The organism is Thalassotalea insulae (assembly GCF_030161395.1).
GTDB classification, from domain to species: Bacteria; Pseudomonadota; Gammaproteobacteria; order Enterobacterales; family Alteromonadaceae; genus Thalassotalea_E; species Thalassotalea_E insulae.
Genome location: NZ_BSST01000001.1, coordinates 2,709,123 through 2,939,808, shown reverse-complemented (window position 1 = coordinate 2,939,808; position 230,686 = coordinate 2,709,123). Strand labels below are relative to the sequence as shown.

Sequence of the window (230,686 nt, the reverse complement as noted above, 5' to 3'; positions counted from 1 at the left end):
CGTCTGGTGCGTAATTTCAGACTCAATTTAAGAAACCAGGTGTTCGCCCTGTTTAACAAAAACCTCAGCCAGTTTGGCGATAATTACGACTTTCATACCATTCGGCACCAAATCGAAACGCCTTTATGGCAATTAGTTAATCAGCAACCAGATAACTTCCTTTGGTTAACTGACAGCTGGCAGGCAACATTTGAACAAGCCTTGAACACGACGCTAGTCGATATGACCCAAGATCAATCATTAACAGAAGCGACTTGGGGACAAATCAACAGCAGCGAAATTCAACACCCTATTGCTAAGGCTGTGCCATTATTAGGGAAGTGGCTGAATATGCCAAAAACTCAGCTTCCTGGTGACAGCTATATGCCAAGAGTGCAAGGTAAAGCATTTGGTGCTTCAGAGCGTATGGTAGTATCTCCCGGCCACGAAGAAACAGGAATTTTGCATATGCCTACTAGTCAGGCCGGACACCCCTGGAGTCCTTATTATCGCAGTGGGCATCAAGATTGGGAACAAGGTAAGCCATCGCCATTTTTGCCGGGAAAAACACGATACAGCCTGACTTTATTAAGCTACTAAATGACACTTAACAAGGAAACACTATGACCTTATTGATCACCTGCTTATTTATTGCTTTACTGCTCCCCTATTTAGCTAAAATACCCGTTGCGATCGCCATGCATCAACTAGGGGGCTATGACAACGCTCATCCGAGAGCGCAACAAGCCCAGCTTACCGGTTTCGGTGCCAGAGCATTAGCTGCACACCAAAATTCGTTTGAATCACTGATTATTTTCACTCCCGCGATATTGCTCGCTATCGCGACGCAGCATACCGGCAGCAGTATTCAATATCTCGCTATTACTCATGTTGTTTCCCGCATTATTTATCAGCTGCTATATATGATCAATATCAGTATCTTGCGCTCCATTGCCTGGGGAATAGCCACTATGGCTTCATTTGCTATTGTTTGGCAATGCTTCTAGCGTTGAAGTTATTACCATCTCAGTGATTAACCAAGCAAATTGATATAAACAAAGGCTTGAAAAGTGAAAGGAGGCTAGCTAAAGTGCCATTATGACATTGAAAAATTTTGCTCACTTTATTCTCTTTTTCTTTATGCTGCAGCTGCGGTAGGAGCGTTTGTGTCGTCAAGTTTCAACGATAAAACCTCCTAGCGGAGGTTTTTTTTATTTGGGCCCTTTACAGAAAATCCTCAGCAGATTTCAGTAAGGTTAATACCAAGTTGATTGCTCAAATTGGTATAAGTAAATATAAATAAGTAGGTACCACGTGAACGATGAATTAGATCTCAATAAAATTAGAGAAAAAATAACGAAACTTGATCAACAGTTGCTTGCTTTGTTTGCCGAGCGCCGGGCACTAACGCTTAACGTTGCCAAAAGTAAAGCTAAGCAAGTACGCCCGGTTAGAGATCAACAAAGAGAACAGGAGCTATTGATCCGTTTGATCAAACAAGGCAAAGAATATGGCCTGGACGCTCATTATGTTACCAGTGTTTTTCAAACTATTATTGAAGACTCGGTACTGAATCAGCAAGCATATTTGCAGACCTTAGCGAACCCAAATCTTGAGATGCCAAGCGTCAGTGTCGCTTTTTTAGGAGATAAAGGCTCTTATAGTTATTTAGCCAGCCACAGATACTTTTCTCGCCGTGCAGAAAAACTTATCGAATACGGCTGTCAAAGCTTTAATGAAATAATGCAACAGGTAGAATCGGGGCATGTCGACTATGGCATGTTACCAATTGAAAACACCAGCTCAGGCAGCATTAACGAAGTATACGATGCCCTGCAGCACACAAATTTATCGATCGTCGGCGAAATCACTCAACCAATAGAGCATTGTCTGCTTACTGCAGTTAATACCTCATTAGATAAAATCAAAACCATCTATGCTCACGGACAGCCATTTACACAATGCAGTAACTTTCTCGATAAGCAAGGGGATATGCGCATTGAATATTGTGAAAGTACTGCCGATGCGATGGCTAAAGTCTATCAGCTACAAGATCCATCAGTCGCTGTTATCGGTAGCGAAGAAGGTGGACAATTGTATCAGTTACATGCATTAGAGAAGTCGATCGCCAATCAAAGTGAAAACCATAGCCGCTTTATTCTGGTTGCCCGTAAACCGGTCGATGTCGCTGAACAAATTCCGGCAAAAACGGCGATTATTCTCGCTACAGGCCAGACCCCAGGAGCTTTAGTTGAATGCTTGCTAGTACTAAAAGAAAAAGGTATCAACATGTGTAAACTGGAGTCACGTCCAATTCAGGGACGCCCATGGGAAGAAATGTTTTATCTTGATGTTGAAGCAAATATTAAACAGCTAGCCTTACAGGAAGCCATTAGCGAAATAACGCCTTTGACTAATTTTATTAAGGTTCTAGGCTGTTACCCGATCGAGCATATCAGCCCGACTAATGTACCTAGCAATGCTATTACCTAAAGGATATGGTTAAATATAAAAATGCGCGTTAATCAGCGCATTTTTTGTTAAATATTAACTTTTGTTGTGATAGCCGGCTAAACACGGCAACAGCACAGAGCACCAGTATTGAGGGCATAGCAGCTGACATTACATGAAAAAGGCTGTTAAATGCTGACAGCGCAGTTAAAACAACTAAAGTAACAGATGGGATAAGTAACCAAAAAGTATGCTCACTGATACAAATATCAAAGGCGTAATTCATCAGCCAAATCACCAAAAGCGTTAGGCTTAATGCAGATAACGCGGTGATCACTCCAGGATAATAATCAAGAATAAAGTCAGTATAAGGATGCAATGCTTCTGGGACAGGGACTAAATCAGCAACTCCTGTAAGCCACAAAAAAGAACATGCCAGTAAACAACCAAAATTAAACGACCACAATTTTTTATTCACCTGATATCGGCTCAACTTAAGCATAGCGACATTCTCTTCATTTATTTTTATTATTGATATTTTTTATACCTTAAGTTTATTTTTTAAGCAAGAAGTATATAAAACAACCACAAAAGAGAGAAAGTTAATACTAGAGGCTAATATCAAACAGCGTTACATAGATATTTAAAGATAATCAGTAATTCTAACCAATTGAAATATAATACTTTTAAAACGTACAATTATATAAATACCAAGCAAACGTAAAGCGACATTAAAACCATATAAAAATAGTGGTTATTAATTTTTAATAATAAATTCTCTGTTATTCAGATATACTGATTCTTACGATTGCCCTGATTACTGACTTTAAAGGATATAAAAGTGAAAGTTTTAACTACCATCGTTGTCATCATCCTATTAGCTTGTGGTGGAGCCTTATGGTTTCTCGCAGGAGGTTCGTTAAACGAATTTGTAAAAACGCAAATAGAAACCGTTGGCCATCAAGTTACAGAACAAAAAGTCACTGTCGATAAAGTAGACATTCAGTTAGCAAAAGGCGCAGGTAGCATTTATGGCGTAAACTTGGCAAACCCTGCTCAATATAAAGCAGCCAATGCCTTCTCTTTAGGTGAAATAACCTTAGATATTAATCTAGAAAGTTTAACTAAAGAGCCTATTATTATTGATGCTATTGTAATTAAAGAACCAAAAGCAGTTGCAGAAATAGCCGCCAATGGTGATTCCAATATAAAAGACCTGCTCGACAGTATTAAGCGCCACTTACCTCAAACTTCAGCAAGCTCTGAACCACAGCCATCAGATTCATCAGCAAGTGAGCCAAGAATTAGTGTCAGTCAGATTGTTTTGGCTGGGACCGCATTATCATTAGACCTCACCGCATTAGGTAATAAAAATCATCAGCTTACACTTCCCGATATAACATTAACCAATATTGGTGGAAAAGACGGCTTACCAGCCAGCCAACTTGGTACCGTGATAACAAAAGAAGCCCTATCGGCGATATGGCAACAAGCAAAAGCAGCACAAAAACAAAAATTAAAGCAAATAGCTAAAGACAAATTAAAAGAAAAAGCGAAGAAAAAACTTTCAGATTTGTTTAATAAATCCTAAGCTTAGCTGTGTAATTACTGTTTTACTTAATAGAAAAAGACAATTTAATAAGGGTAAAGTCTATGAACTTGCTAAAATTTCTCTCAAAAGCACTAATAATCTCTGTGCTTTCATGCTCTTATTCAAGCACAGCGGCAGAATTTGAAGTCCAGCCGTTTTTCGGGCAAATGTACAGCGCTGATTTGCAAAGTGTGGTCGATGGTACCGAGCTTTCCGTCGATAATGCTATGAGCTATGGTATTGCATTTTCATGGCAGGATTCTCCAAACGGCCAGGGACAATTGATATTAAACGCTGTCAGTCACGATTTTAATAGTGATTTGGATGGCCAAGAGTATTCACTCGATATCCTTTACGCCCACTTTAATGGTGTTGCCTTATTTCGCCAGCAAAACTATGTTACCACCGTTTCTTTAGGACTAGGGGGAGCTTATTTTGACAGTGATATGAACCAAGAACTTTACCCTTCTGCTACGCTTGCTATCGGTACTCGCTATGAGTTTTCTGATAATCTTGCTTTTATCACAGAGTTACGCGGCTACGCCAGCATCATAGATAACAAAGATAATAACTTCTGCCAAGATGATATTTGCTATGCAACTTTCAATGAAGGCTTATGGTTAGAAACTAATTTAATGATCGGAGTGGCGGTCAAATTTTAACGCTAACTGATGTTTTTACGATCAAAATCAATAATCCAAGCCAGAAAATAAAATAAAGTAGCAGTTTTGTATAAGAATAAATGACGACGCTTATGGCAAATGAACAGCAAAGATTAATTTATATCACCAATCAGCAAGGCAAATATATATACGTTAACGACGCATTTTGCCAGTTACTCGGATACAGTGAACAAGAATTGTTGGCGCTTGATAGCCATAAACAAACCGACCAGCACATGCCTCAACAGGTTATCAACGAACTTTCTGATACGCTCAATCAGGGCTTTTCTTGGCAAGGAGTCTTAAGTATTAATGACAGTGAAGGCAAAAATATTTGGCTAGATGCCTTTATCACCCCACAATACCAACAAGGTGAAATAATTGGTTATCAATCAATTAGTAAAATAGCGGATAAACAACTAACCCATCGGGCACAAAAACTCTATAGTCGCTTAAATAATCAAAGCCGTTTAGCGACGTTTGAGCTCACCAAAAATCACAAATTTATCTTTTTAGTGCTGTTAACCCTGATCACCCAATTCTTTATTTTTACCGAGCTTGGCCTAACGATCTCATTATTAGTGGCTTTTGGTGCTATAGCTCCTATTGCTATTTTTTGGCAAGATATTATTCCTACTGCGATGCGTGCACAAAAACTTCAAAGCATTTATGACTCTATTTCGAGAAAAGTGTACTTCGGTAAAGGCACTGCCAGTGTATTTGACTTTAATTTTTCGATGATCAAAGTCAAACTAAAAGCAATATTAGAGCGTACCTTAGATGCAGCAAACCCAATCAGGTCAGTGATGAGTAAAGTCACCACTGGGATTGAAGAAACCCGAGCAAATCTCGAGCACCAAAAGCAGGAAGTAGAACAACTATCCGTAGCCATGGAGCAAATGCAGGCATCAACAACAAATATTGCCCAAAATACTGTCACTGCCGCTGCAGATTTAGACAGTACCTTCGAACAATGCGAAGAAGCGCAACAAGGTATTTACAACACCACAGATAAAATTAAGGCGCTAGCACAGGAAGTTGAAACAGCTTCAGCATCCGCCGACTCCTTAACTGAGTCAGCCAATAATGTTGGAGCATTAATGGAAGATATTCAATCGATTGCCGATCAAACCAACTTATTGGCCCTTAATGCCGCTATTGAAGCTGCCCGTGCCGGTGAACATGGCAGAGGGTTCGCGGTCGTCGCTGATGAAGTGAGAAATTTATCTTCCCGCACCCAAGATTCAGCAAAAGAAATTCATAACCGATTATCCGCTATGCTTGCCACCATTGATGAATGGGTAAAGCTAATGGCAAAAAACAAACAGGATGCGGAATTTTGTGTGGCAACAGCAGAAGCATCTAATGAAAAGATTGAACGCGTGGTGCAGAGCGTACAAAGTGTCACCGATTCAGCAAATCAGATTGCCACCGCTGCGGAGCAACAAAATGCTGTATCAAGTGATATAAATAATCATATTACTGAAGTTCATCAGGCATTAAAGCATACCTGGTCACAAACCGATGTGGTCGCAGAGCAAATGGCGGCACTAGAACAAAGTGTTGAAGACATTGCCAATGTCGCCAATACCTTTATTCCTAAGAAAAAATAGAAATTTCTATTCTAAATTTCTATTTGGCTTTATTATGATATTTTTTAGTAAATCCAATTAGATAAATTGAATATGCCAAACTTAAGTGACCTCTATCAAATTCAATGGGGCCAGGAGAAAAGCGCTCAAACTACAACCGCTCTCCAACAATATAACTTTATCACGGCTCACGGATGTCACTTTTGCATTAATATCGGAAGTACAATTAAAGTTTGGCAAGATAACCAATATTTCGCTTTATTTAATGGTTACCACCTTAATGATCTAAAGCTAAAAAATGACGCTTTTTTAAAGCAGCTTAGTTATGGCTCTCAAGAGCAACGTATCCAATGGTTAAAAGACACCACCGGCTATTTTAATCTATTAATCATTAACAAAAACTCTGGAGAAATGTTTCTAGCGCGGGATAAGTATGGCTGTAAGCCTTTATACTATTCGATAAATGCTGGAAGTGGCACTATCAGTAACTATCTCGCACAATTTAATCGTACTCAATTTTCATTTGATCCTATTGGCTTATATGAGTCTATTCATTATCGCTGGCTTTCAGGTAAGCAAACACTCGAAACATCAATAGAACAAATCCCAGCCGGTTACTATGGAACAATAACTGATAGCAAGGTGCAAACCACTCAATATTGGTACTGGCATCAACTTAGTAATAATAAAAACAGCCAGCAACTATCGTTAAATACCGCCACCGAAAAAGTAAGCAAATATTTAGATGAATATTTTCAATTGCTTGAACCACAAGTGAATAAGGTTCTGATCCCACTGAGTGGTGGAGTAGATTCATCTATTCTTGCTGCAAAAGCAAAACAGCATTTAGGTAACAAATGCGTTGCAGGCATTATTGAATTCGAAGATGAAAACCCTGAGCTAGAAACGGCAATATATTTCGCTAACACATTAAACATGCCGTACCGGTTAATTAAGTATCATAACGAAAGCATTTTAGAAGATTGCAAGCAACTCGTAACACATCTTGAACAATTGCCACGACATTATAGTTCAATGCCCTTTTATCGCTTGTTAAATATTAGTGATGAATTTGACGCAATTATCTACGGTGAACCCGGCGATACTTTTTTTGGTTCTCACACAATAAAAAGACTACTCAAACAGTTAAAGCGAATGCAATTGCTAAAATCGCTACCAGTATCGCTTTCGACAAGTAATATCCTAGCGAGCACTTTCCCACAAATACATACAAAAGTTAAAAACTTTCAACAAACCCATTTACATCAACTGATACATTCTGCAGACAAAATTGCCTTTTCTAATATTGACACTACTATTTTAGCAAGGTTAAAAGACTATTACACAGAGCAGTTGGATATAGACCAACAGCTACCTTTAGAAAATGAAAAGCAATTTAATCGACTGGAACAACATCATCAGTTATCTTGGATAAAAACCTACATGATGATCACAGATATTGCCGATCACTTAGTCACTGCAGAGCGTCTGATCAAGAATAAATCAGTGAAATTATTAACCCCTCTCACCTACGATAAAATAGCCCAAGCGTCATGGCAACTGTCATCTAAAGCTTACTTAGGCAAAGATCAAGTCAAGGAAGTGCTAAGAAAAATAGGCTGCCAATATTATTCTAAAGAAAGCATGTACGCCCCTAAATATGGCTTTAATACTCCGAAAGATAAGTGGTTAAAAATACTCAACACTCAATTTGTCACTAGCCTTAAGAGCGGTTATTTAATAAATAAAAACATTATTACTCAACAGCAACTTGACACATTCGAGCAACTATCTGCAGAAATGAGATGGACGCTTTATCATTTAGAGCGCTATATTCAAAATGCTAGTGAACATATAAACTAACTTAATAGGCCAACAGCTGAAGACTAAAATAAAGCCTGTAACTTTCGTTTAATTTTCTGTAATAAATTTGGCTTAGGTTTTATTTTTACCATATAACCTAAGCTGAAACGATTGGTGTTGGAATAGACGCAATGCCATAAAGGTTGCTGCTCCGTGATCTTAAAGATCCTCAAATTCCATTGTTTATCATTTAAGGTAATGACATTGTTATCATCGTCTTGGTAGCGAAAAAACGACTGATTTTCCTGTTCAGCATAATTGATGTAGACCCGCCATCCAGGTACCTGACTATTGGTATGCCAAGACATAAAAGCACCTTGGGGATACCAAAAATGTCCGCTAGATACGATAGTTAACTCTTGATTTTCAATATTACCTGAATCATCAGTGAATATATCTAACAGCTTTTCTTTAATAATTTTATCAACTTCAATACGTTGTTGCTCAACATAGTGATCGTTAATTGATTTATCTATGTGTTTGGCACCAAACATAATCACATTAGAAATAGTACTATCTGTTGCTACGCCATGAATATCAATATTATCAGCTATTATTGCGTTTAATGCTGATTCAGAAACCCTATCGAGTGCATCTTCACATGGGCTAAATGAAGAATAACTTTGAATTGCAGCCTTTTTTTGGGCTTGAATACATGCCACTGCTTTTTCTTTTAAACTCTCTCCCAAAAACTCACAATCTAGATCATATAAGCCACTCGAGTTTATATTTATTTTATCCATGCTATTTCCGTTTTTTACTATTTAATTGATGCTGATAAGAAATCAACCATTTTAGTATTTTTTGGCGATAGTGCTCGTTAGCCCATAAAGAAAATGTTTTATCCATGAACTTAAAGTTTTGAATTGCATTTACAAGTTGATAACCTAACCTTAAATGAATGTTTAACGAATTTATATTACCGGGCTCTACTGAACTATAAATAGTATTGATACCTTTCGCCGCTAAGTCAGCGATCATATAGCGTTTGATCATAGCACCATAACCTTTACGCCTATATTGTTGATAAGTATAAAAGTCATAGGTAAATGCTTGACCTTTACCTAACCAATAAAACGGGATTTCCTTTGCACTGCCCCGATAAGTACTACACGTGGTTAAACTGATCCAGTTGTAATTAACAAGCTCTTGTTTATAGGTTTGATAATAACAAATATCTCCCTCAGCCAGCCTTTGCCGATAGTATTTTTCAGGTAGTGCCTCTGAATGACGTATCATTTGCTCAAGTATATCTTCATTTAATAAGCCTATTTCAACGTCACTAGGCAGTAAATTTTGTACTTCAGGTAAAGACTCTGCTGGAAAAATATTCTTTTTTAATAATAAAGTGTGTTGATAAAGTTTACAGTGTGACTGAAACACAAAAGCAATTAAGCGACGAGGAAAATAATGGAAAAGAGTAACAGCAATGCGATTTATTAAACTCGGTTGAGGAAATTGAGTGACAGCTTTTTCTAGGTACTCGTTCATCGTAAGCTACTTTTTCAGTAGTGACTTTATAAAGCTTTTTATCTTTTCGAGTAGTGTTTTAGGCCATTTCACCTGGCTTATCTCATAGCCTTGTCGAGCTGTAACGCGAAGAAACTCTGCGGGAAAAAATTCTTTTTGCTGATCGAGTATTGACTTAATCTGCTCTCCAATATCAATAAATCCAATATGCTTTGCTAATTCAACACATTCATAGCCATAGGCAAAGCTTCGTCTTTGAATTCGCTCATCGCTACTGTAGCTCATAGCTAAATCTAGATGATCTTCTAACTCGTTTGCTAACCGGATCAATATCAAATCTTTTGTTTGTTGCGGCAATCGTTCAGCTTGTGCCAAGTATGCCTTTATCTCTTCCTGTTTATACCAGTGCAGCTCTTCATAGGCGATAATCAGTTGATTGATATCATGGCCAAATAAAGCAACGAGTTCCTCACTTCGCGAAGTTATTTCAGCAGTTCGAACACTGTGATCAAACTTATGAATAACATAGACAGCATGCAATAACGATACAATAACTAACGATATCGCTTGTTTATTATGCATAACAATACTTGCGGTGCGTACTAGATGATTAATTAATGGAATACCTTGAGCTCGGTACACGCCATGTGAGAACTGTTGTGCAAAATCAAACGCTTTCTTAAGTAGCCTTAACTCTTCATCACTATATTTTAATGCTATTGCCTGATTAAACAACTGTGGGTAATTTTGCGCATAACTCTGATTATTCAATGATAGTTACTTCGTTTATTTATCTGCTTTAGCCAAGTATATGTGACTCTTTTAGAATTTTCTATTTTTGCCTCTCTTCGTTATAAAAGCATTCACTATTTGTACCCAAACAAGTAAAGTAGCTGAAAAATAAATACAAAATTATATAACCCCCCGTGAATAAGCTAATTTTCAAATTTAAACACATTTATAAATCGCTATTTGGTTTTTGGCAATCCCATGTATGGATAATTTCAGGGAGTAACACCAAATTAGATCAGTCATTTACTATTATCCATATTGGCTCAAAGGTTCAAAAAAATTATATATCTTCGTTATTTTTTGATGATGTTAGTCAAGAAGATAATTTAGGCAAAAAAAATATTTTACAAATTAAAACGCTGTTAAATAAAAACCAACATAATGCATGCTACTTAGTTGCTGATGGTTTGCCTGCCGATATCAAAATGTTACGTTGTGATAAAAGTTTTTTCATTCCACAGTGGATAGATTCTTCGCTAGCTCTCCCCCTATCTTCTAAAAGTCAGGGCGCAAAATCAGATCTCAAAAAAATTAGACGTAATAACCTAACGTATGAAATCTCAAATGATATTAGTGATGTTGAACTGTTTTATTATCACATGTATCTCCCCTACTTAAATAATCGCTACCAAGGGCAGGATATTCCCATGAAGTTTGACAAGTTTAAACAGGGTTATCAGCAAGGTACGGTAAAACTACTGTTTGTTGTGCATGAAAATAATAGAGTTGCAGGACAAGTTATCGATTATAGTAAGAATGAGCCGAGATTATGGTCGGTAGGAGTTTTAAATAGTGATAAAAAGTACTTATCAATGGCTGCTATTAGTGCTTGTTATGTGTTTGGGGCACAATACTTAACTGAGCAAAACTTCGGGTCAATGCATATCGGAAAATCTCGCCCATTCATTACCGATGGCGCTCTTCAATTCAAAATAAAATGGGGGACCTCTATTACAGGTTGGTTGGATAAAGGTTTTTTAATAAAACCGCTGGCAAATTGTTCGAATAAAGCCCCATTCTTTGAACAGAACCCTTTTCTATATGTCGATACCAAACAATTACATAGCGCGGTTATTTCACCAATGTATCACCAATTGGAGCAAAAACAACAAAACGAACTAATTAAAAGAAATTTAACAATGTTACCAGGTGTTAGACAATTAAATGTTTTTGAACAGTTTGATCATACATCTACCGTTCAAAAAACATACAACCAATAGAACCAAGGTAGAATTGTTGTACAAAAGCAATGATTTTTACTTACAATAGCCCGACTAAATTAATAATCAAACTATCCCATTAAAAAGAGAGCCTCTTATGTATAAAACACTTATCGCTATATTTTCATTAGTATTATTCACCGCTTGCGCTCCTGAAGTCGGTAGCAAAGATTGGTGCGAACAATTAAAAGAAAAACCGAAAGGTGACTGGAGCGCGAATGAAGCGACAGATTATACCAAGCATTGCTTATTTAAAAGTGATGATGAAGAGTAAATAAAACACCGCTCAGGAGAGTAAATATTTTCTGTCCTGAGCATTCCTCTCTACTTATCACCGCAACTTTCCAATACTCGTTAAAAAGCCAATGACAGTAGCCGTATAAGGCATTAGTTTAAAGCATTAGCATTTGATTGATATCTTTGACTATCGAACTATTTGCCCGCTCTATAATTCGACCCATTTCTCTGCCATGACGATACACAATAAAGGTCGGTGTAAACTGAATATTATTAGCTTCTGCCAAACCAAGCGGTTCGCTTTTGTGATAATCCAATGCGACTAAAGAGATACTAATGTTGGGGTTATAACTTAGCAGTTTTAATAACTGAGGCACCTCTCGCTGACTGTCATGACACCAAGTACCAAAAAAAACATCAATTGTAATATCGTCAGGCCAATTTTGAATCTGCTGTTGCTGCACCTCATTCACCAAAAAGTGCTGATAATCCTGAGCAAAACCGTTAAATTGATTAAATAATTCAGTTTGAGTCGTCTTTCCAATTAACATGTCAGCACGACTTTGTTGGCTCGTGCAGCCAGCAAGTTGCACGCAGCTCAAAGTTATTAGCAGCACAAGCATTAAAGGTTTCATTGATTTCACTTAATGTTTTTTCAGTTCATTTGCCTTTAATAACATTGATTTACTTTCTTGTAAAAAGATATCGGCATAATCACCAAACCAATGGGATACCTGATCAAACATGGTAACAAATGCCTCTTTATCGCCAGCTTCAACATCTTCTAACAGTTCCAGAAAACGATAGGCAAAGCGCTTCATCATGCCAATATTATCCTGATTAGAAAAAATAATATCGGTGTAAAGAATGGGATCTTGTGCAAATAATCGTCCGACCATAATAAGCTCTAAGCGATAAATCGGTGAACTCATTTCTACTAACTGGGCAATATCTGCCCCTTCCGTCATTAGGTGATAACCGTAGGCTATGGTTGAAAAATGACGCATGACTTGCACCATCGACATCGCTCGATCATGAGTTGAGGCTTCTATCGGGTAAATTTTAGCCCCCCAAACCTGAAACTGCTCGAGTAACCACTGATATTGCTCTGCTTGTCGGCCTTGACAGACGATGATGGTTTGTTTTATTAAACTAGATACATCAGGCCCAAACATTGGGTGTAATCCAACAACCGGGCCAGTATGTACTTTCATCATCTCATAAACGGGAGATTCTTTAATACTGGTAATATCCGCCAAAATACAGTCTTGCGGTAAATGCTTTAACTGCTGAATAATATTTGCAGTAATACGAATTGGCACAGCAACTATCACTACGCTGGCATCTGCTAATATTTTATCACTTTGCGGCCAGTCAGCCTGCTCTAACGTTGCTACCTGATAGCTAGAGCGTTGGAACAAGTCAACGAAGATTTGTCCTAACTGCCCTGCACCGCCAACAATCACCACTTTACGACATTCGCTATTGACGCAACGATAACCACTGGCATCTTGGCTAACATAAGAATCACGCATTAAACGTCGTAATATATCTTCAATGAGATCAGGGCAAACACCAAGAGTTTTTGCCTGTTCTCTCCGGCTAGCCAGCAGCTGAGCTTCACGCTCTGGTGCATATATTGGCATACCGACTTTACTCTTTAATGCCCCAACTTTAGTCGTTACTGCCAGCCGCTTAACCAGCAATTTCACTAACTGACTATCAATATCGTCAATTTGATCACGCAATAATGTTAATTCTGGCGCTATATCTTTGTTATCCATGAATACGTATTAACATCCGCTTCGTTGTTGTAAAACATCTTTCAGTAAGATCACACTATCACTCAACAATTTTTCCGTAGTCGAAAAATCAATACAGGCATCAGTAACAGATACTCCATATTTTAGTTCAGATTTCGGTAACTCAGCACTTTGATTCCCGGCATTAAGGTGACTTTCCAGCATTATGCCAATAATAGAACGATTCCCCTGAATTATTTGCTGAAAAACATTATCCGCCACTTCCGGTTGACGGCAATAGTCTTTATTGGAATTACCATGAGAACAATCAACCACAATACCAGGCTCTAACTGATGATCCGCCAGCTCTCGTTCACAAATCGCTATACTGGCTGCGTCATAGTTCGGCTGTTTACCTCCACGTAAAATCACATGCCCGTCAGGGTTGCCTTTTGTCTTAATTAATGCCACCTGCCCTTGGCGATTAATCCCCATAAAACGGTGCGAAGACGCTGCCGACTGCATCGCATTAATCGCGACCCCTAGACTACCGTTAGTCCCGTTTTTAAAACCTATAGGCATAGATAAACCACTTGCCATTTCTCTATGTGTTTGTGATTCAGTGGTACGGGCACCAATAGCTGACCAACTGAATAATTCGGCTAAATACTGAGGACTGATGGGGTCTAATGCCTCAGTTGCCAAAGGCAATCCCATTTCAGTTAATGCTAGCAGTAACTTTCGAGCCTTGCGCAGTCCGGACTCAACATCAAAAGAACCATTCATATCAGGATCATTTATCAATCCTTTCCAGCCAACCGTCGTTCTTGGTTTTTCAAAGTAAACCCGCATCACGATATAAAGGGTATCTTGATACTCATCATGTAGCACTTTTAACTTTCGCGCATATTCCAACGCCGCATCAATGTCATGCACCGAACAAGGGCCACTGATCACTAGCAATCGGTGGTCTTTCTTATGAATAATATCTGCAATTTCGCGGCGAGCCTGAATAACAAACTCTCGCCCAGAATCAGGCAATGGTAATTCATCCCTTAACTTCTGAGGGGTAATTAAAACTTCTTCAGCATTAACATGAATGTCGTTTAATGAGCCTTTAGGGCTTACATTTGAATTTATATTAGGATTAGTTAAGTCAGACATAATAGTTTCCAAAAATTACAGCGAGTTAAAAAAGAATAAATGAGCAGCTTGCTAAATAGAATTAGCAATAAAAGGGAAGGTAATAATAAAAGTATTGTTGGCTATTTTTCATAAAAAATAAAATCGTAAAGTTTTATTTACTCATTTTGTAATCATTATCTTACACAGAAATAAATAGAAGTAAAAGCTTTTTATTAAATTGTGAGCTGAATTCTAGCCAATAAAAAAGCGCCTGACGGCGCTTTACTCTAATCACTACTAACTAGCCTGCCTAATACGGTGTTCAATCAAGTTATCGACAACCGCAGAATCTTAGCTGGTTTTAAGCCAAGCTATCGCTTAAATTTTACTGATTACTTCTGAACAAATTGACAATGCTCTTTGATAAAATTCTCGTGCGTGGGTACTTGTTTCACGATCTGTTCCATGCTGCTTAGTATCGAGCTCAATGTTCCGGGTAAGTCGACTGCCTGCTTATAATGTAATATTGGTGCTACCTCTTTTGGCAGAATATTTTGTCCTGTCAATACTGCTAACCAATTTTCATGCTTAAATAAATTTTTATTCGAAAGATCCAGGTGTCCATGTGTCGAAAATAAATCAATCTGATTTTGTAATGAATCAGGAATTTTCATATGCTGACAATATCGCCAAAACTCACTATCATCTCTTTTTGTCGCTTTATAATGCAAGATAATAAAGTCTCGAATATGTTCGTACTCTTCTGTCGTCTGCTTATTAAAAAGATCCGTATTAATTTCATCACAATTTTTATTTGGAAATAAGTTTACTAACCTCATAATAGCACTTTGAATAAGATGCAAACTTGTTGACTCTAAAGGCTCTAAAAATCCGGCAGAAAGTCCGATTGCCACACAGTTTTTAGACCAAAACTTCTCGCGTCGTCCAACTTTAAACTTTATAGGTTTAGGTTCCGTTAATACCTTACCGTCTACGCTGGTTATCAATTCCTCCATAGCTGTCTGTTCACTCATAAACTCACTCGAGTAAACTAAGCCATTTCCCATTCGAGTTTGGAGAGGAATGCGCCACTGCCAACCAAAATCTCCGGCAATTGATCGTGTATATGGGCTAATAGGTTTAATATGAGATGTCTGTACAGCAACAGCACGATCACATAATAAATGCTCTGACCAATCGATAAATTTGACCCCTAGTGCATCACTTAGAAGTAGTGCTCTACCGCCACTACAATCAATAAAGAAATCTCCCTCTATTTGTTGACCACTAGCTAACGTTACCGATTTAATAAAGCCATTATTGAGGTCCGTATCAACTTTGACAATCGTCCCCTCTTGTCTTTTTACTCCTCTTTCTTTAGCGTAATCATGCAAGAAATTAGCGTATAAACCAGCATCAAAGTGGTAGGCATATTCAAAACCTGAAAACAATGATTGCTTATCCGTAGAAGGTATTGAAAACCTATCATGCTGGGCTAACTGCCACGCGCTGGAATAATCCTGTAACGGCCTTTTATTTCCTACTGCTCGTTGTTTATTCCAAAAATAAGGAAATGGGATGTAATCAAAATCAACCGCATAACGGCCAAAAGGGTGAAAATATTGCTCTTCTTTTCTAGCCCAATTTTCAAATTTGATACCTAATTTAAATGAACCATTACAAGAACTTACAAACTCACTCTCATTAATTCCCAGCATACCATTAAAAGCTCTAATAGGCGGAATAGTGGCCTCACCAACTCCTATGGTACTTATTTCATCAGACTCAACTAAAGTAATACTAATATTCGATTCAAGCTGTCTGGAGAGCATAGCGGCAGTCATCCAACCTGCGGAACCTCCGCCAACGATGACAATATTTTTAATTTGATTTGCTTCTGACATAGTGCACCTTGATAATAACAGTCTGTTTTATATTTTTTTTATAGACATCAAAATATTAAGTACGATCGACTTATAAATTGAACAATGAAAGATAGATTAAATTAATAAGGATTAGCAGATTAATTCCTTAAAAACATAATATATGCAATTTTTACCGATGAATATACCATAACAAGATAAGTTTCAGAACTGAGAAAATAATAGTAAAACGTGATAAGAGATAAATAGGTGCTTTCAGACAAAAGTTAATATCATACCGTCTCACCATATAACTGTTAAGAAATAAGAAAAATGTACTATTGTTGATATCTCATTTATCAATAATTTGAATTTGTGATTCAAACGCCTCCACAATAGAGAACACAACGGCTGACTTCCATTTCAATGCTCAAAAAAAGCCGGTAGGTAAAATATCACAATCGCAACCTGCGAATACTTATAAAAAAAGCGCCTGACGGCGCTTTTGACATTCATCACTGTTTTTAACCATGCACGATTCGATTTTCAATTAAGTTATCAACTACCGCAGGATCAGCTAAGGTTGAGGTATCACCTAAAGTACCAAGATCATTTTCCGCTATCTTACGTAAAATTCTACGCATGATTTTACCGGAACGGGTTTTAGGTAATCCTGGCGCCCATTGAATATAATCAGGTTTTGCAAAACGTCCCAGTTCCTTTGCAACAAATTCGATCAGCTCCTGATTAAGTGCACCAGATTCAGTCGCATTATTCATCAAAGTCACATAGGCATAAACCCCTTGCCCTTTGACTTCATGGGGATAACCGACAACCGCTGCTTCAGCAACCGCAGGATGCAGTACTAAGGCGCTTTCGATTTCTGCAGTGCCAAGACGATGGCCTGAAACATTAAGCACGTCATCAACACGACCAGTGATCCAATAAAAACCATCGGCATCGCGTTTAGCACCATCACCGGTAAAATAATTCCCCGGATACTGGCTTAAATAAGTTTCATAAAAACGCTCGTGATTACCATAAACACTACGCAACTGACCCGGCCAGCTGCCAGTCATTACTAGCAAGCCTTGATTTTCACCTTCTAAGGTATTGCCATCTTTATCGAATAACGCCGGTTTAACCCCAAAAAACGGTTTACCAGCAGCGCCTGGCTTCATATCAACTGCACCAGGTAAAGAAGTGATCAAGATACCGCCAGTTTCCGTTTGCCACCAGGTATCAACAATAGGACAGTTTGACTTACCAACAATTTCATAATACCAGTGCCAGGCTTCCGGATTAATTGGTTCACCAACTGTGCCCAATAATCGTAATGAGGATAAATCAGACTGGTTTACAAGCTCATCACCAAGACTCATTAATGCGCGAATTGCCGTTGGTGCAGTATAAAAAATATTAACTTTATGCTTTTCACAAACCTGCCAAAAGCGCCCCGCATCCGGGTAAGTTGGTACACCTTCAAACACTAACGTAGTTGCACCATTAGCAAGCGGTCCGTAGAAAATATAGGAATGCCCGGTGATCCAGCCAGCATCAGCAGTACACCAGTAAATTTCCCCCTCTTTATAATCAAAGACGTATTTATGGGTCATCGCTGCGTACAAGGAATAGCCACCGCAGGTATGTAACACCCCTTTTGGGGTACCTGTTGAACCAGAAGTATAAAGAATAAATAGCGGATCTTCAGCATCCATCACTTCCGGTTCACATACCGCAGGGAGCTCAGCGACTGCTTGCTGATAATTAACATCTACTTGTTCATTCCAGTCAACATCACCACCTGTGCGCTGAACCACAATCACAGAATGCACATTCGGGCACTCAGCAATAGCGGCATCGACATTGGCTTTGAGTGGTATCACCCGACCACCACGCAGACTTTCATCTGCAGTGATCACTACCTGACAATCAGCATCGACGATACGAGCACGAATAGACTCTGTTGAAAAGCCACCGAAAACAACGGAATGTACAGCGCCAATACGAGCACAAGCTAACATTGCGTAACCAACTTCCGGGATCATAGGCATATAGATGCAAACACGATCGCCTTTTTTAACCCCACGTTGTTTTAATAAATTGGCAAAACGACAAACATGATCATGCAATTGTTGATAAGTGATTTTTTGATCTTCACTTGGATCATCACCTTCCCAAATAATGGCGATATCATTGGCTTTAGTCGCTAAATGGCGATCAATACAATTATAACTAACGTTTAACTTACCACCGGAAAACCATTTAATTTCGGCAGATTTTAAATCAACATTTGAAACACTGTCCCATGGCTGGTACCAATCGAGAAATTTTTCAGCCTGCTCTGCCCAGAAAACATCCGGCTGCTCAATCGATTGTTGGTACATAGCATCATAAGTTTCGGTATCAATATGGGTATGCGCTTTAGCTTGCGCCAGAATCGGATATCGGCTTTTTAATTCTTGCATGGTAAGTCCTTCGTTAATTTCTTGAAATTATCACTTCGTAATAGCCACCAGACTGAAAAACAACAATAATTCAATCTAGTTAATAATTATCATATTTATTGTGTCACTTTATCATATAGCATCTTTTACTTTTCGCCTACTCAACTAAAGTCGAATAGCCGGCACATTTTGCTATCAAAGCATACTTTTCTTCGCAATTACATTAACAGCTAACACTAGAAATGACAACGCTGTCATCTAAGTAAGATAATAATAATTGTATCTAGTACGGATAATTACTTATAAGAAAATAAGATAGAAAGGAGCTCGCTACTCTATCTGTTGCTGTTGCTGGCTTGTCATTAATTAACAAGAAATCTAAGAGCATTACACACGCTCCTGCTCATCCCTTAACCCGCAATATACTATACGTCATATACAAAAAAGCCTGCATGAAATTCATGCAGGCTTTTATGTAGCTAGTCAAACTAGTAGAAGTATTTTCGTATGCGAAATTACTTCTTAGCCAACTTCTCTTTGATACGAGCAGAACGACCTGAACGCTCACGAAGATAGTAAAGCTTAGCTTGACGTACATCACCGCGACGTTTGACTTCAATTGAGTCAACGATTGGGCTGTGTGTCTGGAATACACGTTCAACACCTACACCGCTCGAAATTTTACGAACAGTGAATGCTGAATTGATGCCGCGGTTTTTAACAGCGATAACAACACCTTCATATGCTTGAAGACGTGATTTGTCACCTTCTGTTACTTTAACTTGAACGACTACAGTGTCGCCTGGTGCGAACGCTGGTACGTCAGTTTTTAATTGCTCTTGCTCGAGCATATCAATAATTTTACTCATAATTACCTTCTTCCTAGGGTTCACAGTCATAAACAGTTTTTTAGCTGGCTGATTTTTTAATCACCTCAAGCATTTTTTGCTGTTCTGCTGTCAGAGCTAGGTCAGTTAAAAGTTCTGGTCGCCTAGTCCATGTTCTTTCCAGTGACTGAAATTGTCGCCATTGCCGTATTTGTTCATGATTACCACTAAGTAGCACTTTAGGTACGGTTTTACCGTCTAACATCTCAGGCCGGGTATAATGGGGACAATCTAATAATCCGTCTGAAAAGGAATCCTGTTCAGCGGACTGATTATGTCCTAATACGCCTGGCACAAAGCGTGCTACTGCATCTATTACGTTCATCGCAGGTAATTCCCCGCCACTTAACACGTAATCACCAACCGACCACTCTTCATCTATATCAGATTCGATTAATCGTTCGTCGATGCCTTCATAACGTCCTGCTATAAATATCAGTCGGTCATGTTGTGATAATTCCTGAACTCCAGCCTGATCTAATTTCCGTCCCTGAGGTGATAAATAAATAACCTTCGCTTTATTGCCACCGTTAAGTGACGCATCCACCTCTGCTGCATTACGCGCAGCACCAATGGCATCTCGCAATGGTTGTACCATCATCAGCATCCCCGGACCACCGCCATAAGGTCGGTCATCAACGGTACGATGTCGATCATGAGTAAAATCTCTTGGATTCCATTTATGAAATTCAATCAACCCATTACGAATCGCTCGGCCAGTCACCCCATACTCAGTGATTGCATCGAACATTTCAGGAAAAAGGCTTATCACCCCAATCCATTTTTTCTTATTGCTAAGAATGTTCGTTGTTTTGCCGTCACTCACTAGTTAGAAACCTGGGTCCCAGTCAACACAAATTTGTTTATCTTCTGCACTTACCGATTTCACCACTTGCTCAACAAGATAAGGAATTAACCTTTCTTTTTTACTAAATGCATCATTTCGGTTCGCTTTTACAACCAGTACATCATTAGCGCCAGTTTCCAACATGTCGGAAACTACCCCAAGGTCGTAACCTTCGGCTGTCACAACTTGCATACCCATTAAGTCTCGCCAATAAAACTCACCCTCAGGTAATTCTGGCAAGGCATCTTCAGTAGTAACAATTTCAGATCCAACTAATGCTTGCGCTTCATCACGATCATCAATATGCCCTACTTTAACAATGAGGCCTTTGTTGTGTTTACGCCAATCAGTAACTTCGACTGATTGCACATTATTTCCTAATTTTAATGACCAAGGAAAATAGTCAAGGATCGCTTCTTGTTCGTCAGTAAATGAATGTATTTTCAACCACCCTTTAATACCGTAGACACCGCCTACTTTACCTAGGACTATTTCTTTACTCTCTTTCACTACGACTCCAAAACTAACCTGATTAATTAAGCTGCTGCTTGAGCGTCTTTAACTAATTTGGCCACACGATCAGATACACCAGCACCTTGCTCAACCCAGTGGTTGATGCGTTCTAGGTCTAAACGTAATTTTTCCGCTTGACCTTGTGCTGTAGGGTTGAAGAAACCAACTTTCTCGATGAAACGACCATCGCGAGAGTTACGGCTATCAGCAACTACAACCTGATAGAATGGACGCTTCTTAGCGCCGCCTCGAGCTAAACGAATGGTAACCATATCGTCCTCTATTTGTTTAAGTGTTAATACGAATTTTCCAGACACTTTCTATCACCTGGGTGACAGAAAAGCTCGCGTATTCTACGCTTTTCTGCTCGAAAAGCAAGTAATAAACAAGAGTATTGCCAATAGCAAATTAGGTAGGATTAGTGAATAAGCTTGAAGAAAGCATAAAAAAGCAACCGAATTTGCTTTTTTATGCTTAGTAATTAGCTGAGTGCGGACCTATTAGCGCCCAAAACCGCCAAATCCTCCCATACCACCACCGGGAGGCATCATGCCTTTCATTGAACGCATCATTTTTTTCATGCCTCCTTTGCCCGACATTTTTTTCATCATTTTCTGCATTTGGGTAAATTGTTTCAGCAATTTATTCACGTCCTGAATCTGAGTACCAGAGCCAGCAGCAATACGGCGTTTACGTGAGCCTTTAATAATATCTGGGCGCTCTCGCTCCCCCGGGGTCATTGAATTAATGATAGCTTCCATTTGAACGGTAACTTTATCATCCATCTGGCCTTTGATTTGCTCCGACATATTCCCCATGCCTGGTAACTTATCGACTAGCCCCATCATGCCGCCCATGTTTTTCATCTGCACCAGCTGTTCACGAAAATCTTCTAAATCAAAGCCTTTACCTGATTTGACTTTTTTCGCTAATTTTTCTGCTTTTTTACGATCGACTTTTTGTTCCACTTCTTCGATCAGCGACAGGACATCTCCCATACCGAGAATTCGTGACGCAACACGGTCAGGATGAAACGGCTCAAGTGCTTCTATTTTTTCACCGACACCGAGGAATTTAATTGGTTTACCAGTAATATGACGAATAGATAATGCGGCACCACCACGGGCATCACCATCGGTCTTGGTCAAGATAACCCCAGTTAATGGTAAGGCATCATTAAATGCTTTCGCGGTATTTGCCGCATCTTGCCCGGTCATGGCATCAACGGTAAATAAAGTCTCGACTGGCGTTATTGCACTGTGTAAGGCTTTAATCTCGCCCATCATGTCTTCATCGATATGAAGGCGACCGGCGGTATCAACAATTAGCACATCAAAGAAGTGTTTTTTCGCATGATCAATAGCGCCATTGGCAATATCAATCGGCTTTTGTTTAATATCACTAGGGAAAAATTCGACGCCAACTTCACCAGCTAGAGTTTCTAGTTGCTTGATCGCCGCAGGACGATAAACATCAGCACTGACCACTAATACTTTTTTCTTCTCACGTTCTTTTAAAAACTTTGAAAGCTTAGCAACTGAAGTAGTTTTACCCGCCCCCTGTAAACCCGCCATTAAAATCACGGCCGGAGGTGTTGCTTTTAAATCTAATACTTCATTTACCTGCCCCATGGCAGATTCAAGTTCTTTTTGAACAATTTTAACGAACACTTGCCCTGGCGTCAGACTTTTTGAGACATCCTGCCCGACTGCGCTTTCTTTCACTTTCGCAATAAATTCGCGAATAACAGGTAAGGCAACATCCGCTTCTAACAGCGCCATGCGTACTTCACGCAAGGTATCTTTAATATTGTCTTCCGTTAATCGACCACGGCCACTGATATTTTTAAGCGTTTTAGTTAAACGATCGGATAGGTTTTCAAACATGCAAATACTCTAGTAATAGCGAATTAGAGAAAATTATTGCCATTATACGCGCAGGATAAATAAGCGAAAGCAATAAATATAATCTCTTAATATGGCAACGGTGCGGAAATTTTCAATAGCTTAGTTAAATTGTTGATATTTATTGTGCCAAATCATTACCCTAATCTAAATATATGGTAAACTGGCAAGCTCTATTCTTATAGTGATTTTAGTGTGGATATATTAACTCAACTCTTTGTTAATTTTATTGATTTATCAACTGAAGCCAGCCCCTGGCTATTACTCGGTTTAATCATAGCAGGTTTAATGAAAGCCTGGGTACCAACTCAAATATTGACTCATCATTTAGGGGAAGGAAAACTCGCGATTATTAAAGCTTCTTTAATTGGCGCACCATTACCTTTATGTTCTTGCGGCGTAATTCCTGTTGCAACAGAATTAAGACGTAGTGGCGCATCAGTACCGGCAACATCCTCTTTTTTGGTTGCGACACCTGAAACGGGCGTCGATTCCGTATCAGTTTCCTATGCCCTATTAGGCCCGGTATTAGCCATCTATCGTCCTATCACCGCAATAATATCTGCTATTATTACCGGATTAATTGTCGCAACCAGCAAAGTAGAGCATGTTGCCAAGAAAACAGTCAACAGTTGTTGTTCCAGTCAGGCCACCGAAACGCCATCAGTAAATAAAAGCTCATGTTGTGCCAACAAGCCAGTCGAAAAAACACCAAGCATTATTAATAAAACATTAAACGGACTACGCTATGCCGCAACCCAGTTAATCGATGATTTAATTATCTGGTTATTGATTGGTTTACTTTTTGCGACCTTAGTCAGAACATTTATTCCGGAAAGCTTTTTATTAAGCTATGGTAGTGGCTTACCGGCAATGTTATTAATGATAGCCATTTCAATTCCTATGTATATTTGCGCCACTGCTTCAACGCCAATCGCCGCAGGATTGATACTGGCAGGTTTGTCACCAGGAACCGCATTAGTATTTATGATGGCAGGCCCGGCAACCAATATTTCCACCCTTGGGGTCATAAAAAATGAACTGGGCGCCTCAGTATTATGGCGTTACTTAATAGGTATTGGGGCATGTGCGATTGCGTTTGGTTTATTGCTCGATTGGGGATTAAAATTTTATGCAATAGATTTTACCGAGCAGATGCAACATAGCCATGAACTTTTACCCTTTTGGTTCAGCCTAAGCTGCGCTGCTATTATTGGCTTATTGGCAATCAAGCGGGTAAGAGCATTGCTCATTAACAACAGTTAGCTTTCGTACTGGCGTCAGCGAGCTATTTTGATATATTGAACTAATTAGAAAATTAACTAACAAATTTGGAGTACTTTTTGGATTTTTCAAACATTGGAGCAGTGATCGCTTTTGTCAGTTATTTAATTGCGACGTTAGCAATTGTTTTTCGTCTTTTTCATCCTAAAGGCCCCAACATTGTCCTGGTATTAACCTTTGGTTGTATCGCTATTATTTTTCACACCTTAACTACCGGACAATATCTGTTAACAAATAATAGTATTGATTTTGCGTTACCCAATGTCATTTCTTTAGTGAGTTTAGTGATCACCCTAACGGTTACCGCTATAGCGCTGCGCTTCAAAGTCAATTTACTACTTCCTGTCGCTTACGGCTTTGCTGGCATTTGGCAGCTGCTTTCACTTTTTATTCCGCATGAACAACATACCCCTTTGGTTATCGAACAGCTCGCCGTTTTTAGTCATGTCGTAATCGCGTTGATTGCATATTGCATTTTGACCATCGCCACGCTTTATGCATTTCAAGTTGCTTATATTAATATGAAATTAAAGGATAAAAACTTAACCGCCGTCAGCCATTTACCCCCGTTAATGCAAGTTGAAAGTCAATTGTTCAATATTTTAGCCATCGGCACCTTTTGCTTATTTTTAAGCCAATTAATTGGGGTACTATTTTTAGATAATTTTCTTACGAAAGAGAACGCCCATAAAACTGTATTATCCCTGCTCGCCCTGCTTACTTACTTCACTATCTTATGGGGACATTATAAAAAAGGCTGGCGTGGTCATAGAACTTTAGTACTGACAATTAGTGCATCGATATTACTGACTCTGGCCTATTTTGGCAGCCGCTTTGTGAAAGAGTTTCTCTTATCGTAAATTTTAAGGTATAACTAGCATGACTTAGTGTTATTGAACACTAAGTTAATAATGATTAGTAACATAGGACCCCTTTTTTGGATAACATATCAACCAATATGTTGTTTACCATACTTGGTATACTCATATTAATTTCTGCCTACTTTTCAGGTTCTGAAACAGGCATGATGTCACTTAACCGTTATCGGTTACGTCATTTAGAAAAACAAAAGCATAAAGGCGCGAAACGTGTTGGTCGTTTACTCGAAAGACCTGACCGTCTAATAGGTTTGATACTAATAGGCAATAACTTGGTCAACATTGCTGCTTCAGCTATCGCTACTATTATAGGTATGCGTTTATTAGGTGACGTAGGTGTAGTATATGCAACTTTTATTCTTACCTTGGTAGTATTAATCTTTGCCGAAGTAACTCCGAAAACCTTGGCGGCGTTATATCCAGAAAAAGTGGCCTTTCCCAGCTCGATCATTTTAACCTTGCTATTAAAGCTGCTCTATCCATTCGTCGTCGCCGTCAACTGGATCACCAATGGTATTTTGCTGTTACTTGGAGTTAGTTCAAAGCAACGAGAACAGCACAGCTTAAGTTCAGAAGAATTACGCACCGTTGTTAATGAATCCGGTGCCTTACTGGCGGAAAAAGATCAAGATATGTTAGTCAGTATTCTAGATCTTGAAAAAGTCACCGTTGAAGACATTATGATCCCGCGCAGTGAACTGGTAGGGATTGATATCAATGATGACTGGAAGAAAATACAAAAACAGCTAACTCAGTCTACCCATACGCGAGTGCTGTTATACCGCGACAGTATCGATGATGTTGTCGGTTATTTTCATATGCGTGACGCCCTAAAATTACTCTCTAAAAACCAATTTACCAAGGCAACGCTGATCCGTGCGGTACGAGAATTGTACTTTATTCCTGAAGGCACGACTCTTAATGTCCAGCTATTAAAGTTCCAGCACGCCAAAGAAAGGTTAGGACTGGTAGTCGATGAATACGGCGATATTCAGGGCCTGGTGACCTTAGAAGACATCCTAGAAGAAATCGTCGGAGACTTCACCACCACGATGACGCCAGCAGCCTGTGACGAGGTCAATATCCAACCCGATGGTAGCTATCTGGTCGATGGCACGGCTACGATTCGAGATATCAATAAAGAAATGAACTGGAAGTTCCCCACCGACGGACCAAAAACCTTAAATGGCTTGATTCTGGAATATTTAGAAGATATTCCACAAGCCAATCTTAGCGTCAGAATTGCCGGGTATCCGCTGGAAATTGTCGACGTCAATGACAATATGATCAAAACCGTGCGTATTTTGCCCGAGTTTTACCAAAGCTTGGTTAAACACGACGAAAAAGAGTAATAACATGAGCTAAAATGCCGCGAGTATTTTAGCTTTTTCCTACAGCAGAAATATTCTTTATTAACTTTATTTACATTAAAACTCACAAAGTTATCCACAACTTTGCAATTGGTATTTATGTTTCCACAATTTCTGTGGATAACAATATCAAGACCAGTAAAACAACGCCTTTAGATTTTGCAAACTATTTTTGATAAAAAAATGAAGTTTTTTAGACATTTTTTTTAACCGTATGGCAGCCGTGCCTTTGCCGACTTTCTGCTTAAAATCCGTTGTTTTGGCAAGAAAAATGCTATTTGGCAATGTGGTTAAATTAAAACAAACTGTAATTGTGCAAAATTATTATCTAATAATTTCTTCGTACAAAAATAGCAAAAATTAACCTACATTTTATCATGAATTTGAACGGCTATTTTATTGATACTTACCGTTAAAATAATCAATATTTTTCGCCTATTTTTAACGATAATATTAGCTACGCTTAAAAGTTATCCAAAGACAGCTGAAAGTATAATGCTGCCTTGTTAGCCAAATAGTAAACGCCATAACCAGCTTTTATTTAAATCAGCCTCACAGCTTTTCAATTGGCTACTATATTTTCGTGCCCGACGATCAACTTTCCGGGAAACTTTCGTTAACCAAGCCTTTTTCTTATAGGTTTTTCGTTTAAATCCCCCCCAGCCTTCATGATAGTTTAAGTACTGGTTATAGGCGTCCCATTTTGAGACTTTATTAATACGATGAGTTTTATAAATAAACCAAGCCATAAAATCGATAGCATCATCGAAATCATCCCTATCCGCCCCTGAGTTATCGGTTTCTCGAATATAGTCTTCCCAAGTCATGGTTTTCGCTTGTGAATAACCATAAGCAGAACTAACCCTGCCCCAAGGAATAAAGCCCAGTAAATAATCACGTGGCGGCAGCGCATCCTCTTTAAATGAGCTTTCTTGATACATCATGCTTATAGGTACATGAATAGGCACCCCCCAGCGCGATCTCGCGTCTTTGGCAGCGAAATACCAATCTCTATGTTCACGAAAAATTTCACAAATATTTTCGGGGTTTTTAGGGGGAGGCGTTGCACAGCTAGCTAAAAACAATACGCTAACATAACAAATTACAAGACATTTTATCTTATACATAACATAAAGACAGGTTGAAAATCGATTAGCAATATAATGCCAGAAAGTTTTACTTTTTGGCACTTTTAACAAAAAAATAAAAAAGTTTAAAACTATTTGAACTTTTCTTAATTTAGCCGTTCTTACTTACAAGACTTTCATATGATGTTTCCCTTGGACATGTTTAGCGCGTTACTTAATTAAGTTAACGCGCTTTTTTTTGCATAATTTTTAGAGAACGATGGAACTTCTTCATAAACCTATACTCATAATATACGAGAGGTTTTTTATTTCCCTTAGTGTTTCATGTTTTACGCGCTCCCTTATTTAAGTGAGCGCGTTTTTTTATCAATTAGTTGGAACTAATTGTTTAACTACCACTCATACCATATGAGAGGTATTTTATTTCCCTTAGTGTTTCATGTTTTACGCGTTCCCTTATATAAGAGAACGCGTTTTTTTATTTGTTGAAAAAATTAAGAAACGAATGAAAATAAGTATTGAATATTTATCAATACCTTATGAATAAAAACTAAAATTTGTACAAAAAAATGAATTTATTTTGAATAAAAATTGAACTATCAAAAAAACCTGTGGTCATAACTTTTGAGAGCAAATACCTCCCTGGACTGCTTTCTTATTTGTTACAGCGCGTTGCCCTAACGCGCTTTTTTTTGCCTGAAATTTTTCTGCTACTGCAATAGCTAAACCGTGAAATAATCCGCTAAAAACTGTTCAAAACTTAACTGATCATTCATCTCAATTTCTCGCTGTTTCTGATGAGAAAGCTCCGCCTGATCAATAAAATATTGCTCGTTATAAAAACGGTAACCACTTGTGATTAATTGCTCACGATAGTGATTAGCCTGTGTTAATGCATAACCGGTTAAGCTTTCATTTTGCTCAACCACCATAGCAATTATTTGTGCTGATGGTGTTAAGTCAGGATCAGTTAACTTTTGCTGTTCAATAGCCAACGCCTTGACATAAGTGTCAGTTTGATACGCTTTATCCAATAACTCGGCAACTTGAGCCATTTGAGTAAATAATTCATTGCCCCATTGCGGCACCGACTTTAACTGGCCGTTATCCATTAATCTCAATTCTGGATCTCTACCGCGCACCACTACCTCTTCCATATTTTTCTGATAGCTGTTTTGTTTATCACAACATAATAACGGACTATCAGCTAAGACACAGAAGGTTAGAAAAATATCGAGAAAATGAATTTGCTGTAAGCTGATACCGGTATCAACAAACGGATTAACATCTAACGCCCGCACTTCAATATATTCCACACCTCTACTGGCAAGCGCCTCTGAAGGTTTCTCTCCAGACTGCGCCACCTGTTTCGGACGAATTGGTGCATATAATTCATTTTCTATTTGCAATACATTGCTATTAAGTTGTTGATATTTACCATTAACCTTGATACCTATCTTTTCAAACTTAGCAGATGACAAATTAATTGCTTCTCTGACCCCATCCAAATAACCGGGTAAATCGTTATAACAAATGTGCAATGAAGACTGTTCACTATTGGTATAACCTAAATCACTCATCCGTAAAGAAGTTGCGTATTCTAGGTACAAATAGCCGCTATCCGATTTTTTAAACGGTAGGTTAGTTGCTTTCCCCTGTAAAAATGATGAGCAAATAGCAGGAGAACTGCCATAAAGATAGGGGATCAACCAGGAGTAACGCTTATAGTTACGCAATAAAGCAAAATACTTAGCGGAAATAAATTGTTGTCGCTCATCCGTATTTTGATCTAGCTGTTGCAGTGTCCGCCAAAATTGCTGAGAAAAAGAGAAGTTAAAGTGAATACCGGCGATCACCTGCATCATACTGCCGTAACGGTTTTTTAACCCCTGACGATAGACAGTTTTCATAGTGCCAATATTTGACGAACCGTACTGCGCCAATTCGATTTTATCGTCGTCATCAACAAAGCATGGCATACTCATCGGCCAGATAAGCTCATTATCTATTTGTGACAAGGTAAACTTTTGAATGTCCCGTAATTGATCGATAGCTTGCTGAGCTGAATAACTGACCGGGGTGATAAATTCCAGTAAACACTCGGCATAATCTGTGGTGATATTTGCATGGGTTAATGCTGAACCTAAATTATGATAATGGCGATGAGTAGATAACTTACCTTCATTTAAGACTCTTAAGCCTTCCCTTTCGATACCTCGACCTATTCCTGTTAAAGACGTGAGGTGCTTATCTTCGCTAAATGCGTTGATATAGTGTTGAAAAGAATTTGTCAAAATGGTCCCTATAACATTGAGCCTTGGCTGATTTACTATCTGAGGGTAAATATCCACATTTCAATGTATCTTGTTATATTTAGTAAAATAATTAGTGAGAAAATTATTATAAAAATCTCCACATTACTTTTACTCGTTTTGCCAATAGACCGAGATCGCTTAAAATAACTTTCCACCAATATACTTTAAACGTTTACTCAAACTATTTGAATTAACACTAATTAACAATATCGGTTTGTAATCATAGCTACATCAGGTAAAGTTTAGCCAAACAATAATAAGAAGTAGAACCCATGCAAGATACTCCTCTTTCATTACTGCCCCCGATAGTTGCTATCGCTATTGCCATTTGGCGTAAAAATGCAATGCTGGCGCTATTATGCGGTATGGTACTGTGTTTTTTTATGGCAGCAAATTTTCAGCCAGTGGAAAGTGTAACAAACAGTGTGCTTGGTCTGCTCAATGTCTTCTCATCTCTCAGTAACCTCTATATTGTCTCTTTTAGCCTACTGATTGGTGCTCTGGTTACCTTAATGAATCAGTCAGGCGCAGTTAACGGTTTTATTGCCCTGCTCGCCCGACTCAATTTAGTAAAAAACTCCCGTCAAGCAGCCTTACTACCAACTATCGTTGGCACCAGTATTTTTACCGATACTAACCTCAGTATGTTTACGTCCGGTATGGCGAGTCAAAAACTCTTCGATCAACATAAACTTGGCCGGGCACGGTTGGCCTACTTGATAGACTCTACCTGTGCACCTATTAGTATTCTTTTTCTAATAAATGGCTGGGGTGCCTATGTGTTAGGCTTGCTCGATGGTTATGATTTCACCGACCCAGTCGGTATTTTAATCGGCACTATAGGCTATAACTTTTATGCCATTATTGCAGTAATGATGGCTTATTATACCGCATACAGTGGTAAAGTTTATGGCCCGATGAAAACAGATAACTCGATAATCAGCAGTGATAATAACCATCATGTTAACCATAGTGCTCCAGCAATAATCATGTGGCTGCCATTACTTGCCTTATTAGTGATGACGTTAAGCTTACTTTGGTTTACCGGCAATGGTGATTTACGCCGCGGTTCAGGATCGTTTTCCGTCTTTTGGGCAATAGTATCTGCATTGATACTATTAATTTGCTTAATCAAAGCCCAGCGACTGATGTCATTCAGAGAGATTTGCAAGCATAGCTTTAAAGGAATAAAGCATATGGCGCCAGCAGTAGCGATATTAGTGCTGTCCTTTGCTTTTGGTGATGCGATAAAAGAATTGGGCACCGGGATCTATGTCAGTCAACTGCTCAATGTTGAAGTGCCGCAGTATTTTATTGCACCGATCTTATTTTTAGCTGCCGCTTTTATGGCATTTGCCACAGGAACATCATGGGGCACTTTCGCAATTTTAGTACCTATCGCTGTGCCTATTGCTCAGCAAACTGGTTTACCGGTTGAGTTTTTAGTTGCTGCTGTTTTAGGTGGTGGTATATTCGGTGACCACGCATCCCCAATATCAGATACTACCGTAGTGGCTTCTATTGCCAGCGGTTGCGATCATTTTGAGCATGTAAAAACCCAATTACCTTATGCCTTGGTCGGCGCTGCATTAACAATGCTTATCTATCTACTTATTGGTTTATCACTGTAATGCTAGATATTGACATTATCGATCAACAACCAGACTTTTTAATAGCATATAAACCGGCTGGCTTAAGTTTTCACAGTGAGTCAGGTCAGCCTGGCTTATTCCAGCAAGTTAAAGCTTTGGCGTTAACACCAGAGCTTTATCCTGTGCATAGATTAGATAAAATGACATCAGGGCTGATCATTTTTGCTACCAATAAAAATAGCGCTACTGAGTTTCAGCAGCTATTCGAACAGCGGAATATTGAAAAATATTACCTTGCCATTAGCGATAAAAAGCCAAAAAAGAAACAAGGGCTGATCAAAGGAGATATGGAAAAGAGTCGACGCGGCATGTGGAAGTTATTGCGCAGTCAAACCAATCCAGCGATCAGCCAATTTTTTAGCTACTCACTCACTGAAGGCAAACGACTATTTATTATTAAACCTTATACCGGCAGAACTCACCAAATTAGAGTTGCACTTGCCAGTATCGGCTCGGCAATTCTTGGCGATAGTTACTACAGTAAAAGCTCATCAGACAGAGGTTATTTACACGCCTACGCCTTGCGGTTCACTATTGCAGACAAACAATATCAATATTTGAATTATCCGCATCAAGGACAGGAGTTTACCAGTAAAGCATGCCAAGAATTGCTCTCGACTACATTAGCAGCCCCTTGGCAACTTATCTGGCCTGAACTAAAGTTTTAGCAAGTTGGTTGGTAATAAAGCTTTGCAGAATGTTATATTTTCTTAACCCCTCTCTATTGGTAAATATCAAACGCCTCTTGTGACTTAATAAAATTGGCGCTCGCCAATTGCCGAGCACAGCCTTAATACAAGCCAAAAAACGCAACGTTTTTTAAAATAAAGGCCCCTACTAATCAACCAGAAGGTTCGATAAACAATAGTGCTTATCTGTCATCTAGGATAAGCGGCCTATTTTGCTTTGAAAATAGTCTAAAAAGATACGAGTTTTCGCTGGAATATTGCGATTTTGATACATTAAAGTTAATTGTTGCGCGACCAAATGATGTTTCAAATTCACAGGTCGTAATAAGGTATTATTTTTACCAATATAATCCGGCAGCTTAATCATACCGATCCCACGTTGACAGGCCTCAACCCGCATTTCAGGACTAGAAAGTACCATCACCTGCTTTGGCGTAACGACCTTAAATTCATCCGCTACTCGAAACAGCCACTGTTCTTGTTCACTGGAAAAAATTGCACTTTGCAGACTAATATCCGCTATTTCATTGAACAGCGGAAGTTTGCTCGCTTGTGCAATATAAATAGACTGTGGAAAACTAAGCAAAGTTCTACCGATCCAGTTAGAACTTGGTAATGCTTGTTCATGCAAGACAAACACTAAATCATACTGGTAATCGACTGGCGGCTGACTTTGAGAATAATGATGACAATGAATTTCGATCTCTGGGTAGCTTATCGCAAAATCAGTGATCAATGAGCTGATCACTTTATTAAAAAATTCAAGCGGTAATAATAAATTTAGCTTGCCTTTGACCACAGAAATCGCATTAGTCACTAATGTCTGTGCATCAGTTAACGCATCGATATGAGGTTTACAGTTATTATAAAGTAAGCGCCCACTTTCGGTTAATACTTGGTTTCTAGTAGTACGATTCAACAATTGAGTGCCTAATTGCTGCTCCAATAATGCCAACCGTCGGCTCAGTTTTGATTTTGGTAATCCCAGATGTTGTGCCGCTTTGGTAATCGATCCTTGCTCCACTATGGCGGTAAAAAACAAATAATGCTCTATTGCACCAATCATTTTCATTGTCCTATTTATAAAACAATCAATTGCATTTAACCCTACTAATCAAATCAATGCAACTACTCTACACTGACCCAAATTGAGAACATTAGTATTAATAGTAGGAGAACATATGACACAAGTTAGTGAAGTAACATCTGATAACTTTTCTGAACAAGTATTGGCCCATCAAGGGAAGGTACTAGTAGATTTTTATGCTCCTTGGTGTGGCCCTTGCAAAATGATCGCACCTGTAGTCGAACAAATCGCAGAGCAGCACCAAGAAATTAAAGTAGTGAAAATAGATTCTGATCAAGCCCAAGAATTAATGGCTCAGTATGGTATTCGCGGCATCCCAACCTTATTACTCCTCAATAATGGGGAGTTAGTTGACCGAAAAGTTGGTGCCGCATCTGTTAAACAAGTCAGCGAATTTGTTACTCAATGATTAATAGAAGGCTTGTAGGCGATTACTGGAATAATCGCCTACAAGCTAATGATACTTCGCATACCGCCACTTTCTATTACCAAACCACCTGAAGCTTTTAACGGCTCAAATAAACGTTCATTAGAATTAAATCTTTGCATAGCGGCCCTATCAATTTTGACATCGTTAAAATTAATCTCTGCCAAATACTCCCGCTTTAGAAAAAAATATTTATTTCTCGCCAATTCACATGATGGCAAAGGTTGTTGTTTAGTTATCGCTTGTTTCAACGCTTTAGCTTCATTAATTACATTATCAACATGCAAATTTTCATGTTGATACATAAACTCTGAAAACTCTTGCCACCATTCTTTGGTTTTAGTTGATAGGCTATCTACATCTCGCCACTGGGGCAATGAAACATCGGCAACAACTTTCATGCTGCTCACCGAAATCAAACAGCCACTTTCAAGCGTTTTAAAATGATATTCTGTCACTATCTCCCATGCAGCTTTTGCCCATAGCTTTTTACCGGTTGCCATACTTGGACCATTTTCTTTGACACTCTGACGAAGTTCCTCGATGTTTTTTCCTGATACTTGGTAATAGGTAATATCGAGCTCCTTCCCGATTTCTATCTCCGCATAGGCAAGCTGACAGTTAGCAAACAAGCAGATGAATATTAATAAAGACTTCATTTACTAACACACGCTATAACGAATGAATAAACACGACAGCAATGGCGGTAGGACAAACAAATTTGGTATACCAAGGCCAAATCTTCCAAAACAAGCCGTTTTCAATATTATCGTTACCTTGCTGTAATTCCTTCAATATTTCACTGCGATGCCAGATCCAGCCAACAAAAACACAACATAACATGGCAATAATCGGTTGGCCGTATTCAGTTGCCAGCGTTGCAACTAACCCTAACATCATATCTAAATTAGTAATAATTAATGCACTCATTAGAAAAATCACTACACCAATTATCGTTGTCGCTTTAGTACGTTCTACCTGATGACGTTCAACCACATAAGACACCGGCCCTTCTAACATTGAAATAGAAGAAGTTAATGCCGCAACCGACATCAAAATAAAGAAAATAAAGGCGACAAATAAACCAATACTGCCCATAGTATCGAACAAACTCGGCAATACAGTAAACACCAAACCAGAACCAGAAATTAAACTGCCATCTTCTGCAAATATAGCCACTCCTTGTGCCTGTGCCACATACATCGCAGGAATAATTAATAATCCAGCTAAAAAAGCAATGGAAACATCAATTAATGTCACTTGTGCGCCTAATGACACTAAGTTTTCTTCTTTTGAAATATAAGAACCGTAAATCACCATAACACTGGTACCTAGTGACAAGGAAAAGAACGCCTGCCCCATGGCACTAATCAATAAATCAGGCTCTAATACTCGAGAAATATCAGGATTCAAATAGGCATTTAACCCGTCGCTTGCACCGTCAAGGGTAAAAACATAAGCAATCAAAATAACTAACAAAACGATCAATAACGGCATTAAGCGCTTGGACCATTTTTCGATGCCATCTTCAACACCACGGCGAATGACAAATACCGTTAAAAACATAAAAATCGCTGCAAAACATATATTACGGGCAAATGACTGTGCTACTACCCAATTTGCCGCATCATTAACCGCAGCAAGTTGTAAAACCGGTTCCACGGCATATGACACCATCCAGCCAGCGAGAATTCCATAAAAACTCAAAATTAACGCCGCACATATCACCCCACCAAAACCAACAAAAAACGCGAAACGCTTATGAAATGTGGTTCGGGACATTTTTTGTAGTGAGGTCACTGCATTAGCTTGACCATAACGACCAATTAACAGCTCAGCCATAAACGCTGGATAAGCCAAACAGAATGCTAGCACGAGGTAAACCAAGACAAATGCAGCACCACCATTACTTGCTGTTTGTGTTGGAAAACCCCAAATATTTCCTAAACCAACAGCGGAACCTGCTGCCGCCATAATAAACCCAATACGTGAGCTGAACTCACCTCTAGAAGCTGCCATTAAAAATCATCTTTGTTATTATAAATATCCCCCTAATTTACTTAATCTAACGCAAGAAAAACAGCATTTTTCTGTCACAGGATTTGTTTATTGGTTTCATTAAGTCAAATATTTGTAAACATCCGATTACCTATTTGCTCACTTTATCAGCAATATCCTTATTCAATTTCATTGCCAGTAGTAACCCTTGCCACGAATAAGTACAATTAGCAGTAACTTAAATAGTTAACCTGAAGATATGCAAAAATCATTAATCACAGTGGTATTATTTACTTATTTTGTTTTAACTCCCAGAGTATTTGCCAATAGCATCATATTTTATGGCAGCCATTCAGGTAGTTATCAAACTGAAATACTGCAGCATGCACTGTCATATTTACCGGAAAAACATTATCAAATTGTTAATTTTAGTGGTCAAATACCAAAACAACGGGCATTTGATTTTATGAATGCTCACCAAGAGCTCGATGTCATATTCGGTGGTGCCACCATAAATAGAGAACAACAAGGTTTAGCTATTCGCATTCCATTACTAAAAGGACTCAATGGCTGGCGGCTCCCTTTAGTACATAAAAAAACTCCTGAAATATTCAAAAACATTAATACTTTAGCTCAATTTAAACAACTAGTTCCTGGGCAGTTTCATAGCTGGAGTGATACAAAAGTATTGGAAAGCAACGGTATTAGGGTTGAAAAAGGCAGTGATTTTGAAGGCTTATTTTTAATGTTAGCGAAACAACGCTTCGATTATTTTCCACGCTCAATTTTAGAAGTGTTTCGAGAACTGAATGCCAGAGAAAATCTAGATATCACAATCGATAATTCAGTACTGATATACTACCCGACCGCGTATTATTTTTATGTCGCACACGACAACGAACAGTTGGCGCAAGATATTACTACAGGGTTGGAACAAGCAATTGCCGATGGCAGTTTTGACGCTATATTCACCAAGCATTTTAGCCAACCAATAGAGCAGATATCTGCCATCAAGCGCAAGGTATTCTTTCTGAACAACCCTTACTTACCTGAAAAAACACCGTTATCTCGTAAGGAGTTATGGCTGCATTTTCCAGCGAAAAGCGAAATAATCCAATAAAAAGCCAACCTCCCCAATAAGCGATGAAAGCTCATTGAGGATAATAAAGCGGATTAACTAAGATTTAATCTCTAAAGTTAGTAAACTGAAATGACTGCTCGAGCTCTGCTTCTTTCACTAATCGCATTACCGCCTGTAGATCATCACGCTTTTTACCGGTTACACGCACTTGCTCTCCCTGAATTGCCGCCTGTACTTTAAGCTTGCTATCTTTGATCAATTTCACAATTTTTTTCGCGACCGGCTGTTCAATGCCTTCCTTAAAATTGATCGTTGCCGAGCAGTTACGTCCAGAAAACTCAGGATCACCAACCGACATGGCCTTGGCATCAATTTTTCGTTTAGTCAGTTGAGAGCGTAACATATCCACTAACTGTTTAACCTGGAAATCCCCTTCCGCTTTAACAATTACATTAGGCTTTTTCCATTCAAAGCTCGCTGCTACTCCTCGAAAATCAAAGCGGGTATCAAGTTCCCGGCTCGCGTTATCCGCTGCATTGCGCACTTCTTCCAAATTTATTTCTGAAACAATATCCATTGAAGGCATAACTGTATCTCTCTGTTAATATTTTGCTGCATCATAGCAAAAAGTGCCGCAATTAAAAATCTTTGTCCGATGAACTCGCTAACACAGGACAAGGCGTATTATCATTGATATTATTCATCTATAAATACTATTAAAAGCGTACGAGCAAAAGGCTAACTTTTTGAATATTGTTATTGTTGGACAAGGAGCTATTGGTTTATTGTGGTATCATAAACTTAGTCTCAATCCCGAACATCAAATATCATTGCAGTGTTCTGCTCGCAGTCAGCCTATCCCAGAAAATCTAAGTTTTACCGATACTCACGGCAAAGTGCAGACAAAAATAGTATCAGCAAATAACAAAGATCTGAGCAATGCCGACATCATATTATTTTGTTTAAAAGCCTACAGCTATCAACAAGCATTTAATCAATACTTACCTTTTATTCAACAAGAGACGCCTGTGATCTTATGTCATAACGGCATATTGGCTGAAAATGAGATACCAAAAGATCATCTCTTACTAAGCTTATTAACCACTCATGGCAGCAAACGAATCAAAGCATTTAGCGTTGAGCATACAGGTATTGGGGTTAATGATTTAGGTATCATTCAAGGGAAAATATCAAACAGCCAAATTGAGTTGCTCACAGACGTTCTAAATCAAGCGTTACCTGAAACGGTTTGGCACGAAGATATTAATGCTAAGCAATGGCGTAAACTGGCAGTTAACTGCGTCATTAATCCACTAACCGCAATAAATAACTGCGATAACGGCGTACTTACCTCGGCAGCATTTCAACCGAAAATAAAAGCAATTTTACTGGAAGTAATAGCCGTTGCTAAACACTTTAAGCTGAACTTTGATATAAATGAACTCACTTCATTAGTACTCTCTGTCGCCCAGCAAACAGCCACTAATTGTTCTTCAATGCGCAGCGATATCTTAAATGGCAGAAAAACTGAAATCGCACAGATAAACGGCTTTATTGTACAACAAGGCGCCAACTTAAATATAGCCACCCCGATAAACAGCGAATTAACTCACGCAGTTAACGCATTAGCGAAAGATAATAAACGCGACTCGAGTATCTAACATTACTTTCAAGATAATCTAAGGACGATAGACTTTGGCATTTTTAAAGCCATTATCAATTAAATACAGCGCCTGTAACTTACTCATCACCCCTTGATCGCAGTAAAGTAAATATTCTTTCGACTGATCGAGATCACCAAACTGAGTTGCCAGCTTATAAAAAGGTAAATGTTTCACTTCCACCCCATCAAGCTCTAAAGGGTTTTCATCTTCTTCTTCCGGGCTACGAATATCCAATACCACAGCATTGTCTGGAATATCAGCGACTTCATCTACCGCATGAATTTCTTGTTCTGCAGCATCACCAATATCACGAATATCAAAGATGCGCGTATTTTCAACCACCTGCTCTAAAATGCTAAAATCAAAGTTCGCTTCTTCTGCTTCAATTTTTGATAATACCGCTTTCACCGTTGGCTTTTTAGAAATAACGCCACAGTATTCAGGAATGGTTTTAGAAAAATCTTCGGTGCCAATTTTTCGAGCTATATCGATAATATCTTGCTTATCATAGGCAGCTAACGGACGAAGAATTAATGTTTCGGTTACGCGGTCAATCACATTTAAATTAGTTAACGTTTGGCTTGAAACCTGCCCTAACGCTTCACCTGTAACTAATGCTTGAATACCTCGTTTTTCAGCAATTTGGGCAGCGGCACGCATCATCATACGTTTTAATACTACCCCCATTTGACCATTATCAATTTTGTCTAAAATTTCTGCCACTACTGGCTCAAAATCAACAGCAAAAAACTTGATCCGATGCGAAGCACCAAACTTATTCCATAAATAATAGCTGACTTCTTTTACCCCAACTTCATGGGCTGAACCACCAAGATTAAAGAAGCAAAAATGGGTACGGGCACCTTTTTTGATCATTTGAAAGCTAGAAACTGCTGAATCAAAACCACCCGACATTAACGACAAGACATCTTCTTGAGTCGCAATAGGGAAGCCACCTAAGCCTTGATATTTATCCGTAACAATAAACAAGTCATTACGTTTTACTTCCAAATTAACCGTCACCTGTGGCTTACGCAGCTGAACCTTGGCACTTTCCACTGCCTGGTTTAAGCCACCACCAACATATTGTTCAATTTGTAATGAAGTAAATTCATGTTCACCCGTGCGCTTAACGCGAACACAAAAAGTTTTGTTTTCAATGGTTTTAGCGTGAACTGCTAAGGTTTTTTCATAAATATCGTGCAGATCAGTAAAGTCTGTGCGCTGCACTTCAATAAACATCGCCACACCAGGAATACACTGCAATGTTTCGATCAATTGCTGACGATTTTTTTCATCGGTATTTTTGCTGTTAACTTCAATGCTATCCCAGTTAATTTTCGTCGTTACCTGCTCATCGACCCGACGTAAGACATTTTTGATATTAGATTCTAAAATCTTAGTAAAACGTTTACGTACAGGGCGACTTTTTATTGCAATTTCAGCTTGTAACTTAACAATGAACTTCATAAAAATACCGAATAATAAGTGAGCATAAAATAATTGGCGCGCATTATACCCTATGGCCTGATAGCTGTATAACAAAAAAGGATCTCTTGTGAGATCCTTTTTTGTTATACCAAGTTGACGCATATTTTAGTCAACGCAGGGGGATGCTAGCGGTGAGATAATCATTAATTGCTATGTGTTAACGACTAATTACTTTTGCTAATTGTCACTTTTAATAATCGAATACGGCTCAGTTTCTTTTGCCTTGCCCTGATTAATCGCAATTTCAACTCGTCGATTACGGCGACGATTTAGCGCATTAGTATTCGGTACTAGTGGCCGTGCATCTGCGTGTCCAGCAACAATCATGCGACTTTGATCAAAGTCTGGCACTTTAACTAACTCATGTGCAATAGCCACTGCACGCTTGCTTGACAAATCCCAGTTTGAAGTAAATAACTCAGAGGCTATCCCTTGATTATCAGTATGACCGGAAACCATGATCTCACCCGGAACAGTTTTCAGCAGCTCGCCGATTTCCTGAATGATAGGACGAAATTTCGGTTGCAAAAACGCAGAACCTGATGGAAATGAACCATTTTCCCGAATACGAATGATCACCTGCTGACCTAAGGCTTCTAATTCAATCGCTCCATCCTGAATTTGCTGTTCCAGCTGCTCGGCAATTTTCTTCACCAGCTCATTCACTTGCTCCTGCGACGCTTGCTCTAACTCATCTTTTGCTTTTTGCGCAGCCTGAGCCGACATTTGATCCGCAGTACTTTGCGACTGACCACCACGTTCAGTACCCCGCTGTTCCTGCCGGCCACCCGCTGAAGTTTCGTCCCCCGCCTGAAATTCCAACATTTGCTGAGTCATTTCTACCGTTTGTTGCTGGATCACCTCAATCGGTGTTGGTTCTGGCTTACCCGGCCTAAATTCCTGTGCAATAATGCTAGTGCCTTTAGGAATATCTTTCACTTCAATTTTATTCTGTACACCAAAAGCAAACTTCATTGAACCGGCAATCTGTTTAAACTTTAAGACATCCATCTCGGAAAACGACAGCAATAATACGAAAAAGCACATCAACAGTGACATTAAATCGGCAAACGTCCCCATCCAAGGTGGTAACCCGGGAGGAGGACATTTACACTCTGGAGGATTTGCCATAATAGCCTCTTTTACTCTTCATTCGTATCTATGGTGCGCTTACCTTCTGCCAGATAATTTTTCAGCAATCCTTCAATGACTCTAGGATTCTGTCCATCCTGAATACCAAGTACCGCATCTAAGATCAATTCCTGATTAAGCTTTTCTTCCGCCATGCGAATTTTTAGTTTATTAGCAATCGGAATGGCGATAACATTGGCTAAAAATGCACCATAAAGTGTCGTTAAAAGGGCTACCGCCATAGCTGGACCAATCGCTTTAGGATCATCCATATTAGAAAGCATAGCCACTAATCCAATCAAAGTACCTATCATTCCCATTGCTGGTGCAACATCTGCTAACGCAGATAACATGCCAATTCCAGTTTCATGGCGTTCAGTAGTTAATTGAATGTCTTTTTGCAAGGTACCACGCACCACATCAGCATCATGACCATCCACTAACATATCAACACCTTTTTGCATAAAGGCATTGGATATTTCTGCTTCTTCTAATGCTAAAAAGCCCCCTTTACGAGCGGCATCCGCCATTTCAACTGATTTTTCAATTAACTCTTCCGGCTGTTCAATTTTAAACATAAAGGCTTTAGCGATAATTTTACCTATGCCGAAAAACTGCCCCATATTATAATTTGCCAAGACAATAAAAGTTGAACCACAAAATACGATAAGAATAGACTGGGTATCAACAAACATGTTGATATCGCCACCTAAGACCATGGCCATTACGATAAAACCAATAGCTCCTAAAATTCCCAGTAGCGTAGCTAAATCCACATATGCCTCCAAATAAACTTGCTAAATCAACAGCCCATTTGATAATACCCTAAGGTTCATTGATAGGCGAACACAAATACTGATGTTTTTAATCACAGTTACTGGTAAATGATAAAAAGAAACATAGGTATTTGCTAATTGTTATATCTTTATTATCGCCCATATTGTCAATAACTTAAGCCAATAAAAAGAATATTTTTATTTAGCTATCAATATAACCATCATTGACCAATGATGCCAGCTAAGGTAACTTGCGCATAAATTTCAAAATACTGGCTGTGTCACTTAAATAAAGTAACACGCGCTAATGTGCAGAGTATCTGATAATGCCGCGTAAAAAGATTGAAAACTTAAGCTTTGAAGAGTCGCTTGGTGAGCTCGAAACCATAGTGCAAAAGCTCGAACAGGGAGAATTAAGCCTGGAAGACTCAATGGCATTATTCGAGCGAGGGCTTAATTTAAGCAAAGTCAGCCAGGAAAAATTAAAAGATGCTGAGCAACGTATTCAAATTTTAATGAATAATAATGGCGAGCAAAGTTTAGTAGACTTCACTGAGGAAGAGAAATAACCAAGGTGGAGCTATTAACAGATCTTAACGGTATTCAAACCAGAACCGATCAATACTTAATTACTAAACTTGACAGTTTAGCGGTAAATGATGAAAAGCTATTAGCTGCAATGCGTTATGGTTTATTAATTGGCGGCAAGCGAATGCGTCCTTACCTGGCTCATATCACAGGTCAAAGTTTAGGGGTAAGCGCAACAGATATTGACGGGATAGCTGCAGCAATCGAATGTATCCATGCCTACTCGCTACTTCATGATGACCTCCCTGCGATGGATGATGATGATTTACGTCGAGGTCAGCCGACCTGCCATAAAGCTTATGATGAAGCAACGGCGATTTTAGCTGGTGACAGTTTACAAACTTTAGCTTTTGATATTTTAGCAAATCATCCATTCTCACCTGCGGTAGCTGAAAAACGGATAACACTGATCCAGCAACTAGTAAAAGCCAGTGGTTATCAGGGAATGTGTGGCGGACAAGCGTTAGATTTAGCCGCTACCGGCGAGCAAATCTCGCTCAGCCAACTGGAACAGCTACATGCATTAAAAACCGGAGCCTTACTAGAAGCGTCCGTTTTAATGGCTGCCGAATGTGCTCACAACATTAGCACCGAAGAAAAACAAGCACTGGCAACGTTTGCCCAACGAGTTGGCTTAGCCTATCAGGTACGCGATGATATTATCGACATCACTTCCAGCGAAGAAGAACTTGGCAAACCAGCAGGTTCAGATGTTAATGCCAATAAAAGTACCTACCCTGCACTACTAGGATTAACAGGCGCGCAACAAAAAGCAGACGACTTATATCAACAAGCACTTCAAGCTTTAGCCTCTTTGCCTTACAATACACAGAATTTGTCGGAATTTGCGACCTTTATCATCGAACGTACCAGCTAGGTACTGAATAATAATTATGACTACAAACCTTGATCATTATCCTCTGTTGGCTGGCATCAATAGTCCTGCGGATTTACGCCAGCTTGAACAAAGCCAGTTAGCACAAGCCAGTGAAGAGCTGCGCCGCTATCTATTGAATTCCGTCAGTAAAAGTAGCGGCCATTTCGCTTCAGGGTTAGGTACCATTGAATTAACCGTTGCATTGCATTATGTCTACAACACTCCTTTTGATCACTTGATCTGGGATGTCGGTCACCAGGCTTATCCACATAAAATTCTCACCGGCCGTCGCGATCAGTTACACACTATTCGACAAAAAGATGGCTTGCATCCGTTTCCTTGGCGTGAAGAAAGTGAATATGATGTCTTAAGTGTTGGCCACTCCAGTACATCAATTTCTGCCGCGCTAGGTTTAGCGGTTGCTGCGGAAAAAGAAGGTAAGAGCCGAAAAACGGTTGCCGTTATCGGTGATGGCGCCATGACGGCAGGCATGGCATTTGAAGCATTAAATCACGCTGGTGATATTCATAAAGACATGCTGGTGATATTAAACGATAACGAAATGTCGATCTCCGAAAATGTTGGCGCGCTAAATAACCACCTGGCAAAAATGTTATCCGGCTCACTATACACAGGAATACGCGAAGGCAGTAAGCGCATTTTAAAAAACCTGCCGCCAATTAAAGAGTTGGCAAGTCGCGCTGAAGAGCACCTAAAAGGCATGGTCGTGCCCAGTACGTTCTTTGAAGAACTCGGCTTTAATTATATCGGTCCTATCGATGGCCATGATGTCAACGGCCTAGTAGATACCATCAGTAATATGCGTAATCTAAAAGGGCCACAATTGCTGCACATCGCAACAAAAAAAGGTAAAGGCTACCAGGCGGCTGAGCAAGATCCAATCAAGTATCATGCAGTACCAAAATTTGATCCAACGGAAACAAATTTACCAAAAAGCAAACCTAGCGTACCAACTTATTCACAAATCTTTGGTGACTGGTTATGCAAAACTGCGGAAGTTGATGACAAGCTAGTTGCCATTACTCCGGCAATGCGAGAAGGATCGGGCATGGTAGAATTTAGTCAGCGCTTTCCGGAAAAATACCATGATGTTGCCATTGCCGAACAACATGCAGTGACCTTTGCCGCCGGCCTGGCTATTGGTGAACAAAAGCCGGTAGTTGCTATCTATTCCAGCTTTTTACAACGCGGTTATGATCAGTTTATTCACGATGTCGCGATTCAGAATTTACCAGTGTTATTTGCGATTGACCGAGCTGGTATTGTTGGTGCTGATGGACCAACGCATCAAGGTTCATTTGATTTAAGCTTTATGCGCTGTATTCCAAATATTACAATTATGGCGCCAGCAGATGAACGTGAGTGTCAGTTAATGCTTACTACTGGCCATCAGATGAATTCGCCAGCGGCAGTGCGTTACCCAAGAGGCAACGGCATCGGTGTTGAACTGCCAGAGATCAATGAGACTATCGAAATAGGCAAAGGCCGCGTTATTGAACAAGGCGCAAATATCGCCATTTTAAATTTTGGTACTACCTTGGCCCAGGCAACAACAGTCGCTAAAGAACTTGAAGCGACATTAGTTGATATGCGTTTTGTTAAACCATTAGATCACGCCCTAATTGATCAGCTAGTTAAAAGCCACCAGTATTTAATCACTGTAGAAGACAATGCCATCGCCGGTGGCGCAGGTTCTGCAGTAAACGAATACGTGCTCAGCCAGGGACTTGCGGTTAAAATTCTCAATATCGGCTTGCCAGACTGCTTTATCAAACACGGTACCCAAGCTGAAATTCATAGTGAATTAGGACTTGACGCTCAAGGCATCAAAGAGAAAATCAACAACTTTATCAAGTAAAATTTACCTCACTGGTTGGTCACTACAGTTAGAATCTTCTTTCACCGCTTTTGATTTTGTCGAAGCAAAAGCAGTTAAAGACGATGACTTAGGACAATTGAGTATTCCTAAATGGCAAGCTAACTTCACCACTACCTATACTGAAGGAAACTTCAGTGCAAGTTGGACTTATAAATTTAAGCAAGGAGGCAAATTGAATTTGGACGTCTCGGATGAATATTATGATTCGCAAAACCCGGGTAACTCAAATATTCACAACCTACGTGCTAGCTACAACTTATCAGAACAAGCCAATTTATATGTTGGTATAAATAACATCACTAACCACACAGGTTTAGACCATTGGACAACTAACTATGGCACCAGAAATGGTTGGGGTATTTTAGGTCGCAATTATTATGCTGGCTTTATATATAACTTTTAAGTTGTATACCGCTTATTAATGACACTAAAGGGTAAACTATTCGTTTACCCTTTTTTATTATCCGCGCTTTATTATCGTCATCTAACTCCCGCAATTACAATTAAATTAGCCAACAATCCCATTTACTATCGTTGAAATTTCTACCACTTACCTAAGCATAAACCTGTAACTTGTTCTTAACAGAGCGACTATTTTTTAAACCCCAATAATTTATAATAAGCTAGATTTCGCTGGTGTTTTATTGCTATAACAAGCTTTCAATAACAATAAAAGACATGACTATGCGGATTAAATACTTTGCGTTTTTACTGCTAATTATTCCTACCTTTTTCAGCTTGGGGCAGGTGAATGAGCAAGCAACCATTACAGAACTACATCAGAAAATGAAAGCGGGCGAACTGACCAGTGAAGCCTTAGTCAAATATTACCTTACCCGGATTGAAAAATATGATCGTAATGGCAAGAAGCTGAATTCAGTATCACAAATAAATAAACAAGCGCTAGCACAAGCCAAAGCACTAGATCAAAAGCTTAAAGCATCAGGACTAGTTGGCCCACTACACGGCATTCCAGTGGTACTCAAAGATAATATCGATACCACTGACGGCATGAGCAATACTGCTGGTTCTTATGCCTTAGCTAAGAACTTTCCACAAGATGATGCTTTTGTTGTTCAACAACTGAAAAAAGCCGGTGCGATTATTTTAGGTAAAACCAACTTAAGTGAATGGGCAAACTTTCGCTCAACTGCATCATCCAGTGGTTGGAGTGCTTTATATGGTCAAACCAAAAACCCTTATGACACTAGCACTAGCCCCTGTGGTTCAAGCTCAGGCTCAGGCGTGGCGATTGCCGCAAATCTTGCAACTATCGCCTTAGGCACTGAAACCGACGGTTCAGTCACTTGCCCATCTGCACTTAATGGTATTGTCGGCATTAAACCGACTTTAGGCACTGTCAGCCGTGACGGCATTATCCCGATTGCCCATAGCCAAGATACCGCCGGTCCTATGGCGCGCAATGTTACCGATGCAGTTATTCTGCTCAGCGCCATGGTAGCGGAAGATGAAACGGATCCCAATGTCACTCACTCAAACATCGATTACCTATCCCATTTAAAAATAGATGGTTTAAAAGGTAAACGCATCGGTATTGCCCGAGATTTAATGGGCTATCATCAAGGGTTAGATAAAGTCTTTGAGCAAAACCTAGAGATTTTAAAGGCACAGGGTGCAGTGATAATCGACAACCTGACATTTGAGAGTATGTCTCAATGGGATGAGGCAGAATTTACCGTTTTACTCTATGAGTTTAAGCATGATTTGGCTCAATACCTGTCTCAAACCGCGCCTGGATTGCCAAAAACACTAGCGGATGTCATGAGTTTTAACGAAAAACATGCTGAGCAAGAGATGCCTTATTTTCAGCAGGAAATCATGGAGATGGCACAGGCGAAAGGCGAATTAACAGATAAGGAATATACTGAGGCGTTAGCTCAAGCAAAAACTCTGACTCAGGCCCAAGGGATAGATAAATTACTGAAAGAACATCAACTGGATATGATTATTGCACCAACCACAGGGCCAGCATGGAAAATAGATCTGGTTAACGGTGATCATTACCTCGGCGCAGCATCCAGTGCCGCCGCAATTTCAGGTTACCCTCATATTACCGTGCCTATGGGGTATGTCCACGGCTTACCGGTTGGTTTGTCGTTCTTTTCCGGTAAACTCAAAGAAGATGTGCTAATTGAAGCGGCTTACAGCTTTGAACAGGCAACATTATATCGAAAACCGCCAAAGTTGGATTAAACTCTATCAGCATTGGCTGATAAGTCTCAGCTCGAACTGTCAGATATAATTTCTAAATTTTAATTAAATCTGACAGTGCTTTCGTGCCTGCTATAAACACCAAACGCAACAAATTGGCAAATTATACGCCCAATCATATCTCTACTTTCCCAAAATAAATCGACCGACCCATTGACTTTTTTAACATAAAATTAACATCAGGCACTTCAATTATTTAAAAGGGAAATAAAATGATTAAAAACCTCTTTAGCAAAAGAGTTACTCTCGCAATTTTGGCATCCATTACTTTAATCTACAGTCGCTGCTTTAAAAAAGAGTGGTGACGAGCCTTGTGAAAGTTAATAGCCTAATGAGTGAAAGGCATCTAGGGCTTTGTTAACAATCTAACGCGATCATCTGATCGCGTTCTTTCTTAACTTTTTAGTAGAAAAGCAGCTATTCGCTAATGTATTCCACCACTTCCAGGCCAAAACCAGAAAGTGAATGGTATTTTACTTGAGAGCTTAACAGACGCATTTTGCCGACGCCCAAATTAGATAATATTTGTGAGCCAACGCCAACATTACGTGAACCGATATGACGTTTAACTTCTTTAATGGTTTCACCGGCATCAAGCTTGGCGTATTTCTCTACCTGCTCAATCAGCTCTTGTGGTGATTCATGCTTACCTAGCAGCACTAACACCCCACCTTCCTGACCAATTTTTTCTAATGCACTGCCGATCGGCCATTTCGCAACACTTTCTCTCTGGCTAAACAATAGATCTCTAAAGGTATTTTCCAGATGAACCCGTACTAAAGTCGGTTTATCTTTATTTATTGGCCCTTTAGTTAAGGCAAAATGTGCCTGACCATCAATGGTATCTTTAAACACGGTAAGTTCAAATTCACCAAAAGCAGTCGGTAACTTACATTGAGAAATACGTTCAATCGTGGTTTCGTTAGCATTGCGGTATTCAATTAAATCGGCAACTGTCCCCATTTTTATGCCATGCTTTTCGGCAATCACTTCCAGATCTGGACGACGCGCCATAGTGCCGTCTTCATTGAGAATTTCAACGATTACTGCAGCAGGTTCTAATCCGGCCAAACGTGCTAAATCAACACCCGCTTCTGTATGGCCGGCACGGTTTAATACCCCGCCATCTTTTGCCATTAACGGAAAAATATGCCCTGGTTGCACAATAGAATGCTGATTAGCGTCTTTAGCTACTGCAGCTAAAACCGTCGTTGCCCGATCAGCGGCTGAAATCCCTGTCGTAACCCCTGAAGCAGCTTCAATCGACACCGTAAAGTTAGTCGAAAATTGCGCATCATTCTTATCAACCATTAGCGGCAAGTTTAAGCGTTGACAACGCTCTCTGGTCATCGGCATACAAATTAACCCTCGCCCATGAGTGGCCATAAAGTTAATCGCTTCTGGCGTTACTAACTCGGCAGCCATGATAAAGTCACCTTCATTTTCGCGATCTTCATCATCCATCAAGATAACCATTTTACCTTGTCTTATATCTTCGATGATCTCTTTTGGAGAGTGTAAATTCATAGCTGCCTCTTAATTTTTAATAAATCCGCTTTGTGCCAATAACGCTTCGGTTACTCCAAATGACGTATTTGCCGCTTGTTTGCTTTGTAATAATCGCTCGATGTAACGTGCCATTACATCCACTTCTATATTGACCTTGGTACCGAGCTGATAACTTGGGATAATAGTTTGCCCTGTAGTATGCGGCACGATAGTTAAGCGAAACTGATCTTGCGCTAAACTATTGACCGTCAAGCTAACACCATCAACGGTAATCGAGCCTTTTTCTGCAATATAAGGCGCAATACTGGCATCCATACTGAGCCAGTATTCAACACTGTTACCATTTTTAGTAATTGCTTTAATTTCCGCCACCGCATCTACATGACCGGAAACCATATGACCGCCAAACCGTGTTGTCGGCAACATCGCCTTTTCCAGATTAACTTGTTGGTTTTGCTGATAACCACCAAATGCAGTACGCTCTAGCGTTTCATTGGAAATATCTGCACTGTAACTCGTGCTGTCAAACGCTACTACCGTTAAACAAATACCGTTTGTTGCTATCGAGTCACCAAGTTTGACGTCACTCATATCAAGCGACGGGCAATGCACGGTTAAACGTGCGCCCTGATGATTAATACTGATTGATTTAATTGAGCCTATCGCTTCAATAATGCCAGTGAACATATTCACTCTCTTAATGCTAATCTTGATTAACGTTATTATCAAAAAATGTTAAGACAATAGCGCCGTAATTTTTAAATCTCTGCCAACCATAGTGACATCGCTAAATGTCAGATTTTTCGCCTGTGATAAACGTTGCACTTCAGGCATCAGCATTAATCCCTGACCACTATCACCTATTAATTTCGGTGCCTGATATAAAATCAGTTCGTCGACCAAACCCTGTTCAATAAAAGCACCAGCTAACTGACGCCCCGACTCCACTAAAACATCGTTGAGTCCTTTTGATGCTAATAATACCAGCACTTCAGTGAGGTCGACATATTGACCACAGGCAGACTTTGCTACCACAGCTTGTTCAACAAAATGGGGCCAAGTGTGTAAACTTTCAACTTCAGTGCTAATAATAAGAATCGGTGATGTTTCACTAAACAGTTTCAGATCCGGCGTTAAACGATTTTTACTGTCGATAAGCACTCGTAATGGCTGACGCAGTTCACTTTCCTGATAGCTATTTTTTAATACCCCGAGCTCTGACCAACGAACTGTCATCCGCGCCTGATCATAAATCACAGCATCAGCGCCTGAGATCACTGCACAGCTTTGCGCCCTTAACCTTTGCACATCTTGACGAGCATCTTTTGAAGTGATCCACTGACTTTCACCACTGGCCATCGCAGTTTTACCATCTAAACTAGCAGCGAGCTTACAACGAACGTAAGGCATTTTTTCCGTCATTAATTTAATAAAGCCAGGGTTTAGCGTTCGAGCATCACTTTCTAATAATCCAGAAGCACATTGAATCCCAGCCTGCTCTAACAATGCCAGTCCGCGACCTGAAACCTGAGGATTTGGGTCAACCATAGCAGCGATGACCCGACTAACACCTGCATCTATCAACCCTTGCGCACAAGGTGGCGTGCGGCCAAAGTGTGAACAGGGTTCTAAAGTTACGTAGGCTGTTGCTCCCTGAGCATTAACTCCTGCCTGAGCAATGGCATTAACTTCGGCATGACCATCACCGGCCTTGATATGATAACCCTCACCAACAATGTCACCATCTTTAACTAGCACGCAACCTACCCTTGGGTTTGGCGAAGTAGTGTAATGTGCTTTACGTGCTAACTGCAGCGCACGCACCATGAACTGATGGTCGGCTAAAGAAAACGTTGATGCCATCTAATTTTCGTCACCCAAACGAGCGATCTCCTCTCCGAATTCTTTGATATCTTCAAACGAGCGATAAACAGAAGCAAAACGGACATACGCGACTTTATCTAAGCTTTTAAGTTGCTCCATAATAATATTACCCAGCATCTCACTCGATACTTCCCGCTCTCCAGTTGCCCTAAGCTGAGATTTAAGTCGATTGATCGCTTTTTCTGTTTGTTCAACACTGACCGGACGCTTCTCTAATGATCTGACTAAACCACTGCGCAACTTATCTTCATTAAACGGCTCACGAGAACCATCACGCTTAATAATACGCGGCATGACTAATTCAGCGGTTTCAAAAGTGGTGAATCTTTCATTGCAGGCAACACAAGCACGGCGGCGGCGAATTTGATGACCATCAGCCACTAGGCGAGAATCAATGACTTTAGTGTCTGTTGCAGTACAAAACGGGCAATACATTAAGCTGTTACTCTGTTTAATTTAATGCCCGTATTTTAAAGTATTTCCAAAGGGATGTAACGGATTAAACAAAAAAAGCTCAAACCATTGGTTTGAGCTTTTTAATCATTCATTTGTCAACTTGCCTCTCGCACAATGATATGCGTTCTGGCATTCTAGAAATTAACCGTAAACAGGTAAACGCTTACAGATTTCTCTCACTTTAGCTTGTACCGCAGTGATAGTTTCTTCATTGTTGATGTCATCTAAAATGTCACAAATCCAGCCAGTTAAGACTTTAGTGTCTTCAACATTAAAACCACGACGGGTGATCGCTGGAGTACCTAAACGTAAACCTGAAGTAACAAACGGTGAACGCGGATCATTAGGTACCGAATTCTTATTAACCGTGATATGAGCACGACCTAACGCCGCATCAGCATCTTTACCGGTAATATCCTTATCGATGAGATCCAACAGCAATAAGTGGTTTTCAGTGCCGTTAGACACTACTTTGTAACCACGTTCCTGTAATACTGCCACCATAGCTTTAGCATTATCTAATACTCGTTGTTGGTATTCTTTAAATTCTGGTTGTAATGCTTCTTTAAACGCCACCGCTTTCGCTGCAATCACGTGCATTAACGGACCACCTTGACCACCTGGGAATACCGCAGAGTTTAATTTTTTATAAACATCTTCATCACCACAACCAGCAACGATTAAACCGCCACGAGGACCAGCTAACGTTTTATGAGTTGTGGTAGTAACTACATGAGCATGAGGAACAGGGTTTGGATATAATCCTGCTGCAACAAGACCGGCAACATGTGCCATATCCACCATAAAATAAGCACCTACGCTGTCAGCAATTTTACGCATCCGCGCCCAATCAACAACACCAGAAAACGCAGAGAAACCACCGATGATCATCTCTGGCTTATGCTCATTTGCTAACTGCTCTAACTCTTCATAGTTAATATCACCAGTTTCAGGATGTAAACCGTATTGAAACGCTTGGTATGACTTACCTGAAAAGTTAACATGAGAACCGTGAGTTAAGTGACCACCATGAGCAAGGCTCATACCTAACACTTTACCACCTGGAGTAACTAATGCTTGGAATACTGCCGCATTTGCCTGAGAACCAGCATGAGGTTGCACGTTGGCATAATCAGCACCAAACAATTCTTTGGCTCGCTCAATCGCTAACGCTTCTGCTTTATCGACATATTCACAACCGCCGTAATAGCGTTTGCCAGGATAACCTTCAGCATATTTATTGGTTAACTGCGAACCTTGCGCTTCTAAAACGCGCGGGCTACAGTAGTTTTCAGATGCAATTAATTCAATGTGCTCTTCCTGACGGACGGTTTCGTCTGTCATTGCCTGCCATAGTTCTGCATCAAAATCAGCAATATTCATATCACGAGTAAGCATGTTTTTTCCTCAAGTTCACAGTCAATTAAACCAAAGTTAAGACTGGAGAGTTAGACTAAATTTAATTGTCGCATATTTTGCCTGATTCAAGGCTTGATGTACATGTAAAAACCATCAAGATATAGCTCATTTTGCACTGAGCTATATCCGCAAGCTTTGGTTTAATATGCGGTAAAAGTTTTCGATAACCAGATCAAATTCACTTTTTATTGAATATACCGAATAAAAAACCAAAGAACAACAAATAATATTTGATATAAACACTAAAAACCCGAATATTATCTAACTTAACAGCATTGCTACCGTTATAAGTTTTCTGTTTTAGCGCGTAATTGCTGATATTCCTTTTTTCGTTTGCGGTACAACACTTCCGCAACAACGAAAGTACTAACAAGCACCAGGTTAATAAAAACTAACTCGGTTAATTTTAAGCGACCGCTTTGCTGAGCAACCGAATAAACAAGCCAATTCGCTAGCACAGCAAAAGGTACACAAGACCATTTAGTTAGCAGCATATATTTTAACGAAGATTGATATCCTGCAAGCGCATTATCAATTGCTTGCTCAGGACTATTATTAATTTTAGACCAGCTTTCACGACGAATTTTAAATTCATAGCAAACAAAAAACACTGACATCAAACCACCAAGCCCTAAAAAGCTATTAATCGGCTGGCCGAGCTGGCCATTAACAACACCATAAATAAATCCAACTAGCGATAAAAAAGTTGCCAGTATATTTAAGATAAAACACCCTTTTGCCCACCAGGTACGTCGCTTAGTTTGGCTTAATAAAGCACTAATATCTGTTTTTTCAAAAGGTTGTGCCTGCCAGTCCTGTGTCAAGGTGAGCCATTGTTGATCTATCGCTGAGGTATCTACAGCCCCTTGGTCATTTTTTTCAGGTAAACTACTGATATCGAGTACAGCTGCAGCCTGCTGTTCAGATTGTAGAATGGCTTTATATTTCTCATTTAGTGGTAAATTGTCGTCTTTCATACCACCTCCAGTAATTGAATTAATGCGGATTTCGCTCGCGTTAAACGAACCCCGACTAAGCTCGTTGATATCGACAACACTTCAGAAATTTCCTGATAGTTCATGCCCTCTAAGGCCAGGGTGATCACTTGTTGTTGAATTAACGGTAACAGCCTTATTGCCTGTGCTAACCTTTGCTGGCGTTGCGTTTGATCTAACGCCTGAAATGGCGTTGGCTGTTCACTAGAAGACTGGCTGTCGACAGTATTCTCAGCTGATTCCGACTCTGTTTTTACCATTTTCATCGCCTTTGCAACATGAGTCGCGAGCACATTATGGGCAATACGGGCAACAAAAGTTTTCACGGCACAATGTTGGCGAAACGTCGGCAAGGCGCGCCAAATATTTAAGGCGATTTCCTGAAATAACTCTTCCTGAATTGCTGGCTTTGCTTCAAAACCACTAATAAGGTGACGTAGTAATTTTTCATGCGCTGCGATCCAGCAAGTAAATTTCTCTTGATAGCTTAACGACTCATTAGGACAATGTTTTGAGCGAGTATTAAAACTTGCCGAAGACTCTTCAGCAAGCTCAGATGGTTGACTCATATCTTAATTAATAAACCTCAAAGTTAGCCTAACGACATCACTACTTTTTCAGACTTAAGACGTTTCGCCAATGTCAGTACAAGGCCAGCAGTTAATGCAATAGTCGCTGCAGTTGTTACTGTAAACGCCTGCCAGTCAACCGGCAGACCTTTAAACAAGTCTTCCATTAACAATGTCTGGCCGAAGATAGGCGCCCACTCTGTCCAAACGGGTTTATCATCCATTATCATCATGGCGACCGGGATCATAGTAGGTACCATGATCAGCATTGCCACCGTCGACTGAGCTTCCTTAAAGGTTTTTGCCTGAAACGCAAAAAACAGCTGCATTGATGCCGCTAAAAAGCATAATGGGATCAACAGCAGTAATAACGCAATAAAGGTCGTGCCATCCAGACTAAACGTAGCGCCAATCTTAGTTAAATCAACAAAACTTACCGAAACTGTGGTTAACACTAACATTAAAGTCACGGAAATTGTCGCAATCAAACTGGAACAGATTAATTTCGCTAAAACAATTTTTAGCGTACTAACTGGCTGACATAGCAACATTTCCAAAACATTACGCTCGCGCTCACCAGCACTGGAATCAATGGAAATTGACTGCCCGGAAATAAACGCCCCCATCAATAAATACAAACCTAGCATTAAGGTTATGATCACCGCGTTACTACTGGGCAATGAGGTATCTTGCTCTTGTAACCTAAGCGGCTGTAATAACTTGATATCGATGCCCCGAACCAATAAACGTTTATACCCAATTGCTAACGAGAAATTACGAATTTCTTCCTTAATTCGACGTAATGGCGCATTCAGTGATTTTTCACTAAAGTCTGCCCGTAGAATGATATCGATCGCTTTACCATCTAGCATGTCTTCGCCATAGCTGTCAGGGATAATAAGCTCAACATTTCTTTCCTGCCAATTACGTTTTTCCTCTTCCGGCACATCAGCAAAATCAAGAATATTATTATCTTTTAACGTCTTAATCAGTTTTGGTGCATACTCTGCCCCAGAAAACTTGACATAGATTGGCGGATTATCAACAAAGTCCTTAATCATGGTTTTTGACATCACCATAATCATCACAGGTGCTAACAGCCCCATACTCATCGCCACTAACAGCGCACGCTTATCACGAAACGCTTCTTTTAATTCTTTAATTAATAGGGCTTTAAACTGGATCATGCGGCGACTCCTTCATCCGAACCAATAAGTTTGACAAACGCCTCTTCCAGCTGTTGCTCTCCTGCCAGCTCGCATAGCTCCTGTGGCGTGCCTTGCGCCGCCAGCTTGCCATTTGCCACGATGATCACCCGATCACAAAGCGCCGCCACTTCCTGCATCACATGAGAAGAAAATAAAATACAATGGCCTTTAGCCTTAAACTTATTGAGGTAATTTCTTAAAATTCGGGTACTCATCACATCCAGCCCACGGGTTGGCTCATCAAGGACAAAATTTTGTGGTTGATGAACCAGTGCCTGCGCTAATGTCACTTTCATCCGTTGTCCTTGAGAAAAACCAGCAGTTTTACGATACGCGAGTTCTTCCATTTCCAGATCGGCGATGATATTTTCTATCGCCTGTCGTTTAGCCTGCCCCTGTAAACCATGTAAGCTAGCAAAATAATCGATTTGTTCGTAAGCGGTTAAGCGCTCATACAAGCCAAATTTATCCGGAAAAATACCTAGCTTGGCACGTGCTGCTAATGGATCTTTCGTTACTTCAATCCCATCAATCGTGGCAAAGCCCTGATCTGCTGACAATAAGCCATATAAGGTGCGTAAGCAGGTCGTTTTTCCGGCACCATTAGGACCTAAAATACCAGTGATCTCGCCATTTTTAGCGCTAAAAGATAGGCCGTTGAGCGCTTTGACGGTATTTTTTTTCGCATAAAAACTTTTATGTAAGTTATTAACTTCAATCATCACATTATCCTTTAAATGCCGCCGTTTAAGTTGGTCATAAATGACTCTCCTGGAATTTCCTCTAAGCAGGATTCATCCAGACCACCGGGTGTTTGCTTGTCTAAAAATTCATTAATAATAGTGATTGCACACGGCATTACACCTGGGGTATGTGAACCATTTTTAATAATAATGTGTTTACTATTTGGCAAGCTTTTATCGGCGTAGTCGCCATTACTTGGCGGTGTTACCGGATCAAGATCTCCAGAAATAATCAGGGTAGGAATATTTGCAGTAACCGATTGATAAAAAGCATCATCCGGACGATACTGCGGCCATATTGGACACGCCGTTTTCCAGGCTAAATGACTGAGACCACCATTAAAACTATTATCAGCATCAGCGGCAAGCATCGCAGCACTGACTTTAGGCATATCTTCATTACAAACAATATTAAATGTTAAACCGACAAACATTTCCATATTAGTTTCACCCGCAGCGGTTAAGCCAGCAAACGGCGCATAGTTGCCTAAGGATGCCTGATGGATCACTAATGGCACTAATGAACGCCCTTCTAACGAATAAAGCTGGGAAAATATTGTTGAAAGAAACTTATTCTTATCAATATTAAATTCAGTGTTAGTGCCTAATCTAGGATGCGCTATGGTTAACTTAAGTGGATCACGCTCCAGCTGTGCTACTACCTGAGTAAATTCCTCGGCTAAATTGGGATAGGCCTGCTGACAACTTGGTTCTTGCTGACAATGAGTTAATAACATTTGAAACGAACGCGCAGCGCTTTTGCCAAACAAGCCAATGGGCACTTCTATTGGGCCGACACTGTCAAGCACGACACTGGCTAATGATTGTGGAAACATCCTCATATAAACCAAGCCTGCGCGCGTGCCGTAAGAGCCACCATAAATGGCGATTTGCTGATGGCCTAATGCCTGACGCACGGCATCGAAATCACGAATCGCATTTTCTGAGTTATATTGAGTTAAATCACCACTGAGCTCAGCTAAGCATTGCTTAACTTCTTGCTCAGAAAAGTCCTCAGGTAAAGTTTGATAGGCATCCATTGTGATCGCATTTTCACATTGCAGTGGGTGAGACTTACCGGTCCCGCGTTGGTCGACTAAGATCAAGTCCCGTGTTTTACGCACTTCGTTAAATGCCCGATACAAACCACCAGCTAACGACACCGCCGCTTGTCCTGGTCCACCAGCTAAAAACATCAATGGCTCTTTATCCTGACTATTATCAATCGCAGGTAGCACAGCGAAGTTGATGGTGATTTTTACGCCATCAGGTTGCTGGTAGTTTTCCGGCACTTGTAGCGTACCACACTGTACCTGCTGCTTAATGCCTTCTAGATGGCAATGTTCAAGCGTTAACATATCTTCAGCTGCTTGAGCCACTTCACTGATAGGCAGCAAAGTTAACACAATCCACAACTTACAAAATATTCTCATATTATTCTTCCTTAGCACATTCATCCCTACTTAGTCTGATGATTAACAAATTTATTACAAACCTTACTAAAATTTTAATTAATTTTTTAATGCCATGATATAATTAAATTTTTATTCAAATAAACGCTAGAAATTCATTCACTGTTTGGCAATAGGGGTTGCGAATGACACTAAAGGCATACCAAGTTGATGCATTTACCAATCAGGGACAAGGTGGTAATCCCGCAGGGGTCGTGCTAAATGCAGATAAATTATCCCCTCAGCAAATGCAGACTATTGCAAAAACACTTGGCTTTTCCGAAACCGCCTTTATCAGTAAAGATGATGAATGTGATTTTCATATTCGCTTTTTTACCCCTAACAGTGAAGTTGACTTTTGTGGTCACGCAACACTAGCTAGCTTTTATCTGTTGTTTCAGCAAAATATCATTTCAGCCGCAAGTTATCGCCAACGTACCAAAGCGGGCAAATTAGCGGTTACAGTTTATCCTGATGGCTTAGTTGAAATGCAGCAGACATTACCACAATTTATCACCAAAGTACCTGCAGAAGCAGTTGCAGCATCACTCAACATTAGTCCGGACGTTATCAATGCCTTAGCATACCCGCTAGAAATCGTCTCTACTGGCCTCAGTGATATCATCATCCCTTTACCACCTGGCTATTTAGCCAAAATAACTCCTAACTTTGCCGCCATAACAAAGCTCTCAGAGCAATATCAGGTAATAGGCTACCACGCTTTTGAACTGGCCCCCGTAGATAGCTCCTTTACTGCCAGTTGCCGTAATTTTGCGCCAGCTGTCGGCATCAATGAAGAGTCTGCCACCGGTAGCGCCTGTGGCGCGTTAGCCAGTTATTTATTTAAGCACCAGTTAATCGACGGCTCACATTATCTCTTTGAACAGGGGCGAGCAATGAACTGCCCGTCAACCATTAAAGCAAGTATTACGGCTGAGCACCAACAAATCACTGAAGTAAAAGTTGCCGGTTATGCACAACTAATCACATCCCATATAATCTGCACTTAAAAAAAAAGCCACTGTGGGAGAACAGTGGCTTAAAAGCTAAATACGACAAAGTATTCAAGCTACTTCGTTATAAGACAAAACAATAGGGGTATCCTGCCTTATTAAACGAACCAAGGTGAATGCTGGCATTATACCAATTTGGTTAATCTCTTAACTTGGTATTAGTACTCACATTCAAAACATGTTAATCAATGATAAATATCAAAAGTTCATATCACCAACCCAGAAAAATATATTGTATATCATATACACTGTCAAGCGATTAATAAATGAATCCAGCAAAAAGCAAAATAATAATGCTCAGCCAATAAGAAAATTTCTGAAAAACGTAAATTAAACATTCACAACTCATTCATTTAGGGATAAAGTCTTATTAAGATGTAATTTTAAAAGGGATGACTGATGGAATTGAATCAGTGGGTAGATGAATTGTTTGAAGTATTCGATGAAGACAAAGACGGCGTGATCAATCGCAGTGAATTTGTCGAACTAATTGATTGCTTACTTCAAGATAAAGGTATTCGAATGTGCGAATCAATTTTCAAACGCTTTGATACTAACCATGATAACTCTATCTCAAAAGAAGAGTTAAAAGAGATGGTGATAGAACTCGCGCTATAAACCGCCCTAATAATCGATAAGATAAAAAAGAGTCCTCGTGGCTCTTTTTTTCTGGTCCAACCTCTATCTAATCCAGCACAGTTCTGCTAACATTTCAGCATACACTTGTAAGCCGGAATTTTTCTACTGTGATCTCCCAATACAGCTTAGCTGAAGAAATTGCCAATGCCGTGAGCCATGGCATTGCCACACTGTTAAGTGTTGCAGGGTTAACTTTATTGGTATTTTATGCGGTCCAACAACAAGATGTACTGCGAGTCACCAGTTTTGCCATTTATGGTGCCAGCTTGGTATTATTATTTCTCTCTTCTACCCTTTATCACGCATTAGTTACCCCGAAAGCAAAACAACTATTTAAATTGTTCGACCATTGCGCCATCTACTTATTAATCGCAGGTACTTATACCCCGTTAATGCTACTGGCATTAGATAATCAATTGGGCTACATCATGCTAGTGCTGATATGGTTCTTCGCTATCGCTGGCATCGTTTACAAAATTACGGTAAAAAATCACAATAAGCTGATCTCCGTAAGTAGCTATCTCGGCCTAGGCTTTATTGCTTTATTTTGCCTTCAGCAACTATATTTGGCTTTGCCCGGCTACGGATTATTCCTACTGTGCTTAGGCGGTGGATTTTATGCGTTTGGCGTTATCTTCTATCTCAACCATAAAATTCCATTCAATCATGCCATCTGGCACTTGTTTGTATTTGCCGGTGCCTGCTGTCATTTCTTCTTAATGTGGTTTTATGTCTAGCGCTTTATAAGGTTTCACTTAGGTTAATCGGTTAAGTAATTCGCAAAACGTGCTAATAACGGCGCAAATTCCTTTTGCCCTAAACCGAGGCGAAAATATGGCCCGATTAAGCCAAACAGTGTCCCCGGTAACGCGAGTATGCCTGTCGTCTGAGCAAGTGCTTGTGCCCAGCTTTCAATATTATCAATACCTTTGACTTCTACTAACGCTAAGATGCCTGCCTGTGGTGGGCACCAGGCCAGCTTTTCTGGCAACTGGCTCACCAACTGTTCAAACAATACAATATTGTTTTTCACTATCTGGTTATTGCTAGCAATAATTTTATCAGCCTTACTTAGCACCATTGTCGCAACAGTTTCATCAAGTAGCGAGCAGCAAATTGAACTATAACTTTTAAGTGCCAATAAGCGATTCAGTAACTCTTTATTACGAGAGAGCACCCAACCGAGACGGATACCCGCAAGACCAAAGCTTTTCGACATCACAGACACCACCACGGCTTTCTGATAATCGAGAAAACGATGTGATAAATTTAGCTGGTAATAATTCGTTGCCTGACTGACATCATCGGCAATTAAATAACAGTTATATTGTTGTGCTATAAGCAAAATGTCATCCGCTAGCTTGCTATCAATCACCTGACCACTGGGGTTATGAGGAGAATTTATTAAGATAAGTTTCGTTTTATGATTAACCACTTGTTGAAAATCGGCCAAAGTCAGTTGCCAAGCTCTATCTGGGGACAAGGCTATCGCTTTAACCACACAGCCTGCTTGCTCCGCCATTTGGCTTAAGCTCGGATAATTAGGGGTGACAACGACGACTTCATCTCCCGGTTGCAACAATAACTGATACAGTGCAGCAAGCGCTTCCTGTGCTCCACAAAAGGTTAACACGTGCTCGGCTGTTAACTGAAATTGATGATGATTCAGTGCTTGATGAAAGTAAGCAATTTGCTCGCGTAATCGCTCACTGCCACGTAGTGATGCGTAGCTAAGTTTAATCTCATTTAGCGCTGAAAAATCCTGCTCGGTTAGCTCAGCCAACTCATCAAGCGACAATGCTTGACCACAAGAATTACTTAAACTGTCGCTAACCGGCGTCGATAAGCGCTGTACAAAAGCTAAGTGTTTTGGCAACGCTGGCTGATTAATCGTCATCTTTTAGCTGCCACACAGTGACATCCAATAGTTTAGCCAAAGTTTGCCGATGGTTTAGCTTGAACGCTAAAGGGATATCCTGTTGTTCACGCAGAATAAAACTATCAGCTAACGCCTGAATTAAGCCATCAAAACCCGTGACATTTTCACCATTAACCTTAATACCACCAAGCCACTTTGCCTTATCTGCAATATTAGGATCAAACACATAATCGGAGGCAATTATTAATAAACCTTGCTTATTGAGCCGTTGTTTAATGGTCGCCAGCACTTTTTTCGGGTCATAACTTTGCTCTAACACCTGCTGCAAAATAATAACGTCATAATCGTTAAAAATTGGTTTTAAGTTAACCGCATCCCCTTGGCTAAATAATATATTACTCCGATAATCAGCCATTACTTGCTCAGCGTTGACTTCATTAAAATGAACAATATCTCCTTGTTCGACACTTTGGTAACGTAATGATTCCCCTTGCTGCAACTTGACGCCATATTGGATAAAGCGGGCAGAAAAATCGACGCCATCGATATATGCAAAATCAGGGGATAATTCAAATGCGGTTGCGCCAACTGAACAGCCTAAGTTGAGTAATTTATTATTTGCAGGTGCATACTGTTTTGTCACTTGCCGAACAAAATGGGCCAATTTTTGAGGAAAATTTTCTGGCTTCGCATCTGTAGCTTTTGACAAATACGGCTGATAATGTAAGGCCAATTGCTGACAGAGATCAGCATCAGTTTCATAACAATTCACTGCAGTGACCGGAACTTGCTGCTGTTCACTTTCAATATAGCGAAAGCCAGCATGCTGATAAAAATGACGACGAAACGCGTAACGAGATGATTTTATCGCTTCATTGCCAGTAGAAATCCACGATCCTCCCTTAATCAAATTGTGCTTACCATCAAAGGTCGGTGTCGAAAAATCATCGTATAACGGATGGACACTAAAGCCATTAAAACCATCGATTGCCGACTCAGTCCACTGCCAAACATTACCACAAATATCGTATATCCCCTGATGAGAAAAACGATTAACTGGACACGAGGACGCGTAAAACTCTAGGTTAATATTTCCTGGTGCTTCATGCCAATCCACTAGATCTTCGCTGATCTGCTGACGTAAACAGTACCACTCGGCTTCAGTCGGCAATCGGATATTCTTTCGCTCTTGCTTTGCTTTCCAGTTGCAAAACGCTTTCGCTTCTAAATAATTAACTTCCACCGGCCAGTTTAACGGCAATGGTATTTCGTTAAGCAAATTACGTTGAAAATATTCTCCATTTATTTTCAACCAAAACCTTGGCATCGTCGACTTTTTATATGCTAACCATTGCTGACCTTCTTCCGTCCAATATTGCTGCTGTTGGTAACCACCGGCATCAACAAAGGCTAAAAATTCCTGATTAGACACCAGATACTGGCTAACATTAAAGTCTTTAACTTCTACGCTTAACTGACCGTACTCATTATCCCAACCGTAAGTAGGGTCTGACTCTGCCTTGCCAAGTTCGATTTTTTGCCCGGCAATCGGCAGTAATTTATTTTCCGGCGCTTGAGCAACCTCATCACAGGCTAGCCACTGCTCACTGGCAGTTAAGTAGTCTAGTGGTAACATCCGCATGATCACTGACGAGGTTTCCAGGTGAATACGTTCGTGCTCACAGCCCATTAAAAACACCCAAGCTAGAGAGTCTTGTCTGATCGGTAAGCTCAGCTCCATGGTATCAATCATGCCGACAATTAACTGAAAAACTTGTTGGCGATAATCTCGCACCGTCTGGACGCTAGGCCAGTCATAATGACGGCTATCCAGATCATCCCAGCTCATTTCGTCAACCCCGACCGCGCAAATAGCTTCTAATGCCGGATCTAGACGCTTACTGATGTATTTGCCCAACATTAACTTATTGATATAAAACGTCGCAGTATGACCATAATAAAAAATCAATGGATGACGCAGCGGCTCAGGCCGTAAATAGAACGCTTCATCGGCATTAATTAAGGCAAACAATGATTCATAGCTTTGCCAGCTATTAATAAAATACTGTTTCAGCTGCTGACGTTTTTCGTCTACCGAACTGCCTGTCAATAATGGCGTTTTCTGTTGCTTTATTAAATTTTTCATCACGCTTACTTTTTACTACTAGATTATTATTTTTGGCCGCTGATACCGATCTAAAATCGCTGACTTTAATCGCGTTCCTACCATACTACCTGGTTGCTGAGAATTGTCACTGCTCTGCATTTCACTTTGCTCGACCTTATCAATTGCATCCGCAAACCAGTTATCCTGTGCAAACAGCGTTATTGCACCAGGAGCATCTTGCTGACAATACAAAGAAAGAGGCAAAGCAATTGGCTCAAATACTTCTGGAGTCAGCGCTTGGCAACTCGTTTCCTTATAGGCCTGCAGCGCATCAATGATATTAACTAAGGCGTAGATGACATTAATATAAGGATTATAAAAGACACTGGAGGCTCCCAACCGATGCTCTATACGCGCTGTTTGCTGCCATAAGTGCTCACTAACAATCACCTGGTGAAGATGATCATAGACCAAAGGTGTTTCCCCCATGCTCTGGTTATGTTTGCCGTATTTTTTATAGAGTGCAACACTGCCCTGATGACCGCCAGAAATATCAGAAGGAGAACATAACTCATCTGCCAAGCCATATTTACTCTTAAGCGCAAAGCGCTCAAATGCTTCTTCTTCCGGTAAATAAAGTAAGCTACAGGCCAAACTTGAGCGTAAAAAACAATATTGCAAATACTCACCAAACCCGCCATCAGTAACAATATTTTTCCCGAGAGCATTATTGACACTAATATTCATTTGAATAGCATTTGGAATATGAACAGCCCGCCCATCATCACTAAATATATTTTCACAACCTTGTGCTAGCTTACCTTTATCCCCCGCCCACACCACCGGCTTGATCAAAGTTTGTTCGATTCCCTGTTCGGCAAATAATTTCGGTAAACATGTCATCGCTTGCGTTAAATACTCAGCTTCCATTAACGGAGACTGACCGTTAAACAAGGAAACATATTCCCATTGATGAGCCCAGTATTCAGGGATCAGCTTACCGCCAATGTCCATTTGTTGTAATCGTTGATTAATTTGGGAAAAATTAACCGCCTTACTACCATTATGACTGCGATAACAACCTTCCCACTCAAAATGAATGACAGGGGTATAACCTAAACGGGAAATATGGTTTTGTAATAGCAAGATCACAGATTTAGCAAGCGAGTTCAGCATCTTGGGCATTAAACGACTATGGTTAATTAATATTATTGCGCGCTGACATCACACAATTTTTTCCTTGCGCTTTGGCAAGATAGAGGGCTTCGTCAACAACAGCATAGAAACTCTTAGAGTCATTTAGCTCTAGCGTTAATTGCGCGACACCAAAGCTGGCACTAATTGACATCCTATGTCCATCTTCGGTCATAAACTGATGATTATTTATATTCTCACGAAGTCGCTCAGCAATAATCTCCCCTTGCTCAAGATCTGTTCTTGGTAAGATAGCTAAAAATTCTTCACCACCAATTCGGCCACTGACATCTTCTGTCCGCAAAGTTTCTATGGTAATTTTTGCAATTTGCTCGATCACTAAATCACCACTTGGATGACCGTAACAATCATTGATCCGCTTAAAATCATCAATATCGAATAAGATAATCGAAAGTGTGCCTTTATCGGCACTAGTTCGACTGATTTGCTTATCTAAATGCTCAAAAATATAGCGACGGTTATATAAACCAGATAAGGAGTCAACGATCGACAGTTCAAATATTTTACGATTGGTGCGATGTTGATAAACCACTATAGCAAATACTATCAACAATAATATGAGTAGAAAGATGATAAAATATCTATGCTGTAACGTTTCTTGCTCCTGCGTTTTAAATGCAAGCTTTTCCGCCCTAATACGCTGTTTAGAAAGTGCCTGCTCTACTTCCTGACGTTCAATTTCCATTGACGCGCGGATTGATGCCACCCGAGCGGAAGAGTTTTCAATTAAAATATCGGTATATTTTTGATAATAAGTGGCTAATAACTGATAGGCCACTTGGTAATCTTGCTTAGCGTAAGCTAATTTACCAGCAATTTTATCAACTTCTAAGTGCCAGGCAGTCCCAAGCAATTCAGGTATTTTCTGAAATAAAGCACGGGCATTATTTAACGCCTGCTCAGCTTCATCTAACCGTTGCAACTGAATTAAACAGCTCGCTTTACGCTTATAAAGTTCCGCATCAAAATCATCTAAACCATCGTGAATAAACGCCCGCTCAATTTCAACTAATGCCGCGTGACAGTTACCCTGCTCAGCTAAGGTCATCCCCAAACCATAAGAGGCAAAATAGATAATATTAGTGTTCGGTGTATAAGTTATTTTTTTTTGATAAAGCTTAAAGTTTTCTACCGCTAAATCATATTTTTTCCAATAACGGTATGTAGTCGCAATACCGTAAATCGCTTCGGCAATATGGGCTTTGTAACCGAGCTTTTCATAACTATCTAACGCTTTTTGATAATACTCTAATGACTTCTCATTTTGTCTCATATAACCATATATTGCGCCATAGGTTTCATTGATAGTGGCAATTAAAAAGTTATCATTTAAGGCAAAGGCTTCAATATAAGCTTCCTGCATATCCGCTAATGAAGTATCGAATAATTCGGACAAACTGTGAGTATAAGCAAGCTCTAATTTAGCGGTCACATAAAGATGGCGATCCACTTGCTTGGTCAACGCCATAGTTTGCTTAAAGTACACCCGAGAGCCTTGATAATCACCGTCGCGCTGCTTTATCACCCCTTGGTAATACGCTAAATAAGCCTGAACGATAATATTTGTATTGTCATTAACTAACGCTTTTAGCTCTTGCGTGGTATCGGCAAATTTATCGTAAAAATACAATAAATTTTCACACTGTGCACGACGCACTAATAGCCAAAGTTTTTCTTCATTAGCGAGTTCGGGAAACTGCTTTTGAGAAGCGAGTAATTTCTGATAGAAAGACCAAGGCTCAGAAAACAGCTGTTTTTCTGTCGACACCTGATGCAACGTCATCACTTGTTGCTTTTGCAGCGACACCTGTTCAGCGCCAGCCTTATGGCTAACGCTTAATAACAAAGTAATAAAAATTATGATTACTTTCGTCAATTGCAACTAGGGACATCCTTGCATATTTCACCTTGAACAATATTTATTATCCGCAATAGCTTAGTATTAAGCAATTAACATTTAAGATGTTTTCAACGCCTAGATAATTCCCCTTTGCTCAAACCCTATAACATTTTACTCTCCAAAGTGAATCAAGGTACTTCTACGCCATGACTCAACTTAGGCATTGACCCAAACAGTACAGCGCTACCAGTTGCAACCTATTTATTACCATATCAGAGTCATTAGCGTCTGAATTTATCAATTTGCTGACAAAGCACAATTAACTCATCTAACGAACGCGCAGTCATCCGTAATAACTTATCCGCATTGGGACGAATAAAGGCATTGTTTTTCACCGCAGGGATCGCTTGCCATTGTTGCCAGTCAATACTGTCCGGAGATTTCATACTGCTCGAATCTGGTTGAATGATTATTTGCGGCGCATTCAATACCACTTGTTCAACATTAATTTGTGGATAATCACTGGGGCTGTCAATAAAGGGATTAGATGCCTGACAAACCGCTAGTTGCTGCTGTGGCCAGGCATTATTTGCCACGGTAGTTAACGGTCTTGGCCATAACTCATAAAACACACTAATGGCTGATTTATCCTGATATTGTTGTTTTAACTGCTGTAAGCGCTGTAAAAACTTCTGTGCCTGTTGCTGCGCCTGATCTTGGTGTCCGGTGAGTTGACCAAAATATTGCAATTCTTTAGCAACATCTTCTATACTTTCAGGCTCAGAGTAAACAATGTTAAGCCCAAGCTTTTCCAAACGATCTAGATCATCCGTTGGATTACCGCCACGCCAGGCAATGATCAAATCAGGATCACTTGCCAACACTTGTTCAATATTAAGACGAGCATAGTTGCCGATACGTGGGATAGCTTTTGCAGCTTCCGGGTAATCTGAATGTTCGGTGGTACCAACAATTTGCTCACCCGCACCAATGTCAAATAACACTTCGACAATATGAGGAGCCAGTGCAATAATGCGCTGAGCTGACAACGTTTGCTCATTCGCTAACGATTGAGATGATGGCATCATCATCCCTAGGCAAATGAAAAGACATGTTTTCCAATTCATCATGATTACCAATCAATGCCTTTTTGTACTTTAATACCCGCCTCAAATGCGTGCTTAATTGATTGCACTTCGGACACCGTATCTGCCATTTCAATCAAACGTCTGTGCGCTGCCCTGCCAGTCACCACGACATGCTGACCTTCGGGGCGATTGGCGATTGTTGATAGTACTTCATCAATATCTAAATACCGATAGCTAAGCATATAAGTTAATTCATCCAGTAACACGGTATTAATACTCGGGTCCTGAAGCAATTTTTTCGCCTCTTGCCACACTAATTCCGCAGCCGCAATATCTTGCTCTTTATTTTGCGTTTCCCAAGTAAAGCCCGTTTTCATCACGTAAAATGGTACGCCCATTTTTTCCAATAAATTACGCTCACCACAATCCCAGGTACCTTTAATAAATTGGCACACTGCCGCTTTTAACCCATGACCAACCGAGCGGGTCACGACACCAAACCCCGAGGTCGACTTACCCTTACCGTTACCTGTGATCACTAACAATAAGCCTTTATCATCGGTTGCCGCTGCGATGCGTTGATCGACTTTTTCTTTGATTTTTTGCTGACGCTGCTGATGCTTTTGTTGTTTTTCTTGTTCGTTCATCTGTTACTCCAATTATTCATTATTTGTTCTAATTTAGTTAAATCTAAATGCTGTTGGCAAACATCAGCTAAAGTATCAATTGCGCGTTCCTGTACTTGGCTAAACTCTACATGCTCGCTTAACTCGCTATGACACCAATTTGCTAATAACTCCACCGCCTGAGCACTGTCAAACAGGCCATGCAAATAGCAACCTGCCACTTGCTGATCGTCACTAACCGCTCCCTGTAATTGACCGTTAATATTGACAATAGCCGCTAAGCTTTCGTCTTTTTGCGTTTGCCCAACATGAATTTCATAACCGCTCACGGCAACGCTTTTGCCATTTAAGCTCAGCATCCCTTGCTGATTCGTTAAAGTTTTATCCCGCGCTAATTCTGTAGAGATTGGCAAAAGCGCCAAACCTTGGCTAACACCAGATTCACCTTCGATCCCCAATGGATCATTGATAAGCGTGCCTAACATTTGATAGCCACCACAAATGCCAAAGACTTTACCGCCATAACGTAAATGTCTGTTAATCTGACTATCCCAGCCCTGTGCCTTGATAAACGCCAGATCATCGCGAGTATTTTTACTACCCGCTAAAATGATCAAGTCAGCAGCCGGCAACTCAGTTTGCTGCAACTGAGAGGCATAAATAAATTGTAAATCGATTTGTGGATGAACCCGCAGCGCATCAAAATCATTATGATTACTCATACGCGGTGTCACCGGCACTATCACTTTTAACTTTGCATCTGTCACTTGCTGCTGCACCGCAACCGCATCTTCCGCCGCAATATGTAAACCATGAATGTAAGGTAATACTCCAAAAACCGGTTTGCCAGTATGTTGTTCCAGCCACTCAAGCCCTGGCTCCAGTAATTTAATATCACCGCGAAAACGGTTAATAACAAAGCCAACAACTCGTGCCTGTTCTGATTCACTGAGCAGTGCCAACGTGCCAACTAAATGAGCAAAAACACCGCCTTTATCGATATCAGCAATAATAATCACCGGGCAATCAACTTGTTCAGCAAAGCCCATATTCGCAATATCACCGGCGCGTAAATTAATTTCTGCTGGGCTGCCTGCCCCTTCAACGACGATTCGTTGATAATTTTCCTGCAAACGCTGATGCGAGCTTATTACTGCATCCAAGGCGATTTTTTTATAATCATGATAATTCTGTGCATCCATACTGGAAAATACTTTGCCATGGATGATCACCTGAGCATTTTTATCTGACTGAGGTTTTAGTAACACTGGATTAAAATCAACCGATAACGGCACGTTAGCTGCCTGCGCTTGCACCGCCTGTGCGCGGCCGATCTCACCGCCATCGGGAGTAACAGCACTGTTTAATGCCATATTTTGTGGTTTAAACGGCGCGACTTTTACTCCTTGTCGTGCATAAATCCGACATAAGGCTGCAACTAATGTGCTTTTGCCAGCATCACTGGTCGTGCCCTGCACCATTAACGTGTTATTACTCATTTCATTTCCAAGTTTTTACCGACCAGGGCTGTAGCACTAAAGATAAAGTCATCATTCGACTCTTCATTGTTATTGTCGTGATTAATTAATAATGACTTAGCAATACTACTCACCCGACATTTACTTTGCTGATAATCAATAGTTGTTAAACTACCATTTGCAATTGATAGCTGGGTATACCAATCAGGATTACGGTAATCAACATTGAGTAAATGTGCCAAGATCATACGAATAACGCCACCATGACACACCACCAGATACTCGCTATCTACACACTCTCTCGCAAGGGATTGTACTATCTGCTGCCATGCCTGAATGACCCGAAAAGAAAAGCCGGTTAATAACTCAGCCTGAGGTAGAGGATGCTGCACCGGATTTTGCCAAAACAACTCTAATGCCTGCCATGCTTTGTGTTCTTGATAAAGTTCATCAAAAGCAACGCCATCATAACAACCAAAATTCATTTCCTTTAGCCGGCTGTCTTCGCTTAATGCACAATGATAATGCGCAGTTAATAATTGAGCTAAACGCAGACAACGCTGCAGTGGAGAGCAAAATATCCGGCTAATATTGAATGTATGACCTGCTAATAATCGGCAGATAGCGGCATTAACCTCAGCGCTTACCGCGACATCTGTGTGTCCATATAAAGCTGCTGGCCCCGACACTTCGCCATGGCGCAATAAATAAATCTTAGCCATTGGTAACAGCTCCGTCACCTTTTAAAGCTAAAGGAATACCAGCGGTTACTAGTGTTACTTTATCAGCCACTTGTGCCAAGGCTTGATTCATCCAGCCTTGATGATCAACAAAAACACGGGTTTCCTGCCCCATAGGCACAACCCCAAGCCCTATTTCATTAGAGACTAAAGTAATATTGGCAGGATGTTGACTTAATAGCTGTACTAAACTTGCCACCTGTTGATGTAAATAGTCACCTAAATACTGAGCATTTTCAGCTTGTGTTCGCTTTTGCCTCAATAACGCCGTGCTTAGTTGATTACTGAGCCATAAGGTTAAACAGTCAATTAAGATCACATCCCCCACCACTAGTTCTGCTAATGGTTGCTCCAATGCCTTTGGGCATTCAATCAACTGCCATGCCTGATGCTGGCGTAACTTTTGATGGTGTGCAATACGCTGTTTCATGCCACGGTCTAATGGTTCAGCTGTCGCAATATAGATGGGCACTTGTCCAGCGGATAATTGCGCCAGCACTGATTTTTCGGCAAACGACGACTTACCTGAGCGAGCGCCGCCCAAGACTAAATGCAACATTAGCTCGATCCTTGGGTAAATAGATGACTGACAACAACCAGATAAATCAATAACTCACTTAACTGTTGCGCTGCCCCCAAACAATCACCGGTAAAACCGCCGAGGCGCGCAATTAACCAGCGACGAAAAATCCCTCGAAAGAGCATTAAAATTAGTACCAGTTTTACCAGTAACCAATAAAACCCGACGATATTATTAAATAAAATAACGGCAGAGATTAGCGCGACAGAAAATAAAATAACTAACTCTTGCTGACTTTGCTTAGTAGCCAACGGCTTGCTTTTACTTAGCTTAGTATCACTGACGTAAGGGGTGTTATAAATAAAGCTGGCGGCCAGTGCACGTGATAACGAATAAGCGACAATGACACTAGGAAGTAAAAGCGTCTGCTGAGCTAGATTAAGCCACAATACGAATTTCAGCGCCAATGCCAGTAATAAGCTAATAGCGCCAAAGGTCCCTATGCGGCTGTCTTTCATAATAGTAAGTCTTGCCTGTGGACTATAACCGCCACCAATACCGTCTGCCATATCCGCTAACCCGTCTTCATGAAATGCCCCGGTAAGTAAAACACTAATGATCAAGGTTAATACCAGCGCTAACGCTATCGGAAACAACATAGCCAATAGTTGATAGCTAAATGCCACCAGCAAACCTAACAATAAGCCAACAAGCGAAAAATAACGATTAGCCTGATTCATTCGCTGTTCAGAATAAATCAGCCCACCACCGACTGGTAAGCGGGTAAAAAACATTATCGCCAAGCACAATAACTGCCATTGCCGTCTGATTTCTACTTGCCGTCGACGACTTAACAGCACCGCCATTAAACAGTCACTCCGGCACTTTCAAAACTTGCCATTTCATTGTAAAAACTAGCGGCCGCTTGTACTAATGGCAGTGCCAATGCAGCGCCAGTACCTTCACCTAAGCGCAAATCTAATGATAATAAAGGCGTCACGTTAAAGTAAGCCAACATCTTTTTATGCGCCAGCTCATTCGACTGGTGCGCAAAAATAAAATAATCACTGACCTCAGGATACAGTTTTGCAGCGACTAATGCCGCACTGGTAACAATAAAGCCATCAACTAAAATCACCATCTTAGCCTGTGCCGCTGCTAACATAGCGCCAACAATCTGCACAATTTCAAAGCCGCCAAGCTCAGCTAAAACATCCATAGGCTCAAACGTCTCTACTGCTTGTTGTGCCCGTTCGACTGCCTGAGCAACCAATGCTTTTTTTCGGGTTAACTGTTCTGAGCTAATACCGGTGCCCTGGCCAACACTATCTTGTACATTTTCCCCGGTTAATGCGATATAGATTGCTGAAGCCGCGCTGGTATTGGCTATGCCCATTTCACCAAAAATCAGCAGATTACAACCAGTTGTTCGAATCGACGATACTATCTGCTGACCATAAGCAATCCCTTGCTCCACTTGCGCCATCGTCATCGCCGCCCGTTGACTGATATCCTCAGTGCCTGCGCCTAAACGCTGCTCAATAAAATCTGCCGATAACGATTTTTCTTTGACGGTTAAAGGAGTTTGAATACCTGCATCTACCACTTTCAACGCGATATTATTATCGCGGCAAAAGCAGTTAATCGCCGCGCCCCCTTGGAGAAAGTTTAAGACCATCTGCCGAGTAACATCACTGGGTGCTATGCTGACATTTTGCTGAGCAATGCCATGATCCCCAGCAAAAACTATCGCAGTTGGCTGGTTAATTTCAATACGCTGGCAAAACTCTCCACTAGCGACACTTTGAATTAACGCCAATTGTTGTGCCACTTGCTCTAATAAACCCAGTGAGCCTGGTGGTTTAGTTTTATTAATAATTTTATCTTGTATCGCGTGCAAAAAAGCACTCGATTTAGGTGACACTAACGAATCAATAGTAAACACTTACTCACATCCTACGCATTATAATTAGAAAGAAAACACTACCAATAACTGATGTGATCACACCAATAGGTATTTCTTGTCCTGCCACCACAGTACGTGCAATGACATCAACCCAGATCAAAAAGCAACCACCGACTAAGCCAGAGCAAATTAATAATTTTGCTGTAGTTTTACCGATAAAGGGACGAACAATATGAGGGATCATTAAGCCAACAAAACCAATACCGCCACAATAAGAAACAATCACCGCTGTCATTGCTGCACAGATCACTAGCGCCATTAACCTTAATTTGGCGACATTAATTCCAAGCGTGCGGGCACTTTCATCACTTAACAGCAAGGCGTCAAGCTGACGAGCAAATAACAACGCAATCAAAGTACAAGATAAAACCACCGGAACAATCCAGGCAAGCGCCTGATAATCCGCTCGAGCTAACGATCCCATCATCCAGAAAATCACCCGATTGCTAGCAAATGCTTCACCAAAATAGAGAATAAAGCTAGTAATAGAACTTAGCAAAAACGACACCGCCACCCCGGCCAATAGCAAATGTTCCACTCGGCGCCAGTTATTATTCATTATAATCACTACGACAATTGCTACCGCAAATAACGCCCCTAAAAATGCCGCTAATGGCAATGAAAATGCCTGTAAATATTGAGGTAGTAAACCTGAAATAGTCGCCCCTAACCCTGCACCAGCAACAATACCAAACAAGTAAGGATCGGCTAATGGATTGCGAGTAACATTTTGCATCAAGGCCCCAGCAGCCGCTAAAGCAAATCCAGCAAGAAAGCCCATGATTATTCGTGGAAAACGAATTTCGAGCAAAATAGTGTGATAAATGGGTCGTTGGCACTGGTCAGATAAACACTGCCAGACATTAGCAAAATCAAGCTCTGCGGTGCCAAAGCCCATAGAAGCAACGAATGAGCCAAGCACTAATACGGCGATAATAGCAAAGCGCGAGTAATACTTAGTACTATTCATGGTTCGCTTCCTCGTCAATCATTGCATAGGTCACACGCACTTTTTCGGTCAACGGATTACGATCCACTAAACAATCAAGATGAAAAACTTCTTTTAACCGTGACGCTTGCAGCACGATATCTGGCGTATCACATGCTAGCACCTGACCGCCTGATAGCAGCAGTAACCTATCGCAATATTGCGCCGCCAAATTCAAATCATGAATGGTCATGATCAATGTTAGCCCTAGTTTTTTTACCATGGATAAAATTTGATGCTGATAAAAAACATCGAGGTGATTCGTGGGTTCGTCCATGATCAACACCTGAGGACGCTGCACAATAGCACGGGCGATTAAACAGCGTTGCTGTTCCCCACCAGATAAAGTATTAAATACCTGATGCTGTTTATCTAATAAGTCGACGGTCGTTAGCGCCTGTGCAATTAACTGACGATCTTGATCCGTATTTCTGGCAAATAAAGTTTTATAAGGGATCAGCCCCATATTAACGATATCCAGTACCGTCAAGTTAAAGACAGCTTCGTGCAACTGACTGACCACTGCAATTTTTTGCGCCACTTCTCTACGATCGAACAAATCTAATGGCATACCATCGAGTAACACCTGACCGGAAGATAACGGGTACTCCTGATACAAACACTTTAACAGCGAAGTTTTTCCGGCACCATTAGGCCCGACAATACCAAAAGTTTCATTTTTCGCGACTGTAAAACTGACATCTTCCACTATGGTTTTACCATCGATTTGCCAGTTAATATTTTGTGCTTGTATTTGAACAGCTGTCATAAGAACCACATCAACAACAATATGAGTGCGGCAGGAAAGGAAATATTAAACAGTAATAGCGTTAACTATCACTTAAGAATATAGCCACCATGTTACCCGCACGGTTTATTTGTCTTTCATTCTGGCAGGTCTCCTGACTTATAGAGATATCCCAAATTTGACCTTCCCAGCCTAACAATCAGGCCAGTGGATAATAAATTCAGCTCTACTTACAGTTGCGGGAACAGTTGTGGACTAATATCTTAAGCTCATCAGCCAATGGATACGCACCACATTCCCTTTTAAGTTGTTTAGTCACACTAAACAAACACCAGAAATTCGCGCTACTTTAGCACAGTAATTTATAGACTGCTATAGTTTAGCTATATAGACGTCTAAAATGTATTTCGGCGATAAAAAACCTCGTCTAAATGGCGAGGTTTTACTATTCAAGCCGTTTGATAAACATCATTACTTATGCAACATTTGTCGGCTCTATGTTAATGCAAACTTCACTGAGTAAAGTAATGGGAAACTCTCCTATGATAGGCATGTTGTTTGCTCCCCCCTTTATCTGGAGTAATATAAGCACAATAACTGATAGAACCTACCGCAATTAAGAACCCAAAAGTTCGAATAAGTTGCTCTCTCTAATAAAGTACTAATTTGTTAATTTATGGATTTTGATGTTTACTTAATCTAAAGACAACTTAACAGTACTGTTTTGCCCAATAATATTGTGATAAAAAATTACTCAATTGTATTATCGCTGATATGCTTTCTTAGTATTTGCTCATACAGCTATGCTACGTCTCCTCAAGTCACCTTTATCATTCCCGATCAGAAAGGCCCAATATTTTGGCAACGTGTAGCGCAAATCAGCCAAGCAGCAGCCGACAGCCTCAATATAAAACTCAAGCTTATTAATACTGATCCGAATCGCTTTGCCTTAAAAGAAACCATTCACCAGGTAATCAATAGTAGGAACCATCCTGATTATCTTATTTTCAGACCTTTCTTAGGTAATACTGAAGCAATATTTAAACTATTAGAACACGCCAAAATTCCTTTCATTACATTAGAACAAGCTTTTCACGGTGATATTCGACAACGACTCGGAGACCCTCAGGAGAAATACCAATATTGGATTGGGCAAATCAATTATGACAACAAGACGGGTGGAAAATTACTACTTAACGCATTAATTAGCGCGTACAAACAACAACAATCAAACCAAGAAATTCATATTGTTGGCATCGGTGGTGATTTTGATGAAGTGGGCTCCGCTCGTCAGTACGCACTCGAACAACTAAAAAACTCCCCACCAGAACAAGGCATATTCGTTGAACAAATATTTCCAATGTATTGGAATCCATTGTTAATTACTGAACGCTTACCTATGATTAAAAAGCGCTACCCAAAAGCAAACATCTATTGGTGTGTTGGGGATCAACTGGCATTGGAACTATTACGTTTACATCAGAAAAGTTCATCCTCACCTATTATAATTGGTGGCTTCGACTGGTTACCACAAGCACTAGAGAAAATTGAACAAGGAGATATTACGGCCTCAGTGGGTGGCCACCTGTTTATGGTCGCCAATGCATTAGTGAAGATTATTGATTTGCAGCAAGGCATTAACCGCTTTTTACCATCCGTTGTTCATCAGTATGAGATCATCGATAGTAGTAATGTTGCTCAGTTCAAGCAATTTTTTGTTGAACAACAATGGAGCAAAATAAATTTTAGCCAATTTCTTCTATCAAAAAATCCACATGCCCCGGCATTGACGGTTAACAATATGCTAGCCCAATTCCCCCGAAAAGTAGCTCACACAGCAAAAGAGTGACCGACAAAGCATCACAAAGAATTACTTTACCAACTGTAAAATCGTTTGAGGTTCAGGTTGTTCAATCATCACTTTCTGCGAGATTAGTTTACCGTGTTTAAAACGGTCAAAATGTGCTTGCTTAGCACCTAACTGACGACAAAACTCTTTAAATACCTGAAAATCTTGTCCAGTAAACTGTTCTTGTTCTCGAGTCATTAACCCATCGACATAAACGTTATCTCCATTAACGTTAAAGTTAGCTATTGCACTATATTGATCACCATAGCGTTTTGTTCTTATTGCTCTTACCGATTTGATTTCAAAAATCCAGTCACCTAATTCAATATAACGGGGCATGGTTGTCATTGCTAATACCTTAAAAAAAGGTCGGTTACAGGCTGGGAGTGTAACCGACAAAGATAGGGAGAAATATACAGAGATTATTTACTTGCTAGCTAATGCTAAATATTGATTAAATTCTTCTTCACTAACACCAAGGTCAGCATTTTTATCAATTTTAGTGAACGCACTAACTAACGCCGATTTTTTAGACGATTTTAATTCTTCTTCACTTAATAAGCCGTTACTGTCTTTATCAAACTGTTTAATTAACGCCGAAAACTCGCCTACTTGAGAAGTTAACGTTTCCGCTTTAACCGGCACAACTTTCGCTTCATTTGCACTAGCATCAACCGCCAGCGCACCGATAATAGAAATAGCTACTACTGCCGTCACTTTTTTTATACTAATTGCTTCCATTATGGATTCCTTATTGAAATTTAATAGATTAAAACCTAGCCAAATATTTTAGCTTCACCACAACAAAGCACAGGGTGTACCATGTTTTTAACCTATTGTTTTGATTGGAATTTATCAAAATTTTCATTTAATCCATTTAAAATACTGTCGCCAATTAGCAACAACAAAATAAGTAAAAAGAAAATAATCCGCTAACATTTAAACGCACGGATAAAAACCTACTTATTTATCAAAAACTTAAAAGAGAAACACCATAAAAAAAACACTGTCTCCAGATAGAGACAGTGTTGTTATTAACAAGAAAATACCGTAAAAAAGAAGCTGCTAACTTTTCATTTTCATTCAGGAAACAACTTGCTTGTGAGCGGTTCATTCAAAAACATTATTACTCACTATATTAACGTGCTGTTTTTAAGAGGTTTATCAATAAAAACCTTAACATTATTGGGCTTTAGTCTAGTATTGCTACCGTTGATCATCGCACTACTGTACAGTTCCAGCCAGGTAAACCATCTCGCACAACAAGGCAGCCAGGCCATTTTCAATGTTGCTGAATTAGTAGAAACTAATCGTCAACTCAGTGCGTCAGCCAACAAAATGCAACGCTTTGCCGGCCAGTACATCGTACTCCAAGAATCAGGGTTGTTGACCTTCTACCAGGAAAATAAATCGGACTTTACCGAATTGCTGACAAATAAAGCAGCTCAATACCAACAAGCAGAACTTAATCGCTTAAGTACTCAAATTATTAGTCACATCAAGGCCATAGATAAGCTGCTGAGCGAAAAAGCCAATCAACAACAAACACTGTCGGACATTGAACAAAAATTTAAAAGCATCAGCCAGGATATGCAGCAAATCGAACTACTCAGCGACCAGCTAATCAACCAGCAGGTGGAATACATGCAAAGTTCAGCAGATAAGGTGACCACCACTATTTGGCAAAGCTTAGCAATCATTCCTTTTTCTGTGCTGTTAGCCGTTATTTTTGCACTACTAATATTAAGACCATTACGACAGCTTTCCAGCAAAATAAAACGTTTAGAACAGGGACATTTTGAAGATAAGATTAGCTTTAAAGGCACGAAAGAAATTAAAGAAATTGCTGACGCTCTCGAGCTCATGCGCAGCCGACTACATTCACTCGAATTACAAAAATCGAGTTTTATTCGCCATATTTCCCACGAGCTTAAAACACCACTGGCAGCGATTCGAGAAGGAACAGAATTACTTTATGATAACAGTGTTGGTAGCTTAAATGCTGAGCAGCAGGAAGTGACTAATATCATCAAACTCAGTGTTTCACGACTACAACAATTAATCGAAGACTTACTGGATTTCAATATTGTGCTCGACTCCACCAGCTTACAAGATGCACAACAAGTAAACTTTACTAACCTGCTAACACAATGTCTTAAACTCAGGCAATTAGACATTCAAAGTAAACAACTAAAAATTTCTACTGAATGCCAAGCACTGACATTAAAAACCAACAGTAAGCAATTGTCTGTGATCTTAGATAACTTACTGTCAAATGCCATCAAGTACTCACCAATAAATGGTGAAATCACCATTACAGCTCAAGCACAACAGCAGCAAGTAGTTATTAGCATCACAGATCAAGGGCCAGGCATTGAACCGGAATTACAGCAAAAAGTATTTGAGGCCTTTTATCATGGTCCTACACCTGAGCAATCCCCTATTAAAAGTAGTGGACTAGGGTTAACCATAGTTAAAGAATTATTAATGCGATTAGATGGTGATATCAATATCGCCAATTTGTCACCACCTGAGCACGGCTTAACGATACAATTAGCCTTGCCAGTTAATCCCTAAATAAGTGAATAGCATGACTTTTTCAAGATTTAGTAAAACAAAAAACGCGAAGCAAATATTCGTCTCTCTGAGCTTCAGTATGCTGTTAACCGCCTGCCAATTAACCACGCCAGCACAGAATAATAATGTCGCCAGTGATTATTATTTGTGGATCAAAACGCTGACAACAGAAGAGCTACGTCAGGAAATCAGCCAACAGCAACAAAATTATCAAGCAGGATTTGAACAAGCAAAAATCAATCTTATTTTATTGCACGCCTTAACAACGTCACCGGTATATAACCCTTATACAGCCAAAACCATGTTAAATAATTTTACCAGTGAACGAGCCGCACAGCAGCTAACCGCTCATGATTTTGCCCTGTTAAGCTTATTAAGAGATCAACTTAATCAATATATTTTAGCGTCTAACAAGCTGTTATTGAGTAAACAAAAACAGCAGGAACATTCAATACAGCAGCAGCAAGTGATTGAAGAAAAACAAACAACTATCGATAAATTACAACAACAAATAAATCAACTAAAGCGCATCGAATTAACCATAGAAAACGAACAGTAAAGCGGCAATAAATATGACAACGACAACTTTATCCGACCAAGAACAAATTTTAATTGTTGATGACGACCCAAGTTTGCTGAGGTTATTAGGCATTCGTCTTGCTGCTGCCGGCTATCAAGTGAGCTCCGCTGAAAACGCCAAACAGGCATTAGGCATGTTAAAAAGTTTACAGCCACAATTAGTGATCAGCGATCTTAGAATGGACGGTATGGACGGCATGGCATTATTTGAAAAGATTCGCCTGTCATATCCTAATTTGCCAGTGATCATTATGACTGCACATGGCACCATCCCAGATGCTATTAATGCGACTAAACAAGGCGTATTCAGCTTTTTGACAAAGCCGTTTGAAAGTCAGGAACTTCTCGACACTGTCGAACAAGCAATTCGATTGCAACCTCATACTCATTTATCTCAACACCAGACAGGTAACGAGCAATGGCGAGAAAGTATCATTAGCCGCAGTGCAATCATGTCTGCACTGCTACAACAAGCCAAACAAGTAGCAAAAAGTGATTTTAGCTTACTGATCCAAAGCCAAAGCGGTACTGGTAAAGAATTATTAGCCAAAGCGATCCATCAGGCAAGTGATAGATGTGACAAGCCTTTTACCGCCATTAACTGTGCTGCGATTCCAGAGCAACTGTTAGAGTCTGAGTTATTTGGCCATAAAAAAGGTGCATTTACCGGCGCGGAAAAAAACCATATAGGTTTGTTTGAAGCAACCAACGGCGGCACCTTATTTTTAGACGAGGTTGGTGATATGCCAATGAGTTTTCAGGTCAAACTGCTACGGGCATTACAGGAAAAGGAAATTCGGCCATTAGGCAGTACAGATTCGGTAAAAGTTGATGTCAGGATCATTTCAGCTACTCATCAAAATTTACAAAAGGCCATCGTTAATCAAACATTTAGAGAAGATCTTTACTACCGATTAAATGTCGTTGAACTGGAACTTCCACCGTTAGCGGATCGTCGAGAAGACATCCCATTATTAGCACAACATTTTTTAGCCCAATCGAAAAAACAATCAAATCATCAGGTCAAAGGCTTTTCCAAAGAAGCGATGGAACTGCTGATCAGTGCCCCTTGGCCTGGTAATATTCGACAATTACAAAATATTGTCGAACAAAGCATCGCCCTATCGAGTGAATCAATGATCAGTGAAGCACAAATTCGCAATGCATTAAGAGATAAAACCGCGCAATTGCCATCATTTCAAGAAGCACGCGATCACTTTGAACGTGATTACCTGGCCAAATTACTTAATATTACCGCAGGTAATGTTTCACAAGCGGCTAAAATCGCCCAACGTAACCGAACTGAATTTTATAAGCTACTAAACAAACACCATTTAAATGCCGAAGCGTTTCGCGAAGAAAAAGCGGATTAACCCATATGAGAATAAAGCATGTACGAGAATAAACATAAACCGTTAATCACCAGAAAAGCCTTTGGCAAACGCATGTTACTGCATGCTCTGGCTGCACTTTTATTAGTGGTGCTGACTTTAGCGCTCGGCGTTATCGGCCATATCTACTTTGATAATATGGAACTTATCACCGCACTGATAGCCTCTGTGACTTTAAGCAGTGGTTTGGGACTGTCGATATTACCTGAGTCTACTGCGGGACAATTATTTGCTAGTCTCTATGGCATTTTTTGTGGGTATATTTACGTTGCCACCAGCACCATTATTATCGCGCCAATTCTTCATCGGCTTTTGCATAAGTTTCATCTTACCAAGCCCAACTAACAGTATACAAACACCCCATAAATCACAGATCTTGTTACTCGCATTCACTTAATTTTTAACGGCAAACATCTTCAAACAATTGTTTTGCCAAGCTAGCTAATAACTCGGGATCTGATTGAGTTTGCGCATAAGTGCGCAGACCAAAAATTCCCATCACTAAGCTCTGTACCCGCTGTTCTGGCGGGCGATTATCATTGAGCTCACCATTGGCTTGGGCTTGCTGAAAAATATTGAGAAAACCATTCTGCCAATTTTTCATGCTTTGCTTTAACGCTTCTTCAATTTCAGGTTCATTATCACACAATTCACTTAATGCTTTTTGTGAAAGACAAGCTTTATGGCATCCTGATTCAGTCGAGGTTACTTCAGCTACTGTTCGCTGCAAATACGCTAAAATTCCATCTAATAACCGTTCTTTGCCTGCAAACAGCTGTTTAAACTCAACCGTTTTATCTTTATCGTATTGCTCTATCGCCGCTAACATCAAACCTTGCTTATTTTCAAATGCGCAATATATCGATCCAGGGTGCAAACCGGTTGCAGATTTTAAGTCCTGCATACTGGTTTTAGTGTAGCCTTTAGTGATAAAGGCTTTGATAGCTCCTCGCAACACTTTTTCTCGGTCAAATTCTGCGTTACGCATACGAGTCTCTTCAATAATGAGTATTGCCTAATTCTAAACAATTTTGAACAGGTATTCAAAAATAACTTGAATGAACATTCAAGAAAATATATTCTTGAACGATTATTCAAATAAGCAACATGAGAACAATGATGACAGAGATACTATTTGACACTATTAAATTAAACCCTCAATTAACCCTAAGCAATCGCATTGTTATGGCGCCATTAACCCGCTGCATGGCCGATGATGATCTTGTACCAACCCAATTAATGGCAGATTATTATGCCCGACGTGCAGATAGCGGTTTAATCATCTCAGAAGCAACCATTATTCGCCCTGACGGTCAAGGCTATCCAAATACTCCCGGTATTTATACTAAGGACCAAATAACAGGCTGGCGTCGTGTCACTGATGCTGTGCATGCAAAAGGCGGTAAGATATTTTTACAACTTTGGCACACTGGACGTGTCGCACATCCTCATTTTTTCAAAGACGGTGAAGTACTGGCGCCATCAGCAGAAAGACTTGATGGTTCAATCCCCCGTATGCGTGACCTTAGCTATGTAACACCTAAACCAGCATCAAAAAGTGAGATTGAAAAGTTAGTAGAAGATTTTGCCAATGCTGCTGAAAATGCTATAGAAGCAGGTTTTGATGGTGTTGAAATTCATGGCGCTAACGGCTATTTAATCGATCAATTTCTTCATTACGATACCAACAAACGTAACGACGAATATGGTGAAACGCCAGAAAATATGGCCCGTTTTCCCTTGGCTATTGTTGATGCGATTAGTCAACGTATCGGCAGTGAACGTACCGCTTTGCGTATATCTCCAGGCGCCTATTTCAATATAACACCCGATGCCCGTGATCGTCAGGTATTTGAATATTTCTTAGCGGCGCTTGAGCAACGAGAGCTTGCTTATCTACATTTAGGCTTATTTGATGACAACATGACCTTTGATTTTCTCGATGGCTCTGCCACCGACTTTGTTCGTCGCCATTACAGCAAATTATTAATGGGGGTTGGCGGTTATAACGCAGAAACTGGCAGCCAAGCTATCAAAAACAACCGCTTTGATTTACTTGCCATTGGTCGGCCATTTATTGCCAATCCAGACTATGTAGAAAAAGTTAAAACTGGCGGCCTGGTTAGAGAATACGACGAAAGTATGCTAGAACAGCTGATTTAACTTAATAAAACACAACAAAATAGCGATAAAGCTCAACCTAGCTTTATCGCTATTACTCATCCTAATAGCACCGTTTAATTTTCAGGATAGAGCCCAGTTGCACTTCAGGATACTTCCCCTTGTTTGCACCTACCACAAAACAGGTGTTCATAAGTGAAAGCACTGAAAATCCCCTCGTACTTACTAATGCCTAGATAACACCGAGTTCAATCGCTTTGAGTACAGCACGTGTCCTGTCTCTGACCTGTAGTTTTGCCAGTATAAAAGACACCAGATTGCGAATCGTCCCTACTGAACGATGCAGTGCATCGGCAATCTCAGCGTTGGAATAACCAGCAGCGACAAGTCTTAACACCTGAAGTTCTCCACTAGTTAATGGTTCTGCTAATTCACTAGCTGAATGCTTATCAAACTGTTTGTCAGTAATTTTTGTGGTAATCGCCGGCTGGATCCAGCTATCACCGCGATATACCGCCTTAATTGCCGAAATCAACGACTCAAAGCTGACATCTTTTCGTAAATAGCCTTTGGCCCCTAATTTTAAACACTGTAGGACTAAATCATGTTCATCAAACGTCGTTAAAATGACAGTTGCTACTGGTGATTGCTGAGCTTTCATTTGAGCTAACACTTCAACACCAGACATTTTTGGCATGCGAATATCTAATAGCAATATATCTGGTTGACATCTAGCAAGTGTGTCCAGAACACCTACGCCATCATCTAATTGTGCAACCACATCTATCTGCTCAGATAACTGTAATAGACTATATAAACCTTGACGAACCAGGTTTTGATCGTCTGCCAACACCAACTTTATTTTCGACATATTAATGACTTAATTCCTTAATAACAGGGAATTCAATAACAAATGACAATCCTGATTGAGTGAGCGAATAACTTAAGTGACCAGCAATTTTTTCCACCCGTTCAATCATGCCATTAATACCATTACCGGGAGTTATTGGATTTAATTTACCGCCATTATCACTGATGGCTAACGAAATAATATCCCCTATTACCGTTATCTTGACAGAGAAATGCGTCGCCTGGGTATGTTTTAAGCTATTAGTCAATGCTTCCTGCACACAACGAAAAATCACTTCAACCTGCCGATCATTAATTAATGATTCGTTTAACTCAATGGCTAATTCCACATTAACCCCCGGAATATCCTTGGTGAGTTCCTTAAGCGCTACCGATAAACCTAGCGGCTTAGACTTTCTGATCGCTGATACCGCACTACGAACATCAGCCATTAACACACTCGCGATATCTTTTGCCTGCGCTATATGATGAGTTTTGGCGTTTTGACTATTAACATGACTGGCGACTTCAAGCTGTAAACTAAGCGCTGTTAGTTGATGACCGACTATGTCATGTAAATCTCTCGAAATACGTAACCTTTCATCACGTTTAGTTGCTGCACTTAATAAATATTGTGTCGCTTTTAACTCTCGAAGCAGTTTTTTAGATGCTTCTTTCGCTTGACGTTCACTGATAAAACGATGACTAGCCAGTAAAGCAAATAAATTAAACATCACCAATAACATGGCACTTATCCAGGACTCGGCGATGCCTTTAATCCCATTATCAATTAAGGCACCAAATAGTGGCATGATCAGCGCATATACTAAGGCATAGCGTATTTTCACCAATCCAGGTAATAACGAGACGAGAATTATCACTAAAATAGCCACATAACTATAATGAAATAATAATGCCAGCCCCATCACAACTAGAGTCGCCACAGCAATTGCCATCAATCGCAGCTTACGTGAAATCACCCTAGGTAACTCGCCATTTACCGTGATAAAGCACACAATAAACAGAGTGAATAGCATCAACGCTAGCGACAAATTTTCAAGGCTAGGTACCGGCATTGGCACGACAGGGTGATACCACCCATAAAAAGTCAGCACTATCACCCCTAACCAGGTCACTATACCTAAATAAACATCTGCCCCCTGACGGATAAAATACCTCACTATACTGGTGTTATTTTTTCTCATTATTGCTGAGTAACCATGGTCAGATTAAGTGACAAATGTCACGTTAATGATTTTCAGGCAAGCTTAATCAATTTCGTGACATTTGACACCTGTCACGGGGTAGATCCCTTTTTATCATTTGTTAAAAATTATTTGCAAATAGGTAAAGCCAATGAATTTAATAAGAAATATCACACTAACCTTTAAATTGTTAACCCTATCAGTCATATTTCAAAGCACTGTTACTTTTTTAGCATTACTCATTAGTTTTGCGACTAACGGAAAGGAAACACCTGTAAAAGATACGACACTTCAATGGCAAATAAGCGCAGGAATCGCATCTTTTGCCGCAACACAACCCTGGCATAAGGTTGATACTCAGTTAGCTGCGGTTCCTTATATCAAAGCAAGCTATGGTCCTTGGTCATTTGGTATTGATAATTTAGTGTCTTACCAGTTTAATCAAAGTGCTAACTTTTCCAGTTCAATCGGTTTAACACTAAGAGCTAACGGCTACGATAGTGATGCCTCTGTTTTTGCACAAACATCAACTCATCCGGTATATAACGGTTATGATGCCCCAGACATTGAACTTGCGGCAAAATACCAGCTTACTTGGCGCTGGCTTAGCCTTAGTGTCGAGCAAGATATGAGTAACCAATCAAACAGTCAGCTTGCTTCTTTAGCACTCAAGATGCCACTTTATGATGATCAGCGAGGATTTAGTCTAACCGCTATAGCCGCTATCGACTGGTTAAGTAAAAATTATGTCAACTATTACTATGGCATAGATAACAATCAGACCGATAACACTGTCGGGCGCTACTATTATCAAACTGAGAGTGCCGAAAATACACTATTAGCGCTGCAATTAACCTACCCATTAACACATAAATGGCTTTTGATCGGTCACATGAGCTACAGTAAATTCGATGATATCATTTACTCAAGCCCACTTATCGCTCAAGACTACATTAGCAGTGCAATGTTAGCTGTACTCTATCGTTTTTAATCACATTGCTCCTGAGTTAGCCGGTAGCAATCACTACCGGCTATGTTGAATTCATGTGAAAACGTCAGCAACGCCCTACTGGTAAAATTCATCCTTTCACCACACAAAAAATAAATACGCACTATTTTCATAAAAATATGGCGATTCCCAGTGAAAATGTTTAAATTAGTCGCGTTATCGCTAGCACAAAAACATTAAGTAAATCACAAGTCTAGCATTAATCAGAGAGTAGGAAAGAATAATAAAAGGAGCATCTTATGAAGAAACGATTAAAAACGGCTGGCTTATCTTTAGCAATAGCACTAACAACTAGCGCTTGTATGAGCACGTCTCCTACAATGGGTGGATCATCAGGTAATACGATTGCTGGTGGCGCTGCTGGCGGCAATGCATCCGATCAAAATGCCGCGTTGGAAAAATGTGATCAAACACTAGGTACCCTATCCATTTTTGAAGATAGAAATGACAGTTGGTGGTACCACTACCAATCTAACTTTCCAAAACTTGGCAGCACAGTGCCTGTATTACGTACTATGATCCAACAATCTAATTGTTTTGTCTTAGTAGAAAGAGGTCAAGCATTAGCCGCAGTCAATCGTGAACGAGAGCTTATGAATTCCGGTGAATTGCGTGACAACAGTAATTTTCATAAGGGACAAATGGTTGCTGCCGATTACACCATGCAACCGTCTATTCAATTTAGTGAAAAAGGTACGGGTGGGATCGGTGGTCTCGTTGGTGGTTGGACAGGTTTACTCATTGGAGGCGCTAAAAGCAATGAAGCAGCAACGACCTTATTACTAGTCGACAACCGCTCTGGTGTACAAGTTTCCTCATCGGTAGGTAACGCAAAAAACTGGGACTTTGACGCTTTTGGCCTGGGCTTTTTTGGCGCACTAGTAGGCATTGGTGGTTACAGTGAAACCCCAGAAGGAAAAGTATTAACGGCGGCATTTGCCGATTCCTATAACCATATGGTTAAAGCACTACGTAATTATAAAGCGCAGCAAGTAGAAGGTGGTCTAGGTAAAGGGGGTAAATTAACCGTTGGCAGTTAACCTAAAGACCCTAAGTGAAAAAAAATCCATCTAGATCAGATGGATTTTTTTTATCACAAGTAATCAATTGATAACGAAAATACTAATCTACCTGATCTAAACTCAAAAATTCGGGGGCATTTAATACACTACATGAGTTGACCGACTGTTGGGTCACACTGTTATTAGTAGTTAGCCAGCATTCGTCATAAAACGAGCAATAACACAACGAAATCTCAGCACTGGCATCTGATAACCGTAACTGCTGAGCAACTTCTGCGTTAGTGCCGAGTTTGATCAACAATAACCCCTTACCTGCCGGTACAATAACGCCATTAAGCATTCTATTTTCTGTAATATCTGGCACATTACGCTGCTCGCCACGCAAAAAAACTTGCCCCGATGTTGCTTGTTTAAAAAAATCAAACCAGTTATTGAGCATTTTGCCTTTAAGTTTCACTGAGAACCCTTGTAATACCGCCGGACCTAGTCCTTGATTTTCAATGCCAAATGAGAAGCTGCCACCTTTATCGCCGACATGACTATTAGAATAAAGCAATAAAGAAGGTTTAACCGATAAACGACTGTGTTGGCGTTCCAGTTCCGCTTCTTCATGCATTACCTGAGTTTGAATAATCGCCACCACTACCGCAGCAACCGCAGTGATCATCGCGGTAAGAGAGACCCAGAGTTCAAGTTTGAATTTCATCAATACGTCCTTTTCAACTATAACTAAGCTATTGAAATTAATGGCATGATAACGAAACAACACGATGAATAACAGCAACAACTATCATGACTACCACTCTGACATCTAGATCACAAACTAACAAATACTGTACCGCAATTGCCGTTACCAAGATTCCTGCTACAGTTAAACTAACTAAAGATATAAAAAGTGATGTATTTACTATAGGTTCACATCTGGAGCGTGGTATTAATGATAATAATAAACGCCAAGAACTGGCTTAAATCCGGTGTTTTACTCCTAGCGCTGCTACCAAGTTCAGCATTTGCTGACCAAGAAAAAAAATCAATTAAAGATCTGGATATTGATGAATTGCTCAACCAGCGGGTTGCTCTACACCGAGAATCAGACACCGCATCAGGTGTTAATGAAACGCTTATGGATGCGCCCGCCGCCATGGTCATTCTGACAAAAGAAGACATAAGCAGAAGAGGTTACTTAACGTTAGAAGAAATCATGTCTGATCTGCCAGGGTTTGATACCATTACCACGAATGGTACTTTTCCCATAGCATCTTATCAACGCGGCTTTCGTAACGACAGAACCCAACGTACCTTATTGTTAATTAATGGTAAAGTCGATAATCATCTATGGAATCAATCCGCCATTATCTCCAAACAATATTCTGTGCAAGCCATAGAGCGTATCGAAGTATTATATGGCCCCGCTGGTGCTGTATATGGACCTAATGCCTTTTTAGGCGTGATTAATATAATTACTCGCGATCCCCGTACATTGAGCAAAAATGAAGACTACTTTAGCGCTCAAATGGTAGTAGGAGACTATAATACTCACAGTATCGACTTTACCGGTGGCGGCCATTTAGCCGATGCAAACTTTATTATCTCGGGTAGATTATATGACAGTGATGGTCCAGACATTGACGATTATGCTGACTGGGGCTTTAATCGTCCAGAGCTGCTCAATGACCCCGACGTTTGGGGTAAAGCGATAGCAAGCAGCGATTTTAATAATGACGGGGTCATCGATAAGTTTGCCGGCAATAAATTAGGCATATATGGCGACACTACCATAGGAGAAAGTGTTATTGCCGAACTCAGCCTAGGTAAATGGAAGTTAGGCACAACTTATTGGAAGTTAGAAGAAGGCTACGGCCCTTATTACCCCTTTGATAAAGCACAGTCTAATGTCAGCTGGTTTCACGATTCCAACCAATATTACCTTGATCACCTTTCGAAAGTTAACAAGGTTGAGATCAGTAGCGAGCTGCTTTATCGGGAAAACAATGTCTATGGTTACTGGGCAGAAAATTCCGGCGGTTCGGTCAGTTTGTCGAACTGGAATGCGTACAACTACGCCACTCGCTTTCGCCAGCACTATAACTATCACTGGAATAATGATTTACAACTTAGCGGAGGAATAAAGTACGAACGTAAAAAGCTGACTAAAGCGTATCGTATATGCGGCTATTGGGCCGGTAGCTTATGTCCAACCGCTCCTGGCGGCGTCAATGATGGCTCAGATATTCACTCAGGAGATGATAGGGACACAATAGCGTTGCCCGACAGCTATCCCCGTCATGAATTTGATCCACAGTCAAAAGTTGTCACTAGAGATCAAGGGCTATTTTTTCAGGCGATATACGACGTCAATGACTGGCGCTTTAATGGCGGTTTACGTTGGGATAAAAACAGCATCTACGGCTCAATGACCAGCCCTCGAGGGGCGGTAATTTATCATTACTCTCCCACAACCACCTTTAAATTAGCCTATGGCGAAGCGTTTCAGGAGCCTTCCGCTCGGTTACTCTATGGGGGCTGGACCGGGCGCGCCGCCAACCCAGAGCTGAAATCAGAAGAAAGTAAAAATCTTGAGTTTATCGCTATTCATCAAACAGAAAATTTTTTACATGATATTTCTATTTTCACGGCAAAATACGATAATGTGATTGTTAATGGTGGTTCAGGCAACCTAAATGGCCGAGACATCTGGGGCATAGAATATCGTGGTAAAGTAAACATCAACAATATCTTCAGCCCAAGTGAAGATATTACCGCACAGCTTTACTATAGCTATACCGATGCTCAATCAGATGACCAGTACTTTCAAGGCTATAATAGTGATGGCAGCGATGCTTGGGTCAAGAAGAAAGACGAAGCAGGCGACATTGCGCCTCATAAAGTTATCGCAATTGTCGATATTCCATTTTCAGAAAATTGGACCCTGAACATTCAAGCGCATTGGCTCAGTAAACGTACATTATTTTCGCAAAACCCGTTACGCGCCAAGTACAATAATAATCGACCGAGCAGTGAAAATAGAGCGGCGAAATCATACTTTACCGTAGATACCAATTTAAGTTATCGCACTGTCGATTTTGAAGCAGGGTTACGTATTGATAACTTGTTTGGCGAAGACTACCTATTACCTGGTGTGGAAAGCGCCAATAGTGGCGACGACTTTTCCAAACCTAGTGCCGGATTTGTTAACTCGTTAATTCCTCAAGCTAATAAGCCTACACTGATGGCTTATTTCAGCCTGCATTATTGAGTGGGAGGAGATAAGTTAATGATCACATCTAGCAAACACTTTTTAGCAACGCTCTTTCTTTTTAGTGCGCTGGCCGTTAACAACTGCACAGCAGAAGAGCTACCTATCCGATTACAAGTAGCGCTAATGTCAAAAATTGTCGCTATGGAGCACAACTTGGCAACAAAACAAAAAATTTCTATATTTGTCTTAGGTGCCCCTAAAGTATTTGAACTATTACAACAAGATATTGGTTTTCAAATGGGTAATAGTAAATTGGTTGCGGTCGATCAAGGAGATAGGCCGCCTGAAAAACAATATGATGTTATTTATATTGGCGCTTTTGCTGAAAACAAACAGGCAATGGCGTACGCTAAGCGCTATAACGTAATGTCACTTTACCCGAAAATTGCAGGTAAAACGCAAATAGGTTCATTAGGTTTAGGAATAAAATCAGGTAAACCCACTTTTTATTTGGATCTGGAACAATCTGAAGCAGAAAATCTCCACTGGAATGCTAAAATAATAAAACTGGCACAATTAAAATAGTGGATGTTAAGCCGTAATATGACACCTAATTTTGCTAATATTATTAGCTTTTCACCCTATAAATAGAGGACCATTTGTGAAGTACCTCTTATTATTTATTGGCTTGCTCTACTATCACGTTAATGTATTAGCGCAAGAAACGATTAACTGGTACCACCCCAATTTTCCTCCGGCAAATTTTGTTGAAGGATTAATGGAAGGGCTAGGTCATAATGATCAAGCAGAAAAATTTATCGCCAGTCATATGCCTAACTACAACCACAACTACATAACCGCCAGTTATCAAAGGATCATTCACAATTTAAAATTCAATCAAGGCTGCTCGGTTGGTATCTCAAAAAACCCTGAACGAGAAAAAAAACTGTTCTTTTCTATTCCATATTTATTAACCTTTCCAAATGGCGTGATCATTAAAGAAGAACAATTTAAGCAATTTTCTCGATACCTGGAAAAGAATGGCACTATTTCTGTCAAGCGCCTGTTAAATGATGAACGTCTTATCGCTGGTATAGCTGATGGCAGAAAATATCAAAGCTTTATTGATATGGAATTAGAGCGTCACAGATCTAAAGATAATATTATGGTACGCAGTAGTACTGATGTTTTCTCCGGGCTATTACAAATGCTGGACAGAGAAAGAATTGATTATATCTTTGGTTTTCCTGAAGAATTAGCGTACCACACCTCATTAGGAGTGTTAGAAAACAAAATGCAATTTATCCCGATCAGTGAAATGCCGCGTTTTTTAACCAGTTATGTGGTGTGCAGTAAAACTCGTTCAGGTCAAAAAGCGATTGATGAAATCAACCTGGTCTTAACCAAATATCGTACTACTCCAGAGTTTTTGCGTTTCTACGAATTCTGGTTAGATTTTGACTCGAAAAAACGCCATAAGAGAATCAGCTTAACAGAGTTATCTTCCAGTGTTAAAAAAGCGCCTCTACGCTAGCAAAAAAAACGATTGCCTTTGTCACAATAATCGCTTTTTAATAATTAAATTATAAAATCAAAGAGTTAAAATGTTTATGTATTGCAGCATGCTTGTTTATAAAACCTTTTGCCAGAACAGTGCTTTACCCATTTTAGGATCTAATTCATAACCATCAAAGCCAGCAAGCACAGTGAATTTACCCGTGTGATCTGACTCATAGTCAAAATAAACACCGTAAACCCGTTCACCTTGTGGGTAATTGACGGGGACTTTATTATTAAATTCTTGCCACAACGCTGGAATTTTCCCATTATCTGGCGACATTTACACAGCATTATCGGTGCGAGTTGAAAAGCCATAAACAGTTGTTTCATTGACGTTTTTTAATTCCATAATCACTTCCTTTTAAATAGCATAGATTTAATAATAAATTTAGCATCGTCGTATCTATCACTAAACTGAATAACACTATAAATATCTATTGCTGCTATGCAGACTTTTCGATATTACGTCTATAATTAAGTGATTAACTAAGTCATCCTATGCCTGAGGTAAAGCATGCAACAAAATTATTTTACCGCTAATGTAAAATACTGGCTATGTTTTCTCTTAATGTTGCTTACCTTCCCCTGCTATAGCGAGCCAAAGCAGTTAAAAATAGCTGTTCCCGAGGATGGATACGCGCCTTTTATTATTATTAATAACGAGCAAATTACCGGGATATTAATCGAGCCCTTACAACTAGCGGCAGCCAATATAGGTATAGAATTAACTTATGTTTATGCCCCTGAAAAACGCTCTCAGCTAATGCTTGATATTCATGACGTCGACGCACGAATGGAATCTAAGGTCTGGGTGAGTGAACCTGAAAACTACTGGTGGAGTGAACCAATCACTGTGTTAGACGATATATTTGTTTATCACAAACAATCTAAAACCGATTTTGAAACCGAACAGGCATTAGCCGGAGCAGAACTGGTGGTACATTTAGGATATGTTTACCCAACACTTCAGCCATTAATTGACGCAAACGTTATTCACAGAGCTGATTTTTCCTCAGAATTTGCCATGTTACAAAGTTTATCTCGGGCAACGCCAGACATAAAACGAGTTGCGGTGATGAATAAAGATGTTGCACTTTGGCTGATTAATTCCACGCCAAAGTTTCAAAATACCTTTCTTTTTTCCAAATACGTTGTCGCCTCTGCGCCATTACAATTTCAATTTGCTAAGCGACCTGAGCTTAAGAATTTAATTGATAATCTTAATAAAGAATTAGTCCAGCTTAAACAAACTGGCACTATAGAAAAAATATCGGCAAAAACACTGTCATTTATATCAAAAGAATAAATAACCTAGCAAAAATTGAACACTAAACTGCGTGCTAAATCACTTATGCAGGCTCTGCCAAATCTAGTAAAAAATAAAGATTATTCTGCCGTTGACCGCTGACTAAATCATGTAAGCTATATTTTTCAAGAGACACAAAGAATTGCTCCATTGCCTCAGCAAACATTTGTTTTAATTGGCATGCTGGCGTGATAACACATTGATTATCACTACCAAAGCATTCTACCAAAGTAGACCCTTGTTCAAGACTTCTGACCAACTCACCAATATTAATCTCAGCTGGCGAGCGGTTTAAGCGAATCCCGCCGTTTTTCCCTCGAGTTGCAGTTAAATAGCCGTTAGCATTTAACTCTTGTACTACCTTCATTAAATGATTTTTTGAGATTTTATAGCGTTCGGCAACATCTTTTATTGTGACTATCTCCCGCGTGTCTATCGCCAGATAAATTAACACTCGCAACGAATAATCGGTAAAACGCGTAATATTCATATAACGTTGATCACCATCAAGTTAAACATGCATTTATTTTGCATCTTAAAAAACCCAATGTAAAATCGCTAAAAAGATGCGTATGAAATACATCTTTATTTTTTTAGCGATTTCAGGAGTCATAGATGTCTTACCTCAACTGGCCAGTGAGTAAAATTGCAGCCGAAGTACCGGGAGCCTCGAATATATTTTTTCAATATAAGGTGAATTTTTGCCGTGATAATGAGCAAACATTAGCACAAGCTTTAAGCCAACATAACCTAGAGCCAACAGAATTTATCTCAGAATTAATGGCACTTGAGCCAGACATTTCGACGACTGATTGGCAGGCACTAAATAACGACAAGCTCATCGAGCAAATTTTATTGCGCTTTCATCAAGTACATCGTCAGCAATTGAGTGAGTTACAAGCACTCGCACAACAAGTGGAAAACGTACACAGCGACCATCCTTTGTGCCCTAAAGGACTTGCTAAGCATTTACATGATATCGCCATTGAACTTGAACAGCATATGCAAAAAGAAGAAATGATCCTTTTTCCCATGCTGGCACAAAATGCCAATGCGGCTGTATTTGGTCCTATCAGTGTGATGAAAGCAGAACATCACGATCACTTTAGTGAAATAGAAAAAATCTACCAACTTTGTCATACATTGCTCCCTCATCAAGGGGCCTGTAATACCTGGCAAAGTTTGTATCAAGGATTACAGCAATTTATCAGCGATCTCAATTTACATATCCATATCGAAAACAATATTTTGTTTAAACGTGCACAGTGTTAACACGGGAGAACACGATGAGAGAATATAAAAACTCTGGTGGGGGCTATTTATCATACTCGCCATCACCTTTTTCCATTCTCGGTTATTTTAGCACCGAAATTTACCGAGTCGCTTCCCCAATACCACAAGCATTTATCTCAGATAAAAATGTTGTACTCACCACCGAAGAAGTCAAATAGTCAGCTGGCTTTTATCCTATAACCTCAAGGGCGGGTTTCACACTCGCCCTTTTAACAGCATATTTTGGAAATCTGCTAGAAATATTTTGAAATAGTTTACCCCTCGCTTAGCCTTGTAGCACTAGAGTTCACCAGTTATCCTATGATTTACTTTAATTTTTTACTGCTACTCAAACAGATATGCAATTAATAATAAAAACAATGCTCGCATTGATCTTCTGCGGTTTAAGTTTCACTGGCTATTGGGTGTTTCAAAATTATCAGGCGGACTACAGCTCAGTGTTTATCGACAAAACGCTATATTCTTCTGTATTAGATGAAGAGCGAAAAATATTTATCCGTTTGCCTGAACATTACGATAAGAATAAAAGTTACCCTCTGGTTATTAAATCAGACGGTAATTTTAACTTAACTAGGTGGCATCAAACCATGAGTGAGTTTGCTTTAACCGGTAAAGCGCAAGACTCAATTATCGTCGCAATCCCCAACCTGTTTTGGGTGGATTCGCGCAACCGGGATCTAGTCCCCCCCTATGCCCGTAAAGACGTTAATATTGAGGCTCGTCCAGAAACAGAGAATGATTCCGAAATTTTCGGTAAGGCAGATTTATTTTTAGCCTTTATTGAAACAGAGCTTATCCCCTATCTTGAGCAAAATTATTCCATCAACGATAACCGATTATTAAGCGGATTTTCTGCCGGAGGAAGCTTTGTTTTATATACCATAGTGACTAAACCTGAGTTATTTAGCGGTTATTTTGCCTTTAGCCCAGCAGCCTGGTATGACAAATCTGTAGTCGTACAAGAGTTTGATAAAGCTATCGGGCAAACTTCAGGAAAACCAACCTTTATTTACCTCAGTTTAGGCGCAGAGGAAAATGAAATTATTACCGGCTCATTTAAAGGTTTACTCAATGTGCTTGAGCATAAAGCACCTGATAACCTCTCATGGGCATACAGCTATAGTGAAGGTGCGGGCCATGTTGATAATCCGTATATATCACTGCCGAAAGCATTAAACGAATACTATCGCTTTCGGGCAAAAAATCATCTTACCGGTCACAATCGTCAAGTTAGCCCGCAATATAATAAGCTCAAAATTTAAGGAAACATTATGCCAATCAAAGAAATAGCAAGTTGGCAATGGAATGGATATGCGAAATTCCATCAATCACGTATTAATTTGCTAATCCATATCGTTGCCGTACCAATATTTATTTTTGCTGTCATAATATTCTTGCTCGCGCTCGTTAAGTGGGATCTTTTATCACTAGTGATTGCCGCAATGCTAATAGGCTTATCCATTGGTGTACAAGGTATAGGCCACAATAAAGAACAATTACCAGTAGAACCGTTTACCGGTGCGAAGAATGCTGTCACACGGATAATTTTAGAGCAACTTTATACATTCCCGAAATTTGTCTTAACCGGTGGTTGGTATGCTGCCTATCGCAATAACTAACAAGCTCGCAATTTGAACAAGTTGGCGCACCTGTTAACTTGTTCAAATTTAATAATATCCACTAGCCTAGCTTTATTCTCTCCTAAATTGATAGCACCGGAACAACACTTTTTCACTTTAGCTGATCGCTCACATCCCATTGATAAAATCTAGCTAAGCACATTTATCAATGCTCAACCACACACTGACAATTTAATTAGAGATAAAAGCAATTTAAATAATTCAACAAAACATAATATATCAACAACAATATACAACCACCTTTCCATCAAGCTATAAACAGTAGAATAAAAGCTTATCTTTAGCGCCATCTTATTAGTACAAAAAAAGCGCTATTTGATAATTAGAGTTAAAACAGTTAGACTTGTAACTAAATAACCTTAAGGGAGGAAGTTATGTCAGCACATGACAGTGCATCTGATTTTATTTGTTTTTATTTGATTTTAGCTGTGGGGTACCTTTTCGCACTATGTGATAAGCTTTTTAACATCAAAACCAACTCTTCATCTAACTAAATTAATAACTAACGCTTAGCTTGCGTCGTTGGTTAAGCGTTAGTTATTAACTCCTATTTTACTCAATACTATAAAGATTACTCATATGCTCAACTATGAAACTTTTTCTATTCTGTTGTATTTTACACTACTGATTTTTATTGGTGTTTATGCAATGAAAAAATCAACCGCCAATAACAATGAATACTTACTTGGCGGCCGAAATGTCAGTGCTAAAGTAACGGCACTTTCTGCCGGTGCATCTGATATGAGTGGCTGGATGCTCATGGGGTTACCAGGTGCAGCCTATCTTGGAGGCTTAAACAGTATTTGGTTAGCGCTAGGCTTAGTGATAGGTGCTTATATTAATTATCAGTTTGTCGCACCTAAACTTCGAGTGTTTACGGAGGTTGCCAACGACGCCTTAACCATTCCAGAATTCTTTTCTAAACGCTTTGCCTTAGAAGCAGGTTCAATTCGCCTGATTTCATCAATCATAATTATCTGCTTTTTCACTGTTTATACAGCTTCGGGGTTAGTAGCTGGTGGGAAATTATTTCAATCAGCATTTGGTTTTGACTATAACCTAGGGGTTATTTTAACGGTTAGTGTAGTGGTTATTTATACTGTACTCGGCGGTTTTTTAGCCGTAAGTTTAAGTGACTTTATTCAAGGAGTGATCATGTTGATCGCTCTAGTTGCGGTGCCCTATGTTGCCTTTGGCGAACTCAACTTCACTGAGCAGTCATTAGAGCTTAGCAGTTACTTCAATTTTGACATAGAGCTAGTCGCTGCTTTAGGCCTGATGACCTGGGGGTTAGGTTATTTTGGCCAGCCTCATATTATTGTCCGTTTTATGGCAATTAATTGTCATACTAATCTAGGTAAAGCAAAACATATCGGTATCGGCTGGATGACGATATCTATTATTGGCGCACTTGCTACAGGCATAATAGGTGCTGCTTATATTGCACAGAGCACTACAGTGTTAAACGATCCTGAAACGATATTTGTCCACTTATCACAAACCCTATTTCACCCTATGATTGCCGGCTGGTTGCTCGCAGCAATCTTAGCAGCAATTATGAGTACGATTTCATCGCAGTTACTGGTGTCTTCAAGTTCATTGGTTGAAGATATTTATAAGGTATTTGGTTCCAAGCAAGATTCAAAGAATTCCCTCCTTATCAGCCGATTATGTGTTGCACTAGTAGCGATTATCGCCTCTGCAATCGCCATGAGTAATACTGGCAGTGTGTTAAAATTAGTTGCTCATGCCTGGGCAGGTTTTGGCGCAGCGTTCGGACCGCTTGTACTATTTAGTTTATGGTGGAAAAAACTGACCCACCAAGGTGCGGTTGCAGGCGTTACTGTTGGTGCACTCACCGTGATGATTTGGACGTATGTGCCGATATTAGCTGACGGTGCAACGTTAAGCTCACTATTTTATGAACTATTACCGGGTTTTCTCGCAAGTTCTCTGGCTATTATTGCGGTCAGTTTGACAACCAGCGCTCCTCAATCACAAGCACTAGATTGGTTCGAATTAACGCATGATAAAGTCAACGCCAGCTAACCATATGCCCAAACTAGATAAAGTAGCTAGCTTGGGCTCAATATTTTGAATATGTCGGTGGTAATACATGACGAATGTTATAGGGCTAGCGACATTTAAGCGTAACGGTATTACTCTAGGAAATTAGTGTCGATTCAGTCATAGAAGTTAGAAAGCTAATGATGATATAAACGACTAACCTAACCCAGTGTAGCCTCACAACGTTATTAATAGTATTAGTTAGCTCGGTTACCATTAAGCTTTCCTACTACTAGCTCATAAATACTCTTATTCAATATAGGTTAAGGCCAGCACAAGTATTACCTTTTACGCTCAAATGTTTTCAATTTGCTAACGCTTTGATATATAAATCAGGTTTATTAAGCTGCATCATGATCTCGGGGTTTTCAACGCCTGTGAAGCCAAACTTTTTATACAACCCGTGAGCATCACGCGTGCACAGCATAAAGCGTCGCAATCCCTGTAAGTCTGGATGCTGAAGTAAAAAATCTATTAATGTAGTACCTAACCCTCGTTGTTCATACTCGGATAATACAAAAACATCAGCAAGGTAAGCAAATGTCGCTTTATCTGTGGTCACCCGGGCAAAACCAATCTGCTGCTGATTAAGATAAAGTCCAAAACATAATGAATTTGCTATCGCCTTAGCAACCAGTATTTCAGAAATTCCGGCTGACCAGTAGCACTGAGTCAAATAGCCGTGAATAACACTAAGCTCCAGTTTGCTTTTATCATCAGAAAGTAAAAAATTGACCCCTTGGCGATTAACCATTTTTTCCATATCAACACCTGCTACTTAACAATCAGAAAAATGCTGGCAACAATTGCTAATGCCAGTGTAAAATTAAACATTTTCCAGTGCCCTGGGCTTTTCAACACTCGTCGCATGGCCACGCCACAGCATACCCAAAACACACTACCGACTAAGCCTGTCAGGCTCCAGGCGACCATCACCATCAACACTGAGTAGAAATAGTCATCACCGACAAGGGTAAAAGCAGACAAACAGCTCAACCCGGTCATCCAGGTTTTAGGGTTAATAAATTGAAAGCCTGCACCATGCCAAAAACCCAGCGGACGCGTCTGGCTCTGGCTATCTAGTTCCGGGGTAGCCAACGCTATTTTCGCTGCCAGATACAAAAGATAACCGATACACAATACTTTAAGTCCTTGCTGTGCATTTGGGTAATGAGTAAATAAAGCCCCAAGCCCTAGACTTAGCAGCAATACCAATAACAAGTTTCCGAAACGAATACCCAACAAAAAGGGCATACTGGCACGAAAGCCAAAACGGGCGCCATTAGCCGAAAGCAGCATATTATTGGGACCCGGAGTAGAAGTTGCTGTGATTGTGAAAACCGTTAAAGGTAACAATAATGCCATCAGTTGTTCATTCATAATAAATCCTTGCAATTAAAAATTGTATGCATACAATTAAAAACAAAACAGTATCAATAGACCTGATTGATATGATATTTAATTAAATTTGTTACACAAGGATTTTATTGTCACCATGACAATTTGGACACCAAGATTAAAAAGTGATCAACCCAAGTATTTAGCATTGGCGCAGGCAATAGCCGACGCCATAGAAAACGGTGAATTAGCACTAGATGAAAAGTTGCCACCTCAGCGACGGTTGGCCGACGCACTATCGGTCACCATAGGCACCATTACTAGAGCATATAGTGAGGCCGAACGCAGAGGCTTAGTGGTTGCTCGTGTCGGTAGTGGCACCTATGTCAAATCAGCACAGGAAATTTACCCTGCTATTAAACAATGGAACCAAGATATTCCAGGGAAAATAGATTTAAGGGCCGCATTTGCGCCTCCTGGCCCACAAATTCAAATGCTCAGTGATGCCATGACCGCAATGACAGCGAACCCGCAACTGCTAGCAAATTTGCTCTGTTATGCTCCCGAACTTGGTCACAGTAATCATAGAGAAAGTTTCAAACGCTGGTTAACTGGTGAGCCGGTAACACTCACTAACTGTGACTTTTTACTCACTCATGGCGGTCAACATGCCATCAGTGTATCTGTGAATGCTCTTTGCCGGGAAGGTGACGTTATTTTAACCGAAGAACTGGTATTTCCAGGCATACTGGCCGCCGCGCAAGATCGACGAGTCAAGGTTGTCCCTATTACCATGGATGAGCAAGGCATTATACCTCAAAGCGTTCTTCAAGCATGCCAACGCCATAAGCCAAAACTGCTCTATCTAACGCCAAATAGCCAAAACCCTTGCGGCAGTCAATTATCGATTGAGCGACGCCAAGCCTTAGTGGATATTTGTCGTCAGTATAATGTCATCATTCTCGAAGATGATGTGCAATTTCTTGCCCGACATGCCAAACCATTAAGCATACAGCAATTAGCGCCAGAGCTTTGTATTTACTTCACCAGTTTTTCTAAGCGTTTTGACGGTGCCATGCGCTTAGGCACGCTAGTCACACCAAAGGCATTGTACGATAAAATCCGATTGTCATTACGTGCTTCCTCATGGACCAACTCCCCTCTTTTGATCCACTGCCTATGCCAATGGATGGACAATGGTGAGCTGGCCGAACTAGAACACTGGTTAACACAAGAGATGCACGCCAGACAGGCAATAGCAAAAGAGCACTTAGCTCCCTGGTTAACCGTTAGCCAAGCAAGCAGCTTTAATTTATGGCTCAAGTTACCAACGGGGTGGTTAAGTCATGAATTCGTTGCTCAGGCAATGGATAACGGGGTATTAGTGCGCAGCGCTGATGATTACCGCGTTGGCCATCAAGTGCCGTCCCCTGCTGTTCGCCTCTGCTTAAGTCGCCCATCGAACCGGGAACAATTGTCCCAAGCATTAACGGTACTAAAAAATATTTTAGAGCAAGGGCCATCTTTGAAAGACGCATTGATTTAACCCTTTATTGACAAGCAAAGTCAGGAAAACATCAACTAACAAGCAGCAATATGCTTACGAGTTTCATGCTGAATTGGCGTAATAAGCGATAACCATATAGGTTTAAAGTAATTAGCTAAAAGTAAAATTTTTTAACCAAACCGCTCTATGACCTTAACTGCCATTAACAAACCTGACTGCTGCTCAATGCTTTAGGTAACCAATTATTAAGCTCAGCCAACAGCGCACTTGAGCTCAGTTGTGCTTTCTTAGCTACTTGATACCAAAATTCATTGTTGAGTGATTGTTGATTTTGCTGCGCAGATTGTAACGCCGTCAGTACTGCAGCTTGCCAAGGCTTAAGCAAAGCAATACTAACGCGATAACGATGACGATAAACCAACAAAGTTTGTTGGCAAATTTCAGGCACTTTTGGTTTTTCATACGCTGTACCATGCGTTTTATCTTCGGCTAAATAATTATCCGCACTCATTATATAATTGAACAGATCATAACCGACGCTGACTATCAAGCTCGTTGCCGGCAATTGAATACTTGGCCAACTCAGTGGCACTATCTCAGTTATTGATGAATATTGTTTAAGTTCTTCACAACCGGCATTACGTAGCGCACAGGAACGTGCTCTTTCCACCTCCGCCAACTGTTGCGGCAAGGTTAAATAGCGCGCAACATTGTCCGGCACTTGTTGCGAACTAGGGCAAGTTGTGGCAAGAAAGTCGGCAAAGTCGGCGCCAAGCTCGTACAAACTGTAATGGCTCGAAGGTCGACGTTGCAAATAGCCAAAAACAAACATAGAAAATAATGTTTCCCCTAGATATAAATGCAATGCAGGAAACTCGGCTTGCATGCATTCTAGCAACCTCAAACGATAGCCTTGCTGATAAACGAATAAGCGGGAAGTCGCCGGAAAATGCTCACTGTCTTGAACATATGGGTTAGCGTGAGATTCAAGCGCATTACCGCTTAACATCATTTGCAAAAACCAGTGTTGCTGACGGGCTAAGTTTGTTTCACTCATTATTGTTCAACCGGTAATTCAGGTACTGTGACAGTCAACTGCTGCGCTAGCGGTGTCGATATTGGCAGTGCGTCTGTGGCGGTAACGATGGGATCACGGTGTGGAATACTCCCTTTAAGCACCTGTTTGGCTAAATTCAACTCTGCCACTAATTCCGGGAAGGCAGGAATGTCAGCATCCCATTCCAATAGCGTTGAAATAGGTCTATTACATGCATTAATTAACGCCGCATAAAGCTGCCAAACGTTGCTATGCACGGGTTTATCATGCGTATCAATCAAATATTCCCCCATATCTGTTGCGCCGGCCAAATGGCACTGCACCACTGCCGATAACGGTAGTCCATTTAAATACTCAAAGGCATCAAAGCCATGATTAATACTGCTAACATAAATATTGTTAACATCGACCAATAATTGGCAACCTGTGCTGGCAACCAGTTGCGATAAAAATTCCCATTCCTGGTATTCATTTTGTTTAAAACTCATATAGGTACTGGGGTTTTCAAGTACCAACGGCCGTTGTAGAAGTTCTTGCACTTGGTGAATACGCGCCGTAACATGCACTAAGCTTTCATTCGTAAGCGGCATAGGCAAAAGATCATGACTATTTACACTCTGCAGCCCAGTCCAGCACAAGTGATCAGAAACCAGTGCTGGCGCCAGTTCTTGCTCCAGCTTTTTGAGTTTTGTTAGGTAACTGATATTGATTGGATCAGTCGAACCAATCGACATTGACACACCGTGCAAAACAATCGGATAGTGTTCTCGCAGGCGGAAAAGTAAGCGCCGAGCATAACCTTGATGGTCGAGTATGTTTTCAGTAATGGCTTCAAACCAGTCAACGCCGGTTTGTTCCGGTAATATATTTTGAGCTAACCAAGTGAAATGGCAAGCGCGCAGGCCAACACCATAGCCGAGTGACGTTTTCGTCAGATCAATTTGTGACATAGTTATCCTTTTTATTATTGCCTTCCATCCTAACAACACCCGCCTATTGAACTATAGCTCAATAGGCGGTAATACTGATTGTTATGATAATTAGGTTGATGGTGGAAAGGCTAATCGCAGATCAGAAGGTTTAGGTTTTTCACCCGGTTCCAACCCTTGGTACTCCATCACTTTGCTATAGGCTTGCCAAGCAATATCATAAACTGCGTCACCGGTTTTAAAGGTGACTCCTTCACCGGAAAGCTGCTCAGGCTCTTTATTTGGCCTTAATTGATAAAGTGGCATCAAACCGCCATCAGGATATAACTGAGAAGCAGAAATTGGCACGGCACAGCCACCCAAGCCACCACAGGCATTATCGGCTGGCGGTGAATAAAGCGTCGGTTGACCACAACCCGCCTGAGCATTCGAATTCTGACTAGTGGTAGCAGCAAGCGCCCGACACCCCGAACCTCCGCCTTGTGTTTTCTGAACAAAGCCACAGCCCCCTTCAGCCTTGCAATTGTTAGAGCCGCGACAGGTATGAAATACTTCTTTTGACGCACAGCTATTGCCAGTATCTTTCGGCCCAGGGTCCAGCGCCATTGCTTGGCAAGCGTGGTAGAGGTAATCCCGTTCTTTTTCAGGTTGACGCTCATACTCACCTAAAGATAAGTCAGGGGCCTTACCAAATACTGCCCAACAGATTGAAACCCGATCGCCAGAACCAGACATGGATGGGAAAGGAAAATCAATTTTTTCATTTTGCCAATAGTCGTTAAGTACAGTGGTGATCCCTGCGATGGCACCAGCAGCGACGCGACTCATTTCCGGCCAATTTTCTTTGCTGTTTTGCTTTAAGTTATTAAGCGCTGTTGCAACATCATCAGCGCTCGGTAACACAGCTTTGTTAGGGTTGTCGACATATTGCGGTGTTTCTAGTTTATTGGCAGTCCACTTATTTACCGGATCACTGTGCCAATCGGCCCACGTGGTGATCTCTCCAGACTCAAGTAAGCCTTTAACTTGTTGAAAGCGATCATAATGATCAACTACACCACCGAAGAAACGCGCATGGGCACTGGCTGACATCGGCAAGGGCTCACCATCTTCATTATATTGCTGATAATCGGTTTGTAGCGCCTGAAAGCTTGGTTGATAATGCGGATTAACCGGCGCTCCAACTAACCCTGGCGGTGCCACAGACTCAGGTTCAACTTTCATGGTTGCGCCTTCACCTTGGTCAGTGATGGCATTCATTAACTGAAAAATTTGCTGTTTTGCCTCATTCGGATCTGTTTCTGTGATCGTGGTTTTCATGCGAGGAAACTCAGCCATAGGATGACCAGCTTCTTCAGTATTAAATAAATCTCGCTGTAAGGCATTAGGACTAAAAACATGGTCAAACAGTCTAGTACCGTCGGCATAGCTAATATTGAGGTAGGCTGCTAAGCATTCATACATAGTGGCTATGGTACCAAACTGAGGTAAATCGACTTCGGTCGAATCAAGGTTCCAATGTTCAAACGGTACCGCCCCATCAACACCATTTTCCTGAGTCGCTATATACTTGTGTTGAGCGTCCTTCTTAATGCGGCTTGCCAGTACATCAGATGGCTCCTCAATCAGCAAAAATAAATTGATACTATTGCTATCTATACCGCCTAATGCAACTTTTACCCCGCTGTATACCGGGTCGGCCAGATCAGTTAAATCCAGAATATGAGGAATTGTCGTTTTGTCCGGGCCATAACAAGTCCAACCATTATGCTGATTAACTAGCATCGGCGAGGTAAACGTAGGCGGTGCTGCCTGTGTTTTTTCCAGCGTAGGTGATCCAGGCCCCAAAATCATACCTTTTTTGTAATAAGCCTTGCTGAGCGAGTTGTAGATATTCGCCGCCATTTGTAGGTGTAACATTTCTTGAATAAACACGCTGAACACCAGATTACACGCTTGTTCATTCGCCGTTTGAGGGTTCGGGTTAGGCGAGATTCCCGGCCAGCGCCGACCATAATATAATCCTTTGTAACTCTCATTATTCTGTTCGTCTGCTGGACGTGCTTCGGTAATGCTATGCATCCCTTGAATCGAATACATGCTAGTCATATATAAAGGGATAGTAAAAAGCTCGACATTGATGGCAGCCTGTGCCAAACACACAACTGCGTTTACATCGGCGGGTAAATGCGTAATATCGCGGTTTGATAGTTTACTGTTGTGTTCAAGATGCAATCCGGCTAATCGTTGAAAATCCATAATCTTTCCTTTGCCTTGTTGTTAAAATTCCTGCTTCCTGCTCAAAATCGCTTAGTGAATAAGCTGAACATTCAATTTTAAAGCGTATTAGAAATTTCAATAACCGCAAGGAAAGTAAGGTATTTTTTATCAAACCTTAATTAACCATTTGATTTTTAATCAAAAACCAAATGATTTAGATGGGTACTTATTAACTTTATCTAATTTAGGTGTGGTGATAATCGTTATAATATTCAGCGACATAAAGAAAGTAAGCAACAGCAGAGTAATAGATAATATTACTACTCTGCTAATTGCTTTATCACTGAGACTCATCAGAAACGATTACTGCCAATTCACCTGAACTTCTGTGACACCGCTCACCGGCGAAGTAAAGCTATGGTTACTGCCATTTTCCCAAGTCACATTCGTGCCATCAGACTTAATAAACTTATATTCGATTGCCTTATTAGCTGGCACACTGACATCAAAATACCAGCTAGGATAAGAATACATCACCTGATTGTACAATGGTCCAATAGCCTTGGCAGTATCCCAGTTGCCTAATGCATCCTGATTTCCCACCAAGTAAACATTTTGCCCCCAGTCGGTGCCGGCATCATGAATAACAAAACGAACGGTAACCTGAGGAGCATCAAGCACTTCAAAACTATCGTAGCTATTGCTGGCATTATTACTACTATCAACAACTTTAATATCGTATTGCCCAGCAGCAACTTGTGGTACATTGACTACAATTTGACTGTCTTCCCAGGAAACTACCGTTGCCTGTTGGCTGCCAAACATCACCTGACCCATTTGACCACCAAAACCTCTGCCATCTAGTGTCACTTGCTGACCAGTACGCGCCATCATGGGTCCAACGTGACCTAAATTAACGCTGTTGGTTGGTGCTGTATATTGCCAAACCCCAACTTCCCCTGCCGATAAGGTAATAGCAGACACACTCTTGTCAGCGGCAACCGTTATAGACTCACCATTTAATAAACCGGATAACACATCTGTATAAGTGCCGGCCGGCATATCTGTGTATAATCCATTAAGTGAAAAACTGGTAGTTTCACTGCGGTTAATCGCCACTAGTACTACATTGTCACCGAACTGACGTTCATAAACATAAACATCATCATTTAGCCAGCGCTGCTCGGTATCACCGTAAGCAAGTGCTGGGTTAGTTTTACGCAATGGCGCCAAAGCCTTAATCAATTGATAAGCCGTGGTAGTGCGATCAAACGACGTCATTTTTCCTCGGTTATTTGGATCGCCATAACCAGTCATATACTGTTCGCTGCCATAATAAATCGCCGGCACACCTCGGGCAGTTAGTGCAAATGCCAACGCTTGCTCTAACTCACGTTGATTGGCGGTAGGCTCATGGAATCTGTCCATATCATGGTTATCGATAAAAGTGACCTGATCGATGACTTCGTTATAGGCACTATCGGTGTCGGCAATCATGGCATGTAAATCAGACATGGTCTCAGTACGATTTCTAAATACCTGACGCGCCTTTTGGGCAAAACGAAAATCCAACAAGCTCATACCACTTTCGTTGGCAAATTCATGGTTTGCTGGATCAACCTCACCTTCACTTAAAAACCATTCGCCAAAAGAAAATACTGACTGATGAGCATAAATGCTATCCATCCATTTTTTTTGCCAGTGCTGCGGCATATGTTTCACAGCATCAACCCGAATACCGTCAATACCTTTATCCAACCACAGCTGAATTGCATCAGTTAAATATGCATCTAACGTCGTGTTTTGATGATTAAAATCGGCTAAATCAAACAAGTTACGGTAGATACCATCTTCAATGGTAGAAAAGTCAGTACCGCCATTATGATGAAAAACCTTATCGGTATCATTAGTATAGGCAGCCACTAATACCCCATTATCATATAATTTACCGTTTTCGGCATAACTGGTATCTGATTCAGACGCTGGTGAAGTGTGGTTAGGCGCAAAATCAATAATCACCTTAATGCCCTTGCTATGCGCGGTTTGAATCAGGTTATCAAAATCAGCAAAACTACCAAAAAATGGATTAGTGCGTTTAAAATCCCGCGCCCAATAGCCATGATAAGCGGTACTGCCAGCAGTATCATTTAATACCGAATAAATATTCTCTACCGGTTGAGATATCCATAATGCCGATATCCCCATTTCGCTAAAATAGCCATCGTTGAGCTTATCAATAATGCCTTGCCAATCACCACCACAGTATTTTTTCAAATTTGCACAACTGCTATCGTACAAAGCACCTGATGGGTTATTGCTGGTATCACCGTCAACAAAACGATCGGTAACTATCTGGTAAACGACATCAGTTCCATAATTGATTTTATTATTAACTGAGGTATCCGCTTCGGCTGATGCCTGAAAGCTAAGCACGGTTGACATCATAGCGGCTAAATAGCCGAGGGTATTTTTTTTCATTTTGCTGCCTTTGGTTATTGTAATAATTGCAGGGTTCTTTGTTAGTTAGCCAGTTATGCACAAAAATCAAACTAACGGTTTAAATATGTAACAGAGAACCCTGAAACTAAGCAATGAACTGCATACGTATTCAGCAATAAAAACACATGTTTCATGGCCTATGATGCTGATAAGGAAGGGTAGAAATAATGATTAGCTATATAGAGCCCCCTCGGAGTACATCCTAAAATCCTTGGTCATTTTCGTGATCGAGTGTAGCACCAGGTCGGGATTTGCCGTCATCACAGATGCCGACTTAAACCTTTGTAGCCCATGCAGGTTGTTTTGTATTTTTTGCGCATTAATCGAACTTCGCAATTTTGCTAACTGCTGATAAGAGGAAGCACTGGCCATAGTCGAGACATGGTCTGGATTGTTTGCTTTTTCAGTCTTATGTGTTGTTACTTGTTCATCAGGCGCTATATTTTCCAGCTCCTTATTTTTCTCTAGCAACTGGCTAATATCTTCATTAAGCTGTATGTCTGCACTAATGGTAATCACATTAGCATTGTCGACATCATCATTGACTGCCTGTAAATCAATTTTACGTTCGCTGATTTTCTCAATTGACCTTGTATAAAGATAACTACAGACAATTTGATCTTTTTTATTTCTTTTTCAGGTAGGTAAAAACTATGAGCAAGTGAAATAAGCAAAACAAAAGGCATGCGGTAATATGTTCTTTTTTAATCAAAGCTGATATCGGTCTATTATTTTCTAAGATATAAAGCCATCAAAATCAGCTTTTATTTATTCGATAACTACCAAGGATAATTAGTGCTTATCACTTCCCATTAATAACCAGGAAAATAATAACTATTGAGAATTTTAGTTATGCAACCAATCCATGATAGAGAGTTTACTTCCACCTTAATAAGGCAGAAACCTATCTGGCAATAAAAATAGAATAAAGTTCAGTTTTTTAGGTTTTTATTCCGATAAGTAAACTAGATGAATTGACAAATAATTGAAAGGCTTAGGTACAAAAACCTGCATCAATACAGGTTTATGTAATAGCAACGCCATAGATTTAAATTTTAAAAGTATTCAATTTATTAATGTCGATATATCAGGCGATAAAACCTTATTGTCATAAGCGCTAATTTACTAATCAAAACTGATATCTGACTTTCACCAAGAAATTATCCCCCTGTCTTTCATCCCAACCTTGGCGAAAGAGCGAATTAAATGAATCCGTTTCTGCTAACAGCGCACTACCCCCCCGGCTATAAACCAGATAAATATTGGAAAGCGGCGCAATTTCATAGCGGTACCTGAGCTGGATAGCGGTATCCGAAAGGCTAAAATCATCGAGTACGTTTTGTGAAGAAATTAGCCGGCCATCACCGTCAACCTCATAGCTAGCCTGAGCTGTTGCGTTTAATGCAAGCCATTCAAATTTAAACGAGAGTTCCTGCTTATCATCTATGGCGGCATTAAAATTAAGACGTGTTAAAAACTGCTTTCTTGAATAGCCAATAATTTCATTCGCTTGCTGCCAGATCAGCCAATTATCGGCGTCAGTGTACCATCCGCCAAAATCAACAGAATAATTATCATTAAAGAAATAGGTCGAGTGTAGATGTGCCGTGTAACCTTTACCCCGAACCGACTGGTTATAAATACTAGCATTGAGATGATAGCTGAATTGACTTTGGTTCGCGCCATAATAGAGTAATTCCAATTGATGACCGTCATCTTTTGCCAACACATTGTTCCCTCGTGTCAGCAAGTCATCGTGACCGCCGTTATCAAGAGTTAACTTTGCCATAATACTGCTACTGTCTTTGTACGACCAGGTATTGGCAATATTCATCGTTGTGGCGATATTTAGACCCTCTGTATTTTCCTGGTGCTCTACCTCAAAATTAATCATGTATTCTTTGAGCTGACTCTCTGCCGTTACAATTGGCTTTTTCCAGCTATTGACATAATTTGCTGAGACCAAGTCATTTCGCGGTAGGTAGCCCAAATCATTCACTTCTAATTGGTCGCCGTAATAACTGAACTGCATGGTTTGCGTCCAGTTATTATTAAGCTGATGTTCCAGTTTAAGCCAACTGGCCGAATCGTTTTTATCTTCAGTGTTGATGTTTATTTGTGATTGAATCACCTGACCACTGAGCTTAATGTCCTTATTAAAATCATAACTATAGTCAACCGAATTTACCGTCGCCGTTCTATTAATGTCAGGCCTGTCTGTATAGTTAAGCAAATAGCCCAGGCTGTAATCACTTTGTTTAGTAATCGCTCGAGCCGTGTAAAAGCGACGTCCTTTTGCCTGCCCATCACTGTCTTCTATTGCCGAGAAAAAACCATAGTGAACCTTATCTCCTACGCTGGTAAATTTTACAGCACCGTTTAAATCCGCATCAATACTGTTGCCAACATCAGGTTTCGCACCAATTCTGCGGGTGTGCACCAGGCGTAACGACTCTGTTCCTCGAACGTCGAATAGGCCCTGATTTTCGGTAAAAAATGGCCGATTTTCAGAAAAAAACGTTTCTGTAGGTGAAAAATTAACAACCAGCTCGTCACTTTCCACATGGCCGAAATCAGGGTTAAATGCCAGGCTTAATTGCTTATTGCTTGTCGGCTTCCAAAAAAGATCCAGCCCTATATCCATCGATGATTCATTATTGACCATATCTCGCCGAATCGAAGCGTAGCCAAAGGTTTGCAATGAGGAGGTGGAATGATCATCGATAACCACCTGAGTAAAATCAGACATAAATCGCTGGCGATTGTATTTGATTGGCGCATTAGCATAAGTTTTAGCAAGGTGGGCAACATGTCTTGAAACATACAAGCCAACTTTTCTTTTTGACTCACTCACACTGGCCATAGGGGCAACATCCCAAGGAATATGAATTTCACTATACCAATGCTCATCGTCAGACGAGGTTTGCGAATACCAAACACCATTCCATTCGTAGCTATAATCATTTTCGTTGCGATAAATACCATCTTCAATAGACCCACCGTTCGCTACGGTAAAGCTATAAGCATTCAGTGCGCTATGATCAAAATCCAATACGATATTATTGTAGTCGGCGTCCATATGCGCATCTCGGGCGGTTCGTTTGCTTCGCTGCACCGACTTAGGTTGATGATTAACTATGGCGATATATATGCCACTGTCATCGCTATAGAGCTTAACTTCAGTTTTATAATCCGGCGTAGTAAGAGAAAACGGTGTGACCGTGGTAAAGTTTTCAGCTGCTTTTATCTGTTGCCACTCGATGTCGTCAAGCTTTCCATCGACGACGATTGCATTGACCTGAAAACAAATCTGCAATGCGAAAATAAAAATAATGTTCGGGATGAATTTCAACTTTAATTACCTGTTTTATGGGAGTCGATAATTAAAGATGAGCGCCGCAGTAAATTCGTCGCAGCGCTGGTAATTAAACTTCAATAAACCTGAAAATTATTCTGCCGGTTCGCCAAACAAGAGAATTTGTTTGGCAATATTATCTCCATAACTATTTTTATGGTGTTGAAGGGCTAAAGTGCTGAAAAATAGCAGCCGCAGTTAATCAGTATTTTTTTTCGGGTTGCCGCTCACTTTAAATTCATACCCGGGAGAGTAGATACTTTTAATCGTGTCTTTCCCCTGCTTTAGCACGCCTTTTTGTTCAAACGTTATCTTAACCGCATCACCACTTTTCAGCTTTTTGATTTCGGCAGAAAACAACTGATAAGCTTGCTCAGCTTCCATTTTATCTAGCTTAACACCATTAATTTCTGTTAACAGGTCGCCGGATTTTAATCCAATATTATACGCCGCGGTATGTGGTGAAACGCAGTTAATACGAATACCGTCTGAAGTTCCTTCGCCACACGCACCAAAATGGATTAATTCATGCCCGGGATGACTCAGGGTATACTCATTTTCACCCGTTAACTTAAGCAGTTTACTGGCAAGAAATTCAAGTTCATCACGTAGTAGCTTAATTTGCTCTTGTTGCTCTTTGCTCAGTTGCTCTTGTTCGGCAAGCACTCGTGGGCTACTCGCAATAATGACAACAACCAAACTAGCAATGGCAATATTTACTAATTTCATAATACATCTCTTCGTTCGTGATTTTGCCTGAATACAGGCTCAGAGGAATAAACCGCGTGCATATCGTAAAGGTGCTCGACTCGCGACTGCCATAAACTTTTCTGCTGAACTAAATTTTGTTGTAATTGTGTTTCCACTAACCGACGGTCCAACATCATCAACTGCCATTGCATTTGTTCCAGTTTAAATTGCTGCGCAGCAGTTAAGTGCTGCTCACTCGGTTGATAATGAGCCAAAGTGTATTCAAGGGCACGAGATTCAGCCTGCAACCCCGATATTAAATCATCTTTTGACGATTCATTTAACGGAGTAAAACTTAATATCGCACTAAAACCTACGATCATTATTGATGCCGCCAACGCGTATATCGACCTAATTAATGGGGCAGATTCTCTATTTTTATATTCACTGGTGTATTGCTTGTGTGCTTTAACAATATCATCCCAACCGGTTTGAGACTGAACATCATTCGGTAGCTGACGTAACTGCTCGGCAATACCTTCAAGCTTTGCCAGCTCTGCTTTGCAAACAGCACAATGAGCTATATGGGCGCTGGCGAGTCCTAACTCCCCCTCTCTTGCAGCTAATAGCTCAGACATATTGGCATGCATCAACTCTTCTCCTTTTCCGCTTCATCGGTTACACCAAAACAACGGCTAAGACTCTTAAACGCTCTGGATAATATCGATTTAGAATAACTTTCACTTTTTCCCAGTAACTCGGCAATTTCTTGATGACTATAGCCCTCTACTTCTTTCAGCCAAATAACAATCCGACTCGCATCCGGCAATTCTGCCAACGTTTTTTCCAGCGTTGATTGAACCTGATACTGATGAATACCACAGCTTTGTGTCGCTCCCTGCGTACCTAACTCAATGACATTATCAAAGTCCTCCATGCTATCAAATGCGATAAAGTCGGGTAACTTTTTGTTTTTTCTAAGCATCATTAATGACTCATTAACCGCTATTTTCCTCAGCCACATACCAAACGGCGCCTGACACTGAAAACCATCAATTCCTTTTATAACGTTAACAAAGGTGTTTTGCAGTACATCTTCAGCCAGTTCTTTCTGATTACAAAGTCTAAGCGCCAGATTAAATACCGGCGTTGAAAATTGGATAAATAACTTTTCATGAGCACTCAGATCTCCCCTCTGAGCTCTAGTGATCACAGAGGGTTCTATTGACTGCTGAAAAGGCGAATTATTATGCTGCATACAGTTAAAGATGCCAGCTTCGCTTAAAACGTCGCATAGTATTAAATATTTTTTTAACTCACGCTAAAAAACAGCTGGGTAGAAGTTACTACACCTGTGAGTGTGCAACAATAACCACTAGCAAGACTTTTTTGAGGGCTTGACTTAATTAAAAGGGGTAGAAACAAAAAAAACTGCATCGGCAGGTTTCTGTTTCTCTTCAGTAAGAGAATGGTACCGGAGGACGGACTTGAACCGTCACGCTCGAAAGCAACGGATTTTGAATTGAAGGGTTGTAGTATCTAACTCAATATTAACAAATTGTTCTGCGCAACTAAATCAGGACACTTTTCTTAAGGAACTTTGTTCATACTCCACTGGCGATAGAGCACCATTAGCTGTATGAAGCCGTTCTAAGTTGTAATAGCGCATATACGCAGTTACATCATTTCTCATATGATTACGAGTCGGTTGTGGCACTTTTAGTAACCAGTCATGTTTTAGGCTGCCGAAGAATCGTTCAACAACCGCATTATCCCAACACGCACCAACATCGCCCATACTGGATCTGATACCATAATTTGTCAGTAAATGACGATATCGCTTACTGGTATATTGTGAACCTCTATCTGAGTGAAACACTAGCCCCTTTGGTGGTTGGCGTAAGTTATAGGCTTAATCATCGCCTTACTTACCAAATCAGTCGTCATGCGCTTATCAATATGCCAACCAACGATACGACGAGAATATAAGTCCATAACAATGGCTAGGTACATCCAACCTTCGCCAGTTCTAAGATAGGTCACATCACCAGCCCACACTTGATTTGGAGCGACAGGGTTAAAGTTCTGGTTCAACAAATTATCAGCAACAGCATCACTGTGCTTACGCTTAGTTGTTACCTTGTAGGCCACTCGTTGAGTAACCACTAAGCCAAGTGTTGCCATTAACTTTTGAACGCCATAATCACTGACATTAAAGCCCTCTCTGCGTAATTTCTTTCTAAGCTCACGATAACCCAAGCTATTTCTACTTTTCTCGAAGAAGTACTTTGCCTTTCGATATAAGTTCAGTTACTCTGCTGTGATGATTTTAGCTGGCCGCTTGAGCCAAGCGTAATACGCAGAGCGGCTGATATTCATAATCTGGCAGAGTTTAACTACTGGAAATGCAGAAGATAGCTGCTTTATCGTTTTGTACGTTACTTGGTTTCCTTTAGCAGGAGGGCGCTGGCCTTTTTTAATATCTCTTTTTCCATCCTTAGCTCTTTATTTTCCTTGCGTAACCTCAGCAGTTCAGCCCGCTCATAGGCATTTAAACTAGCACCTGATTGCTCTGCTTCAAGCTTGGCTTTCCAGTTATAAAGTAATTTATCCGTGATACCCAAAGATGCTGCGGCCTTCGGTACGCTGTAGCCTTGTTCGGTTACTAATGCGACGGCTTCTTGTTTAAATTCAGCCGTGTAACTTCTGTTTGTTCATTTTGTCATTTAACACCTCAATAATTGGATTATATTCCATTATTAAAGTGTCCTGTTTGATTAAAGCAGATCACAATTTTAAGTACGCTCAAAATATACATTTTCAAAACATTAGCTTATTTCAATAATGAAAAATTGAGAAAAGATATTGACATCTACATTGGTTGGCTGTTTTATAAACAAGTTGTTAATGGTTTTTAAATCAAGTGAATGAGGAATAACTTATGGAAATTAAAGTGACTAAGTACAAGAACCAAAGTGTCGATGGCGGAAGTGTAGGTAAATCTTCAGGCGGTGGAGGTTGCGGTGGAGGAAGCACAGGTGGTAACTCTTCAAATGGTAATTCATCGGCAAGTAATATTAATAAAGAAGAAAACTTTAGAACTGAAGAGTTTTTAGATAAATCTAGAGAACTTTATAAGTAAAGTTAGAATTATTTGTATGGCATTCCTTATAAGTAGCAGGGCTTGCCATTAACTAGGTTTTATTAATGGATTTATACGAAGATTATACACCAATACTGGCCTGTGGTTATTGGTTTGAAAATGGAGTATGGACTTTTAACACCCCCCATGGAATAGTGGAATTAAATTGCTCTAAAGCAACTCGTGCATTGAAGCAAATCCTTCCAAAATGCAATGGTCAAAATACTCTGAATAATGTACTGAATGTTGAAGTTCAATCAGAGTTAAAAGTACTAGAATTTCTTCAAAAATATAAAGTTATTGTAGATAAAACTGACCTTGGAAGCATATTTTCTGAATGGTCTAGAAATCCTCAAAAGCTATTTAGACCCCGCTCGTATCAAGATATAGATTCTCATGTTGCTAATATAGAAGTCCTTGATTACCAGTTGGAGGAGGCAATAAATATAGATTCTCTTGATTCTCCAAGTTATTTAGAAAGTTTGTTTTTATCACGCACTAGCCGAAGAGAACAGAGTTTGTGGCCCAAAGTTGATACACATATTCTGAAAATGTTGGTGAGTTGCTACGGTGTTTTAACTAAAGATAATAAAGTAAACTTATTAACATCGGGCGTTCCTTCTCCTGGCGGGTTATATCCATTAAAAATATTTATTTATATTCCATCAGACTTAAGTGTCTTGAAAACAGGATTTTATGAGTGGAGGCGCGTTACACAACAGTTAATCAAAATTAAATGTAATGACAAACTATGTCAGTCAAAAATGTTTAATGATGAGTCTATAAATGACGATAGTATTTCGGTTTTCGTTTTTGGGGACTACGAAAGGGTCAGATATAAATATGGAAACAAAGCTTTTGAGATGTTGTTCCTTGAAGCAGGTCATTTGATGCAATCATTTTATTTATATTGTGAAGATGTCAATCTTAAATTTTGTGAGTACTGTGGGTTTAATCCTGACTATTTTCTATCCAGTGTCATAAATCATAAAAATCTTATCCCCTTAATATCTGCACGAGTAGGCTCTTAATATGTATTTTAGGCAGGACCTCGACGTATTTATTTTTCATCAGAGAATTATTTTTTATGAACCCAAGACAGATGCATATTTCGATTATACAAAAGTGGATGATGGCTTAATTTCATATTTTACCAAGAATACTGAATTCTGTATTAACCGTATTCATAAATCAGGAATAAATAAGACTCTATTCTCCAAATGCAAAAGTAAAAATTCAAATGCAATCGCTCCTTTTTATTGTCATAGCATTGATGATACAACGTCGGCTTTCAGAGTTGGCAGATTTGTTTCATTGTTTAGTAAGGCTAATGAGCAACTTGAAGTAGAGAATTTCACAAAGTTTATTAGCAGAAAATATGAAGCGACAATAATCAAACTAGTCACCAAAGGAGAAGGACTTAAGTTTGTGAGCTCAGATATATTCTCTTCTTCTGAGTTACGTACCAAAATTCATGGAATTTATGAGTATGAATTTCTCAAAAATGAATTCGTCAAACCTTTTAACTCGATTGTAGACAATGAAGAGAATTACTGGAGTGTAATCTTTGACGATATTATTGATACTGGTGTCATAAAGCCTTACATTGATCATTGGATAATTCGCAATAAAGAAGGTGATATCCTAAGTCATTTCGCTGCCGCATCACATAAATTAATTACGTTTTCCGATGACGCTGATGAAACTCAGTTTGGTACAGGGATAAGCGGTTCAGAAGCTGTGAGTAAAGCTACAATAGAAGGGTATGAACGTTATTGCTCAAGGTTGCTTCCAGATGACATCATAAAGGGAAGTGAGAAGTTCCTTAAAAAAAAGAACAATGTTATTAATATAGACAATTTAGTCTCTTATACTGAAGCTCAGAATATTAAGTGGAATGTAGCAATAAAAGAAGCACATGAGGAGAGGTCTTGGGTAAAGGTAAAGAGCTTTGAAGGTGAAACTTATCTTTGCCCTCTTGAAATGGTTTATTATGGTGATTTTGATGGCAATAGTATTTGCACTAGAAGCATAAGTTCTTCTAGTGGTATCGCAGCTCACACATCTATAGAAGAGGCCACTAAAAGCGCTCTTTTAGAGCTTATTGAGAGAGATGCCCTTTTGAGGCATTGGTATTCAAATACTCCCCCTCCAAAACTTAAAATTGATGATGAGACACCATTCACTTCTGCAGTTAGAAATATATTATCAAGTGTAAATATTAGCCTAAATGTATTTGTGCTACATATGGGGTTGTTTCCAACTTATTTGGCTATAGGTATATCTGAAGATGAGTCTTACAAATTTTCATCTGGTGCTAGTTGTAACCCTTGTTCAATTGAAGCAATAGATAAAGCGGTTTCCGAAGTGTTTATTTGTATGTCTCATAAAATACTTAATAGTAAAATAAACATTGAATTAATTGACGATAAAGCACACATAAAAACCCCTCAAGACCATGGGAAATTTTATTTTTCTGGCTATAACTTTAATAAAATATCCCACTTTTTTGAAAACTCCGATACTTATCCAAAATCAGATTTCTCAAACTCATTGGAAAATATCTTAAGCAAAACACGAGAAAATGGAATTAAACTTTACTATCGAGAGTTACATCCTAAAGATATAAATGAATATTCGAATAGAATAAAAGTTATTCGGGTAATATCCGAAGGTTTGATACCTATTACTTTTGGCTATCAGGCTGAACCTCTCGGAATGTCATGTATCCGCAATATTATTAATGAAGCAGTGGAAAAGGAAATCTTGGCAGGCGATATTGTTCATTTTTTTGCCTAACGACTCCCAGTGTTCTGCGCAACTAATTCAGGACACTTTTCTTAAGGAACTTTCTTCATACTCCACTGGCGATAGATCACCATTTGATCTTCCCCCGATTTTGTAGACTTCTAGCTTCCAGTTAAATACTGATTTTCATACTCTTCGGGAGACACATGGCCAAGGTGGCTATGTAATCGCTTACGATTGTAGAACATTTCAATGTAATCAAACAAATCTGCTCTAGCATCATTACGAGTCTCGTACACTTTTCGTTTAACACGCTCAGTTTTAAGTGAGTGAAAAAAGCTTTCTGCTACCGCATTATCTAAGCAATGTCCTCGGCGACTCATACTCGGTACTAGGTTGTTTGCCGTTAAGAATTCACGGTAATCACAGCTCGCGTATTGGCTGCCTTGGTCGCTGTGAACTATTACTTCATGTTTTGGGTTCCTGCGCCAAACAGCCATTAATAGTGCTTTGATCACTATATCTTTACTCATGTTCGGTTGCATCGACCAACCAATGATTTTTCGCGAGAATAAATCAAGTACTACAGCAAGGTACAGCCAGCCTTCATAGGTTTTGATATAGGTAATATCGGCTACCCAAGCCGTATCTGGCTCACTAACAACAAACTGTTGTTGAAGGTGATTGTCTGCTATTAATGCGGGCACAGTTGACTTGAAGTATCGCCTTTTATATCCAATATTAGCTTTTAGCTTGGCTTGCTTCATTAGACGAGCTACACGGTTTTCACCGCACGTTTCTCCCTTACGGCGTAATTCATGCGTAATACGTGGACTGCCATAAACACCACCACTCTCAACATAGCTTGCCTTGATGCGCTCAAGCAGCCTCTGGTTCTCTTGCTCACGTTTAGATAGTGGTTGTTTGAGCCAAGCATAGAAGCCACTACGGTGAACATTTAATGCCTGACACATTGCTTTGACGCGGTAGACTTCGAGTCGTGATTTTATGAACGCGTATCTTTCCTTGACTCGCTTGCAAAGAACGCGGCGGCTTCCTTTAATATATTCCGCTCTTCAGTCACGCGTTTTAACTCAGCTTTTAGCTTGCGGATTTCTTCCTGCTCTGCTGACTTCTTGGCTGGTACTTTAGTTTTCTTGACCCAGTAATACAGGGACTTATCGGAAATGCCTAATCGCTTGGCAACATCGGGCACAGAATAGCCTTTATCAACCACTTGGCGAACAGCTTCGTCTTTAAATTCTTGGGGATATTTATTATTACTCATAACATCTCTCATCATACTTCATTTTCTAAATAAAAGATGTCTACATTGTTAGGGGAAGATCAGACGTTTTTCAAGACATTAGAAGTAAGCTTGCTAAGTGGGCAATAGATAACACTTCAAACTTTATAAATCACAACTATGAAGACGTAACAGGCTTAAATGATAGAGCACAAGACAACTGGGAGCCTCTATTTGCTATAGCCAACTTAGTAAGTGACGATTGGTATGAATTGGCGAAGTCATCTGCAATAGAACTTTCAGGCTGTAATCAAGAAACACCTTCAATCGGTGAAGAGCTATTAAGTGATGTTGTTACTATTCTAAATGCTCATGAAGATGACCGAATCACTACAGAAGAGTTAATAGCTCAACTGTGTAACGATGATGAGAAACCATGGTTAACATTTAATAAAGGTAAACGGATATCACCTAGCCAACTTAGCAACAAATTGAAGCCTTTCAATATTAAGCCTTCTACTATCAGATTCGACGATAAAACCAAGAAAGGCTATTACCATATGGACTTTATGGATGTTATTGAAAGGTATGTGCCCTTGTCTTCTACAGAGGCGTAACATACGTAACATACGTAACAAAAGCCACTAACAAGTGGCTTTTGTATTACTTATAATTCAATACATTACCCCCAAAAAATATAAAAGAGTTTGATACTTTAGGCTAAAAAACCTAGAATACTGTTTTTTTATGCAGTGGTTTAAGGACAGAATTTGATAAACGCGAATGAAAAGGACTTAATCATTAGTCAAGATGACGCTGTAAGTTTCTTGAAGAATATAGAAACAGAAAGCATTGATTTAGTCGTAACAGATCCTGCATATGAATCATTGGAAAAACATAGAAAAGTTGGCACAACAACTAGGTTAAAAAAAAGTAAATCATCAAGTAATGAATGGTTTTCTATATTCCCAAACTCAAGGTTTGAAGAGCTATTTGAACAAATCTATCGAGTATTAAAGAAAAATACCCATTTCTATTTATTGTGTGATCAAGAAACAGCTTTTATTGTTAAGCCAATAGCTGAAAAATGTGGCTTTAAGTTTTGGAAACCGATTGTTTGGGACAAAATGAAAATCGGCATGGGATACCATTATAGAGCTAGATATGAATTTGTTTTATTCTTTGAAAAAGGTAAGAAAAAGCTAAACGACTTATCAATTCCAGACGTTTTAGCTGTCCCTAGAGTTTATAGAGGATACCCAACAGAAAAGCCCGTAGAATTAATGGACATACTAATTAAGCAAAGTACTATTGAAGGTGAAATTGTATGTGATCCTTTCATGGGCTCTGGAGCTACAGGTGTCTCTGCTTTAGCTTTAAGTAGATCTTTTTATGGTAATGATCTATCCGATAGCTCTATTAAGCACGCATCAGAGAGATTCGCTAACATTGAATCCCTCGATAAGAAATGATATAAATAGGCTCATAATTATTAAGGGATTAATAGCATTATTATGAATCAAGCAGTGACCGAGTGGCCAGCTAATTACCCTCAAAATGTTCCTCCACAAGAATCAAGTCCAGCTAATGGGCAATCTTATCGACTTGTTTGTCATAATCCGCCATTAAGAGCTGATTTTGCAACATCTAGAGAAGATGGATTGTGTTTAAGAGAGCCTTATACGGAACTTGAGTTTGTTTGCTCTTATGGAACGTCTCAATTTTGGAAACTTGAAGATATAAAGAAAACAAGAAGACTATTTCCTAAATTAAGAAAAAAGCTAATTGCTATAGGAGAGCTTACACCGTCATGTGGAAATATGCTTAATACATTTAGACCTAGCCATCACACCGTGTGGTACAAAATAACTGCACAACCTCAAAATAACTTTAGCGTTCTGGATGGGGTTTAGCATGTCAGTTCTCCCCAACACACCTTATTTTGGTAAATTAGAAATATCCCACGTATACGAATATTACGAAGGACCAAGACTTTTTAACGCAACCAACGGGGCAGGAAATAATTATATCGCTTTCTGGATAGACACAGATAATGAAAGTGATCACTGGTTGTACTCTTCAATAAGTGAAGAAAAGTTAGAGTTGTTGAATTCTGCAAAAATAAAACTAAGGGATATATATACTTACCCTGAAGATATACTCTTTAGGGTCAGAACCTTTTTTAACCCCAACATGCATTCTGAAATAGTTGCATTGTCTCCTAATCAAGTTACAGAAGAGATATTACCACCTAGCGATTTCTATCTGGAGAAAAGCGATACAGGTCAAGAGACTTTTGAAGTTAAGTCACTAGAGAATATTTCAGAACTTTATGTTAGAGGCTCTACTAATAAAACTAAGCCAACTCTTGGAGCTGTTGCAAAGGTATCAGACGCTTTTTCTAACTTGTATAAGTCAATTCTCAAAAAGCTCGACTATACTCCTTCTCCTTTAATTCCTGTTGATGCAAGAACAGGTTCATTCATTATTAGACTTAAGTCTCCAAAGATTAAAGAATGTATACCTATCATTTCTCAAGTTTTTAAGATTTTAAATGAAAATGACGACCCCTTTCCTGCTTTAAACGAGATAGGCGCTGATATAGGAGCTATTGAGAACCTCCTTGAAGAAGTCATAGACGGTAAAGTTAGAATTCAATTTAGCCAAGAAGACTTGTTTGAAGCTGAACTCAATATTTCAGAAGAGAAAGCAAGAAGTGCTCTAAGTACTTTAAAAGATCAATCTTCATCATTGATATCTAGCGCTCTCGTTCCTCAAGCCAATGATTTATACAAAGTTTTCAAAGTGGTAGAACTAAAAAGCAAAGGGGATTTCATAACGCCTCAAAGCATTGATTTAACAACAGATAGGCAAGTAGCGTACTACCTCCATGCAGCAAGAATGTTAGGTTTATTGGCTAAAAACAACTCCATTCAATCTGTTGGTTATCAATTTGAAAAATTAAGCAAAGATCAAAAAATGAATATTGCTTCTATAAGGTTCGAAAGTAGTGAATGTGGTTGGGCTTGGCTTAAATGGGCTAATAAAAAGACACTTGAGGAGTTAGATCCTGATACTGCCACTCAGTTTCTTATAGAGCAATGTCCGTCGCTTAGTAAAGATACCGCAGAGAGAAGAGCTAAAACACTTAAGAAGTGGCAAATTGAATTAGCTAAATTTAGGTTTCAATCTAAAGAGAAGCAATAATTATTGCTTCTCTTATTATTTTGACGATGTAAGCGTCAACATTCCAAATATGGATTTTTAAGGCATTAAATACTTAATTTACCTTTTAAACTTATGTCGTCAAGTTCAGTTAATTCTGCTTCATTAATGATGCGAACTATATCTTTGCCATTTCTACCTACTTCAATTAACTTTAGCCGCTCTAATAATTGAGAATATTTGGCTTCGTTTTGAGCTTCAGGAGCTAGAACTATTAGAAGTAAAGTATTTGCTTTTTTATTAGTCGCTCTAGCGTATTCATTTTGCATATATAAGTTTTTCAAAAAAGCCTCTTTTAACCAGCCAAAATTGAAACCTTTTCTTATATATTTAACTTCAATAACATAGTCCTTTACTAGTAAGCTATTGCCTTGCAACAAGATATCAACTTCGAAGTTTCCTAACCTCATATCAGCTTTAACTAAATACCTATCACGATATATTGCTGACAATCTATTAGCGATAATATTTTCTATACTGTTGAACGAGTTTGTAAATTTATTTATTGATCTATTACTGGTGCTGAACCCTACTACATTCTTACTTTCAGAGTCATCCTGACTTGAATGGAATGAGCCAAATTCATTTTTATTTTCACTGTTCTCCATTTTAAGAGCTTCTTCAGCTTCACCAGCTATTTTCTCTTGAATTTCATCCTTAGTAGCTTCTCTAAGAGCACCTTCTTGAATTTCAACTTCTATCTTTGTCTTTCTATCAATATAGTTTTGATTGGTTTGCCACTTTTTCAAACCTAAATAAATAAAGATGATCCCAGCTGTTGAACCTATAAATGATAGCCATGGCAAAAAGGTAAATATGTAGGAAACAAAAGTTTGTCGTTTGTGTAGAACATTCTGTGCTACTTCTGTTAAAGCTTTAATCTCAACTTCTGTTTTTAATAAATCAAAAGGTTCTCTTAAAAAGAGCCAAGGCACTGTTATCGATATAGTTATTAAGACTACGCCTAATGAAACGATGAACTTATACAGGTCTCCAAATTCAAACTTCATTATCATTCCCTTATTAGAACTAGAGCTTTTGCAACCAAAATAATTAAATTAAAACTAATGTTAACAACAATATAAGAGTAACTCACTAATTTTTATAGCTAAAACTGCATAAAACATGGTTTTGAATTTACGAGAAATTTAGAGTACTTAATATATTCGTCTGTAGACTAGGTCAAATAAGTATAAATACCATAACAAATTGGCAGCTTTAATATAGATATTACTGTTTTTAAATTCTATTAGCTGTAGCCCTAGTGCGGTAATTAGCGATATATAATATAGGGGGTGCCCTCTGAACTTGCCCCCGGGTATAAATATATTCATTTACCTTATTACTCCGTAATATTGGACTAAAGCAACTATCGCTTCGCTCTTTTTGTATTTAAGGACATAAACGACATTATCACTTCCCTATTGTCATAGAACACAGGCACTAGCAATCCAATAAAACCAAACTGCCACTTCAAAAGACACATGGCTTTGTACCATAAGCTATTCAGCTAACAATATACCTTTTGGTAGTCACAACTATTACTACTCTATATCACTTGCCATATGTCGTTTTCAGCGGCTCCATTTTAACCCCTAATTATCAACACCATACTATAAGGAAATCACTATGATTAACTCTACCTCAAGCACGTTAAAAGCAGCTTACGCTAAGGTTGTATATGCTATTGAAGTGACTGTTATCGTATTAATGCTAATAGCACTAGTATGTTACTTCATCCCCTATACACTGTTAGGACTTATCGTTACCTACTTGATATATCGGTTAATAAAGAGAATATACGGATCAGTCATCAATGACGTGATGAATACCCCGAGCAATATTGAACAACTTATTAAGGAGGAGAATAGCTACCTTTCCAGAAACTCAAATAAGTAATAAAATTTAACTGTGAATGGTATATCACGTAGGGTCTACATTAGGTCTACATGGATTTATAGATACTTTAAGATTATAAAGATTAGTACATTTCGGACATAAAAAAACCTTGCAAAAGCAAGGTCTTAATAATGGTACCGGAGGACGGACTTGAACCGTCACGCTCGCAAAAGCAACGGATTTTGAATCCGTCGTGTCTACCAATTCCACCACTCCGGCGACACAGTGACTAGCAATTACCGAAAGTAATTGAAGTGGCAGGCATTATACGAAATATCCTTACAGACGCAATAGTTTTTCACTATCAGGCGTTTATTTGTTGATAATTTATTCAATTACTTTATCAACTAGCGACTATAGGCTTTGAGAAACACGTTAACAGCCTTATCCACATGCTGCTCAATTTCTTGCTGAGATATCCTATGATTAGGTAACAAAATTGCCTGAATATGCAGCCGGCCTTTACACATTTCAATCAACATTTGTGCCGCAAAATGTGGTTCATCAATCGCTAATTGTCCCTGTTCAGACAAGTGTTGTAAGTAATCAGCCAATGGAGTTACTCCTCTTAACGGACCCTCCTGATAAATGAGCTCGCCAATTTCCGGGATTTTTACCACTAACTGTGCAACCAGACGAAACAGTGACAACATAGTTGGTGAAACAAAACCTTGAACAAAGCGAGAACAAATATCTTTTAACGCTTTATCCATCGGCTTTTGGTAATCAATTGACGCTAATACGTCGAGCTGGGAATTGATTTTTAGTTTCATCACTGCCATTAGCAGCCCTTGTTTATTACCGAACTCATCATAAATAGAACGCCTTGAGCCTCCTGATTCACTGATGATCATTTCCAGAGAAGTATGATCAAAGCCGTGCTCAAGAAACAAATTTTGGGCAACAGCAAGGATCTTTTTTCCTCTTTCCGATAACGTTAATTGGCATATTTTTCTATCGCTTACCATAATCAAACCAGCTATTACTATTTAATCAATTGACTTTGGTACTACATAGTACCATAATATTCGGTACTCATCAGTACCAATTAACTTAACTCTGCTTTTATCTTTATTTAAGGATAAACACTATTACTGGAAACACTATGCGTACTTTATTATTCCTACTGATTTCATTAACGATTTTAGGTTGTACACAAGAGCAAGCACCATCGGAAACGCACATTCGTCCAATCGCCTGGACCAAAGTGAGTGAAACCGATCTAACTCAGCTTCGCACGTTATCGGGTATTGTCGCACCAGTAGAATCAACCAGTTTAAGTTTTGAAGTACCTGGAAAAATAGACTCTGTTGCAGTAAAACTCGGCCAAGTAGTGAAAAAAGGCCAGGTGCTGGCGCAATTAAATCAACGTAATTTTCAGCTAGGCTTACAATCGGCCAACGCTCAGTTAAATAAATCGCAAGCAGCATTAAGTGAAGCAAAAAGCGCCTTTGAACGATTTAGTACCTTAATTAAGCAAGGCTTAGTCTCACAGTCGGAATATGACAATGCCAAAGCTAACTATGACGCCGCTAATAGTGCGGTGAATGTTGCACAGGCACAATTAGATATCACCCGCAAGAACTTACAAGACAGCACCTTGTTGGCACCATATGATGGCAAAATTACCAAACGACTAATTGAACCTTCACAACAGATTAATACTGGGCAATTAGCGTTTGAAATTGAAGGCAACCATGGCTTGGAAGTAGAAGTATTAATCCCGGAAACTCTGATCCAACAAATCACCTTAAATGATAATTTAACTATACGTTTTCCAGTATTAGCCGGAGTCACCATGCAAGGCCGTATAAATGAAATAGGAACTCGCGCAGAATCCGCCAACGCTTTTCCTATCACTGTGGTATTAGCTGAAGAAAATGACAATCTTCGCGCGGGTATGACCGCTGAAGTCGATTTTACCTTTGCCGGACAAGGTATTACTGGTTATACAGGTAAAACCTTTGCCATTCCTATCAGCGCCCTACGCGCCGGACTCGAGCAAAAATCTTATGTTTTTGTCTTTGATAAACAATCCAGTGTTGTTCATCAACAGCTAGTTCAAAAAGAAAACATCTTGGGTAATCAGGTTTTTATATCTAAAGGGTTAAAACAGGGAGATATTATCGCCACTGCTGGGGTTGCCTTTCTACGAGATGGCCAAAGCGTCACATTATTAGATAAATCAGTCGCACGATTCAATTAAGGAACTGACATGAACTTAACTGAAATTGCGTTTAATTATCGTAAAACCGTATTACTGGTGGTTGGGCTATTACTGATTAACGGTGTTTTTGCTTACTTTACCCTGCCCGCTCAGGAAGACCCAACTATTACCATACGAGAGGCGATTGTCAGTACCGCCTTTCCAGGGATGGCACCGGAAAGAATTGAACAGCTTGTGACCAAAAAGCTCGAAGAAGAGATCCGTAAAATCCCAGAAGTTAAAGAGATAAAATCGTTATCATCAACCGGCTTATCAGTCGTTCATGTCAAAATTTATGATAAGTATTTTAACCTCGATGATATTTGGCAGGACTTACGTAATAAGACCCGTACCGCCCATCAAAAAATGCCACAAGGAACATCTGCCCCATTTGTTAATGATGAATTTGGCGATGTCTCCGTCATCACCTTAGCACTTACTGCTGATGGCTTTGATATGGGAGCAATGTACGACATCGCTCAACATGTCAGAGACACACTATATGCGGTTGAGGGTACAAAAAAAATTGAAATCATGGGGCAAAAAGCTGAGCGTATATTTGTTGAAGTTTCCAATACCAAACTGGCACAGCTCGGCATTCCGCCAAGATTAATAATCAATGAATTGCAAAGCCAGAATATCATTCGTTCAGGCGGAGAAATAGATACCGGCACAAAAAGCTTTATCGTTGAGCCATCAGGCAATTACCTCGATATTGCTGATATAGAAAATACCCAGTTAAATATCCCCAATACCGAAAGTTTTATTGCATTAAAAGATATCGCTACCATTAAACGTGACTTTGTCGATCCCCCAACTAAGCTTGCTTATTTCAACGGTCAACCCGCGATATTCTTTGCCATTTCAATGCTACCTGGCTATAACATTTTGGATTATGCGCCGAAAATGATGAAGCAGGTTAACGCGACGACGAATACCTTGCCTATTGGTTATCAGCTAAATGTTGCTACTTATCAAGCAGAGCAAGTAGAAAAAACTATAAAAGGTGTCTCAATTAGCGTCTTACAAACGCTGGCTATTGTTTTAGTGGTTGTTGTACTATTTTTAGGAATTAGAACCGGCTTAATCGTCGGAGCAATTGTGCCATGCGTTATGCTGGCGACCTTATCGATAATGCAGTTTAGCGGCATTAAGCTCGAGCGTATGAGTCTAGCGACCTTGATTATTTCGCTTGGTTTATTAGTTGACAACGGTATAGTGATTGCTGAAGATTTTAAGCGCCGGATCGAACAAGGTACAGCACGCTTTCAGGCAATGTTACAAGGCAGTAAAGAACTGGCCATTCCTTTATTAAGCTCTTCGGTTACTACCGTGTTATTCTTTTTACCGCTAATGCTCGCCGAACATGTTGCCGGTGAGTATACCCGTTCAATTTCTCTTGTGATCTTAATTACCTTGCTTACCAGTTGGATATTAGCCTTATGTGTGACGCCGCTACTTTGTTTCTACTTTATCAAAAAGGAGCACCCAACTGTTAATGGCGAACAGTCAACAGAAAGCAATGAGGGGCTGATGGATAAGCTCTATCATTATTATGAGCATTTTCTACATTGGGTATTACGTCATAAAGCCCTATTTGCCGGTTTGATGGTGGCGTTATTTTTTGTCTCTATTTTCAGTATGAAGTTTGTTGCTAAGCAGTTTTTCCCCGATTCAGATCGCACACAAATTTTAGTCAATATCGATTTGCCTAACGGTACATCTTCCAAAGAAACCAATCGCCAGATGCAGGATATTTTCGTCTGGTTAAATCAGCCTGATAAATTTGAATTTATTGAAAGCTATTCCGGCTATGTTGGCTTTAGTGGTCCGCGGTTTGTATTATCACTTAATCCAGAAGATCCAGCCGATAACAAAGGTTTTATTGTCCTTAATGTTGCCACTGGCACTAACATCAGTGAAAAAGTGGCACTGTTAGATCGGCAAATTGAACAAACCTTTCCAAATGTTTCGGCTCGCGTTAAAAAAATGTTTTTAGGGCCGTCAGATTCAAGCACAATTAAGATTCAGGTCAAGGGCCCTGACAGCAAGGTTATTTACCAAAAAGCACAGCAAATTATGGACGTACTGCATCAGGTGCCTAATACCATAGATATTAGAAACGACTGGGAAAACCTAATTGCCAAAGTCAATGTCCAGATAGATCAGCACAGAGCAAAACGAGCGGGACTCAGTTCCAACGATATCGCTCAGGCGTTACAGGCTTATTTCTCTGGAGCACAAATTACTGAATATCGAGAGCAAGATGAAATTATTCCAATTGTTCTCAGAGCGAAAGATGCAGAACGCCATAATCTTGATCGCTTAAGAACGTTAAGCATTTATTCGGAAAAAACGGGTAAAGCAGTGCCGTTATTTCAGGTAGCGACTTTTAAACCCTATAATCAGTTTTCAGTGATCCATCATGAAGACATGTTCCGTACCGTAAGTATTCAGGCGCGCAATACTGAAATGGCGGCAGAAGATTTAAAACTCATTATCGATCAAAAAATTGACCAATTGCGCCAAGATCTGCCAGTGAATCATGTCATTGAATATGACGGCGTGATCAAAGAATCAGCAGCAGCGCAAAAGGCGCTTAGTGCCAATATGCCAATCGTACTTGGGATAATACTCATTTTATTAGTGGCGCAATTTAACTCATTCCGTCAGTCCGCGATCATTGCCTTAACGATCCCATTATCCTTTATTGGTGCTGTTATTGGATTGCACTTATTAAATGCGCCATTTGGCTTTATGGTCACACTCGGTTTATATAGTTTGGCAGGGATCATTATCAATAATGCTATTGTACTCATTGATCGCATCAAAATTGAATTAGCAGAAGGTAAAAATCAATATCAGGCGGTAGTCGATGCATGTCTAACACGGCTACGACCAATCACTATGACGACTATCACTACGGTAATGGGGTTATTGCCATTAATTATCGGCCAAGATGCATTGTTTTACGGCATGGCGAGTGTTATCGCCTTTGGTTTAGCTATCGGTACCATCTTAACACTAGGCTTAGTACCAATAATTTATGCGGCCTTTTATAAAGTTAAAACACCGTAATCTGAGTTGCAGGTAGTTAACAGGGTTAGTTTTCTGCCTGCATACATTGACGTAACCACTTAATTGCCTTGCTATTATCGGTAAAAAATTGGTGATTTATTCCTGCTTCACGATAAGCTCTTTGACAAACCTGCTCAGTCGTCGATGGTGTTGAAGTAAGCGCTAAATTAAGTGCTACCGCTTTAACACTGATAGTTTTTAGGTAGCTAGTAAAATATTCCATCGCGTCCGGCGTTGCCAATGCTTCACCATGAAGAACAATTAATGCGGTATAATTATTAAGATCAATTTGCTCTCTTACACCACTCAATTTAGCGGTCATTAGCTGAAAAAATTCAGCATTACATGGCCCTTCTATTTCGATGGTAACTAAATTATTATCAACCGAAATTTGCAGCATTCCATGCGGGGTAAAGTTAGCAGAGGACATCAGCCTAATAGTCTCCTATTTCAATTTGTCTAAATTACCATAAGATGCTAAGCAGATAAATCACTATCCCCGCTAATTTACTATGCTCATCTTTCCTTGTGGTAGGAAAAAACAAAGTTTGTTAGACTTGCGCAAAATTTTTCAGATATTTGCCATGACCAACATAGACTATACAAATTTTCCTCGCGCCGGAATAATTCGTCGCCTAGCTTCCTGGCTTTATGACACCTTAGTTGCTATCGCCGTTTATATGGTTGCCGGTGCCATTAGTTTTCTTGTTTTCGGTTTTTTATTTGATCATGGCATTATTGCCAATAAAGGATTTGAACACGCATTCGATTTAAAAAGTTCAAGTTACATATACAGCTTGTTAGTCGATGGGTTTGCCTGGTTCTGGGTTGGCTATTTCTTTATATTTTTCTGGGTAAAAAGCGGCCAAACTATAGGCATGAAAGCCTGGCGTTTACGGGTGCAAAATCAAGATGGCAGTTTAATGGATAAAAGCACGGCATTAAAACGTTTGCTCCCCACACTACTCGGCTTAGGGAATCTTTGGCTACTGGTCAATAGGCAGCAAAAACTCAGCTTACAGGATAAGTTCACGAATACGGAAGTGGTTGTTCTTTCTAATACGGCAAATAGAGGGCGCTAATAGCAGCTCCCTACACACCTTTAAGCATTTTTCTTAATAAAATATAACGCGGCGCTGGTAAATATAACACTCGGCATCAAGGCACCAAAAATAGCGGGTAACTGATAGACTAAACTGACCGAGCCTAAAACTTGGTTGGTAATAAAGAACAAGATCCCGGTCGCCACGCCCATCATGATCCTTGCCCCCATAGAAACAGAACGTAACGGACCAAAGATAAATGACAATGCCAGTAGCAACATCACAGCTAAGGTCACAGGTTGTACCAATTTACGCCAAAATGCCAATTGATAGCGGCTTTGATCTTGCCCATTTTCCTCAAGATAATCCAAATACTCCATAAGATCGGTAAGAGATAAAGACTCAGGTTTAACCGTGACTACCCCTAATTTATCCGGCGTTAATGACGACTGCCAGGTTCTAAAATCAGCCGTTTCACTGTTAATTTGCTTGTTATCAATTTTGGTATCAACCACATTACTTAGTTGCCAAGCATTTGCTAAATAAATCGCACTTTCCGCCGACAACCAGCTCGCCAGTTTCATTTGCTGATTAAAGCGATAAATCTGTATACCTTTTAACGATCCGGTATCTTCTACTTCAGTGATATGAACAAAATAATCTCCGTCTTTGGCCCAAGTACCGCCCGTTGCAGAAATTAAACTACCACCAGAAATAGCCCGCGCCTTAACTTGTCTCGCGGATGCTTCTCCTACGGGCGCAACCCACTCACCAATAAACATACTAACAACAATCAGCACAGTCGCTGATTTCATCACCGAACGAATAATGTCTAACCGTGACATCCCTGAGGCCTGCATCACCACTAACTCAGAATTGCTGGCTAACATGCCAATACCAATCAAACCACCAATAAGTGCCGCCATAGGGAAAAATAACTCGACATCCCGAGGAATAAAATACAAGACATAAAGCGCCGCATGAGATAAGTCATAACTGCCCTTACCAACTGCTTTCATTTCCTCAACAAATTTAATAATGCCGCTTAAACTAACAAAAACCGCTAAAGTTAAAAACGTGCTTGACGCTAAAATACGGCCAATATAAAGATCTAAAATTTTCACCTTAGGACGCTCCTCGCTGCATAAACTGAGGTAAACTGGCCTTTAATTTAAGCCCTAAACTGCGCCCTTTAATAAGCAATGAACTGCCAAGTATTAACGCGATAAAATGTACTGGCCATAAACCCAGAGTACTTGCTACTGAGCCACTTTCCAGTCCTCTTTTTACCGCGGTCAGTAGTAAAAAATATCCTAAAAACAACAACAAAGCCGGCAACATCTTGGCAAATTTTCCTTGGCGAGGATTAACAGCACTTAATGGCACTGCCACTAATGTTAAAATCAAACAGGCGAGTGGAAACGCGATGCGCCACTGGATCTCTGCCTTAGATTCAGACGCTTGCTCTTGAAAAAGTTCAGTCGTAGGTACCGCTTTTAACTTACGGCGTTTATGCTCAACTTTCTGATCTTGAATTTGAATATAGTATTTACCAAAAGCAACCTGATGAAATTCATGACTCTTCTCATCATTTTGATAGCGGGTACCATCGGTCAGTATTAAACGTTGTGAACCACTGGCTTCTTCAATAACTTCACCCTGCGCAGCATACACTAAGCTGGAATTAATCACTGCACCATGTTGATCTTGCTTATTCGGTAACTGAGCAACAAAGACCTTTTCCAAGGTATTATTCTTGCGATTTTTATCATGAATAAAAACCACCGCTTTTTTATTGCCTGTGGTTTGGAAACGTCCAGCAATCAAGGTGCTCAACCCCGAATCAGCAGCTAACTGTTCTTTCACCTGATATTCATACTCAGCCGCCATCGGCGATAAATATAACGTGAAGATTCCTGTCACTATTGACGTTATTAAGCCTAAAATTAGCGTTACCCGTACCACATACCATTCGCTCACACCGCAGGCATGTAAAATGCTCATCTCGTTATCGGCATAAATCCTGCCATAAGCTAATAAAATACCTAAGAAAAAACTTAATGGTAGTATCATTCCGGCAAGGTCGGGGACTTTAAGTCCGATAAACACCATCACCATTTTTCCAGGGATACCTCCTTCCGAGGCATCATCTAAAACACGGACAAATTGATTACTGATAAATATCGTCATTAAGACAATAAATACCGCCAATTGGGTTTTGGCAACTTCCTGTAACAGATAACGAAATACGATCACGAAAAGATCCTATAAAAACTTAGTTTTTTTCTGACATTTGGACATTTTTTAAGTAAACTTGTCGTTTTCATAAGTAAATATTTGATAAGCTCTTAGCTAAATTTGCTGTGTGCGGCTATAATTATAGCCTTTGGCAAAATAAAAGATAGAGCTAGCTTATCTATTTTAAGCAAGTTAATTGACATTTTTTATTAAAAAGTGTGTCTGATATTGCAAACTAGGAGAGTCCATGGAGTTCAGTGTAAAAAGTGGTAGCCCAGAGAAACAACGTAGCGCCTGTATTGTCGTTGGTGTTTTTGAACCTCGACGTCTATCAGCAATAGCTGAACAACTTGATGAGATCAGTGAAGGCTACATCAGCAATTTGCTACGTCGTGGCGACCTCGAAGGCAAATCAGGACAAATGCTGTTATTGCATCATGTGCCTAATATTCTCAGTGAAAGAGTGTTATTAGTCGGTTGTGGTAAAGAGCGTGAATTAGATGAGCGTCAGTATCGTCAAATCATCAGCAAAACTATCAACACCTTAAATGAAACTGGCTCAATGGAAGCCGTCTGTTTCTTATCTGAATTACATGTTAAAGGCCGTGACAATTACTGGAAAGTACGTCAGGCAGTAGAAGCGACGCAAAACTGCCTCTACAGTTTTGACAGTTTAAAAACCCGCAAAGAAGAACCGCGTCGTCCATTACGTAAGATCGTTTTTAATGTGCCAACGCGTCGAGAGTTGCCATTAGGTGAACGTGCCATTGCTCACGGTTTAGCGGTTGCGGAAGGTATTAACACCTGTAAAAATGTTGCAAATATGCCGCCGAACATCTGTAACCCAGCTTATTTAGCGGATCAAGCACGCATTTTGGCCAATGATTACGCTACAGTCACCACCGAAATTGTCGACGAAAAGCAAATGGCGGAACTCGGCATGGGTTCATATCTCGCGGTTGGCCGAGGTTCAGCCAATGAATCGATGATGAGTATCATAAAATACAACGGTGCTGGTGACGACAGCAAACCGGTAGTGCTAGTTGGTAAAGGGTTAACCTTTGATACCGGTGGTATTTCAATCAAACCTAGCGAAGCCATGGATGAAATGAAATATGACATGGGTGGCGCTGCCAGTGTTTTAGGCGCTATGCACTCACTCGCTGAATTAAACCTACCAATCAATGTCATTGGTGTGCTCGCCGGTTGTGAAAACATGCCAGGCGGTAATGCTTATCGTCCTGGTGATGTGTTAACCACTATGTCCGGACAAACAGTGGAAGTACTAAATACCGATGCCGAAGGCCGCTTAGTATTGTGTGATGCCTTGACCTATGTAGAACGTTTTGAACCTGAAGCTGTGATTGATGTGGCAACCTTAACGGGTGCCTGTGTCATTGCTTTAGGTAAACATGCTACCGGCTTATTAAGTAGTCATAATCCGTTGGCACATGAGTTGTTAAATGCATCAGAGCAAAGTGGTGACCGTGCTTGGCGCTTGCCGTTATGGGAAGAATATCAGGAACAGCTAGAAAGCCCGTTTGCTGACTTTACCAATCTTGGCGGACGCCCTGCAGGCACTATTACCGCTGCCTGTTTCTTATCTCGCTTTACCAAAAAATATCACTGGGCGCACCTTGATATTGCCGGTACGGCCTGGGTTAGTGGCGGAAAAAACAAAGGCTCTACCGGACGTCCGGTCAGCATGCTAACTCAATTCTTGCTCAATAAATCAGGTGCTGAGCAAGGCGAGTAATTAACGCAATGATGAATACTCAAGTGATGTTTTACTTGCTAAATAAAGAGACAAGTGCAGATAAATTACAACTTGCACTGCTCCATAGCTGTTTTCAGGCGGCATATTTTTATCGTCAACAACAAAGAGTGTTTATCTATTGCCAGGACCAGGCACAAGCTCATCAAATTGATGAGCTGTTATGGTCATTTGAACCGGATAGCTTTGTTCCTCACAATCTTAGTGGTGAGGGGCCTAAGCAAGGTTCAGCGGTCGAGATCAGTTGGCAACCACCAACCAATCGTCGCCCGGTATTAATTAATTTAACGAGCACAGTACCCACTTTTGCTCATCAATTTTCACAAATCGTCGATTTTGTTCCCAGCGATGAACAGTTAAAGCAAAGTGCCAGAGAACGCTTTAAAGCTTATCGCCAACTAGGGTTTGCCGTGGATAATCAGCCGGCAACACAATAGCAAATATCGTAGATTTTAATAGTTAAGTAGTTATTCTGATGGAAAAAACATTTAATCCTTCTGACATTGAACAAGCCCTTTACCAAAGCTGGGAAGAGCAAGGTTATTTTAGTCCAACCGGCGAAGGCGACGGTTACTGCATCGCCATTCCACCACCGAATGTCACAGGTAGTTTGCATATGGGGCATGCGTTCCAGCAGACTATTATGGATACCTTAATTCGTTATCAACGGATGCAAGGTAAAAATACTTTATGGCAGTCAGGTAGTGACCATGCGGGTATTGCCACCCAAATGGTCGTAGAGCGTAAAATTGCCGCAGAAGAAGATAAAACTCGTCATGATTACGGCCGTGAAGCTTTTATCGATAAAATTTGGCAATGGAAAGAACAATCTGGCGGTACCATCAGCGAGCAAATGCGTCGTTTAGGTAATTCAATCGACTGGAACCGCGAACGTTTTACCATGGACGACGGCATGTCTGAAGCGGTTCAGGAAGTGTTTGTTCGTTTATTTGAAGATGACCTAATTTACCGTGGTAAACGATTAGTTAACTGGGATCCAAAATTCCACACCGCAATCTCAGATCTGGAAGTGGAAAACAAAGACAAAAAAGGTCACATGTGGCATTTGCGTTACCCACTAGCGAATGGTGCCAAAACCGCTGATGGTTTAGATTACTTAATCGTTGCCACTACTCGCCCTGAAACAATGCTCGGTGACACAGGTGTCGCAGTTAACCCTGAAGATCCTCGCTATAAAGATTTAATTGGCCAGCACGTTTTATTACCGCTAGTTAACCGTTTGATCCCAATTGTTGGTGATGATCATGCCGATATGGAAAAAGGCACAGGTTGTGTAAAAATAACCCCAGCTCACGACTTTAATGATAACGAAGTTGGCAAGCGCTGTGGCTTAGCCATGATTAACATCTTTGATAAAAATGCTGCCGTATTAGCTCAGGCGGAAGTTTATGATACTAACGGTGAAGTAAGCGAGCAGTATTCAGCTGAATTACCGGCAGATATCGCTGGTTTAGACCGCTTTGAAGCACGCAAAGTTATTGTTGAACAATTCGAGCAACTTGGCTTACTTGATAGCGTCAAAGATCACGATTTAGTCGCACCATACGGTGATCGTTCAGGCGTAATAATTGAACCTCTATTAACCGACCAATGGTATGTTCGAGCAGCACCATTAGCAAAACCGGCAGTAGAAGCAGTTGAAAATGGCGATATTGAATTTGTTCCTAAGCAATATGAAAACATGTACTTTGCTTGGATGCGCGATATTCAGGATTGGTGCATTTCACGGCAATTATGGTGGGGACATAGAATTCCAGCATGGTATGATCAAAACGGTAAAGTCTATGTTGGCCGCAGTGAACAGGAAGTGCGCACTAAACATTCGTTAGCTGACGATATCCTGTTGAAGCAAGATGACGATGTACTCGATACTTGGTTCTCTTCTGCTCTTTGGACCTTCTCAACCTTAGGCTGGCCAAATTCGATGGAAGATATTAAAAAATTCCATTCTACCGACGTGCTAGTTACCGGCTTTGATATCATCTTTTTCTGGGTTGCTCGGATGATCATGATGACCATGCATTTTATTAAAGATGAAAATGGTCAGCCACAAGTACCGTTTAAGAAGGTCTATGTCACAGGCCTTATTCGCGATGAAAATGGCGATAAAATGAGTAAGTCTAAAGGTAACGTTGTCGATCCTTTGGATATGATCGACGGTATCTCGTTAGATGATTTATTAGAAAAACGCACTGGGAATATGATGCAGCCCCAGCTGGCACAAAAAATTACCAAGCTTACCAAGAAAGAATACCCAAATGGTATTGAAGCTCATGGCACCGATGCACTGCGTTTTACCTTAACGTCGGTTGCCTCAACCGGTCGTGATATCAATTGGGATATGAAGCGTTTAGACGGTTACCGCAATTTCTGTAATAAACTATGGAATGCCAGCCGTTACGTATTAATGAATACCGAAGAACACGACTGTGGCTTAAATAATAGTGAAGTTGAATACTCACTGGCTGATCGCTGGATCAAATCACAATTACAGCAAACGATTAAATCGGTCCATGAAAATTTTGCCCAGTTCCGCTTTGACTTGGCCTCGCAGGCCTTATATGAATTCACTTGGAATCAATTTTGTGACTGGTATCTGGAACTTACTAAACCGGTATTATTTAAAGGCAATGAAGCGCAGCAACGCGGTACACGTCAAACTTTAGTAGAAACTTTGGAGACCTTGCTACGTTTAATGCACCCGATCATGCCGTTTATCACCGAAACTATCTGGCAACGTGTGGTGCCACTGACTAATTTTGCGAAAAATGGGAACAGTATTATGACCCAAGCCTTTCCGCAAGTTGACCAGCAGCAAGTCGATAGTCAAGCAAGTGAAGATCTAGAATGGGTTAAACAATTTATCGTTGCTATTCGTAATATTCGCGGTGAAATGGACATTGCACCAAGCAAGCCACTGCCAGTATTACTGAAAAATGTCAGTAGTGAAGATCAGCGCCGTTTGGATGAAAATCAACAATTTTTAGCGTCATTAGCCAAGTTAGAATCGATTCAGGTCTTAGCCGATAACGAAGAAGGTCCAGCTGCCGCGAGCGCAGTGGTTGGTGAGTTATCGTTATTGATCCCTATGGCAGGGTTAATCGATAAAGATGCAGAGCTAGCTCGCTTAAGCAAAGCCATTGAAAAGCTTGAAAAAGATACGCAAAAAATCAGTGCCAAACTCGGTAATGAAAATTTTGTTGCCAAAGCACCAGCCGCCGTAATTGATAAAGAAAAAGCCAAATTGGCTGATGCAGAATCGACATTGGCGAAAATGGTTGAGCAAAAAGAGCAAATCGCCGCACTTTAGTCACAATGTGATAGCGAACAATAACGAAAACAAAAAACCGTATAGCGCGCTATACGGTTTTTTAATATTAGACAAAGCTAAATCCTAATTTTGTCATAAAAAAGTCAATTAAATTTCATTTTTTTTCAAGATATTGCGGAACTATTGTGCTAGTATGAGGTCGCGTTGAGTTTGTGCGTTTCGGGAGAAGGATGATTTTAACAATTGATTAACATGACGTTTTTCAGCTGTTAATTGACCTAGACGCTATATAAATGTGTTATTGGAAACCTTTCTCTGTCTGTACTTTAGGTAGAGGGCATTTACTCCGTAACTGGCTAAATTTAGCCTATTTTTTAATTTTTAAACTGCGAGAAATGTCGGTATGTCTGATACAGTAACTGGTAAAGTAAAATTTTTTAACGAGTCAAAAGGCTTTGGTTTCATCGAACAAGAAAATGGTCCGGATGTTTTTGTTCACTTCAGTGCGATTACAGGTGACGGTTTCCGTACCTTAACTGATGGCCAAGCAGTGTCTTTTACTGTTGAACAAGGTCAAAAAGGCCCAGAAGCTAAGAACGTTGTTGCGTTATAGTAGCTCCCCAATATTCAAGAAAAAACGGAGCTTAATTGCTCCGTTTTTTATTTATCCAACATTAAGGCAGTTGTTCTTTCACCAACTCAGTAATTAACTGACAATGATCATCTCGATCATTTAGCGCTGCGATATAATGATACTCTCGACCACCGGCTTGAATAAAAACCTCGCGGTTTTCATGCACCAACTCTTCCAATGTTTCTAAACAATCAACACTAAACGCTGGGCTTATTACTGCGACGTGTTTATCACCTGATTGCGCCAATTCAGCCAAGGTAGCATCAGTATAAGGTTTGAGCCACTCCGCCTTACCAAAACGTGACTGGAACGTCATCACGTAATCATTAGCATCTAACCCTAATTTATCTGCCACCAGCTTAGTGGTTTGATGACAAAAACAGTAATATGGATCTCCACTGTCGAGAAAGTACTTAGGCATACCATGATACGACAACACTAACTTATCCGGCTTACCATGTTGAGCTATATGTTCTTCAATACTATTCGCTAAAGCTGCAATATATAGCGGATGCTGATAATAACCGCTTACAAAGTGCAATGATGGGATCCAGCGCCACCGTTTAATGGTATTAACCACCGCATCAAAAGTAGAAGCGGTTGTCGGCCCGGCATACTGTGGATATAAAGGCAGAACAACAATATTATCCACTCCTTGCTGCTGAAAATTATCAAGCGCCGGTGCAATAGCAGGTTCGCCATAACGCATCGCTAGATCAACTAATAAATCATCACGCTCCGCGTTTAACTTCAATGCAACTTTTTTGGTTAACTTTTCAGAGATCACCAATAACGGCGAGCCCTGCTCCGTCCAGATACTTTGATAGAGCTTAGCCGATTTTTTCGGTCTGACTCGTAAAATAATGCCGTGAAGGATCATCAACCACAGTAACCGTGGAATTTCAACAACTCTGGGATCGGATAAAAATTCCCGCAGATATTTTCTTAATGCGCTACTGGTAGGTGCATCCGGCGTGCCGAGATTAGTCAGTAGCACGCCTATTTTTCTACTTTGTTGGTGGATTGACTTGTCGCGACCCAAATAACGAGATTTCAATGGAATGCCTCTATACTTGCTAGGTAAAAATCAGTTATTGAACGACACTGTCAATCACCAATTCAATCGGTGTCGTACGTCTGACGTCAATGTTTTGTAATTCCGCTTTATAATCACCGGACTTAATTCCCACGCCACCGTCACTGGAAATAATGGCATATAGGTGCACCTTTTCTGCATCACTTAACTTAGCCTGTGGCGACATTGCTCGGGCATCGTTCAGCACAACATCAATCGGCAAGTCACTGGCTTTTAATTTCACGGCTGCAAGTGGCATCCGGGAGCCATTGGCTGGAATAGCATAGACAAACACTACGTTATCTTCACTTATACTCAATTGCTGTGCGATTTCTTCACTGATACTGACATGTAACGCGAGCTCAGGTGCAGGTAAACCGGTATTTTTAGCAATAACACCACTTGTTAGAGACAAGCGATTTTTCGCTTCGTCAATTGCGCCCTGCAACGCCTCAATATTCACTGTTGGTCGAGCATCAGCTATAACTAACTGCCAATAATCAATGGCTTGCTGGTAAGCTTTATTGGTAAACTGATCCATGCCTAACAAAATATTAGTAGACGGATCGCGAGCATCTAACGCCAACGCTTTATCAATAAAACCTTGTACTTGAGGAGTTATTCTCTGTTGATTCTGGTAGTAACTCGCCTGTGCTTTCGCGCCGTATAAATCCGCATGTTCGCCATCAATCGCAATAACCTGATCAAAAGCGGATAGCGCTTCGCTAAATTCTCCTATCCCAACTAATGCCTGTCCCAGTTGATACCAGGCATCTGCATTTTTTGGTTGTTGCTCAGTTAGCTGTTTAAGCTTTTGTACTTGTACTATCACTTGTTGCTGCTCATCAAGCATCTCATGACCGGCGCGAGCTTGCGGCGTACTAGCAATTAAATCAAACGCACCATTTTGCTGATAAAAATAACCACTAAAACCCAGAATAAAAACACTCAACACTACAGGCCAAAATATCGATAACTGACGACTGTCCGAGTGCTGCTGTCGCGCTTCTTTGCTGTTATCTTCTATGTCTTGCAACAAACTTTGATCAAGTTCAGTTTTTAAATACTGATAACTTTCACTGTCCAATGCTCCTTGCTGGTAATCCTGTTCAATTTCCGCTTTATGTTCGTGATATAGACGGACATTGGTTTGATCACGAAAACTGTTATCTGCCGCAGCCTGATGTCTGTTTTGTGTAAGAAAATGTCCCCAGATCACCACTAATAGTAATAAGACAAGGGCAATAACAATAATGAGTAGTTCAATCATGAATTATTTATCTTTTAAAATTTCAGCAAGTTTATTTTGTTGTTGATTTGATAACGATTTTTGCACTTTTCTCGCTGGCTTTTTCCGCAAAATAATCACCACAACAATCACGCCGATAAGTAACAATACCGCAGGACCAAACCATAAGACATAAGTTAACGTAGAGACTTTTGGTCGATAGAGGACAAAATCACCATAACGTTTCACCATAAAATCGACGATTTCACCGTCTGACTTTCCTTGTTGCAGCAATTCATACACTTCACGGCGCAAGTCTGCTGCTATCGGAGCATTAGAATCAGCCAAGTTTTGATTTTGACATTTGGGACAACGCAACTCTTTCACTAAAGACTGGTATCTTTTCTGCGTGACTTCATCCTGAAATTGATAAGTATCAGTACTCCAAGCCTGAGCAGTAAAGCAGATAGTCACGGCAATGAATAATAAATGAACTAGTTTTTTCATTTGCGCACTCCTTAAGACTCTTGCTCTAGAATTTCAATCATAGGTAAAAACTTTTGCTGCCAGATATCACCATCAATCGGCCCAACATGCTTCATCCGAATAATGCCCTGCTTATCAATCACAAAAGTTTCCGGAGCTGCGGTCACCCCAAGTTCAATGCCTAATTTACCTAATGGATCAAATATCGATAGTTGATATGGATTTTGATAATCCACCAGCCATTGTTTTGCATCCTGGCGGTCATCCTTATAATTTAAACCGTACAATGCCACCCTGCCACTTTGGGCAATGTCGACCAGATAAGGGTGTTCATACTTACAATATACACACCAAGTACCCCAGACATTTAATAACACGATATCCCCTTGCAGATCCTTTTCGGTTAACGTGTTATCAGGTTTTAAAAGCTGCGTTAAGACAAAACTCGGCACTTTTTGTCCGACTAATGCTGACGGCAATGCTTGAGGATTTAGCGATAAGCCTCGATATAACACTACACCTAAGGCGATAAATAATACCAAGGGTATAAAGCGAATAATTTTATTCACCGTTTATGCTCCTTCAACTACCGGTTGTTGAACAACGGGGTTAGCTTTTTCTGCTGCTTTTGCCGTTTTTTTGCGGCGATAACGTTTATCCAACATCGCCATAAAACCACCAAATGCCATAAAGATAGCGCCAAGCCAGATCCAGCGAACAAAAGGTTTAAAATGGACCCTGATTGCCCAAGCATTTCCAGGTAACGGGTCGCCCAAGGCAACATAAACATCACGAAACAGCCCAGGGTCTATGCCAGCTTCTGTCATCCCCATCGTTTGTACCATATAAGTACGACGCTCAGGTTTAAGCAAGGCAATAAAGTCTCCGTCTTTGGCAACCTCTAGTTGCCCTTGCTCCGCGCTATAATTAGGCCCTTGCACCTGCTTAATACCTTTAAACGTTACATCATAACCCGAAATATTCACGGTATCATTTTCAAACATCTTGACGCTGATTTCTTTTTCATAACTGGAAACCAAAGTGACACCAACAATAGTGACGGCAATGCCCATATGAGCCACCGTCATCCCCCACTGGCTTAAACTGATGCGAGACAACTGATAACGCCCTACGCTGGTTTTTGCCTGATTACGCAAATCTTTTAACACAACCAATGACACCCAAAACGCCAATATCATGCCAAAACTTGCCAGTACATTGATTTCTCCGTCGTACAGCAATGGAAATGCGCCACCGAGCAAGATACTGAAAACTGACGGTTTCGTAATTTGCTTACGTAACTCACCTTTTTTTGCCTTTTTCCAGCGAATTAACGGTCCTATCCCCATAATGACAAACAACACACTCATAATTGGCACAAACACCGCGTTAAAGTACGGCGGGCCAACGGAGATTTTACCTAATCCAGCAGCATCTAAAATAAGCGGATAAATAGTGCCTAATAGTACGGTCACTGCAGCAACCACTAAAATAATATTACATAGTAATAGCGCGGTTTCGCGGGAATAGAATGAAAAACGGCTAAAACTAGCGACATTCGACGCGCGAAACGCAAATAAGGTTAATGAACCACCTACCGCCAGAGCCAATAATAATAAGATAAAGGCACCACGGGTTGGATCGGCGGCAAAAGAATGCACCGAGGTAATAACGCCCGAGCGTACTAAGAAAGTACCCAATAGGCTTAAGCTAAAGGCAAAAATAGCAAGTAATACCGTCCAGTTTCTAAAGGTACCCCGTTTTTCGGTAACCGCCAATGAATGCAATAAACCTGTTCCGACTAACCACGGCATGAACGACGCATTTTCAACTGGATCCCAAAACCACCAGCCTCCCCAGCCAAGTTCGTAATATGCCCACCAGCTACCTAACGCTATACCTAACGTTAAGAAAATCCAGGCAGCGACGACCCAAGGTCGTGCCCACCTTGCCCAAGCAGCATCAAGTTTACCGCACATTAATGCCGCAATCGCAAAGGCAAAAGACACAGCAAAACCTACATAACCTAAATACAACATTGGCGGATGGATGATCAAACCGACATCCTGTAATAGCGGATTTAAATCCCGCCCTTCTTGCGGCACCGCTGGCCATAGACGTTCAAACGGATTAGAGGTCACTAACGTAAAAAACATAAAGCCGACAGCAATCATGCCTAACACCGCCAATACTCGAGCAGTAAATGCCTGATCTATACCTTTACTAAAATGAGCTACTGCCATGGTCCAGGCGGTTAACGAAAAAACCCATAATAACAATGAGCCTTCATGACCTCCCCAGACAGCGCTGATTTTGAAATAGTAAGGTAAATGTGAATTCGAATGTCCAGCGATATATTTGACGGAGAAATCATCGATGACAAAGCTGTAGCCCAAAATAACAATACTAATCGCTGTAAAAGCGAACATACCAAAAGTTAATGGTTTGGCATAAGCGACCAGTTTTGGCTGATGACTATACACACCTATTAAAGGTACTAGGCTTAAACACATAGCAAAGGCTAAGCCAATGATTAAGGCAAATTGCCCTAACTCAGGTATCATATACGCTCTCCGAATTTATTCAGGCACCCGTTAACTGTGATGTTCAAATACATGACAGGCTGCGCTAAACGGCTAAAAAATAACAACGGCATTCTAGCATTGTTTTACGGTTAAATTCATTAAAGACTGTCTCTTAAGATAAAAATCTCTGCTAAAGCATGCGATATAGTATGATAAATTTATTGGTTGTAGTAGGATCAGGATCAAGTCATTAAGCAGTATTTCTGTTTACACTAGCCATTATTGCAAAAACAGCTGACAACCAAAGTATTTTAATAATAGATGCCAACAAGCACTCCGACATTACTTAGCACCAGACAACTCACCTGTATCAGAGAAGAACGCATCTTATTTGAACAGCTTGATTTTGATGTGTGTGCCGGTGAAATTCTGCAAATAGAAGGACCCAATGGTGCAGGAAAAACCAGCTTATTACGGATATTGGCAGGACTATCTCAGCCTTACGAAGGCTCTGTTAGCTTCAAAGGCACTAATATTACCCATGATCGCGAATATTATAATCAGCATTTGCTTTATATTGGTCATCTCGCTGGCATTAAAGGTGAAATGACGGCGCAGGAGAATTTAAGTTTTAATCTGGCATTAAGCGGATTAGATAAGTCACAAGCAGAATCAACCTTGGCAGAAGTAAATTTGCTTGGCTTTGAAGATGCCCTTGCGTCCCACCTTAGCGCCGGTCAGCATCGTCGTATCGCATTGGCAAAACTCTGGCAAAGTCAGGCTCCAGTGTGGATTTTAGATGAGCCATTTACTGCTATTGATAAGCATGGCGTTAAAACACTAGAAAATTTAATGCTTAAACACGCTAAACAAGGTGGCTGCGTTATTCTTACTACGCACCAGGATTTAACCATACCGCCTGAATGTTATAAGAAATTAGCTCTGGAATATCGCTTTTTTTAAGCTGAATAATGCAAGTGACCCCTAAATGAAAGACATGAGTATACCCAGCCAGAAAACGTTAAGCGCCACCCGCTCCCTGTCATATAGAGGCGCTTTTCTACTGATTTTTAAGCGAGATTTAACCATAGCATTTCGTCATAAAGACGACATTTTAAATCCGTTATTATTCTTTATCATAGTGATCACCTTGTTTCCGTTAGGTATAGGACCCGAACCTCAAACTTTGGCACGGGTTGCCCCTGGCATAATTTGGGTTGCCGCCCTGTTATCGACCTTATTATCACTGGACCGATTATTTAAATCAGATCATAGTGACGGTTCATTAGAACAAATGTTATTAAGCCCACACCCACTTTTTCTTATCGTACTGGCTAAAATTTTTGCTCATTGGTGCTTAACCGGATTACCATTAATTTTTGTTGCTCCGATTTTAGCCGTACTACTTAATTTAAATGAGCAAAGTTATCTGGCATTAATGCTGACTTTATTACTCGGTACACCTGTGCTTAGTTTTCTCGGCGCCATAGGAGTAGCCTTGACCGTCGGCATTAAAAAAGGCGGTGTACTGCTCAGTCTGTTGGTATTGCCTTTATATATTCCAGTATTGATCTTTGCTACCAGCGCAATTGATACTGCAGCAATGAACTTACCCTATAGCGGACAACTTGCTATAATTGCCGCGTTTTTAATAGGTTCATTAACATTATCACCGTTTGCGGTTAGTGCCGCACTAAAAGTGAGTACCAACTAATGTGGAAATGGTTACATCCTTATGCAAATCCTGAGGTGAGTTATCACTTCACCGGCAAACTGCTGCCCTGGTTTTCCAAATTAACGATGCTATTTTTATCCATTGGCATCGTATGGGCATTGCTATTTGTTCCAGCTGATTATCAACAAGGTAACAGCTTTCGAATTTTTTACTTGCACGTGCCAAGTGCAATGCTATCTATGGGGATTTACGTCGGCATGGCAATTGCCGCTCTTTCCAGCTTAGTGTGGCAAATAAAATTAGCTGACGCTTCTGCCGCTGCGATGGCACCTGTTGGCGCAGTAATGACTGCAATAGCACTAATCACAGGCGCAGCCTGGGGACGCCCAACCTGGGGAACTTGGTGGATTTGGGATGCCCGTTTAACCTCAGAGCTGATCTTGTTGTTTTTATATTTAGGGGTAATAGCCCTGCATAACGCTTTTGAAGATAAAGCACTGGCAGGCAAGGCGGCTGGCATCTTATCCTTAGTTGGTGTAGTGAACATTCCCATTATTAAATATTCAGTTGAATGGTGGAATACCCTACATCAAGGTTCAACGGTATCAAAATTGGGTGCCCCATCAATGAGCAGTGAGATGTTCTGGCCATTTATTATCTGTTTAATTGGTTTTATCTGCCTCATCAGCTGGGTCATAGGTTTGCGCTTTCGCAATGAAATACTAGCCCGCAACGCAATGCGCCCGTGGGTACGTGATTATGTTAATAACATGGAGGCAAGCTAATGCAGTTTTCTAGTCTTTCTGAATTTATCGCTATGGACGGTCACGGCTTTTATGTCTGGCTTTCTTACGGTGTCAGTACCGCATTATTGCTATTACTTGTCCTGATGAGTCTGGCAAAAAAGAAAAACATTATTACCCAAATTCAACAACGCCAAAAACGTGAACAAAAATTAAAACAAGCCGCATTAAAGCAACAAACACAAGCAAGACAAGAGGTTAATTCATGAACCCACGCCGTAAAAAACGATTAACCATTGTATTATCGGTATTAGCCGGCATCGGACTGATTATTGGCCTGATACTTTATGCCTTAAGCCAAAATATCGATTTATTTTATACCCCGTACGAAGTAGTACACGGTAAAGATGATACTGGCATTAAGCCGTCGTTAGGTCAGCGTATTCGCGTTGGTGGTTTAGTTGTAACCGGTAGTGTAAAACGAGATGAAAACAGCCTAAAAGTTCAGTTTGACCTTACCAATAAAGGTGAAGTGATTACGGTAAAATATGACGGTATTCTGCCGGATTTATTTCGTGAAGGCCAAGGTATTATAGCCAACGGTTCATTAACATCAGCAAAAACACTGGAAGCGGCAGAAGTGCTGGCGAAGCATGATGAAAACTATATGCCAAAAGAAATTGCAGATTCTTTAGGAGAATCGCATCAGGCACCAGAGTATTCAAATGAACAGCTAAACAACAACTGATTAGCATGCCATTAAAAAAGCCGTGATAAGCAATTATCACGGCTTTTTTAATAACAATATTTCTACTTAAGAAGCGGCTATTGAATCACTAGGTAAAATACGTTCGCCTATTTTATTAAGAATATCCACTTCACCGTTACAAACCGCAACGATTGACTTGCCTTGTTTTAACTCGTCAGGGATGATCACACGACCAGATGCCGATTTTTCTAACTGGCAAACCTGATGTTTTAACTCCAGTGAGGAATCACAATAATAAATAATAGTGATCAACTCTTTTTGACTATTACTCATAATTTCCCTTGTTATTATCGGCCCATTAACGAGCTTTCGGGTTATTAGGGTATACCGCAGTCCTATCACAGAAAACGATTATCTTTTACGCTCGCCTAATAGTAAAGCAAGTGAATAAATAATCAAGCGGCTGCTGTTAAAAACTTGTTAGATTATGTAATCAGCTAGCATTATGCGACAGATAAAAAAAACCCTAGGTAAAAACCCAGGGCGATCAATGAGATCGTTTTAACGCACCCTCAACTAGTGAGATCGAATATCCTTACGGATAAATTAGTCCAACGCGATAACCAGCTCTTAACCACTATGACCAAGAGCGCATTTTATGCCCCTTTAAGGCATAAAACAGGATAAATAAATAACAAGGTAACATCACAATATACCCTCCTTGCTGGCCGAAAGAGCTGCCACTTGCTAGTCCCCAAAATAATGGCCCGAACGCGCCACCAGCAATTCCCATTACTAACAGTGCTGAGCCTGTACTGGTTAATTTCCCCATCCCTGATAGCGCTAACGGGAAAACTGCCGGCCAGACAATGGCATTAGCCAGTCCTAAAAAGGCGATCATTAATAGCGTATCAGGCAATTGTGCGCCACCAAAAGGCACCAGCACAGCATTAGCAATCGCATATGACTCATTACTGCCTAATAAGACACCAAGCGATAACAATACGCCAAGGATGGCAGAGACGGTCAATGCCTTAGCCTGAGAAACATAACGAGGAATTAAAACAATCCCCAAAATATAACCTATCACCATACAAATCATAGTGTAGGAAGTCATAACACTATAATTTTCAACACCAAGGGATAATGCGAAAGTACCTATGGTATCTCCAGCAATCACCTCCACCGCAACGTATACAAAAATCGCAATGACTCCTAACGCTAAGTTTGGGTGAGCTAATGCTTGTTTAATCTGCTCTTTACCATTGCTATTACTATCATCGTCCGCATTTTCCAATTCAGGTAAAGGTGATTTCAGTACCGCAAATGCCAGTAACCCAATAAACACAGCCATACCTAAATATGGGAAAATCAGGCCATTTGCCATTTCATCAACTTCTATCGGCGTCAATTCCTTACCGACTAGGTGGGTGAAGTTACTTAAAATTAATGCGGTAAAGACCATAGGTGCAATCACACCAGCCCCTTTATTTAGTATTCCCATAATACTGATACGTGCTGCTGCCGACTCTTCAGGACCTAAACGCACGACATAAGGGTTAACCGCTGTTTGTAGCAAAGTTTGGCCGATGCCCATCACTAATTGCGCCAATAAAAATAAAATAAAGATTTGAGATTTCGCGGCAGGAATAAATAATAGCCCTGCCACCATCATAGTCGCCATCCCTAACGCCATACCTTTTTTGTAGCCGACTTTTCTGATCACCGCCGCCGACGGCAATGCAGTAAAAGTCACTGCAATATAAAATGAAAACAAGATCAATGACGCCTGAAACGGCGTTAACTGCAATATTTGTTTTAAATATGGCATTAAAGAACCGTTCAACCAGGTCGCGAACCCTAATATAAAAAAGAGTGTCGCAACAATCGCCATTGGGATTGCGCTACTACTTCGCTTCTCGCTCGTCACTGTCATTTCCATAATTTCCTCATTTATTGTCTTTTGTTATTCTTATTGTTTAATTTAACCAGTTAATTTTAATAAACTTTTTTCCCTGATATCCAAGTAGACTCTACCTTAAGCTCGTCATTCAATAAAATGAAATCAGCATAACAGCCTGCTTTTATTACGCCACGATACTTACTTTGTCCAAGATAATCCGCCGGATAGAGAGACGCCATTCGAATAGCTTCTTCTAGTCCAACATCCAAACCTTGAGCACTATTTTTCACTGCCGTCGCCATATCTAATGCTGCTCCGGCCAATTCTCCGGTAGTCGATGTTAAGCGACCATCTTTTAAATAGACAGTACGATCAAAAAATGAAAATTCGGTTTGTCCTGTCCCTATGGTTGACATTGCATCAGTCACTAAAAATACCTTTCCTTTTGGCTTTGTTTTTAGCGCTAATTTTGCACTGTGATAATCAACATGATGACCGTCGATAATAATACCGCAATAAGTTTGGTCATTTAATAATGCACAACCTGTCATCCCTGGTGATCTGCCCTGCAACGGCGACATTGCGTTAAATAAATGCGTAAAGCCATCAGCCCCTGCATCGATAGCGGCCTGAGCGGTATGAAAATCAGCATTGCTATGCCCTAAACAAACTTTAACACCTAACGAAACCATACGCTTTACCTCTTCTGCACTGACAGTTTCAGGCGCTAAAGTTACTATGATTTGGCCGATATCTTTACGAGATAAAATTTGCCATTCCTGCTCAGAAATAGGTCGAATATACTCTTGTGCATGAGTGCCTTTTTTCGCAATCGATAAATGTGGACCTTCAAAATGAATACCCAGTATACCCGGTACATTTTCAGCAATCGCTGCCGACATCGCATCAGCGGCCTGCACCATAATTTCAATTTTATCGGTGATCAGTGTGGGTAACATCCCTGTTGTCCCAAACTGCGCATGAGCGGTGATGATGGTTTTTAACGTATCTAACGAGGGAGAATCATTAAATAAGACACCACCACCACCATTAACCTGCAAATCAATATAGCCGGGAGCTACCAGCCCTTTCGCTTCACAATCTACTCGTGAAATATCACTATCGATGGCGATAATTTTATTATCGGCAATCGTAAGCACCTGGTGCTCCTTAATTGCTTGGCCATCAAATAATCGATGCGCGTGTAAGCGAAAATTCCCCATTATAACGTCCGAGTCACTTTCTTAAGGCCTTTCGGCTCATCAGGATTAAAACCTCGAGCAACAGCAACTTCAGCAACATCGAGATAAAAACGCTGCAAGACCACTAACGGTGCTAAGCGTGGGTGAACATCATTATCGGTTTGTCGTAAATGCACCAGATCAGCGCCGCGCTGTGCCACTTCATCAATTTGTTCTTGATGTGATATTGCACTTTCATCATTTACTGCACAATTTAAAATAGCTAATCCTTGTTCAACCAAGGTTACCGGACCGTGTAAAAATTCCGCACTACTGAATGCTTCCGCATGAATTGAACTCACTTCTTTTAATTTCAATGCCATTTCTTTAGTGACCGCATAACCCAATCCACGGCCAAGCACCACCATATTTTTCACTCCGTCAATCGCCTGTGGAGTTAATTGCGGCTCGCTATCTATCATGGTTTGTAAAGCCGCTGGCAAGGTATCTAACGCGGCAATTAACTGCTGATTTTCAGTCCAATAAGCTGTTAGCTGTAATAACGCTGACAAAGTTGCTAAATAACTTTTTGTCGCTGCCACCGAAATCTCAGCGCCAGCTTTTAATGGCAGTACTTCGTCAACAATGTCTTTAAGCGGTGAGCTTTCATCATTCACTATGGCAATACAATAAGCACCGCCCTGTTTTGCCATTTCCGCCTGAGCGATAATGTCTGGACTACGGCCAGACTGAGAAATAACAATCACTAAGGCATTGTCTAGCTTAAGTTGTTTTCCATAAACGCTAGACACAGAAGGCGCAGCGGCAAATGTTGGCACACCCGCTTCAATTTCAATCAGGTACTTACCAAAAACCCCGGCATGATCTGAAGAACCGCGACCAATAATCATCACCATTTTAGGCTGTATCTGACGTAATTTGCTGCCAATTTTTTCGGCTAGCGGCATATTGGCATTAAGCTGGCTTTCAATAACCAATGGCGCCTGCTTTGCCTCTTGTTCCATAATTGTTTGTGTCATTTTTCACTCTACTTAACTGCTAAAATTCATTTAAAGCAACGTCAGTTGCTGCTTGGCAAAAATCACCGCGCCTATTTCAGGTGGACATAACGGCGCTTGTAATTGCTCACGGACATCTTGGTCAAGCCAAGGAGTTATCCGAGGTGTTAATCCGCCAATTAACGATATTCTCGGTGGCTGCTGTTTTTCCAGCTGACGCGCAACACCACTAATATAACCGGCACCTTCTCTGACTATCGCCTTAGCAACCTCGTCCCCTTCTTCGGCGGCATCAAACACTAAATTCGCCATTTTTGCGTAAAATGCAGCGGGTTTACCGGCAATTGTCTCAACCATAGTCAAACCGTCATTCACACCTAATAAAGACATTAGTTTTTCATTGATACAGGAGCTTTCTTTTAATCCGTCTAATGACATTAAGACATGGTTCGCCGCCTGAAAACCAAACCAGGCGCCACTGCCTTTATCACCGTGAGGAAAACCATGCCCCCCCAATGTATAAGGATGACCATTAACATAAGAAAAACCACAAGAACCGGTACCGGTGATCATCACGGCACCATCTTTGCCTTGATGCGCTCCTAAACAGGCAATTAACAAATCAGTAGCTAAAAACATCTGCTTAAACGGATGTTGCCACTCGGACATCTGTTCAAATAATGCTGGTAAGTTAACGCCGGCTAGACCAACTCCTGCCACCATATCCGCTAATTTAACATTGGCTAAAGCTGCATCTTTTAGTGCTAGTTGCGCCGATTCGGTAATCGAATTTATCGCTTGTTCAAAGCCATGAAGCGGATTTGCCGGGCCAGAAATGCCACTACCAAGTATATTATTATCGCTATCAACTATGATGGCTTTGCATTTACTGCCACCACCATCGATACCTAAAAAGAATTTATTGTTGTCTCTGCTGCCAGGCATCTCGACCTCATGTCTACTGCATTTCTCTTATGAAGCTTACGCATATTACAAACGCTTCAAACTATTATTGATTTCATCTTAACCACAAATGACAGCGTTGTCATTTGTTTTTTTAACAAATTTTACTCTTTTTACTTATAAAGAGAGTAAAACCAACTTAATAAATTGATTAATAAGGTAATTATTTTTATTAATCACATAAAAATCACTCAATTACTACCGACATTTTTCGACCTGCTCTGCTACCATCAGAGGTGACTGCACGTACCTGTACTTCACCTGTAACCGCTACAGGCCCTCGATACTGCTGCCATGAACCATTATTTTGCTGGTATTGAATAGTTAAACCAGGAAAAGTAATATTAGCGTATAATTTCCCCTCTGCTATTTTCGCCCCAACAGTCGGTAAACGATATTTAACCTCAGCTAAATCCAGCTTAGTGAGCTCTTTCTGACCGATAGTATTAGCAAATATTCGCCATGCCTGATCACGCTCAGCCTGCATTTGCTCAGTAAAAATATTTGTATTTTGGCTGTATTTATAGCCAGCGTAGTTATAAGGTACCGCCCATTTCGCTTTATGCCACGCCCGTTCCGCTAATGCGATGATTCGGGGAAAGATCTTATATTCGGCAACATTATCAGTACGAACATTTTCACTCCATAACTGTCCTTGTACGCCAAGAAATGTTCTTCCTTGTTGCAACGGCTGATGAATCACTTTTCCCTGTTCATCCCTTTGTATTGTATCGTCAGCAACATAAGGATTATCTTGTCGGTCTAACCAGAATTCTGCATGTGCCGGCAGGTTTTCCGGCATAAACTGGAAGACTTTTTCGGTATTAGTCCGACGTGATGCCCAATAATAACCATGTTCTTTCGGATCCGCTTCATAAGGAAAATCAAAATAAGTGACGTCAGGAATTGACAGTACCACTTGCCAGTTACGATTAGCTAATTCATTCACTCTTTGATGTGCGCCCCAAGGCAAATGATCCCAGGCATTGGCCTGAACAACTGCCGGCATATTTTCTTTATGGGTATGTTCTAACCCGTCACTCCAGGCTGCAGGTTCTATCCCCATATCGGCAAGCATATTAGCAACACGTTCAACAAAATAAGCACCGAGCTGACTCATTTCTGTAACACCTTGATCATTATTTGCAATAAAGTTTTGACACACTGGCGACGCTAACCAAGCTCCAGCTGTTTCATCTGCACCAATATGATAACGGGTTAATGGCTGACCTGCGTCCGCATGAATTTTTTGCACTTCCGACATCACTTTTTTAATAAAGGCATAGGACGACTCCTGACAGGCATTGATGGTATTATCGTGATAGAACTGCACTGAAGAGTACTGTGTGATGTCATTAAGATCGTGCAATAAGTATTGCTCCGCCTTATCGTTATCTTCCAGTTGGCTATACTTTTGATATCGCGCCGCCATCGCTTTAATCGCCGCTCTGGAATGTCCCGGCATATCAAGTGATGGGATCACTTGAATATGACGGGCAGTCGCAGCCCGTAAGATTTCCTGATAATCCTCAACCGTGTAATATCCATTAACTGAAGAGTCAGGTGAGATTCCTGCACCTAATTGCGGTAACAGACAATGCTGCTCAGAAAAATCTAAACAACGTCTACTGCTTACTTCAGTAAGCTCAGGTAGACCGGGGATTTGTAAACGCCAGCCTTCGTCTTCTCCCATATGTAAATGCAGTTTATTTAACTTATATGCCGCCATTTGATCCATCAATTTAATGATAAAATCCTTGTCCCTAAAGTTTCGTGCAACATCCACTAACATACCGCGAAATTCATATAAAGGCTGATCATCGACTGATAAGTACGGGACAAAATCTTGACCTATTTGATATAAACTAGCGAGCGATTGTAGGCCATTAAAAACACCTGCGCTATCAACACCTGTGATCTCAATTCCTCGTTTTGAAATAATTAAACGATAGCTACCGATAACTTTTTTGCTGTCAGGTTCAACATTAAGCTTCACTAGTGACCCCGATGGACGAGTGTTAATTCCTAAAGCAGCTAAGCGCTCAAGTGCTACATTAACTTCTGCTTTAGCGACATTACCAAAATCTATCTTTAGACCTGATGCAAGTGATAGCTTTCCTTTATTCTCGGGATAAGTGACAGATTTAGGCGTTGGGATAATGACCTTACTGACATCCGCTAATTCATCCCCCAGCGCCAGGTTACGCTGATAAAACCCTAAACTGTCTAACCAAGGAGTTGCATCGTTGGCTGTGCGTTTCATCTGGCGTTGATAATCCGTATAGGACTTAACATAAGGAACAAATTCCATCTCAGTATCAGCATCAATTTTTGCCCTGGTACTCTCTATCACTCGAGCAGTTAACTTATTGCCAGTGACAATATAGTTCGGCATCATATCGGACTCAGCTAAACTCCAGTAGCTTGCCCTGAACGTAATCACTTTACTTTCTCCCGCTTTAAAACCGGTAAAATTGTCATTAGGAACTAGTGAATGTAAATCACCATTAAGGTGCTTAAGCGTAAACTCAGTACTATCAAAATTATGCAATGGTGCTATTTGGCTGTAATAAATTTGCCACTGACGTGCGTAAATATCCTGCTTTGCAGTTAAAGTCAGTTGAGCTTCATAACACAAACCATCCGACATGTTAGCTTGGCACTTCTGTTGTGGATGATTGCTAAGCAATTCAAATGAAACATTGAGATGATTAGCGATGTTATCGATATCTTGCTGGGTTGCCGGCGATAACTGCTGTTGCTGACTCGATTGATCAGGCGCTGACGAATTTTCCTGCTGGACTTGCTCACACCCCAACAGAACGGCAACTAACATCATCAGTATCACGCTTTTATTCATATTCATTGCTCATCTAAATCTCACACATTATTTATCAATAACATTACTTATTTTGACAGCGCTGTCAAAATTTTCTTTCACAATTTCAATAAATGTTATAGTTTATGTGCTAGTAATGGCTCAGTTGACACTGACGCTAATCAACACGAGCGACTAGAGATAAATAATGCCTGAAGCGATAAAAAAAATAGTCATTGTCGGTGGTGGTACCGCTGGCTGGATGAGCGCCGCAAGCCTGGCCAAATATGTGCAAAATAAAAATATTGAAATTGTATTGATCGAATCAAGCACTTTAGGCACTGTCGGTGTTGGTGAAGCCACTATTCCAAATATTGTCAGTTATAACAAAAATTTAGGTATCGATGAGCAAGAATTAATTAAAGCGACTCAGGCAACGTTTAAACTTGGCATCCAGTTTGAAGACTGGAACCAAATTGGCGGTAAGTTCTTTCATCCCTTTGCCGATTATGGTGTCAATATAGATAAGTTAGACTTTCACCACTATGTAAATAAACTCAGAGCCGCTGGCCAACAGCTGACATTAGACGACTATTGCTTTGCCACTGTGCTCGCTCAGGCTGGAAAATTTGCCCAACCACATCCTAATCCGCCAAGCCCACTCGCAGATTACCAATACGCCTATCATTTTGACGCTGGGCTTTATGCTAGTTTTCTTAAAGATTTTGCCACCAAACTTGGCGTCAAAACTATTGATGCATTAATTAGCGAGGTTAATCTTTGTCAACAAAGCGGTTTTATTCAATCTGTAACCTTAGACAATCAGCAAATGGTCGATGGAGAGCTATTTATTGATTGTTCTGGTTTTAAAGGGCTGTTAATTGAACAGGCATTACAAACTGGCTATGAAGACTGGAGCCACTGGCTATTATGTGATCGCGCGTTAGCTGTACAAACTGAACTGGTTAGCGAGCCAACACCTTATACCCGCTCCATTGCTAAAGCCTCTGGCTGGCAATGGCAAATTCCCCTGCAGCACCGGATGGGTAATGGCTATATTTATTGCAGCCGTTTTCAGTCGGATGAAAATGCCAAGCAGCTACTACTGGACAGTGTTCAAGGTAACCCCCTCAATGAAGTAAGAGCGTTTAAATTTATGCCGGGCAGACGGAAAAAAATCTGGCATAAAAACTGTCTCGCTGTCGGATTATCCTCTGGATTTCTTGAGCCGCTAGAGTCCACCAGTATCTCGTTAATTCAATCAGCGATAGATAAACTGCTAAGCTTTTTTCCTGATAGCTCGTTTAACCAGCACGATATTGATGAAGTTAATCGCCTGCACAATACTGAGTTAGAGCATATCCGTGACTTCCTGATCCTGCATTATAAATTGTCCAAACGAGATGACAGTGAGTTTTGGCGTTACTGTCAGACAATGGATATTCCTGACACCCTAACCCATCGAATGGCTTTATTTAACAGTCGTGGCCATATTATAGAGCGAGAATGTGAGTCGTTTGAACCTTCAAGCTGGTTAACTATGTATGAAGGTTTTGGCCTGACACCTGCCAGATATGACAGCCGGGCTGATACGTATTCAAATGACATACTCACCAGTAATTTACAGCAAATGCGCAACTCGTTAACGAATGCCGCCAACCAGGCACTTAGCCATCAAGAGTTTATCGATAAACATTGTAAGGCAACGCGACAGTAACCGATCAGAAACAATGCCCGGTTAGATCTCGGGCGCTTGGCAGTATTTTACTAAAAACTCATCATGGCTCGGTTGTTTAGCAGCAATCTCAATTAAGCCTTGCTTGCCGCTATCTAAGATCGCTTGTAATTTTTCTGGCTGCCATAAATCAAGTGTTGGGTTATAACTATTAGGCTTGATTCCCATGCCCTGATAAATGGCATACCAGCTGCTGCTTTGAAACAATTGCTCATGACTTACTATCGCTTTGCCAGACGCCTTAAAATAATCCATTTTATACTGCAAGCTTGGAGGAATTTTCATCGAACGACACCAACGCCAAAAATCACTGTCATCCCGCTGAGAAGTGCAATAATGCAACACTAAAAAATCACGAATCTCCTGATAATCCATAGCAATACGGCGATTATACTCTTCCACTAATGCTGGTTGATAATGCCGACTGGGGAACATCTGGATAAAGTAGGCAATACTTTTAGAGACTAAATGAATTGCTGTTGACTCCAAAGGTTCAAGAAAGCCTTGCGCCAAGCCAAGTGACAAACAATTTTTCACCCAGGCCTGTTTACGCATTCCAGTGGTAAACGGTATCACTCGTGGCTCAGTCAATAACTTACCATCAACTGACTCAAGCAAGGTTCGTTTCGCCTGTTCATCCGAAACATATTTATCGCAATAGACATAACCATTCCCGGTGCGATGTTGCAGTGGAATACGCCAGGTCCAGCCCGCTTCTTTAGCACTGGAAATGGTATAAGGTAGCGTTGCACCGGTATTTTCCGTTTGTACCGCAACCGCTTTATTACAAGGTAAGTAATGTGACCAATCGTCATAACCTGTCGCTAATGTTTGTTCTATTAGCAAGCCTCGAAAGCCAGTACAATCAATAAAGAAATCACCGGTAACGACTTGGCCACTTTTTAAAGTAACAGCCGCAATAGTGCCATCTTCTGTTTGATTCACTTGCTCTACTGTTCCTTCTGTTCGTTTAATACCTATACCTTCGGCAAACTTGCGTAAAAATTTACCCGCTAAGCTGGCATCAAAATGTAACGCATACAACACTCGTGCTAAAGGAGTATTTTGTGCCTCAAACGGGATAAAAAATTTCTCTTGCTCAGCTAAAACCGCTTCCGGCGAGTGAGCCATTAATGGTGTATTATCCCCTTCTGCCCGGCATTTTAACCAGCACTGAAAAAAATCATAATCATTAATTGTCCGGCCGAGACTGCCAAACGGATGAAAAAACGATTTACCTTGTTGCGACCAACCGTCAAATTTGATTCCAAGTTTAAAACTGCCCTGTGTCGCTTTAACAAATTCAGCTAAATCAATACCTAAGCTTGATAGAATATTAATTATCGGTGGGACTGTAGCTTCGCCGACCCCAATGACACCTATGTCATCTGATTCGACTAATTCTATCTGTAATTGAGAATTCTTAAATATATTACCAATAGTTGCCGCCGCAAGCCAACCGGCAGTACCGCCACCAACAATGACAATTTTCTTTATCGCATCTTGTGCTCTATTCATGCTATTCAATACTCTCTTGTTACTTAGCGATAAACTGGCAATATTGGGCTAAAAACTCACCATGTGTTGGAGCGCCGTCAACAGCCTTGCGCACCCGAGTTTTCATATACTCTAGTTGCTGATTGAGATATTCAATCGGCATATTATCGGCTTTTTTATCATAATTTTTTGGATAAATATTAAAGCCATCAAGAATCGCCAGCCAACTATCTTTACCGAAAATTTCCCAAGGATATTGCATGATACTGCCTGTTTGCTGATATCTCTGTAGCTTCTCTATTAACTTGTCAGGCACAGGCATCTCCCGACAAAATTGCCACATAGCACCGTCGGTACGTTGATTTGCTTTATAATGTAAGATAATAAAATCACGAACCCGCTCATATTCCATCACAGTAGCATGGTTGAATTTATCCACGTCTTGTTTTGTATACTCTGGCTGTTCAAATGTTTGGATGATTTTTTCAATCGCGGTTTCTACCAAGGCAATACTGGTGCTTTCCAACGGCTCTAAAAAACCTGAAGATAAGCCAACGGCAATACAGTTGTTATGCCAGGCACTTTTGATACGTCCTGGCGTGAATGAGAACGAACGAGGTTGATGTAATATTTTACCTTCAACATTAGCAAGCAGGCACTCTTTTGCAGCCTGATCATCAATATACTTGCTGGAATAAACCAGGCCATTTCCCATACGGTGTTGCAATGGTATTTTCCACTGCCAACCTGCCGTATGAGCTTGTGAAATGGTTCGTGCTAATGGTTGCCCTGAGGTCTCACTTTGTACCGCAATAGCTCTATCACACAGCAACCACTGACTCCAGTCTTCAAATGGGGTATTCAGTGCTTGTTTTATCAATATCCCACTAAAACCGGAGCAATCAATAAATAAATCGCCTGAAATCAGACAACCATCTTGTAACTGTAACATCTCAATACGCTTATCTTGTTGATTCAATGTTACTTGTTCTATTTTAGCATCGATCGGCATTACGCCGTTAGCAACGGCATAATCTTTCATCAATTGTGCAAATAAAGCGGCATCAAAGTGCAGTGCCCAGTCAAAGATCTCAAGCTGACTTTCAGGTTGTTCACTCGGCAAGGTAAAACGGCTTTCTTTCGCCAAATTTACTCCTAACGAATAATCCGCCAGTGCCACTTTGCTGCCCGCCTTTTTTGCTCTGAGCCAATATTGATGGAAAGCGACCTCTTGTGTCCCCTGACCGTAAAGGCCAAATGGATGAATAAAAGACGTCCCTTCCTGAAACCAATCTTTAAACTCAATACCTAATTTGCAAGTTGCAGCCGTGGCCTTGACCACATCTAAATCAGTCAAACCTAGTTTTTGATAAAAACGCCTAAGGGTTGGAATCGTTGCTTCGCCAACACCAATGGTGCCAATCTGTGATGATTCAATTAAGGTAATTCTGATCGCTTGATCTTTAAAATGATGACTCAATGCCGCCGCCGTCATCCAGCCAGCGGTACCGCCACCAGCAATTACAACCGACTTAACATTTTTCTTTTCCACCACCATATTTCTCACCTCAATTTACAACCACTAAAGACCGCAGAGCAACGCAGTAATAGTTAGAATATCATATTGCTAAAAACAAACATCTTACTTGTCCTTAGCAATAGCATATCAATGCATCCCCAAATATGTCCTTAATTTTAAAGAAATAAAAACCGCCACGATTAGGCGGCGGTTTCATAGAGTGTATATGTCACTTGTGATCACTTAGAAAGTTACACGAGCTCCCATAGTCCAACGTGCTTCATAAACGTTTTGGAATGCTTTTTGTTTCGCAAAACCGATATAAGTTTGTTGATACTCTTCAGTGATGTTAGAACCATTAACATAGAAGCTGATATTCTCATCCCAGTTGTAGGTAGCGTTGAAATCAAGTTGTGAATAATCGTCTTGATACAATGATTGACCACCTGTTCCTGCATTACCTGCTGTATGTAAACGTGGACTACGAGAGTTCCATGCTAAACGCGCAGAGAAGACATCATTTTCATACCAGACTACCGCATTATAAGTATCTTCTGACATCCCTTGGAATGGTAAGTCATTACCATGAACATCTTTGGCGTCCTGAGAGCTGTCAGCATAAGTATAGTTTAAATCCATACCGACATTCGCTAAGAAGCTATCTTCACCTAAGAAGTCACTAAACGCTACTTTACCACCGATTTCATAACCGGAAACATCACCACCTTTACCTTGTTTGGTAGAAGTAAATGGATGTGGACCACGACGGATACCATCTGAATCAGGTTCATCTATCATAACGGTAGTAGATTCAGTAAAGCTATCAATATCAATGCCATAAGTTGATACAAAGAACATTGACGCATCCCCTGCATACCACTCAGCAGAAAGTGAATAGTTTGTAGACAGCCAAGGATCAAGCTCCGGGTTACCATTTAGTGAGCCATTTTGCACTCGCATACAACCACAATCATTATTAAACACTAGGCCAACTACTTTACCAGCGCCCCATTGTGACAAATTAAGCGGCTGCATATTTTCCGAATAGGCTGCACGTAATACCACATCTTCTGTTGCCTGGTAAGCCAAGTTAACCGATGGTAGTACATCTTTATAACTACGCTCAGTAACCACATCGCCGATATCAGGACCTAAACCTGAATGTGGCAAGTTAGGACCTACAAGGTTTTGTTTAACGTATAAATCCGTTTCAATGACTTTAACGCCAACGTTACCACTGAGTTTTTCGTAGTCGAAATTAACCTGAGCAAAATAGGTAATTTCATCTAAGCCAACATCATAGGTTGAACCACCATTTTCAGTACGTTGCACATTACCAAACGTGTCTTGGTGGAATTTCTTCGGATTACGGAAACTTTCAGGATCTATCACCCAAATGCCTGGAATGCCATTAACACCACCAAAGTCTGTTTGCCATTTCACATCGGTATATTGATCTAATCGCGTTGGCGCTAATAAGGTATAAGGTGTCCACACTTGGTTACCTTCATCATCCATGACATATTCACCAGTGCCAGCCACTTCATTACACGGACCCGCTGGGACTTCAGCTTTTACTACTTCGCCATTTTCGTCTAAAACTTCTGGCACTAAAGGAGCACCATTGTAGCTTTGGTCAACCGCTTTCCATTGCGCAATATCACAGCCATTTCCAAACTTAGACGTATAAGTGAATTGATCATGATCAACCGTACGTTTGCTGTAGCGAATACCGAAATCAATACTGGTAATAAACTCGTGGTCTGCTAACGCGTAATTCCACTTAGTACTAAAGGTATTTAATTCCCCTTCATCGTCAGTATTACCTTCAGAAGAAAACGCCCCAATATGGTAAGAATCCACATCCGCCATGTAATCGGCGACTGTCATCATACCTTTGCCACCGTTCACCACAGTGTCAAAGCCACCAAAGGTTGGATGCTCACCACGTGCGTCGTGCGTTAAGAAAAAGTCGCTGTCTTGAATACCGGTTGAATATTGAGCATTACAGCCACCTTCAGAGCCGATGATTTCTTCGCCGTGAGTACAATATTGCGCCGGGTTAAGGCCACCAGGACCGGTAACAATCGCACCACTGTCGATACTCATGATATCGCCTTCGCCATAGGCATGACGCATCTTAGCGGTTGCACGGGCATGTGTTGCACGAATTTGTCCCGTTAACGCACCACCATTGTCATAATCTAACTGCAAATTAAAGTTTTGTGATTTTTCTTCGTTAACATTGACTTGAGTGAAGGTTTGTAAACGGTAAGGACGCATTTTGAAAGCGTCTACGGCTTCCCACTGTTCATCTCGTGTCCCTACAAAATTACCATCATCATCAAAAACATCTACCGTACGAGAAAATGTATCACCCGTTGCATGGGTAGCAAAAGCATACTGTGCAAAAGTTTGCCAGCGGTTATTGTTGTTAAAACCAGAGCGATTATTAAAGCGATCTTGATTGGTATAAAAATAATCCGCCGTTAAGGTAAAACCTTCACCTAAATCTGCTTGTAATGACGCTTGCAATGCATCACGTTCACGTTCTTCGGTTTTATTAAAGGCAGTAAAACCATGAGGGACTATGTTAACTAGTCGATCACCACATGCAGTTTCTAATAAATCACCTTCAGGTACAGAACACTGTTCACCACTTGCCCATGCACGTTCAGCAGGGCGACTCCAAGAATGGTTATTTGAAGTCCAGCCTAAGCCACCATTTTCCGAGGTATCATTATGACCATTGTAATCAGTGGCAAGAGTCGCTTCTTGGGTCACAGCAGAAATTAACAAGCCAAATTTACCATCATTGTATGATGCTAAACCATGAAGTGTTGGGTCGGTTTCTTCCGTGATAGAACCACGAGTAGCTTCCAAACCGCCAGCAAATGTCCAACCATTATCCATATCAAACGGACGACGGGTTTTTAAATCTATCGAACCAGCAATGCCTTGCGCTGTGTTTTTTGCTGTCGCTGACTTATAGACATCGACACCACCAAATAACTGCGCTGGTAAGTCACCTAAATCCGCGCCTGAGGTATCAATCGTAGTGGCAGATAAGAAGGTTTCACCATTCATGGTCGTATCTACCTGAGGTAGGCCACGAATTTGCACTGGACCACCTTCACCGGCAACCCGCTCAATTTGTACACCAGTGATACGTTGCAATGAATCAGTAATAGTTACGTCCGGCAGTTTACCAATATCTTCGGCGGCGATACCGTCGATTTGCGAATCAGCAAAACGTTTACCATTAATACTTGCTTTTGAAGACCCACGAATACCGGTCACTTCAATTACTTCGATTTCTTTATCAGCGCCGTCAGCAGCTATTGCTAGCGGTGTAACACCACCAGCAAGCACCATAGCGATCGAGCTCGCTAACACGCCTTTTTTAAATGTTTTAGATGACATCGACTTTCCCTTACACACGTTTTTTTAATATCTAGTTATGTTTATATAACCTTGTTTAAGACAGCGCTGTCTTTTTAAATTATGACAGCGTTGTCATCGGTTGAGTAAAACCATACACAAAAAATTAATCATTGGCTATACTTTTCAGTTAAATATTCAGCAAAAAAATCATAACCAACTGTTTTAAATGTAATTATAGCTTTACTTTTTTTATCTGAAATTGACCGATTTACGCCTTACTTACCGCTTTTTAGTCAATTTTTCGCTTAGTTATATAGTAATAATGAATAAATAAACAAATACATGCATAAAAAAAGGAAGATGAATTTATTTTCAATCTTCCTTTAAAGATAGAAACAGTGCAGTTAGTTAATTTTTGTTTGCTTATAATAGTGAATTAAATTTTCGGTTGAACAATCATGATTATCAGCAATCGTTTTCCCTTCTAATTCCTCCTGAATAGAAGCCGCTAACCCTTTACCAAGTTCAACCCCCCACTGATCAAATGAACAAATCTGTAACACTATACCTTGAACAAAAATCTTATGCTCATAGGCAGCAATTAAACTACCAAGAGTTGCCGGATCGATACGCTTTAATAATATCGTATTCGTTGGACGATTACCTTTGTGCACCTTATGAGGCGCCACCTTATCGATATATTCAGGTGTTCTGCCTTTTGCTTTTAGATCTTCTCTAACTTGTTGTTCATTCACACCTGTCATTAACGCCTGTGTCTGAGCGAAAAAGTTTGCCATCAGAGTTTCATGATGTCCTTTTACTGGCGTAACACTTTCAACAGAACCAATAAAATCAGCAGGGACAACATTATTACTTTGATGCAAGTACTGATAAAATGCATGCTGCCCATTAATACCCAGCTCTCCCCAAATAGAAGGTACTGTCGCATAATCCACTTCGACACCGTCCCAGGTTACGGATTTACCATTACTTTCCATTTCGGCCTGCTGCAAATATGCGGCTAACATATGCAAAGTTTGATCATAAGGCAAAATAGCCTGAGATTTTGCCCCTAAGAAAGTGGTATTCCAGACACTCAATAATGCCATGATCACTGGCATATTTTGCTCAAACGGCGCATTAATGAAGTGCTGATCCATTTCATCTGCACCCGCCAATAACTCCTTAAACTTATCAAAGCCTAGATCCAAAGCTATGGCTAATCCTATTGCTGACCACAAGGAAAAGCGTCCACCGACCCAATCCCACATATCAAAAATATTTTCTTTTTTAATGCCAAATGCCATAGCATTGGTGCTATTGGCAGTGACCGCTACAAAATGTTTAGCAACTGCCGATTCATCAAAAGACGCTGCGGTTAGCCATTTAATCGCTGTTCTCGCATTGGTCATAGTTTCGGTGGTGGTAAAGGTTTTACTAGATACGATAAACAGGACTTTTTCTGGTTCTAGCGGCCGCAATGTTTCAACAATTTGTGCACCATCCACATTGGAAACATAATGCACGTTTACGCTATTATCACTGTAATGTTTTAACGCTTCAGTCACCATTTGAGGACCTAAATTAGAACCACCAACCCCAATATTGACAATGTCAGTGATCCGTTTACCAGAATAACCTTTCCAGTGCCCTTCCCTGACGTTATTAACAAAAGACTCCATCTTTTCAAGTTGGCTCTTTACACTCTCAGTGACATTTTCACCATCTACAATTAGTGGCGTTTCACTAGTGCGACGTAGTGCAGTATGTAACACAGCACGGTCTTCGGTTTTATTGATTTTTTCACCATCAAACATTTTAGCTCGCCAACCAGTAACATCGGTCTCATGAGCTAATTCAAACAAAGTATTCATAGTTTCGCTATCAATCAAGTTCTTTGAATAATCTAATAACAACTTAGGCAACTTAATTGAAAATTTATCGAATCGTTTGCTGTCCTGAGCAAACAAATCGTTCATATGCTGAGATTTTTTCTCTAACGCCATTTGCGTTAATTTTTTCCAACTACTCAATGATTGGCGACTTGACATAACTCTTCCTAGTGCATAATTTAATAATTTTCAGGGTACAATATTTAAAAATGACAGCGCTGTCAATTTTATTGTTTTCAGATATTGGATAAATTAAAACTAAATTGAAAGTAATTAACCAATTTAACTGATAATTCCTTGCTGCGTAATCAATAAAACAATATTCTTAAACCCTATAATTCAATAACAAGTATAATATTTAAGGCTGTACGGATAGATGAAAGCTACAATAAACGACGTTGCTAAACAAGCTGGTGTGTCGATCAAAACCGTCTCCAGGGTGATAAATAACGAACCTTCTGTACGTCAGCCAACCAGAGAAAAAGTGATGGCGGCTGTCGCCAGTTTAAATTATCAACCTAACTTAGCGGCTAGAAACTTAGCTGGCACCAAGTCCTACAGCGTGGCATTTATCTATGATAATCCGAATGCTTATTACATTATAGACATGCAAAACGGGATTTTGTCTGCCTGTAAAAAACAAGGGTTTGAACTACTCATTCACCCTTGTAGCGCGAAGTCTGAACACCTGATTGATGAAATCACCAATATGGTCAAACACTCCCGTATTGCCGGTTTAGTCTTGACCCCTCCGTTTTCTGAAATGCCAGAGTTTGTTGAACGTATTCTGGCATTAGATGTTGATATTGTCCGTATCATGTCAGGTGATAAAGCACCTGATGACCTCGCCCCTTGTATTATGATCAATGACCATGCAGCAGCAAAAAGTATTACCCAGCATTTAATCGATTTAGGTCATACAAATATTGGGTTTATCGCCGGGGAAGCGGAGCATATGTCTACGGTTGAGCGGCTAAAAGGCTATAAGGATGCGCTAATTGAAAACAATATTACCATCAATGATAATCTCATTATTGCTGGTGAGTACTCGTTCGAGTCAGGTGTCGACGGTGCGAAACAACTAATGTCAGAAGAAATTAAACCAACGGCAATATTTTCCTGTAATGATGAAATCGCGGCAGGTGCGTTATTTGCTTCTCGGTTAATGGGCATTTCCATTCCGGAGCAATTATCCATTACCGGTTTTGAAAACAGTCCGTTTTCTCGCCAAACCTGGCCGAGATTAACAACGGCCAACCAACCGACACCAGAAATTGCGGAAAATGCGGCAAGCCTGCTGATTGCCAAATCACGTAAACAGTCAGCGAGTCATATCAACACTCAATATACTCCACAATTAGTCGTTAGAGACTCAACTTGTCAAACGAGCTAAAAATAGATAATAGCAGAGAGCAAAAAAGCAAAGATGATCTTTGCTTTTTTAATTTCAGTGTTATTAACTCTTATACACTATCAGGATCATAGCCCTGCTTAATTTTCTCAATGCGTTCCTGATGGCGATGATGAGCTTTCAGTGCGGCAACGGCAAAGGCCCCGATAATCGCCACAATAGGGATTAATAAAGAAAGCGTCTCGGCGCTTAATAATTGTTGTAACCATTCCATGAAAAACTCCTTTTTCTTACAATATTATTATTCTTCGAAGTAGGTACCCCACCCATCATAATCAACTTTGCATTGTTTCGCCAACTCAAACATTGATTTTGTTTCGTCTTTTAATATTTCTTCATCTAACGGCTGTTCGGTAATTATGTCAAAGGCAAACACTTTTGTGCCATTTTCATCTTCCGCTTCTTCCGGCTCTTCAACTTCTAGACCCATTTTAAAAGCGGCAACAGCAGCTTTTTCTAATTGTTCAAAGTCAGGACATGAAAAGTGATGTTCTATCGTATGATGCACTTCCTCATTACTACCGTCCTCTAGTAAAGCAGAAACCAGAGATTCAGTGTGTTCTAACCATTGCTGTAACGATTCATCATTCATGATGCCGCCTCTTTATTAATTTGTGCAATTTTTTCTATCATTTTATCACGGGTCTCATTAGTTACCGTCCGTAGATCTTCTTTAGTCATGCCATCTAAAAAGATGGGTTCCATAAATTCAATGATCAATTTACCATTATCCCAGCGATTTAAATCAATCTTATCATGCTGCTCACTGGCACATACTGGAATAATTGGCACATTAGCCTGCATCGCTGTACGAAAAGCACCTGTTTTAAATGGTAAAACTCCTCGACCATTGCTGCGAGTACCTTCTGGAAAAAGCCATACCGATAATTGCTTTTCCTTAATTTTTTGTGCTGTGACAGCAATCGTATTCATCGCTTTATTGGTATTTTTACGATCGATCAAAATATTACCGGTTAGCCAATACATCTGACCAAAAAACGGGATCCATTTCAGGCTTTTTTTACCAATACTAACTGTACCCGGTAATACGGCATTACTTAGCGTAAAAATGTCGTAACTGTTCTGATGGTTACAAATATAAACCGCAGGACTAACCTGACGAATGTGTTCAGGAATACGTAATTCAACTTCTAGCCCTAGCAAGCGTGAAGTTTTCCCCAAAAACCGGGCAGCATGATAAACATTGTTACGGTGAAAGGGTCTGAACAAACAAAATATCACAGAGCAAACTGAAATAATGACTAAAGCTAACGCCATTAAAATTAAGCGAATAAGAGCTAACAAATGAAACTTCCAATAATTTTTCCGCAGCGAATTATACACTATAAGGTGTCAATAAAGCGACTTTTCATCACAGCGCCCTAAGCCAGTATTTTCAAGGTTAAATTGAAATATTATTATATAAATATCAATACACTATCAAATAAAAGCATATAATTTAAAAATTCTTTCACCAAATAAAAAATTCCGATCTATAGTTAAAATGACGCTAAGTTTTCACGGTTACAAAGACAAAAAGTCAACAATAGAACGCCGAGAAAAGTACTATTAGCAAGATAACACTTGGGAAATTAAAGATGAAAATAGCTTTGGCAATTGCGCTTAGCGCAATGTGCTCATTTGCTTTCGCTGCAACAGAAGCAACTGATGCCATAGATCTCCAACAAACTAAACCTCAGAACGCCCAATCACAATGGGGCGTTGAGGCGTTAAAATTTCCCAAACAAACCTATCTGCACAGCGCCGAATCCTTAGGCTTAATTTTACCTCAAAGCACTAATGAAAAATTAAGCGGTATTAATGCCCGTTATTCTAATGGTAAATTTAGTGCAACAACGGGTGTATTTAGCCATTCAGATAACTTAGCGGAAAATAGCCGTTTTTACTTACAAGGCGCTTATCAATTATTTCAAAATGAACGATTTGATCTTGCTGTTACTGCGAAAGTTGAGGCCGTAGATCAAGATACCATTAATAATTATTATGGTCAGCAAGACAACTTGCAGGCCCATGCCTCACTATTTACTGCGCAGGCCACTAACACCACTATAGGATTAGTAAGCACCTACTCAATCAGTAAAAAGTGGAAGATACAAGGGGTTATTTCTTCGACCTCTCTCGATAGCAAAATAGAAAATAGCCCGCTGCTCGATAGCGATAGTATCCATATGGCATTAATTAAAACCAGCTACGCTTTTTAAGCATACCTCGGATCCGTTTCAGCTAAAATAACTCGTGAGGCCTGCTGTTGATAAAAACTGGCTAAATTCGGTAAATGTTGCCATTTCGCTAATTGCCTGAACTCTGCCCAGTCGAGTAAGCACCATAAACAAATCGCCGGATAATGCCATTCAGTAAACGCCCCATTAGCTACTTCACCATCAAGCACTTGAAAAACACTAGCGATCCGTTCTCGCTGTAAATTAAAAAACAACCCCTCTTGCATAGTATCTATATTTGAACGTTGTAGTAATAATGTTGCCACTAATGAATCATTCACTGAATCAATCAGAGTTAGCAGATTTTCCTGTGCCCAACTTAATGGCGGCTGTTGAAACTTTTGCACCAAATAGCGATAAATCACCCGAGAGTCATAAATACATTGCTCACCATCAATAAGTGCCGGAACTTTTTGGGCAGGGTTGTTTTCTGTTAAAACTTGTCTGTCCTGCTCAGCAAAGATATCCAAATTGACAAACTGATAATTTTGCTCCGCAAGAAAAACCCTTAATCGACGAACAAATGGCGACGTAGTCGAGCCTAATAGTTTCATAGCATTCCCTTAAAAATAATGAAAAGTCTGACAGTAAGTCAATTTACCTAAATTTCAGCAATAAAAAAACGCCTAAAGTTTAACTTTAGGCGTTTTACTGTCGTTTAAATCAAGCTTAATTAAAATAACTCATCATTGACATTAAATAATGGTTCAGGCCCAGCTTTAATAGTTTCGATTAATGACAATCTACGCGGCAACAATTTGGCATAATAATAACGTGCCGTAACTAATTTACTAGAGTGAAACTCCTGATCATCAGCCATGTTAGTCATCGACACCTGAGCCATTTTTGCCCAAACAAATGCCATAGCGGTATAACCGAAAACATGGAGATAATCATTCGCCGCGCTCCCCAGCATTTCAACATTATCGCTGGTTGCATTTAATACAAATGCCGTCAATTGTTCCAGTTCCAGATTCGCTTGTGCTAACGGCTCAATAAATTCCGCCATATCATCTGTAGTTGTTTGACTGACAAAGTCTTTGACTTCATCAACAAACAGTTGCATTAATGCACCTTTACTACCAGCAACTTTTCTTGCCAGTAAATCCATTGCCTGAATACCGTTAGTACCTTCATAAATTTGTGCAATGCGCGCATCGCGTACTAACTGCTCCTGCCCCCACTCTCGAATAAAGCCATGACCACCAAACACTTGCTGACCTGCTACGGTATTTTCAAAACCCACATCAGTAAAAAATGCTTTTGCTAATGGCGTCATTAATGCCGTTAGCTGTTCCGCTTTTACTCGTGCTTCACCTTCACCATAAGTGGCAATATCAAGCTGAGTAGCAATATAGAGAGATAATGCACGAGATCCTTCATTTAACGCTTTCATATTAAGTAGCATACGACGAACATCACCGTGTACCATAATTGAATCTGCCGCTTTATCTGGAGATTTCACCCCAGATAACGAACGACTTTGAATTCTGTCTTTTGCGTACTCCAATGCATTTTGATATGAACGAACACCTGCACCAAGGCCTTGAATACCAACACCGATGCGTTCAAAATTCATCATGGTGAACATGCAGGCTAAGCCTTTATTTAATTCACCAACTAAATAGCCGTTAGCACCATCGAAATTCAGCACGCAAGTAGCCGACGCGTGGATCCCCATTTTATGTTCAATAGAGCCACAAGAAACTTGGTTAAAATCTCCAAGGCTACCATCTTCATTAACATTAAATTTAGGTACGACAAATAATGAAATCCCGCGAGAGCCTTCTGGAGCATCTGGTAATTTTGCCAGTACGAGATGGATAATATTGTCAGTCAAATCGTGCTCACCACCAGTAATAAAAATCTTATTACCGGTTATTTTATAACTACCATCCTCTTGTGGTACCGCCTTAGTGCGTATCATACCCAGATCAGTACCTGCATGAGCTTCCGTTAAACACATAGTAGCTGCCCACTCTCCGGCATACATACGGGTTAAATAACGTTGTTTAATTTCTTCACTGGCATGTTTAGCTAATGACAAACCAGCACCTGCAGTTAATCCAGGATAAAGCGAGAATGAAATATCAGCTGAGCACAACATTTCTTCATGCAATGAAGTGATCACTTTTGGCATGCCCATACCACCGTAGTTAACATCACCACCTAATGCCGGCCATCCACCTTCAACATAGGTATCGAAAGCCGCTTTATAGCCTGGTGCAGTGGTTACAGCACCATTGTCAAAACTGACACCTACTTCATCGCCTTCACGAGATAATGGCGCTATCACTTGCTCAGCAATTTTTGCACATTCTGACAAAATAGCTTCAGAAGTTTCTCGATCTACGTGATCGGCTAATTTAGGTAAAGTTGGCCAGAGTTGGTCACTTTTAAACACATCATAAAGCAGATAATTCATATCTTTAACTGGAGCAACGTAATCAGCCATAGCAACACCTTAACAATCAAACACACATTTCAAACATGCGTTTGAATATAACGTAATTAGACAAAAAGTAAAGTAATAATAGCAAATCACTTGTTCTATACTTAGAGACTAAATAGAGTAATAGGGAAAGAAATCTTTACTTAAATATTTATGTTAAAAACCAATGGCTGGCAAATACAATACTTAGCGCCTTTTACTATCGTAAGCAAAGCAGGTTTTATTCTGCTAATGTTGCTTTTCACTATTACTACAACCAGCGCAAAGCAAAGTCAGTTTAGTAAAGTGCTAGCAGGCGAGAACTACCTCTTTAATTATCAATGGCTTGATATTAATCAGCAGCAGCAAACGCTTAGCTTTTCTATTCCACAAAAAGCCCTTTTTGAACGCTATCGAGAATTTGCAAGTTACCAACCGAAATTAGCCAATGAATATATCAGCAATGCCTTACGCAAACGCTTAAAAAAAGAGCCTATAACTGGAGTACAATTATTATTTAAAAAAGAAGACGAACAATTACGTATTGATATTAATAGTAAAGACCCTCAGCTGGTCAAACAGGCTTATCAACGTATCGCAAAGCTTAAACAGTCACTGACTAATGACTATTTGACTAAGGTTTACTACCAGGAATTTACCACACCGAATCAAATACCGGCTATTAAACCGGATCACGCCCGTATAGCACTTGAATCTGTCGCTGACTTTAAAACATTAAAACCGGTAATACTGGAAAAATTTTCCGTCAAAAATATTCGTAATGTCACTAACTATATTCTCAGCTTTGTGCAAAGTATTCCTTATTCACCACTGGCGTCGAGAATGACTTCATCTGGCGCAGGTTTTAATCCGCCACTGAAATTATTATGGGAAAACCAAGGAGATTGTGACAGTAAAGTAACATTAACAGCATCATTATTAAGAACCTTAATGCCGCGCATTAAAATGGCATTGGTTTTTATCGATAATCACGCGTTAATAGGCATTAATATCACCCCTCGAGGTGATGAATACACCATTGAACACCAAGGGCTAACTTATGTGTTAGCCGAACCAACAGGGCCAGGGCTACTCACTTTAGGCGAAATAGCACCAAAGTCTGCACAAGCTATTTACAGTGGTTATTACACTCTAGAACCGTTTCATAATCAATTCCAGGAAAGCGACGACGAGGCAGAAGAAATTCCCGACTTTTAAACCTAAATAAAAATCGGGAATAAAAAACGGTCTTACTGTGGAATTAAATGCACATCACGTTGTGGATACGGAATAGTAATATTATGTTGTTTAAATGCCTGATAAATGGCTTTATAGCCCTGATATTTAGTTTGGTACAAGGTAGATGTGGGGATCCATAATCGAATTCCTATGGTAATAGCGCTATCAGCAAACTCATCAATACCAACCTGAAGTTTCGAGTCCTGATCGCAGAACGCTAATTTTTCGAGCGTATTTTCAATCAGAGCGATAACCTTAACAGGATCATCTCGGTAAGAAATACCAACACTCATCTCCAATAAAGTATGCCGTTTAGAGTTATGCAGAATCTCACCAACAATGTGTTTATTAGGGATAGTAATTACAACATCATCTTCATCTTTGATCACGGTATAGGCAAGCAAGACTTCCTGCACTATGCCCTTAACACCATGCACTTCTATGGTATCACCAACAACAAATGGTCGAATTAAAATAATATTAAAACCTGCGGCATAATTCGCTAACAACCCCTGAAATGCTAAACTAGCCCCTAGCGAAATTGCACCAATCGCCGCAATAAAAGGGGTAACACTGATCCCTAGCTTACTCAGGGCTACTATCGTCACTAAGATAACCACTAACATTTTCGTGGTATTAGCAAGAAAACGACTTAAAGTAACATCGAGTTGCTGTTTTTCACACAACCTTAATACCATATTGGCAAATCTACCGGCAACAAAGTAACCGATCAGAAAAATAATAAAGGCGCCAACTAATTGAAAGCTATAGTTAGTAAAAAAATCGACAATTAGTTGGTAAAAGCCTGTCACTTGATCAATTTCATCTTTTAATAATGTCGACGTTTTTTCAGCAATGTTGCTTTGTTTATTATCAGCTAACATAAAATCTCCACTCCAGCGCTATAAGGTTAACTTCCGAATTCTAAAGCTTCGCCCTTTTAATTTACCATTAGCAATTATTTTTAGCGCTTTATTAGCAACAGCTCGCTTAACAGCAACATAAGTTGACAGCGCTGTAACACTTATTTTACCAATATCATCAGCACTCAACTGTTGATTAGCAGTAAATGCTCCTAAAATATCCCCTGGGCGTAATTTTTGTTTTTTACCGCCATCAATTTGTAACGTCACCATTTTAGCTTTACTCATTAGAGTATTATCACTAGACGACGCAGGTAGGGGCTCAGTGCTAATTTCCTGCCCTAAGTAACTTTCTAGGCTCATCACTTTACGTGCTTCTTTATCACTGATTAACGAGCATGCCATTCCCTGACTGCCGGCTCGTCCGGTTCGGCCAATACGATGCACATGGATTTCCGGATCCCGTGCCAAATAATAATTAATGACCATATCGAGATTATCAACATCAAGCCCTCTGGCCGCAACATCCGTTGCAACAAGTACGTTGATACTTTTATTTGCAAAGCAGATCATGGTCTGATCCCTTTGCCTTTGCTCTAAGTCTCCGTGCAATGCCTGACAACTCACGCCTTGTGCGTATAATAGATCGCTGACTTCCTGTGTCTGCACCTTAGTGGTACAAAAAATTACTGTTGATTCTGGCTGATAGGTTGATAATAGTTGCTGAACAGCAACTAAACGCTGATTATCAGACTCAACCTGATAAAAGTGCTGACGAATACTGCTATGATCATGGGTCGATTCCACTTTAATGGTGACAGGGTCCACCATAATATGCTCACTGAGCGAAACAATTTGTTTGGGGAAGGTCGCACTAAACAACAGACATTGCTTTTTACTCGGGCAACTAGCGAATATCGAAGTCAGTGTCTCTTCAAAGCCCATCTCCAACATCCGATCCGCTTCATCGAGTACCAAAGTTTGTAAATTTGCTAGTGACAGTCGACCTTTTTTTAAATGATCTTCAATACGTCCGGGAGTACCGACGATAATATGTGCGCCATGCTCTAAAGAAGCAATTTGTGGTCCCATAGGTGAGCCACCGCATAAAGTCAGTACTTTGATATTATGAATAGCACGCGCAAGACGCCGAATTTCTTTTGCAACCTGATCAGCAAGTTCACGGGTCGGACATAACACCAACGCCTGAACACGAAATTTTTTCTCTTGTAGATGATGCAGTAACCCCAGACTAAAAGCGGCTGTTTTACCCGAACCGGTTTTAGCTTGAGCAATCACGTCTTTTCCCGCTAATATTACCGGTAAGCTTTCAGCCTGAATCGTAGTTAACTGCTGATAGCCGAGGGTTTGTAAGTTATCAATCAGGGCGGGTTTTAATGGGATAGTGTTAAAATTGTCAGTTGGCAAAGTGATGATTCTTGTTATCAAAGTTGCTATCAGTATAACAAACTCACCTTAATAAGTTGATGACAATCGCACTAAACTTAACCTCAACTTAGTATATCGGAAGCGCTGCTTAGCTTAGTAATCGCTCCACTTCATGCGCTGGCATAGGTTTATTAAAATAATAGCCTTGACCATATTTACATTCCATTTTCACTAACAATTGAGCGTCTGCAGCATTTTCAATGCCTTCTCCAATCGTTGCCATTTGTAAATTCACGGCTAAATCAATAATGGTTTTGATAATCGCCCGATTGTTATCATGTTCATGGACATTACTAATAAACGAGCGATCTATTTTAAGCACATCAATAGGAAAACGGTGTAAGTAACTTAAACTGGAATAGCCGGTACCAAAATCATCGAGCAATATTTTCACCCCTAATTTCTTCAAAGCTTTCATATTGGTAAGTACAATTTCTGTTTTTTCCAATAACGCGCGCTCTGTTAGTTCAACCCTTAAATGACGAGGTTCCAAACCGACTCGTTGCAGTATTTGTGCAATATCATTAGCAAGATTAGTATCAAAAAAATGATCACAATAGAGGTTACAACTGATATATAAATCATCACGTTTTAGTGCTTCTTGCCAGCTTTTTAACTGCCGGCAAGATTTTTCAATGATCTGAAAATCTATCGCTAGTACTAAATTAGTTTCTTCTGCCAGCGGAATAAAGTCATTAGGAAACACTAAACCGCGTTTTTCACTGCGCCAGCGCGCCAGTGCTTCAAAACCAACAATCTGCTTATCATTTAATCGAACTATTGGTTGAAAATAAGGAGAGAATTCTTTTTTACTGATCCCTTCCCGTAAATCTGCTTCTAAGGTCAATGCATTTTGCACTTTCTTATGCATGCTGGCATCAAAAACCTCATAGCGACCTTTCCCCATATCCTTAGCATGATACATAGCGGTATCTGCATCGCGCAGCATAAACTCCGCACTTTCGTAATGAATATCGTTAAAAAGCACCCCGATACTAGTACCGATAAATACCGGCTGATTTTCGATAAAAAACGGTTTTGTCAGTAATTCTGTAATACGTTGGGCAACATCATAAGCTTCCTGTTTATTGACCAAATCTTCAATCAAAATAACAAACTCGTCGCCACCAAGGCGTGCAACCGTATCTTTATCACGAACGATGTCCGTTAAGCCTTTAGCCATTTCTTTCAGTAAAATATCACCAGCATGATGACCTAAGCTGTCATTGACCACTTTAAAGCGGTCTAAATCGAGAAACAGTACCGCAAACTGCATTTCGGGTCGGCGTCGGTGACAAGCAATAGCATGGTTTAAAAGATCTAAAAAAACAGTGCGATTCGGTAGCCCAGTTAAACTATCGTGTGACGCTGCATACTTTAGTTGCTGTTCCATTTTTTCGCGTTGCTTAATTTCTTCTTCTAATTCTGCCGTCCGATGTTTAACCTGTTGCTCAAGAAGTTCATGGGTTTTACGTTCAAAAATCGCTAATTCACGACGTTTAATCGCTGTCGCTACATGTTGTGACACAAAATTCAGCAGCTCAGCATCTTGTTCAGTATAAATAGTACTCAGATGATAGCTCTGGATCACCATGGCACCTATCGCTTCACCATTTTGCAACAGCGGCACGCCGAGCCAAGATTTAGTTTTTCCTGACGGCTTAACGGTTTTCCCCTGTTTATAGAGGTTAAACATATCCTCACCACTCAGTAGTACCGTTTTTGCTGTACTGATCACTAATTCGGTATAGCCATTAGCAAACTTACGCGTTGCGAACTTACGCTCGATTTCCTCACTATTTTGCTCGGAGAAATAGACGAAGGATAATAAGTCTTCCGCACTGTTGTGTTTGGCAATATAAAAATTTTCCGCATTAATCAACTGACCAACTATGTTATGCACCATAGGATAAAACTTATCGAGGTCCAATGAGGCTTGATTGGTTAATTCAGAAATTCTAAATAAGGACTCTTGCAATAATTCAGACTTTTCACGTTCGCGAATTTGCTTCATCAATTCGCGTGTCCGAGCATCCACCGCTTTTTGCAAACGCTCTCGATCTTGTAAACGGGTCATTGCTGAAACGGTATGCTGCGCAGTAAAGGTCAATAAATCCAGATCATGTTCTTGATAACGCGTGGTTTCAGTATAACTTTGGACCGCCATCACTCCGATAACGAAGCCATCACTAATTAAGGGCACGCCAAGCCAATCTGTCCCGGTCGTCCCGATAGCTTTAAGAGTTCCTTCCTTGATCTGCTGTTGCATTTTTTCGGGGGTCATTAATAACGGTTCACCCGTTTCAATAACATGGCAAGTCATCGAGCCCTGAAATTTGTCGTAATCAAAAGTGCCTTTAGGGAAATCATCTTTTTCATCGACGTGATAAACAAACTCTAAGGTGGCAAACGTTTGATCATACATCACAATATAAAAGTTATTAGCATTCATAATGGATGCGATAGCCTGATGAACCTGACGATAAAAGGTGTTTAAATCAGCACAATCATTGGATAATTGATTAAGGTTTAATAATGCGGTATAACGATCTTGCAACTTGCGATATTTATCAAGCAAAACAATCGCTTCTTGAGCTAACTGACTCTCCTGTTCAGATAACTGACTGTTGTCGTTATTCGTTGATTTTACCATTCCACTACTAGAACACCTGTTGTCATGATGCATCATAATGACGGGAATTAACAAAAAATTCTAGTGGGAATGTAAACTAGTACCTGATCAAACTGACAATTAAATGTCATAACCAATAAAAAATGCTCGAGTCCTAATGTAGAAATAACTACTTTAGGACTCGACATTCGGCGCTATATCGATAAACAAAAACTATAGCTTACTGATTTTGCTCTTCAATGACCGCTTTTTTAATTTGCTCTAAGTTTTCTTTGTTACCGCATTTTGCTTCTTGAATATCATCACGATAATAACGAATTTCAATACAATCGTTTTCATACCTGCGCTCAAGTTCAGTTCTGATTAAGGGCCGCTCTTTCGCGTTAGCGATTTGTTTTTTTAGCAGTTGGCACGCTTGCATTTGTTCCTTTGCTTCTGTGATATCTTCACAGATATTTCCCCGAGTCGCACAACTGGCAAACAAAAACACCGAACAAGAGGCAACAACAGCGGCTAATTTCATGATAAGTCCTTTCCCTGTATTAAAATTATTGTTAGTAACTTCAGTATAGTCATTATCCATATTTTACCAAAACTAAACTACATCACTTAAAAATTTGACCAACTAGACAGGTTTTGCGTTATAATATTTTTGTCAAATAATTTTGTAAAACAATTTCAGGACATAATTATGCAAGTTCAAGTTGTTGACTATACCGCAGCAGATGCGCCACAACGTTTTGTTGAAAGCTTAAAATCAACAGGATTTGGCGTATTAAAAAATCATCCTATCCAGCAATCGCTAGTTGAATCTATTTATCAACACTGGTATGAATTTTTTAGTCAGGGCAATCCGCAAGACTTTGCCTTTGATCCGGAAAAGCAGGATGGTTATTTTGCTCCTGAAATCTCCGAAACAGCCAAAGGCCATCAGCAAAAAGACCTGAAAGAATACTATCATATCTATCCTTGGGGCCGTATTCCAGAATCCCTTAAAGAGGAGATATTAACTTATTACCATAATACCTCAGCACTCGCCACTGAACTATTAGATTGGGTTGAAAAACATAGTCCTGCTGATGTCGCAGCAAAATATTCAGAACCTTTATCGAATATGATCAAAGACACACCAAATACCTTACTGCGCGTTCTGCATTATCCACCATTAACCGGGGAAGAAGAACCTGGCGCATTACGTGCTGCAGCCCATGAAGACATAAACCTGTTAACCATTTTACCTGCCGCTAATGAACCTGGGTTACAAGTTCAAGTACAAGACGGCCAATGGCTTGATATTCCAGCTAATTTTGGTCATTTGATCATTAATATCGGTGATATGTTACAGGAAGCCTCTGGCGGTTATTTTCCATCAACCAGTCATAGAGTCGTCAATCCCACAGGGGAAAATGCCACTAAATCTCGGATTTCATTACCATTATTTTTACACCCAAGAGATGAAGTAGTGCTATCTGAGCGTCATACTCAGAAAAGTTATTTGTTGGAACGTTTAAAAGAACTTGGCGTGAAATAACTCCCCTGCACCAGTAGCTTAGCAAAAACGGTTACTGGTGCCCTTGTTTATTCCTTAAGCAAGCCTGAACTTTTCAGAATTATTTGATGATCACAGCTATGATTAACGGTACCATAGCGCCCTTTTTTTCGTGTGAGTATCATTCGTGTTAATAAATGACTCACACAGTTCGAGTTAAAATATTGGAGTTTTCTATGTCGTTTTACCCAGGCCAACGTTGGATCAGTGATGGAGAATCAGATCAAGGATTAGGTACGGTAACGAGCGTTGAGAACAGATTTGTCACTATTATGTTTACCGCCACTGGCGATATCAGAAAATATGCCATAGCCAATGCACCGCTGACACGAGTAATTTTTAACGAAGGGGATATTATCCCAAGCCATGAGGGCTGGCATTTATCTGTCAGTACGATTAATGAAGAAAATGGTCTGATCACCTATAGCGGTAAGCGTCTTGATAACGGCGAACTTGCCGAGCTTAAAGAAGTAATGATAGATCATTTTATTAAGTTCAATAAGCCTCACGACCGCTTGCTCAATGGCCAGGTTGATCGCCTTGACTGGTTTCGTTTACGTAAAGATTGTTTGCAACATCAATTTAACCAGCAGCAATCTGAGCTTACCGGTTTATCCGGTGGTCGCGTCAGTTTAATTCCTCATCAGCTTTATATCGCTGAAGAAGTCGGCAGCCGCTTTGCACCACGTGTATTATTGGCAGATGAAGTAGGTTTAGGTAAAACCATTGAAGCTGGTTTGATCATTCATCAGCAGTTAGTCACCGGACGGGCAAAACGAGTACTAATCATCGTACCTGAGTCACTCATGCATCAGTGGCTGGTGGAAATGCTACGTCGTTTTAATCTTAAATTCAGTATCTTTGATGAAACTCGCTGTCAAGAAATAGCTAACAGCGCCGAACCTGATGAAGAAATCAATCCCTTTAGTGCTGAACAACTGGTATTGGTAAACTTACGTTTTGTTACCGATAACCCTGATTGGTACGAAGCGCTAATCGCCGAAGACTGGGATCTAATGGTAGTAGATGAAGCGCATCATTTGGACTGGCATGTTGACCATGCCAGCACCGAGTATTTATGTATCGAGCAACTTGCTCAAACAATTCCCGGGGTATTACTACTAACGGCAACTCCGGATCAACTAGGACATGAAAGTCACTTTGCTCGTCTGCGCTTACTCGATGCCGATCGTTTCTATGATTACCAAAAATTCACTGAAGAAGAACAACACTACACCGAAGTTGCCGATGCCGCAAACGCATTAGTTGCAAAGCAGCCACTCACTGAAGAACAGTTAAGCACATTAAAACAATTGTTATCTGAAACCGATATCAGTGAACAATTAATGCAACTTAATCAAGCTGATGAGCAGGCTCAACAACACATCAGACAAAAGGTATTAAGTCAGTTACTTGATCGTCACGGCACGGGACGGATATTATTTAGAAACAGCCGTAACACCATTAAGGGCTTTCCTGAGCGCCAGTTGCATCCGACACCATTACCCTTACCTGAACAATATCAGGAAAAAATCGAAGATTTTTTATTAAGTGGTGACCATACAAAATTACAGCAAAGCCCGCAGGCGAAATACCTTACCACACCAGAAATTCTCTACGGACTAGATGGCTTGGAGCCCTGGTATGATTTTGATCCCAAAGTAAATTATTTAATTAATTTACTCAAATCACTTAATAAAGAAAAAGTGTTAGTAATTTGTGCTCATGCCCAAACTGCCATTGAACTGGAGACTGCTTTACGAGTGAAAGAAGGCATGCGTGCCGCAGTGTTTCACGAAGGCTTAAGTATTTTTGAACGCGACCGCGCCGCTGCATACTTTGCACAGGATGAAGACAGCGCCCAGGTATTGTTATGTTCTGAAATCGGCAGTGAAGGACGGAATTTTCAGTTCGCTCATCATCTTGTATTATTTGATTTGCCGACCAACCCAGATTTGCTCGAACAACGCATCGGTCGTTTAGATCGAATCGGACAGACAGATACGATAAAAATTCACGTCCCCTATTTTGAGCACTCCGCACAAAGTATGTTGTTTCAATGGTATCACAATGCGTTAAATGCCTTTGAACATACCTGCATAACCGGTCGGGCTGTTTATGATGATTTCTCAGCGCAATTAACGACTTTAACCTTGAGCGCAGCTCCATCACAAGCGGAAATAGACCAGTTAATTCACTTAAGTCATCAACGGCACTTAGCATTAAAAGCCGAACTCGAATCAGGCCGAGATAAACTGTTAGAACTGAATTCATCTGGGCAAGGCAAAGCCGAACAGTTAGTTGATAAAATTACTGCCTTAGATTGTGAAACTAAACTGCCGCAGTTTATGTTTCAAGTACTGGATGTATTTGGTATTGCTCAGGATGACAAATCAGATAATGCTATCGCACTGCAACCGACAGAACATATGCTTAGTGGCAACTTCCCTTGTTTACCTGATGACGGTACCACCATCACATTCAATCGAGATACAGCTCTAGCCTGCGAAGATTATCAACTACTAACCTGGGATCATCCAATGGTTACTGGTGCCATGGACTTAGTGCTATCAGATGAAGTGGGTAATTCAAGCATTGGACTTTTGAAAAATCCAGCATTACCGGCTGGTACTTTTTTCCTTGAATGTTTATTTACTGTTGAAGCAACAGCGCCAAGCCAGTTACAACTAAACCGTTATCTTCCGGTAACACCTATTCGCATTTTAGTCGACAAAAACGGTAATAACCTAGCAGATAAAGTCAGTGCAGCAGTTTTAGACCAACAACTTACACCGGTGAAAAAACAAGTCGCGTTACAATTAGTAAAAGCATTAAAAGCTCAAGTTTCTCCTTTAGTTAGTAAAGCAGAACAACATGCAGAACTATTAGTTGCTGATATTCAGTCACAAGCGTTAACATCAATGGAAGATAAACTTGGCCAGGAATTTCAACGCTTAACCGCGCTTAAAGCCATTAACCCAAGCGTTCGTCAAGATGAATTAGACTTTATCAACCTACAGCAACAAGAACTGGCAAACTTTATCCACAAAGCGCAGCTTAAGTTTGAAGCAATTCGGTTAATTGTCGTCAGTAACTAGGTAAGCAAAGATATTATGAGCGCTAATCCAGACTTTATTTATCAGCCGCCACTTTCTCCTTATCTCGATATTGTTTATCGAGATGAGGATCTGGTGGTACTGAATAAACCCAGTGGCTTACTAACAGTACCAGGACGATTAACTGAACATAAAGATTGCCTGCAAACCCGGGTACAAAGGGTATTGCCAACAGCCACTGTAGTGCATCGTCTGGATATGGCCACCTCAGGTATTTTATTAATGGCGCTCAACAAAGCTGCCCATGTAAATATCAGCCGACAGTTTGAAAAACGCCAAACCGAAAAACAATATCTCGCCCGTGTTTATGGCCATGTTAAAGAATCATCAGGCGAAATAGATCAACCATTAATTTGTGACTGGCCTAACCGCCCAAAACAAAAAGTCGATCTTCAACACGGTAAAAAAGCGTTAACCCACTATCGAGTACTTAGCTATCAGAACAACAGTACTTTAGTAGAATTAACGCCAGTAACTGGACGCTCTCACCAACTTCGTGTCCATATGTTATCACTCGGCCATCCAATTTTAGGGGATCGTTTATATGCTCATGATCAAGCATTAACTGAAAGCCCTCGTCTACAGCTGCATGCTCACTGGCTGAAAATAACCCACCCTGTTACCGAGCAAGTGCTGACATTTTCAACACCTTGTCCTTTTACTTAAAGCATCTTGAACTTTAGCTGAAGAAATATCATCTTCGGCCGATAACAGGTATAAAATTAATATCGATAAACTAATCTTATGAAGCAACTCTTTATAAAAGCTGTATTAATAATAAATAGTTAAGGAAAATTTGTGCTGCGTTGTTTTTTAATTACTTGCTTTTACTGTTTGATAACATTGAGCTTAATGACGCTCAATAATACCTATGCTGCTGCGCAGCAGCAAGAAGGTCAAGAACAGCCAGCAGAACAAACAAAACCAACAAGCGATACACCTCAACAAAGTGATCAGCAGCAGTCAACAAACACTGATGAACAAACCGTTATTAATAGACAAACTCGCCGAAGTAAAGTAGCTATCGCACCGCCATTAGATAGCAATGAACTGACCACATCCGATCTAAAACATTATCTCCCAGCAGAAGAGCAACAACCACTGTTAGTAGGTCCGGATCAATACCACACCTTAATAACCACCAATGCGGCTGCTAATAACAAAGGCGTGGTGATATTATTGGCGGACTGGCAACAACCTGCCACAAGCCCAAAAGCGATTAACTATTTACGACAAACCATGCCAGAACAAGGCTGGACCACCATTAGCATTCAGCCACCAGCACAACCGGCTAACTACCCATCAACTGCGCTCACATTAACCAAGCAGCAACAAGAAAATAAGCAGGCACTGACAGAATCTCGTGAACAACTGGCTAAAGTGTTAGCTGAGGTGATGAAAAAAGCGCAAACCTATCCAGGTATTATTATCGTTGTTGCCGAAGGACATCATAGCGCTTTATTATTCAGCCTCTATCAGCAACAAATGGCTGAACAACCGATGACATTGATCAGCTTAAGTGCTTTTCTTAATGACGAGGAAGGAAATAAACAAAGTGCCGAAGCCCTGGCAAAAATGGATTTACCGGTATTGGATCTCTACTTAAGAACCGACCATGGTTTGGTTAAACAGGCGGTAAAGTTACGCAAAAAGTCTGTTAATCAGGCATTAAAATCTTACTTCCGACAAAAGGAACTATTTAATAGCCACACAAGTTATTATCCAGAAAAAATACTGCTAAAAGAAATCAACGGCTGGTTAAGATCCCAAGGTTGGTAGTCACAACCAGCCATATGCTAGCTTTTGTTTTGTGCCTGGATCATTTCATAAGCCGCCTGTATATCTTGCGCTTTTTGTTTCGCCACCTCCATCATTTCCGGCGGTAAACCTTTCGCCACAAGCTTATCAGGGTGATGTTGCGCCATTAATTTACGGTACGCTTTTTTAATCACTTTTTCCGGATCGCCTGATGTTACTCCTAATAATTTATAAGCATTTTCCAGTTGCTGTGGACTACCCGCTTTGCGATTACTTTCCCCCTGTTGATGAAAATTGGCACCGGCAATAATCATCTCAAGTAGGCGATCGAGTTCAACAGCCGAAAAACCTAATATTCTTGCGATACGATGCAGTGCGTTACGTTCTTCATTATCTAACTGGCCATCAGCAAACGCCACCTGGATCTGGATTTCCAAAAACAGTAATAATAGGTCTTGGCGGTTAATACAAATACGTTTGAATTTTTTCAAATGTTGCTCTAGCGGAAACCCAGCCATCTTTCCTTCTCGAAACGCATCCTGTGCCTGCTGTCGCATTTGCGTATTGAGACCAAGCTTATCCATATAAGCACTGGCAAAGGCGATTTCATGTTGCGAGACCCGGCCATTAGCTTTGGCAATAAAGCCCATGGTAGTAAAAGTGCAATTAAAGAAAGCAGACTGACGATTTTCTTCTGAAAGCTGAGCAAACTCATCAAAATTAAGCCCAAGTCCTTTATCAAACCTGTGCCCCAGCCATAATCCTAACAAAGCGCCAAAAATACTTTTACTAAGCATTAAGCCAAATAAAAAACCAAAAACTTTACCCCAAACTTTCATTCGTTATTTGCCCTTATGTTGTTGTTTGAGTTGTAAATCCAGCTGTTCAAGCCGTTGTGGTGTACCAACATCCGTCCACAGACCCACTAATTTTTGTCCCGAAACCGCACGTTTTTTGATTGCCGCCTTGATCAAAGGTGCTAACGGCATCACCCGATGCGATAAAAAGTCCTGAAAAAATGACGGTCGATATAATCCCAGCCCACTAAAGGTGTAACTAGGTTGCGGTGTACTTTCATTAATCGTGGTCAATACGTTTCCCTGCAAGGTAAAATCACCCGCTAAATTATGCGATGGATTATCAACTAACCATAAATGTGCAAGTTGTGAAGCTGATAGCTGAGGCAAGCCGCTAAAATCATAATCGAGAAAAATGTCACCATTGACAACTAAAAATGGCTCATCGTCATCTGTTAATTGCGGTAGCGCCTTAATAATACCACCCGCCGTTTCTAACGCACCATCATTTTCCCAGCTATAGCTAATAGATAGACCATAACGGCTACCATCTTGAAGATAACTGACGATTTTCTCTCCGAGCCAAGCTAGATTAATCACGACTTGGTGCACGCCAATACGTTGCAGTTTTCTCAGGTGATAATCTATCAGCGGCACATCATTGACCGTTAGCAAAGGTTTAGGCACATTATCAGTTAACGGCCGCATACGCTCACCACGGCCTGCCGCCAGGATCATCGCTTTCATCAATTAATTCCTTAGTTTTTTATCGCTAAACTTGGCACTAGCTGTTGTTGCACTAATTCACGCAAAAAATTAAGCGTCGGATATTTAGCCGCGATGTCGACGATATAAGACAGAGTTAACGGAATATCTGCTAAATACCCCGGCTTGCCATCCCTATGATACAAACGAGCAAAAATCCCCGCGGCTTTAATATGTCGCTGCAGTCCCATTAAATCAAACCAACGCTGCCATTGCGAATATGAGTACGAAGGAACTAAAGCTCGTTGTTCCATTAATTCAATGTATTGGCGCAATAACTTATCTACCTGCTCTGCTGGCCACTTAACATAACAGTCCCGCAATAACGAAACAATGTCATAAGTCACTGGCCCTTGAACAGCATCCTGAAAGTCAATTAATGCCAATTGTTCTCCAACCAGCATGATATTTCTACTATGAAAATCCCTATGCATAAACACTTGTGGCTGCGCTAATGCGTTGTCAATTAACTCATCAAAGCAGAACTGTAATTTTTGTTGTTGCGCTGCTGATAGCGTTATTGATAAATGCTGATTGATTAACCATTGTGGAAAAATATCCAGCTCCCGCTGAATAAATGCCTGATCATACAGCGGCAATTGTTCACTGGTGACTTGTGCCATCTCCGGCAATAATTGCATCGCCTGCTGATAATAGGACATCATGCTTTTTTCTGTTAACACATCGGCTAACAGGCAATCCCCTAAATCTGTCAAACAGATAAAACCTTGTCGCGGTTCAAATGCAATCACTTCTGGCACATTAATATCAACCGCTTGTAAACGCTGCGCAATATCGATAAATGCAGCATTATTACATTTATCACCGGGGGCATCGACCGCAATAAAAGACTGATTATCATTAATAAATCTAAAATACCGGCGAAATCCAGCATCCCCCGACATATCATCAAGTTCAATCGATGTTATGGAAAAAGTATCTGCCAACCACTGAGATAATTGTTGTTTTCTCTTATCTACCAAAAATCTTACCTTAAAATTCACTAAAGCGCCCAATATAACGAATTCGCATAGCAATGAAAATTGCTATATTATTAACGAGTTTAACGTTAAAATAATGACTGATGCGCTCTTTTATGGTTAATCCCTGTAAAACAGCTAACAATAAATACTATTTCCCGGACCGTTAATGCCTTTTTTTCGTACATCGCTATTATTATTTATTGGCACATTAACTAGTTATCAAGTCACCGCCCAATCTTCTGTACCCGCTACTAATACGCCTGTTATCTGTCCGGTGCCTAGTTATTCAAAAATTCAACCAGACAAAGGTCTCATTGACGTTAACGCCATTAATATCTGGTCAAATGAGTCTGTAATAGAAAAAGGCCAGTTTGCCAAATTTTCAGGCGGTGTCACTCTGTTAAAAAAAGATCATACCGTTGTTGCCGACGAAATAGAAATAAACCAGTTAACCTCGTTTGTGAACGCTCAAGGGAATATTCACTTTCAAAATCAAGGGGTCGATATCTTTGCTTCGCAACTCAAGGCAAGTAAAGAACTAAGAGCGACGGTATTAACAGACTCAGCTTATCAGTTGGCCAATAACCCTGGCCATGGCCAGGCAGGTACAATAGCTGTAACTGCAAATGGTACCTTAAGCTTAGTTGATTCCAGCTTTACTACTTGCTATGGCGAAGTGCCAGATTGGCAATTGCAAGCCAGTGAAATTAATATTTCAATGACAGAAAATCATGGCGAAGCCTATAACGCCAGATTCAAGTTGTTTGGCGTACCTGTATTATATATTCCGTATTTTTCATTTCCGGTAAATAATGAAAGAAAATCGGGATTTTTATACCCTAAGCTCAGTACTAGCAGCCGCTCTGGCCTAACCGTAGAGCTGCCTTTTTATTGGAATATCGCCCCCAATATGGATGCCACGCTAACGCCAAGATATATGTCAAAACGCGGCGTCCAATTGTTATCTGAATTTCGCTATTTATCTGGCTTACAGCAAGGGGCAATTAATATTGAGTACCTTAATAAAGATGATGAATTAAAAAATAGTAACGATGCCCGTTATTTAGCACGCCTCCAGCATATTGGCACCTTTTCTGATAATTTCCGTGCCTACGTAGACTATACCACCATCAGTGATGACAACTATTTAGTGGATATTAACAGTGAACAATATAACTCTAACGATGCTTATTTATACCAAATAGCGGAACTGGCCTACTTTAAAGAAAATTGGCAGGCAAAAATATTACTGCAAGATTTTGAAGTGCTAGGGAATCATCAAACCAGCTATAAAACCCTGCCTCATATCGAATTTAAAAGTTTTCAGCCGCTATCATTTCTCAATGGTCGATTTGATATTTATTCAGAAATCACCCGCTTTCAAAGTGACAATTTAGCCCTACCGGAGGCAGATCGTTATCATATAGAAGCTGGTACCATCTTTCCGTATTCAACACCGGCTTGGTTTTTTAATTCAGAGTTTAAATTACTGCAAACGAATTATTATCAAAAACGTATCGCTAATCATAGTCAGCTGGAAAAAAATGTTTCCCGCACTTTACCGAAAATACGTTTTCACGGTGGGGTTAATTTCGACCGACCAATGAGATTCGGCAAACGTGACTACACTCAAACGTTAGAACCTCAATTACAATACCTCTATATTCCTGACGAAGAGCAAAATAATATTGCGCTTTACGATACAACCAGCTTACAAGACGATTATAACGGCCTGTTTCGTGATAAACGTTTTAGTGGTTTAGACAGGATAGCCCAAGCAAATCAATACTCCTGGGGACTAACCAGCCGCATTCTAAATCCGTTAAGTGAAGAAGTATTCCGCATGAGTGTTGGTCGTATTGTTTATCTCAATAACAGCAACAGCCCCCTCAATAATGAGCAAAGTATCAACACCGATGAGTCAGCGCTAGCAACTGAAGTCTTTATGCAGATAAACCGTCATTGGCAGTTTAGTGGTGATATTCAATATAACACTAAAAATAACAGTACCAATAAAAGTCAAAGTACTTTAGATTACCTGTTTGATAAAAACCGCTCAATTCAATTGAACCATAGATACACTCGTAATGTCTCAGGTACGAGTCTCGAACAAGTTTCTTTACTGGCTAACCTTGCAATAAATAAAGATTGGCAGTTTGTCGGACGTTTAACACAAGACTTACAAAAGAAAAGAAGTTTGGAAAGCTATGTTGGTTTGCAATACCAAAGTTGCTGTTGGGCAATACGCTTTGCGTATCATCGACATATTAATTCAAATTTAGACGAGCAAAACTTTAATAGTGAAAACCGCGATGAATTCGATAGCGGTTTCATGATACAGTTTGTGATAAAAGGATTAGGTGGCGAACAAAAACCGGTAACAACTGATGAAATGTTTAATTCCAGTATATTTGGTTATAAACGCCCTTATTTTCTCAACAATTAATGATAGATATAGAACTTAAATGAAAACCATATTAAAAATTTGTGCATTATCCGCTTTGCTTATGGGTACAAGTCCCCAGGCAAAGGAAGTTGAATTAGATAGAGTCGCCGCAGTTGTAAACTCAGGGGTGGTATTAGAATCAGAAGTTAAAGAGTTAATTGCCAATATCAAAACACAGGCAAGCAAAAACGATCAAAGCTTACCAAGTGATAAAGCGTTACGCGTTCAGGTCATGGATAAGCTGATCAATGATCAACTCATTGCACAAATTGGTGAACGAATGGGGATCCAGATCAGTGATGCACAATTAGATCAAACCTTAACCAATATGGCGCAAGGCAACCAATTGACATTAGAAGAGTTTCGTCAATCTATCGTAAGCGAAGGACTGGACTATGAAAAATATCGCGAAAATGTCCGTAACGAATTAGTTTCCGGTGAAGTCAAACGTAACAGTGTTCGCCGTCGTATTTATATTTCACCGCAAGAAATTACTAACCTGCTTTCAGCAATGAAACAACAAACCAATAACGATATCGAATACCGATTGGGGCATATACTCATCGAATTTCCGCCTGAACCAACACAAGAAGATATGAATGCAGCAAAAGAACGTGCTGACAAAGTCATCGAATTGCTTAATAAAGGCAGTGATTTTACCAAAATAGCGATTGCTTCATCAGGTGGCGCCGAAGCGTTAAAAGGTGGAGATTTAGGCTGGAAGAACATTAATGAAATGCCGACCCTGTTTTCAGAAATCATCGATGGGAAAGATAAAGGGTCAGTATTTGGACCAATTCGTACCGGCCTTGGTTTTAGCATAGTGAAAATTCTCGATATTCGCGGTCGCCAAATAGTCGAAGTTGAAGAAATTAATTCGCGCCACATTTTGATCGAACCTTCGATAATTTTAAGTGACGCTAAAGCCGAACAAATGCTAAAAGAGTTTAGAGAACAGATTTTGGCGGGTGAAGCCGACTTTGGTGAAATGGCGAAAGAGCATTCAGACGGACCAACCTCTGTCAAAGGTGGGGAACTCGGCTGGACAGATCCGAAAGTTTGGGATCCAGCATTTGCCGACGCACTAGCTAAATTAAAAATAGATGAAATTTCAATGCCGTTTCGTACATCGTTTGGCTGGCATATAGCCCAACTCACCGGCCGTCGCACCTTAGATGCGACACAACAGATGAATGAAAACCGTGCCTACCAATTGTTATATAAACGAAAATTTTCTATGGAAAGCGCGCGCTGGCTCAAAGAACTACGCGATGAGGCCTATATTGAGATGATGGATTAGGACGCTAGCTATGGTAAAACGCATTGCTGTAACACCGGGAGAACCCGCAGGTATTGGTCCTGATTTAGCCATCATGATGGCACAAAAATCGTGGCCGGTAGAGATCGTTGTAGTCGCTTCCCCAGAATTATTGCAACAAAGAGCCTCTGCATTAGGGTTAACATTGCAAATTCAGGAGTATCAACCAGATAAAGAGCCTACACCACAAGCTGCTAATACCCTAACCGTATTACCAGTACCGCTTGAGGCTCCATGCATAGCTGGCCAACTGGACGCAGCTAACGGTCATTATGTGGTCGAAACCTTACGCATTGCCTGTGAAAAAAATATCAGCGGTGAATTTGACGCTGTTGTTACTGGCCCTGTACATAAAGGCTTAATCAATCAGGCTGGTATCGCATTTAGTGGTCATACCGAATATTTTGCCTACCAGGCAAATTGCTCTGATGTGGTAATGATGCTGGCAACCGAAGGCCTGCGTGTTGCATTAGTCACCACGCATATCCCGCTTGCTTATGTTTCTAAAGCGATAACACCGGAACGTCTGACCAAGGTGACCACTATCTTGCATCAGGATCTGATCACTAAATTTGGCATCAAAGAGCCTAAAATTTATGTTTGTGGTATCAACCCACATGCTGGCGAAGGCGGACACCTTGGCCGCGAAGAAATCGAAGTAATGGAACCAACCTTAGCGCAATTAAGAGCACAAGGGGTTAACGCGATTGGTCCGCTACCCGCGGATACTATTTTTCAGGAAAAATATCTTAACGATGCCGATGCAATTTTAAGCATGTATCACGATCAGGGACTGCCAGTGCTAAAATATAAAGGCTTCGGTAACTCAGTTAACATTACCTTAGGATTGCCTTTTATTCGCACTTCAGTTGATCATGGGACAGCGGTTGAACTCGCTGGCACCAATCAGGCTGATCCTGGTAGTTTCTATCAAGCAATAACAACGGCAATCACTTTAGCCAATAATCAGCAGTGATAAATTACTACCTGCGGAGCAACACTGTAACATGAGTAAAAACTCTCATTTAGGCCACCAAGCAAAAAAACGCTTTGGTCAAAATTTTCTTCATAATGAAGCTATTATTAGCCAGATTGTCGATGCTATTAATCCGGAGCCTGATGATAATTTAATCGAGATAGGTCCTGGGCTTGGTGCTTTAACAGAGCCAGTGATAGAACGCGCTGGTGATATTTCTGTGGTTGAACTTGATCGCGATCTCGCACATCGTTTACGCCACCACCCATTTTTAGCCAAACATTTAACCATCTATGAACAAGATGCACTTAAATTTGATTTTGCTAGTTTAGCCAGTACAGACAAGCCGTTACGTATTTTTGGGAATTTACCTTATAACATTTCCACACCACTGATTTTTCACCTACTGTCGTTTAAAGATAAAGTCAAAGACATGCATTTTATGCTACAAAAGGAAGTGGTTGAACGTATGGCTGCAGGACATAATTGTAAAGCCTTTGGCCGATTATCGATTATGACCCAATATCAATGCCAAGTATTGCCAGTGATGGAAATTGGCCCTGAAGCCTTTCAGCCACCACCAAAAGTGGATTCAGCCATTGTGCGCTTGATCCCACATAAAACCATCAGTAATCCGGTAAAAAATATAACGACGCTGAACCACGTATGCTTAACTGCATTTAATCAACGCAGAAAAACCATCAGAAACAGCTTTAAAAAACTGATCAATGTAGAACAGCTAACCTCTTTGGGGTTAGATCCTGGTTTGCGTCCGGAAAATTTAACCTTAAATGATTATATTGCATTAGCTAACTTTGTTGATGATAATCCAGTAACAACAGAAAAATAGACAACATACAATAACCTATGAATGATGACTTTAACGTCTCGGTAACAACCGCCTTTATTCCGCAGCAGTCCAATGAAAGAGAACAAAGGTACACTTTTAGCTACACCATCACTATCACTAATCATGGTAGCAAGAGCGCGCAATTGCTATCACGTTACTGGCTAATAACAGACGCTAATGACGATAAGTCAACAGTCGTAGGTGAAGGAGTTGTTGGTCAGCAACCGGTTATCGCTCCAGGCGAGCATTTTGAATATACCAGCGGCTGTATATTAAAAACCCCTGTCGGCACGATGGAAGGGCATTACCAGTTTATCGACCCGGATAAGCAAATGTTTGATGTGGCTATACCAGTATTTCGGTTAGCTCAACCCAATATTTTAAATTAAACACCGCATGGATAATAATTCAGCTAATTATATGAATAACTTAACAAGTAAAAACGCTTTAATTTCCACAATAAAACGTTTTCTAAACACAAGACTAGTTATTATCCAAGTTTCAGGTTAATTATGGCAATCTATTTTATTGGGGATATTCAAGGTTGTTATCGTGAGCTTAGAGCCTTACTTAAGCAAGTCAATTTTACCCCTAGCGATGATCAATTATGGGCCGCAGGTGATTTAGTCGCTCGAGGACCTGATTCGTACGCAACATTAAAATACCTTTATTCACTAGGGGATAGTTTTAAAACCGTATTAGGTAATCACGATTTGCACCTTATTGCGACTTATGTCGGCTTAAAAAAGGCAAAAGCCAATGATAAATTGGACGAGCTATTATCTGCCCCAGATGTTGCTGAATTAATCAACTGGCTGGCATCCCAGCCTTTACTGAGAAAACTACCAGAAGAAGATGTCTACCTGTCACATGCCGGCCTGCCCCCCCAGTGGACAATAGAACAGGCAGTAGCAATGGCTGAATTCGCACAGAAAAAACTCAACTCTGTAAAACGCGATAAATGGCTTGCTAGAATGTATGGTGAACAACCGAATAGCTGGAATCAGGTAAAATCAAAAGAAGATAAATTCCGCTATACCATTAATGCCTTTACCCGAATGCGTTATTGTGAACTTTCCGGCGCACTGGAGTTTCATAACAAACTGTCTCCTAAAGATAGCCCCAAACATTTAAAGCCCTGGTTTGAGTTAGCAACAAATCAGTTACAAAACTGCTATTGGATTTTTGGCCATTGGGCCGCATTAATGGGAGAAGTCCCGCATAACAACTTATTTGCCTTAGACACTGGTTGTGTCTGGGGTGGTGATCTAACGTTGCTACGTTGGCACGATAAAAGACTTTTTACTGAGCCATCACAAAGAAACTTGCTATAAAGCAATCACTAAAAGTGAAATTCTTATTTGGCTTGTTATACTAAAGTTTGTTAAGGTATTTTGATGTAATGTCGATAACGTAATTGCTAAAAACAATATCACATACCTTTACAACACCCTGACTTAATAACAAATTGGTGAATTCAATGAACCTAACTGTTGCAATGAAAATAATCGGTGGTTTCGCCACCATCTCCGTTTTACTTATTCTAACTAGTATCATATCCCTCAGTAACCTCAGCAATATTGATTCTGCCACACTCAAGCAAAGTGAGTTAGCGATCCCAACATTAAGCGAAAGTAATCAATTAGCGATTAAACTTGAAAAAATAGGCGGTTTAACACTTAAAGCGTATTATCAGAGCGAATTACCACCACTAAGTGAAAATTTGACCTCATTTCAACAGTTAGAAGCAGGATTTAGTCAGGATCTGAAAAACTTAAAGGGAATTGTCAGAAAAGAAAATTCATTGCTGAGTAACCTTAATCAGGTCGATTCAGTTTACCAAACCTTGTTAAGCGATATCGATAATGTATTTGTCAATCGTAAGGTCAGTATTGAGCAATTCAGCACATTAATTGATAAAATTGATGTCTTAGAAGAAAAGGCAGATGATGCCGCAACCTTAATGCTAGATCTCGCCGATCATGATTTAGCGGATTCTAAATTACAAAGGGCTGTTACTTTAGGGGAACGATTAGAAACCCAACTAAACAGCATAGTGGCCTCTGGCTTTGAATTTAGGGATTTGAAAAACAGCCAATCGATTGAGCTAGTTGAAGGCGAAATCACTAATACCTATAACGAAGTTATCCGTATTAGTGATGAGATTAAAAACGAATTAGCCCTCAATGGAGTAACTGATATAGCAGATTCTCTCGACAACACCATTGCTGAGCTTAATGAGCTGCTCACAGGTAGTGACAGCATCTTCATTAATAAAAAGACACAGGTTAATGCCATTGCCGTAGCAACTGAAAAATTGACCGCGGCAGAAAAAGACATTGAGCATGCCAATGAAATTCTAAAAAAACAGGTAGATTTAGCTGACAAAACCACTAAAGAAACCAGCGCGTTAGTAGCTGATTCAGTGTCTAGTGGTAACAGTATTACCTGGATTATTATGCTTGCGTCAGTTGGTGTCGCCGTCACTATTGCCTGGTTTACCTTAATCAGTATTACCCGACCTCTTTCCAGAGTTAACGACATGCTTAATGTTGTCTCTTCTGGCGATTTATCACGTAAGCTAGATGAAAGCGGTAAAGATGAGTTTGCTCAATTATCGAAAAACTGTAACTTATTAATAGACAGTTTAAGAACCTTGATCAATGGTATTGTCAGTCGTTCAACGCAATTAGCAACGGCAGCTGAGCAGACTTCTGCAGTTACCGCGCAAAGTACGACAGCAATCGAAGAGCAACGTACACAAGTGGAGCAGGCAGCATCGGCAACCACGGAAATGAGCAGTACCTCACAGAGCGTACTTTCAAGTGCTAATGACGCCTTAGGTGAAATCAAGCAGGCCGATGATGAAGCAGAGCGTGTTAAAGGCATTTCAGACAGAAACCGTCAAACGATAGAACAGCTGGCGAAAGAAGTTGAAGATGCGTCTCAAGTTATTAACAAACTACAGCAAGACAGCGCATCCATTGGCGGAATTCTCGACGTTATCCGCGGTATTGCAGAACAGACTAACTTATTAGCGTTAAACGCAGCAATTGAAGCAGCACGTGCAGGTGAACAAGGTCGAGGCTTTGCCGTAGTTGCCGATGAAGTCAGAACGCTGGCAAGTCGCACGCAGGAATCTACGCAAGAAATTCAAAACATGATTGAAGTATTGCAAACTGGAGCAGAAAAAGCAGTAGCAGTGATGGAAACGGGTAAAAGGCAAGCGTCAGACTGTGTTGTGCAAAGTGAAGAAGCTGATGCTGCATTGGAAACCATCACACACGCAGTACACGAAGCATTTGATCGTAGTTCACAAATAGCAACAGCGGCAGAAGAACAAAGTGTTGTTGCCCATGAAATCAGTGAAAACTTGGAATCAATCGTTGCAATCGCCGAACAAACAACTGCCGGCTCGAAGCAAACAGCAGATTCTAGCAGCGAAGTCGCAAGACTAGCCGAAGAATTGCAGTTATCGGTGCAAGAATTTAAACTTTAATTTAAAATTAGCTTTAATAAAAAACCGCCAATAGGCGGTTTTTTATTGCGCAAAAAAATCCCTATCAACTATCAATATCATTGTTCTTTTATTAATCAAATTGGTATTAGTCGCAAATGAATGAAAAATTGTCGCTAATTCGCTAAGTAACTTTTCCAAATCATGCAATTAATAGCCTAAGAGATTTAGTGTCCCGCATTACTAGTCTTTTATCTGATAAAAATAACGAATATTGAGAAGGAATTAAATCATGAAATTTAAATCTAAATTAGCCACCATAGCTGCAGCATTAGGCTTAAGCTGTCAACTTGCTTTATCGCCTTTAGCATTAGCAAACCAAGCGAGTCCACACTTAGTTTTAGACAAGCAACCGGACGGCACTATCATCCAACTTAGAGTAAAAGGTGATGAACACTTTCACTGGAACGAAGATAATAATGGTTACACCATAGTAAAACATCAAGGTTGGTATAAATATGCTAAGAAAGATAATAATGGTCGTTTAAAGGCGTCTTCGCACATCGTTGGCAAAGCTAACCCGAAAGCGCTAGGTTTACAAAAAGGATTGAAACCTTCGGCTGCTGTACAAGCTGAGTCTGCTAAAAAACTTGCTGACAATGAAACCAAACAAGGTGTGCTCCCAGTAGGAGCAGTTAATAATTTAGTGGTTTTGATACGTTTTGCTGATCATACCTCAAGAGCTTTACCTTCTGTCAATGATATAGATACATTATTCAATGCGGTTGGTGGTGACGCAAACCTAGCACCAACCGGCAGCATTCGTGATTTATACCTTGAAAATTCCTACGGCCAGTTTCAATTAAATTCAACCGTATATGCATGGATCACCTTATCTCAAACTGAAGCGTACTACGCCAATGGTCAATCAGGTGATCAAACATTATGGGAAGGATTGCGCGAAGCATTAACCGAACTTGATCAAACGGTTAACTTTAACGATTTTGATTCTGATGGCGATGGTACAATAGACGCTATTGCATTTTTACATTCTGGCTATGGTGCTGAATGGGGCGGAACAGACGCTGATGGGGCAAGCCAAAACGATCGTATTTGGTCACATCGTTGGGCAATGCAGAGCTCTGCTTGGACATCTGAAGAAGGCGTTACCGTAAACGACTATCACATCAGTCCAGCACTTTGGAGTACTTCAGGCACAGAAATTGGTCGTATTGGTGTAATTGCGCATGAGACTGGTCATTTCTTTGGTTTACCTGATTTATACGATACTGACGGCGGCGGCGCTGGTATTGGTTCATTCGGTCTTATGGCTAACTCATGGGATTTTCAAGGCACACAATACTGCCCTCCTCACTTCTCTCCTTGGAGTAAAACACAATTAGGCTGGTACTCACCTCAAATTATCAGTAGTGATGGTGAATATAGCTTACGTCAAGCCGAGCAGAATCCAGACGTATATAAAATCACTAAAGGCTTTCCAAACGGAGAATACCTGTTAGTAGAAAATCGTCAAAACTCTGGCTTTGATTGTACAGTTCCACAAGGTGGCTTAGCTATTTGGCATATTGATGAGCAAACAGGACATAATACTGAAGGCTATCCAGGACAACGCCGCTGGCCAGAAAATGGTAACCATTATCAGGTGGCTTTATTACAAGCTGATGGCGCTTATGAACTCGAAAAAGGTACAAACAGAGGTGATGCTGGCGATGTTTTTCATGGACAAGGCAATAACACCTTAAATCAAGGTCCTGACGGCTACCCAAATACAGATACCTACCAAAGTGGTATGATTAACCAAACAGGTAATTCGATTACCAGTATCAGTAATTCTGCCTCAACCATGACCTTTTGTCTCAATAATTGTGATACAACGGGAGGTGATTTACCAGCTCCAACTAACCTAACAATTAGTGTACAAACATCAGGAAAAGGTAAAAATGCGATTAAAACAGCATCATTAAACTGGCAAGATAACTCTGCTAATGAAGATCAGTTTATTATCGAACGTTGTCAAGAAACAGGTAAGGGCGGCAACAAAACATGTAGCTTTAGCACCTTAGCAACCGTATCTGCTAATACCACGAGCTTTAACGACACTCCAGGTTCAGGTACGTTCAAATATCGTATAAAAGCGATAAATACTACAGCCCAATCAGCTTACAGTAACGAAGTTAAAATTTAATCAATATTAACTTCTAAAGAAATCAGGCCTTATCGCTTGAGCGATAAGGCCTTTAAATTTGTTTAATTTAAAAAACTACAAACCTCGTTGCCACTCCTGTCGTAATTGTACTTCTGAAGGGGCAGTTAAGGCGGTATTTACTTGCGCTAGCAATTTCTCTTTGTCTTGCCCTAAAATCCCTTTTAGCACTAAATAGTTTGATGCATGATCTGAGCGAAAAATCGTTTTTTCAAGTTTAAGCTCCTGCAACAACCATTGCATTTCTTGAAATAACTCTTGCTGGCTTAATTGACGAAACTCGCCATTAAACCCTTGAGCAAATCGCTCCTCTCCCAACGGGAAAGAGACCACCAGTGTTGATAAGTAGTCTGGCTGGGCGGCATTCATCAACTTAGCGGAGTTAACAGCATGCTGCTGCGAATACTTAGGACCACCTAAACCATTCAGTATCATCACCGAACTTTTCATCCCCGCCTGCTTTATTTTATTGAGTGCTTCGAGCGAACTTTCGAAAGTTTCACCTTTTTCAACTAATGCTAATACTTGATCGTCACCACTTTCACAACCAATATACATGAGCTTTAAGCCCAACAAGCTTAATTCATGCAACTGCTCAACGGTTTTATTTTTTAAGTTTCTTGGTAAACAATAGCTAGAAACTCGCGTTACTTGTGGTAAATACTGCTTGATAAGTAAGAGTATTTCTTTCAAGCGATTGAACGGCAACATCATGGCATCACCATCGGCTAAAAATACTCTATGAACCGGTATGCCTGAAGCAGCTATACTCTGTAACTCTTGCTCGATTTGGTCTGTTTTTTTAGGACGAAATTTTTTTTGCTCTGCCGTATACATTTCACAAAAGGTGCATTGGTTCCATGAACAACCATTTGTGACTTGTAAGATCAGGCTTTTCCATTCACTAGGAGGACGAAATACGGGTTCGATATAACTAAGTGGGTACACTGTAATTATTTACCCCAAGTTACTTACGTTGATAAACACAAAAATCGAGATCATAGGCATTTTTTTCATCCGCCTGATATAGCTCGGAAGACACTAGCTGCCAATCATTTCCCTGCTCATACGTGGGAAATTGAGTATCTCCATCAATTGCAGCTTTGATTTGAGTGACATAAAGGCGATCTGCAAAAGGTAAGCAATGCGCATAAATAGCACCCCCACCAATCACCATAATTTCTTCAACATCACCGGCTAATTTAAGTGCCTGTTCAACAGAACTGACGACATCAACTCCTGCTGCCTGATAGTTTTGATCACGGGAAATCACGATATTTTGTCGGCCAGGTAACGGACGACCAATAGATTCAAAGGTTTTTCGACCCATCACCACAGGTTTACCTAACGTGGTTTTTTTAAAGTAGGCTAAATCGGCCGGTAAATGCCAAGGCATATCATTGTCCTTACCAATTATTCGGTTATCGGCATGGGCAACTATCATGGAAAGAATGGTCATATTCGTATTCTATAAACTCAACGGTAAAGCAATTCTATCATGCTGCACCAATAGACAAAATATATACCTACCTCAGCTTCTTTACCTCTAAGAAGTAATGAATAAAAACAAAAAAGGCTTATTGGGATCCCAATAAGCCTAATATACTAATAATTCCAAATGAATGTTATCGACGATACTCTACTTCAACATCATATTCATCTTCATCCCAGTCGTCGTCATCAAGATCATCATCCCAATTTTCAACTGCTTCCTGATGGTAGGTATCCCACTTAAACTCAACTGATTTTTCTTCCGGCGTTTCTTCAACTTCACCAGGAATAGTGTCAATAAAGTCCATTAATTCTCGGCATAACTCATCAGTACCTTGCTTATTAAAGGCAGAAATACGAAACACTTCCCCTTGCCAGTTTAATCCTTCAACAATTTCTTTCGCTAAGGCGTCCGCTTCTTCTTCTAGCAACAAATCGAATTTATTGAGTACTAGCCAACGAGGTTTATCAGCTAACTTGGCCGAGTGGCATTCCAATTCATTAATAATGGTTTTAGCATTCTCTAACGGATCGGAACCATCAACGGGCATAATGTCAACGACATGTAACAACACACGGCAACGTTCAAGGTGTTTTAAAAACTGAGTGCCTAAGCCGGCACCATCAGCAGCACCTTCAATTAATCCTGGAATATCAGCAATAACAAAACTGCGCTGAGCATCCAAGCGTACGACGCCAAGATTAGGTACTAAAGTGGTAAACGGGTAATCCGCAACTTTCGGTTTCGCCGCTGAAACACTACGGATTAAGGTTGATTTACCCGCATTCGGTAAACCAAGTAAACCGACATCAGCTAAGAGTAGCAATTCAAGCTTCAAACCACGAATTTCACCCGGGGTGCCATCAGTTTTTTGACGAGGCGCCCGGTTAGTACTGCTTTTAAAGCGCGTATTACCTAAACCATGCCAGCCGCCTTTAGCTACCATAAGTGTTTGCTTATGCTTAGTAAGGTCGCCAATTAACTCTTCTGTATCAACATCGATAGCTCTTGTACCAACAGGTACTTTAAGATATAAATCTGAGCCACCTTTACCTGTCATATCGCGACTTTTACCATTTTCACCACGTTGTGCTCGATGAAAACGTTCAAAGCGATAGTCTATTAGAGTATTTAGTCCTTCATCAGCAATTAGGTAAACGTCGCCGCCATCACCACCGTCGCCACCATTAGGACCACCGAACTCAATATATTTTTCTCTGCGAAAACTGACACAGCCGTTACCGCCATCACCAGCTTCGACACGAATTTCTGCTTCATCTACAAATTTCATGGTGTTATAAAACACTCCAAAATAAACTGCTTGTATGTATTATAAGCGATTTTAGCCACTTAATTACTATAAAAAGGATAGTAATTTAACATTTTCGATTTTTAACAATTTAGCCGCTGTTACACATCCATGCCCACGCTATTGCCTACACTGATGTAGGTATCTAGTTTTGTCAGGAAAAGCTCACCGTACATCATCGGCTCCGGCATCCTGCTTCGCTCTACCTCATGTATTCTTGCAGTCATGTACATATGCGCTCCTATTCATCCTTGAACCCACTTTATACCGTACATCCTGTATATCGCCACTCTTTACCATCCATGGCACCGTGGCATACCATACTTCCTGTATATAAAAAAAAACCCTGCCAAACAGCAGGGTTTTTCGAATGCTTAAATATTGTTATTCAGCAACAATACTTACAAACTTGCGGTTTTTAGGACCTTTAACTTCAAACTGAACCTTACCGTCAGCTAAAGCAAATAATGTGTGGTCTTTACCGATACCCATGTTGTCACCTGCGTGGAATTTAGTACCACGTTGACGAACAATAATGTTACCTGCTAATACAGACTCACCACCAAAACGCTTAACACCTAAGCGTTTACTTTCTGAATCACGACCGTTTTTGGTACTACCTGCTGCCTTCTTATGTGCCATCTGAAAATGCTCCTAAAATTAGCCGTTAATACCAGTAATTTTCACTTCAGTGAACCATTGGCGATGGCCCTGCTGCTTGCGTGAATGCTTACGACGTTTAAACTTAACAATTTTAACTTTATCACCACGACCTTGAGTAACAACCTCAGCTGTTACTTTACCGCCAGCAATGTAAGGCGCGCCTACATTGATGTTCTCACCGTCGGCGATCATTAAAACGTTTTCGAATTCAACTGAAGCACCAACTTCAAGTTCGATTTTTTCTAAACGAACTGTTTGTCCTTCAGAGACACGGTGCTGTTTACCACCGCTTTGGAATACCGCGTACATAGCTACTCCGTACTGCGCCTGTGTATACTGACGCTAAATTTAAAAATATAGGGCGCGAATTCTACGCGAAGCTCAAAATGATCGCAAGTATAATTCTGAGAAAAATATCAATTAATTGCTATTATTTTATCGCCCTCAATATTGACTTCAATTGAAGGCGATTTAGTGTAAACTTAGCGTCATTAAAATGATAACGAAAACAGTAAATTCGGGTTACCACATTCGCCTTATGGATCTCAACAAGATACAAACATTAGCGCAAGCTGATATGACTGCCGTTAATGAGCTTATTTATTCACAACTTCATTCAGATGTCGCCCTGATTAATCAGTTAGGTATTTATATTGTTAATGGTGGTGGTAAGCGTATGCGACCACTACTCAGTGTGCTAACAGCCCGAGCTTTAGGTTATCAAGGCAATCAACATATTGATCTAGCTGCCATTGTCGAATTTATCCATACCGCGACCCTGCTACATGATGATGTCGTTGATGAATCAGATATGCGCCGGGGACGAGAAACCGCGAATGCACTATTTGGTAACAGCGCCAGTGTCTTAGTTGGCGATTTTCTTTATACCCGTTCTTTCCAGATGATGACTAAACTCGGCAATATGAAGATCATGGATATTCTATCCGATGCCACTAACATAGTTGCCGAAGGTGAAGTATTGCAGTTAATGAATTGTAATGATGCCAGTACAACTGAAGAAAGCTATATGCAGGTGATCTACTGTAAAACGGCAAAACTATTTGAAGCAGCAACTCGGTTAGCTGCTGTAGTTTCAGAGCAACCCGCGCATATCGAACAAGCGATGCTAAATTATGGTAAATATCTTGGCACCGCATTTCAGTTAGTCGACGATATTATGGATTACACTGCCGATGCCAAGGAAATGGGTAAAAATGTCGGTGACGACCTATCCGAAGGTAAGCCAACATTGCCACTATTATATGCTATGCAGCACGGAAACCTGCAACAAAGCCAGTTGATTAAAGAAGCGATAGAAACAGGGAATGGCATGGATAACCTAGATGCTATTTTAACAGCAATGGAACAAACCGGCTCTTTACGTTATACCCAAAAAATTGCCGAGCAAGAAGCCGACAAAGCCATTCAAGCTCTCGCAGCGTTACCAGAATCAGAACATAAACAGGCGTTGGTTGCATTAGCGCATATCGCCGCTAATCGTTCAATGTAGTACATGCATTAAATACTTTCATTACAGTGGCTTATGTAAATATTTATCGATAATACGCTTTATCTTACCTTGCTGATGTAAGCGCTCAATGGCGTCAACAAACAATTTAATCGCACATGTGTCAATATCGCGATGAAAAATAAAATTATTGATTGAATGACTTTCAAGTATATAAATGGGTACTAGCGGATCTTTACCAAGTCCTAATTTTCTAATCTGAAAGTGCGCGACATCTTCAGCATAAGCGATAGCGTCAACCCGCTCATGTATTAACATTTTCAACATACCAAAAGCAGAAGTTGTCAAGATCTGCTTTGCTTTTATCTGCTGTGAATCTAACAAATGCTGCCCAATATCTTCTCTCACCACCGCAATAGATAATTCATTTAAGGGCTTATCCTGTAATGCCTTTTTATTTGCTGCTTTCACCATGATGGAAATATTGCTGGTATAAGGGAGTGGAATTAACTTAAATAGTTGCCGCCGAGGCTCTGTAACTGTCATAGAAAACGCAGCATAACCGGGCTTTTGTAGCATTAAATGATATAAACGCGCCCAAGGTATCACTTTAATTTCATCCGAGCTCAGAGGTAGCTTAAGCTCGCGGTAAATCGCTAATAAGGCATCAGTAAAAATACCGGATATCTCTCCATCATTATTGAGGTAATTATAAGGAGGGTAATCCTCTGCAACCCATTGCAAAGTATCCAGCACCCGTTTGGCTGACTCAGTATTGCAGCCATGTGCAGGAAACTGAAAAATACAGACAAATATGAGTACGATACCAATACGCATAATAACAACCTAAACTGATGCTGTTACTGTTAGCTTAGCCCAAGCAGCTAATTGATGCGTATATTACAAAATAAATAGACAAAATATGTCGTAATTAATAACTAGATAAAATTATGCTAATCATTACCTGCCGCTAAAGTCGATTCCACTATGCTCGCTAATTCAGCATTACTTTCACTATACCCAATATATTGCGGCTGGCTCAATAAAACCTGATCAAACACCCTAATGGGAAGTTGATACTTACTAACCACTTGCTGCGCCCAAACCTTATCAATTACCATCACTTGTGCTTGCCCTACAGTTAAGCGATGAAATAGCCGCTGCAAAGCAACAAACTCTCCGGTGTAATAGGAAACCTTAATCACTTTCGCCGACATTTCTTTCAGCTTTTTATCCAAAGCTTCAGGGTAGCTGTAAGAGCGAGCTATAAGCACCTTCATACCCTGACTATTTAACACTTGCTCATAACTAATAGGGTTATTTTTAGCAACAGCAAAAGTTAATTGCCAATCACCAATTGTTTGATTTAACAACTGCAAATTATCGGTATCATCAACATGAAGGATAAAATCAAAATGACCTGAAATAACGTGCTGTTTACAAAGAGGAAAAGGTAATTCTCGAAACTGGTAATTGATGTTGACTTTTTTCAATTTTTGTTCAATATATTCAATGCTCAACCCCCTATGCTTACCTTCACTATCAAGGTAAGCATAGGGCTGCCATTCTTCATAACAAAACCTTACCACTGTATCTGAAGCAGCAATTGTTTCACTGACAACCAGTAGTAAACCAATAAGACACCCAATACATTTCAAGCTTAATTCCTTTTTGCCGCACACTACTAAAAATATAGCTAGTGACGGAACAATGCGCCATTAATTTGTTGCCTATTAACAAATTGCGCAAAGCAATCGAGACAATTAAAGGCAAAAGCAAAAAAACCGCCAACAGGCGGTTTTTTCAACAAACGTTCAAATATTAGCCGTTGATAAAATCAACACCTTCTTGAATATCTGCTTTTAGTGTATTTAGCATATCTTCTTTTGCTTTTTGCTCAAATGCACTTAATTCGCCGTAAGATAAAATTTCTTCAATACCATTTTTACCTAAACGTACTGGATGAGCAAAGTAAGGTGCATCGCCACCTTCAACTTCAACATATGCGTAATCAACAACGTCTTGACCTTGTAAGCCTTTCACTAATGATAAGCAAAAACGAGCTGCCGCTGCGCCCATAGATAGGGTTGCAGAACCACCGCCCGCTTTAGCATTTACCACTTCAGTACCAGCATTTTGAATGCGAGGTGTTAATGCTGCCACTTCTTCATCTGTAAATGTAGCGCCTTCAACTTGTGATAATAAAGGCAAGATAGTCGTACCAGAGTGACCACCAATAACTGGCACTTTCACGTTCGCAACATCTAAACCTTTTAACTCAGCAACAAAAGCTTCACTACGGATAACATCTAATGTGGTGATACCGAAAACACGGTTTTTGTCGTAAGTACCCGCTTTTTTGAATACTTCAGCAACAATAGGTACAGTGCCGTTCACCGGATTCGTAATAATACCAGTTAGTGCTTTTGGACAATTTTTCACTATGCCTTCAGCTAACGTTTTAATAATACCGGCGTTTACATTAAATAAATCTGCGCGATCCATACCAGGCTTACGCGGCATACCTGCCGGGATCAAAACAACATCAGCACCTGATAGCGCAGCATCTAAATTATCAGCACCAAATCCTTCAACTTTAACGGCTGTAGGGATGTGGCTTAAATCAACCGCAACACCTGGAACAACTGGTGCAACGTCATATAAAGATAACTCTGAACCCGCTGGCAATTGAGTTTTTAATAATAATGATAACGCTTGGCCGATACCGCCAGCTGCGCCTAATACAGCTACTTTCATTGGAAGTCTCCGAAATTTGAGTATTTACGTAAATAATTTGCTGGCAAAAGATATAGCATTCGCCAACAAAAAACAATGTTTATACCAACTCAATTGGTATTAGTCATGTATTGACCTACAAGGATAGCGTATAATTCCCTTAATAGAATAATACTTAGGTATTAATAAGCATAATCAATAACAAATATTCATCAAATCAATATAGATGTAGTAATTATGACAACAGTACAACAAAAACAAGAAGCATTAGTTCAGGCATTTAAAGACTTATTAAAACAGGAACAATTTGGCTCACAAGGGGAAATTGTTGATGCCTTAAAAGCACAAGGATTTGACAACATCAGTCAATCAAAGGTTTCGCGTATGCTCAGTAAATTTGGTGCTGTTCGTACTCGTAATGCTAGGCAAGATATGGTCTATTGCCTGCCTGCAGAACTTGGCGTACCAACAGCCAAAAGTCCGCTACGTCAGTTAGTACTAGATATTGAACACAACGAAATGATGATCATTATTCGCACCAGCCCGGGTGCCGCCCAGCTGATTGCCCGCTTGCTAGACAGCTTAAGCAAAAGTGACGGTGTATTAGGTACCATAGCAGGTGACGATACCATTTTTATTGCGCCAACTAAGGTCAGCGAAATTAAAAAAACCATGCAAAGTTTAGAAAATTTATTTTCTAAAAATGCAACATTAAGCGGATAACAATAATAAAGAGCTATTTCTCAATTCCAAATTATAGTACCTAAAGTATCTGCTTATTAATGACGCCTTCACTATCATTGAATGTATCAAGATGTCGTTATAAATAACAACGACGACTTTAAACAGCTGTATTTAGTATATCCCTTTAGCTAATTTAAATTTCTATTATTAATCAATAACTAAGATAACTTCGTAAGCTTAACCTCAAATAAATTGCATACAATATATTGTAAACATTAAAATTATGTGCATTAATTAAACAACTCCATAAATTATTTGGAGTTAATAAAACTATAAAAATGAAATGTTCTAGAGGAATTAATATGCTTAATAAAAAGTTACTTACATTAGCGATTATTGCTGCAACTGCTAGCGCCCCAAGCGCCATTAGCCACGCAAAAGGAAAACCCACTGCAAGCAACATATTACCTTACACATACACCTGTAGCTCGACCTTAAAATTTCAAGCACAAGACATGAGCAACCAAGAGTTCATCGATTCATGTCAATTAGTGGGATTAGAAGAAGGTTACTTTCATCAGAAACTATCAACACAGCAATTACCGATCGTAAACGACGTCAATGATGATTTGCTTATGGTGATTTTTGACGATTATCGTAACTACAACCGTTATGGTTCCCGTTTATTTGGTATCAACACCAACAATGGCGGTATGTATATAGAAGGAGATGCGGAAGATCCTAACAATCAGGCAAGCTTTTATGCTCATGAAGCAGATTGGTTACGACCTGAGTTTGTTATTTGGAACCTTGAACACGAATATGTTCATTACCTTGACGGCCGGTATGACCTTAAAGGAAACTTTTCTGATTATCCAACAACAACCGTATGGTGGAGTGAAGGATTAGCAGAATATATCTCGCTAAAAAATACCAATGACGATGCCAAAGCATTAATCAACCTAAATGGCGGGAACCGCACATTAAGTCAAGTATTTGCCACAAACTATAACAATAGCACGGATGAAATATACCGCTGGGGTTACTTAGGTGTACGCTTTATTTTTGAAAACAATATCAATGATATTGACACTATCAGAAGTTTTACAACCATCGGAGACTGGCAGGGATATCAAAATGAGTTAGATGCTATGGCTGCGCAATATGAAACTCAATGGCAAAATTGGCTAGTTTCTTTAGCTCAAAGCTAGTAATCACGTTTTTATATGTACTGACAAGGACGTCAATTATCTTCAGAGGTTTTTATGTTACGTCCCGTTTTACTTTCGCTCATATTGTTTCTATCACTCCCGTTAAATGCAAAAGCTAACAAATTACTTATTTCCTTAAACCAACTAAAGGAGCAGATAGCACTTTTTCACACTCAGCAAAACGACACTTATGGTGAAGAATATATCGAAACCAGTGTTTCTTATATTCAAAATGTCGGCGCAATATTCCACCTCACCTATCGACAACCTTTGATAACTTGGCAGCAAGATAACGCAACCTCTGGCAACAACGAAATGGCAATTACAACCAGCCAAGAAGAACAGAAAATAAAGAAGAAGTTTGTTCAACTGCGTCAACAAGCGAAAAGCTTATCCCATCAGGCGTATGCCATTGAGCGTAAGATTTCAGCAATAGAAAAGTCAGTAAACCAGTCAAGCAATAGCGCGCAAACAGAACAGCAGCTAGTACAACTTAAACAGAAACTGCACAACATAGAAGCTCAGAAAGCTAACTTGCGCCCACAATATGAGAAAACAGAAAATCAGCTATATCAATCACAAAAATCGAAACAAACGGTCACATCAATTCCTTTTACCACTCAGTTTGCACATTTTGCTGCAGAGCAACTATGTCAGCAAACCGCCATTAGCCCATTGATAACCGAACACGACAAAATAATATTCATCTTACGTGCAACAGGCCTACAAACAGTATTGCCAAAAAATAATAGTCGCTTTGAAGATACCACTTATGTCATCACACAACAGGCATTATCTGCATGTGAAAACGCTGAGATATCAACAAGTGAATTACTGCAAACATTTAACATTGGAGCTTTTTAGGGGGAAAAAGGCACAATGACTCATGCCTCAAATCTTGCTAACGCACAGCCAGAAGGCTCTACCAAGCTTGTGCAAGTTCAAACAAGCCTATTAGCCTAATTGAGCTAAAATATTTAGGCTTGGCGCAAAAAAAGCCGCGCCGGTTTCTGCCTGAGTATATTTAAGTAGATGGTCGAAATGGCCATCTTCGTCAGCGACTATCATGCTTTTAAGCATTAATTCAAACGGTTCTGGCGAATTACAGTAAGCGACAAACATCAAGCCTTGTAATTTCATATCCCCGTAGGGCATGCTTTGTCTGAGAATTTCTATGCTGTTACCTTCCGCATCTTTAAGATTGGTTCGTTTAATATGCGAGGTCAGTGGCTTATTTTCACTGGTGTATTCTTCGTTATTGATTTTAGTGCGAGCAAACACATCTTCCTGCTCTTTGACTTCTAAGCGATTCCATAAATTTAAGTTATGGCGATAGCGTTGAATATGTAAATAGCTGCCACCAGCAAACTCGGGATCATCTTCCGTTGACACTAATGCGACTTCACGGCGATGACGACCTTGTGGGTTTTCAGTACCGTCAACAAAGCCTGTTAAATCTCTGCCATCTAAAAAGCGAAAACCTCTGACCTGCTCAACCAGCTCGACACTATCAGCCATTAACGCACAAACCTTACCAGCAACAATATGATTAACATCTGCTCTATCACTACGCACTTCAATATAAAGATCATAGTTAACCGACGGGGCTACTCTATCGTCACAGCTTAATTCATTAAAAGGTCGAAGTGCTTTCGGTCGTGCGCTGGGGTAGAGTTCATCCCAATAATTTGCGCCAATAGCGACCACGCCAGTTAAATTACTTTCAGAAAAGCGATCAGCATACTTATCAAATAACGCCGGTAAACGAGAAAGTGCTTGTCGAACATGGGCATCCTTATCATCTAACGCATTAAACAGTAAATAATAACCATGTAAACTGGGTTCAGCGCAAATACCAAATTGTTCTCTTGCCATAAGTCTTCAACTTAAGAAATAGCTAATAGCCTAATTTTACACATTTTTACGCAATAAGCAGTATTTGTTTACTGGCATAAATTAAAAAAGCCAACAAGCAAATACTCGTTGGCTTTAAACTGAGTTAACTTATTGCGAATTAGCCGCGGGTAAATTCCGGATAAGCCTCTAAACCACAATCTGATTTATCAACACCTTCGTATTCTTCTTCGGCGCTAACGCGAATCCCCATGGTAACTTTTAAGACATACCAAACAACGAAGCTAGTCGCAAAAACCCAAACAAAAATGGTTGCCGCGCCGATAAGCTGACCACTAAATGTCGCACCATCGTTTGTCAACGGTACTAACAGTAAGCCAAATAAACCGACAACACCGTGTACTGAAATCGCACCGACTGGATCATCAATTTTTAATTTATCTAAGCTAACGATTGATAACACCACGATTAAACCACCAATGGCTCCAAAAATAGTCGCCTGCAATGCCGTTGGCGTTGAAGGTTCTGCGGTGATCGCCACTAAACCTGCTAAAGCGCCGTTTAATGCCATAGTTAAATCCGCTTTCTTGAACAATATTTTTGCCAATATTAACGCTGCAACTGCACCACCTGCCGCTGCCGCATTAGTATTTAAAAACACCATGGCAACAGAATGAGAATTACCAATATCACCTAATTTTAATACCGAGCCGCCGTTAAAGCCAAACCAGCCCATCCATAAGATAAAAGTACCTAACGTTGCTAGTGGTAAGTTAGCACCAGGAATCGCATTGACTCGGCCATCAGCACCAAACTTGCCTTTACGGGCACCCAGTAATAAAACCCCAGCTAACGCCGCCGCCGCACCAGCCATATGTACGATGCCAGAACCGGCAAAGTCAGAAAAGCCTAAATCGCCTAAACTATATAAACCAAATACTGCATTACCACCCCAGGTCCAGCTACCTTCCATCGGATAGATCACTGCAGTCAACACTACGGTAAAAGATAGAAATGCCCATAATTTCATCCGTTCAGCCACGGCACCTGAAACAATCGACATTGCCGTAGCAACAAAGACCACCTGGAAGAAGAAATCTGACGCTGCAGAATAAATTGCACCGCCGGTAAAGCCATCTTCACGTTCTGCAAAAGATTTTAATACCGCATCAGCATCAACTGTTTCAATACCAGATAAAAAGAAGCCACCACCGTACATAATTTCATAACCGCAAGCTAAATACATAGTGCAGGAAATAGCATATAAGGCGACATTCTTTGTTAAGATTTCGGTAGTATTTTTTGCTCGGACCAAACCGGCTTCCAGCATAGAAAAACCTGCTGCCATCCACATAACCAAAGCACCACACACTAAAAAGTAAAAGGTGTCTAGGGCATACTGCAAGTGAAAGATATTTTGTTCCATGATATTCCCCTTAAAGTGCTTCTACGTCATTTTCACCGGTACGAATACGCACCGCTTGTTCAAGGTTATAGACAAAAATCTTTCCGTCCCCGATTTTTCCGGTATATGCCGCCTTAGTAATCGCTTCAACTAAACGTTCAACCACATCATCGTTGACGGCAATTTCCAATTTAACCTTAGGCAAAAAATCCACTTGATACTCTGCCCCGCGATATAGTTCGGTGTGACCTTTTTGACGACCAAACCCTTTAACTTCACTGACCGTTAAGCCTTCTACTCCCACTTCTGAGACAGCTTCACGAACATCATCTAACTTAAATGGTTTGATAATTGCGCTAATTAATTTCATTAGTAACCCCTACTTGTTATTTGACTTCAAATATTCAAGTGTTGTACCAAAAGGGAAATTACCTTTAAAAGCAACGAACTAGTTGAGATTCACCAATAATCAGGCAAAGAAAACGCACCATAGTGGTGCGCTAAAATATCGACTTGTTAATTAATGGTGCAAAAACCTACAACACAGGCCAACGCCAGATCAGAATGCTTTGGTTGCGCACAAAATACACACTGAAACGTTCAATCCCCCTAATAAACCATAGCGGCGCTTGGGTTTAACACGGCCAAAATCGCTAACCGTTCCATGTCACAAAAATCATTGGCTGAACGAATAACTGACTCGTTTACTCCTAATGCTTTCAACTTATCAGCAGATAATACCTTCGTAAAAGAGAAGCCTTTACATTGATGATTCATCAACATCATGCGTTTAGCGCAGAATAATAATTTGGTTTCCATCGACGCATATTCAAAATTATCTTCATCCTGAAAGCGAATAGGTTCTATTAAACTATACGGCAATCGCCATAATTTAAGTAACTCGCCAGTACAATCCGCATAACTAAAGCCAAGCTGTTCATTTTGCTTATCCCAGGGCAACTCATTGGTTTTTAACTGCTGGATTATTTCTACTTTATCTGGTTCAAATTGCTGAACCACCAGCTCACCTAAATTATGCAACAGGCCTAGAATAAATAACCTTTCAGCATTTGGCACCGCTAGCTCATACCCCAAAAATTTGATCATTAATGCGCAGTCAACACTTTGCTCCCAAAATGTTTCTAAAAATTTCGATGGCGCCTTAATTGATTTAAATGTTTTAGTGGTAAAATAAGCAATCACTAAATTATAAACTTCAGTAATACCTAACACTAATACCGCTTTTGAAATGGTATCTATCTTACCGGGATAATTAAAAAACGAGCTATTCGCTAGTTTTAAAATAGTGCCTGATAACGCTGGGTCCAGTAGGATGACATCTGCGATATCGTCTATCGTCGATGCCTCATCGTCAATCAGTTCTTTAATTCGAATAAAAGAATCAGATAATACAAAGATTTCACTCGCTTTTTCAGCGTAATCTAAGGCGTTCATAATTAACACTCCGTCTGTACCAATTGCTATCAGCTAGATAAAGTATCCAACAGCGTCCTTGCACAGACAATTTCAAGATTAATAAACACTAACAAAATATGAAGGATTGCAATTTTCACCCTTCAGTATAGACATAAATATTTAGCGGCTGCCGATCTTTTCAGATAAAAGTTATTCAAGCGCAATAAAGTCACTAATTCACTTGTGCATGAATATGATAAGAAGTGAATTTTCTAATATTAATCACTCCGGTATCAAACAATAAATACTGCCCTTTTATACCTAATAAGGTACCACTGACAGCATCTGTTTTATCAAAATTAAATGAGGTTATTTTACTTGGAAACTGCTGCACCGGAAAATCGAGCGCTATCACTTCTTCCGATAACTGTTCAACGGCGTCCGAACCGAATTGCAGACGAATATCATTTAGCTTCTCCGCAATTTTGGGTACTAGTTCTTTGGATTTTGCCACTAAATCTATTGGCTCAGCATTACCTTTCAACATTGCCCGCCAATTGGTTTTATCGGCAATAAATTCTGCCAGTGCTATTTCTACTAAGCCAGATTGTAAGCGAGTATTCACTTTGAATATTGGTAGTGCCTGCGTCGCCCCTTGATCAATCCAGCGAGTCGGGATTTGCGTATGGCGAGTAATGCCTACTTTTAATCCTGATGTGTTAGCTAGATAAACATAATGTGGAATAAAACAATGTGTTTCTCCCCATTCCGGTTCCCGACACGTCCCCTGCTCATAATGGCAGGTTTCAGGCTTCATAATACAGAGATCACATTGCGCTAACTTTTGCATACAAGGAAAACAAAATCCCTGGGAGTAACTTTTTTTCGTTTTTCGCCCACAATGACAGCAACTGATATGCTGGTGATAAGTTAACGTTAACGATTGGCCAATAAGCTCATTTAATTCAATCTGTTGCTCACCAATAGGCAATTGATATTTAACCTTACCATGCTCATCTAACTGAGCGGTCATTTTGCGCAATGCGCCAACTTGTGTTTGCATTTTTTCTACCATAAAAAAATATTAGTACCATGGTAAGGAAAAATGTCACACTACTCCATCAAAAATATCATCGTTACAATAAGAATGTTAAAAGATACCGCTAACTGGTTTGTTTACCTGTTACGTTGCGCAGATAATAGCCTATATACCGGGATCACCACCGATGTTGAACGCAGGCTTAAGCAACATAATCACTGCAATAAAACCGGAGCAAAATACACACGTGTACGCCGACCAGTAGCACTGGCTTATTTAGAGCCTGCAACTAACCGTTCTGCCGCAAGCCAGCGAGAATACCAACTAAAACAGTTAACTAAAGCTGAAAAAGAGCGATTAGTGAAAAAGCAAGCTATAGAAAAATAGAACAAGTGTGCACTCAAGACCTTAAATTTACTGGTCTGCTTAGTAAGTAATAACTTATATTATTTCGATTTTCAGACCAACTACTGATAAAATGCCCTGTTTTTTATTTTATTAGTGAAGTAGGTTCCATGTTTTTAGAAAGCTATTGTAACGTCTCTGGCAACAAGATTAGTTTTACCCGCCAACAAGGTAGTGATTTTGCCAAAAAAGTAGCGGATGACTTTAATCCGCTACATGACACAGATGCGAAAAGGTTTTGCATCCCAGGAGATTTACTGTTTTCTTTAGTGCTAGAAAAGTCAGGACTGTCGCAAGAAATGAAGTTTACCTTTTCAGGTATGGTCAGTGAAGGCATAGAACTGATATTCCCTATGGAAATTAACGGGCAATCAGCGGTAGTTGATAGCAATAATAAAGAATACTTAGTGATTGCCGCATCAGGTCAACAAACCAAGAAAAGTGAAACTATCACAAGTTTAACTAAAGCGTATGTCGAATTTTCAGGGCAAACCTTTCCGCATATATTAGTCGCATTGATGGCAGAAAATAATGTCATGATCAATCCTGCCCGCCCTATGGTAATGTATGAAAGCATGACCATACACCTAGACAAGATAGATTTTACCACTGTGCAACTTGAACTTGCACAATCCACCCTGTCAATCGATGGCAAACGCGGCGTTGCCGACCTTATTTTTAACCTTATCTCAGAGGGGAAGAAAATAGGTTACGGTAAAAAACATATGCTACTGAGCGGCCTGCGACCGTACGAACAAGCAACTATCGATGGTATCGTCGACGTATACAATGATAAAAAAACACAATATCATCGCTAACACTTATAAACCGGAGCCATTCACTCATGGCTCCTAACACCTTCTGTTATTACCTGTTACGACTTTTAAACCTTAACCACCAAAGATCTAGTTTTTGCGCATTAGTTCGCATAATGCGCTGAGATTTTCTCAGCCACGTTTTTGCCCAATGATACTCAGTGCTCAGTATCGCTAATCCAAGCGGAATAAATATAACTGCCGGTCCAGGTAATAGAATAAAAATCAATCCCAGAGCGATTAAAGAAAAACCTACAAAGCTAATTAAAGTACGTTTAATCATAGTGATTTATATCAGTGAATTTCATCTGATGATTAAAACAGCAATTTTCGCTCCAAAAATTAACCATTTAACTATCAGTACCTTAAAAAAATAATACGTAAGTGAATTAGTCTAAGTTACCAGTTATTGGTCAATCTTCTCGCTTTTGATAATTTTGGACAAATTGCTGTCGCTGCTTTCGTCTATCTTCCAGGCAAAAGGCAAAAATCTGAGTTGAGCTAGGTTTAAGGCACTGTTCAAGTGGTTGAAAATAATCCAACCAATCTTGCTGTTTTTGACCACTGAACTCACCTCGGATCACAACATGGTTAGTGAGGCTCGCCGACTGAGCATAAGCTTGATCAAATATCGGGGTTTGCATTTTTTTATTAGCCAGTGATGAGCCCTTAGAACGCGTTTTCTTTTTCTTCTTGATACTAGCTTTTTTCGGCAGCTTTCCTTGTTGACACTGCCACCACTTATCTCGCGCTTTTTGCTCACGTTTCGCTAACGAGTGCGCTTTTTTATTACTATGGCCAACTCGTTGTTGTGCTTGGATGTTTCTTAATTTATCTAAATAAGGCTGACATTGTTTTTTACCGGCACTCACAGGTTTTACCCAAACCATGCACAATAACACGCCTAAACACAGGTATTTCATAGTACCCTCCTATCCATCCTTGAATAAGGAAAGTGTAGTACAGATGACAAAATCGGCCCTATACTAAAGGCAATTTATCAATGAATAGGGACATTCATGATGTTAAAAATAGACTATTGGATTTTAATTGTTATATCACTAACACTGTTCAGCGCGAACGCAGAGCAACTACCATTGCAACATGGTATTCCTGTTAGTGATGAGATTAACGTTGCAGAATATTGGGTCAGTGAAAAGCTAGATGGTATGCGCGCCTTTTGGGACGGTAAACAGTTATTAAGTCGACAGGGCAATATCATAAACACTCCCGCAAACTTTACATCGGGCTGGCCAACTTTCGCCCTCGACGGTGAACTATGGAGTCATCGGGGCGAATTCGAACAGCTTATGTCCTGTATTAAACGTCACCAGCTTGGTCCTTGCTGGCAAGATATTAAGTTTATGCTATTTGACTTACCACAACACCCAGACACCTTTAGCAATAGGGTACAGGCAATGAACAGGTTAATAACCAACAATAGTTCACCATATTTACAAATGATCCCGCAAGTGCGTATCCCCAACAAACAAGCTTTGTATCAAAAGCTTGATAATATAATCGCCATCGGTGGTGAAGGCTTAATGCTTCACCATCAAAACGCTATCTATCAACCAGGACGAAACAAGGCATTAATGAAGCTAAAGCCTTATCAGGACAGCGAAGCTATTGTTGTCGCTCACCTGCCTGGCAAGGGCAAGTATAAAAATATGTTGGGCTCACTGTTAGTAGAAACACCACAGGGACTTCAGTTTAAAGTTGGCACTGGCTTTACTGACCAACAACGCAAAACGCCACCACCGATTGGCGCCATAATCACCTACAAATATATTGGTAAAACGGCGCGAGGTGTGCCAAGATTTGCGAGCTTTATCCGAATTCGTCACCAACTATAGCAAGAGAAAAGTCATGGAATTTCATTTGTGGTTATCGTTAGCTTTTATCTGTGTCATGGGAGCATTATCGCCTGGTCCTAGCTTAGCCGTTGTCGTTAAAAACACACTTTTTGGTGGTGCTCACCAAGGCTATGCCACTGCCATCAGTCACGGCGCAGGCGTTGCCTTATATGCCACATTAACTGCACTTGGTATAGGAGTGATCATAGTACAATCGCCGCTTCTATTTAGTGTGATTAAATATGCCGGTGCGGCTTTTTTGCTTTATTTAGGCATTAAAGCACTGATGAGTAAAAAACAGAATGTTGAATTAACGAATGAACATCAGCACCATGCCAACAAAGCTCAGGATATTAACGGCTGGCGCGATGGTTTTTTAATTTCTTTTCTTAATCCTAAACTGGCAATCTTCTTTCTCGCACTATTTAGTCAATTTGTCGATGCCAGCGCCAGCACAGAAAAAAAAGTCATTATGATCGCGACCGTAGGCACTATCGATACCTTATGGTATATCTTAGTGGCATTTATGTTCTCCAGAGGCCCGATATTAGATAAGCTCAAACGTAACAGTCATATTATTGATAAAATCACCGGTAGCTTTTTGATCTTGTTGGCCGCCAGAGTAGTAGTTAACTAAGCACTATTGGAGTATTTAGGTCTCTGCTGGCAGATAGCTAAAAAGTAATACTTTAAGGCCTTTACCCTGTTCAGCTTCTTTAAATACCCTTGGGTTAGCTATTTTTCCCTGATAATGACAGTCAGGGCATGAGTTTGCTACTTGTGCTTGTAGGAAAGATTCATCTAAATCCGGTGAATTTAAACACAACATTAATTCAGCCCCCGGTTTCATGAACTGAGGAATGCGCCGTAAAATCTTTTGATAATCTCTTTCAATATTAACGCTACCCTTTTGAAATGATGGTGGGTCACACACTAAAATATCATACGGACCATATTTTTTTATTCGCCCAAAGGATTTGAAAATATCCACGCCTTCAAACTTTACCCGGGATAAATCCTGTTGGTTGAGTTTGTGGTTGTCTCGCCCTTTCGCTAAAGACGCTTTCGCCATATCGATATTAACCACTTGCTTCGCCCCACCAGCAATGGCAGCCACAGAAAAAGCACAGGTATACGCGAATAAATTTAAAACATTCTTATCTTTAGCTTTTTGATAAAGCCAGTTCCGGCCATTGGCCATATCTAAAAACAATCCGGTATTTTGTGACTTACCTAACTGCAACTGAAATTTTAACTGCTGTTCAACCGCAACCAACTCGGTGATAGTTTCTCCCCAGACAACTTCTATCGGCGCATAAGACTGATATCTGTGCTGCACCTGTATTGACTGGCATTCAGTAAATAAAGTTTTCAGTTCAGTAACTTGCTGAGCTAACCATGCTTGTTCAACTGGCTGGTACAAGGTGATCAATAACACTGGAGAAAACCAGTCAACATTGACATGAGCTAAATTACTATAGGCATGGCCACGACCATGAAATATCCGTTGACACAGGCTTAAGTCCGACGACACTAGGCCTTGTTCAAAATTTTGTTGAATATGGGAGAGCATTGATAACATTTTAGATAAATAAAAGCCGCATAATAGCAAATTATGCGGCTTAAAATAACAATAAGCTCGACGGTATTAGAGTCCGGATAAATTCACACCAAAGAACTTAACCGCTACGGTATTAATAAAAATAAATAACACGATTAACGGAACAAAAGTGCCAAGTGAAAAATTAACGTATTTTTCAACCCAGCTGCCAGCATAGTTTTTATTGCCAATCGATAGTTCTGCAGTTAAATTTTTCTTTTTCCAACGATAGCTAACGAAAACACAAAGTAAGAAACCATTTAACGGTAAAATAGTATCGTAGAAAACATCATATACCACATCAAAGAATGAACGAGTGCCACCAGCATAACTGGTAAACTCAGTAAAAAAGGTCACCATACCAAAGGAAACTGTCGCAAATAAAGTTAAAATCCCTGCGGTCATTAACAAGGTAAATAACGCTTTCTTACGGCTATGACATTTCTCTGTTACCAAATAGGATACCGGTACTTCTAAGATCGACACTAATGAGGTAATAGCAGCAAAAAATACCAGAAGAAAAAAGAATGCCGCCACAGCACTCGCACCGATATAACCAATAGAGGCTTGCAATGCTAAAAAGATTTTAGGCAAGAAAGTAAATATTAACGATACTGAGCTATCACTTAATTCCTGTGGATTAACATCAGGATTAAACGAGAATACCGCCGGCAAAATCATTAATCCGGCAGTAAAAGCCACCGCCGTATCAGTAATAGCAACTAATTTTGCTGAGTTGGCAATATCGGTTTGATTATTGATATATGAACCATAAGTGATCAAGATCCCCATACCTAAAGATAGAGAGAAAAATGCCTGCGATAAAGCACCATTAATCACTGACGGCGTTAATTTCGAGGCATCAGGGATAATAAAAAACTCGACCCCAGCAAACGCATTGTCCAGTGTTAAGACAAAAATCACCATGGCAATTAACATAACAAACAATGTTGGCATTAATACTTTAGCGGCTTTTTCGATACCATCTTTAACACCGGCAACCAAAATATAATTAATAATCCCAGCCACCGCTGCCATAGCAACAAACAAATACGGACTATTAATAAAGATACCAAAGCCTTCATTGCTAGCAAGAAAGTCCAGTTTCCCCGCCAAGGTTAGAACAATATAGCCAAATAGCCATACCGTTAATACCATATAAAATACCGCAATCATAAACGGCGTTAACACCCCGAGAAAGCCTGCAGCACCCCATAGTTTGCTACCATTACTCAATGACTTATAAGCACCAACTGGTTCTTTCTGGGTCTTTCTTCCTACTGCCATTTCAGCGATCATTACCGGTAAGCAGATAAAAAAGACAAACAAAGCATAAATAAGTAAAAAGGCACCACCACCATTTTTAGCAGCGTTAACGGGAAACCCCACTAAATTACCAATACCGACGGCTGAACCAGCGGCAGCTAAAATAAAGCCGATGCGTGAGCTAAAATGTTCTCTAGAAGCAGTCATAAATGTCCTTCGTTATAATATTTTTCGGGCATAAATTTTTTTGATGCACGATGCTACCAAGGATTAAGACTAATGTCTTGCATTTGTGTTGCCGTTTACGTAAACGAATGTATATAAAAAAATGCACTTAAGATAAGTGCATTAAAAAATAATCAATAAAACAATAAATTACCTATTGGCGGCTATAAAACTTACTGCCCATGATACGTAAAATATTTTCTGCCTCTTCGGTGGCAAATTCAGCTGCCGCATTTAAGTCATCACTTGAAATCCCTAAGCTACGACATAAGCTTTCGTCGACGGTATCATCGTAGGAAAACTCTTCAGGATGTGAATCAACTAACGCCAGCCGCGTCGCCAAATATAAAATTTTAACGTCCTGATTAATTTGAATGGTATGAGCTTCATTATAATGACGAATAGGTAAAATAATTTTTTCCGGGATTTGCCATATCTTCAACAATTCAGCAGAAATATCAGTATAAGTGTAACCTAGCTGTTGTTGCTGCACTGTCCAAGGAAGGTTGTCAGCCGAATATTTTTCACAGGCTTGAGCAATTTCTGGGGTAACTTTAGCGACAATGAGTTCACCAAAGTTTTGTAGCAGACCAGCAACAAACAAGCGTTCGATATCACGAATACCCGATTTAACTGCAAGGTTTTTCGTTGCCAAGCCACAAAAAACACTCATTCTCCAGAAACGCTTTAAATCAATCGCCTGATTAGCAAAGTGTTTAAACGCAGAGGCCGCGACATCCACCAGCATCATATTGTAAATCGCCTGGGTGCCAATAATGGTGATCGCTCGGGAAATAGTACTTATTTCACCAGGAAAACTATAAAGCGCGCTATTCGCAATTTGCAGTAAACGCGAGGTCATTGAAGGGTCGATACTGATAACATCAGCAAAATCTTCTATTGTTGACGTTTCATCCTCAATCAACGACTTTACTTTAAAACAAGCATCTGGCAAAGCAAATGAACCATTTGCCTGAATAGCATATTCATGGGCATTCATTTAATGGGGTCCAATCATTAAATCATGATTTGAGTGTAACGCGTTGATTAGTTATTGGAAACAAAAAAGCGTGATATTTTCATATCACGCTTTGATTATCATTAACTTAACGCTTTAATTATTGGGCAAACGTCTTGCCAAAGAAATCACCTTGATTCCAAGTAGGGCGTTGCTCACCATTGGCAATTTCCATCCCTATCATCATATTCACTTCGGCAAAACTTGCTGCCGCATCCCAGCGAATAGGTAAATCCATTTGATCACTGTGCTGGTGATAATGGTTTTTCAAGAAATCACCAAACATTTTGCCACCATCTATTTCAGGATCTTTTGATTTAAACCCTGTCATTAAGAATACCGATGGTATACCCGCTTTAACAAAGTTGTAGTGATCACTGCGCGTAAATAATGCCTGCTCTGGCATAGGATCCGGGCTTAAACTGATGCCTATTTTCTTACCAGCTGCTTCCACTATACCGCCTAAGCTAGAATGAGTAGAACCAAAGGCAATAACATCTGCAAACGGATATAAAATCAACGGCATATCTAAGTTCACATTAGCCACCATTTGCATTACTGGTACGGTTGGATTATTAGCGAAATAACTTGAACCTAACAAGCCTTTCTCTTCTCCTGTCACGACAACAAATAGAATTGAACGCTTCGGCGCAACCGGTTGAGCAGCTAATAAACGCGCAGTTTCTAATAAAATAGAGACTCCTGATGCGTTATCCAGCGCACCATTATTAATGACATCTTCATCTTCATCAGCATCACCATGATCATCACTGTGCTTGCTGATACCGATATGATCAAGATGAGCACTAAAGACAACATACTCATCTTTCAGTTTAGGATCACTACCTTCTAATGTCGCGATAACGTTCGGGCTAGTGATCTCTTCATGACGTGACTTACTTTTCATAGTCACTTTAGCCGCTAGCTCAAAACCTTTAATCGCCTTATTTTCACTGTCATCATTAAAAACATCAGCTAAATCGCGTTCTGCCCCTTCAAACAATGCTTTAGCACTCTCGGCATTAATATAAGCACCGCCTTTCATTTCAGGGTATTTGCCAAATGGCTGACCTTCTTTATTTAACCAGCTTAAACGCGGTGTATCAGCATGTTTCGCAGAGGCTTCAAAGGTTCTGACTTTATCACGTTTTGGCGTATGAATAGTGATAAAACCAATAGCGCCATGCTCAGCCGCATGACGAACTTTTTCACGACCAGAGCCAATATGAGCCCCTTCTTCCGATGGTAAATCATCCGGACGACCGGTTAAAGCAACGACAATTTTGCCGTTAACATCTAAATCCGCATAATCGTCATACCCAAACTCTTCTGAAACCACACCATAACCAACAAATACAGTTTCAGCTGCAACATGAGATTCTGTTTCAATCGCAGAACCTGACATTAAAAAGTCATCTTTAAACGCTAACTCAACATTTCCGGCAGCATTTTCAATGCTCATTTCCGCGCTACCGTCTTCTAAGTAAACACGTCTAAACGTCACATTCTGTTCAAAACCGCCATGTTCACCTTGTGGCATTAAACCTAGCTGCTTAAAATTTGATTTCACATAGTTAGCGGCTATTTGATAACCTTCACTTCCAGTATCACGTCCTTTTAAGGTGTCATCTGCTAAAAACTCAACATGTGCTTTAATGCGCTCAGCATTAACTTGCTCAGGCTGAGCAGCCACAGTAGTTTCTGTCTGAGTGGCTTCTTTACCACAGCCAGCTAGCACAGCAAGTGACAGTAAACTTGCCGAAGTCAATAATTTAAATTTCATCGCTTTCTCTTTTGCCATCATTTTTATTAATTTAATACGGCCATTATACCGTACGTTGCGCCACACTATATCGACAGCCAATAGAAATTGCCAGTCAAGCTATCGCGGATATAGCACAGCTAATCGCGAGTGATACTTTTTTTGCAGTATTTCCTATAACCAGAAAGGCACACCAGAATCCTCTTTGACCTTTTCCGTCACTATATAAGTATGTGAATGAGAAACCGCGGGGAGATTGACAATTTCAGATAATATCTCGCGATACGTTTCAATTTTATCAAAGCGGATCATAATTAAGTAATCAAAGCCCCCTGCCACTAAATGACACTCTGCAACTTCTTCAATTTTAACCACTTCTTTTTTAAAATCATTAAAGACATCACCCGTAGTACGATCCAGCGTTACCTGAACAAACGCTTTCATCCCATAATTTAACTTATTGGCATTTAAAACCGCGGTATAGCGTTCGATATAACCTTCTTTTTCTAAACGGCGTACCCTTTCCAGACAAGGACTGGCACTTAAATTGATCTTCTTGGCCAGATCGGCATTAGAGATCCTGCCATCATTTTGCAAAGCCTCTAAAATAGTCAAATCAATACGATCTAATACACGATTTTTTCCGGAAGCCATAATACCAAACAATCTACTGCAAAATTAAAAAATTAGCATATATTATTTGGTAAATTTACAAATTACGCAAACACTTTCTGTTGGAGTTACTATAAAATCCGCGTCCAGTTATTACACATTCATTATAGGTACTACTATGCTTTTCAATGGCTCTTTAACAACCTCAAATAGCATACGTCAAACAATTAGAGATAATTACCGTGCAGACGAAAATGCGGTACTTGCACATTTACTCCCAATTGCTGAAATTGGGGTCGACGCCAAATCTCGTGCCTGGGAATATGCCCGTCAGCTAGTGGTTAATATTCGTAAAGAACAAAAAGGCAAAGGCGGCATAGATGCCCTGTTGAATGAGTTTTCATTATCAACAGAAGAAGGCGTGGTACTAATGTGTTTGGCGGAAGCTTTGCTTCGTGTGCCTGATAAATTGACTGCTGACAAGCTTATCCGCGATAAACTGGCAAACGGCAACTGGAGTTCACATATTGGTAATTCAGATTCACTGTTTGTCAACGCATCTTCTTGGGGATTACTCCTGACAGGTAAGCTAGTCAATTATTCAGATGAGAAAAAAGAGCAACAATTTGGCTTGTTGAAAAAAACAGTCGGCCGCCTAGGTGAACCTGTGATCCGTAAAGCCGTGCGTTATGCCATGAAAATTATGGGTACCCAATTTGTCATGGGGCATCATATCCAAGGAGCGTTGACGCGAGCAGTAGATACGGAAGCTAAAGGTTATACCTATTCCTATGATATGTTAGGTGAAGGCGCCCGCACTATGGCAGATGCTGATCGCTACTTTACTAGCTATATGTCAGCAATTGATGCTATCGGTAAAGCGGCTAATGGCAAAGGACCACAAAAAAGCCCAGGGATTTCTATTAAATTATCAGCCATTCATCCGCGCTATGAATTTTCACACCGTGATCGTGTCATTAAAGAACTCATTCCGCGCCTTAAAGAACTGGCATTAGCAGCAAAAGCTTATGACATTGGCTTTACTGTCGATGCCGAAGAAGCAGATCGCTTAGACATTTCTCTCGACATTATTGAAGCAGTATTTACCGATAAAGATCTCGACGGCTGGCATGGTTTTGGTATCGCGGTACAAGCCTATCAAAAACGCGGGATTTACGTGATTGAATGGGTTAGAGAATTAACGAAAAAAGTGGGTCGTCAAATGATGGTTCGACTGGTGAAAGGAGCCTACTGGGACAGTGAAGTGAAAGAAGCCCAAGTTGAAGGTTACAATGACTTTCCCGTCTTTTCCCGTAAACCGTCAACTGACGTTTCTTATCAAGCTTGTGCGAAAAAATTATTGTCGTATCGCGACACCATTTATCCGCAATTTGCCACTCATAATGCTTATACCGTTGCCACAATATTAGAAATGGCCGAAACGGTAAAAGGTTTCGAATTCCAGCGTTTACATGGCATGGGAGAATCGTTGTTCGATCAGGTTGTGACACAAAAACAAGTTCCCTGTCGAGTCTACGCTCCGGTCGGTGAGCACTCAGATCTACTCGCGTATTTAGTGCGCCGATTACTGGAAAACGGTGCAAACTCATCGTTTGTCAATAATATCGTTGACGACAATATTCCGGTTGAATCGTTACTTGCCGATCCAGTAGAAACCGTGCGCAGCTGGCAGGATAAATATAACCCGCAAATACCGCAATCAATTGACATTTATCAACAAGAGCATGGTGTAGGACGTATTAATTCTAAAGGTATCGACTTAACCGACATTAATGAATTAACCGCTATGCGCAGTAATCTAGCAAGCTGGGTAGAACAAAGTAAAGCTCAAAGCCCACAGCCAGATCACGATGCGGTAACGAATCCAGCAAATAACACCGAAGTGATCGGTTATATCAAGCACGCTGACGAAGATGAAATGAAAGCCATCGTCGAGCGAGCCAATAGTGCATTTGCTAGCTGGTCAACAACAGATGTTGCCAAGCGTGCTGAAATATTATTAAAAACAGCTGATGCGTTAGAAGCACATCGCGATGAACTGATTGCCATTTGTACTAAAGAAGCAGGTAAAACCATTCCAGATGGCGTGGCCGAAGTACGTGAAGCGGTTGATTTTTGTCGTTATTATGCCGCGCGAGCGCAAGAATTACTTGCCAATGGCGATCTGGAAGCACGTGGCGTTGTTTTATGCATCAGTCCATGGAACTTCCCGTTAGCTATTTTCCTCGGACAAGTATCTGCCGCGATTGTTGCAGGTAATACCGTAGTTGCTAAACCAGCAGAACAAACGTCTTTAGTCGCCCTACGTACCATTGAAATCATGATCGAAAATGGCTTACCACAAGATGTCGTGCTCCCGGTAATTGCCCGTGGCAGTAAAGTCGGTCAAATCATAGTGCCAGATGAGCGTATTCAGGCGATCATGTTTACTGGTTCTACTGAAACAGGTAGTTGGATTTCACAAAAATTGGCAGAACGTCAAGGTGAACCTGTACCGCTAATTGCCGAAACTGGCGGGCAAAACTGCATGGTAGTTGACTCCACTGCTCTACCTGAACAAGTGGTTGATGATGTTATCGCCTCTGGTTTTCAAAGTGCTGGTCAACGTTGTTCTGCGCTTCGGGTATTATTCCTGCAAGAAGATGTAGCGGATAAGATCATCACCATGATCAAAGGTGCAATGCAGGAACTACACATAGGCGACCCCGCATTATTATCAACAGATGTTGGCCCGGTTATCGATAAGAAAGCCTTAAATGCACTCAACGAACATGTGGATTATCTGTCATCACGAGGCACTTTACACTATGTATGCAAAACGCCTGAATTATCGGCAGATATCGGCGCTGAACAGCATAACTTCTTTGAGCCACGTTTATATGAAATTAGTGATTTAAGCGTGTTAGAAAAAGAAGTATTTGGCCCTATTGTTCATATCATTCGCTATAAAGCGGAGCAATTAGAAGATGTTATCGAACAGATCAACGGTACTGGCTTTGGCTTAACTATGGGTATTCACACCCGTATCGAAGAAAAGGCGCAATATTTAGCAGCGCGCTCTCGTGCCGGCAATGTTTATGTTAACCGTAATATGATAGGTGCGGTGGTAGGTGTTCAGCCGTTTGGCGGTCGGGGTTTATCAGGTACAGGTCCTAAAGCAGGCGGTCCTCTATATTTGACTCGTTTGGTGAAAGACAAAGCCACGACTCAAGACGTGGCACTGAGTGTTGAACAAAAAACACAGTTAGCGAAAGAAATCGCGCAATGTCAGGCGAGTAGTAGCACAGTCTCTGCCCAGTTATTTGCAACTAAACAGCAAGAAGTTAACTGGAGCTTCACTCCACTTAATGACAAGCTCTCATTGTTACGCCAGTTACTGGCACAGCTTGCATCCAACAAAGTAGTACTTAATCAGGAAGCTCAATTAACACAAACCCTTAGCAATGCTCGTCAACAATTACTGTTTATTGAAAAACAACTAGCGTCAGCAAAAGTCCTACCGGGGCCTACGGGAGAGTCAAATATTCTCTATTTAGAGTCTCGTGGCACCGTCGCCAGTATTCGTTGTCAGAATACATCCTTCAATTACTGGATGATAGCGACCTTATCGGCACTAGCAGCAGGTAATTGCGTTATTGCTGTGGTTGATGATCAATATTTTGCGGAAACTCAGGCAATTGCCAATATCTTGCAACAATCGGGATTAAGTGCCGGTGTCTTCCAAGTAACACAATTAGGACATATTGACGATGTCTTAAATCATTCAGTGCTAGCAGGTGCCATTGTTGATAATGCCAGCCCGCTTAAACAAAGAGTAGGTGAAACAATTGCGGCACGCAAGGGAGCAATTTTACCTTTGATCACCGCCTACAATAACGAAAACCTGTTCTATCGTATGGTGACAGAAAAAACCGTCACTATCGATACCACAGCAGCAGGTGGTAACGCCTCGTTAATGACGATGGAATCTAACGTCGGTTAAGTTTCTTTAGCTATTTAGCAAGGTCAAAATTATTCAAAGCGGCTCAATTGAGCCGCTTTGTTTATAAGTACGAATCAATAATTTTTGCTATAACGCCAGCATGTTTTAATTCATTAATTGCACGATTCAGGCGCGGTATGATAACGGCAAGTTCTTTACGTAAACGAATACGAAGAAAGCCATCGGAGTGACTTTGACCGATCACTATTGGCACCGACAAAACATTCGACCAATACTGTGCCGTAATATCATCACAAATTGCATAGCTTACCCGGCGCTGTTGCAACGCCATAATTAAATTTTTTTCAGAAGAAAAGTCAACCCGCTGAAACAAGTTGTCATCATGGTAATAGTAGCCACGTACTGTACCTATTTGCACATGATCCGACTGTTTCATTTTTTGCGTTAATAATGAAATCGCATTTGCCGTTAACGCAATATATGACTCTTTCACGGGAATAATTGGCGCACTAAAAACATAACGTTCAATAGGGACATCTGCTGGCAGCCACGCTGGATTTATAAAATCAAAATCAATGTCGCCATTTTCTAGCGCTAAGTTAGTACGAGCTGCCGGTAACGCAACTTCTTCGCCGATAATATTGGCTCGCTGCAGAATCAAATCAATGATTTCCGGCACAATACCTTTGCGTTGCTGTGAATGAATGTAATAAGGAAACCAGGCATTAGAACCCGAAGGTTCATATTTAAGCCGCAGCGGCTCATCTATCTGCTTTTTCGCCTTAGATAGCTCATTATTAGACGATGCTTGTCCACTGACCGTAAGGAAAATAACCGCTAAAAATAGTAAAATCCACTTCATATACCGACACCACCGACTACATAACAAGTGCGTACAGACTCTTAATTAAGCATAGCTAATGATGTCGACCAAATCGAAGAAAAGTGACTATTTTTCACCTCCAATCAATGCATGTTTATCAACAGGTAAACTTAATTGAACTTCAACACCATGACCGTCCTTTACGTTAGTTACGCTAATGGTACCGTGATGATTAAACATTATCTGGCGACACAATGCCAAACCTATGCCGCTCCCGGATGCCTTAGTGCTATAAAATGGCACAAAGAGGTTTTCAAAATTCGCAATACCACAACCTTGATCGACCAGTCGAATAACGGTATTAAATTCATCACTTATTACTGAAACCTTCAACAACGCACAAGCTTGTCCTAGCATAGCTTCAAGGGCATTTTTAAACAAATTGATCAGCACTTGCTCAAACTGCTGCTTATCAACATTTATCATTAACTGGCAGGAGTCATCTATCTCGGTTGTTAATTTGGGAAACAAGGCAGCACTCGTTTGCAGCATTTGATATAAACCCACCGAAACTTTATTTGGTTTAGGCAAATGAGATAACTGGCTATAACTGGCGATAAAAGAAGTTAAAGATTTAGCCCGCTCATTAATAATGTCGACTCCTGCCGCCAGTGATTGCCTGTCGATTGCTTTTGACTGGTCGCTAAGCTGATTTTGCATCGATTGGCTAATAGCTGCGATTGGCGTCATCGAATTATTCATTTCATGGCTTAATACCCTAACCAAGCTTTGCCAGGCCTTACGCTCCTGCTCGATTAACAAGCGTTCAGCGTTAGTAATAAAATACAATTGATGTGGCTGTCCTTGCGCCAAAAATTGCTCTTTAACCAGAAAATACTCGCCAATTAGTGGCTGAGAAGAAAATCTTATTATCCCAGGTTTTGCTTGACTAATTTCTGCGCCTAACACCGTAGCCGTTAGCGACTGGTACAAGACATTAGCCTGGCCCTGAAAAATATACTTCTTCGCTGAGTCGTTAGTCATCACTATTTTGCCATGTTGATCGGTTGCCAGCACCATGGCATGCATTTGCTCCAGTATCTTTTCCAACAACAGCCGTGACTCTTTCGCTTCAAACTTATGGCGAGCCAAGGTATCTGACAATTGATTGATAAGATTAAATAACTCTTGAAATGCCTGATTAGTTTGCAGCCGCCCTCTTAAAGAATAATCGCCATCTATCATAGACTCGATTAAATTGGACAGGGTGCGAATTTGAAAATCAGACACCTGCCTAATCGCCACAATACCGTACGTGGTCAACAGTATAAAAACAAAGACCAAAAAGGCGATAAAGTAACCTGAAACCTCAGTATGTATTAGCGCTATTGTCATTGTGAATATACAAGGGAGTGCGATCAGTAAAATAAATTTCTGCTGGTTATCTAACAGGTTCAACCCGCTAGTATCGCTCAAAAAGCGCTTTAACTTATCAATCCAGTTCATATTTAGCTAAACGCCGATAATAACCACTGCGACTGAAGCCTAAAGATTTCGCAGTTTCAGTGGCGTTACCACGATGAAAGGCTAAACGCTTAATCAGTGTCACTTTTTCAATCTCATTCATGGTTAACTGGGGATCATCCAAAGAGTTTTCACGTTCACCATTTGCCGTCAACATAATATCCTGACTGTCGATCACCGCCTTTTTACTGGTAAACAATAAACGCTCCATTAAATGACTTAACTCGCGGATATTGCCAGGCCAGTCATACTGCTGCAGTTTAGTTAATGCCGCATCAGATAGCGCAGGGCAAGATCTATGATATTTAACGCTGAATAATTGCAAAAAATGTTGTGCTAAATACGGAATATCTTCAACACGTTCAGCTAATGACGGCACCCGAATTTCTACGGTATTAAGCCGATAGTAAAGATCCTGACGAAATTGATTATTCGCTATTTGCTCAAGCAAGTCGCTATTAGTAGCAGAGATGATGCGAACATCGGCATCATGCGATTTGCTACTACCAACCACTTCATACTTACGCTCTTCCAACACTCGTAATAACTTTGCCTGCTGCGCCAACGGAATATTGGCCAGCTCATCAAGAAACAAGGTGCCTTGCTCCGCCATTTCAAAGCGTCCGATACGATTTTCCTTAGCATCGGTAAATGCGCCTTTTTTATGGCCGAACATTTCACTTTCAAACAAGGACTCAGGAATTGCCCCCATATTCACCGGAACAAAAGAATGAGCGGCTCGGGCAGAAACACTATGAACATATGCCGCCAGCATGCTTTTGCCAGTGCCATTACTGCCACTCAGCAAAATGCTCATATCACTTTGTGCCAAATCCGTTAAGGTTGCCATTAATTCTTTCATTTTGGCCGAATAAGCAACGATAGCATTTTCATCCGCCAGCTGAGTCTGACCGGTTAACAGCTTATTTTGCTGGTTGAGCCGCTCGGCCATCTGATTTGATTGCGCTAGGGCGAATTGCGTCTTGATCGCACTAAGCAGCCGTTCGTTATTCCAGGGTTTTTGAATAAAGTCTTTCGCTCCCGCCTGCATGGCTTCAACGGCGATATCTATGGTTGCCCAACCAGTCATCACGATCACCGGAATATTAGCGTCAATGCGTTGTACAGCACTAACTAGCTGCAATCCTTCGGCACCTGAAGTAGTATCTTGCTGAAAGTTCATATCCAGTAGCACTAAATCAACCGTTTGTTGCTCAAGGTGTTCAAGCACACTCTGTGGCGTGGTAACCGCAATAATGTCGAATCCTTGTTCGGCTAAGACATATTTTAAACTGGCAATAATATTAATATCATCGTCAGCAATTAAGATTCTTTTTTTCACACAACATCTTTCTTATTAACTCATTACCGTCACTGTATGTAAAAAGCACTTGGGTAACAAGGCATTAACAGAAAATAGCGCTAACCCCGCTGGGTTAACGCCATTTAATTGGATATTATTCGTACCTTAAAGCAGTACTCGGTTCCATATTTACCGCACGTTTGGTTGGCGCATAAATGGCAAACATCACCACGAGCGACAAACCTATCACCACCGTAGTAGCTTGCATAAAGTACATGTATATTGGGAACAACTCTTCGGTAAAGCTATGAAAGCCATAGGAAAGCAACGCAAAAATCACTAACGCACAGCCCAGACCGATAGTCAGCTGCTTGGCTCCTTGCTTTAAAAACAGCTGGATAATATTTCTATCACTGGCCCCAACCGCCCGACGTATACCTATTTCATGGGTACGTTGCGCCACCGAGTTTACGGTTAAACCATAAATACCCACCATGGCCAGCAACAAGGCAAAAAAACCAGTGCCAAAAGTAATGTTCGACAATAGTCCCATGAATTCACGCATTTTATTAAGATTTACCTGAGCAGGCTGTACCGCATAGACCAGTTCAATATTGCGATCGACCTGAAACATCGCCCGATAGAAAATATCTTCAGCATTTGGTGTATTAGGCAATAGGCGATACATAAAAACTTGGTAGCTATTAATGAACTGACGCCCCGAAACATAAATTTCATCGGCACCGTCTAACGAACCAAACAGGCTAGACGGATTCATTCGGTTAGTAACAACGCCAACA

Annotated in this window: 208 protein-coding genes, 1 tRNA gene, 2 pseudogenes and 1 riboswitch (2 of these 212 only partly in view); of the genes and pseudogenes, 87 read left to right on the top strand and 124 right to left on the bottom strand. The window is 40.3% G+C overall.

Translation table 11 applies throughout. The features are described from left to right. From QQK06_RS13335 to pheA, 3 genes and pseudogenes are all read left to right on the top strand, one after another. A protein-coding gene (locus tag QQK06_RS13335; RefSeq protein ID WP_284245214.1) for a penicillin acylase family protein crosses the window boundary here: on the top strand, nt 1-579 show its 3' portion. Its footprint begins 1,812 nt before the window's first position; the window shows 579 of its 2,391 coding nt (coding positions 1,813-2,391); its start codon lies off the left edge, out of view; it ends in the stop codon at nt 577-579. Between the two features lie 23 nt (nt 580-602). Further along, nucleotides 603-986, top strand: a complete 384-nt coding sequence (locus tag QQK06_RS13330; protein WP_284245213.1) for an MAPEG family protein — start codon at nt 603-605, stop codon at nt 984-986. A 307-nt stretch (nt 987-1,293) separates the two neighbouring features. Then, nucleotides 1,294-2,466, top strand: a pseudogene (gene pheA / locus QQK06_RS13325) (prephenate dehydratase); the annotation flags it as partial. Nucleotides 2,467-2,500: 34 nt separating this feature from the next. On the opposite strand, the gene QQK06_RS13320 reads toward pheA, so the two are convergent. Then, complete coding sequence (locus QQK06_RS13320) at nt 2,501-2,932, bottom strand: hypothetical protein (protein WP_284245212.1); 432 nt, start codon at nt 2,930-2,932, stop codon at nt 2,501-2,503. A gap of 339 nt (nt 2,933-3,271) precedes the next feature. Between QQK06_RS13320 and QQK06_RS13315 the strand changes: the two genes are divergently transcribed. The 4 genes from QQK06_RS13315 to QQK06_RS13300 all read left to right on the top strand — a co-directional run bounded on the left by QQK06_RS13315 (nt 3,272) and on the right by QQK06_RS13300 (nt 8,138). Then, nucleotides 3,272-4,021: a DUF748 domain-containing protein gene (locus tag QQK06_RS13315; RefSeq protein WP_284245211.1), complete on the top strand. Its 750-nt coding sequence runs from the start codon at nt 3,272-3,274 to the stop codon at nt 4,019-4,021. A 62-nt stretch (nt 4,022-4,083) separates the two neighbouring features. After that, nucleotides 4,084-4,683 carry a hypothetical protein gene (locus tag QQK06_RS13310; RefSeq protein WP_284245210.1) on the top strand — a complete coding sequence of 200 codons (600 nt, stop codon included), beginning with the start codon at nt 4,084-4,086 and terminating at the stop codon, nt 4,681-4,683. 80 nt (nt 4,684-4,763) lie between these two features. Further along, on the top strand, nt 4,764-6,296 hold the full coding sequence (locus QQK06_RS13305) for a methyl-accepting chemotaxis protein (RefSeq protein ID WP_284245208.1): 1,533 nt from the start codon (nt 4,764-4,766) through the stop codon (nt 6,294-6,296). Between the two features lie 72 nt (nt 6,297-6,368). Continuing rightward, on the top strand, nt 6,369-8,138 hold the full coding sequence (locus QQK06_RS13300) for an asparagine synthase-related protein (protein WP_284245207.1): 1,770 nt from the start codon (nt 6,369-6,371) through the stop codon (nt 8,136-8,138). A 23-nt stretch (nt 8,139-8,161) separates the two neighbouring features. On the opposite strand, the gene QQK06_RS13295 is transcribed toward QQK06_RS13300, so the two are convergent. Genes QQK06_RS13295 through QQK06_RS13285 form a run of 3 tightly spaced genes read right to left on the bottom strand, consistent with a single transcriptional unit; the run spans nt 8,162 to nt 10,379 of the window. After that, nucleotides 8,162-8,881 (bottom strand): hypothetical protein, encoded by a 720-nt coding sequence (locus tag QQK06_RS13295; protein ID WP_284245206.1) that lies wholly within the window; start codon nt 8,879-8,881, stop codon nt 8,162-8,164. A gap of 1 nt (nt 8,882) precedes the next feature. After that, entirely contained in the window at nt 8,883-9,629 is a 747-nt protein-coding gene (locus QQK06_RS13290) for a GNAT family N-acetyltransferase (protein WP_284245205.1), read from the bottom strand. Between the two features lie 6 nt (nt 9,630-9,635). Next, entirely contained in the window at nt 9,636-10,379 is a 744-nt protein-coding gene (locus QQK06_RS13285; RefSeq protein WP_284245204.1) for a hypothetical protein, read from the bottom strand. A 155-nt stretch (nt 10,380-10,534) separates the two neighbouring features. Between QQK06_RS13285 and QQK06_RS13280 the strand changes: the two genes are divergently transcribed. Both QQK06_RS13280 and QQK06_RS13275 read left to right on the top strand, forming a co-directional pair. Beyond that, nucleotides 10,535-11,620, top strand: coding sequence for a hypothetical protein (locus QQK06_RS13280; protein ID WP_284245203.1), 1,086 nt, complete (start codon nt 10,535-10,537; stop codon nt 11,618-11,620). A 97-nt stretch (nt 11,621-11,717) separates the two neighbouring features. Then, complete coding sequence (locus QQK06_RS13275) at nt 11,718-11,894, top strand: DUF3012 domain-containing protein (protein WP_284245202.1); 177 nt, start codon at nt 11,718-11,720, stop codon at nt 11,892-11,894. A 118-nt stretch (nt 11,895-12,012) separates the two neighbouring features. Here QQK06_RS13275 and QQK06_RS13270 read toward each other — a convergent pair whose 3' ends face one another. From QQK06_RS13270 to ffh, 10 genes are all read right to left on the bottom strand, one after another. Continuing rightward, nucleotides 12,013-12,408 carry a thioredoxin family protein gene (locus QQK06_RS13270; RefSeq protein WP_284245200.1) on the bottom strand — a complete coding sequence of 132 codons (396 nt, stop codon included), beginning with the start codon at nt 12,406-12,408 and terminating at the stop codon, nt 12,013-12,015. Between the two features lie 93 nt (nt 12,409-12,501). Continuing rightward, nucleotides 12,502-13,641 (bottom strand): bifunctional chorismate mutase/prephenate dehydrogenase, encoded by a 1,140-nt coding sequence (gene tyrA / locus QQK06_RS13265; protein WP_284245199.1) that lies wholly within the window; start codon nt 13,639-13,641, stop codon nt 12,502-12,504. A 9-nt stretch (nt 13,642-13,650) separates the two neighbouring features. Beyond that, the gene (locus QQK06_RS13260) at nt 13,651-14,763 is read right to left on the bottom strand and encodes a 3-deoxy-7-phosphoheptulonate synthase (protein WP_284245198.1); all 1,113 of its coding nucleotides are present in this window, start codon (nt 14,761-14,763) and stop codon (nt 13,651-13,653) included. A gap of 353 nt (nt 14,764-15,116) precedes the next feature. Continuing rightward, on the bottom strand, nt 15,117-16,628 hold the full coding sequence (locus QQK06_RS13255) for a tryptophan halogenase family protein (RefSeq protein ID WP_284245197.1): 1,512 nt from the start codon (nt 16,626-16,628) through the stop codon (nt 15,117-15,119). A 482-nt stretch (nt 16,629-17,110) separates the two neighbouring features. Continuing rightward, nucleotides 17,111-19,054, bottom strand: coding sequence for an acetate--CoA ligase (gene acs / locus QQK06_RS13250; protein WP_284245196.1), 1,944 nt, complete (start codon nt 19,052-19,054; stop codon nt 17,111-17,113). Nucleotides 19,055-19,548: 494 nt separating this feature from the next. Then, nucleotides 19,549-19,902: a 50S ribosomal protein L19 gene (gene rplS / locus QQK06_RS13245; RefSeq protein ID WP_284245195.1), complete on the bottom strand. Its 354-nt coding sequence runs from the start codon at nt 19,900-19,902 to the stop codon at nt 19,549-19,551. 40 nt (nt 19,903-19,942) lie between these two features. Next, nucleotides 19,943-20,722 (bottom strand): tRNA (guanosine(37)-N1)-methyltransferase TrmD, encoded by a 780-nt coding sequence (gene trmD, locus QQK06_RS13240; RefSeq protein ID WP_284246624.1) that lies wholly within the window; start codon nt 20,720-20,722, stop codon nt 19,943-19,945. A gap of 27 nt (nt 20,723-20,749) precedes the next feature. After that, complete coding sequence (gene rimM, locus QQK06_RS13235; protein ID WP_284245194.1) at nt 20,750-21,277, bottom strand: ribosome maturation factor RimM; 528 nt, start codon at nt 21,275-21,277, stop codon at nt 20,750-20,752. A 26-nt stretch (nt 21,278-21,303) separates the two neighbouring features. Beyond that, nucleotides 21,304-21,552 carry a 30S ribosomal protein S16 gene (gene rpsP, locus QQK06_RS13230; protein ID WP_284246623.1) on the bottom strand — a complete coding sequence of 83 codons (249 nt, stop codon included), beginning with the start codon at nt 21,550-21,552 and terminating at the stop codon, nt 21,304-21,306. 228 nt (nt 21,553-21,780) lie between these two features. Continuing rightward, nucleotides 21,781-23,166, bottom strand: coding sequence for a signal recognition particle protein (gene ffh, locus QQK06_RS13225; protein ID WP_284245193.1), 1,386 nt, complete (start codon nt 23,164-23,166; stop codon nt 21,781-21,783). A gap of 213 nt (nt 23,167-23,379) precedes the next feature. Between ffh and QQK06_RS13220 the strand changes: the two genes are divergently transcribed. The 3 genes from QQK06_RS13220 to QQK06_RS13210 all read left to right on the top strand — a co-directional run bounded on the left by QQK06_RS13220 (nt 23,380) and on the right by QQK06_RS13210 (nt 26,698). Continuing rightward, nucleotides 23,380-24,450, top strand: a complete 1,071-nt coding sequence (locus tag QQK06_RS13220; protein ID WP_284245192.1) for an SO_0444 family Cu/Zn efflux transporter — start codon at nt 23,380-23,382, stop codon at nt 24,448-24,450. Between the two features lie 77 nt (nt 24,451-24,527). After that, a complete protein-coding gene (locus QQK06_RS13215) occupies nt 24,528-25,328 on the top strand; it encodes a cytochrome C assembly family protein (protein WP_284245190.1) in 801 nt (266 codons plus the stop codon). 77 nt (nt 25,329-25,405) lie between these two features. Next, nucleotides 25,406-26,698 carry an HlyC/CorC family transporter gene (locus QQK06_RS13210; RefSeq protein WP_284245189.1) on the top strand — a complete coding sequence of 431 codons (1,293 nt, stop codon included), beginning with the start codon at nt 25,406-25,408 and terminating at the stop codon, nt 26,696-26,698. Between the two features lie 524 nt (nt 26,699-27,222). Here QQK06_RS13210 and QQK06_RS13205 read toward each other — a convergent pair. Continuing rightward, nucleotides 27,223-27,843 (bottom strand): transglycosylase SLT domain-containing protein, encoded by a 621-nt coding sequence (locus QQK06_RS13205; RefSeq protein WP_284245188.1) that lies wholly within the window; start codon nt 27,841-27,843, stop codon nt 27,223-27,225. Nucleotides 27,844-28,526: 683 nt separating this feature from the next. Then, nucleotides 28,527-30,098 carry a glutamate--cysteine ligase gene (gshA, locus tag QQK06_RS13200; protein ID WP_284245187.1) on the bottom strand — a complete coding sequence of 524 codons (1,572 nt, stop codon included), beginning with the start codon at nt 30,096-30,098 and terminating at the stop codon, nt 28,527-28,529. A 293-nt stretch (nt 30,099-30,391) separates the two neighbouring features. On the opposite strand from gshA, the gene QQK06_RS13195 reads away from it, so the two are divergent. Both QQK06_RS13195 and QQK06_RS13190 read left to right on the top strand, forming a co-directional pair. Next, on the top strand, nt 30,392-31,750 hold the full coding sequence (locus tag QQK06_RS13195; protein ID WP_284245186.1) for a Na+/H+ antiporter NhaC family protein: 1,359 nt from the start codon (nt 30,392-30,394) through the stop codon (nt 31,748-31,750). Continuing rightward, nucleotides 31,750-32,439, top strand: a complete 690-nt coding sequence (locus tag QQK06_RS13190; RefSeq protein ID WP_284245185.1) for a TIGR01621 family pseudouridine synthase — start codon at nt 31,750-31,752, stop codon at nt 32,437-32,439. The genes QQK06_RS13195 and QQK06_RS13190 overlap by 1 nt, the downstream gene beginning before the upstream one ends. Nucleotides 32,440-32,653: 214 nt before the next feature. On the opposite strand, the gene QQK06_RS13185 is transcribed toward QQK06_RS13190, so the two are convergent. Then, nucleotides 32,654-33,526 (bottom strand): LysR family transcriptional regulator, encoded by an 873-nt coding sequence (locus QQK06_RS13185; protein WP_284245184.1) that lies wholly within the window; start codon nt 33,524-33,526, stop codon nt 32,654-32,656. Nucleotides 33,527-33,641: 115 nt separating this feature from the next. Here QQK06_RS13185 and trxA point away from each other — a divergent pair, with 115 nt between their 5' ends. Further along, a complete protein-coding gene (gene trxA, locus QQK06_RS13180; protein ID WP_284245183.1) occupies nt 33,642-33,956 on the top strand; it encodes a thioredoxin in 315 nt (104 codons plus the stop codon). 38 nt (nt 33,957-33,994) lie between these two features. On the opposite strand, the gene QQK06_RS13175 is transcribed toward trxA, so the two are convergent. Further along, complete coding sequence (locus tag QQK06_RS13175) at nt 33,995-34,633, bottom strand: DUF922 domain-containing protein (RefSeq protein WP_284245182.1); 639 nt, start codon at nt 34,631-34,633, stop codon at nt 33,995-33,997. 13 nt (nt 34,634-34,646) lie between these two features. Further along, a complete protein-coding gene (locus tag QQK06_RS13170; protein ID WP_284245181.1) occupies nt 34,647-35,993 on the bottom strand; it encodes a sodium-dependent transporter in 1,347 nt (448 codons plus the stop codon). Nucleotides 35,994-36,231: 238 nt separating this feature from the next. Here QQK06_RS13170 and QQK06_RS13165 point away from each other — a divergent pair, with 238 nt between their 5' ends. Then, complete coding sequence (locus QQK06_RS13165; protein ID WP_284245180.1) at nt 36,232-37,092, top strand: substrate-binding periplasmic protein; 861 nt, start codon at nt 36,232-36,234, stop codon at nt 37,090-37,092. A gap of 64 nt (nt 37,093-37,156) precedes the next feature. On the opposite strand, the gene QQK06_RS13160 is transcribed toward QQK06_RS13165, so the two are convergent. Beyond that, nucleotides 37,157-37,639 carry a YajQ family cyclic di-GMP-binding protein gene (locus QQK06_RS13160; protein ID WP_284245179.1) on the bottom strand — a complete coding sequence of 161 codons (483 nt, stop codon included), beginning with the start codon at nt 37,637-37,639 and terminating at the stop codon, nt 37,157-37,159. A gap of 160 nt (nt 37,640-37,799) precedes the next feature. On the opposite strand from QQK06_RS13160, the gene QQK06_RS13155 reads away from it, so the two are divergent. Continuing rightward, nucleotides 37,800-38,714, top strand: a complete 915-nt coding sequence (locus QQK06_RS13155; protein WP_284245178.1) for a ketopantoate reductase family protein — start codon at nt 37,800-37,802, stop codon at nt 38,712-38,714. Between the two features lie 18 nt (nt 38,715-38,732). On the opposite strand, the gene thiI is transcribed toward QQK06_RS13155, so the two are convergent. The 3 genes from thiI to pomA form a co-directional block, all read right to left on the bottom strand. Next, the gene (thiI, locus tag QQK06_RS13150) at nt 38,733-40,187 is read right to left on the bottom strand and encodes a tRNA uracil 4-sulfurtransferase ThiI (RefSeq protein ID WP_284245177.1); all 1,455 of its coding nucleotides are present in this window, start codon (nt 40,185-40,187) and stop codon (nt 38,733-38,735) included. A 198-nt stretch (nt 40,188-40,385) separates the two neighbouring features. Then, nucleotides 40,386-41,339, bottom strand: coding sequence for a flagellar motor protein MotB (locus tag QQK06_RS13145; RefSeq protein WP_284245176.1), 954 nt, complete (start codon nt 41,337-41,339; stop codon nt 40,386-40,388). 11 nt (nt 41,340-41,350) lie between these two features. Then, nucleotides 41,351-42,115, bottom strand: coding sequence for a flagellar motor protein PomA (gene pomA, locus QQK06_RS13140; RefSeq protein WP_284245175.1), 765 nt, complete (start codon nt 42,113-42,115; stop codon nt 41,351-41,353). A gap of 326 nt (nt 42,116-42,441) precedes the next feature. Here pomA and xseB point away from each other — a divergent pair, with 326 nt between their 5' ends. From xseB to QQK06_RS13115, 5 genes are all read left to right on the top strand, one after another. Then, the gene (gene xseB / locus QQK06_RS13135) at nt 42,442-42,684 is read left to right on the top strand and encodes an exodeoxyribonuclease VII small subunit (RefSeq protein ID WP_284245174.1); all 243 of its coding nucleotides are present in this window, start codon (nt 42,442-42,444) and stop codon (nt 42,682-42,684) included. A gap of 5 nt (nt 42,685-42,689) precedes the next feature. Continuing rightward, nucleotides 42,690-43,580 carry a (2E,6E)-farnesyl diphosphate synthase gene (gene ispA / locus QQK06_RS13130; RefSeq protein ID WP_284245173.1) on the top strand — a complete coding sequence of 297 codons (891 nt, stop codon included), beginning with the start codon at nt 42,690-42,692 and terminating at the stop codon, nt 43,578-43,580. Nucleotides 43,581-43,596: 16 nt separating this feature from the next. Then, nucleotides 43,597-45,459 (top strand): 1-deoxy-D-xylulose-5-phosphate synthase, encoded by a 1,863-nt coding sequence (gene dxs / locus QQK06_RS13125; protein ID WP_284245172.1) that lies wholly within the window; start codon nt 43,597-43,599, stop codon nt 45,457-45,459. Further along, a complete protein-coding gene (locus tag QQK06_RS13120; RefSeq protein ID WP_284245171.1) occupies nt 45,413-45,883 on the top strand; it encodes a TonB-dependent receptor domain-containing protein in 471 nt (156 codons plus the stop codon). The genes dxs and QQK06_RS13120 overlap by 47 nt, the downstream gene beginning before the upstream one ends. Nucleotides 45,884-46,164: 281 nt before the next feature. Then, on the top strand, nt 46,165-47,694 hold the full coding sequence (locus tag QQK06_RS13115; protein WP_284245170.1) for an amidase: 1,530 nt from the start codon (nt 46,165-46,167) through the stop codon (nt 47,692-47,694). Nucleotides 47,695-48,129: 435 nt separating this feature from the next. On the opposite strand, the gene ribBA is transcribed toward QQK06_RS13115, so the two are convergent. From ribBA to QQK06_RS13065, 10 genes are all read right to left on the bottom strand, one after another. Beyond that, nucleotides 48,130-49,239, bottom strand: coding sequence for a bifunctional 3,4-dihydroxy-2-butanone-4-phosphate synthase/GTP cyclohydrolase II (ribBA, locus tag QQK06_RS13110; RefSeq protein ID WP_284245168.1), 1,110 nt, complete (start codon nt 49,237-49,239; stop codon nt 48,130-48,132). Between the two features lie 9 nt (nt 49,240-49,248). After that, on the bottom strand, nt 49,249-49,908 hold the full coding sequence (locus QQK06_RS13105; protein WP_284245166.1) for a riboflavin synthase: 660 nt from the start codon (nt 49,906-49,908) through the stop codon (nt 49,249-49,251). Nucleotides 49,909-49,956: 48 nt separating this feature from the next. After that, a complete protein-coding gene (gene ribD / locus QQK06_RS13100; protein ID WP_284245165.1) occupies nt 49,957-51,084 on the bottom strand; it encodes a bifunctional diaminohydroxyphosphoribosylaminopyrimidine deaminase/5-amino-6-(5-phosphoribosylamino)uracil reductase RibD in 1,128 nt (375 codons plus the stop codon). Beyond that, nucleotides 51,085-51,540, bottom strand: a complete 456-nt coding sequence (gene nrdR / locus QQK06_RS13095; RefSeq protein WP_284245164.1) for a transcriptional regulator NrdR — start codon at nt 51,538-51,540, stop codon at nt 51,085-51,087. 162 nt (nt 51,541-51,702) lie between these two features. After that, nucleotides 51,703-52,959 carry a serine hydroxymethyltransferase gene (glyA, locus tag QQK06_RS13090; RefSeq protein WP_284245163.1) on the bottom strand — a complete coding sequence of 419 codons (1,257 nt, stop codon included), beginning with the start codon at nt 52,957-52,959 and terminating at the stop codon, nt 51,703-51,705. A 305-nt stretch (nt 52,960-53,264) separates the two neighbouring features. Next, nucleotides 53,265-53,957 carry a hypothetical protein gene (locus QQK06_RS13085; RefSeq protein WP_284245162.1) on the bottom strand — a complete coding sequence of 231 codons (693 nt, stop codon included), beginning with the start codon at nt 53,955-53,957 and terminating at the stop codon, nt 53,265-53,267. Beyond that, on the bottom strand, nt 53,954-54,544 hold the full coding sequence (locus QQK06_RS13080; RefSeq protein WP_284245161.1) for an RNA polymerase sigma factor: 591 nt from the start codon (nt 54,542-54,544) through the stop codon (nt 53,954-53,956). Before QQK06_RS13080 ends, QQK06_RS13085 begins: the two co-directional genes overlap by 4 nt. A gap of 23 nt (nt 54,545-54,567) precedes the next feature. Continuing rightward, nucleotides 54,568-55,731, bottom strand: coding sequence for an ABC transporter permease (locus QQK06_RS13075; protein ID WP_284245160.1), 1,164 nt, complete (start codon nt 55,729-55,731; stop codon nt 54,568-54,570). Next, nucleotides 55,728-56,474, bottom strand: a complete 747-nt coding sequence (locus QQK06_RS13070; RefSeq protein WP_284245159.1) for an ABC transporter ATP-binding protein — start codon at nt 56,472-56,474, stop codon at nt 55,728-55,730. The genes QQK06_RS13075 and QQK06_RS13070 overlap by 4 nt, the downstream gene beginning before the upstream one ends. 11 nt (nt 56,475-56,485) lie before the next feature. Continuing rightward, nucleotides 56,486-57,928 (bottom strand): alpha/beta fold hydrolase, encoded by a 1,443-nt coding sequence (locus QQK06_RS13065; protein ID WP_284245158.1) that lies wholly within the window; start codon nt 57,926-57,928, stop codon nt 56,486-56,488. A 164-nt stretch (nt 57,929-58,092) separates the two neighbouring features. On the opposite strand from QQK06_RS13065, the gene QQK06_RS13060 reads away from it, so the two are divergent. From QQK06_RS13060 to trhA, 3 genes are all read left to right on the top strand, one after another. Then, nucleotides 58,093-58,956 carry a PhzF family phenazine biosynthesis protein gene (locus tag QQK06_RS13060; RefSeq protein ID WP_284245157.1) on the top strand — a complete coding sequence of 288 codons (864 nt, stop codon included), beginning with the start codon at nt 58,093-58,095 and terminating at the stop codon, nt 58,954-58,956. Nucleotides 58,957-59,358: 402 nt separating this feature from the next. After that, nucleotides 59,359-59,577 carry an EF-hand domain-containing protein gene (locus tag QQK06_RS13055; protein WP_284245156.1) on the top strand — a complete coding sequence of 73 codons (219 nt, stop codon included), beginning with the start codon at nt 59,359-59,361 and terminating at the stop codon, nt 59,575-59,577. A 128-nt stretch (nt 59,578-59,705) separates the two neighbouring features. After that, nucleotides 59,706-60,335: a PAQR family membrane homeostasis protein TrhA gene (trhA, locus tag QQK06_RS13050; RefSeq protein ID WP_284245155.1), complete on the top strand. Its 630-nt coding sequence runs from the start codon at nt 59,706-59,708 to the stop codon at nt 60,333-60,335. Nucleotides 60,336-60,358: 23 nt separating this feature from the next. Here the strand turns inward: trhA and QQK06_RS13045 are convergent, their stop codons facing one another. The 13 genes from QQK06_RS13045 to QQK06_RS12985 all read right to left on the bottom strand — a co-directional run bounded on the left by QQK06_RS13045 (nt 60,359) and on the right by QQK06_RS12985 (nt 74,814). Next, nucleotides 60,359-61,495 carry an aminotransferase class I/II-fold pyridoxal phosphate-dependent enzyme gene (locus QQK06_RS13045; RefSeq protein WP_284245154.1) on the bottom strand — a complete coding sequence of 379 codons (1,137 nt, stop codon included), beginning with the start codon at nt 61,493-61,495 and terminating at the stop codon, nt 60,359-60,361. Beyond that, nucleotides 61,485-63,623, bottom strand: a complete 2,139-nt coding sequence (ovoA, locus tag QQK06_RS13040; RefSeq protein ID WP_284245153.1) for a 5-histidylcysteine sulfoxide synthase — start codon at nt 63,621-63,623, stop codon at nt 61,485-61,487. Before ovoA ends, QQK06_RS13045 begins: the two co-directional genes overlap by 11 nt. Before the next feature lie 18 nt (nt 63,624-63,641). Continuing rightward, nucleotides 63,642-64,769 (bottom strand): hypothetical protein, encoded by a 1,128-nt coding sequence (locus tag QQK06_RS13035; RefSeq protein ID WP_284245152.1) that lies wholly within the window; start codon nt 64,767-64,769, stop codon nt 63,642-63,644. A 13-nt stretch (nt 64,770-64,782) separates the two neighbouring features. Continuing rightward, the gene (locus QQK06_RS13030; protein WP_284245151.1) at nt 64,783-66,675 is read right to left on the bottom strand and encodes a diguanylate cyclase; all 1,893 of its coding nucleotides are present in this window, start codon (nt 66,673-66,675) and stop codon (nt 64,783-64,785) included. A gap of 245 nt (nt 66,676-66,920) precedes the next feature. Beyond that, nucleotides 66,921-67,769: a cobalamin-binding protein gene (locus tag QQK06_RS13025; protein ID WP_284245149.1), complete on the bottom strand. Its 849-nt coding sequence runs from the start codon at nt 67,767-67,769 to the stop codon at nt 66,921-66,923. A gap of 2 nt (nt 67,770-67,771) precedes the next feature. After that, a complete protein-coding gene (gene cobO / locus QQK06_RS13020) occupies nt 67,772-68,374 on the bottom strand; it encodes a cob(I)yrinic acid a,c-diamide adenosyltransferase (RefSeq protein WP_284245148.1) in 603 nt (200 codons plus the stop codon). Then, nucleotides 68,371-69,852, bottom strand: coding sequence for a cobyric acid synthase (locus QQK06_RS13015; protein WP_284245147.1), 1,482 nt, complete (start codon nt 69,850-69,852; stop codon nt 68,371-68,373). The genes cobO and QQK06_RS13015 overlap by 4 nt, the downstream gene beginning before the upstream one ends. Further along, nucleotides 69,849-70,553 (bottom strand): alpha-ribazole phosphatase family protein, encoded by a 705-nt coding sequence (cobC, locus tag QQK06_RS13010; RefSeq protein ID WP_284245146.1) that lies wholly within the window; start codon nt 70,551-70,553, stop codon nt 69,849-69,851. Before cobC ends, QQK06_RS13015 begins: the two co-directional genes overlap by 4 nt. Next, nucleotides 70,546-71,130, bottom strand: coding sequence for a bifunctional adenosylcobinamide kinase/adenosylcobinamide-phosphate guanylyltransferase (gene cobU, locus QQK06_RS13005; RefSeq protein WP_284245145.1), 585 nt, complete (start codon nt 71,128-71,130; stop codon nt 70,546-70,548). Before cobU ends, cobC begins: the two co-directional genes overlap by 8 nt. Further along, nucleotides 71,130-71,957 (bottom strand): adenosylcobinamide-GDP ribazoletransferase, encoded by an 828-nt coding sequence (locus tag QQK06_RS13000; protein ID WP_284245144.1) that lies wholly within the window; start codon nt 71,955-71,957, stop codon nt 71,130-71,132. Before QQK06_RS13000 ends, cobU begins: the two co-directional genes overlap by 1 nt. Beyond that, complete coding sequence (gene cobT, locus QQK06_RS12995; RefSeq protein ID WP_284245143.1) at nt 71,957-73,036, bottom strand: nicotinate-nucleotide--dimethylbenzimidazole phosphoribosyltransferase; 1,080 nt, start codon at nt 73,034-73,036, stop codon at nt 71,957-71,959. Before cobT ends, QQK06_RS13000 begins: the two co-directional genes overlap by 1 nt. A gap of 4 nt (nt 73,037-73,040) precedes the next feature. Further along, a complete protein-coding gene (locus QQK06_RS12990) occupies nt 73,041-74,027 on the bottom strand; it encodes a FecCD family ABC transporter permease (protein WP_284245142.1) in 987 nt (328 codons plus the stop codon). Further along, nucleotides 74,020-74,814 (bottom strand): ABC transporter ATP-binding protein, encoded by a 795-nt coding sequence (locus QQK06_RS12985; protein WP_284245141.1) that lies wholly within the window; start codon nt 74,812-74,814, stop codon nt 74,020-74,022. The genes QQK06_RS12990 and QQK06_RS12985 overlap by 8 nt, the downstream gene beginning before the upstream one ends. Before the next feature lie 106 nt (nt 74,815-74,920). After that, nucleotides 74,921-75,144: riboswitch (cobalamin riboswitch) on the bottom strand. A 373-nt stretch (nt 75,145-75,517) separates the two neighbouring features. Between QQK06_RS12985 and QQK06_RS12980 the strand changes: the two genes are divergently transcribed. Continuing rightward, the gene (locus tag QQK06_RS12980) at nt 75,518-76,642 is read left to right on the top strand and encodes an ABC transporter substrate-binding protein (protein WP_284245140.1); all 1,125 of its coding nucleotides are present in this window, start codon (nt 75,518-75,520) and stop codon (nt 76,640-76,642) included. Between the two features lie 21 nt (nt 76,643-76,663). On the opposite strand, the gene QQK06_RS12975 is transcribed toward QQK06_RS12980, so the two are convergent. Next, complete coding sequence (locus QQK06_RS12975) at nt 76,664-76,990, bottom strand: hypothetical protein (RefSeq protein WP_284245139.1); 327 nt, start codon at nt 76,988-76,990, stop codon at nt 76,664-76,666. A gap of 78 nt (nt 76,991-77,068) precedes the next feature. Next, nucleotides 77,069-77,383, bottom strand: a complete 315-nt coding sequence (locus QQK06_RS12970) for a hypothetical protein (RefSeq protein ID WP_284245137.1) — start codon at nt 77,381-77,383, stop codon at nt 77,069-77,071. 360 nt (nt 77,384-77,743) lie between these two features. On the opposite strand from QQK06_RS12970, the gene QQK06_RS12965 reads away from it, so the two are divergent. From QQK06_RS12965 to QQK06_RS12950, 4 genes are read left to right on the top strand one after another with little or no spacing between them, the layout of a single operon-like run. Then, nucleotides 77,744-79,219: a sensor histidine kinase gene (locus QQK06_RS12965; RefSeq protein ID WP_284245135.1), complete on the top strand. Its 1,476-nt coding sequence runs from the start codon at nt 77,744-77,746 to the stop codon at nt 79,217-79,219. A gap of 13 nt (nt 79,220-79,232) precedes the next feature. Further along, nucleotides 79,233-79,778 carry a hypothetical protein gene (locus tag QQK06_RS12960; RefSeq protein WP_284245133.1) on the top strand — a complete coding sequence of 182 codons (546 nt, stop codon included), beginning with the start codon at nt 79,233-79,235 and terminating at the stop codon, nt 79,776-79,778. Between the two features lie 13 nt (nt 79,779-79,791). Further along, nucleotides 79,792-81,171 (top strand): sigma 54-interacting transcriptional regulator, encoded by a 1,380-nt coding sequence (locus QQK06_RS12955; RefSeq protein ID WP_284245132.1) that lies wholly within the window; start codon nt 79,792-79,794, stop codon nt 81,169-81,171. Between the two features lie 18 nt (nt 81,172-81,189). After that, complete coding sequence (locus tag QQK06_RS12950) at nt 81,190-81,534, top strand: hypothetical protein (protein WP_284245131.1); 345 nt, start codon at nt 81,190-81,192, stop codon at nt 81,532-81,534. Between the two features lie 55 nt (nt 81,535-81,589). On the opposite strand, the gene QQK06_RS12945 is transcribed toward QQK06_RS12950, so the two are convergent. Continuing rightward, nucleotides 81,590-82,177, bottom strand: coding sequence for a TetR/AcrR family transcriptional regulator (locus tag QQK06_RS12945; protein WP_284245129.1), 588 nt, complete (start codon nt 82,175-82,177; stop codon nt 81,590-81,592). A 131-nt stretch (nt 82,178-82,308) separates the two neighbouring features. On the opposite strand from QQK06_RS12945, the gene QQK06_RS12940 reads away from it, so the two are divergent. Next, nucleotides 82,309-83,352, top strand: coding sequence for an alkene reductase (locus QQK06_RS12940; protein WP_284246622.1), 1,044 nt, complete (start codon nt 82,309-82,311; stop codon nt 83,350-83,352). Nucleotides 83,353-83,542: 190 nt separating this feature from the next. On the opposite strand, the gene QQK06_RS12935 is transcribed toward QQK06_RS12940, so the two are convergent. After that, nucleotides 83,543-84,181, bottom strand: coding sequence for a response regulator transcription factor (locus QQK06_RS12935; RefSeq protein WP_284245128.1), 639 nt, complete (start codon nt 84,179-84,181; stop codon nt 83,543-83,545). A 1-nt stretch (nt 84,182) separates the two neighbouring features. After that, nucleotides 84,183-85,364 (bottom strand): sensor histidine kinase, encoded by a 1,182-nt coding sequence (locus QQK06_RS12930; protein WP_284245127.1) that lies wholly within the window; start codon nt 85,362-85,364, stop codon nt 84,183-84,185. A gap of 151 nt (nt 85,365-85,515) precedes the next feature. Here QQK06_RS12930 and QQK06_RS12925 point away from each other — a divergent pair, with 151 nt between their 5' ends. Both QQK06_RS12925 and QQK06_RS12920 read left to right on the top strand, forming a co-directional pair. Continuing rightward, complete coding sequence (locus QQK06_RS12925; protein ID WP_284245126.1) at nt 85,516-86,355, top strand: MipA/OmpV family protein; 840 nt, start codon at nt 85,516-85,518, stop codon at nt 86,353-86,355. A 257-nt stretch (nt 86,356-86,612) separates the two neighbouring features. Then, nucleotides 86,613-87,413, top strand: coding sequence for a CsgG/HfaB family protein (locus tag QQK06_RS12920; protein WP_284245125.1), 801 nt, complete (start codon nt 86,613-86,615; stop codon nt 87,411-87,413). A gap of 82 nt (nt 87,414-87,495) precedes the next feature. On the opposite strand, the gene QQK06_RS12915 is transcribed toward QQK06_RS12920, so the two are convergent. After that, nucleotides 87,496-88,101 (bottom strand): hypothetical protein, encoded by a 606-nt coding sequence (locus QQK06_RS12915; protein WP_284245124.1) that lies wholly within the window; start codon nt 88,099-88,101, stop codon nt 87,496-87,498. A 231-nt stretch (nt 88,102-88,332) separates the two neighbouring features. Here QQK06_RS12915 and QQK06_RS12910 point away from each other — a divergent pair, with 231 nt between their 5' ends. The 3 genes from QQK06_RS12910 (at nt 88,333) to QQK06_RS12900 (ending at nt 92,128) form a co-directional block, all read left to right on the top strand. Continuing rightward, nucleotides 88,333-90,651 carry a TonB-dependent receptor plug domain-containing protein gene (locus tag QQK06_RS12910; protein ID WP_284245123.1) on the top strand — a complete coding sequence of 773 codons (2,319 nt, stop codon included), beginning with the start codon at nt 88,333-88,335 and terminating at the stop codon, nt 90,649-90,651. 18 nt (nt 90,652-90,669) lie between these two features. Then, nucleotides 90,670-91,179, top strand: a complete 510-nt coding sequence (locus tag QQK06_RS12905; protein ID WP_284245122.1) for a YfiR/HmsC family protein — start codon at nt 90,670-90,672, stop codon at nt 91,177-91,179. Between the two features lie 76 nt (nt 91,180-91,255). Continuing rightward, the gene (locus QQK06_RS12900; RefSeq protein WP_284245121.1) at nt 91,256-92,128 is read left to right on the top strand and encodes a TIGR02285 family protein; all 873 of its coding nucleotides are present in this window, start codon (nt 91,256-91,258) and stop codon (nt 92,126-92,128) included. Between the two features lie 96 nt (nt 92,129-92,224). Here QQK06_RS12900 and QQK06_RS12895 read toward each other — a convergent pair whose 3' ends face one another. After that, complete coding sequence (locus QQK06_RS12895; protein ID WP_284245120.1) at nt 92,225-92,434, bottom strand: hypothetical protein; 210 nt, start codon at nt 92,432-92,434, stop codon at nt 92,225-92,227. A gap of 234 nt (nt 92,435-92,668) precedes the next feature. Between QQK06_RS12895 and QQK06_RS12890 the strand changes: the two genes are divergently transcribed. Continuing rightward, nucleotides 92,669-93,460, top strand: a complete 792-nt coding sequence (locus tag QQK06_RS12890; RefSeq protein ID WP_284245119.1) for a substrate-binding periplasmic protein — start codon at nt 92,669-92,671, stop codon at nt 93,458-93,460. A gap of 43 nt (nt 93,461-93,503) precedes the next feature. Here the strand turns inward: QQK06_RS12890 and QQK06_RS12885 are convergent, their stop codons facing one another. Further along, entirely contained in the window at nt 93,504-93,950 is a 447-nt protein-coding gene (locus QQK06_RS12885) for an RrF2 family transcriptional regulator (RefSeq protein WP_284245118.1), read from the bottom strand. 125 nt (nt 93,951-94,075) lie between these two features. Here QQK06_RS12885 and QQK06_RS12880 point away from each other — a divergent pair, with 125 nt between their 5' ends. The 5 genes from QQK06_RS12880 (at nt 94,076) to putP (ending at nt 98,442) form a co-directional block, all read left to right on the top strand. Continuing rightward, entirely contained in the window at nt 94,076-94,732 is a 657-nt protein-coding gene (locus tag QQK06_RS12880) for a DUF542 domain-containing protein (RefSeq protein WP_284245117.1), read from the top strand. 14 nt (nt 94,733-94,746) lie between these two features. Further along, on the top strand, nt 94,747-94,911 hold the full coding sequence (locus tag QQK06_RS12875; RefSeq protein ID WP_284245116.1) for a hypothetical protein: 165 nt from the start codon (nt 94,747-94,749) through the stop codon (nt 94,909-94,911). 180 nt (nt 94,912-95,091) lie between these two features. Next, nucleotides 95,092-96,015 carry an alpha/beta hydrolase gene (locus QQK06_RS12870; RefSeq protein ID WP_284245115.1) on the top strand — a complete coding sequence of 308 codons (924 nt, stop codon included), beginning with the start codon at nt 95,092-95,094 and terminating at the stop codon, nt 96,013-96,015. A 9-nt stretch (nt 96,016-96,024) separates the two neighbouring features. Further along, the gene (locus QQK06_RS12865; protein ID WP_284245114.1) at nt 96,025-96,372 is read left to right on the top strand and encodes an Mpo1-like protein; all 348 of its coding nucleotides are present in this window, start codon (nt 96,025-96,027) and stop codon (nt 96,370-96,372) included. Nucleotides 96,373-96,972: 600 nt separating this feature from the next. After that, nucleotides 96,973-98,442: a sodium/proline symporter PutP gene (gene putP, locus QQK06_RS12860; RefSeq protein WP_284245113.1), complete on the top strand. Its 1,470-nt coding sequence runs from the start codon at nt 96,973-96,975 to the stop codon at nt 98,440-98,442. Between the two features lie 322 nt (nt 98,443-98,764). Here putP and QQK06_RS12855 read toward each other — a convergent pair whose 3' ends face one another. Both QQK06_RS12855 and QQK06_RS12850 read right to left on the bottom strand, forming a co-directional pair. Next, nucleotides 98,765-99,223, bottom strand: a complete 459-nt coding sequence (locus QQK06_RS12855; RefSeq protein WP_284245112.1) for a GNAT family N-acetyltransferase — start codon at nt 99,221-99,223, stop codon at nt 98,765-98,767. Between the two features lie 11 nt (nt 99,224-99,234). Beyond that, nucleotides 99,235-99,840 carry a LysE family translocator gene (locus tag QQK06_RS12850; RefSeq protein ID WP_284245111.1) on the bottom strand — a complete coding sequence of 202 codons (606 nt, stop codon included), beginning with the start codon at nt 99,838-99,840 and terminating at the stop codon, nt 99,235-99,237. 115 nt (nt 99,841-99,955) lie between these two features. On the opposite strand from QQK06_RS12850, the gene QQK06_RS12845 reads away from it, so the two are divergent. Further along, entirely contained in the window at nt 99,956-101,344 is a 1,389-nt protein-coding gene (locus QQK06_RS12845) for an aminotransferase-like domain-containing protein (protein WP_284245110.1), read from the top strand. A 163-nt stretch (nt 101,345-101,507) separates the two neighbouring features. On the opposite strand, the gene QQK06_RS12840 is transcribed toward QQK06_RS12845, so the two are convergent. The 10 genes and pseudogenes from QQK06_RS12840 to QQK06_RS12795 all read right to left on the bottom strand — a co-directional run. Next, entirely contained in the window at nt 101,508-102,362 is an 855-nt protein-coding gene (locus QQK06_RS12840) for an HvfC/BufC N-terminal domain-containing protein (protein ID WP_284245108.1), read from the bottom strand. Next, on the bottom strand, nt 102,362-103,312 hold the full coding sequence (gene bufB / locus QQK06_RS12835; RefSeq protein ID WP_284245107.1) for an MNIO family bufferin maturase: 951 nt from the start codon (nt 103,310-103,312) through the stop codon (nt 102,362-102,364). The genes QQK06_RS12840 and bufB overlap by 1 nt, the downstream gene beginning before the upstream one ends. A gap of 90 nt (nt 103,313-103,402) precedes the next feature. Then, nucleotides 103,403-105,550: a ferritin-like domain-containing protein gene (locus tag QQK06_RS12830; protein ID WP_284245106.1), complete on the bottom strand. Its 2,148-nt coding sequence runs from the start codon at nt 105,548-105,550 to the stop codon at nt 103,403-103,405. A gap of 324 nt (nt 105,551-105,874) precedes the next feature. Continuing rightward, nucleotides 105,875-107,989, bottom strand: a complete 2,115-nt coding sequence (locus QQK06_RS12825) for an alpha-amylase family glycosyl hydrolase (RefSeq protein WP_284245105.1) — start codon at nt 107,987-107,989, stop codon at nt 105,875-105,877. A 192-nt stretch (nt 107,990-108,181) separates the two neighbouring features. Beyond that, complete coding sequence (locus QQK06_RS12820) at nt 108,182-108,529, bottom strand: hypothetical protein (RefSeq protein ID WP_284245104.1); 348 nt, start codon at nt 108,527-108,529, stop codon at nt 108,182-108,184. Nucleotides 108,530-109,139: 610 nt separating this feature from the next. Then, entirely contained in the window at nt 109,140-111,362 is a 2,223-nt protein-coding gene (locus QQK06_RS12815; RefSeq protein ID WP_284245103.1) for a DUF5916 domain-containing protein, read from the bottom strand. A gap of 201 nt (nt 111,363-111,563) precedes the next feature. Next, nucleotides 111,564-112,094, bottom strand: a complete 531-nt coding sequence (locus QQK06_RS12810) for a PDZ domain-containing protein (protein ID WP_284245102.1) — start codon at nt 112,092-112,094, stop codon at nt 111,564-111,566. Next, entirely contained in the window at nt 112,091-112,708 is a 618-nt protein-coding gene (locus QQK06_RS12805) for a hypothetical protein (RefSeq protein WP_284245101.1), read from the bottom strand. Before QQK06_RS12805 ends, QQK06_RS12810 begins: the two co-directional genes overlap by 4 nt. Beyond that, nucleotides 112,705-113,268 carry an RNA polymerase sigma factor gene (locus QQK06_RS12800; protein WP_284245100.1) on the bottom strand — a complete coding sequence of 188 codons (564 nt, stop codon included), beginning with the start codon at nt 113,266-113,268 and terminating at the stop codon, nt 112,705-112,707. The genes QQK06_RS12805 and QQK06_RS12800 overlap by 4 nt, the downstream gene beginning before the upstream one ends. A 363-nt stretch (nt 113,269-113,631) precedes the next feature. Further along, nucleotides 113,632-114,769: pseudogene (locus tag QQK06_RS12795) on the bottom strand (IS3 family transposase); the annotation flags it as partial. A 227-nt stretch (nt 114,770-114,996) separates the two neighbouring features. On the opposite strand from QQK06_RS12795, the gene QQK06_RS12790 reads away from it, so the two are divergent. From QQK06_RS12790 to QQK06_RS12780, 3 genes are all read left to right on the top strand, one after another. Beyond that, nucleotides 114,997-115,197, top strand: coding sequence for a hypothetical protein (locus QQK06_RS12790; protein ID WP_284245099.1), 201 nt, complete (start codon nt 114,997-114,999; stop codon nt 115,195-115,197). A 65-nt stretch (nt 115,198-115,262) separates the two neighbouring features. Further along, nucleotides 115,263-116,228 (top strand): SagB/ThcOx family dehydrogenase, encoded by a 966-nt coding sequence (locus QQK06_RS12785; protein WP_284245097.1) that lies wholly within the window; start codon nt 115,263-115,265, stop codon nt 116,226-116,228. A 1-nt stretch (nt 116,229) separates the two neighbouring features. After that, entirely contained in the window at nt 116,230-117,996 is a 1,767-nt protein-coding gene (locus QQK06_RS12780; protein ID WP_284245096.1) for a YcaO-like family protein, read from the top strand. Nucleotides 117,997-118,106: 110 nt separating this feature from the next. Here QQK06_RS12780 and QQK06_RS12775 read toward each other — a convergent pair. Further along, nucleotides 118,107-119,233, bottom strand: a protein-coding gene (locus QQK06_RS12775; protein ID WP_284245095.1) for an IS3 family transposase whose coding sequence is annotated in 2 segments (ribosomal slippage) — nt 118,107-119,008 and nt 119,008-119,233 — 1,128 coding nt in all. Because the reading frame shifts where the segments join, the coding sequence is not laid out codon by codon here. Between the two features lie 29 nt (nt 119,234-119,262). On the opposite strand from QQK06_RS12775, the gene QQK06_RS12770 reads away from it, so the two are divergent. The 4 genes from QQK06_RS12770 (at nt 119,263) to QQK06_RS12755 (ending at nt 122,398) form a co-directional block, all read left to right on the top strand. Next, nucleotides 119,263-119,808, top strand: a complete 546-nt coding sequence (locus tag QQK06_RS12770) for a DUF3631 domain-containing protein (RefSeq protein ID WP_348541184.1) — start codon at nt 119,263-119,265, stop codon at nt 119,806-119,808. Nucleotides 119,809-119,961: 153 nt separating this feature from the next. Next, a complete protein-coding gene (locus QQK06_RS12765; protein WP_284245094.1) occupies nt 119,962-120,663 on the top strand; it encodes a DNA-methyltransferase in 702 nt (233 codons plus the stop codon). Between the two features lie 42 nt (nt 120,664-120,705). Further along, nucleotides 120,706-121,104, top strand: a complete 399-nt coding sequence (locus QQK06_RS12760; RefSeq protein ID WP_284245093.1) for a hypothetical protein — start codon at nt 120,706-120,708, stop codon at nt 121,102-121,104. Between the two features lies 1 nt (nt 121,105). Then, nucleotides 121,106-122,398, top strand: a complete 1,293-nt coding sequence (locus QQK06_RS12755) for a DUF6575 domain-containing protein (RefSeq protein ID WP_284245092.1) — start codon at nt 121,106-121,108, stop codon at nt 122,396-122,398. A 65-nt stretch (nt 122,399-122,463) separates the two neighbouring features. Here the strand turns inward: QQK06_RS12755 and QQK06_RS12750 are convergent, their stop codons facing one another. The 3 genes from QQK06_RS12750 to QQK06_RS12740 form a co-directional block, all read right to left on the bottom strand. Further along, entirely contained in the window at nt 122,464-123,426 is a 963-nt protein-coding gene (locus QQK06_RS12750) for a hypothetical protein (RefSeq protein WP_284245091.1), read from the bottom strand. 1,021 nt (nt 123,427-124,447) lie between these two features. After that, a tRNA-Leu gene (locus tag QQK06_RS12745) sits at nt 124,448-124,534 on the bottom strand. Nucleotides 124,535-124,662: 128 nt separating this feature from the next. Then, the gene (locus QQK06_RS12740; protein WP_284245090.1) at nt 124,663-125,283 is read right to left on the bottom strand and encodes a TetR/AcrR family transcriptional regulator; all 621 of its coding nucleotides are present in this window, start codon (nt 125,281-125,283) and stop codon (nt 124,663-124,665) included. A 137-nt stretch (nt 125,284-125,420) separates the two neighbouring features. Here QQK06_RS12740 and QQK06_RS12735 point away from each other — a divergent pair, with 137 nt between their 5' ends. Further along, nucleotides 125,421-126,521 (top strand): efflux RND transporter periplasmic adaptor subunit, encoded by a 1,101-nt coding sequence (locus QQK06_RS12735; RefSeq protein WP_284245089.1) that lies wholly within the window; start codon nt 125,421-125,423, stop codon nt 126,519-126,521. A gap of 9 nt (nt 126,522-126,530) precedes the next feature. Beyond that, nucleotides 126,531-129,599, top strand: coding sequence for an efflux RND transporter permease subunit (locus QQK06_RS12730; RefSeq protein ID WP_284245088.1), 3,069 nt, complete (start codon nt 126,531-126,533; stop codon nt 129,597-129,599). A 25-nt stretch (nt 129,600-129,624) separates the two neighbouring features. On the opposite strand, the gene QQK06_RS12725 is transcribed toward QQK06_RS12730, so the two are convergent. Beyond that, complete coding sequence (locus tag QQK06_RS12725; RefSeq protein ID WP_284245087.1) at nt 129,625-130,029, bottom strand: hypothetical protein; 405 nt, start codon at nt 130,027-130,029, stop codon at nt 129,625-129,627. Between the two features lie 154 nt (nt 130,030-130,183). On the opposite strand from QQK06_RS12725, the gene QQK06_RS12720 reads away from it, so the two are divergent. Next, nucleotides 130,184-130,681, top strand: coding sequence for an RDD family protein (locus QQK06_RS12720; RefSeq protein WP_284245085.1), 498 nt, complete (start codon nt 130,184-130,186; stop codon nt 130,679-130,681). Between the two features lie 20 nt (nt 130,682-130,701). Here the strand turns inward: QQK06_RS12720 and lptG are convergent, their stop codons facing one another. Together lptG and lptF are read right to left on the bottom strand one after the other, a co-directional pair. Then, entirely contained in the window at nt 130,702-131,766 is a 1,065-nt protein-coding gene (gene lptG, locus QQK06_RS12715; RefSeq protein ID WP_284245084.1) for an LPS export ABC transporter permease LptG, read from the bottom strand. A 1-nt stretch (nt 131,767) separates the two neighbouring features. Beyond that, on the bottom strand, nt 131,768-132,898 hold the full coding sequence (gene lptF, locus QQK06_RS12710) for an LPS export ABC transporter permease LptF (protein ID WP_284245083.1): 1,131 nt from the start codon (nt 132,896-132,898) through the stop codon (nt 131,768-131,770). Nucleotides 132,899-133,127: 229 nt separating this feature from the next. Here lptF and pepA point away from each other — a divergent pair, with 229 nt between their 5' ends. From pepA to QQK06_RS12690, 4 genes are all read left to right on the top strand, one after another. Beyond that, a complete protein-coding gene (gene pepA / locus QQK06_RS12705) occupies nt 133,128-134,636 on the top strand; it encodes a leucyl aminopeptidase (protein ID WP_284245082.1) in 1,509 nt (502 codons plus the stop codon). 8 nt (nt 134,637-134,644) lie between these two features. Further along, nucleotides 134,645-135,091, top strand: coding sequence for a DNA polymerase III subunit chi (locus QQK06_RS12700; protein WP_284245081.1), 447 nt, complete (start codon nt 134,645-134,647; stop codon nt 135,089-135,091). 38 nt (nt 135,092-135,129) lie between these two features. Further along, nucleotides 135,130-137,985 carry a valine--tRNA ligase gene (locus QQK06_RS12695; RefSeq protein ID WP_284245080.1) on the top strand — a complete coding sequence of 952 codons (2,856 nt, stop codon included), beginning with the start codon at nt 135,130-135,132 and terminating at the stop codon, nt 137,983-137,985. 364 nt (nt 137,986-138,349) lie between these two features. Beyond that, on the top strand, nt 138,350-138,559 hold the full coding sequence (locus tag QQK06_RS12690; RefSeq protein WP_284245079.1) for a cold-shock protein: 210 nt from the start codon (nt 138,350-138,352) through the stop codon (nt 138,557-138,559). 61 nt (nt 138,560-138,620) lie between these two features. Here QQK06_RS12690 and hemH read toward each other — a convergent pair whose 3' ends face one another. From hemH to QQK06_RS12665, 5 genes are read right to left on the bottom strand one after another with little or no spacing between them, the layout of a single operon-like run. After that, nucleotides 138,621-139,637, bottom strand: a complete 1,017-nt coding sequence (gene hemH / locus QQK06_RS12685; RefSeq protein ID WP_284245078.1) for a ferrochelatase — start codon at nt 139,635-139,637, stop codon at nt 138,621-138,623. A gap of 34 nt (nt 139,638-139,671) precedes the next feature. Further along, nucleotides 139,672-140,925, bottom strand: coding sequence for a c-type cytochrome biogenesis protein CcmI (gene ccmI / locus QQK06_RS12680; protein ID WP_284245077.1), 1,254 nt, complete (start codon nt 140,923-140,925; stop codon nt 139,672-139,674). A gap of 3 nt (nt 140,926-140,928) precedes the next feature. Continuing rightward, nucleotides 140,929-141,390, bottom strand: coding sequence for a cytochrome c-type biogenesis protein (locus tag QQK06_RS12675; protein ID WP_284245076.1), 462 nt, complete (start codon nt 141,388-141,390; stop codon nt 140,929-140,931). Between the two features lie 11 nt (nt 141,391-141,401). Beyond that, nucleotides 141,402-141,938 carry a DsbE family thiol:disulfide interchange protein gene (locus tag QQK06_RS12670; protein ID WP_284245075.1) on the bottom strand — a complete coding sequence of 179 codons (537 nt, stop codon included), beginning with the start codon at nt 141,936-141,938 and terminating at the stop codon, nt 141,402-141,404. A 3-nt stretch (nt 141,939-141,941) separates the two neighbouring features. Next, complete coding sequence (locus QQK06_RS12665; RefSeq protein ID WP_284245074.1) at nt 141,942-143,933, bottom strand: heme lyase CcmF/NrfE family subunit; 1,992 nt, start codon at nt 143,931-143,933, stop codon at nt 141,942-141,944. A 282-nt stretch (nt 143,934-144,215) separates the two neighbouring features. Here QQK06_RS12665 and ccmA point away from each other — a divergent pair, with 282 nt between their 5' ends. The 5 genes from ccmA to ccmE are packed head-to-tail and all read left to right on the top strand — an operon-like array spanning nt 144,216 to nt 147,060. Next, nucleotides 144,216-144,857: a cytochrome c biogenesis heme-transporting ATPase CcmA gene (ccmA, locus tag QQK06_RS12660; RefSeq protein ID WP_284245073.1), complete on the top strand. Its 642-nt coding sequence runs from the start codon at nt 144,216-144,218 to the stop codon at nt 144,855-144,857. Between the two features lie 25 nt (nt 144,858-144,882). Further along, a complete protein-coding gene (gene ccmB / locus QQK06_RS12655) occupies nt 144,883-145,608 on the top strand; it encodes a heme exporter protein CcmB (protein WP_431313648.1) in 726 nt (241 codons plus the stop codon). Then, nucleotides 145,608-146,354 (top strand): heme ABC transporter permease, encoded by a 747-nt coding sequence (locus QQK06_RS12650; protein WP_284245072.1) that lies wholly within the window; start codon nt 145,608-145,610, stop codon nt 146,352-146,354. The genes ccmB and QQK06_RS12650 overlap by 1 nt, the downstream gene beginning before the upstream one ends. Next, complete coding sequence (gene ccmD / locus QQK06_RS12645; protein ID WP_284245071.1) at nt 146,354-146,581, top strand: heme exporter protein CcmD; 228 nt, start codon at nt 146,354-146,356, stop codon at nt 146,579-146,581. The genes QQK06_RS12650 and ccmD overlap by 1 nt, the downstream gene beginning before the upstream one ends. Further along, on the top strand, nt 146,578-147,060 hold the full coding sequence (gene ccmE, locus QQK06_RS12640; protein ID WP_284245069.1) for a cytochrome c maturation protein CcmE: 483 nt from the start codon (nt 146,578-146,580) through the stop codon (nt 147,058-147,060). Before ccmD ends, ccmE begins: the two co-directional genes overlap by 4 nt. Before the next feature lie 66 nt (nt 147,061-147,126). Here the strand turns inward: ccmE and QQK06_RS12635 are convergent, their stop codons facing one another. The 6 genes from QQK06_RS12635 to QQK06_RS12610 form a co-directional block, all read right to left on the bottom strand. After that, nucleotides 147,127-147,354: a TIGR02922 family protein gene (locus QQK06_RS12635; RefSeq protein ID WP_284245068.1), complete on the bottom strand. Its 228-nt coding sequence runs from the start codon at nt 147,352-147,354 to the stop codon at nt 147,127-147,129. A 304-nt stretch (nt 147,355-147,658) separates the two neighbouring features. Then, nucleotides 147,659-148,963, bottom strand: coding sequence for an N-acetylglucosamine MFS transporter NagP (gene nagP / locus QQK06_RS12630; protein WP_431313647.1), 1,305 nt, complete (start codon nt 148,961-148,963; stop codon nt 147,659-147,661). 56 nt (nt 148,964-149,019) lie between these two features. Then, the gene (nagA, locus tag QQK06_RS12625) at nt 149,020-150,147 is read right to left on the bottom strand and encodes an N-acetylglucosamine-6-phosphate deacetylase (protein WP_284245066.1); all 1,128 of its coding nucleotides are present in this window, start codon (nt 150,145-150,147) and stop codon (nt 149,020-149,022) included. Continuing rightward, nucleotides 150,147-151,145 (bottom strand): glucosamine-6-phosphate deaminase NagB-II, encoded by a 999-nt coding sequence (gene nagB-II, locus QQK06_RS12620; protein ID WP_284245065.1) that lies wholly within the window; start codon nt 151,143-151,145, stop codon nt 150,147-150,149. The genes nagA and nagB-II overlap by 1 nt, the downstream gene beginning before the upstream one ends. A 30-nt stretch (nt 151,146-151,175) precedes the next feature. After that, nucleotides 151,176-152,069, bottom strand: a complete 894-nt coding sequence (nagK, locus tag QQK06_RS12615) for an N-acetylglucosamine kinase (RefSeq protein WP_284245064.1) — start codon at nt 152,067-152,069, stop codon at nt 151,176-151,178. A gap of 205 nt (nt 152,070-152,274) precedes the next feature. After that, nucleotides 152,275-154,947, bottom strand: a complete 2,673-nt coding sequence (locus QQK06_RS12610; RefSeq protein ID WP_284245062.1) for a beta-N-acetylhexosaminidase — start codon at nt 154,945-154,947, stop codon at nt 152,275-152,277. Between the two features lie 166 nt (nt 154,948-155,113). On the opposite strand from QQK06_RS12610, the gene QQK06_RS12605 reads away from it, so the two are divergent. Next, nucleotides 155,114-156,622, top strand: a complete 1,509-nt coding sequence (locus QQK06_RS12605) for a tryptophan halogenase family protein (protein ID WP_284245060.1) — start codon at nt 155,114-155,116, stop codon at nt 156,620-156,622. A gap of 21 nt (nt 156,623-156,643) precedes the next feature. Here QQK06_RS12605 and QQK06_RS12600 read toward each other — a convergent pair whose 3' ends face one another. The 4 genes from QQK06_RS12600 to pgi all read right to left on the bottom strand — a co-directional run bounded on the left by QQK06_RS12600 (nt 156,644) and on the right by pgi (nt 165,091). After that, a complete protein-coding gene (locus QQK06_RS12600; protein ID WP_284245059.1) occupies nt 156,644-158,158 on the bottom strand; it encodes a tryptophan halogenase family protein in 1,515 nt (504 codons plus the stop codon). 19 nt (nt 158,159-158,177) lie between these two features. Further along, a complete protein-coding gene (locus QQK06_RS12595; protein ID WP_284245058.1) occupies nt 158,178-159,695 on the bottom strand; it encodes a tryptophan halogenase family protein in 1,518 nt (505 codons plus the stop codon). A 204-nt stretch (nt 159,696-159,899) separates the two neighbouring features. After that, the gene (locus QQK06_RS12590; protein WP_284245057.1) at nt 159,900-163,079 is read right to left on the bottom strand and encodes a TonB-dependent receptor; all 3,180 of its coding nucleotides are present in this window, start codon (nt 163,077-163,079) and stop codon (nt 159,900-159,902) included. 365 nt (nt 163,080-163,444) lie between these two features. After that, entirely contained in the window at nt 163,445-165,091 is a 1,647-nt protein-coding gene (pgi, locus tag QQK06_RS12585; protein WP_284245056.1) for a glucose-6-phosphate isomerase, read from the bottom strand. 217 nt (nt 165,092-165,308) lie between these two features. On the opposite strand from pgi, the gene QQK06_RS12580 reads away from it, so the two are divergent. Continuing rightward, entirely contained in the window at nt 165,309-166,325 is a 1,017-nt protein-coding gene (locus QQK06_RS12580; protein ID WP_284245055.1) for a LacI family DNA-binding transcriptional regulator, read from the top strand. Between the two features lie 70 nt (nt 166,326-166,395). Here QQK06_RS12580 and QQK06_RS12575 read toward each other — a convergent pair whose 3' ends face one another. The 3 genes from QQK06_RS12575 to QQK06_RS12565 are packed head-to-tail and all read right to left on the bottom strand — an operon-like array spanning nt 166,396 to nt 167,648. After that, nucleotides 166,396-166,557, bottom strand: coding sequence for a hypothetical protein (locus tag QQK06_RS12575; RefSeq protein WP_284245054.1), 162 nt, complete (start codon nt 166,555-166,557; stop codon nt 166,396-166,398). A 27-nt stretch (nt 166,558-166,584) separates the two neighbouring features. Next, a complete protein-coding gene (gene rraB / locus QQK06_RS12570) occupies nt 166,585-166,935 on the bottom strand; it encodes a ribonuclease E inhibitor RraB (protein WP_284245053.1) in 351 nt (116 codons plus the stop codon). Next, a complete protein-coding gene (locus QQK06_RS12565; RefSeq protein WP_284245052.1) occupies nt 166,932-167,648 on the bottom strand; it encodes a 1-acylglycerol-3-phosphate O-acyltransferase in 717 nt (238 codons plus the stop codon). The genes rraB and QQK06_RS12565 overlap by 4 nt, the downstream gene beginning before the upstream one ends. 293 nt (nt 167,649-167,941) lie before the next feature. Between QQK06_RS12565 and QQK06_RS12560 the strand changes: the two genes are divergently transcribed. Then, entirely contained in the window at nt 167,942-168,565 is a 624-nt protein-coding gene (locus QQK06_RS12560) for a MipA/OmpV family protein (RefSeq protein WP_284245051.1), read from the top strand. Here the strand turns inward: QQK06_RS12560 and QQK06_RS12555 are convergent. Together QQK06_RS12555 and QQK06_RS12550 are read right to left on the bottom strand one after the other, a co-directional pair. Further along, nucleotides 168,562-169,137, bottom strand: a complete 576-nt coding sequence (locus QQK06_RS12555; RefSeq protein WP_284245050.1) for a glutathione S-transferase family protein — start codon at nt 169,135-169,137, stop codon at nt 168,562-168,564. The genes QQK06_RS12560 and QQK06_RS12555 overlap by 4 nt on opposite strands. 119 nt (nt 169,138-169,256) lie before the next feature. Next, nucleotides 169,257-171,038 (bottom strand): acyl-CoA dehydrogenase C-terminal domain-containing protein, encoded by a 1,782-nt coding sequence (locus QQK06_RS12550; RefSeq protein ID WP_284245049.1) that lies wholly within the window; start codon nt 171,036-171,038, stop codon nt 169,257-169,259. A 150-nt stretch (nt 171,039-171,188) separates the two neighbouring features. Here QQK06_RS12550 and QQK06_RS12545 point away from each other — a divergent pair, with 150 nt between their 5' ends. Beyond that, a complete protein-coding gene (locus tag QQK06_RS12545; protein WP_284245048.1) occupies nt 171,189-172,232 on the top strand; it encodes a hypothetical protein in 1,044 nt (347 codons plus the stop codon). Nucleotides 172,233-172,264: 32 nt separating this feature from the next. On the opposite strand, the gene QQK06_RS12540 is transcribed toward QQK06_RS12545, so the two are convergent. The 4 genes from QQK06_RS12540 to QQK06_RS12525 all read right to left on the bottom strand — a co-directional run bounded on the left by QQK06_RS12540 (nt 172,265) and on the right by QQK06_RS12525 (nt 177,720). Next, nucleotides 172,265-173,137, bottom strand: coding sequence for a mechanosensitive ion channel family protein (locus QQK06_RS12540; RefSeq protein WP_284245047.1), 873 nt, complete (start codon nt 173,135-173,137; stop codon nt 172,265-172,267). An 18-nt stretch (nt 173,138-173,155) separates the two neighbouring features. Then, a complete protein-coding gene (gene dbpA / locus QQK06_RS12535; RefSeq protein ID WP_284245045.1) occupies nt 173,156-174,544 on the bottom strand; it encodes an ATP-dependent RNA helicase DbpA in 1,389 nt (462 codons plus the stop codon). A gap of 109 nt (nt 174,545-174,653) precedes the next feature. Further along, the gene (locus tag QQK06_RS12530; RefSeq protein WP_284245043.1) at nt 174,654-177,218 is read right to left on the bottom strand and encodes a sensor domain-containing phosphodiesterase; all 2,565 of its coding nucleotides are present in this window, start codon (nt 177,216-177,218) and stop codon (nt 174,654-174,656) included. A gap of 199 nt (nt 177,219-177,417) precedes the next feature. After that, nucleotides 177,418-177,720 (bottom strand): hypothetical protein, encoded by a 303-nt coding sequence (locus QQK06_RS12525; RefSeq protein ID WP_284245042.1) that lies wholly within the window; start codon nt 177,718-177,720, stop codon nt 177,418-177,420. Between the two features lie 168 nt (nt 177,721-177,888). On the opposite strand from QQK06_RS12525, the gene QQK06_RS12520 reads away from it, so the two are divergent. The 4 genes from QQK06_RS12520 to QQK06_RS12505 all read left to right on the top strand — a co-directional run bounded on the left by QQK06_RS12520 (nt 177,889) and on the right by QQK06_RS12505 (nt 183,641). Next, complete coding sequence (locus tag QQK06_RS12520; RefSeq protein WP_284245041.1) at nt 177,889-178,728, top strand: 2OG-Fe(II) oxygenase family protein; 840 nt, start codon at nt 177,889-177,891, stop codon at nt 178,726-178,728. A gap of 194 nt (nt 178,729-178,922) precedes the next feature. Further along, nucleotides 178,923-181,844, top strand: a complete 2,922-nt coding sequence (gene rapA, locus QQK06_RS12515; protein WP_284245040.1) for an RNA polymerase-associated protein RapA — start codon at nt 178,923-178,925, stop codon at nt 181,842-181,844. Nucleotides 181,845-181,859: 15 nt separating this feature from the next. Beyond that, entirely contained in the window at nt 181,860-182,528 is a 669-nt protein-coding gene (gene rluA / locus QQK06_RS12510) for a bifunctional tRNA pseudouridine(32) synthase/23S rRNA pseudouridine(746) synthase RluA (protein ID WP_284245038.1), read from the top strand. 186 nt (nt 182,529-182,714) lie between these two features. Next, nucleotides 182,715-183,641 carry a DUF3530 family protein gene (locus tag QQK06_RS12505; protein ID WP_284245037.1) on the top strand — a complete coding sequence of 309 codons (927 nt, stop codon included), beginning with the start codon at nt 182,715-182,717 and terminating at the stop codon, nt 183,639-183,641. A gap of 17 nt (nt 183,642-183,658) precedes the next feature. Here QQK06_RS12505 and djlA read toward each other — a convergent pair whose 3' ends face one another. The 3 genes from djlA to QQK06_RS12490 are packed head-to-tail and all read right to left on the bottom strand — an operon-like array spanning nt 183,659 to nt 186,165. After that, nucleotides 183,659-184,459, bottom strand: coding sequence for a co-chaperone DjlA (gene djlA / locus QQK06_RS12500; protein WP_284245035.1), 801 nt, complete (start codon nt 184,457-184,459; stop codon nt 183,659-183,661). Between the two features lie 3 nt (nt 184,460-184,462). Further along, entirely contained in the window at nt 184,463-185,164 is a 702-nt protein-coding gene (gene murU, locus QQK06_RS12495; RefSeq protein WP_284245034.1) for an N-acetylmuramate alpha-1-phosphate uridylyltransferase MurU, read from the bottom strand. Nucleotides 185,165-185,175: 11 nt separating this feature from the next. Further along, nucleotides 185,176-186,165: an aminoglycoside phosphotransferase family protein gene (locus tag QQK06_RS12490; RefSeq protein WP_284245033.1), complete on the bottom strand. Its 990-nt coding sequence runs from the start codon at nt 186,163-186,165 to the stop codon at nt 185,176-185,178. Nucleotides 186,166-186,331: 166 nt separating this feature from the next. Between QQK06_RS12490 and QQK06_RS12485 the strand changes: the two genes are divergently transcribed. The 8 genes from QQK06_RS12485 (at nt 186,332) to QQK06_RS12450 (ending at nt 197,418) form a co-directional block, all read left to right on the top strand. Beyond that, nucleotides 186,332-188,611 carry an LPS-assembly protein LptD gene (locus QQK06_RS12485; RefSeq protein WP_284245032.1) on the top strand — a complete coding sequence of 760 codons (2,280 nt, stop codon included), beginning with the start codon at nt 186,332-186,334 and terminating at the stop codon, nt 188,609-188,611. Nucleotides 188,612-188,630: 19 nt separating this feature from the next. After that, entirely contained in the window at nt 188,631-189,911 is a 1,281-nt protein-coding gene (gene surA, locus QQK06_RS12480; protein ID WP_284245031.1) for a peptidylprolyl isomerase SurA, read from the top strand. A 10-nt stretch (nt 189,912-189,921) separates the two neighbouring features. After that, the gene (gene pdxA / locus QQK06_RS12475; RefSeq protein ID WP_284245030.1) at nt 189,922-190,905 is read left to right on the top strand and encodes a 4-hydroxythreonine-4-phosphate dehydrogenase PdxA; all 984 of its coding nucleotides are present in this window, start codon (nt 189,922-189,924) and stop codon (nt 190,903-190,905) included. A gap of 31 nt (nt 190,906-190,936) precedes the next feature. Beyond that, nucleotides 190,937-191,755, top strand: a complete 819-nt coding sequence (gene rsmA, locus QQK06_RS12470) for a 16S rRNA (adenine(1518)-N(6)/adenine(1519)-N(6))-dimethyltransferase RsmA (RefSeq protein ID WP_284245029.1) — start codon at nt 190,937-190,939, stop codon at nt 191,753-191,755. A 17-nt stretch (nt 191,756-191,772) separates the two neighbouring features. Beyond that, nucleotides 191,773-192,144, top strand: a complete 372-nt coding sequence (apaG, locus tag QQK06_RS12465) for a Co2+/Mg2+ efflux protein ApaG (RefSeq protein ID WP_284245028.1) — start codon at nt 191,773-191,775, stop codon at nt 192,142-192,144. Nucleotides 192,145-192,267: 123 nt separating this feature from the next. Beyond that, nucleotides 192,268-193,089: a symmetrical bis(5'-nucleosyl)-tetraphosphatase gene (locus QQK06_RS12460; RefSeq protein WP_284245027.1), complete on the top strand. Its 822-nt coding sequence runs from the start codon at nt 192,268-192,270 to the stop codon at nt 193,087-193,089. Between the two features lie 146 nt (nt 193,090-193,235). Next, nucleotides 193,236-195,254, top strand: coding sequence for a methyl-accepting chemotaxis protein (locus tag QQK06_RS12455; RefSeq protein WP_284245026.1), 2,019 nt, complete (start codon nt 193,236-193,238; stop codon nt 195,252-195,254). Between the two features lie 250 nt (nt 195,255-195,504). Beyond that, a complete protein-coding gene (locus tag QQK06_RS12450; RefSeq protein WP_284245025.1) occupies nt 195,505-197,418 on the top strand; it encodes a M6 family metalloprotease domain-containing protein in 1,914 nt (637 codons plus the stop codon). Nucleotides 197,419-197,493: 75 nt separating this feature from the next. On the opposite strand, the gene QQK06_RS12445 is transcribed toward QQK06_RS12450, so the two are convergent. From QQK06_RS12445 to rplU, 5 genes are all read right to left on the bottom strand, one after another. After that, on the bottom strand, nt 197,494-198,384 hold the full coding sequence (locus tag QQK06_RS12445; RefSeq protein WP_284245024.1) for a radical SAM protein: 891 nt from the start codon (nt 198,382-198,384) through the stop codon (nt 197,494-197,496). 19 nt (nt 198,385-198,403) lie between these two features. Beyond that, nucleotides 198,404-198,895, bottom strand: coding sequence for a type 3 dihydrofolate reductase (gene folA, locus QQK06_RS12440; protein WP_284245022.1), 492 nt, complete (start codon nt 198,893-198,895; stop codon nt 198,404-198,406). Between the two features lie 166 nt (nt 198,896-199,061). Beyond that, nucleotides 199,062-200,219, bottom strand: a complete 1,158-nt coding sequence (gene cgtA / locus QQK06_RS12435; RefSeq protein WP_284245020.1) for an Obg family GTPase CgtA — start codon at nt 200,217-200,219, stop codon at nt 199,062-199,064. Nucleotides 200,220-200,621: 402 nt separating this feature from the next. After that, nucleotides 200,622-200,879 (bottom strand): 50S ribosomal protein L27, encoded by a 258-nt coding sequence (gene rpmA / locus QQK06_RS12430; RefSeq protein WP_284245019.1) that lies wholly within the window; start codon nt 200,877-200,879, stop codon nt 200,622-200,624. Nucleotides 200,880-200,897: 18 nt separating this feature from the next. Further along, entirely contained in the window at nt 200,898-201,209 is a 312-nt protein-coding gene (gene rplU / locus QQK06_RS12425; RefSeq protein ID WP_284245018.1) for a 50S ribosomal protein L21, read from the bottom strand. Between the two features lie 229 nt (nt 201,210-201,438). Here rplU and ispB point away from each other — a divergent pair, with 229 nt between their 5' ends. Further along, entirely contained in the window at nt 201,439-202,410 is a 972-nt protein-coding gene (gene ispB / locus QQK06_RS12420; protein WP_284246618.1) for an octaprenyl diphosphate synthase, read from the top strand. A 21-nt stretch (nt 202,411-202,431) separates the two neighbouring features. Here the strand turns inward: ispB and QQK06_RS12415 are convergent, their stop codons facing one another. The 3 genes from QQK06_RS12415 to mdh form a co-directional block, all read right to left on the bottom strand. Further along, on the bottom strand, nt 202,432-203,205 hold the full coding sequence (locus QQK06_RS12415; RefSeq protein WP_284245017.1) for a substrate-binding periplasmic protein: 774 nt from the start codon (nt 203,203-203,205) through the stop codon (nt 202,432-202,434). 116 nt (nt 203,206-203,321) lie between these two features. Next, nucleotides 203,322-204,026, bottom strand: a complete 705-nt coding sequence (locus QQK06_RS12410) for a substrate-binding periplasmic protein (protein WP_284245016.1) — start codon at nt 204,024-204,026, stop codon at nt 203,322-203,324. 163 nt (nt 204,027-204,189) lie between these two features. Beyond that, on the bottom strand, nt 204,190-205,125 hold the full coding sequence (mdh, locus tag QQK06_RS12405; protein ID WP_284245015.1) for a malate dehydrogenase: 936 nt from the start codon (nt 205,123-205,125) through the stop codon (nt 204,190-204,192). Between the two features lie 216 nt (nt 205,126-205,341). On the opposite strand from mdh, the gene argR reads away from it, so the two are divergent. The 3 genes from argR (at nt 205,342) to QQK06_RS12390 (ending at nt 207,863) form a co-directional block, all read left to right on the top strand. Then, nucleotides 205,342-205,827: a transcriptional regulator ArgR gene (argR, locus tag QQK06_RS12400; RefSeq protein ID WP_284245014.1), complete on the top strand. Its 486-nt coding sequence runs from the start codon at nt 205,342-205,344 to the stop codon at nt 205,825-205,827. Nucleotides 205,828-206,150: 323 nt separating this feature from the next. Then, complete coding sequence (locus QQK06_RS12395; protein WP_284245013.1) at nt 206,151-206,999, top strand: collagenase; 849 nt, start codon at nt 206,151-206,153, stop codon at nt 206,997-206,999. Between the two features lie 54 nt (nt 207,000-207,053). Then, complete coding sequence (locus QQK06_RS12390; RefSeq protein ID WP_284245012.1) at nt 207,054-207,863, top strand: hypothetical protein; 810 nt, start codon at nt 207,054-207,056, stop codon at nt 207,861-207,863. Nucleotides 207,864-207,953: 90 nt separating this feature from the next. Here QQK06_RS12390 and QQK06_RS12385 read toward each other — a convergent pair whose 3' ends face one another. The 5 genes from QQK06_RS12385 to QQK06_RS12365 form a co-directional block, all read right to left on the bottom strand. Next, nucleotides 207,954-208,874 (bottom strand): Dyp-type peroxidase, encoded by a 921-nt coding sequence (locus tag QQK06_RS12385; RefSeq protein ID WP_284245011.1) that lies wholly within the window; start codon nt 208,872-208,874, stop codon nt 207,954-207,956. 139 nt (nt 208,875-209,013) lie between these two features. Further along, nucleotides 209,014-210,279 (bottom strand): ammonium transporter, encoded by a 1,266-nt coding sequence (locus QQK06_RS12380; protein ID WP_284245010.1) that lies wholly within the window; start codon nt 210,277-210,279, stop codon nt 209,014-209,016. Nucleotides 210,280-210,289: 10 nt separating this feature from the next. Then, complete coding sequence (gene glnK / locus QQK06_RS12375; protein ID WP_284245009.1) at nt 210,290-210,628, bottom strand: P-II family nitrogen regulator; 339 nt, start codon at nt 210,626-210,628, stop codon at nt 210,290-210,292. Nucleotides 210,629-210,867: 239 nt separating this feature from the next. Continuing rightward, the gene (locus tag QQK06_RS12370) at nt 210,868-211,713 is read right to left on the bottom strand and encodes an HDOD domain-containing protein (protein ID WP_284245008.1); all 846 of its coding nucleotides are present in this window, start codon (nt 211,711-211,713) and stop codon (nt 210,868-210,870) included. Nucleotides 211,714-211,906: 193 nt separating this feature from the next. Beyond that, nucleotides 211,907-212,737 (bottom strand): DUF2797 domain-containing protein, encoded by an 831-nt coding sequence (locus tag QQK06_RS12365; RefSeq protein ID WP_284245006.1) that lies wholly within the window; start codon nt 212,735-212,737, stop codon nt 211,907-211,909. Nucleotides 212,738-212,779: 42 nt separating this feature from the next. On the opposite strand from QQK06_RS12365, the gene QQK06_RS12360 reads away from it, so the two are divergent. Further along, entirely contained in the window at nt 212,780-213,100 is a 321-nt protein-coding gene (locus tag QQK06_RS12360; RefSeq protein ID WP_284245005.1) for a GIY-YIG nuclease family protein, read from the top strand. A 128-nt stretch (nt 213,101-213,228) separates the two neighbouring features. After that, nucleotides 213,229-213,936 (top strand): DUF3581 family protein, encoded by a 708-nt coding sequence (locus tag QQK06_RS12355; RefSeq protein WP_284245004.1) that lies wholly within the window; start codon nt 213,229-213,231, stop codon nt 213,934-213,936. 49 nt (nt 213,937-213,985) lie between these two features. Here the strand turns inward: QQK06_RS12355 and QQK06_RS12350 are convergent, their stop codons facing one another. Both QQK06_RS12350 and QQK06_RS12345 read right to left on the bottom strand, forming a co-directional pair. After that, on the bottom strand, nt 213,986-214,216 hold the full coding sequence (locus tag QQK06_RS12350) for a PGPGW domain-containing protein (RefSeq protein ID WP_284245003.1): 231 nt from the start codon (nt 214,214-214,216) through the stop codon (nt 213,986-213,988). A gap of 130 nt (nt 214,217-214,346) precedes the next feature. Further along, complete coding sequence (locus tag QQK06_RS12345) at nt 214,347-214,856, bottom strand: hypothetical protein (protein WP_284245001.1); 510 nt, start codon at nt 214,854-214,856, stop codon at nt 214,347-214,349. A gap of 96 nt (nt 214,857-214,952) precedes the next feature. Between QQK06_RS12345 and QQK06_RS12340 the strand changes: the two genes are divergently transcribed. After that, the gene (locus QQK06_RS12340; RefSeq protein ID WP_284245000.1) at nt 214,953-215,789 is read left to right on the top strand and encodes a DNA ligase; all 837 of its coding nucleotides are present in this window, start codon (nt 214,953-214,955) and stop codon (nt 215,787-215,789) included. A gap of 13 nt (nt 215,790-215,802) precedes the next feature. Next, the gene (locus tag QQK06_RS12335; RefSeq protein ID WP_284244999.1) at nt 215,803-216,426 is read left to right on the top strand and encodes a LysE family translocator; all 624 of its coding nucleotides are present in this window, start codon (nt 215,803-215,805) and stop codon (nt 216,424-216,426) included. A 15-nt stretch (nt 216,427-216,441) separates the two neighbouring features. Here QQK06_RS12335 and QQK06_RS12330 read toward each other — a convergent pair whose 3' ends face one another. The 5 genes from QQK06_RS12330 to QQK06_RS12310 form a co-directional block, all read right to left on the bottom strand. After that, nucleotides 216,442-217,371, bottom strand: a complete 930-nt coding sequence (locus tag QQK06_RS12330; protein WP_284244998.1) for a class I SAM-dependent methyltransferase — start codon at nt 217,369-217,371, stop codon at nt 216,442-216,444. Nucleotides 217,372-217,437: 66 nt separating this feature from the next. Further along, nucleotides 217,438-218,862, bottom strand: a complete 1,425-nt coding sequence (locus QQK06_RS12325) for a sodium-dependent transporter (protein WP_284244997.1) — start codon at nt 218,860-218,862, stop codon at nt 217,438-217,440. A 172-nt stretch (nt 218,863-219,034) separates the two neighbouring features. Beyond that, the gene (locus QQK06_RS12320; RefSeq protein ID WP_284244996.1) at nt 219,035-219,880 is read right to left on the bottom strand and encodes an HDOD domain-containing protein; all 846 of its coding nucleotides are present in this window, start codon (nt 219,878-219,880) and stop codon (nt 219,035-219,037) included. Between the two features lie 118 nt (nt 219,881-219,998). Next, entirely contained in the window at nt 219,999-221,681 is a 1,683-nt protein-coding gene (locus QQK06_RS12315; protein WP_284244995.1) for a M28 family metallopeptidase, read from the bottom strand. Between the two features lie 153 nt (nt 221,682-221,834). After that, nucleotides 221,835-222,314, bottom strand: a complete 480-nt coding sequence (locus QQK06_RS12310) for an Lrp/AsnC ligand binding domain-containing protein (protein ID WP_284244994.1) — start codon at nt 222,312-222,314, stop codon at nt 221,835-221,837. 136 nt (nt 222,315-222,450) lie between these two features. Here QQK06_RS12310 and putA point away from each other — a divergent pair, with 136 nt between their 5' ends. Next, entirely contained in the window at nt 222,451-226,275 is a 3,825-nt protein-coding gene (gene putA, locus QQK06_RS12305) for a bifunctional proline dehydrogenase/L-glutamate gamma-semialdehyde dehydrogenase PutA (protein WP_284244993.1), read from the top strand. A 61-nt stretch (nt 226,276-226,336) separates the two neighbouring features. Here the strand turns inward: putA and QQK06_RS12300 are convergent, their stop codons facing one another. The 4 genes from QQK06_RS12300 to QQK06_RS12285 form a co-directional block, all read right to left on the bottom strand. After that, a complete protein-coding gene (locus QQK06_RS12300) occupies nt 226,337-227,098 on the bottom strand; it encodes a substrate-binding periplasmic protein (protein ID WP_284244992.1) in 762 nt (253 codons plus the stop codon). Nucleotides 227,099-227,185: 87 nt separating this feature from the next. Further along, the gene (locus tag QQK06_RS12295; protein ID WP_284244991.1) at nt 227,186-228,535 is read right to left on the bottom strand and encodes a sensor histidine kinase; all 1,350 of its coding nucleotides are present in this window, start codon (nt 228,533-228,535) and stop codon (nt 227,186-227,188) included. A gap of 16 nt (nt 228,536-228,551) precedes the next feature. After that, on the bottom strand, nt 228,552-229,925 hold the full coding sequence (locus tag QQK06_RS12290; protein ID WP_284244990.1) for a sigma-54-dependent transcriptional regulator: 1,374 nt from the start codon (nt 229,923-229,925) through the stop codon (nt 228,552-228,554). A gap of 115 nt (nt 229,926-230,040) precedes the next feature. Further along, nucleotides 230,041-230,686: the 3' end of an FtsX-like permease family protein gene (locus QQK06_RS12285; protein WP_284244989.1), read on the bottom strand. The gene runs 1,781 nt beyond the window's last position; only the last 646 of its 2,427 coding nucleotides appear in the window; the start codon falls outside the window, past its right edge; its stop codon occupies nt 230,041-230,043.

Coding starts and splice junctions, on each gene's coding strand:
- ccmB (WP_431313648.1), top strand. CDS start 144,883: ATGAAAGACATGAGTATACCCAGCCAGAAAACGTTAAGCGCCACCCGC.
- QQK06_RS12875 (WP_284245116.1), top strand. CDS start 94,747: ATGAGAGAATATAAAAACTCTGGTGGGGGCTATTTATCATACTCGCCA.
- QQK06_RS12720 (WP_284245085.1), top strand. CDS start 130,184: ATGACCAACATAGACTATACAAATTTTCCTCGCGCCGGAATAATTCGT.
- QQK06_RS13295 (WP_284245206.1), bottom strand. CDS start 8,881: ATGGATAAAATAAATATAAACTCGAGTGGCTTATATGATCTAGATTGT.
- QQK06_RS13085 (WP_284245162.1), bottom strand. CDS start 53,957: ATGAAAGACGACAATTTACCACTAAATGAGAAATATAAAGCCATTCTA.
- QQK06_RS12970 (WP_284245137.1), bottom strand. CDS start 77,383: ATGGAAGCAATTAGTATAAAAAAAGTGACGGCAGTAGTAGCTATTTCT.
- QQK06_RS12910 (WP_284245123.1), top strand. CDS start 88,333: ATGATAATAATAAACGCCAAGAACTGGCTTAAATCCGGTGTTTTACTC.
- QQK06_RS12735 (WP_284245089.1), top strand. CDS start 125,421: ATGCGTACTTTATTATTCCTACTGATTTCATTAACGATTTTAGGTTGT.
- QQK06_RS13055 (WP_284245156.1), top strand. CDS start 59,359: ATGGAATTGAATCAGTGGGTAGATGAATTGTTTGAAGTATTCGATGAA.
- rsmA (WP_284245029.1), top strand. CDS start 190,937: ATGAGTAAAAACTCTCATTTAGGCCACCAAGCAAAAAAACGCTTTGGT.
- QQK06_RS12955 (WP_284245132.1), top strand. CDS start 79,792: ATGACAACGACAACTTTATCCGACCAAGAACAAATTTTAATTGTTGAT.
- QQK06_RS12580 (WP_284245055.1), top strand. CDS start 165,309: ATGAAAGCTACAATAAACGACGTTGCTAAACAAGCTGGTGTGTCGATC.
- QQK06_RS12755 (WP_284245092.1), top strand. CDS start 121,106: ATGTCAGTTCTCCCCAACACACCTTATTTTGGTAAATTAGAAATATCC.
- QQK06_RS13290 (WP_284245205.1), bottom strand. CDS start 9,629: ATGAACGAGTACCTAGAAAAAGCTGTCACTCAATTTCCTCAACCGAGT.
- putP (WP_284245113.1), top strand. CDS start 96,973: ATGCTCAACTATGAAACTTTTTCTATTCTGTTGTATTTTACACTACTG.
- xseB (WP_284245174.1), top strand. CDS start 42,442: ATGCCGCGTAAAAAGATTGAAAACTTAAGCTTTGAAGAGTCGCTTGGT.
- ccmI (WP_284245077.1), bottom strand. CDS start 140,925: ATGATTGAACTACTCATTATTGTTATTGCCCTTGTCTTATTACTATTA.
- QQK06_RS12985 (WP_284245141.1), bottom strand. CDS start 74,814: ATGACAGCTGTTCAAATACAAGCACAAAATATTAACTGGCAAATCGAT.
- QQK06_RS13000 (WP_284245144.1), bottom strand. CDS start 71,957: ATGGCGGTGCTGTTAAGTCGTCGACGGCAAGTAGAAATCAGACGGCAA.
- djlA (WP_284245035.1), bottom strand. CDS start 184,459: ATGAAAGTTTGGGGTAAAGTTTTTGGTTTTTTATTTGGCTTAATGCTT.
- QQK06_RS12525 (WP_284245042.1), bottom strand. CDS start 177,720: ATGAAATTAGCCGCTGTTGTTGCCTCTTGTTCGGTGTTTTTGTTTGCC.
- nrdR (WP_284245164.1), bottom strand. CDS start 51,540: ATGTATTGCCCGTTTTGTACTGCAACAGACACTAAAGTCATTGATTCT.
- QQK06_RS12315 (WP_284244995.1), bottom strand. CDS start 221,681: ATGAAATTTAAATTATTGACTTCGGCAAGTTTACTGTCACTTGCTGTG.
- QQK06_RS12675 (WP_284245076.1), bottom strand. CDS start 141,390: ATGAAAAAACTAGTTCATTTATTATTCATTGCCGTGACTATCTGCTTT.
- QQK06_RS12885 (WP_284245118.1), bottom strand. CDS start 93,950: ATGAATATTACGCGTTTTACCGATTATTCGTTGCGAGTGTTAATTTAT.
- QQK06_RS12355 (WP_284245004.1), top strand. CDS start 213,229: ATGTTTTTAGAAAGCTATTGTAACGTCTCTGGCAACAAGATTAGTTTT.
- QQK06_RS12650 (WP_284245072.1), top strand. CDS start 145,608: ATGTGGAAATGGTTACATCCTTATGCAAATCCTGAGGTGAGTTATCAC.
- QQK06_RS12485 (WP_284245032.1), top strand. CDS start 186,332: ATGCCTTTTTTTCGTACATCGCTATTATTATTTATTGGCACATTAACT.
- QQK06_RS12345 (WP_284245001.1), bottom strand. CDS start 214,856: ATGAAATACCTGTGTTTAGGCGTGTTATTGTGCATGGTTTGGGTAAAA.
- QQK06_RS12380 (WP_284245010.1), bottom strand. CDS start 210,279: ATGGAACAAAATATCTTTCACTTGCAGTATGCCCTAGACACCTTTTAC.
- QQK06_RS12880 (WP_284245117.1), top strand. CDS start 94,076: ATGTCTTACCTCAACTGGCCAGTGAGTAAAATTGCAGCCGAAGTACCG.
- QQK06_RS13195 (WP_284245186.1), top strand. CDS start 30,392: ATGCAAGATACTCCTCTTTCATTACTGCCCCCGATAGTTGCTATCGCT.
- QQK06_RS12555 (WP_284245050.1), bottom strand. CDS start 169,137: ATGAAACTATTAGGCTCGACTACGTCGCCATTTGTTCGTCGATTAAGG.
- putA (WP_284244993.1), top strand. CDS start 222,451: ATGCTTTTCAATGGCTCTTTAACAACCTCAAATAGCATACGTCAAACA.
- tyrA (WP_284245199.1), bottom strand. CDS start 13,641: ATGGATAACAAAGATATAGCGCCAGAATTAACATTATTGCGTGATCAA.
- QQK06_RS12690 (WP_284245079.1), top strand. CDS start 138,350: ATGTCTGATACAGTAACTGGTAAAGTAAAATTTTTTAACGAGTCAAAA.
- QQK06_RS12505 (WP_284245037.1), top strand. CDS start 182,715: ATGACGCTCAATAATACCTATGCTGCTGCGCAGCAGCAAGAAGGTCAA.
- QQK06_RS12450 (WP_284245025.1), top strand. CDS start 195,505: ATGAAATTTAAATCTAAATTAGCCACCATAGCTGCAGCATTAGGCTTA.
- rpsP (WP_284246623.1), bottom strand. CDS start 21,552: ATGGTTACCATTCGTTTAGCTCGAGGCGGCGCTAAGAAGCGTCCATTC.
- QQK06_RS12975 (WP_284245139.1), bottom strand. CDS start 76,990: ATGACAACCATGCCCCGTTATATTGAATTAGGTGACTGGATTTTTGAA.
- QQK06_RS13080 (WP_284245161.1), bottom strand. CDS start 54,544: ATGAGTCAACCATCTGAGCTTGCTGAAGAGTCTTCGGCAAGTTTTAAT.
- folA (WP_284245022.1), bottom strand. CDS start 198,895: ATGACCATTCTTTCCATGATAGTTGCCCATGCCGATAACCGAATAATT.
- QQK06_RS13165 (WP_284245180.1), top strand. CDS start 36,232: ATGCAAAAATCATTAATCACAGTGGTATTATTTACTTATTTTGTTTTA.
- QQK06_RS12575 (WP_284245054.1), bottom strand. CDS start 166,557: ATGGAATGGTTACAACAATTATTAAGCGCCGAGACGCTTTCTTTATTA.
- nagB-II (WP_284245065.1), bottom strand. CDS start 151,145: ATGACACAAACAATTATGGAACAAGAGGCAAAGCAGGCGCCATTGGTT.
- QQK06_RS12990 (WP_284245142.1), bottom strand. CDS start 74,027: ATGAATAGTACTAAGTATTACTCGCGCTTTGCTATTATCGCCGTATTA.
- QQK06_RS13115 (WP_284245170.1), top strand. CDS start 46,165: ATGCGGATTAAATACTTTGCGTTTTTACTGCTAATTATTCCTACCTTT.
- QQK06_RS12865 (WP_284245114.1), top strand. CDS start 96,025: ATGCCAATCAAAGAAATAGCAAGTTGGCAATGGAATGGATATGCGAAA.
- QQK06_RS12895 (WP_284245120.1), bottom strand. CDS start 92,434: ATGTCGCCAGATAATGGGAAAATTCCAGCGTTGTGGCAAGAATTTAAT.
- QQK06_RS12520 (WP_284245041.1), top strand. CDS start 177,889: ATGCAAGTTCAAGTTGTTGACTATACCGCAGCAGATGCGCCACAACGT.
- QQK06_RS12330 (WP_284244998.1), bottom strand. CDS start 217,371: ATGTTATCAATGCTCTCCCATATTCAACAAAATTTTGAACAAGGCCTA.
- QQK06_RS12455 (WP_284245026.1), top strand. CDS start 193,236: ATGAACCTAACTGTTGCAATGAAAATAATCGGTGGTTTCGCCACCATC.
- QQK06_RS12850 (WP_284245111.1), bottom strand. CDS start 99,840: ATGAATGAACAACTGATGGCATTATTGTTACCTTTAACGGTTTTCACA.
- murU (WP_284245034.1), bottom strand. CDS start 185,164: ATGAAAGCGATGATCCTGGCGGCAGGCCGTGGTGAGCGTATGCGGCCG.
- argR (WP_284245014.1), top strand. CDS start 205,342: ATGACAACAGTACAACAAAAACAAGAAGCATTAGTTCAGGCATTTAAA.
- QQK06_RS12810 (WP_284245102.1), bottom strand. CDS start 112,094: ATGAAATTAGTAAATATTGCCATTGCTAGTTTGGTTGTTGTCATTATT.
- cobC (WP_284245146.1), bottom strand. CDS start 70,553: ATGGCTAAGATTTATTTATTGCGCCATGGCGAAGTGTCGGGGCCAGCA.
- trxA (WP_284245183.1), top strand. CDS start 33,642: ATGACACAAGTTAGTGAAGTAACATCTGATAACTTTTCTGAACAAGTA.
- QQK06_RS12560 (WP_284245051.1), top strand. CDS start 167,942: ATGAAAATAGCTTTGGCAATTGCGCTTAGCGCAATGTGCTCATTTGCT.
- rraB (WP_284245053.1), bottom strand. CDS start 166,935: ATGAATGATGAATCGTTACAGCAATGGTTAGAACACACTGAATCTCTG.
- QQK06_RS12730 (WP_284245088.1), top strand. CDS start 126,531: ATGAACTTAACTGAAATTGCGTTTAATTATCGTAAAACCGTATTACTG.
- QQK06_RS12610 (WP_284245062.1), bottom strand. CDS start 154,947: ATGAATAAAAGCGTGATACTGATGATGTTAGTTGCCGTTCTGTTGGGG.
- apaG (WP_284245028.1), top strand. CDS start 191,773: ATGAATGATGACTTTAACGTCTCGGTAACAACCGCCTTTATTCCGCAG.
- QQK06_RS12310 (WP_284244994.1), bottom strand. CDS start 222,314: ATGGCTTCCGGAAAAAATCGTGTATTAGATCGTATTGATTTGACTATT.
- QQK06_RS12360 (WP_284245005.1), top strand. CDS start 212,780: ATGTCACACTACTCCATCAAAAATATCATCGTTACAATAAGAATGTTA.
- ccmE (WP_284245069.1), top strand. CDS start 146,578: ATGAACCCACGCCGTAAAAAACGATTAACCATTGTATTATCGGTATTA.
- QQK06_RS13300 (WP_284245207.1), top strand. CDS start 6,369: ATGCCAAACTTAAGTGACCTCTATCAAATTCAATGGGGCCAGGAGAAA.
- QQK06_RS13045 (WP_284245154.1), bottom strand. CDS start 61,495: ATGACGATTAATCAGCCAGCGTTGCCAAAACACTTAGCTTTTGTACAG.
- QQK06_RS12340 (WP_284245000.1), top strand. CDS start 214,953: ATGATGTTAAAAATAGACTATTGGATTTTAATTGTTATATCACTAACA.
- bufB (WP_284245107.1), bottom strand. CDS start 103,312: ATGTCACAAATTGATCTGACGAAAACGTCACTCGGCTATGGTGTTGGC.
- surA (WP_284245031.1), top strand. CDS start 188,631: ATGAAAACCATATTAAAAATTTGTGCATTATCCGCTTTGCTTATGGGT.
- QQK06_RS12700 (WP_284245081.1), top strand. CDS start 134,645: ATGATGAATACTCAAGTGATGTTTTACTTGCTAAATAAAGAGACAAGT.
- QQK06_RS12530 (WP_284245043.1), bottom strand. CDS start 177,218: ATGGTAAAATCAACGAATAACGACAACAGTCAGTTATCTGAACAGGAG.
- QQK06_RS12830 (WP_284245106.1), bottom strand. CDS start 105,550: ATGGATTTTCAACGATTAGCCGGATTGCATCTTGAACACAACAGTAAA.
- QQK06_RS13175 (WP_284245182.1), bottom strand. CDS start 34,633: ATGAAGTCTTTATTAATATTCATCTGCTTGTTTGCTAACTGTCAGCTT.
- rapA (WP_284245040.1), top strand. CDS start 178,923: ATGTCGTTTTACCCAGGCCAACGTTGGATCAGTGATGGAGAATCAGAT.
- nagA (WP_284245066.1), bottom strand. CDS start 150,147: ATGGGGAATTTTCGCTTACACGCGCATCGATTATTTGATGGCCAAGCA.
- QQK06_RS12545 (WP_284245048.1), top strand. CDS start 171,189: ATGTTAAAAACCAATGGCTGGCAAATACAATACTTAGCGCCTTTTACT.
- QQK06_RS13260 (WP_284245198.1), bottom strand. CDS start 14,763: ATGTCTGACTTAACTAATCCTAATATAAATTCAAATGTAAGCCCTAAA.
- QQK06_RS12350 (WP_284245003.1), bottom strand. CDS start 214,216: ATGATTAAACGTACTTTAATTAGCTTTGTAGGTTTTTCTTTAATCGCT.
- QQK06_RS12635 (WP_284245068.1), bottom strand. CDS start 147,354: ATGAGTAATAGTCAAAAAGAGTTGATCACTATTATTTATTATTGTGAT.
- QQK06_RS13075 (WP_284245160.1), bottom strand. CDS start 55,731: ATGATCCAGTTTAAAGCCCTATTAATTAAAGAATTAAAAGAAGCGTTT.
- ccmD (WP_284245071.1), top strand. CDS start 146,354: ATGCAGTTTTCTAGTCTTTCTGAATTTATCGCTATGGACGGTCACGGC.
- QQK06_RS12870 (WP_284245115.1), top strand. CDS start 95,092: ATGCAATTAATAATAAAAACAATGCTCGCATTGATCTTCTGCGGTTTA.
- rplU (WP_284245018.1), bottom strand. CDS start 201,209: ATGTACGCGGTATTCCAAAGCGGTGGTAAACAGCACCGTGTCTCTGAA.
- QQK06_RS12930 (WP_284245127.1), bottom strand. CDS start 85,364: ATGAGAAAAAATAACACCAGTATAGTGAGGTATTTTATCCGTCAGGGG.
- QQK06_RS13185 (WP_284245184.1), bottom strand. CDS start 33,526: ATGATTGGTGCAATAGAGCATTATTTGTTTTTTACCGCCATAGTGGAG.
- QQK06_RS13190 (WP_284245185.1), top strand. CDS start 31,750: ATGCTAGATATTGACATTATCGATCAACAACCAGACTTTTTAATAGCA.
- ffh (WP_284245193.1), bottom strand. CDS start 23,166: ATGTTTGAAAACCTATCCGATCGTTTAACTAAAACGCTTAAAAATATC.
- QQK06_RS12935 (WP_284245128.1), bottom strand. CDS start 84,181: ATGTCGAAAATAAAGTTGGTGTTGGCAGACGATCAAAACCTGGTTCGT.
- thiI (WP_284245177.1), bottom strand. CDS start 40,187: ATGAAGTTCATTGTTAAGTTACAAGCTGAAATTGCAATAAAAAGTCGC.
- cobU (WP_284245145.1), bottom strand. CDS start 71,130: ATGTTGCATTTAGTCTTGGGCGGCGCTCGCTCAGGTAAGTCGTCGTTT.
- acs (WP_284245196.1), bottom strand. CDS start 19,054: ATGCAAGAATTAAAAAGCCGATATCCGATTCTGGCGCAAGCTAAAGCG.
- QQK06_RS13015 (WP_284245147.1), bottom strand. CDS start 69,852: ATGAGTAATAACACGTTAATGGTGCAGGGCACGACCAGTGATGCTGGC.
- glnK (WP_284245009.1), bottom strand. CDS start 210,628: ATGAAATTAATTAGCGCAATTATCAAACCATTTAAGTTAGATGATGTT.
- rluA (WP_284245038.1), top strand. CDS start 181,860: ATGAGCGCTAATCCAGACTTTATTTATCAGCCGCCACTTTCTCCTTAT.
- QQK06_RS12390 (WP_284245012.1), top strand. CDS start 207,054: ATGTTACGTCCCGTTTTACTTTCGCTCATATTGTTTCTATCACTCCCG.
- ribD (WP_284245165.1), bottom strand. CDS start 51,084: ATGGCATCAACGTTTTCTTTAGCCGACCATCAGTTCATGGTGCGTGCG.
- QQK06_RS12540 (WP_284245047.1), bottom strand. CDS start 173,137: ATGTTAGCTGATAATAAACAAAGCAACATTGCTGAAAAAACGTCGACA.
- ribBA (WP_284245168.1), bottom strand. CDS start 49,239: ATGAATTTACACTCTCCAAAAGAGATCATCGAAGATATAAGACAAGGT.
- rplS (WP_284245195.1), bottom strand. CDS start 19,902: ATGAGTAAAATTATTGATATGCTCGAGCAAGAGCAATTAAAAACTGAC.
- QQK06_RS12890 (WP_284245119.1), top strand. CDS start 92,669: ATGCAACAAAATTATTTTACCGCTAATGTAAAATACTGGCTATGTTTT.
- cgtA (WP_284245020.1), bottom strand. CDS start 200,219: ATGAAATTTGTAGATGAAGCAGAAATTCGTGTCGAAGCTGGTGATGGC.
- mdh (WP_284245015.1), bottom strand. CDS start 205,125: ATGAAAGTAGCTGTATTAGGCGCAGCTGGCGGTATCGGCCAAGCGTTA.
- QQK06_RS12740 (WP_284245090.1), bottom strand. CDS start 125,283: ATGGTAAGCGATAGAAAAATATGCCAATTAACGTTATCGGAAAGAGGA.
- QQK06_RS12845 (WP_284245110.1), top strand. CDS start 99,956: ATGACAATTTGGACACCAAGATTAAAAAGTGATCAACCCAAGTATTTA.
- QQK06_RS13025 (WP_284245149.1), bottom strand. CDS start 67,769: ATGATGAATTGGAAAACATGTCTTTTCATTTGCCTAGGGATGATGATG.
- QQK06_RS12695 (WP_284245080.1), top strand. CDS start 135,130: ATGGAAAAAACATTTAATCCTTCTGACATTGAACAAGCCCTTTACCAA.
- rpmA (WP_284245019.1), bottom strand. CDS start 200,879: ATGGCACATAAGAAGGCAGCAGGTAGTACCAAAAACGGTCGTGATTCA.
- QQK06_RS12825 (WP_284245105.1), bottom strand. CDS start 107,989: ATGAAAAAAAATACCCTCGGCTATTTAGCCGCTATGATGTCAACCGTG.
- QQK06_RS12960 (WP_284245133.1), top strand. CDS start 79,233: ATGACTTTTTCAAGATTTAGTAAAACAAAAAACGCGAAGCAAATATTC.
- QQK06_RS12915 (WP_284245124.1), bottom strand. CDS start 88,101: ATGAAATTCAAACTTGAACTCTGGGTCTCTCTTACCGCGATGATCACT.
- QQK06_RS13310 (WP_284245210.1), top strand. CDS start 4,084: ATGAACTTGCTAAAATTTCTCTCAAAAGCACTAATAATCTCTGTGCTT.
- cobO (WP_284245148.1), bottom strand. CDS start 68,374: ATGAACGAACAAGAAAAACAACAAAAGCATCAGCAGCGTCAGCAAAAA.
- QQK06_RS12325 (WP_284244997.1), bottom strand. CDS start 218,862: ATGACTGCTTCTAGAGAACATTTTAGCTCACGCATCGGCTTTATTTTA.
- QQK06_RS12940 (WP_284246622.1), top strand. CDS start 82,309: ATGACAGAGATACTATTTGACACTATTAAATTAAACCCTCAATTAACC.
- QQK06_RS12590 (WP_284245057.1), bottom strand. CDS start 163,079: ATGTCATCTAAAACATTTAAAAAAGGCGTGTTAGCGAGCTCGATCGCT.
- QQK06_RS12925 (WP_284245126.1), top strand. CDS start 85,516: ATGAATTTAATAAGAAATATCACACTAACCTTTAAATTGTTAACCCTA.
- QQK06_RS13205 (WP_284245188.1), bottom strand. CDS start 27,843: ATGTATAAGATAAAATGTCTTGTAATTTGTTATGTTAGCGTATTGTTT.
- QQK06_RS12725 (WP_284245087.1), bottom strand. CDS start 130,029: ATGTCCTCTGCTAACTTTACCCCGCATGGAATGCTGCAAATTTCGGTT.
- QQK06_RS13035 (WP_284245152.1), bottom strand. CDS start 64,769: ATGCCCAAGATGCTGAACTCGCTTGCTAAATCTGTGATCTTGCTATTA.
- QQK06_RS13105 (WP_284245166.1), bottom strand. CDS start 49,908: ATGTTCACTGGCATTATTGAAGCGATAGGCTCAATTAAATCAATCAGT.
- QQK06_RS13320 (WP_284245212.1), bottom strand. CDS start 2,932: ATGCTTAAGTTGAGCCGATATCAGGTGAATAAAAAATTGTGGTCGTTT.
- nagP (WP_431313647.1), bottom strand. CDS start 148,963: ATGGAAATGACAGTGACGAGCGAGAAGCGAAGTAGTAGCGCAATCCCA.
- QQK06_RS12595 (WP_284245058.1), bottom strand. CDS start 159,695: ATGGTGGTGGAAAAGAAAAATGTTAAGTCGGTTGTAATTGCTGGTGGC.
- QQK06_RS13170 (WP_284245181.1), bottom strand. CDS start 35,993: ATGGCAGCTTCTAGAGGTGAGTTCAGCTCACGTATTGGGTTTATTATG.
- QQK06_RS12790 (WP_284245099.1), top strand. CDS start 114,997: ATGGAAATTAAAGTGACTAAGTACAAGAACCAAAGTGTCGATGGCGGA.
- QQK06_RS13160 (WP_284245179.1), bottom strand. CDS start 37,639: ATGCCTTCAATGGATATTGTTTCAGAAATAAATTTGGAAGAAGTGCGC.
- QQK06_RS12840 (WP_284245108.1), bottom strand. CDS start 102,362: ATGAGTGAAACAAACTTAGCCCGTCAGCAACACTGGTTTTTGCAAATG.
- QQK06_RS12750 (WP_284245091.1), bottom strand. CDS start 123,426: ATGAAGTTTGAATTTGGAGACCTGTATAAGTTCATCGTTTCATTAGGC.
- ccmA (WP_284245073.1), top strand. CDS start 144,216: ATGCCAACAAGCACTCCGACATTACTTAGCACCAGACAACTCACCTGT.
- QQK06_RS13305 (WP_284245208.1), top strand. CDS start 4,764: ATGACGACGCTTATGGCAAATGAACAGCAAAGATTAATTTATATCACC.
- QQK06_RS12370 (WP_284245008.1), bottom strand. CDS start 211,713: ATGAACGCCTTAGATTACGCTGAAAAAGCGAGTGAAATCTTTGTATTA.
- QQK06_RS13330 (WP_284245213.1), top strand. CDS start 603: ATGACCTTATTGATCACCTGCTTATTTATTGCTTTACTGCTCCCCTAT.
- ovoA (WP_284245153.1), bottom strand. CDS start 63,623: ATGAAAAATTTAATAAAGCAACAGAAAACGCCATTATTGACAGGCAGT.
- QQK06_RS12460 (WP_284245027.1), top strand. CDS start 192,268: ATGGCAATCTATTTTATTGGGGATATTCAAGGTTGTTATCGTGAGCTT.
- QQK06_RS12415 (WP_284245017.1), bottom strand. CDS start 203,205: ATGCGTATTGGTATCGTACTCATATTTGTCTGTATTTTTCAGTTTCCT.
- QQK06_RS12905 (WP_284245122.1), top strand. CDS start 90,670: ATGATCACATCTAGCAAACACTTTTTAGCAACGCTCTTTCTTTTTAGT.
- dxs (WP_284245172.1), top strand. CDS start 43,597: ATGACTACAAACCTTGATCATTATCCTCTGTTGGCTGGCATCAATAGT.
- QQK06_RS12600 (WP_284245059.1), bottom strand. CDS start 158,158: ATGAATAGAGCACAAGATGCGATAAAGAAAATTGTCATTGTTGGTGGC.
- ispB (WP_284246618.1), top strand. CDS start 201,439: ATGGATCTCAACAAGATACAAACATTAGCGCAAGCTGATATGACTGCC.
- pgi (WP_284245056.1), bottom strand. CDS start 165,091: ATGTCAAGTCGCCAATCATTGAGTAGTTGGAAAAAATTAACGCAAATG.
- QQK06_RS13060 (WP_284245157.1), top strand. CDS start 58,093: ATGACACTAAAGGCATACCAAGTTGATGCATTTACCAATCAGGGACAA.
- QQK06_RS12385 (WP_284245011.1), bottom strand. CDS start 208,874: ATGGCAAGAGAACAATTTGGTATTTGCGCTGAACCCAGTTTACATGGT.
- pepA (WP_284245082.1), top strand. CDS start 133,128: ATGGAGTTCAGTGTAAAAAGTGGTAGCCCAGAGAAACAACGTAGCGCC.
- glyA (WP_284245163.1), bottom strand. CDS start 52,959: ATGCTTACTCGTGATATGAATATTGCTGATTTTGATGCAGAACTATGG.
- nagK (WP_284245064.1), bottom strand. CDS start 152,069: ATGCCTGGCAGCAGAGACAACAATAAATTCTTTTTAGGTATCGATGGT.
- pdxA (WP_284245030.1), top strand. CDS start 189,922: ATGGTAAAACGCATTGCTGTAACACCGGGAGAACCCGCAGGTATTGGT.
- QQK06_RS12335 (WP_284244999.1), top strand. CDS start 215,803: ATGGAATTTCATTTGTGGTTATCGTTAGCTTTTATCTGTGTCATGGGA.
- QQK06_RS13270 (WP_284245200.1), bottom strand. CDS start 12,408: ATGTTAATTGGAAAGACGACTCAAACTGAATTATTTAATCAATTTAAC.
- QQK06_RS13065 (WP_284245158.1), bottom strand. CDS start 57,928: ATGAGAATATTTTGTAAGTTGTGGATTGTGTTAACTTTGCTGCCTATC.
- QQK06_RS12950 (WP_284245131.1), top strand. CDS start 81,190: ATGTACGAGAATAAACATAAACCGTTAATCACCAGAAAAGCCTTTGGC.
- QQK06_RS12395 (WP_284245013.1), top strand. CDS start 206,151: ATGCTTAATAAAAAGTTACTTACATTAGCGATTATTGCTGCAACTGCT.
- QQK06_RS13255 (WP_284245197.1), bottom strand. CDS start 16,628: ATGTCAGAAGCAAATCAAATTAAAAATATTGTCATCGTTGGCGGAGGT.
- QQK06_RS12920 (WP_284245125.1), top strand. CDS start 86,613: ATGAAGAAACGATTAAAAACGGCTGGCTTATCTTTAGCAATAGCACTA.
- QQK06_RS12785 (WP_284245097.1), top strand. CDS start 115,263: ATGGATTTATACGAAGATTATACACCAATACTGGCCTGTGGTTATTGG.
- QQK06_RS12945 (WP_284245129.1), bottom strand. CDS start 82,177: ATGCGTAACGCAGAATTTGACCGAGAAAAAGTGTTGCGAGGAGCTATC.
- QQK06_RS12760 (WP_284245093.1), top strand. CDS start 120,706: ATGAATCAAGCAGTGACCGAGTGGCCAGCTAATTACCCTCAAAATGTT.
- QQK06_RS12300 (WP_284244992.1), bottom strand. CDS start 227,098: ATGAAGTGGATTTTACTATTTTTAGCGGTTATTTTCCTTACGGTCAGT.
- QQK06_RS12320 (WP_284244996.1), bottom strand. CDS start 219,880: ATGAATGCCCATGAATATGCTATTCAGGCAAATGGTTCATTTGCTTTG.
- QQK06_RS12605 (WP_284245060.1), top strand. CDS start 155,114: ATGCCTGAAGCGATAAAAAAAATAGTCATTGTCGGTGGTGGTACCGCT.
- QQK06_RS13070 (WP_284245159.1), bottom strand. CDS start 56,474: ATGATTGAAGTTAATAACTTACATAAAAGTTTTTATGCGAAAAAAAAT.
- QQK06_RS12365 (WP_284245006.1), bottom strand. CDS start 212,737: ATGCAAACACAAGTTGGCGCATTGCGCAAAATGACCGCTCAGTTAGAT.
- QQK06_RS13275 (WP_284245202.1), top strand. CDS start 11,718: ATGTATAAAACACTTATCGCTATATTTTCATTAGTATTATTCACCGCT.
- QQK06_RS12780 (WP_284245096.1), top strand. CDS start 116,230: ATGTATTTTAGGCAGGACCTCGACGTATTTATTTTTCATCAGAGAATT.
- QQK06_RS12550 (WP_284245049.1), bottom strand. CDS start 171,038: ATGGCTGATTACGTTGCTCCAGTTAAAGATATGAATTATCTGCTTTAT.
- QQK06_RS12855 (WP_284245112.1), bottom strand. CDS start 99,223: ATGGAAAAAATGGTTAATCGCCAAGGGGTCAATTTTTTACTTTCTGAT.
- QQK06_RS13145 (WP_284245176.1), bottom strand. CDS start 41,339: ATGGCAAATCCTCCAGAGTGTAAATGTCCTCCTCCCGGGTTACCACCT.
- QQK06_RS12665 (WP_284245074.1), bottom strand. CDS start 143,933: ATGATACCTGAGTTAGGGCAATTTGCCTTAATCATTGGCTTAGCCTTT.